At 37.2% G+C, this 162686-nt stretch carries 165 protein-coding genes, 6 tRNA genes, 1 rRNA gene, 5 pseudogenes, 1 riboswitch and 3 other annotated features; of the genes and pseudogenes, 57 read left to right on the top strand and 120 right to left on the bottom strand.

The window, feature by feature from the left end; all coding sequences use genetic code 11:
• Positions 1-111 precede the first annotated feature (111 nt).
• The 3 genes from BMZ04_RS14360 to BMZ04_RS14370 all read right to left on the bottom strand — a co-directional run bounded on the left by BMZ04_RS14360 (position 112) and on the right by BMZ04_RS14370 (position 2418).
• On the bottom strand, positions 112-1104 hold the full coding sequence (locus tag BMZ04_RS14360; protein WP_093272225.1) for an NAD(P)/FAD-dependent oxidoreductase: 993 nt from the start codon (positions 1102-1104) through the stop codon (positions 112-114).
• 76 nt (positions 1105-1180) lie between these two features.
• On the bottom strand, positions 1181-1570 hold the full coding sequence (locus BMZ04_RS14365; RefSeq protein ID WP_093272228.1) for a thiol-disulfide oxidoreductase DCC family protein: 390 nt from the start codon (positions 1568-1570) through the stop codon (positions 1181-1183).
• A gap of 362 nt (positions 1571-1932) precedes the next feature.
• Positions 1933-2418: a TraR/DksA C4-type zinc finger protein gene (locus BMZ04_RS14370; RefSeq protein WP_093272232.1), complete on the bottom strand. Its 486-nt coding sequence runs from the start codon at positions 2416-2418 to the stop codon at positions 1933-1935.
• A 261-nt stretch (positions 2419-2679) separates the two neighbouring features.
• Here BMZ04_RS14370 and BMZ04_RS14375 point away from each other — a divergent pair, with 261 nt between their 5' ends.
• Both BMZ04_RS14375 and BMZ04_RS14380 read left to right on the top strand, forming a co-directional pair.
• Positions 2680-3312 carry a YfbR-like 5'-deoxynucleotidase gene (locus tag BMZ04_RS14375; RefSeq protein WP_093272237.1) on the top strand — a complete coding sequence of 211 codons (633 nt, stop codon included), beginning with the start codon at positions 2680-2682 and terminating at the stop codon, positions 3310-3312.
• Between the two features lie 85 nt (positions 3313-3397).
• Complete coding sequence (locus tag BMZ04_RS14380) at positions 3398-4042, top strand: GntR family transcriptional regulator (protein WP_093272241.1); 645 nt, start codon at positions 3398-3400, stop codon at positions 4040-4042.
• Positions 4043-4081: 39 nt separating this feature from the next.
• Here the strand turns inward: BMZ04_RS14380 and brnQ are convergent, their stop codons facing one another.
• From brnQ to BMZ04_RS14420, 8 genes are all read right to left on the bottom strand, one after another.
• Positions 4082-5431, bottom strand: coding sequence for a branched-chain amino acid transport system II carrier protein (gene brnQ, locus BMZ04_RS14385; protein WP_093272244.1), 1350 nt, complete (start codon positions 5429-5431; stop codon positions 4082-4084).
• Positions 5432-6472: 1041 nt separating this feature from the next.
• Positions 6473-6832, bottom strand: a complete 360-nt coding sequence (locus tag BMZ04_RS14390) for a Na+/H+ antiporter subunit G (protein ID WP_255367930.1) — start codon at positions 6830-6832, stop codon at positions 6473-6475.
• Entirely contained in the window at positions 6810-7094 is a 285-nt protein-coding gene (locus BMZ04_RS14395) for a Na(+)/H(+) antiporter subunit F1 (RefSeq protein WP_093272252.1), read from the bottom strand. Before BMZ04_RS14395 ends, BMZ04_RS14390 begins: the two co-directional genes overlap by 23 nt.
• Positions 7094-7576, bottom strand: a complete 483-nt coding sequence (locus tag BMZ04_RS14400; RefSeq protein ID WP_093272257.1) for a Na+/H+ antiporter subunit E — start codon at positions 7574-7576, stop codon at positions 7094-7096. Before BMZ04_RS14400 ends, BMZ04_RS14395 begins: the two co-directional genes overlap by 1 nt.
• A gap of 18 nt (positions 7577-7594) precedes the next feature.
• Positions 7595-9079 (bottom strand): Na+/H+ antiporter subunit D, encoded by a 1485-nt coding sequence (locus BMZ04_RS14405; RefSeq protein ID WP_093272261.1) that lies wholly within the window; start codon positions 9077-9079, stop codon positions 7595-7597.
• Positions 9072-9410 carry a Na(+)/H(+) antiporter subunit C gene (locus tag BMZ04_RS14410; RefSeq protein ID WP_093272266.1) on the bottom strand — a complete coding sequence of 113 codons (339 nt, stop codon included), beginning with the start codon at positions 9408-9410 and terminating at the stop codon, positions 9072-9074. Before BMZ04_RS14410 ends, BMZ04_RS14405 begins: the two co-directional genes overlap by 8 nt.
• 3 nt (positions 9411-9413) lie before the next feature.
• Positions 9414-9836, bottom strand: coding sequence for a Na(+)/H(+) antiporter subunit B (locus BMZ04_RS14415; protein ID WP_093272270.1), 423 nt, complete (start codon positions 9834-9836; stop codon positions 9414-9416).
• Positions 9826-12234: a Na+/H+ antiporter subunit A gene (locus tag BMZ04_RS14420; protein ID WP_093272273.1), complete on the bottom strand. Its 2409-nt coding sequence runs from the start codon at positions 12232-12234 to the stop codon at positions 9826-9828. Before BMZ04_RS14420 ends, BMZ04_RS14415 begins: the two co-directional genes overlap by 11 nt.
• A 331-nt stretch (positions 12235-12565) precedes the next feature.
• Here BMZ04_RS14420 and BMZ04_RS14425 point away from each other — a divergent pair, with 331 nt between their 5' ends.
• Positions 12566-13246 carry a universal stress protein gene (locus BMZ04_RS14425; RefSeq protein ID WP_093272277.1) on the top strand — a complete coding sequence of 227 codons (681 nt, stop codon included), beginning with the start codon at positions 12566-12568 and terminating at the stop codon, positions 13244-13246.
• A gap of 96 nt (positions 13247-13342) precedes the next feature.
• Here the strand turns inward: BMZ04_RS14425 and BMZ04_RS14430 are convergent, their stop codons facing one another.
• The gene (locus BMZ04_RS14430; protein WP_093272282.1) at positions 13343-14560 is read right to left on the bottom strand and encodes an MFS transporter; all 1218 of its coding nucleotides are present in this window, start codon (positions 14558-14560) and stop codon (positions 13343-13345) included.
• A 157-nt stretch (positions 14561-14717) separates the two neighbouring features.
• On the opposite strand from BMZ04_RS14430, the gene BMZ04_RS14435 reads away from it, so the two are divergent.
• Positions 14718-15425, top strand: a complete 708-nt coding sequence (locus BMZ04_RS14435) for a YetF domain-containing protein (RefSeq protein WP_093272285.1) — start codon at positions 14718-14720, stop codon at positions 15423-15425.
• Positions 15426-15478: 53 nt separating this feature from the next.
• On the opposite strand, the gene BMZ04_RS14440 is transcribed toward BMZ04_RS14435, so the two are convergent.
• Together BMZ04_RS14440 and nagZ are read right to left on the bottom strand one after the other, a co-directional pair.
• A complete protein-coding gene (locus BMZ04_RS14440; RefSeq protein ID WP_255367931.1) occupies positions 15479-16252 on the bottom strand; it encodes an alpha/beta fold hydrolase in 774 nt (257 codons plus the stop codon).
• Between the two features lie 14 nt (positions 16253-16266).
• Complete coding sequence (gene nagZ, locus BMZ04_RS14445; protein WP_093272293.1) at positions 16267-17919, bottom strand: beta-N-acetylhexosaminidase; 1653 nt, start codon at positions 17917-17919, stop codon at positions 16267-16269.
• A 146-nt stretch (positions 17920-18065) separates the two neighbouring features.
• On the opposite strand from nagZ, the gene BMZ04_RS14450 reads away from it, so the two are divergent.
• Both BMZ04_RS14450 and BMZ04_RS14455 read left to right on the top strand, forming a co-directional pair.
• A complete protein-coding gene (locus BMZ04_RS14450) occupies positions 18066-18404 on the top strand; it encodes a winged helix-turn-helix transcriptional regulator (RefSeq protein ID WP_093272296.1) in 339 nt (112 codons plus the stop codon).
• Positions 18394-19320: a DsbA family protein gene (locus tag BMZ04_RS14455; RefSeq protein ID WP_255367932.1), complete on the top strand. Its 927-nt coding sequence runs from the start codon at positions 18394-18396 to the stop codon at positions 19318-19320. Before BMZ04_RS14450 ends, BMZ04_RS14455 begins: the two co-directional genes overlap by 11 nt.
• Positions 19321-19381: 61 nt before the next feature.
• On the opposite strand, the gene BMZ04_RS14460 is transcribed toward BMZ04_RS14455, so the two are convergent.
• Positions 19382-19882, bottom strand: a complete 501-nt coding sequence (locus BMZ04_RS14460) for a cupin domain-containing protein (protein WP_093272303.1) — start codon at positions 19880-19882, stop codon at positions 19382-19384.
• Positions 19883-20027: 145 nt separating this feature from the next.
• A complete protein-coding gene (locus tag BMZ04_RS14465) occupies positions 20028-20603 on the bottom strand; it encodes a histidine phosphatase family protein (RefSeq protein WP_093272309.1) in 576 nt (191 codons plus the stop codon).
• A gap of 239 nt (positions 20604-20842) precedes the next feature.
• On the opposite strand from BMZ04_RS14465, the gene BMZ04_RS14470 reads away from it, so the two are divergent.
• Entirely contained in the window at positions 20843-21601 is a 759-nt protein-coding gene (locus tag BMZ04_RS14470; protein WP_093272314.1) for a MerR family transcriptional regulator, read from the top strand.
• 12 nt (positions 21602-21613) lie between these two features.
• Here BMZ04_RS14470 and BMZ04_RS14475 read toward each other — a convergent pair whose 3' ends face one another.
• Complete coding sequence (locus BMZ04_RS14475) at positions 21614-22021, bottom strand: NUDIX hydrolase (RefSeq protein ID WP_093272795.1); 408 nt, start codon at positions 22019-22021, stop codon at positions 21614-21616.
• A gap of 149 nt (positions 22022-22170) precedes the next feature.
• Positions 22171-22500 (bottom strand): MGMT family protein, encoded by a 330-nt coding sequence (locus BMZ04_RS14480; RefSeq protein WP_093272320.1) that lies wholly within the window; start codon positions 22498-22500, stop codon positions 22171-22173.
• A gap of 138 nt (positions 22501-22638) precedes the next feature.
• Here BMZ04_RS14480 and BMZ04_RS14485 point away from each other — a divergent pair, with 138 nt between their 5' ends.
• A complete protein-coding gene (locus tag BMZ04_RS14485) occupies positions 22639-22962 on the top strand; it encodes a PadR family transcriptional regulator (RefSeq protein WP_093272325.1) in 324 nt (107 codons plus the stop codon).
• Entirely contained in the window at positions 22955-23986 is a 1032-nt protein-coding gene (locus BMZ04_RS14490) for a DUF4097 family beta strand repeat-containing protein (protein WP_093272328.1), read from the top strand. Before BMZ04_RS14485 ends, BMZ04_RS14490 begins: the two co-directional genes overlap by 8 nt.
• A 58-nt stretch (positions 23987-24044) precedes the next feature.
• Here BMZ04_RS14490 and BMZ04_RS14495 read toward each other — a convergent pair whose 3' ends face one another.
• Both BMZ04_RS14495 and BMZ04_RS14500 read right to left on the bottom strand, forming a co-directional pair.
• Positions 24045-24818, bottom strand: a complete 774-nt coding sequence (locus BMZ04_RS14495; RefSeq protein WP_093272333.1) for a DUF2935 domain-containing protein — start codon at positions 24816-24818, stop codon at positions 24045-24047.
• 232 nt (positions 24819-25050) lie between these two features.
• Entirely contained in the window at positions 25051-25902 is an 852-nt protein-coding gene (locus BMZ04_RS14500; protein WP_093272337.1) for a GNAT family N-acetyltransferase, read from the bottom strand.
• A 69-nt stretch (positions 25903-25971) separates the two neighbouring features.
• Between BMZ04_RS14500 and aroD the strand changes: the two genes are divergently transcribed.
• Positions 25972-26724: a type I 3-dehydroquinate dehydratase gene (aroD, locus tag BMZ04_RS14505; RefSeq protein WP_093272340.1), complete on the top strand. Its 753-nt coding sequence runs from the start codon at positions 25972-25974 to the stop codon at positions 26722-26724.
• A 130-nt stretch (positions 26725-26854) separates the two neighbouring features.
• Here aroD and BMZ04_RS14510 read toward each other — a convergent pair whose 3' ends face one another.
• The 3 genes from BMZ04_RS14510 to BMZ04_RS14520 are packed head-to-tail and all read right to left on the bottom strand — an operon-like array spanning position 26855 to position 28353.
• Entirely contained in the window at positions 26855-27316 is a 462-nt protein-coding gene (locus BMZ04_RS14510; protein WP_093272344.1) for a GNAT family N-acetyltransferase, read from the bottom strand.
• Positions 27303-27809: a methylated-DNA--[protein]-cysteine S-methyltransferase gene (locus BMZ04_RS14515; RefSeq protein ID WP_093272348.1), complete on the bottom strand. Its 507-nt coding sequence runs from the start codon at positions 27807-27809 to the stop codon at positions 27303-27305. The genes BMZ04_RS14510 and BMZ04_RS14515 overlap by 14 nt, the downstream gene beginning before the upstream one ends.
• Positions 27802-28353: a bifunctional transcriptional activator/DNA repair enzyme AdaA gene (locus BMZ04_RS14520; protein WP_093272351.1), complete on the bottom strand. Its 552-nt coding sequence runs from the start codon at positions 28351-28353 to the stop codon at positions 27802-27804. The genes BMZ04_RS14515 and BMZ04_RS14520 overlap by 8 nt, the downstream gene beginning before the upstream one ends.
• Positions 28354-28472: 119 nt before the next feature.
• On the opposite strand from BMZ04_RS14520, the gene BMZ04_RS14525 reads away from it, so the two are divergent.
• Positions 28473-29387: a DNA-3-methyladenine glycosylase 2 gene (locus BMZ04_RS14525; RefSeq protein ID WP_093272354.1), complete on the top strand. Its 915-nt coding sequence runs from the start codon at positions 28473-28475 to the stop codon at positions 29385-29387.
• 79 nt (positions 29388-29466) lie between these two features.
• On the opposite strand, the gene BMZ04_RS14530 is transcribed toward BMZ04_RS14525, so the two are convergent.
• Positions 29467-30375: a stalk domain-containing protein gene (locus BMZ04_RS14530; protein WP_093272357.1), complete on the bottom strand. Its 909-nt coding sequence runs from the start codon at positions 30373-30375 to the stop codon at positions 29467-29469.
• Between the two features lie 135 nt (positions 30376-30510).
• On the opposite strand from BMZ04_RS14530, the gene BMZ04_RS14535 reads away from it, so the two are divergent.
• From BMZ04_RS14535 to asnB, 3 genes are all read left to right on the top strand, one after another.
• Positions 30511-31410, top strand: coding sequence for an ABC transporter ATP-binding protein (locus BMZ04_RS14535; protein ID WP_093272360.1), 900 nt, complete (start codon positions 30511-30513; stop codon positions 31408-31410).
• Complete coding sequence (locus BMZ04_RS14540; protein ID WP_093272365.1) at positions 31403-32641, top strand: ABC transporter permease; 1239 nt, start codon at positions 31403-31405, stop codon at positions 32639-32641. The genes BMZ04_RS14535 and BMZ04_RS14540 overlap by 8 nt, the downstream gene beginning before the upstream one ends.
• Before the next feature lie 153 nt (positions 32642-32794).
• On the top strand, positions 32795-34639 hold the full coding sequence (gene asnB, locus BMZ04_RS14545; RefSeq protein ID WP_093272368.1) for an asparagine synthase (glutamine-hydrolyzing): 1845 nt from the start codon (positions 32795-32797) through the stop codon (positions 34637-34639).
• 201 nt (positions 34640-34840) lie between these two features.
• Here asnB and BMZ04_RS14555 read toward each other — a convergent pair whose 3' ends face one another.
• Both BMZ04_RS14555 and dapD read right to left on the bottom strand, forming a co-directional pair.
• A complete protein-coding gene (locus BMZ04_RS14555; RefSeq protein WP_093272376.1) occupies positions 34841-35965 on the bottom strand; it encodes an N-acetyldiaminopimelate deacetylase in 1125 nt (374 codons plus the stop codon).
• Between the two features lie 11 nt (positions 35966-35976).
• Entirely contained in the window at positions 35977-36690 is a 714-nt protein-coding gene (gene dapD / locus BMZ04_RS14560; protein ID WP_093272380.1) for a 2,3,4,5-tetrahydropyridine-2,6-dicarboxylate N-acetyltransferase, read from the bottom strand.
• Positions 36691-36896: 206 nt separating this feature from the next.
• Between dapD and BMZ04_RS14565 the strand changes: the two genes are divergently transcribed.
• The 4 genes from BMZ04_RS14565 (at position 36897) to BMZ04_RS14580 (ending at position 40943) form a co-directional block, all read left to right on the top strand.
• Entirely contained in the window at positions 36897-37709 is an 813-nt protein-coding gene (locus BMZ04_RS14565) for an ATP-binding cassette domain-containing protein (protein ID WP_177184451.1), read from the top strand.
• Between the two features lie 179 nt (positions 37710-37888).
• Positions 37889-38413 (top strand): hypothetical protein, encoded by a 525-nt coding sequence (locus tag BMZ04_RS14570; protein ID WP_177184452.1) that lies wholly within the window; start codon positions 37889-37891, stop codon positions 38411-38413.
• 288 nt (positions 38414-38701) lie between these two features.
• Positions 38702-40357, top strand: coding sequence for a ribosomal protection-like ABC-F family protein (abc-f, locus tag BMZ04_RS14575; RefSeq protein ID WP_093272396.1), 1656 nt, complete (start codon positions 38702-38704; stop codon positions 40355-40357).
• A 163-nt stretch (positions 40358-40520) separates the two neighbouring features.
• Positions 40521-40943, top strand: a complete 423-nt coding sequence (locus BMZ04_RS14580) for a DUF4395 domain-containing protein (RefSeq protein WP_093272399.1) — start codon at positions 40521-40523, stop codon at positions 40941-40943.
• 334 nt (positions 40944-41277) lie between these two features.
• Here BMZ04_RS14580 and BMZ04_RS14585 read toward each other — a convergent pair whose 3' ends face one another.
• The 8 genes from BMZ04_RS14585 to BMZ04_RS14620 form a co-directional block, all read right to left on the bottom strand.
• The gene (locus BMZ04_RS14585) at positions 41278-41997 is read right to left on the bottom strand and encodes a YebC/PmpR family DNA-binding transcriptional regulator (protein ID WP_093272402.1); all 720 of its coding nucleotides are present in this window, start codon (positions 41995-41997) and stop codon (positions 41278-41280) included.
• Positions 41998-42207: 210 nt separating this feature from the next.
• Positions 42208-42627 (bottom strand): DUF1801 domain-containing protein, encoded by a 420-nt coding sequence (locus tag BMZ04_RS14590; RefSeq protein ID WP_093272797.1) that lies wholly within the window; start codon positions 42625-42627, stop codon positions 42208-42210.
• A 239-nt stretch (positions 42628-42866) separates the two neighbouring features.
• Complete coding sequence (locus tag BMZ04_RS14595) at positions 42867-43376, bottom strand: DUF2179 domain-containing protein (protein ID WP_093272405.1); 510 nt, start codon at positions 43374-43376, stop codon at positions 42867-42869.
• Positions 43377-43529: 153 nt separating this feature from the next.
• Positions 43530-43964, bottom strand: a complete 435-nt coding sequence (locus BMZ04_RS14600; protein ID WP_093272410.1) for a GNAT family N-acetyltransferase — start codon at positions 43962-43964, stop codon at positions 43530-43532.
• Positions 43965-43980: 16 nt separating this feature from the next.
• Complete coding sequence (locus tag BMZ04_RS14605; protein ID WP_093272414.1) at positions 43981-44448, bottom strand: SRPBCC family protein; 468 nt, start codon at positions 44446-44448, stop codon at positions 43981-43983.
• 15 nt (positions 44449-44463) lie between these two features.
• A complete protein-coding gene (locus tag BMZ04_RS14610; RefSeq protein ID WP_093272417.1) occupies positions 44464-45120 on the bottom strand; it encodes a metallophosphoesterase family protein in 657 nt (218 codons plus the stop codon).
• Between the two features lie 97 nt (positions 45121-45217).
• Positions 45218-45691 (bottom strand): low molecular weight protein-tyrosine-phosphatase, encoded by a 474-nt coding sequence (locus tag BMZ04_RS14615; protein ID WP_093272421.1) that lies wholly within the window; start codon positions 45689-45691, stop codon positions 45218-45220.
• A gap of 15 nt (positions 45692-45706) precedes the next feature.
• The gene (locus BMZ04_RS14620) at positions 45707-46162 is read right to left on the bottom strand and encodes a GNAT family N-acetyltransferase (protein WP_093272426.1); all 456 of its coding nucleotides are present in this window, start codon (positions 46160-46162) and stop codon (positions 45707-45709) included.
• 92 nt (positions 46163-46254) lie between these two features.
• Between BMZ04_RS14620 and BMZ04_RS14625 the strand changes: the two genes are divergently transcribed.
• Both BMZ04_RS14625 and BMZ04_RS14630 read left to right on the top strand, forming a co-directional pair.
• A complete protein-coding gene (locus BMZ04_RS14625; protein ID WP_093272432.1) occupies positions 46255-46644 on the top strand; it encodes an NUDIX hydrolase in 390 nt (129 codons plus the stop codon).
• A gap of 78 nt (positions 46645-46722) precedes the next feature.
• A complete protein-coding gene (locus BMZ04_RS14630; RefSeq protein WP_093272437.1) occupies positions 46723-47586 on the top strand; it encodes an AraC family transcriptional regulator in 864 nt (287 codons plus the stop codon).
• 175 nt (positions 47587-47761) lie between these two features.
• On the opposite strand, the gene BMZ04_RS14635 is transcribed toward BMZ04_RS14630, so the two are convergent.
• A complete protein-coding gene (locus BMZ04_RS14635) occupies positions 47762-48157 on the bottom strand; it encodes a VOC family protein (protein WP_093272442.1) in 396 nt (131 codons plus the stop codon).
• A 98-nt stretch (positions 48158-48255) separates the two neighbouring features.
• Between BMZ04_RS14635 and BMZ04_RS14640 the strand changes: the two genes are divergently transcribed.
• The gene (locus BMZ04_RS14640) at positions 48256-48729 is read left to right on the top strand and encodes a VanZ family protein (protein ID WP_093272445.1); all 474 of its coding nucleotides are present in this window, start codon (positions 48256-48258) and stop codon (positions 48727-48729) included.
• Positions 48730-48752: 23 nt separating this feature from the next.
• Here BMZ04_RS14640 and BMZ04_RS14645 read toward each other — a convergent pair whose 3' ends face one another.
• The 8 genes from BMZ04_RS14645 to thrS all read right to left on the bottom strand — a co-directional run bounded on the left by BMZ04_RS14645 (position 48753) and on the right by thrS (position 53951).
• Positions 48753-49871 (bottom strand): DUF2812 domain-containing protein, encoded by a 1119-nt coding sequence (locus BMZ04_RS14645; RefSeq protein ID WP_177184453.1) that lies wholly within the window; start codon positions 49869-49871, stop codon positions 48753-48755.
• On the bottom strand, positions 49864-50196 hold the full coding sequence (locus BMZ04_RS14650; RefSeq protein WP_177184454.1) for a PadR family transcriptional regulator: 333 nt from the start codon (positions 50194-50196) through the stop codon (positions 49864-49866). Before BMZ04_RS14650 ends, BMZ04_RS14645 begins: the two co-directional genes overlap by 8 nt.
• A gap of 162 nt (positions 50197-50358) precedes the next feature.
• The gene (locus tag BMZ04_RS14655; protein WP_093272455.1) at positions 50359-50727 is read right to left on the bottom strand and encodes a GerW family sporulation protein; all 369 of its coding nucleotides are present in this window, start codon (positions 50725-50727) and stop codon (positions 50359-50361) included.
• Between the two features lie 87 nt (positions 50728-50814).
• Positions 50815-51318, bottom strand: a complete 504-nt coding sequence (locus BMZ04_RS14660) for a GNAT family N-acetyltransferase (RefSeq protein WP_093272458.1) — start codon at positions 51316-51318, stop codon at positions 50815-50817.
• Positions 51319-51321: 3 nt separating this feature from the next.
• Positions 51322-52119: a nucleotidyltransferase domain-containing protein gene (locus tag BMZ04_RS14665; RefSeq protein ID WP_093272461.1), complete on the bottom strand. Its 798-nt coding sequence runs from the start codon at positions 52117-52119 to the stop codon at positions 51322-51324.
• A 29-nt stretch (positions 52120-52148) separates the two neighbouring features.
• Complete coding sequence (locus tag BMZ04_RS22600) at positions 52149-52478, bottom strand: GNAT family N-acetyltransferase (protein ID WP_218145526.1); 330 nt, start codon at positions 52476-52478, stop codon at positions 52149-52151.
• 18 nt (positions 52479-52496) lie between these two features.
• A complete protein-coding gene (locus BMZ04_RS22605) occupies positions 52497-52682 on the bottom strand; it encodes a GNAT family N-acetyltransferase (RefSeq protein ID WP_218145525.1) in 186 nt (61 codons plus the stop codon).
• A gap of 72 nt (positions 52683-52754) precedes the next feature.
• Positions 52755-53951: a threonine--tRNA ligase gene (thrS, locus tag BMZ04_RS14675; RefSeq protein ID WP_093272464.1), complete on the bottom strand. Its 1197-nt coding sequence runs from the start codon at positions 53949-53951 to the stop codon at positions 52755-52757.
• A gap of 49 nt (positions 53952-54000) precedes the next feature.
• Positions 54001-54228: a binding site (T-box leader), on the bottom strand.
• A 38-nt stretch (positions 54229-54266) separates the two neighbouring features.
• Positions 54267-54486, bottom strand: a binding site (T-box leader).
• 112 nt (positions 54487-54598) lie between these two features.
• On the opposite strand from thrS, the gene BMZ04_RS14685 reads away from it, so the two are divergent.
• Positions 54599-55141, top strand: coding sequence for a hypothetical protein (locus tag BMZ04_RS14685; protein ID WP_093272471.1), 543 nt, complete (start codon positions 54599-54601; stop codon positions 55139-55141).
• 49 nt (positions 55142-55190) lie between these two features.
• Here BMZ04_RS14685 and BMZ04_RS14690 read toward each other — a convergent pair whose 3' ends face one another.
• Positions 55191-57260 (bottom strand): catalase, encoded by a 2070-nt coding sequence (locus BMZ04_RS14690; RefSeq protein WP_093272474.1) that lies wholly within the window; start codon positions 57258-57260, stop codon positions 55191-55193.
• 204 nt (positions 57261-57464) lie between these two features.
• Between BMZ04_RS14690 and BMZ04_RS14695 the strand changes: the two genes are divergently transcribed.
• The 6 genes from BMZ04_RS14695 (at position 57465) to BMZ04_RS14720 (ending at position 62825) form a co-directional block, all read left to right on the top strand.
• Positions 57465-58640: an acyl-CoA dehydrogenase family protein gene (locus BMZ04_RS14695; RefSeq protein ID WP_093272478.1), complete on the top strand. Its 1176-nt coding sequence runs from the start codon at positions 57465-57467 to the stop codon at positions 58638-58640.
• Positions 58641-58654: 14 nt separating this feature from the next.
• The gene (locus tag BMZ04_RS14700; RefSeq protein WP_093272481.1) at positions 58655-59512 is read left to right on the top strand and encodes a transporter substrate-binding domain-containing protein; all 858 of its coding nucleotides are present in this window, start codon (positions 58655-58657) and stop codon (positions 59510-59512) included.
• Positions 59513-59599: 87 nt separating this feature from the next.
• A complete protein-coding gene (locus BMZ04_RS14705; protein WP_093272486.1) occupies positions 59600-60307 on the top strand; it encodes an amino acid ABC transporter permease in 708 nt (235 codons plus the stop codon).
• A gap of 12 nt (positions 60308-60319) precedes the next feature.
• Complete coding sequence (locus BMZ04_RS14710) at positions 60320-61033, top strand: amino acid ABC transporter permease (protein ID WP_093272489.1); 714 nt, start codon at positions 60320-60322, stop codon at positions 61031-61033.
• 15 nt (positions 61034-61048) lie between these two features.
• Complete coding sequence (locus tag BMZ04_RS14715; protein ID WP_093272492.1) at positions 61049-61804, top strand: amino acid ABC transporter ATP-binding protein; 756 nt, start codon at positions 61049-61051, stop codon at positions 61802-61804.
• A 10-nt stretch (positions 61805-61814) separates the two neighbouring features.
• On the top strand, positions 61815-62825 hold the full coding sequence (locus BMZ04_RS14720; protein WP_093272494.1) for a uroporphyrinogen decarboxylase family protein: 1011 nt from the start codon (positions 61815-61817) through the stop codon (positions 62823-62825).
• 128 nt (positions 62826-62953) lie between these two features.
• On the opposite strand, the gene fabI is transcribed toward BMZ04_RS14720, so the two are convergent.
• Positions 62954-63733, bottom strand: coding sequence for an enoyl-ACP reductase FabI (gene fabI / locus BMZ04_RS14725; protein WP_093272496.1), 780 nt, complete (start codon positions 63731-63733; stop codon positions 62954-62956).
• Positions 63734-63937: 204 nt separating this feature from the next.
• Between fabI and BMZ04_RS14730 the strand changes: the two genes are divergently transcribed.
• Together BMZ04_RS14730 and rbsK are read left to right on the top strand one after the other, a co-directional pair.
• Positions 63938-64888, top strand: coding sequence for a nucleoside hydrolase (locus BMZ04_RS14730; protein ID WP_093272499.1), 951 nt, complete (start codon positions 63938-63940; stop codon positions 64886-64888).
• Between the two features lie 57 nt (positions 64889-64945).
• A complete protein-coding gene (gene rbsK, locus BMZ04_RS14735; RefSeq protein WP_093272501.1) occupies positions 64946-65839 on the top strand; it encodes a ribokinase in 894 nt (297 codons plus the stop codon).
• Positions 65840-65896: 57 nt separating this feature from the next.
• Here rbsK and tatA read toward each other — a convergent pair whose 3' ends face one another.
• Entirely contained in the window at positions 65897-66100 is a 204-nt protein-coding gene (gene tatA / locus BMZ04_RS14740) for a twin-arginine translocase TatA/TatE family subunit (protein WP_093272504.1), read from the bottom strand.
• A 384-nt stretch (positions 66101-66484) separates the two neighbouring features.
• Here tatA and BMZ04_RS14745 point away from each other — a divergent pair, with 384 nt between their 5' ends.
• The 4 genes from BMZ04_RS14745 to BMZ04_RS14760 all read left to right on the top strand — a co-directional run bounded on the left by BMZ04_RS14745 (position 66485) and on the right by BMZ04_RS14760 (position 70746).
• Complete coding sequence (locus tag BMZ04_RS14745; protein ID WP_143128309.1) at positions 66485-66718, top strand: hypothetical protein; 234 nt, start codon at positions 66485-66487, stop codon at positions 66716-66718.
• A 67-nt stretch (positions 66719-66785) separates the two neighbouring features.
• Positions 66786-67547 (top strand): gluconate 2-dehydrogenase subunit 3 family protein, encoded by a 762-nt coding sequence (locus tag BMZ04_RS14750; protein WP_093272511.1) that lies wholly within the window; start codon positions 66786-66788, stop codon positions 67545-67547.
• Between the two features lie 42 nt (positions 67548-67589).
• The gene (locus tag BMZ04_RS14755; protein WP_093272515.1) at positions 67590-69305 is read left to right on the top strand and encodes a GMC family oxidoreductase; all 1716 of its coding nucleotides are present in this window, start codon (positions 67590-67592) and stop codon (positions 69303-69305) included.
• Between the two features lie 259 nt (positions 69306-69564).
• Positions 69565-70746 (top strand): aminotransferase class I/II-fold pyridoxal phosphate-dependent enzyme, encoded by a 1182-nt coding sequence (locus BMZ04_RS14760; RefSeq protein WP_093272519.1) that lies wholly within the window; start codon positions 69565-69567, stop codon positions 70744-70746.
• Between the two features lie 28 nt (positions 70747-70774).
• Here the strand turns inward: BMZ04_RS14760 and BMZ04_RS14765 are convergent, their stop codons facing one another.
• The 12 genes from BMZ04_RS14765 to BMZ04_RS14820 all read right to left on the bottom strand — a co-directional run bounded on the left by BMZ04_RS14765 (position 70775) and on the right by BMZ04_RS14820 (position 82894).
• Positions 70775-72160, bottom strand: coding sequence for an MATE family efflux transporter (locus BMZ04_RS14765; protein WP_093272521.1), 1386 nt, complete (start codon positions 72158-72160; stop codon positions 70775-70777).
• A 150-nt stretch (positions 72161-72310) separates the two neighbouring features.
• Positions 72311-72961: an amino acid ABC transporter permease gene (locus BMZ04_RS14770; RefSeq protein ID WP_093272524.1), complete on the bottom strand. Its 651-nt coding sequence runs from the start codon at positions 72959-72961 to the stop codon at positions 72311-72313.
• Between the two features lie 12 nt (positions 72962-72973).
• On the bottom strand, positions 72974-73627 hold the full coding sequence (locus BMZ04_RS14775) for an amino acid ABC transporter permease (RefSeq protein ID WP_093272526.1): 654 nt from the start codon (positions 73625-73627) through the stop codon (positions 72974-72976).
• An 89-nt stretch (positions 73628-73716) separates the two neighbouring features.
• Positions 73717-74529 (bottom strand): transporter substrate-binding domain-containing protein, encoded by an 813-nt coding sequence (locus tag BMZ04_RS14780; RefSeq protein WP_093272529.1) that lies wholly within the window; start codon positions 74527-74529, stop codon positions 73717-73719.
• Positions 74530-74551: 22 nt separating this feature from the next.
• On the bottom strand, positions 74552-75280 hold the full coding sequence (locus BMZ04_RS14785) for an amino acid ABC transporter ATP-binding protein (protein WP_093272531.1): 729 nt from the start codon (positions 75278-75280) through the stop codon (positions 74552-74554).
• A gap of 844 nt (positions 75281-76124) precedes the next feature.
• A complete protein-coding gene (locus tag BMZ04_RS14790) occupies positions 76125-76499 on the bottom strand; it encodes a hypothetical protein (protein WP_093272533.1) in 375 nt (124 codons plus the stop codon).
• A 54-nt stretch (positions 76500-76553) separates the two neighbouring features.
• The gene (locus BMZ04_RS14795; RefSeq protein ID WP_093272536.1) at positions 76554-77432 is read right to left on the bottom strand and encodes a DMT family transporter; all 879 of its coding nucleotides are present in this window, start codon (positions 77430-77432) and stop codon (positions 76554-76556) included.
• A 38-nt stretch (positions 77433-77470) separates the two neighbouring features.
• A complete protein-coding gene (locus BMZ04_RS14800) occupies positions 77471-78121 on the bottom strand; it encodes a response regulator transcription factor (protein WP_093272539.1) in 651 nt (216 codons plus the stop codon).
• A 1-nt stretch (position 78122) separates the two neighbouring features.
• Entirely contained in the window at positions 78123-80381 is a 2259-nt protein-coding gene (locus BMZ04_RS14805; protein WP_177184455.1) for a sensor histidine kinase, read from the bottom strand.
• Between the two features lie 83 nt (positions 80382-80464).
• Positions 80465-80986, bottom strand: coding sequence for a tubby C-terminal domain-like protein (locus tag BMZ04_RS14810; protein ID WP_093272545.1), 522 nt, complete (start codon positions 80984-80986; stop codon positions 80465-80467).
• 376 nt (positions 80987-81362) lie between these two features.
• Positions 81363-81638 carry a M67 family metallopeptidase gene (locus BMZ04_RS14815; protein WP_177184456.1) on the bottom strand — a complete coding sequence of 92 codons (276 nt, stop codon included), beginning with the start codon at positions 81636-81638 and terminating at the stop codon, positions 81363-81365.
• Between the two features lie 125 nt (positions 81639-81763).
• Positions 81764-82894, bottom strand: coding sequence for a hypothetical protein (locus BMZ04_RS14820; protein ID WP_093272552.1), 1131 nt, complete (start codon positions 82892-82894; stop codon positions 81764-81766).
• Between the two features lie 311 nt (positions 82895-83205).
• On the opposite strand from BMZ04_RS14820, the gene BMZ04_RS14825 reads away from it, so the two are divergent.
• The 4 genes from BMZ04_RS14825 (at position 83206) to BMZ04_RS14840 (ending at position 85909) form a co-directional block, all read left to right on the top strand.
• Positions 83206-83970 carry a BMQ_0737 family morphogenetic spore coat protein gene (locus BMZ04_RS14825; protein ID WP_093272556.1) on the top strand — a complete coding sequence of 255 codons (765 nt, stop codon included), beginning with the start codon at positions 83206-83208 and terminating at the stop codon, positions 83968-83970.
• A gap of 91 nt (positions 83971-84061) precedes the next feature.
• Positions 84062-84637: a hypothetical protein gene (locus tag BMZ04_RS14830; RefSeq protein ID WP_255367939.1), complete on the top strand. Its 576-nt coding sequence runs from the start codon at positions 84062-84064 to the stop codon at positions 84635-84637.
• Positions 84630-84944, top strand: coding sequence for a hypothetical protein (locus BMZ04_RS14835; RefSeq protein WP_093272559.1), 315 nt, complete (start codon positions 84630-84632; stop codon positions 84942-84944). Before BMZ04_RS14830 ends, BMZ04_RS14835 begins: the two co-directional genes overlap by 8 nt.
• Before the next feature lie 41 nt (positions 84945-84985).
• Positions 84986-85909 (top strand): coiled-coil domain-containing protein, encoded by a 924-nt coding sequence (locus BMZ04_RS14840; RefSeq protein ID WP_093272562.1) that lies wholly within the window; start codon positions 84986-84988, stop codon positions 85907-85909.
• Positions 85910-85999: 90 nt separating this feature from the next.
• On the opposite strand, the gene BMZ04_RS14845 is transcribed toward BMZ04_RS14840, so the two are convergent.
• From BMZ04_RS14845 to BMZ04_RS14910, 15 genes and pseudogenes are all read right to left on the bottom strand, one after another.
• Entirely contained in the window at positions 86000-86890 is an 891-nt protein-coding gene (locus BMZ04_RS14845; protein WP_093272565.1) for a DMT family transporter, read from the bottom strand.
• 89 nt (positions 86891-86979) lie between these two features.
• Positions 86980-88431, bottom strand: coding sequence for a hypothetical protein (locus BMZ04_RS14850; RefSeq protein WP_177184457.1), 1452 nt, complete (start codon positions 88429-88431; stop codon positions 86980-86982).
• Between the two features lie 198 nt (positions 88432-88629).
• A complete protein-coding gene (locus BMZ04_RS14855; protein ID WP_093272568.1) occupies positions 88630-88824 on the bottom strand; it encodes a hypothetical protein in 195 nt (64 codons plus the stop codon).
• A gap of 65 nt (positions 88825-88889) precedes the next feature.
• Complete coding sequence (locus BMZ04_RS14860; protein WP_255367940.1) at positions 88890-89417, bottom strand: YndM family protein; 528 nt, start codon at positions 89415-89417, stop codon at positions 88890-88892.
• A gap of 6 nt (positions 89418-89423) precedes the next feature.
• Entirely contained in the window at positions 89424-89597 is a 174-nt protein-coding gene (locus BMZ04_RS22055; RefSeq protein ID WP_143128310.1) for a gamma-type small acid-soluble spore protein, read from the bottom strand.
• A 124-nt stretch (positions 89598-89721) separates the two neighbouring features.
• Positions 89722-90367: pseudogene (locus tag BMZ04_RS22860) on the bottom strand (cytochrome c oxidase assembly protein); the annotation flags it as partial.
• Positions 90368-90386: 19 nt separating this feature from the next.
• A pseudogene (locus tag BMZ04_RS14870) lies at positions 90387-90793 on the bottom strand (DUF2243 domain-containing protein).
• 261 nt (positions 90794-91054) lie between these two features.
• Complete coding sequence (locus BMZ04_RS14875) at positions 91055-92095, bottom strand: ATP synthase beta subunit C-terminal domain-containing protein (protein WP_093272571.1); 1041 nt, start codon at positions 92093-92095, stop codon at positions 91055-91057.
• A 164-nt stretch (positions 92096-92259) separates the two neighbouring features.
• A complete protein-coding gene (locus tag BMZ04_RS14880) occupies positions 92260-93231 on the bottom strand; it encodes a hypothetical protein (protein WP_093272576.1) in 972 nt (323 codons plus the stop codon).
• 72 nt (positions 93232-93303) lie between these two features.
• Positions 93304-94074 carry a hypothetical protein gene (locus tag BMZ04_RS14885; protein ID WP_093272580.1) on the bottom strand — a complete coding sequence of 257 codons (771 nt, stop codon included), beginning with the start codon at positions 94072-94074 and terminating at the stop codon, positions 93304-93306.
• A 42-nt stretch (positions 94075-94116) separates the two neighbouring features.
• Positions 94117-94539: a hypothetical protein gene (locus BMZ04_RS14890; RefSeq protein WP_093272585.1), complete on the bottom strand. Its 423-nt coding sequence runs from the start codon at positions 94537-94539 to the stop codon at positions 94117-94119.
• A 476-nt stretch (positions 94540-95015) separates the two neighbouring features.
• The gene (locus BMZ04_RS14895) at positions 95016-95639 is read right to left on the bottom strand and encodes a kinase (protein WP_093272590.1); all 624 of its coding nucleotides are present in this window, start codon (positions 95637-95639) and stop codon (positions 95016-95018) included.
• Between the two features lie 5 nt (positions 95640-95644).
• Entirely contained in the window at positions 95645-96553 is a 909-nt protein-coding gene (locus BMZ04_RS14900) for an alpha/beta fold hydrolase (RefSeq protein ID WP_177184458.1), read from the bottom strand.
• Between the two features lie 19 nt (positions 96554-96572).
• Positions 96573-97361 carry a GNAT family N-acetyltransferase gene (locus tag BMZ04_RS14905; protein ID WP_093272599.1) on the bottom strand — a complete coding sequence of 263 codons (789 nt, stop codon included), beginning with the start codon at positions 97359-97361 and terminating at the stop codon, positions 96573-96575.
• A gap of 174 nt (positions 97362-97535) precedes the next feature.
• Entirely contained in the window at positions 97536-98729 is a 1194-nt protein-coding gene (locus BMZ04_RS14910; protein WP_093272603.1) for a nucleoside transporter C-terminal domain-containing protein, read from the bottom strand.
• A gap of 129 nt (positions 98730-98858) precedes the next feature.
• Positions 98859-98960, bottom strand: a riboswitch (purine riboswitch).
• Between the two features lie 222 nt (positions 98961-99182).
• On the opposite strand from BMZ04_RS14910, the gene BMZ04_RS14915 reads away from it, so the two are divergent.
• From BMZ04_RS14915 to BMZ04_RS22430, 3 genes are all read left to right on the top strand, one after another.
• The gene (locus BMZ04_RS14915) at positions 99183-99665 is read left to right on the top strand and encodes a nucleoside 2-deoxyribosyltransferase (protein ID WP_093272608.1); all 483 of its coding nucleotides are present in this window, start codon (positions 99183-99185) and stop codon (positions 99663-99665) included.
• Between the two features lie 277 nt (positions 99666-99942).
• Entirely contained in the window at positions 99943-100971 is a 1029-nt protein-coding gene (locus BMZ04_RS14920) for a PTS sugar transporter subunit IIC (protein ID WP_093272613.1), read from the top strand.
• A 156-nt stretch (positions 100972-101127) separates the two neighbouring features.
• Positions 101128-101277, top strand: coding sequence for a hypothetical protein (locus BMZ04_RS22430; RefSeq protein WP_177184459.1), 150 nt, complete (start codon positions 101128-101130; stop codon positions 101275-101277).
• 183 nt (positions 101278-101460) lie between these two features.
• On the opposite strand, the gene BMZ04_RS14925 is transcribed toward BMZ04_RS22430, so the two are convergent.
• A complete protein-coding gene (locus BMZ04_RS14925) occupies positions 101461-102258 on the bottom strand; it encodes an alpha/beta hydrolase family protein (protein WP_093272617.1) in 798 nt (265 codons plus the stop codon).
• A 203-nt stretch (positions 102259-102461) separates the two neighbouring features.
• Here BMZ04_RS14925 and BMZ04_RS14930 point away from each other — a divergent pair, with 203 nt between their 5' ends.
• On the top strand, positions 102462-103244 hold the full coding sequence (locus tag BMZ04_RS14930) for an ABC transporter substrate-binding protein (RefSeq protein WP_093272622.1): 783 nt from the start codon (positions 102462-102464) through the stop codon (positions 103242-103244).
• Positions 103245-103265: 21 nt separating this feature from the next.
• On the opposite strand, the gene BMZ04_RS14935 is transcribed toward BMZ04_RS14930, so the two are convergent.
• Complete coding sequence (locus tag BMZ04_RS14935; RefSeq protein ID WP_093272627.1) at positions 103266-103538, bottom strand: YqhV family protein; 273 nt, start codon at positions 103536-103538, stop codon at positions 103266-103268.
• A 139-nt stretch (positions 103539-103677) separates the two neighbouring features.
• Between BMZ04_RS14935 and BMZ04_RS14940 the strand changes: the two genes are divergently transcribed.
• Complete coding sequence (locus tag BMZ04_RS14940; RefSeq protein ID WP_093272807.1) at positions 103678-103974, top strand: YiaA/YiaB family inner membrane protein; 297 nt, start codon at positions 103678-103680, stop codon at positions 103972-103974.
• A gap of 97 nt (positions 103975-104071) precedes the next feature.
• On the opposite strand, the gene BMZ04_RS14945 is transcribed toward BMZ04_RS14940, so the two are convergent.
• Positions 104072-105256: an MFS transporter gene (locus BMZ04_RS14945; protein WP_093272630.1), complete on the bottom strand. Its 1185-nt coding sequence runs from the start codon at positions 105254-105256 to the stop codon at positions 104072-104074.
• Positions 105257-105276: 20 nt separating this feature from the next.
• Positions 105277-105690, bottom strand: a complete 414-nt coding sequence (locus tag BMZ04_RS14950) for a MarR family winged helix-turn-helix transcriptional regulator (protein ID WP_093272635.1) — start codon at positions 105688-105690, stop codon at positions 105277-105279.
• 182 nt (positions 105691-105872) lie between these two features.
• On the opposite strand from BMZ04_RS14950, the gene BMZ04_RS14955 reads away from it, so the two are divergent.
• Complete coding sequence (locus tag BMZ04_RS14955; RefSeq protein ID WP_093272640.1) at positions 105873-107081, top strand: YhgE/Pip domain-containing protein; 1209 nt, start codon at positions 105873-105875, stop codon at positions 107079-107081.
• Positions 107082-107127: 46 nt separating this feature from the next.
• On the opposite strand, the gene BMZ04_RS14960 is transcribed toward BMZ04_RS14955, so the two are convergent.
• Positions 107128-108387 (bottom strand): MFS transporter, encoded by a 1260-nt coding sequence (locus BMZ04_RS14960; protein WP_093272646.1) that lies wholly within the window; start codon positions 108385-108387, stop codon positions 107128-107130.
• 150 nt (positions 108388-108537) lie between these two features.
• On the bottom strand, positions 108538-108885 hold the full coding sequence (locus BMZ04_RS14965; RefSeq protein ID WP_093272650.1) for a winged helix-turn-helix transcriptional regulator: 348 nt from the start codon (positions 108883-108885) through the stop codon (positions 108538-108540).
• Between the two features lie 122 nt (positions 108886-109007).
• Here BMZ04_RS14965 and BMZ04_RS14970 point away from each other — a divergent pair, with 122 nt between their 5' ends.
• Positions 109008-110066: an LLM class flavin-dependent oxidoreductase gene (locus BMZ04_RS14970; protein WP_093272655.1), complete on the top strand. Its 1059-nt coding sequence runs from the start codon at positions 109008-109010 to the stop codon at positions 110064-110066.
• A 625-nt stretch (positions 110067-110691) separates the two neighbouring features.
• Here the strand turns inward: BMZ04_RS14970 and BMZ04_RS14975 are convergent.
• Positions 110692-113778 carry an efflux RND transporter permease subunit gene (locus BMZ04_RS14975; protein ID WP_093272660.1) on the bottom strand — a complete coding sequence of 1029 codons (3087 nt, stop codon included), beginning with the start codon at positions 113776-113778 and terminating at the stop codon, positions 110692-110694.
• A gap of 100 nt (positions 113779-113878) precedes the next feature.
• Here BMZ04_RS14975 and BMZ04_RS14980 point away from each other — a divergent pair, with 100 nt between their 5' ends.
• Entirely contained in the window at positions 113879-114712 is an 834-nt protein-coding gene (locus tag BMZ04_RS14980) for a TetR/AcrR family transcriptional regulator (RefSeq protein ID WP_093272665.1), read from the top strand.
• Between the two features lie 53 nt (positions 114713-114765).
• Here BMZ04_RS14980 and BMZ04_RS14985 read toward each other — a convergent pair whose 3' ends face one another.
• From BMZ04_RS14985 to BMZ04_RS15005, 5 genes are all read right to left on the bottom strand, one after another.
• Entirely contained in the window at positions 114766-116373 is a 1608-nt protein-coding gene (locus BMZ04_RS14985) for a thiamine pyrophosphate-binding protein (RefSeq protein WP_093272671.1), read from the bottom strand.
• Positions 116374-116931: 558 nt separating this feature from the next.
• Positions 116932-117309: a PH domain-containing protein gene (locus BMZ04_RS14990; RefSeq protein WP_093272676.1), complete on the bottom strand. Its 378-nt coding sequence runs from the start codon at positions 117307-117309 to the stop codon at positions 116932-116934.
• Between the two features lie 129 nt (positions 117310-117438).
• Positions 117439-118050 carry an FMN-binding negative transcriptional regulator gene (locus tag BMZ04_RS14995; RefSeq protein ID WP_093272682.1) on the bottom strand — a complete coding sequence of 204 codons (612 nt, stop codon included), beginning with the start codon at positions 118048-118050 and terminating at the stop codon, positions 117439-117441.
• Positions 118051-118274: 224 nt separating this feature from the next.
• The gene (locus BMZ04_RS15000; protein WP_093272688.1) at positions 118275-119513 is read right to left on the bottom strand and encodes an MFS transporter; all 1239 of its coding nucleotides are present in this window, start codon (positions 119511-119513) and stop codon (positions 118275-118277) included.
• Positions 119514-119858: 345 nt separating this feature from the next.
• The gene (locus BMZ04_RS15005) at positions 119859-120329 is read right to left on the bottom strand and encodes a DinB family protein (RefSeq protein ID WP_093272692.1); all 471 of its coding nucleotides are present in this window, start codon (positions 120327-120329) and stop codon (positions 119859-119861) included.
• 165 nt (positions 120330-120494) lie between these two features.
• Between BMZ04_RS15005 and BMZ04_RS15010 the strand changes: the two genes are divergently transcribed.
• Complete coding sequence (locus tag BMZ04_RS15010; protein ID WP_093272696.1) at positions 120495-121739, top strand: aminopeptidase; 1245 nt, start codon at positions 120495-120497, stop codon at positions 121737-121739.
• A 180-nt stretch (positions 121740-121919) separates the two neighbouring features.
• Positions 121920-123053 carry a cation:proton antiporter gene (locus BMZ04_RS15015; protein ID WP_093272699.1) on the top strand — a complete coding sequence of 378 codons (1134 nt, stop codon included), beginning with the start codon at positions 121920-121922 and terminating at the stop codon, positions 123051-123053.
• Between the two features lie 62 nt (positions 123054-123115).
• Here the strand turns inward: BMZ04_RS15015 and BMZ04_RS15020 are convergent, their stop codons facing one another.
• The gene (locus tag BMZ04_RS15020; protein ID WP_093272701.1) at positions 123116-123691 is read right to left on the bottom strand and encodes a DNA-3-methyladenine glycosylase I; all 576 of its coding nucleotides are present in this window, start codon (positions 123689-123691) and stop codon (positions 123116-123118) included.
• Positions 123692-123903: 212 nt separating this feature from the next.
• On the opposite strand from BMZ04_RS15020, the gene BMZ04_RS15025 reads away from it, so the two are divergent.
• From BMZ04_RS15025 to BMZ04_RS15035, 3 genes are read left to right on the top strand one after another with little or no spacing between them, the layout of a single operon-like run.
• The gene (locus tag BMZ04_RS15025) at positions 123904-124245 is read left to right on the top strand and encodes a GntR family transcriptional regulator (RefSeq protein WP_093272810.1); all 342 of its coding nucleotides are present in this window, start codon (positions 123904-123906) and stop codon (positions 124243-124245) included.
• Positions 124242-125114 carry an ATP-binding cassette domain-containing protein gene (locus BMZ04_RS15030; RefSeq protein WP_093272704.1) on the top strand — a complete coding sequence of 291 codons (873 nt, stop codon included), beginning with the start codon at positions 124242-124244 and terminating at the stop codon, positions 125112-125114. The genes BMZ04_RS15025 and BMZ04_RS15030 overlap by 4 nt, the downstream gene beginning before the upstream one ends.
• A gap of 1 nt (position 125115) precedes the next feature.
• Positions 125116-125895 carry a hypothetical protein gene (locus BMZ04_RS15035; protein WP_093272706.1) on the top strand — a complete coding sequence of 260 codons (780 nt, stop codon included), beginning with the start codon at positions 125116-125118 and terminating at the stop codon, positions 125893-125895.
• A 216-nt stretch (positions 125896-126111) separates the two neighbouring features.
• On the opposite strand, the gene rraA is transcribed toward BMZ04_RS15035, so the two are convergent.
• Both rraA and BMZ04_RS15045 read right to left on the bottom strand, forming a co-directional pair.
• Positions 126112-126591 carry a ribonuclease E activity regulator RraA gene (rraA, locus tag BMZ04_RS15040; RefSeq protein WP_093272813.1) on the bottom strand — a complete coding sequence of 160 codons (480 nt, stop codon included), beginning with the start codon at positions 126589-126591 and terminating at the stop codon, positions 126112-126114.
• A 244-nt stretch (positions 126592-126835) separates the two neighbouring features.
• Complete coding sequence (locus BMZ04_RS15045; protein ID WP_093272709.1) at positions 126836-127264, bottom strand: MarR family winged helix-turn-helix transcriptional regulator; 429 nt, start codon at positions 127262-127264, stop codon at positions 126836-126838.
• Between the two features lie 142 nt (positions 127265-127406).
• On the opposite strand from BMZ04_RS15045, the gene BMZ04_RS15050 reads away from it, so the two are divergent.
• Both BMZ04_RS15050 and spx read left to right on the top strand, forming a co-directional pair.
• Positions 127407-127913 (top strand): CarD family transcriptional regulator, encoded by a 507-nt coding sequence (locus BMZ04_RS15050; protein ID WP_093272711.1) that lies wholly within the window; start codon positions 127407-127409, stop codon positions 127911-127913.
• A 54-nt stretch (positions 127914-127967) separates the two neighbouring features.
• Positions 127968-128357, top strand: coding sequence for a transcriptional regulator Spx (gene spx, locus BMZ04_RS15055; protein WP_093272713.1), 390 nt, complete (start codon positions 127968-127970; stop codon positions 128355-128357).
• 89 nt (positions 128358-128446) lie between these two features.
• Here the strand turns inward: spx and BMZ04_RS22435 are convergent, their stop codons facing one another.
• Entirely contained in the window at positions 128447-128599 is a 153-nt protein-coding gene (locus BMZ04_RS22435) for a hypothetical protein (protein ID WP_177184460.1), read from the bottom strand.
• Between the two features lie 117 nt (positions 128600-128716).
• Here BMZ04_RS22435 and BMZ04_RS15060 point away from each other — a divergent pair, with 117 nt between their 5' ends.
• Positions 128717-129661, top strand: coding sequence for a 3-hydroxyacyl-CoA dehydrogenase family protein (locus BMZ04_RS15060; protein WP_093272715.1), 945 nt, complete (start codon positions 128717-128719; stop codon positions 129659-129661).
• A gap of 318 nt (positions 129662-129979) precedes the next feature.
• Here BMZ04_RS15060 and metG read toward each other — a convergent pair.
• The 3 genes and pseudogenes from metG to BMZ04_RS15075 form a co-directional block, all read right to left on the bottom strand.
• Positions 129980-131619 (bottom strand): annotated as a pseudogene (gene metG / locus BMZ04_RS15065) (methionine--tRNA ligase).
• A 46-nt stretch (positions 131620-131665) separates the two neighbouring features.
• Positions 131666-131906: a binding site (T-box leader), on the bottom strand.
• Between the two features lie 119 nt (positions 131907-132025).
• Positions 132026-133054, bottom strand: coding sequence for an alpha/beta fold hydrolase (locus BMZ04_RS15070; protein ID WP_093272718.1), 1029 nt, complete (start codon positions 133052-133054; stop codon positions 132026-132028).
• 272 nt (positions 133055-133326) lie between these two features.
• Positions 133327-134173, bottom strand: a pseudogene (locus tag BMZ04_RS15075) (AraC family transcriptional regulator); the annotation flags it as partial.
• 127 nt (positions 134174-134300) lie between these two features.
• On the opposite strand from BMZ04_RS15075, the gene BMZ04_RS15080 reads away from it, so the two are divergent.
• From BMZ04_RS15080 to BMZ04_RS15090, 3 genes are read left to right on the top strand one after another with little or no spacing between them, the layout of a single operon-like run.
• Entirely contained in the window at positions 134301-134792 is a 492-nt protein-coding gene (locus BMZ04_RS15080) for a DUF2975 domain-containing protein (protein ID WP_093272723.1), read from the top strand.
• A gap of 15 nt (positions 134793-134807) precedes the next feature.
• Positions 134808-135053: a helix-turn-helix domain-containing protein gene (locus BMZ04_RS15085; RefSeq protein ID WP_093272725.1), complete on the top strand. Its 246-nt coding sequence runs from the start codon at positions 134808-134810 to the stop codon at positions 135051-135053.
• Complete coding sequence (locus tag BMZ04_RS15090; protein WP_093272727.1) at positions 135016-135585, top strand: hypothetical protein; 570 nt, start codon at positions 135016-135018, stop codon at positions 135583-135585. Before BMZ04_RS15085 ends, BMZ04_RS15090 begins: the two co-directional genes overlap by 38 nt.
• A gap of 214 nt (positions 135586-135799) precedes the next feature.
• Here the strand turns inward: BMZ04_RS15090 and BMZ04_RS15095 are convergent, their stop codons facing one another.
• The 28 genes and pseudogenes from BMZ04_RS15095 to rrf form a co-directional block, all read right to left on the bottom strand.
• On the bottom strand, positions 135800-137047 hold the full coding sequence (locus BMZ04_RS15095; protein WP_093272730.1) for a transglycosylase SLT domain-containing protein: 1248 nt from the start codon (positions 137045-137047) through the stop codon (positions 135800-135802).
• Between the two features lie 207 nt (positions 137048-137254).
• Positions 137255-138163 (bottom strand): DMT family transporter, encoded by a 909-nt coding sequence (locus tag BMZ04_RS15100; protein ID WP_093272732.1) that lies wholly within the window; start codon positions 138161-138163, stop codon positions 137255-137257.
• Positions 138164-138516: 353 nt separating this feature from the next.
• Positions 138517-138660: a hypothetical protein gene (locus tag BMZ04_RS23175; RefSeq protein WP_369802674.1), complete on the bottom strand. Its 144-nt coding sequence runs from the start codon at positions 138658-138660 to the stop codon at positions 138517-138519.
• Positions 138638-138721, bottom strand: a pseudogene (locus BMZ04_RS22865) (DUF2975 domain-containing protein); the annotation flags it as partial. The pseudogene BMZ04_RS22865 and the gene BMZ04_RS23175, both read right to left, overlap by 23 nt.
• 222 nt (positions 138722-138943) lie before the next feature.
• Positions 138944-139366 (bottom strand): FosM family fosfomycin resistance protein, encoded by a 423-nt coding sequence (gene fosM, locus BMZ04_RS15105; RefSeq protein WP_093272736.1) that lies wholly within the window; start codon positions 139364-139366, stop codon positions 138944-138946.
• A 354-nt stretch (positions 139367-139720) separates the two neighbouring features.
• On the bottom strand, positions 139721-140557 hold the full coding sequence (locus BMZ04_RS15110) for an NAD(P)-dependent oxidoreductase (RefSeq protein WP_093272738.1): 837 nt from the start codon (positions 140555-140557) through the stop codon (positions 139721-139723).
• Positions 140558-140695: 138 nt separating this feature from the next.
• Positions 140696-142015: a GntP family permease gene (locus BMZ04_RS15115; RefSeq protein WP_093272741.1), complete on the bottom strand. Its 1320-nt coding sequence runs from the start codon at positions 142013-142015 to the stop codon at positions 140696-140698.
• 532 nt (positions 142016-142547) lie between these two features.
• Positions 142548-143438 carry a LysR family transcriptional regulator gene (locus BMZ04_RS15120; RefSeq protein ID WP_093272743.1) on the bottom strand — a complete coding sequence of 297 codons (891 nt, stop codon included), beginning with the start codon at positions 143436-143438 and terminating at the stop codon, positions 142548-142550.
• 514 nt (positions 143439-143952) lie between these two features.
• A complete protein-coding gene (locus tag BMZ04_RS15125) occupies positions 143953-145482 on the bottom strand; it encodes a right-handed parallel beta-helix repeat-containing protein (protein ID WP_255367950.1) in 1530 nt (509 codons plus the stop codon).
• Positions 145483-145741: 259 nt separating this feature from the next.
• Entirely contained in the window at positions 145742-148267 is a 2526-nt protein-coding gene (locus BMZ04_RS15130; protein ID WP_093272747.1) for a beta-glucosidase family protein, read from the bottom strand.
• A gap of 626 nt (positions 148268-148893) precedes the next feature.
• Complete coding sequence (gene glmS / locus BMZ04_RS15135) at positions 148894-150696, bottom strand: glutamine--fructose-6-phosphate transaminase (isomerizing) (RefSeq protein ID WP_093272749.1); 1803 nt, start codon at positions 150694-150696, stop codon at positions 148894-148896.
• Between the two features lie 415 nt (positions 150697-151111).
• Positions 151112-152716 (bottom strand): gamma-glutamyltransferase family protein, encoded by a 1605-nt coding sequence (locus BMZ04_RS15140; protein WP_093272752.1) that lies wholly within the window; start codon positions 152714-152716, stop codon positions 151112-151114.
• A 128-nt stretch (positions 152717-152844) separates the two neighbouring features.
• Positions 152845-153360, bottom strand: a complete 516-nt coding sequence (locus tag BMZ04_RS15145) for a type 1 glutamine amidotransferase domain-containing protein (protein ID WP_093272755.1) — start codon at positions 153358-153360, stop codon at positions 152845-152847.
• A gap of 61 nt (positions 153361-153421) precedes the next feature.
• Entirely contained in the window at positions 153422-154387 is a 966-nt protein-coding gene (locus BMZ04_RS15150; RefSeq protein WP_093272758.1) for a quinone oxidoreductase family protein, read from the bottom strand.
• A gap of 119 nt (positions 154388-154506) precedes the next feature.
• The gene (gene glmM, locus BMZ04_RS15155) at positions 154507-155859 is read right to left on the bottom strand and encodes a phosphoglucosamine mutase (RefSeq protein ID WP_093272761.1); all 1353 of its coding nucleotides are present in this window, start codon (positions 155857-155859) and stop codon (positions 154507-154509) included.
• Positions 155860-155896: 37 nt separating this feature from the next.
• A complete protein-coding gene (locus tag BMZ04_RS15160; protein WP_093272764.1) occupies positions 155897-157162 on the bottom strand; it encodes a CdaR family protein in 1266 nt (421 codons plus the stop codon).
• A complete protein-coding gene (gene cdaA, locus BMZ04_RS15165) occupies positions 157155-157994 on the bottom strand; it encodes a diadenylate cyclase CdaA (protein ID WP_093272767.1) in 840 nt (279 codons plus the stop codon). The genes BMZ04_RS15160 and cdaA overlap by 8 nt, the downstream gene beginning before the upstream one ends.
• Positions 157995-158109: 115 nt before the next feature.
• On the bottom strand, positions 158110-158739 hold the full coding sequence (locus tag BMZ04_RS15170; RefSeq protein ID WP_093272770.1) for a zf-HC2 domain-containing protein: 630 nt from the start codon (positions 158737-158739) through the stop codon (positions 158110-158112).
• Positions 158740-158751: 12 nt separating this feature from the next.
• The gene (gene sigW, locus BMZ04_RS15175; RefSeq protein WP_093272774.1) at positions 158752-159327 is read right to left on the bottom strand and encodes an RNA polymerase sigma factor SigW; all 576 of its coding nucleotides are present in this window, start codon (positions 159325-159327) and stop codon (positions 158752-158754) included.
• A 167-nt stretch (positions 159328-159494) separates the two neighbouring features.
• Positions 159495-160400 (bottom strand): arginase, encoded by a 906-nt coding sequence (gene rocF / locus BMZ04_RS15180; protein WP_093272778.1) that lies wholly within the window; start codon positions 160398-160400, stop codon positions 159495-159497.
• A 70-nt stretch (positions 160401-160470) separates the two neighbouring features.
• Entirely contained in the window at positions 160471-161061 is a 591-nt protein-coding gene (locus BMZ04_RS15185; protein WP_255367945.1) for a GNAT family N-acetyltransferase, read from the bottom strand.
• A gap of 270 nt (positions 161062-161331) precedes the next feature.
• A tRNA-Ala gene (locus BMZ04_RS15190) sits at positions 161332-161404 on the bottom strand.
• A 22-nt stretch (positions 161405-161426) separates the two neighbouring features.
• Positions 161427-161501 (bottom strand) — tRNA-Gln (locus BMZ04_RS15195).
• 6 nt (positions 161502-161507) lie between these two features.
• A tRNA-Tyr gene (locus BMZ04_RS15200) sits at positions 161508-161591 on the bottom strand.
• Positions 161592-161612: 21 nt separating this feature from the next.
• Positions 161613-161688, bottom strand: a tRNA-Val gene (locus tag BMZ04_RS15205).
• Positions 161689-161813: 125 nt separating this feature from the next.
• A tRNA-Thr gene (locus BMZ04_RS15210) sits at positions 161814-161886 on the bottom strand.
• Positions 161887-161899: 13 nt separating this feature from the next.
• Positions 161900-161974: transfer RNA gene (locus tag BMZ04_RS15215), tRNA-Asn, on the bottom strand.
• A 620-nt stretch (positions 161975-162594) separates the two neighbouring features.
• Positions 162595-162686, bottom strand: a 5S ribosomal RNA gene (rrf, locus tag BMZ04_RS15220); the annotation flags it as partial.

A 162686-nucleotide genomic window follows, 5' to 3' on the forward strand; every position in this document is an offset into this window, starting at 1 on the left:
TATCTTAATAAAAAACACAAAGAGAAAGTAATCCATTTTCTCTTTGTGTTTTTTGATTGCTCTCTTAGCTTTTACTCCAAGGGTGGTGTCCTAGCCATTTATTTATAGTTTTTATTTCACAGTCTCAAAAATACTCGTACTATGAAGTGGTTGAACACGTGATTTCGGATCGATAAATGTTTTAATATGGCTAATTGCAATTGGTACTTCTCCAAAGCCAACCGCTATTAGTTTCACTTTTCCTTCATGCGTAGATACATCACCTGCGGCATATATTCCTTCTATATTCGTTTCCATTTTTTCGTTTACAACGACTGAATTTTTTTGCATATCCAATCCCCAATTTTTTAATGGACCTAGTGATGCAACATTTCCGTAATTTACAATGACATGGTCAACTGGAATTCGTTGTTCGGATTTATCTTTTCCAACAATCACTACTTCTTGAACTGCTTGCCCGTCTCCTACTAATTCTTTAATACCAAAAGGTGTTTTAACTTGAACTTTAGAATTTAGTAATTGCTGAACAGTCATTTCATGAGCAGTAAATTGTTCTTTCCGATGGCAAATTGTTACGTCTGAAGCAACATCCTCTAACATCAAGGACCAATCAAGCGCTGAGTCCCCTCCACCTAATACGAGCACATTCGAGTCCTTGAAATGATTAATATCTTTCACTTTGTAATGAAGGTTCTTCCCTTCATATTCGGCTGCTCCTGGAACATTTAACTTCCGAGGTTGGAAAGAACCAATACCAGAAGTGAGCAATATTGTTTTCGAATAGTGTACTGCTTTATCTGTTGTTAATGCAAAATAATCCGAAAATTTTTCAAGCGACATTGCCGTTTCTTCCAAACAAATCGTCGGATTGCTATAAGCTGCCTGTTCCTCCAAATTCGCCACTAAATCTTTGGCTAAAATCTTTGGAAGTCCACCAATATCGTATATATATTTATCGGGATAAAGCTCCATCAATTGACCACCTAATTGTGGTAAGCTATCAATTATCTTCACTTTTAAATCGCGTAGTCCTGCATAAAAAGAAGCAAATAACCCTGTTGGACCTCCGCCAATAATAATTACATCATATAATTCCTCATCCATACTTACACCTACCCTACTACTTTTTCAAGATTGATAATAACTCTCAAACCTTAGCCTATCATATATCGTGCCCATCTTACAGAAATCGGTTTCGCATATCTGGAGAAGGTATTGTGCAACTATCTTTTTTCCCAAACCATTTGTATCTATTTTTTGCAATCACCTTATACATACGATCTCTAAACGACTTAGGTATTACCTTGAAGAGATAAAATCCTTTCCACATTCCACTTAAGTGTTTACAAATCGCAAGTGCGGCATCAGAGGATTCGTATACTGTATTATTATCAATTACTATCACACTATCCATCATTTCAGGAATGGAATACTTTTTCTTTAGATTTTCACCCATATCGCTTTGCAGAGCCGCAAAGCGAAAATAACATTGAGGATCTCTTTTGATAATAAATTGAACGCTTGCATCGCAAAAATTACATTCTCCGTCAAACAAAACAATAGCAGTCATACGAAATCCCTCCCTTCTTACAGTATATCAGTTATAACGAGCGAAAGCGCAAGCGCCTGTCTCTGCCCCGACAGGCAAATGGGGATGGGGTAGGTCTGCAAAATGCGCCACATCCTGTGGCAATGCAGACATGACCCGCATCGTGCGGGCCCAGGAGGCAGATCCCCAGCCACCACAAGCGATTTTGTTTGCGACGAGCTATGCGCAGGAGCAACGTTCTTCTGCGACGAGCTATGCGCAGGAGCAAGGCGCTGGAGTCTGGACGGGGAATCACTTGCAGAAAGTTATCCACATGTAATAGGTTTTATAATATGCAAAAGCAAGAAAAAGCCCCAGTACATATGTATACTGAGGCATTGCATTTATTGTTTGTCGGAAGGGGTATCAGAAGAACCGACTTCTTCTAAAATTTCAAAGCTGTTTGAATAATCCCGGAGTCTAGGATCTTCATCTTCTACCGGTTGGTCGGTTGTAGAATTTAATACGGATTCTTCTAGTGAGCGTATTTCCTCATTCACTTCTTGCTGGGCATGCTCAACGCATGTAGTTGCAGTGGGCACAGCCTCCAGCCTTTCCATTGGAATTTCTATTCCACACTCTGTACATACACCATAAGTACCTTCATCTATGGCGGTTAAAGCTTCTTCTATATCGGCTATCTCTTCTTCAGAATGTTTTCGTAATGCTAGCCGGGTGTGCTTATCTGTTAAATCTGACGCATTATCTGCTGGATGATTATCGTAATTAGATAGCTCTGTTGTTTCAAACTCTTCGTCATTCTCTTTGCTTACTTCTAATTCTTCTTTGCGGCTTAATAATGTATGTTTTAATTTCTCGTATTTCGACATATTAATTCCTCCTTGGGGTTATATTAGGATTACCCATATTTCATCGAAATAAAACCATTTTTTTGATATGTTCTACTTCCCTGCTGCGGTTTGACCCTTTATAAACTTTAGAGCATTTTTTCGGATAATATAACCAAAATAGAGCATCCTAATGGACGTATCTCGCTCTGGGTGTGTACCTCTTTCGTTTTATTTCAAATTGTACATATACTGTATTTAATATTCAAATAAGGTATTATAAAAATAAAGGAGTGGTTTATAATGGGAATCCATAAGTTTTTTATGAGCATGAACGATTTAGAAAGAATTATTCGAGCTCCTGGACGCTTTAAATTTGAAGAGCATAACGTTGCCGCACATTCATGGAAGGTTTCCCAATATGCGATGTTCTTTGCTACAATAGAAGAAAATAATGGCGCTACAATCAACTGGAAATCACTATATGAAAAAACGATTAACCATGACTTTGCAGAAATTTTCATCGGCGATATCAAAACTCCAGTGAAGCATGCTTCGCCCGAATTGAAACAAATGCTTTCACATGTGGAAGAAAAAATGATGGAAAACTTCATAAAAAAGGAGATACCTCAGGAATTCCACGCCGTGTTTTTCGACAGAATGAAAGAAGGTAAAGATGAAACAATCGAAGGTAGATTATTAGAGCTTGCAGATAAACTAGACCAAGTATATGAAGCTTTTGCAGAGTTGCAACGTGGAAATACAGATGTAGAGTTTCTTAAAATGTATGAAAATGCTCTTCGAAAAATTTTCAAAATACCATTACCAAAAAGTATCGCCTATTTTAAAGAAGTGATGCTTCAAGATATAATAGCTGAGGAATCTGTTATTGACGTAAAAACGATGACATTAAAAATACTAATGGAAGAAAAATAAATATTTATTTGAAAAATACGATATATCGTATTTTTTAGTGTATACTATTATTGAACTATTACGACAATTGAAAGGAGGAATTTGAATGCCAATCCCTGTAAATCATGCAAAACCTGTACGCACCACTGCTAAGCTCCATGCTTTCAACCAATTACAACAATGGATTATTGATGGTACACTTCAACCGCAAGAAAAATTAAATGATATTGAACTTGCAAAAGCATTGGGTGTTAGTAGAACTCCGATCCGGGAATCATTGCAACTTTTAGAGTCACAAGGCTTCGTATCAATGCAACCGGGAAGAGCTACCCAAGTCACAGCGGTGGAAACGGAGGATATAAATAATCTTCTACCTCCGCTCGCTGTATTGCAAGCGCTTGCAGCAGAGCTCGCCATCCCTAATATAGACGAAGCTACACTTCAACTACTAGAGGAAAAAAATGAGCTATTTGCAGATGCACTCCACACGAAAGAATTCACTACTGCATTAAAAGTAGATGAAGAGTTTCATAAGATTATTGTAGATAGTGCAAATAATCCATACATACTTTCTATGGTAGAAATGCTTCAAGCCCATGTGCGAAGATTATTCTATTATGAAAAGATCATTTTAAGAGAATATTCCATCGAACAGCATGCAGAGATTATTAAACTTCTACGAGAAAAAGATGCACAAAAGCTAGCAGAAACAATGCGTTCAAATTGGAATTATACAATTGAGGAATTTTAAAAAAAATTCATTCCCAATAACGGGAATGAATTTTTTCATTTATACTGTTTTCACTTGTTGGAACCTACCGATTAACCCAGTAATAATCGTAACAATTATAAACGGAATGAGCCAACCAAGACCAACATCATAGAATGGTAAGCTATTCTCATAAAACGATACAATTGGCTTCAACCAGCTATAGTGTTCGATACCTAACGAATCACATAATGCTTTAAAGCCATCAATAACACTTATTAAAAACGTAATGAACATAACACTTACATATACAATTCTCGCATGATTAAACAGCGGAGATAAAAAAGTTAACAAAATAAGTACAATCGCTAAAGGATATAATAACATTAACACTGGAATAGAATACGTAATAATATTCGATAAACCAACGTTTGCAATAATACAAGTAAACACGCTGAAGAAAACTACAAAGGCCTTATAACTAATTTTTGGCATTAGCGTATGAAAATACTCCCCACATGCAGTCGTTAAACCAATACTAGTAGTTAAACATGCTAAGAAGATTACTATAGATAAAAGAACTGCACCAAAAGAACCGAAATAATGCTCTGAAGCACTACTTAACACTGGTCCCCCATTGTCAAATAAGCCAAAAAGTCCAGTACTAGTCGCCCCTAAATAAGCAATACCTGCATAAATGACACCTAAAAAGAAAATCGCAACACCACCAGCTTTCGCTGTTGCTCCAATAATCCCTTTCGTTGAAGTAACACCCATTGATCGAATTGCATTGATTACAATGATACCAAATACTAATGAAGCCAGTGCATCCATTGTATTGTAGCCTTCTGTAAATCCAGTCATAAATGCTTTGTCCACATAACTTCCCTGAGGTTCCTCAAATCCACCCATTGGTTTTAAGACAACAAATATTAATAAAATAAATAAACCAATGATTATTCCAGGAGACAAATATTTCCCTACGTTGTCCACAATTTTAGATGGATTTAGCGAGAATAACATCGTAACCCCAAAGAAGAATATCGTGAAGATAAGTAATCCAATTTGTACATATTCTGTCGCTATAAAAGGTTGAATCCCTATTTCATAAGAAACTGCCCCGGTTCTTGGAAGTGCAAATAACGGTCCGATTGTTAAGTACAATAAAGAAGTAAATATTACTGCAAAAATCGGATGTACTCTGCTTGATAACTCTTGTAAATTTTTACTTCCTGAAAAGCCCATTGCAAGTGTACCTAGGAAAGGTAATCCTATTCCAGTTGCTAAAAAACCAAGAACTGCTGGCCATAGGTTAGTACCAGCGTTTTGTCCTAAACTTGCTGGAAATATTAAGTTGCCTGCTCCAAAAAACAATGCAAATAACATTACCCCGATAAAAAGGTAATTGGAAAATGAAATTTTCGTGTCCATTCTTTCTTCCTCCTGTGATATAAGAAATAATCATTTTTTGTTGTTTGTAATATGTTCTCTTAGATGAATGCTATGCAAATGATTTTCCTACACCACTGCTGTATGCAATATATCAGACTTGATAATACTATGGATTAAGTCAGAATGCAATATATTAATCTAAATTAACCGAACATTAATTTTATTGGAATAATATTCATCTCTTCTTTAAAAACAGAAATGACCTTTAAGTGCATCTCGTCTTTCGAAGATTACAAAGAAAAATTGTTTGTACAATATAGAGATAGTGCGTCTTAGCAAGTTGAATAAAGTGTCCGCAATGATTTTCGCTACAGGGCGGACGATTTCCGTGGGGTGAGCGATGAACCTTCACCGACGCTACGCGTACGCTGTGAAGTTTCATCTGTCTCACTCATCCCACTGGAGTCGCCGCCCTTCCGCGAAAATCAATGGATCATGCTGACTAATTAGTTTCTCGCTTTATAAACCAAAAGTTTTATTAGAATCGAAGAGGGAAATCCAATATTAGTAAGTATCTCGTAAAAATGATCCAGTATAGCTAAGAGCAACCAACTTATGTACGGAAGTAATCATTTCCCAGATCAAAGAGTTTACTTAATAGGAAGTGACCATTAATTTGTAAAATGCACGTATTAATAAGTAATAAATTACATATCGGAGGTTATTTCCACTGTTTAATAAGCATTTTTTTCATATAGCGATAGCTGCCACTTTGGCTTCGTGCAGCTTTTCTAATTATTTCTTATTGATTTGTAATTAGCTAGCATATTTCGTTGATTGAAGCGGAAGGCGGCGACTCCAGCGGGAACAGCACGAGCTGAAAGCCCCGCAGGAACGCAGTGACGAGGAGATTGAAGCCGTGCCCGCGGAAAGCGTCCGCCTGAAGCGAAAATCCAGCGGTCACTTCTTGTTTCACATTATCCCTAAACAGCAACATATCTTCTACTTTATAGTTTCCTAAAGTAGAAAGAAGCTAACACTCTAAGATAAGTTCTTAAAGTGTTAGCTTCTATTTTAAAACTATTTTTCTTCTGGAAAAAGGACGTCCTTTAGTTCGTCATCTGAGGAGTTATCTGTAAGCTTCACTCTAGCTCGATAAGCTGCACGAGTAATTAGATGTCCTGAAACAGGTGCTGTTAAAAACACAAAAATAATTCCGAGAAGTAATCGCACACTTATAAAGCCTTCATGCACCCAAAAGTAGATAAATGCACCTGTAAGGGATAATAATACGGCTAAAGTTGAACTTTTCGTTGCTGCATGAGATCTCGTATATACGTCTGGTAACCGGATTATTCCCAAAGCACTAATCACACTCATGATACTACCAAGCAGTATAAGCAAAGCAGCTCCTAACTCAATTGTCTGATTTACGTTCAACGATGACCCCCCTTTCCACATACTTCGAAATGGCGATCGTACTGATGAAAGCAAGTATTCCTAAAATTAGAATCGCTTCTAAAAAAGCTTTTGTTTTTAACACTATCGAAATAACTGCAATCATTGATATTAGATTAACGCCAATCATATCTAATGCAACAGCACGGTCCGGCATGGAAGGGCCTTTAATAATTCTTATTAATGCAATTACGATAGTAATAGCAAATAAGGTAAGGGCTGTATAAAGTATCTTTTCTACCATTAGCGCGTCACCTCCATAATTGCTTTCTCAAACTTTGTAATAGATCGTAAGACATCTGCCTTGGATTGTTCTATATCCATTGCATGAATATAAAACATGTCCCCGTCAGGATTCACTTCCATTACAACTGATCCAGGCGTTAAAGTAAGTAACATTGCAAGCGTTGTTATTTCCCAATCTCCTCGTAGTTCTGTTTTATACGTGAAAATACCTGGTTTGATCTTTAACTTCGGACTTAAAATTTGCTTAATTATCAACAAACTTGAAGCTGCTAACTCCGAAATGAATATAAAGATAAGCTTAATAAGCGAGTATAATCTTCTTAAGTAAAATTGCGTATGGAAAAAACGATGCATTAAGAAGATAATAACAATTCCAACGATGAATCCACCGAAAAAGGTTGTGATTTTTAGTTCATCTTCATCCTGCAGCAACATCCATAGAAAAGCGATAAATAAATTAAATAAAAACTGTGCCGGCACTTTTTAACACCTCTCCCATTACTTATTTCCACCTAATACTGCTTCAATATAAACAGAAGGGTTGAATAGCGTATGTGCTGCATCACTTACATATCCCGATATAAATTCTGCTCCAAGTCCAAGGGAAACCGTACCAATGGCAAGCAACACAATAGAGATAATCATTCCTTTTTTTAATGGCACTTCATCTTCTACACTAATAATTGTCTCTCCAAAGATGGAACTTAAGAAAATACGAAGAAGTGAATATAACACTACAATGCTTGATAGAAACGCAAGTGCTAGCAAGATGTAAGAACCCGACTCTATTGCACCTTGTCCTACTAAAACTTTCCCAACAAACCCGCTAAGTGGTGGTATACCTGCAAGCGAACAAGTCACAACAAACACCATCCAACCGAATAACGGATAATTTCGTATTAGTCCACTTATTTCATTTATTTTCGTCTTTCCAGTTAAAGCAATCATCGTACCAGCTATTAAGAATAGCATCGCTTTCGCAACCATGTCGTGAATTACATAATAGATAGAACCTTCTAATGATGCTTGCGTGGCAACCGCTAACCCTACTAATATAAATCCAACCGCTATGACTACATTATAAGACGCGATTAAACGAACATCTTTATAAGCAATTGCACCTATACATCCTAAAACTAACGTCACTCCCGCCATAATTCCGATTAATGTATGTGTAATCGAAGGTTCATGATAGAAAATGAGTGTGAATGTGCGAAATAGGGCATAAATACCAACCTTTGTTAATAACGCACCAAACAATGCAGCAATCGCCGTTGGAGGTACGCTATAAGATCCAGGCAGCCAAAAGAACAACAACAAACCAGCTTTTAAACTAAAAACGATTAAAAATATTATACTAATTGTTGTGAGCAATGGCCCCTGTCCTACTTCTGCTACTCTCTCTGACAAATGAGCCATATTTAACGTACCTAACGCGCCGTACAAATAAGCGAGTGCAACTAAGAAAAACCACGAAGAAAGAATATTAATAACAACATACTTAATCGATTCTCTAAGCTGCGCTTTCTTTCCTCCTAATGTTACTAACACGTAAGAAGCAAGAAGCATCACTTCGAAACAGACGAATAGGTTAAACATATCACCCGTTAGAAAAGAGCCATTTACACCAGCAATTAAAAATAAAACAAATGGATAAAAGTACATTTTCTCATGACTTTCTCCAATGGAAGAAAAAGCATAAATAAGACAAATTGCAGTTACAATATTAGCCGTTAAAACAAATAACATTGCAAACGAATCTGCCACAAAGAGAATACCAAACGGGGGTTCCCAGCCGCCAAAGTCTAATCGGAGGATTCCCTCAGTTTGTATTTTGTTTAAAATATATAAACTAATCCCGGCCATACCGAGCATCGTCACTAAACTAATCACACGCTGTGTTTTGACATATGGTCGAAGGAATACGAGTATAACCCCAACCATGATTGGGATTATTAAAGGTAATACAATAATATTATTCATCATTTGTACCTCTCAATGCATCTAGATCATCCGTTCCGATATCTTGATATGCGCGGTACGCTAATACAAGTATGAAAGCCGTTACTGCAAAACTAATAACGATTGCCGTTAATATTAATGCTTGTGGCAACGCATCGGTATAGGGGGCATCTGCTTCCGTTAACAATGGGACGTTTCCTGTTTTCAAACCGCCCAACGTTAAGATGAGCAAATGAACCGCATGAGAAAGTACCGCAGTCCCTAAAATTACCCGAATAATATTTCGTGAGAGGATTAGATACGTAGCAACGGCAACTAATATTCCGATTAGTAGTATAATTAACGTTTCCATAGTCTATTCATCCTCACTTATACTTAAAATTATTGTTACAACTACACCGACTACAGCAAGTGCCACTCCAGCTTCAAAAATCGTTACTGTCGTAAGCTCCGTTTTACCAAAGACGGGCAGGTCAAAATAAGCAAATGTTTGCGACATGAACGGTGCACCAAATAGCAGAGAACCTATACCAGTTCCCGTCGCCAATAGAACACCTGAAGCTGCAACGAGCTTAAAGTCGAGCGGCAGACTTTTTTGAACCGTTTCAATATCATGTGATAAATACAAAAGTACAATCGCAGATGCCAATACCAATCCACCGATAAATCCGCCACCAGGTGTATTATGACCCGAAAGGAACAAATACACACCGAATGTTAAGATGATAAATACGACTATTTTTGTAACTGTACGAAGGATGACATCATTAATTTTCACTATTTTCATCCCCCTTTTTTGCTCTTAGCTTAATCATGGTATAAACACCTAAGCCGGCTATAAAGAGAACTACTACCTCAAGCATCGTATCAAACCCACGGAAATCCCCTAATATAGCATTAACGATATTTGCACCGCCCGCCAATTCATAGGCATCCTCAAAGAATGTGGAAATCGATTCAAATCGATCATAATTTAATACTGCCAATGCTACCAATACAACAACCGCTCCGGTTCCTACTGAAATTACTGCATTTGTAATTTTCGTTTTAGAAGGAATATTCTCCCTTTTCCAATCAGGTAAATGAGAAAAAGCTAACAGGAATAATACAGTTGTAATAGATTCCACTACCAACTGAGTTAACGCTAAATCTGGCGCTCGGAAAATAACGAAAAAGATGGCGATAGAATACCCTAAAACCCCATTCAACAAAGTTGCGGTCATACGCGACTTCGCAAATAACATCGCCACTGCAGCAACCGCCATCACACCGACCAGAATAACTTCATAAACCCTTATCCTTGCATCTGTCGAAAAATTAGGTGAAAATGCACCAGAATAAAAGAAGAACCCACCGACCGTTAATATAAAGAATAGGTAAATATAGACTAAATAATCTCTTAAGAGACCTGTCATATATTTGTTTGTCACAATGGTGGATTTACTTGCTGCAAACGATAAAAAATTATTATAGAATGCATTAAACGTATATCTAGAAGATAATAATCCATAAACCGGCTTCCACTTTTTAAGCAGTCGATATAATAATGTACCGACTATAACAACGCCAATTGTCATGAGTAATTCCGGCTTAACCCCATGCCAGGCATGTATAGAAGGCGTAAGATTTGCCGGATCTCCAAACATCGGATAAATACTTGCCATAGCTGGTTTGAGAATATAAGCCCCTAAAAGATTAGGGAAAAAGAAGATTCCAACAACAAGTATACTTAGAATTATCGGAGAAATAAGCATTCCCATTGGAGCTTCATGAAGAGGCTTATCCAATTTCTCTGGTTGAACTGGCCCAAGAAATGTTTTAAAAATGATAATCATACAGTAAACGAATGTAAATACACTCGCTATCCATGCAATAACAGGAAAAATGATTCCTAGTGATTGCAGAGAGAATACATCCGCATTCATGATTTGAACAGTTGCAGCAAAAAACATTTCCTTACTTAAAAATCCATTAAACAACGGTAATCCTGCCATCGACAAACTGCCGATAACTCCTACTGTAAATGTAATTGGCATAAAGGTCATCAATCCACCTAAGCGACGGATATCCCGTGTTCCAAGCTCATGATCGACAATCCCAACGACCATAAACAGAGCTCCTTTAAATGTAGAGTGATTGATCAGATGAAACAAAGCTGCAAACGTAGCTTGCGTATATAAGACTGAATCGGCTGAGTATCCATACTGCAAAGCAATGGAACCTAAACCAAGAAGGCTCATAATTAGTCCAAGCTGACTAACAGTAGAATATGCTAATAATGCCTTTAAATCTGTTTGACGAACGGCATTAAACGAGCCCCAAAACAACGTTATCATACCGACTCCACTCACAGTCCAAAACCAAATCTGATCTCCACCAAATACAGGCGTAAAACGAGCAACTAAATAAATACCCGCTTTCACCATCGTCGCAGAGTGTAAATAAGCACTAACCGGCGTAGGTGCTTCCATTGCATCCGGTAACCAAATATGAAAAGGAAACTGAGCGGATTTAGTAAATGCCCCAAGTAAGACTAAAATCATTGCAGGAACGAATAATGCGTGATCCGTGTAATCCCCTATACTTGTTATAATTTCACGAATACTAAAAGAACCAGTCATTGTATGAAGCATAATGAAACCAACGAGCATCGCAATCCCACCACTTACCGTGATAAGCATTGCCTTTTGCGCACCAAGCCTTGATGCCTTACGGTGATTCCAAAATGCTATTAATAGGAAAGAAGAAACACTTGTTAATTCCCAAAACACATATAATACCATTAGGTTATCGGAAAACACGACACCCAGCATGGCACCCATGAATAGTAAAAGATAGCAGTAAAAATGTTGAAGTGATTCTTTAGTAGAAAGATAATAAATAGAATAGAGAATAACTAAACTACCTACACCGGTAATTAGCAATCCTAATATCATACTTAAACCATCTAAATAAGTAGTGAAATTAATATTTAATGTGGGAATCCAACTATATGTTTGGATGTACGTTTTACCACTTGCTACCGAGGGAATTAGCCTAGCAAGCATCACAAATAATGTTATAGGCACTAACATGACTAGCCATCCTATATGGATAAATTTGAATCGCCTATGAATGAATGGCACGAGTGCGGCTATTATAAATGGAAGGATAATAGCGAAAGTAACTGAAAACAAATTGTAGCCTCCTATTTCCAAAACACTTTATATGAATTTTGGGTTTTGTAAAAATTATTTCATTTGAAAAGGATACTTGACTATCCCTATAACTAGTAGCATAATAGGTATCCATATGAGGACCTTGAGTCATCAGAAGAATTTGAGGTGTTAACCATTGCCTGTTTGAGCGAAAGCAATTCGTTTGCTTTCTAAATATGGGATGCATTTACCCTATAATTATACACAAAAGACCTAATCACTGCACTTAATGTGATTGTTTGCTTATTTTTCGAATAGAACATGCATGTAGATAGATATTAAAATTAATAAAATTGAGGTGTAGACAACCGTGAAACACAGAAAAGGTCGAATGGATGAAAGTATACTTGTCTGCGTATACTACGGCCCAAATGGAGAACGACTAATAAGAAGAGGACATAAGATGGCAAGCATGTTAGATTGCCCACTTTATATTCTAACCGTTGACCCACTTCCATATGATGCTTTCGATGCTGAAAGATCTGGATATATAGAGGAATGGAAAAGCCTAGCAGATGAATTGGAAGTAGAAGAATTTATCGTCCGTGATAATGAAAAACGTCCTTCTCCGAAAGTTATTAAGGAAGTTGCTCATCAACTTAATATTACACAGATTATTATTGGACAAACTGCTCAAAGTAGATGGGAAGAAATCACAAAAGGTTCTTTTATGAATGTCCTGTTAAGAGAAATACCATTCGTAGACTTCCATGTAGTTTCTGTTGAACGTTCTATAAAAGATGAAGAAGAAGGCACATTTGAAAAAGGAGTCCGTGCCTACTTAGTTACTGATGGAGACTCCTATAAAGTTTCTTTCACTTGTGCTAAAAATATGTGCCAAGAAGGTATATTCTTTAAAGAAATAGGGACTGACTTCGACAATGGCATTTTCAAGTTTATGCATAATAGCAAAATGCATCAAGTTCATATTCAAGATAATTTAGTTACAGATTCATCTCAAGTGCCAGACGGCTGTAGCGTAAAATTATAGAAAAAAAAGACAGCTTGGTGTAGTTGTCCTAGTTGTTCAACCACTCACCATATAGCTGCTACCCATTTGAGTAACTTTCCATGAAAGTTACTCTTTTTATTTACTTTCAACTGTGAGTTGTCGATCCCTTGGTAATGCGAATGCTACGAGACCTATGATTGGCAAGATAGAAACAATAATCATAGTTGTATAAACGCCGAGATGATCCATTAAAATACCGATAACTACCGCTCCTATTGCTCCCATTCCAAACGCAAGCCCAACTGTTAACCCCGCCATTGTCCCAATCTTACTCGGTACAAGTTCTTGCGCATACACGACAGTTACCGAAAAACTTAACATAATGAAAAAACCGATCAAAACTAGTAAAATTACAACCGCCCAAACCGGAACATACGGCAATATCAACGAAAGTGGGATTGGGACAAGTACTGAAAGCAAAATTACATTTTTTCTACCTAATCTATCTGCCCAAGGCCCTCCGAAAAATGTACCTACCGCTCCAAGCACAAGGAAGATAAATATAAACAATTGCCCTTTTTGAATCGTAAAATCATAATTTTCCATCAAATGGAATATGTAGAAGCTTGTCATATTTGTCACATAAAAAGATCTTGCAAAAATAATAACCATTAAAAGTGTTAATGCAATTCCCACTTGTTTTTTGGAAAGTGATGGTAGCGATGAAAGTAAAGTCCTTTTCTTTTTCGATAAACTCTCTTCCTCTAGTTGCTTCTTATACCATGCTGAAATTTTGGTTAAGATGAAAATCCCAACTGCTGCAACAGCTAAAAACAGAGCTGCTCCTTTTTGACCAAGTGGCACAAGGATAAATGCACTTATTAATGGCGCAAGCGCTTGTCCAGAATTGCCTCCTACTTGATAAATCGATTGAGATAGTCCTCTTTTAGTTCCTGCCGCCATAAAAGAAACACGTGAACCTTCCGGATGAAAAACTGCAGACCCTAACCCTAAAAAAATTACAGATACTAAGATCAACCAATATTCAGGGGCAAACGCAAGCCCTGCCATTCCTATAAAGGAACTAGTCATTCCGAGAGGAAGTGCATAAGGCATCGGCTTTTTATCGCTTATAAAGCCTACGACAGGTTGTAAGACCGATGCTACTATGTTTAACACAAAGGAAATTAATCCTAGCTGGGTAAAGGTTAAGCCAATTTCCTTAGCTAGTACAGGGAACATTGCAGGAATAACAGCTTGAAGCGAATCATTAAATAAATGGCAAAGTCCAATCGCAAACATAATTGGATAAACTGGATTACTTAATCTACTCGAAACAGTCCCGGTCGTCATTTTACAAATCACACTCTTTCTACGCTCGAAATAATATCAGTAAATTCATTATAGCGCAAATTTTGATATAATGTTCGCGTTTTTTACATAATACGGATAGTTACAAGCTTCAAGGTTATACTAAAAAAAAGTTATTTATAGAGGAGTTTTTAGAAATATGGATACATTTTTCGAATTGAACTTTTGGGAAATGATTCTTAGGACGACCATTTCCTTTTTCGCATTATTGGTATTAGCGAGAGTTCTTGGTAAAAAACAACTTAGTCAGCTTACATTTTTCCACTACATTACTGGAATTTCATTTGGATCCATCGCTGCAGAAATTGCTTCGCAAAAAGAAACACCTTTTCTTGATGGGCTCATTTCACTAGTATGGTGGACTTTCCTCACATTGTTCATGAGTTTCATTGCATTAAAATCTACAAAGTTACGTGTTCTAGTGGACGATGAACCTACGATTATTATTAAGGATGGGGAGGTTTCCGTTAAATCTTTGAAGTCTGCTCGCCTTCATATGGACGATGTGTTAATGATGTTGAGGGAACAATCTATTTTCTCTATTCAAGATGTACATTATGCCGTTCTCGAGACAAATGGAGAATTAAGTGTTTTTAAGAAAGTGGCACAACAAGAAGCAACAAAATTAGATGTCAAAGCAGATGTATCCCTTCCTGCATTTATGCCTTCTGAAATTATATCGGATGGGAAAATTGTTCAAAAAAACTTAAAGGAGCTCGATTTAACAGAGGATTGGGTAATGAAAAAACTTCGAAAACATGGGGTCGATTCAGTCAGTGACGTTTTTTACGCGCAACTTCAAACGAATGGCTCACTGTATATTAGCTTAAGAGAAAATGGTATTTAAAAGTTGCTAAAGTGTTACTTTTTAGCGGGCGAGCCAAAAGCCCGCCCTTTATTTTACTTAAAGTCGATTATTGCACGTATTAACTCTTTTGGCGCTTCGTACATACTCATATGACCTACATCATTTATTAGTACTTGTTTTAGATGTTTCCCGTTTGCTGTAAAGACTTTATCTGGAGGTATCAATTGATCCTCTTCTCCAGCTATTAATAACACTGGTAAATCAGTGATTTCTATAATTTCTCGGCGATCTGTTCGATTCTTCATTGCAATCAGTGCATTTTTTGCTCCAGCAAGGGAAGTAGAAAAGCCGATTTTTTTCACTTCTGTTATTTCTTTTGAATGACTCTCCAAATGGTTAGATGAAAATAATTTCGGTACTAATCCTTCTATAAATGCTTCCATTCCTTCTGTATCTATATTGTTTGCAGAAATCTCTCTTCCCTTTTTTGCTTCTTCTGAATCGGGGAAGCCCGTAGAATGGATTAACGAGAAACCTTTTAATCGATTACTATACTTTTCTGCAAATGCAAGTGTTATATAACCTCCTAACGAATGTCCAAACATCGTTACTTGATCGATTTTTAGTTCGTCTAAAAAATCTTTTATAAAAGTAGCATAATGTTCTATTTCATTTACATCCTCTTGCACTGCCGAATCCCCGTGACCCGGTAAATCTAATGCAATAACTCTGTAAGTTTGAGCAAGTTCTTGGATAACACCACTCCAATAATCGGAGCTACCACAAAATCCATGAATAAGTAAAATCGGTTCCCCATTTCCTTCCTCTTTATATGCGACATCTGCTTGATTGACTTGAATGTTCATTACACTCATCTCCCTTATTTGATCGATAGTTGTTTCACAGCTTCATTAAGCTGCAGTATGTTGACAGTTGTTACTTCCTTATTAGATAACTTATATTTCTCCTTTAGTGCAAGTATTCGGTATACACTTTCGTTTATTCTTTCCACTGAAATTTCTCCATCGTTTACCGATTTTTCAATTGCATTCATAGCTTTAATCACGTTGGCGTATTCATGCGCTATTAACACAATATCATTACCGGCTTTTACTGCATCTACAGCCGCTTGACCTATTTCATAGTTGTCCATAATTGCGTTCATCGTCATATCATCTGTCATTACAACACCGTCAAACTGAAACTGGTCTCTTAGTATTGTAGTAATAATTTCATGCGACATAGAAGACGGAAACTCTGGATCGATTTTAGGCAATAAAATATGCGCAACCATCACAACATCTGCACCTTCTCCAATTGCTCGTTTAAACGGAATCAATTCAAGCTTCTGCAAATCCTCTAAGCTTTTCTCCATAATAGGCAATTCTAAATGGGAATCTACAGCCGTGTCACCATGCCCCGGAAAATGCTTCACAACCGAAATAACGTTTTGACTTTGAATACCTTTCATCGTTTGAATACCAAGATCACTCACGATTTCTACATCATTCCCAAATGACCGATCCCCTATCACCGGGTTTTTTGGGTTACTATTCACGTCCAACACGGGAGCAAAATCGAGATTAAAACCAAATGCGTTCATTTCTTCACCTAAGTGGATACCTATTTTATAAGAATAAGAAGGATCATTTAATTTCCCGATTTCCTTATTTGTCGGCAACTTGCTCAGTCCTGGTAATCGTGAAATTCTTCCACCTTCTTGATCGACGCCTAAAAATAGCGGAAACTTTTCATTTTCACTTTCTTTTTTTATCGCATTTAGTAAGGTAGTCGTTTCGTTTACATCTTTTAGATTTTTTTTATAAAAAATGAGACCACCTACTTTATCCGATGAAACTAATCGCTTTGTCTCATCAGAATAGATAGTTCCTTTCACTCCTGTAAAAATCATTTGACCGATTTTTTCTTTTAAAGTCATCTTACTTATTATCGGGATTTCTTGTACAACCGCTTCAGCTGCATCTGTAACAACAGAAATATGATCGACTATTGGGTTCGGTTCACTTTCAGTTGGTTTCGGAATAACCCATTTTAGTTGGTAACTCGACCCCACTTCATAAACGAGTATTAGATTGCCTACTTCATCATATCGAACTACATCGGCTTCTCCTTTTACCGTTTCAATATCCTTCAAGCGTATTTGCTGGATAACTTCTGAGATGGATCTAATATCAAATACTATTTCCGCACGATGACCAATAGTCGCATTTTGGGATGGGTAATCTTCATATATGGCTGCGGATAAGTCACTTTTTTCCGCTGATTCTCCCCATAATTCATACACTTCCTGTATACCCGTTTTTCCTACTATAAACGGCACATTTAATACTTGACCTTTTGCTGCAAATTCAAAAACTAATGCAACGAGTGATTCCGCCTCTGGTAAAGCTACTTCCTCCTTCGGTTGTATTTCTTTATCTATCGTTTCATTTTTATTTTTATCTTCTATTAACATCACAATAATCGCGATAATACTAAATAACAAGAAAATGATTGCAACTTTATTTACCATTCAAGAAGCCTCCTTCTTATTGGTTTTCCCTTCTTTCCCATTCTATAATCTTCTACATTATACCTTTTAAATTTTAAATATATTTTTTATACTTGATATATTTTTTATACCAATATATAATGAAATAGAAGAGAGGGATAAATCCAATGAAAATTTGTCCATATTTAGAATCATCCTTTGAAATACTTGGTAGACGCTGGAATGGTTTAATCGTTCATTACTTATTTAACTGTCCAAATTATTGCGCCCATTTCTCGGATATGAAAAAAGATTTAACTGACATCACTCCTCGTGCATTGTCACTTAAGTTGACAGAACTTGCCGAACACGGTCTAGTAGAGAAAAAAACAACCGTAGAGCCTTCTGTCCAAATTTCTTACCATTTATCAGTAGCCGGCCAAGAACTTGCGGAAGCACTAAAACCGGTACACGCTTGGGCAAAACAACATATTACATTAGAAAAGGGGAAAAAACATGACGACTAATAATTCTATGATGTGTGATTTAGAAACTGGTATTTGTGGACCTGCTGGAGAAGGTAATGCTGAAATGGAGCTAATCGATTTAACAGCACCGAGTAAAAAAGTCGATCTTTACTATGTAACCGATCCAATTTGCTCACATTGCTGGGCATTAGAACCGACATTACGTAAGTTTTTAGAAGAATACGGTCAATATGTTAATCTGCATACGTTAATGGGTGGTATGCTCGAAAAATGGGACGGATTCGCCGATGTATCAAACGGAATTTCCGGACCTGGGGATGTAGCAGGGCACTGGAGAGAAGTTGGAGAGCATACTCGTATGCCAATCGACGGTAGCTTCTGGTTCGAGGACCCAGTTACTTCATCTTATATCCCATCTCGTGTATATAAAGTAGTACAACAAAAAGATGCAAGCTTAGCTCCTGTATTTTTACGCAAAGCTAGAGAAGCCGTTTTCCCTTTCAATAAAAACATTAGTAATGACCAATTACTAATCGACATCGTTAACAGCATAGGTTTAAACGGTGAAGAAATCGTAAAAGAATCTCATCTTCCAGCAGCACAAGAAAGTCTGCAAGAAGATTTCATCATGGCAGGTCGACTAGGAGTGCGTGGCTTCCCAACAATCATTTTCTTAAACGAAGAACAAAAAGGTGTTAAAGTTGTAGGGGCACGCCCATACGACTTTTACGTACAAGCATTGAAACAAATACTGCCAGAAGAAAATATTCAACCAAAAGCAGCGGAACCATTACAACATGTATTACAAAAAGAAGGACTATTATTCTCTCGTGAAATCGAAGAGCTTTATAGTTTAGCACAACAAGATGTTGCAGTCTTCGTTGAAAAAGAATTAGCTGCAGATAGTTATGTGGTAGAAGAAGTGCTTGGTGAAAAATATATTATACTAAAATAGCTATGTAAAATGCCCCCGAACATTATATGTTCCAGGGCATTTTTGGTAGCTTGGGTTTTAATTATTCCGGTAGTACCTCATATGCCATCTTACGAATAATTTGTTCATGTTTCGGATATTTCTCCATTAATTCAATTTGCGTGAAAAGCTCGAAGTCTTCAAAATCAAAGCCAGGTGATACCATACATCCTACAAGTGAAAATGCTCCATTATCCGCAACCGATGAGCCAAAAATAGAATTTCGAGGAACAAGCACTTGAGGGGATTCCCCATTTTCTATGTCTAGACCGAGTTTATGCTCCATGTAATTCCCCGCTTCGTCGATCACATGCACAACGAGTGAACTTCCTCCGTGGAAGTACCATAATTCATCAGATTTCAATCGGTGAAAGTGCGATACGTCTCCTTCCCCTAACAAAAAGTAAATACTAGTGTACTGCTTTCGAGTCTTTCCAAAAGCATCGAGTGTTTCCTCAGAAGCGTATGTGCTTTTAAAATATCCACCTTCAGGATGAGGCTCTAAATTTAAGTGCTGTATGTAATAGTTCGCGTCTTTATGCATTAGACTTCTCTCCTAATATCAAATTCGCCATGGCGTATTTGCGCCAAGATTTTTATCGAGCTTGCTCGATAAATTCCTCTAAAAAATCTGTGGCATCCGCCGGAGGCTTTAACTTAATTCATCCGGGGTTCAAACCCCGGATGAATTAAGTTAAATGTTTTGTACAGTTAAAAAGATGACATAGATTTTCATCATCTTGAAGCTCTACTACGGTAACTGAAGTGTTACCTATATCTTTTGCAAATTCCCCATTTGGAATAAGTGCATGTAAAAGTCGTCCGATAAATCCACCATGACTAACTACTAAAACTCTTTTACCAGGATGTGCTTCTTTCACGTCTTCGATAAAGGACATCCCTCTAGAGATAATTGCCTCCTCCGGCTCAAAACCAATGTCCAGTTTTCTCCACTCAGCTCCCCACTTCGCTACTCGTTCTGCTTCCGTAGTACCTTCAATGATTCCACCGCCAATTTCACCTAAACGCTTATCTACATGAAACTGAATTGTTGGCTGCTTTTCTGCAATAATTTCTGCCGTTCTTTTTGCACGAATTAACGGGCTTGTATAAATGACATCCCACTCTTCATGCTCCATTCTATTAGCAACACGATCTGCCATGTGAATGCCCTCTTCATCAAGTGGTACATCCGTACTTCCTTGAGCCCGCCCTTCTTTATTCCAAGCTGTTACACCGTGTCTTATAAAACCGATTATTGTCATGTAAAATCCCCCTTTTTTTTAATGCCATACCGCTTCCATCTGCCGAGGTACTTATGCAAAATCCATAACAGCAATTTCCACGTCTATCCCTTAATTGAAATTTACTATGAAAATGTTTTTTAGGCAACAAACTATAGATCTCAATAATTTCTCTTTGCTTTTCGTGCTAAAAAGTTTTTCTTCCACTTGACCTTGACGCAACGTAAAGGTTTAGACTGTAGTTATTAGGAGGTGATGGCGTGGAATATACAGTACAAAAGCTTGGTCAATTGGCGGGAATAAGCACACGGACACTTCGATACTATGATGAAATTGGTTTACTTAAGCCTGCGCGTATTAATTCATCGGGTTATCGTATTTATGGTTCCGCTGAAGTAGACAGATTGCAGCAAATTCTGTTTTACCGCGAACTTGGTGTGAATTTAGATAGCATTAAAGAAATTATGACCTCGGAAACATTTGACGGTGCAACTGCACTAAAGGAACATCGGGAAAAACTGCTTGAAAAGAGAGTGCAACTAGATTTATTAATCGAAAATGTGGATAAATCCATACAATTAACAGAAAGGAAGATTACAATGACAGACAAAGAAAAATTTGAGGGCTTTAAACAAAAGCTTGTGGATGATAACGAGAATAAGTACGGGAAAGAAATTCGCGAAAAGTATGGCGAGGATGCTGTAAATAAATCCAATGCTAAAATAAAAGGAATGACGCAAGCACAGTACGAAGAAGTGACGAACTTAGCAGAGAAAATTGCCGAGAATTTGAAAGCAGCAATGGTTACTGGCGATCCATCTGGAGAACTTGCACAAAAAACAGCAGACCTTCATCGCCAATGGTTGAGCTTTTACTGGGATCAGTATACGAAAGAAGCTCACGCCGGACTAGCACAAATGTATGTAGACGATGAACGTTTTACCGCTTACTACGATAAGATCCAACCTGGCGCTGCAGAGTTTTTAAGAGATGCCGTGCACATTTATACAAAAAACTAGAAGGCACACCTTCTAGTTTTTTAATACTTGCTCAAGTATGTGGATATCTTCTGGATAAGCTAAAGGAAGTTTTGCAATTTCCTCTATCGACTTCCAAGCGATTTCATGAATGAATTCATCTGGATCTTGAATCGTTATTTCTCCGCCAACTATTTCTACTAAAAAGTATTCTACATGATAAAAAATTCCATGTTCACTAATATTGCCACTTTTGATATTTACTTTTTCAAGGGGACGAACTGTAAAACCAGTTTCTTCCGAGAACTCCCTTACACAACATTGTTCAAATGTTTCTCCGTCTTCTAATGTCCCCGCTGGAACAGTCCATTTCTTTTCTTCTTCTGGTGCCGCTTGAAGGACCATTAAAATTTCCTTATTTTCATTTATACAAATACCTGCTGCACCTTGCCATTTGAACATTTTTATTCCCCACTTCATTTAATTAAATCCACCTTGGCGTACTTGAGTTCAAATTTTGAATCGCAAGATTAACTCCTTTTCAAAATCTGTGACACCCGCCGAAGGCTCTAACTTTATTCATCCTGCGTTAGGACGCAGGATGAATAAAGTTAGATTATATCTACATCATTTATTTCGGGTACATGTCGTGATTTTTTCAAATCTACTAGCCCATTTGGACGAAAACAAACATCTTCTGCTTCTAGCATTGCTCGTTGAGAATAGGCAGATTCTTCATCCGGAATTGCGATTTCTCCCTTAATATTTATTACTCGATGCCATGGTAGGTTGTGTTTTGCACTCATCGTGTGGAGTATTCTAACAACCTGCCTTGCCCCTCTTGGACCTCCAGCTTCTTTTGCAATTTGCCCATATGTCATCACTTTTCCTTGCGGTATTGCTTTTATTATCTGAATAACTCTTTCTGTAAAAGGGTTCATTTAACTTCATCCTTCCATTAATTCGATTATAACTGAAAAAGAATATTTTATTCAGTACCTTGCATAGAATAATACTGAATGATATATTGTTCTCAAAGGTACTATTCATTGAACAGTAGTGAAAGGGGTGAACTAGGAGTGAATATTCAATTTAAAAAAGGTGTGTTGAATCTTTGTGTGCTTGTTTTATTGGATAAGCAAGATCGATATGGCTACGAGCTTGTCCAAAAAATATCCGATCAAATCTCGATTTCGGAAGGCTCCGTTTATCCGTTATTACGACGCTTAACAAAGGAAGGATACTTCACCACTTATTTGCAGGAATCAACAGAAGGTCCGCCGCGTAAATATTACAAGCTGACGGAACTCGGTAGAACGTACTTACATGAGCAGTTAAATGAATGGAAAAGCTTCACAAACGGTGTAAATAATCTAATCGAGGAGGGTGTAAAAAATGACTGAACAACAATTTTTGAACGAATTAGAGCTTGCTTTAACTACGCTCCCAGCGGATGAACGAAACGATATCCTTTCTGATATAAAAGAGTATTTTATAAACGGCCGCGAAGATGGAAAATCAGATAGTGATATTGCTGCATCACTCGGTTCCCCGAAAGAAATAGCACAAGAATTAGTGGAATTCCCGATCCCAGAAAATATAACGACTGAAAATAAAGTGATTAGAATTCCACAAACTAATTATTCCAATGTAAGGATGAATATTAACTATGGCTCTCTAAATGTTTTTCCTTCTGAAACAGATGAAACGATTATTGAGTTAATAGGGGAAAACGATAAGTTAAAACTCACCGCAGAGGTTTTGAACGATACTTTATCTATTCAATTAAAATCAAAGAAGTTCCAGTTTTTCAGCTTTATATTCCTTATTAAAGAGATGAAAGTGAACGTAGCACTACCTAAAAAACTGTACTCGACAATCATCATGAAAACAGACAATGGTCGGATTCGTGCAGAAAAAATGCTCGGTAAAGCAATCAAAGCCACTTCCGATAATGGTAGCATCGGCTTAAAAGAAGTTGCCGCAACCGTTCTAGAAGTTAAGACAGATAACGGACGCATTGAAATGGATAAAGTGCAAACAGATAAGCTTTCCACTCAAACAGACAATGGTAGAATTGAGTTGCGTAACGTCGATGCTGAAAAAGTTATTACAGAAACAGATAACGGACGAATCGTGATGGAATACGTGAACGGGGATATTATCGGAAAAACCGATAACGGACGAATTACGCTTCTAACATCGAGTCTTGACCGCATGATCCAATTAGAAACGGATAATGGAAGTATCATAGTTGAAACAGAGAACAAACCAACAGACGTGTCCATACATGCCAAAACGGACCACGGCAGAGTTAGTGTGTTTGGCGACAAGAATTCTCGTACAGTATTTGGGAATGGAACAAATTCTATTCGACTTTCTTCTGATAATGGAAAAATTACTGTTGCGAAGAAAAGTATGGCTTAAAAAAACAGACAGAAAAAGGCTGCGTTACTATTAATTCATACGCAGCAATTTTTTTTAACTAAAATACCACTTTCTCTTCCAGGTTTCTCCATAGATGATGTGCTTCTCGAGCAATATGCTCTAACAGGTTAGGTGGAGCAGTTGTAACAGCAGCACATGCTTTGATAAGTTCACTTAGTTCCAATTTAAATGCTTCTAATGCCTTTGCCTCTTTTATGACCATTTGATTAAATGTATTTAACACGGGTGAGATCTCGTTACGAGGCTTTCTTATGATTGTTCTAAGTGCATTAGCTTGCAGAAATAGATTCTCGAATTTCTTTGTCTTCGCTCTTACTTCATCATGAAGCTCGTAGTTAGATGCATCTACATAATGACTTATAAAAATTAGATGATCGAGCATTTGTCGTAGCCAAAAATAATTTTCATGGATTGTAGCTTCTGCAGGGGTTACATAAGCACCAGTTTCGATTAATTTAAATACTTGTTGTGCCTCTTCCGCCTCTCGTATCATATGATCAAGCAGTGATACCGGCGTTGAGATGATCACTTCACAGCGCAGCGCTTTATCCATCGTATGGAGTAGTAAATCCTTAAATTCATGTGTGGAACTTTTCGCTTCTGTTAGTAGATTAACTATATCCCCTTGTTTCGATTCGGCTTGCCTAAATATGCCCCCCATACGTTGAACCATCTGGTGATTTGCACGAGCAAGCTCTAGTTCATGATGGCTTATTTCCCTATCAAAAAACTCTCCATGCTCAAAATTATTCCGCACCCAAAAATCGATTATCCCAAATGTGTCTCGCTCATAATTATCTGTATAAGGCAAAACTACACCTCTCTCCTGTTAGTAACATCATCGTATCCTATGCAGGTCATTTGCCTAATGTTCCGGTAGTGAGATAGCGGTAGATAAATATGATACTAGACAACACATGAAATTTGTTAAGTGTAGAAAGTGATTTTTAATAAGTGCGAACTACATTAATTGAAGAACCTTATCGCCATGAGAGGAGTTTAAAATGAACGGTCGCATGACTCCTGAGAATTGAACAATCACATCATGCTTGTTCAAACGCTAAATGTACGGAATCTATCAGTTTTTGATAACCAATCTCTTGATAAATTTTGTTAGACGTTGGATTTCGCATATCTGTGTAAAGGACGCAAAATTGAAATTCCTTTAATAGTTCTTTACTTCCGGCTGCTACCATTGTGCGAGCGTATCCTTTTTTTCGCTCCTCTTTCGGAGTGAAAACGAGTGAAACAGTCACACCATGTTCTGTTGGTCTTGCCTTCTTCATCATCGATACAATATGTCCTTCGTTTTCCCAAAGGAATACTTCATTTGCGTCAAGCATCGCTTTTACTCGTTTTTTTATTTCCACTGGTGTAGTTTTAGGAAGTCTAGTATCCTCTTCGAATAGGCTATACCATTTTTCGATGAGCAGTGCATCCTCATTCGTTGCGTAACGCCATTTGCCCGGGCTCATTTCAAGTGATTCGTCAATTCGGTCTAATCGATATATTCCTTGATCCATCAAAACGGAAAAGCTTTCTCCTGTTTTTTCTTGCCATTTTCGTGCAAATGCATATGCCCAGTCTTTTACACTAATAATGGAGTTGATGAAAATAGATTGCTGGATTAGATTATTGATACTAAGCTCTATGCATTCTTCTATTCGATTTTCACACACAAAAATGATATTGAATGGATGCGGTGGTGTCATTTGGAAAAGGGCTAGTAATTCTCCATTTCCTTCAATTGTTGCCATGTATGGATCTTCGTATTTTCCATCTTTAATTGCTTGTAATACTCCGAGAAACAAACTAAACTTATCTTCATTTTTCTCTAGAAAAGGGATGGCTACTTTCGCAAAGTCTTTTGCATTTTCATATCTCTGAAATTTCATATTACTCTCCTCCTATTCACCTTTGTATGTTAATATAACGTAAAATACAATTGAAGTGGAGTCCTTTTTATGAAAATTGTTTCTATTCGAGATATTCATGTCGGAGAAGGTGTTCCGAAAATTATTGTGCCACTTATGGGAAAAAACGTAGAGCAGCTTCTATTGGAAGTAAACACAATCAAACAAGCAGCCCCTGATATTGTGGAATGGCGCGCCGATGCGCTAGAGGAAATCGATAATTTGGAAGTAGTAAAAGAGACTCTTTCCACCATTCGAGAAGCATTGTTCCCTACCCCACTCCTGTTCACATTCAGAAGTCATCGGGAAGGCGGAAATAAACGAATAGAAGATACCTACTATAAGGAGCTTCTTGAAAATGTTATTCAAACAAAAGCTATTGATTTAATCGATGTAGAGTTATTTTCTTCGAACGTGATCGAAATCGTGGAAACAGCCAATGCTAATGGCATTTATGTAGTGATGTCCAATCATGATTTTGAAAAAACACCCGCAAAAGAAGAAATTGTCTGGCGACTACGAAGAATGCAAGAACTTGGTGCACATATTCCAAAAATTGCAGTGATGCCAAAGGTTCCAACGGATGTACTGACTTTACTAGATGCAACCTACACAATGAAATCTCTTTATGCGGATCGACCAATTATTACGATGTCTATGGCTTCAACTGGAGTTATTAGTCGAATAGCAGGACAAGTTTTTGGCTCTGACGCAACATTTGGTTCAGGAATGGAAGCATCCGCTCCTGGTCAAATACCAGCTGAAGAGTTAAGAAAAATGATTGAAATTTTACATACAAATTAATTGATAATATAAGAGATTGTCCAAACTTAGTGAAAGATTGTCCAGTCCGATTGATAGATTGTCCAACTTTCATAAAGGATTGTCCAGTTCAACAAAAATACCAAGGAAAGCTCGATTTCCTTGGTATTTTTTATAGCTGTTGGGCTAGTCGAATCATATCTACACAAACTATTTGGTTTTCTACAATCTCTTCATCATAATGTATCTTAAAAAAGTCCTTTTCCACACCAGTGATTCTAAATCCACATTTTTGATACAAAGCGAGCTGACCTATGCTTGAATTGCCTGTCCCTACTTCGATTATTTTATATCCATATTGTTTTGCTTTTTGAATTGCATCCAACACAAGTGCCTTACCGATTCCTTTCCCGTGAAAATGTTCTGCAACTGCAATATTCACAAGCTCTACTGTATCGGGTCTTGTCGGAAGTAGGATATACACGCCGACTGTTTCTTCATTAATCACAGCTATATAGCATTCACCGCGTGCTACATATTGCTTTACAAGTGATTCTGAAGGGTCTGCTAGGAGCAATAGATTCATTGGATACTCTTCTTTGATTAGCTTTGTTATCAATCTATTCCTCTCCATTTTCTAATGTTAGTAGTTTTACTTTCATTTCCAATCCTCCACGATAACCTGTTAACGCACCATTTTTTGCTACTACTCGGTGACATGGAATCGCAATAAGCACTGGATTCGCACCAATTGCAGCTCCAACTGCACGGACAGCTGTCGGATTATTAATGAGTTCTGCAATTTGTGAATAGGATTTCTTTTCACCGTAAGGAATTTCCGTAAGTGCATCCCATATAGCTAATTGGAAATCAGTTCCTTTTAAGTCGACCTGCATCGCGAATTCACGGCGAGTACCTTCTATATACTCTTTCAATTCATTCATGTAGGGAGTTAAGGATTTTTCACTCTCTATTAATTCATGTTTCGGAAAACGCTTCGTCAACCATGCTTCCATTTCTTCGTAAGGTTTACCTTGCGAACCTACGTAACTTAATCCGTTTTCTGTTGCAGCCATGTAAAGTCTCCATTCGTTATGAATGAAAAGTGTCCAATATATTTTATTCATTTGAAATATTCTCCTTTTTTCTATATTGAATTGGTGTAATCCCAGTTACCTTTTTAAACAATGTGATGAAGTAAGGTATATTCGACATCCCAATAGCAGCACCTATTTCCACAAGTGACTTATTTGTAGTGATCAAGTACTCTTTCGCTTTACTAATCCGAATTTTTTGCATATATTCTACAGGCGATATGCCTAATACTTTCTTAAACGTCCTCTGTAAATGATAGGGGCTTCCATGACATAAATCTGCAAGCGTATGTAGAGTTATTGACTCGTTATAATGATCATCGATATACTCTTTAATTTGAGTGACCCATTCCTCGTCCGGCAATCGTAATCCACCTGGTTTACATCGTTTACATGGTCGAAACCCTTCTTGCATCGCTTCTTTGGCTGCCGCATAGATTTGGACATTTTCTTTCTTCGGTGGGCGTGATTTACAAGAAGGCCTGCAAAATATTCCTGTCGATTTGACAGCATAAAAAAACAAATCATCATAATTTTTATCATTTTGAATAATTGCCTCCCATTGTTCATTGTTCACAGTACCACCTCCCCTTTAAGTATACTTTTATTTACTAAATAATTGCAGTAATAGAGACGTAATAGCAAGATAACGAAATTTTTTCAGTTTAATATAAAGGAACGAAGGAGTGTCGCAATATGGTATGGGAAGAAAAAGAGGAACAAATTTTATTAAAAACTACACCAGATTTTAGTTTTACACAGAATCTAAGCTATTTGTCTCGATCCACAAATGAATGCCTGTTTTATATTAACGACAATAAAGTAAGAAAAGCCATTACTGTAGATACATATTCTATCCTTGTTGAAGTTAAGGAGCATGATCAACACACATTACTCATTGAGTTTTTAGGAAACACAAGACCTGAGAGGAAAGAAGTTCGCGAACAAGTTGTCGCATACATCTTCGACTGGTTCGACCTCAAAACAGAAATAAACCTGTTTTATAGGATAGCTGAAAAGGATCCACTGCTTAACCAAGCAATAGTACAATTTAAAGGATTACGTATTATGGGAATACCGGATTTGTTTGAAGCGATGGCTTGGGGCATATTAGGTCAACAAATTAATTTGACATACGCATACACTTTGAAGAGACGTCTCGTCGAAAAGTTTGGACGTTCGATTACGTTTGAAGGTGAGCAGTACTGGAGGTTTCCAACAGCGAGGGATATTGCAAAACTTACCGTGGAAGATTTAGCAGAATTAAAGATGACTGTGAAAAAATGTGAGTACTTAATAGACGTAGCTAATCAAATAGATCAAGGATTACTAACGAAAGAAATGCTAATAGAAACAAATGATGTTAAAGAAGCAGAAAAAATACTGACGAAAATTCGTGGAATCGGACCATGGACAGCTAACTATGTGTTAATGCGCTGTTTAAGATTTTCATCTGCATTTCCAATAGATGATGTAGGGCTGCATAATGCGATCAAGCATGTGACAAGTTCTGGGCAAAAACCTACGAAGGATGCGATACAACAACTAGCTTTACCTTGGATAGGCTGGGAAGCATACGCAACGTTTTATTTGTGGCGATTTTTATATTGAAGTAGAACGCCCCTTTTGACGAAAAAAGTGGCGTTTATTTAATTTTGTTACTCATATTAATTTGAAGATAAATTAATATTTAAGGAATTAATACTTCTAAAATGTCGTCGGATACATAGGTTTTATTGTTTTTTAATACTGGGTTCTCTGTAAATTGTCGTAAACTTTGGTTATAGCTATACGCTTTAACACCGTTTGTAATAATTAGAGAACTATTGTCTAGTTTTAAGTATGTGCCATTGCCCTTTGAATAGGTTAGCACTACGTAGCCAAGATGCTCTCCTACTTTTTTCAGTGGAACCATTTTTGTTCCATTTTGCATGAAGTGGTCCTGCTCAATAATAGTTTGTATTTCTTTCATTTCTGGTGAAGGGTAGTTAATCGCTACAATTTTACTTGGTGGTGTTTGTGCTGGAATACTCATAGTTGTTATTGTATAAAATACAACTAGCTCTTTACCATTTAATTTTTCTATTTTAATTTTCTCGCCTTTTTCATTTACTAAAATAGTTTCTTCCCCAATATTAAGCTTTAGTTCTTTATCTAAACTAAGAAGGTCATCATCAAACTTAGATACTTTAACAGAACCTATTTTTTCTTTTTCATGCAAGATTACCAATTCTGGATAAATCTGTGCCGGGTAGATCATAATCATTGGCTTGTTTTTATCATAGTATGCTTCTATGCGTTGCCCTTTTTGAAATGCTTCATTTTCTACAGCTTTTGTCGTTCCGCTATCGAAAAGAAGCGTTTCATCGTTCAGTTTGAACATAGTAATTTGCGGTTCTTTTTCTTCTGATTCCACTGTTAATGTCACGATGCCATCCTTCGTGTCAATTTCTTTAATTACTCCGGAAGACTTCATAAAATTAGTTGTGTCTTTTTGTTCCGTCGTCGTTTCGTTCTCACTTTGTGCATTTGCAACAGGCTGATAGAAACCAAGACCAGCCACGAGCAATGCTACTGCAACTATGCTTCTCTTTTTCATCGTATCGCTCCTTTTTCTTTCCATTCATTGGATTTGACGACCAACTAAGGAAAACGTTACATAAAAAAGTGAAACATTCTTTCAACTCATTACGTATATAGATATGGAGAAAGAATACTAGATAGGAGTATGTATATGACATTATCTATTAATCAAGTAACAAAGAGGTACCAGGACTTTGTAGCTGTAGACAATCTAACCTTTACGATTGAAAAAGGAGAAATTTTTGGGTTAATCGGGCAAAATGGTGCTGGTAAAACGACGACGTTTCGTATGATTTTAGACCTTCAAGAAACAACAGAAGGTACTATTATGTGGAACGGAACACCTATCAATTCGATTAATAGGGACCTTTTAGGATATTTACCAGAAGAACGAGGTATTTTTCCTTCCATGACCGTGGAAGATCAGCTTTATTTCTTTGGTGAACTAAGAGGGAAGCATCGAAAAGAATTAAAAAAAGAAGTGGATTATTGGATTAATCGCTTTGAACTTGAAGAAAAACGAAAAGCAAAAGCGGAAACTTTATCTAAAGGGAATCAACAAAAAGTGCAGCTAATAGCAAGCTTCATTCACCAACCGGAGTTCCTTATTTTAGATGAACCATTTAGTGGATTAGATCCAGTAAATATGGATCTATTGAAAAATGCTATTTTAGAATTAAAGAATAAAGGAACGACAATCTTGTTCTCCAGTCACCAAATGGATAACGTAGAGGAACTTTGTGATCATTTATGCCTGTTAAAGCGGGGAGTTTCTTTATTTTCCGGTAGCTTATTAGACTTGAAGAAACAATACGGGAAAACAAAATTGACAATTCGAACGGATGTCCAAAAAGATGTACTTGGAAAGTTGAGCGGTGTAAAAGATATACAAGTTGGAAAAGACCAGTATATTTTAACATTAGAAGATGAATCGTTTGCACAATCTATTTTTGATTTTGTATCGAACGGCAAATATATTGAGAAATTCAGTTTAGATTATTTAACGTTAGATGAAATCTTCAAAGATAAGGTTGGTGGAACGAATGTCTAAATTTTGGTTGCTTGTGAAGCAGTTGTATACACAAAAAGTAAAAGCTAAATCTTTTATCTTTGGAATCTTCCTTTATGTTGCTGTTATTAGCGGTGTAATGTTTTGGTCGGATATTAAAGAAGCTTTTTTCCAGGATGATGCTTTGCAAATCGCTGTTTTGAATGAAACGGATGCAGAAATTGAAAGTTTTTTTGAATCAACAAGTGATTTAGAGTTTTCGTTTCCAAAAGAAGAGGTAACAGAAGTAGAACAGCAAGTGATTGATGGTGATTATGCGGCAGCTGTATTCATTCGAGATCAAGACAATTCATTAGCGGCAGAAATTGCAACATTTGAACCACTCACTTTTAATGACCAATTAAGCATCTCTTCTACCTTGCAGTACGCAGGTAAAATATATGAAGTCCAACAATTGAATTTAACAGCGGAGCAAGCAGAAAAAATTCTTCAATCAGAAACGATTATTTCTGCAAAAAATTTAAATGTCGACTCAGTTTCAGGTAAAAGTGAGGACGAAAAAGCTGCTGGAATCGGAGCTTCTTTCTTAGTAGGATTCCTTATCTATTCGTTCGTGATGACATTTTTATCGATGATTACTACCGATGTTGCATCTGAAAAAGGTTCTCGTGTTTTAGAAGTGTTGCTTGCAAGTGTTAAGCCATCTACTCACTTCATGGCAAAGCTTACAGGAACATTTTTACTTGCTTTGACCCAAATTGGTGTACTTTTAGTTGTGCAAGGTTTGTTATTTATGTTCATCGATGGTGGTTCGAAATGGGATATAGTTGTGGACATTGCAAACGAGCTATCCCTTAGTTACATCGGGTACGCCGTTTCATTTCTATTGTTAACGATTATTTTATACTTAATCTTGGGGGCACTTCTTGGTTCGCTTGTTTCCAAAGTGGAAGAGTCCAGTCAAGCAATGATGCCTGCGATGATGGTTGGGATTATCGGTTTTTACGTACTCATCTCAGGTATGGCTAGTCCAGATACAATGCTCATCAAAGTATTCTCGTACATTCCATTCACATCTGGAATGGTAATGCCTCTTCGAATTGGGGCTACCGATATTGCCTCGTTCCAACCAATCGTATCAATGCTCGTGTTAATTGGAACCATTATACTAATGTTCCTACTGAGCCTATCTTTCTATAAACGAAGCGTATTAACATATAGCTCCGGAGGTATTATCCAAAAAATCAAAACCGTACTCAAAGTAACCACTTAATACATGACACAATTATATTTCTTGAAACCATCGTGAAAGTTATACTCTTACGATGGTTTTTTTACGTTTATTGCAAATAGCTCTAATAATTCGCAGGCACAAATTTGGTAGTTTCTTGCATAAAATAGGTCATGAAAGAAAGGATGCGGATATATGTGCGGAATTACAGGTTGGATTCATTTTAGTAAGGACTTACGAAACGAGCAACCAATCATTGAAAAAATGACAGGGACGCTTAGTAAACGAGGTCCTGATGATCACAATATTTGGAGTACGGCTCATGCGTTGCTAGGACACCGACGATTAACAGTGGTCGATCCTATCGGCGGAAAGCAACCAATGGTAAAGACTTTTCAATCAAACCATTATACACTTTCTTATAATGGTGAATTGTATAATACAGAAGACCTCCGGAAGGAATTATTAAAACGAGGCCACTCTTTTTCGGGGCATTCCGATACGGAAGTGCTATTAACCGCTTATATCGAATGGCAGGAAAAATGTTTAGATTATTTCAATGGTATTTTTGCTTTTGCCATTTGGGATGAGCAGGAACAAAAGGTCTTTATCGCAAGGGATCGCCTAGGGGTTAAACCACTTTTTTATACCGAAACATCTGGTGGTTTTCTTTTCGGTTCCGAACTTAAAGCACTACTTGCACACCCAGAAGTATCTCCAACTATTAATCGAGAAGGGTTAGCAGAAATAATAGGGTTAGGTCCCTCTCGCACCCCTGGTTCTGGTGTTTATAAAGGAATTCATGAATTACGCCCTGCCCATGCACTAACCTTTAATCGAAATGGCATTCGCATTTGGCGATATTGGAATGTACAAAGCGCGGAACATACCGATTCGTTGGATGACACTGCGGAGAAAGTTCGATATTTAGTGACAGATGCTGTGGAGCGACAGCTCGTATCAGATGTCCCACTTTGCACATTCCTCTCTGGCGGTTTAGATTCTAGTATCATAACAGCGATTGCCTCAAGCACTTTTGCTCGTGAAGCTAAAGGAAAACTCCACACATACTCCATTGATTATGAAAACAATCAGAAGCACTTTAAAGGAAACACCTTTCAACCCTCGGACGATCAGCCATGGATTCGAAAAGTATCCAGTAATTTGAATACAAATCACCATCATTCCGTTATTAGTCAAAAGGAATTAGCAGAATACTTAACGGAAGCTGTTCATGTTCGTGATCTTCCTGGAATGGCTGATATCGACTCCTCCTTACTTTGGTTTTGTCGGGAAATTAAACAAGACTTTACGGTAGGTTTATCTGGGGAATGTGCAGATGAAATTTTTGGCGGTTATCCTTGGTTTCATCAAGTTGGAAATGCTGAAAAAGGATTCCCTTGGATTCGCTCTACAAATGAACGAAATATTTTGCTAAACGACAGCTGGCAGAAAAAACTTGCGATTAATGATTATGTTCAACATGCTTACAATACAACAATTTCTGAAACACCGCGTTTAGATGGAGAACCTCTTATCGATGCCAAAAGACGCGAGTTATTCTATTTGAATATGACTTGGTTTATGACGACTTTATTGGAGCGAAAAGACCGTATGAGTATGGGTGCAAGTTTAGAAGTAAGGGTGCCTTTTGCAGATCATCGATTAGTTGAGTACGCATGGAATATTCCGTGGGATTTCAAAATGGTTGGCAACCAAGAAAAAGGAATTTTAAGAAAAGCATTTCAAGGCAATCTTCCCTATGACGTGCTCTACAGAAAAAAAAGCCCCTATCCGAAGACACATAATCCTGTTTACAGTGAGCAAGTTCAACACATGTTAAAAGAGCAACTACAGGATAAAAATTCAATCCTTCATGAGCTTTTCCATGCTAAGAGTCTTTCCGATTTAATTGAATCTAATGGGGATGCCTTTAAGGTTCCTTGGTTTGGTCAATTAATGTCTGGACCTCAACTATTAGCCTATTTAGCACAAATGCATATTTGGTTTAAAGATTACAACGTTCAACTTATGGATTAAAAAGAAAGAACGTCGAACTTAGTTGTAAAATCTTCTCCTATTCTCGGTTTGTCGTGTTCGCGTGTGGGCATGTCGCTTTCGAGGTCTCGTTTGTCGCGTCCGCAGTGTGGTTTGTCGCTTTCACAGTGAATTATGTCTCGTTTAGGATTATTCTTCCAAAAATGAAGGAGCGCCATTGTATAAGGCCGCTCCATTTTTCATTTATTTAGAAAGTACTCGAAAATATGATTCTATAAATGGAACAAGATAATCAATAACCGTCTCATTTGGATTCAGTTTTGCATGATGCAATCCAAACGGAGAGTCTACTCCTACCCAAAATATAACACCGGGGATTTCCTGTAGAAAGTAACCAAAATCTTCTCCAGTCATTGCGGCATCACAAACGATTGCCGTAGTCGATGCATCCTGTTTTGCAAATGTTAAAAATTCATTTGCTAACATATCGTTATTTTTTACTTGATAATAAGATGAACCGTAATCTATTATTATATCGCAATCAAAAGCAATTTCCGTCGCCCGGCAGAATGACTCAATTTTTTCTTTTACAATCAACATTGTTTCTGCATCCATCGTTCGGATTGTTCCTTCTAGGCGCGCCTCACCGGAAATTATGTTTTGAACCGTACCTGAGTACATTTTTCCAATCGTTAAAACCGCTGGATCCATCGGATTAACAGATCTACTCACAATCGTTTGAAGTTGTAATAAAAGCGTTGCTGCAGCAATAGACATGTCTTTTGCTTGATGTGGAAAAGCTGCGTGCCCTTCCTTCCCTACTAAATCAATAAATAGTTCGGAAGTGTTCGCAAATAATAAACCTGGACGGGTAGCCACTGTCCCCACTGGATATTCTGGCGCTATATGAAATGCATAAATTTGATTGGGAACAAGCTCTGGATGTTCAGTCTTCAACCACTCTCTTATTGGCAAAGCGCCACCTGGGCCTTCTTCAGCCGGTTGAAAAATAATTACGACGTTATCCTTTATTGGATTATCCACTAGTTTTCTAAGCAAACCTAAAGCAACTGTCATATGTAGGTCATGCCCACATGCATGCATTTTTCCTTCGTGTTGAGATTTAAATGGTAAATCTGTTGCCTCCGTTATCGGTAATCCATCAATATCCGTACGCCAACCAATGGTCTTTCTAGGAAGAGTTCCCTCAACTTTTACAACAATTCCTGTTTTCCACTCTATTATAGTTAATCTTTCTTGTGGAAGTGCTTTAATCTGCTCCAGTAAATACGCCTGTGTTTTTATTTCTTTAAAACCTAGCTCTGGTATTTGATGCAGATCTCTCCGTATCTCTAGTAAGGATTTCATCATGCACCTTCCTACAGTTGACGTAGTTCTTGCATAATTTCTGTTTTAGATCGTGTTTGATCATCAATTTCTTTTATTGCTCTCGCGGGTGTTCCAGCAACTACAGTGTATGGAGGAACATCCTTCGTTACGACTGCTCCGGCGGCAACGACAGCACCTTTACCTACTCTGCATCCTTCTAATACGACCGCATTGGCGCCAATCAATACATCATCCTCCACAATAACCGGCATTGCTGAAGGAGGTTCAATTACACCCGCAAGCACAGCTCCTGCACCAATATGACAGTTCTTTCCGACAGTCGCACGACCTCCAAGAATGGCTCCCATATCAATCATCGAACCTTCCCCAATAACAGCACCTATGTTAATAACCGACCCTAGCATAATAATCGCGTTATCCCCAATACTAACTTGATCGCGAATGATGGCACCGGGCTCGATACGCGCATTGATACCTTTTATATCTAAAAGTGGAATAGCAGAATTTCTACTATCAATTTCTACAACAAAATCATCTATTTGGTTCGCATGTTCATTGAGAGCTTCTTCTATCTCAGCCCATTCACCAAATACAACAAGTGAATTTCCTTCTCCAAACACCTTAGTATTTCCCCCAAAAGAAAGCAGATTAATATCTTTCCCTTTCACATACACTTTTACTTGTGTCGATTTTTTTGCATGTTGAATATACGAAATAATTTCATACGCATCTAATTGCTTCATTCCCCATACCTCCCTTAAAACATGTGATAATTGTACAGGAATTTTTATGAAAAATCACGAAATTAAATACATTTTTTGATAAAAAATTGAAGAAAAATACATTAATAATATGATTGGAAACGATAATATTTCCACGATAAATAGATTTTTGAATTATCAAAGTATAATAATTATGATAAACTTATGGCGAAGTGGAGGGAATTGCAGTGGGTAAAATTATTTTAGAAGCATCAAATTTAAAGAAAGAAATTGATGGTAATGCTATTTTACAACATGCCTCCTTTAAAATTGAAGAAAATATATCTATTGCTATTCGCGGATCAAACGGCTCCGGCAAAAGCACTTTATTGAAGCTACTTGCAGGGATCTATGAACCCACTAGTGGAAAGATAATAAGAAATGCAAATAGGACCGGGTATGTCCCCGAGCATTTTCCTGAAAACCTCCGATTCAAACTAAAGGAATATTTAACATTAGTGGCATCCTTTCAGGGTATACCGGAGATGGATATGGAAACAGAGCTATCCGAATATATCAGTTTGTTTGGAATAGAGCCCTATATAAACACCCCTCTAAAAAAATGTTCAAAAGGTACAAAACAAAAAGTAGGGATACTTCAAGCACTTTTAATTAAACCAGACCTCCTTTTATTAGATGAACCTTTAACCGGTTTAGATACGAACTCACAACAAAATTTAATGGCTATTTTAGAAAAGCTTAAAACAAAAATGTCGATTATTTTTACTACGCATGAGGACCTGTTAGTGGACAACATTGCAAACCAGGTATTATACGTAAAAGATGGATGTGTATTAGTTCATACAAAACCTAAAAGCTCATATCGAGTAATAAAAGTGAGATTTCCAAACAAAGACTTTTTAACTGAACTTAAATTAGACGAAATTCATATTGAAGAAGATAAAGCTTTAATAACCGTACCCATAGATAAAAGTGATTACCTGTTGAAGGAGCTTTTAAATAGAAATTGTTCTGTACTCGATGTCAGGGAAAGGATATAAATGTGCAAGGATTTATAAAATACCAATTCAAAAGCTATATCCGCTCATTCAAAATTATCCCACCAGCAGCAACCTTCTTAATATGGATTGTTGTTTTATATCATTATAGTGGTGTTGAAATACTGAGTAGTTACGCCGTTACAAGTATTGCCTTGTATTTATTAACAACATGGATATCAATGAACATATTTTCAATTGAAGAGGAATCTGAAAAAAATATATTATTTGTGCAAGTGGGGAAAGTTAGATATTTACTTGGCAAATGGATTATTAGTATTCTTATAGCGATTGTATTTATGTTATTTGCGATCCTCTACCCTTTACTATTGGATAGTTTTAAGGAAGTAGTTCAACCAATACATTTGGGACTCTCTATTTTTGTACACCTTTTGTTTTCTATTTTCGGTATTTTAGTTGGTTCTTTTTCAACCATCACTTCATTTATCCCGAAGAGGTACACATGGCTTTCAGCAGTCCTTGTTATTGCAATTACCCTTTCCTATGATGGCATAGTGGAAAAGCTGTCATTATTAAAGTGGCTATTTATAGTACTTCCTCCAGTAGTAAATGTTATTAACTTTTTTGAAATGGACGATTTAAACTACATTGGGAAAGAATTTTGGATTATTTCATCGTTTGCAATCTTATATTCAACTATTGCCTTCTACGTGTTAATGAAGTTATTCTTAAAAAAAGAAAGTTAGAATATGTTACAATGAGTACAACTATTTTTGAGAGGATGATGGGTGGACAATGGATATTTAATCTTATTTCTTAAGTAGAGGTTTTTCTGCGATACATTTGCGCAGTAACAAAAATAAACACTACAAAATCGGAAATAGGATTAGTCTGCCCATTTTTCTATCAAATACGAATGATTCTCTACAATACACTATTTTGTAGTGGCTTTTTGCGTATTTTTTTTAGGCAAGCAATCCTTCCGATTCATATTCGGAGGGATTTTTTTATTCCTCCTATAAGGAGCGGATTGTATGACATTACATGGAAAATTAATCGATATAGTTATCACATATGGAGATAAGGTTGTATTGGAAAAGGCAAAAGCGGATATTATAGCTGGTACTGTTATTGGTATCGTAGGAAGAAATGGCGAAGGGAAGTCCTCCCTACTTTCTGTACTTGCGAACGAGTCTCACCCTTCGAGTGGACGTATTGAATGGTTTGGAAGCACGCCAGCTATCCGTTTATTAAAGCAAGAAGACGATCAATTCAAGAAGGAAGAAATTGCAGATGAGGAATGGACATATTTCAGTAAATGGTCAGTTCCGCAACACAGAAAGTATGATGACTTAAGCGGCGGAGAAAAAATGAAAAGACGTCTTTCCCATGTTTTTGCAGAAAAGTCGCAGCTTCTTTTATTGGATGAGCCGACCAATCATTTAGACCAAGAAAGCTTATCTTTCTTAAAAAAACAAATGAAAGCCTACCCCGGAACAATTTTGTTAGTTTCCCATGATCGTTATTTCTTAGATGAGGTAGCCAGTTGGATTTGGGAAATAGAAAATAAAAAACTAACTGTATATCCTGGTAACTATTCTGTGTATCGACAAAAAAAGGAAGAGTCCCGCCTAACCCAACAAAGGCTTTATGAGGAACAACAGTCTAAAATCAAACAAGTCGAAAAACAAATATCAGCGCTTCGTAACTGGTCGTCCAAAGCACATGCGGACTCTACCAAACATGAATTCAATAAAGAATATTACCGGGTTAAAGCAAAGAAAATGGATGTTCAAATCCGTTCTAAAAAGAAACGATTGGAACTGGAACTTTCTAAAAATACAATAGAAGAACTAGAAGAAGAAAGAGAAGTATCTTTTTCCATTGAAGGAAGCAAGAAAAAAGGTAACCGAGTAATTGAAGCAAGAAACATGAGCAAAAGTTTTAAAGACCAACTATTGTTCCAAAATGCATCCTTTACTATCCAATCTCAAGAACGTGTTGGAATTCTAGGCTCAAACGGTAGCGGCAAATCTACATTTTTCCGCATGTTATTAGGCGAAGAAACCACTCAAGGAGAACTTTGGAAATCTGAAGCAATGAATATTGGCTATTTACGACAAACCGTATTCGATTTACCAGAAGAAAAAACGCCTTTTGAATTTTTTGGACCAACTGACTTCGAGACACGAGGTCAAATTCAGACACTTATGATGAATTTAGGCTTTTCAAAAGATCATTGGTCTCGTCCTATTCACACAATGAGCATGGGAGAACGAGTCAAACTGAAATTAATGGAGTTTATGCTAGACCAAAAAGATGTCTTACTATTAGACGAACCAACAAACCATTTGGATCTTCCATCACGGGAACAATTGGAGAAAACCCTTTCTACCTATCCTGGTACTATTCTATTAGTTACACACGACCGTTACTTTTTAGAAAAACTAACGAATAAACTGCTTGTCTTTGAAAATAAAACGATTCGAAAAGTAGAAATGAACTACAATGAATGGACGCATAAAAATGAAGAGACTTCTCGTGAAATACAATTAATGAAATTAGAAACCGAGCGACAAGCAGTGTTAGGAGAGCTAAGCTATTTACAGAAAAAAGATGCCAAATATAGCAAGCTGGATCAACAATTTATAGCATTAACTAAACAAATCAATGAACTTAGGAATAATTAATTACTAAGATGTCATGGGTGCTTTCATACGTGACATCTTTGTATCAAAATATCGATTTTTGTCAATTTCCCGGGAAATATAGAATGAAGTGTATTCGTTTATATACTTTATTAGCAATTGACCATATAATGATATAAATCCAATTAGAAAAGTAGGTTTTAAAATGAAAACTATTCCAAAACCTCTAGTCATGGCAAATCAATGGACAATTGTATTATCAGTAATTGTTTCGCTTATTACACAATCAGCTTGGATTCTACTCATTCCACTAATTGCAAATCTTGCGAGCTTATTAACGGGATTTCACCCTATTTTAGTTATTGTAAAACGATTCTTATCTAAACCGACAAACGAGTATATTCAAGAAGACTACGCTCAGTTAAGATTTAACCAATGGCTTGCAGTGGGCTTTTTATTTGTTGCAAGTGTCAGTTCTTTATTAAACTGGACCGTGCTATTTAATCTTGCTACCTTTATGGTTGGCCTAGCTGCCCTTATTGCAATACTTGGTTTTTGTATTGGTTGCTTTGTACGGTTCCAATATCAGCAATGGAATTATCGACGTAAAAATTCTGCGATGCGGTAATGAAAACAGACAGCCTTTCTGAACTGCACCCCAATTGTTAGACACCATCTAACAATTGGAGAGGCTGTTTTTCTACTGCTGTTCCTACCTCATTTATCCTTTCATCCATAATGGCATCCACACTTCAATCCATCCTCACTGGTCTAAACATTTTGGATGTTTGACATGGATTATTTCTACTATTTTGGAGTTCTATATTTTAACCATGTTTTTATTCCAACTAAAGCATGTCGTTTTCCAACTTAGCAGATAATACATCATTTCCATACCCTCGAAAAGTAAAAAGGTTGCCTCTAAGTAAAAAAACTACTCCTGAGACAACCTTTTTTCTCTATTATTCTCCTAAGTCTACGTTATGGTAAACTTGTTGAACGTCTTCTAGATCTTCTAATGCATCAATCATTTTTTCAAACTGCGCTTGTGCATCTGCTTCTAATGAAATATCATTTTGTGCAAGCATCGTTAGCTCTGCAACGGTAAACTCTTCAATTCCCGCAGCTCTTAATGCCTCTTGCACTGCATGGAATTGATCTGGTTCAGCATAAACGATGACAGCATCCTCTTCTTCTAAAATATCACGAGCGTCTACGTCTGCTTCCATCAAAAGCTCTAATACTTCGTCGGCTGTTTTTCCTTCGATACCAATAACAGCAGTTGCGTCAAACATATAAGCAACAGAACCACTCACACCCATGTTGCCGCCATTTTTGCCGAATGCTGCACGTACATCAGATGCTGTACGGTTTACATTGTTCGTTAATGCATCTACGATTACCATAGAACCGCTTGGACCGAAACCTTCGTAACGAAGCTCATCATAGCTTTCTTCCGATCCACCTTTTGCCTTTTCAATTGCTTTATCAATAATATGCTTAGGGACGCTGTACGTTTTAGCACGTTCTAATACTACTTTCAATGCTTGGTTAGAAACAGGATCTGGTTCGCCTTGTCTAGCAGCTACATATATTTCACGTCCAAATTTTGCATAAATACGGCTAGTATTTGCATCTTTGGAAGCTTTCTTTTCTTTAATATTATTCCATTTACGACCCATAAAGTCCCACTCTCTTTCGATTCATTTTCTACTTTTAGTATTATACATTAAATTCTTATTGAGTAGCAAAAATCAAATATGCCACCGCGTATTTGCGTCCGGATTTTGAATTGAGCTTGCTCAATTCACTCCTTTCAAAATCTGTGACATCCGCCGGAGGCTTTGACCTTATTCTACAGGGTGAAACCCTGTAGAATAAGGTCAAAAACATTAAATTCCATATGTTTCATGTAAAAATGTAATTGATCTGTTGATTAGCTCTTTTAACACTTCTACATCAATATCCGCTACTTTATTAATATACACACACGCTTTTCCAGAAGTATGCTTGCCGAATCTCTCTAAAATTACTTCACGTTCCGTATCGCCAGTTGCAAAATACAAACTAATCTTTGCTTTGCGTGGAGAGAATCCAACAAGCGGGGCATCTCCCTCATGGCCTGTCGCGTATTTATAGTGATAGGATCCAAAACCAATAATACTTGGTCCCCACATTTTCGCTTTAAAACCAGACGTTTCTTCAAAAATCTCTAGAAGCTTATAAGCATCTTCCTTTTTTTTCGGGCTATCCACGTTTTCTATAAATTCAATGACACTATTATCCGTTTCTTTCATCTTTGGTTCGTATATGGCCAAGTTAACATCCCCTTTAGAATATTACCCTCATTTTACATGTAATTCGCATTTTTGACGAATTACTTTATCACTAAGAAAAGCGAGGAGGCAGCTCCACAGCTTTTTCCCATTTGACCTCGAGGCATCTTCTACGACGAGCTTTTCGCTGGAAGGATACCGTGTAAAAAATTATATACATTCTATCTATTAAAAAAGAGCCATTCTCGATTCCTCGAAAATAGCTCGTCCTTTTTCTATTTAGATGGTTTGATTAAGAACCCACCGTTAAATCTAGTTGGTTCGTATGAAATGATAAATGCTTTTGGTGATAAAGATATAATGTAGTCTCTCAATTTTAATTCATTTTTTCGTTTTGCTAGTACTTTCATACAAAGACGTTTTCCATCTTTTCCATCCGCAACCCACGATGTAACACCGTAGCCTTTTGCACGAATTTGAATAGGAATTTCTATTTCTAGTGAGTCGACGATCACATCAAATACAACATAGCCTAGTGCTAATCGATTTTCAATGATACTTCCACAATATACTCCAAGACCCCATCCAATACAATAAGCAATAATATTTAATGGCTCGTCCAGATTATCGAGGACCATCGTTAACCCCATTAAATAGACAAACACTTCTGCCATAGACAAGAACGATGCTACTACTCTGTAACCTTTAATAACTAAAATCAAACGCAGAGTAGTTAGTGTCATGTATATAACATTAATAACAATAATAAGCAATATGATATCCATATTTACTTCCACCTTTCTTTCGTAATACCGTGGCTTTCGTCGAGTATTCAAATCATTATACAGGATTTCTTTAAAAATGATATTAAAACTCTTTTCTTCTTTTGTAAATAAAAAACAGGGCATTCCGTTTTTATCGGAATACCCTCATTTTAGTTAAAATTCTTTCTCCAATACAATCTTATGCGTCCCTTTTTTACTCGTAAACGTTTCTATCACATTGAAACCAAACTTAATATTTAGTAATAACATTTCTCGTCTTTTGTTCCGAGAAATGGTTCGGACTTTAGGATAGCCAAGAGATTCTACTTTCTCGTGTTGTCGGCGCATAAGTTCAGATGCAATTCCTTTTCCACGAAAATCAGCATGTACACCACCAAGCCAGCTATAGAATGTATTATTTGCATATTCATAGCCTATTTTAAAACCTACAACACGATTTCCTTTTAATGCTACAAAGATTAATAGATTCTTCTTCTCAGTTAGCTTTTCTAACCCTAGCTCTGCTCCTTCAAATACATGCTTATGTAGCTCCATAATGCCAATAAGCACATTATTCTCTGGTATCTCCTGATAATATCTATATTCCATCTATTCGTTCTCCTTATTAAAGATGCATCCGCATATCCGTTTCCGCTATTTTCTTTAATTCGCTAGCTCTAGAAATAATAAAATTCTTCATGTATCTTTTTAAGAACAATTTATCCGCTATCTTTCCTAACACTCCAAAGGGGGCAGTATACTCAAATGTATCTTTCATAATTGTCCCTCCATTACTTTCAGTAAATTCATGGATATGTGTAAAAGAATGAAAAGCTCCTCGAACCATTACATCGGTAAACGTATGCGGGGCAGCCATTTCTATAATTTTTGCTGTTAGTTTTTGTTTTACACCAAAATGGATTGCTTCCCACGTAACACTATCCCCCAGTTGCAATAGTCCAGTTGTTACACCTGCAACTGCTCTTTCGTTTGTTTTGGCAGTTGTTGCTGTATGTATTTCTACGTTTCGGGCAAGGTCAAAACATTTTACTATTGGAGCGTCAATATATGTTAGGTGACTTATTATAGGTATTTCTTTTATCCCCTATTACGTTCTGTCTTTCATATCACGTTTATCCGTTTTAATGTTTATCCACTCCATTATTTCGCCAGTTTGCTTTAGCTTCACTCCAGTTAACTGATTGCCAAACACAGCAGCCGTATCAATATTCCAAGAGTTACTTTGCGCATTATATATGGGAGAATCACCTGGTGTATGGCCGATAATTTGCAGTTTTTGTATATTTTTCAATGGGCTCCTATTCCATAATATACCGTGTTCGCTTGTTTCATTGAATGGATTATTTGCTAGTTCAGAGATACCCGCATGGCTTACAAAGACGTGATCATTGCTCCAAAACAAGGGCATAGTTCGCAACCATTTTACGTCATCTTGTATGTCTTGGCCTGCCGTTAAATATTGATACAATGTTTCTGAGCCACCTTGCTTTAACCAATTATTATTGGGCGGGTTTGTTATATGTTCTATCATCTCATATTCATGGTTTCCTTTTATAAAAACCGCTTGATCCATATATTCTTTCTTTAATTGTCTTACTAGTTTTACAACCTCTGGGGAACTGTTTCCTCTGTCTATTAAATCGCCTAGCTGAATCAGTATTTCTGTTTCTTTATCCCACTGTTCTATCATCTTCAAAAATGTTTCATAACAGCCATGTACATCCCCAATGACAAATAAGTTCAATTAGATTTCTCCTCATCCCGCATTTTTAACTTCATCTAACATGTATGAGACCCTAACATTTATTATTCTCGTTCGTTTCGTTAATGAAAAAGAGCCATCATCTTGACAGCTCTTCGTGTTCCGCTTCCATTTTATCTAAGAGTGCTTGGCAACCTTCTAATACAAGATCGTACGTCTCTTGGAAATCTCCCGTATAATATGGATCCGGCACATCTTTTCGATGTTCAGTTAAATCTAAGAAACGCATAACTTTTAGATGATCTGGCTGTCCAAGCATTTCTCGAATGTTGTTTACATTGCTTTCATCCATACCGATAATGTAATCAAATTTTTCGAAGTCCTCTTTTTGCAGTTGACGTCCAATTATTCCTTTTGTAGACATATTATATTCCTTTAGCTTCGTAATTGTTCCCTGATGAGGTGGATCACCGATATGCCAAGCACTCGTTGCAGCAGAGTCCACTCGAATATGATTACTTAAATTTTCTTTCTCTACTAAATGTCTAAAAACTGCCTCCGCCATAGGGGAACGACAAATGTTCCCAAGACAAACAAATAATACGTTGATCATTCTAATCCTCCTATCTTAGTTTACCGCTTTTTCATACACTTTTATGGAAGCTCCCGAAGGTCCATAAGTTATAGTAGAATTTGTCCACCCATATTTCTCATAGTACCCCTCTAAATCGCTTGATAAATAAAGTTTTTCATGCCCCAACTGCGCTGTCATTTTTAGTCCATGCTCTAAAAGTTGTTCACCTATAGAATTACCTCTATAGTCTGGATCGACATATAGACAAGCTAACCATGGAAACAAATCTTGTCGGCTATTAATATCATTTCGAAGTAATGCATAAGTACCGATAATTTTCTTGTTTTCTATTCCAATATAAAAACTTGGAATAGAATCAGGTTTTTTTCCAGAATGAACCATACAATCTTCATAAAATTTATAGTTACTTTCACTGCCCCAATGCTCCCAAAATACTTTCACAGCTTCCTTAAAGAATTCAGGTCTTTGTTGAATTTCAATTATCTCCATACTAACTCTCATCCTTTAGTTTGATATATAATAATACTAGTATGAGTTAGAATGTTCTGTCTACAATTAATTAGATTGGAAGGTGTATTTATATAAGAAACAGAGGAGCAACTATCATCATTGAAAACGGTCGAGTTGCCTTAATCAAAAGAACGAAACCACATGTGACCTACTATGTGTTCCCAGGTGGAGGTATTGAGGAAGGAGAAACACCAGAGGAAGCTGCAATTCGAGAAACGCATGAAGAGCTAGGGGTGCTCGTGCGTATTCAACGTACTTTTAAAGTATTAGAATATAACGGAAGGCAGCACTTTTTCTTCGCTGATATTATTGGGGGCAAATTTGGAACAGGTACAGGTGAAGAATACTCCCATACTTCCGTTCAGCGCGGGAAATATGAACCAATTTGGATTGACATCAAGGAGCTTTCTTCTTTAGATGTGCGTCCCAAAGTGATCGTAGATAATCTTTTAGCTGAATGAAAACCAGTCCAGAGTGAGCACAAAATGACAGGATTAACGAATGGGTATCATTTATGATAGATACAAGGGGTGAGTGGCATGGCTTGGGTCGAGTCGATACAAAAAGCTATTAACTTTATAGAGAAGCATCTGCTTGATGACTTGACGATGGAACAAATTGCAAAAGTGACAAATTCGTCGGTATTTCATTTCCAACGAACGTTTGCCATTTTAACCGATATGTCCATAGCAGATTATATTCGCCGCAGAAGATTAACTTTAGCAGCGCAGGAATTAGTGAATACCGATAACAAAATAATCGACCTTTCCTACAAATACGGCTATGACACCCCCGAAGCTTTTACGAAGGCCTTTCGAAAGCAACACGGCGTAACCCCGAGTGATGCACGAAAGAAACTAGGTAATTTACAATCATACAATCGCCTGGTCATCCAGGTGAGCTTGAGAGGAGCAGAACCAATGAAGTATAAGATTGTGGAAAAAGAAAGTTTCCAAGTGGTTGGAGTCAAAAGAACGTACAATTGTAAAACAGGTGAAAATTTGAACGGTATCCCACTATTTTGGGATGAAGTGAACACAAATGGCACAGATGATCTGCTTTCCCAATTAAACAATGGGAAGATTGAAGGTGTGCTAGGAGTTTGTGTAGTAGAGGAAGAACAGAAAGATAGTGGTTTAATGGACTATTGGATTGCTTCAGCACATGAAGGAGATGTTCCGGAAAATTTATTGGCATTGGAGATTCCTCCTTCTAAATGGGTTATTTTTGAAGTTCACGGCCCGATGCCACATGCAATGCAAGATACATGGAAACAAATTTATTCCGAATGGTTTCCCTCTAATCCGTATGTACCAGCAGGAACTCCTGAGTTAGAAGTATATTCAAATGGTAACCCAAATAATGAAGATTATTACTCTGAGATTTGGATACCTATTAAATAATATAAAATCCGAGGAGCGATTGAATTGCTCCTCGGATTTTTGTTTAGTTCGGAGGCATTATCCGATTTACTTGCTTGGTTATCCGATTGTGAGTGTCGGTTATCCTATTATGTGTATTCATTATCCGATTTTATTGCTTGATTATCTGATTATGTGTATGCATTATCCGATTTACTCAATTCTCTAAATTTAGCTGCCATGAAACCCCAAACTTATCTTGTACCCAGCCGAACTTTTTGCTAAAGCCATAATTATTAATCGGCATTAAAGGTTGTCCGCCTTCCAAAAGCTTTGCATAAGCCTGATCGATTTCCGCTTCGGAATCACATTCAACGAATAATGAAATCGATGGTGTGAACGAAAATCCATGTTGAACACTGCTGTCATTACATAGAAATTGTTGGCCGTTAATGGAAAATACCGCTTTCGCTACTTCTCCTTCTTTTCCGGGTCCTTCTGCTCCGTAACGAGCTAAACGAATGATTTCGGATTCCTTGAAAATCGATGTATAGTAATTAATTGCTTCTTCTGCCTGTCCTTGGAACATTAAAAATGGTGTGAGTTTAGACATATAATCCATACCTCCAGAATTTTTTATTTACCAATATTCACTATAGCTTAATTGTGCAGAAATATGAAAACTTCTTGTATATATGTTACTGTTTTGTTATGAAAAAAATTATTCCTTTACTCTTTTTACTTATTGTTGTATTCATTTCGTCTGGTCAAACAGCTGAACAGCAATCACTTGTACCAGTGCTTGAAAAGTGGTTGCCGAATAAACCACTAGAATCTTTGCTATCTTATTTACAAATTCCGTATTGGGGCATTCTAGTTTCCATTGAAGAACGGGGATATTATCCATTCGTCGAGTTTTTGATACGCAAAGGCACGCATTTCTTTTATTTTGGAATAATAGCACTCGCTATTTACGCTGCTTTACCTAAATTTAACTATCGTAAGCTCACCGCTATAAGCCTAACAATGTTCTTTGCAGTAGCGGATGAACTACATCAATCATTCACAAGTGGACGAACAGCTTCTGCTCAAGACGTAATGCTTGATACAGCCGGCGCGATTACAGCACTTCTCCTATTGAAATGTATTCAAGCAATAAAACAAAGAAGATCTGCAAAGGCATAGTCCTTTAGCAGATCTACTACATATCAAACCTTTCGCATACGCATAGCATATTGAAAAGTTCGAATCACAATGGAAATCGGTATAAGTGAACTGAAAAATAATGTTCCCATAAGAATTTGATCAAAGGTATTTCGTTCATATACATGATAATTCGAAAGATTAATCCACAAAGCAAATGATAAAATTACTATAAAATAAGCAACTAAACTAACATTCACTAACATTACTTTTCGAACTTGCCCCTTCTTCTCAATAGAATCATACGTAAACCGTGGCTTTTCTTCACCGATTTCATACTCTTTCTGCCATATAGAATACTTCGCATACCAGGATGATGAGGTGAATTTTAACTGCCATCCTGCACTTTTATGTACCTCATAATAATTTGGAGAAGCTTTTAATTGATAATCATACACGTACGAGATAAGCTTCGGGGTGCTTTTTACAAAAACGAATTTTGTACCCATTTTACTCACACGAACAAGCTGATTTCCTTGCATCGCCATGTCTGAAAGCCAGTTTTCCAATAAGTCTGGTGCATACATCCAACCAAATTTCCATTTTGAAAATGTTCCAATAGATGAAACTGCGTCAACAGATGCGCCAAAAAACTTAACATCGAACGCTCGCAACTTCCGTGTCATATATATCGTTAGAACAATGACAGCAATTACTTGCAGGAAGTAAAGGATTGTAATAGACCATAACGGACTTGGCACGAAGGTTGAGTCTTCTGGATATATTAAAAGAGACAGCATTGCTATAACAAATGGTATTAACTGAAATCCATACAATAAAGAAACACATGACAACACAAAGGAATGGGTTCTATTCCTTTTCAAAACACCATCACGAGATGGATACGCTTCAATCGGATTATTACTATTTTTGACGAATTTCCACTTCCCCTGTGACACTGAATTTTCCCAACCGGAGTCTTTAAGCCTCCGCGGCAATTCATTTTTCGAGTTATCATATATTATTTGATATTCCACTTCTTTACGTTCTGCTTCTTCAAATATAAACTTCCTTGAAAGTAAATTGATATCGACTAGTTCTTTTCCTTCTAATGCAAACGATGACAACCAACGTTCTGTCTTTTCTAAATCATAACTCCAAAAAGGTCTCCATTTTTTAATCATCGAATTCCTCCTCATAACTTAAGGCATTAGCATGCAACTCTTTCAATCTGCTTATCTCATGTCTCATTAATACTTTCCCTATATGCGAAACTTCGTAGATTGTTTTTCTTTTTTCATCTGAGAAAACCGTAACAATCTCGTCACGTTGCATTTTCTTTAACGTTCCATAAATTGTTCCAGACCCGAGAATAATTCGACCTTCCGTTAACTCTTCCACATGTTTAATAATTCCATAGCCGTGGCGTGGCACAGTAAGCGACAACAATATATAAAATGCTGTTTCTGTCATTGGGATATAGTATTTAATAACCTTTTCAATTTTCAATTGGATCACATCCACTCTAACTATTCACTATGTCGCACCTCGACTATATCACGATGTGACACATAGAGTCAATTACGTTTTTAACATTTACAATTTCACCTGAATGATAAAACAAAAAAATCCGCTAAGGTACCTCCCTTAAGCGGATCTTCTACATATTAATTATTTAAATTTACGAGAACTTTTGAAAAGAAAGCCAAGTCCAAGTGTAACCACACTAAGAATCGTTAAAACGAAATACATATTAATAATAGGTTTAAACTTAACTTTTTCAGGCGTGATTTCAAAAACTCCTACAGGTTTAATAGAAAAATAACCACCTCCTCCTTCACCTTGGGCAGTGGATTCCTCTTCACCCATATCTGAATATCCTCCGCCTCCACCAACATAATAATTTACTTTAGCAACTGGTAGCACTTGTTTTCTATCAAGTTCAATCGGCTCTCCATAAACTAATGAAGCATCTTTCGCACGAGAGAATTTATCAAATACGGACCGAATAGGAGAATGATAAATGCTGTGTTTGTCCACTGATCTATCAACTAACTTTTTTGATTCTATGATTTTCTACCTCCTCTGATTCAAGACTACTTCGACACGATTAAAGCAAACCCTTTATTACAAAATGAGCGTCATATGATCTTCATCGTAATATGTATCAGCCACTTTTAATGCTTTTTCTTCTACACCAAAAACTTCAAATCCTAATTGTGTATAGAGATTTTTTGCTTTTTCATTCGTTGATACGACGGATAAATTCACTTTTTCAATTTCCTCTATCGTTCTTGCTTTATTAATTGCTTCCATAAGCAATGCTTTTCCTGCTCCTAATCCACGTGCTTCCGGACTTACATACATGGCAAAAATATTTGCCCGATGCTTCATTTTTAGGTAGCTTTCTTGCGATAATGTAACCATTCCAACGAGCTTGTCCTGCTGGAATGCTCCGAAAGTGTAGTTGCCTTCCGTTCGTAGATTATTTTCTACTCGTTCAATTGGATTTGTTCTTTGTATCGCTTCTTCGTAACTTGTTCCAAATGCTTCTGGGCTTTGTTGTAATGCCTCTAACCTTAGTTCCCAGTATGCACTTGCATAGTTTGGTGTTAATAATTTTATTTCCATCACTTACTCCTTTGTGAAAAATTTTGTATTACATAATTGATGAGTATATAGTATAAAATCCCTGCAATCTCTAGCCCTTTTTAGTTTGCTTTTATACAATGATTTTGTATTAGCTTTTGTTCGAATTCGAGAAGCTTCTTTTAGAAGGAGATGCCATCTTTCTGGTAGCATGTCTACACATAAAATAACTGCCTTATCTTTCGAAAAAATATCTCTTTGATCAAGCGAGCAAATAATTCTACTAATCGTACAAGTTGCAGATTCTACCATACTATCGAATAAAAATGGATATGTCTTTTTCGACTTACTAAAACAATATTCGTTCATATTATATTCCAATGTTTTCAATACATCTTCCCATTTTGTAGGGATATTTAGTTCTCCAATTAGTGTCCCTCGCAATGTAATGCCGTGCTCCTTTAAAACCCACCAAGTAATATGATTAACATCCCAATGACCTATTTTTACTACTCCGTCTGAACAATATGGATACGTAGGTAACTCTTCGTTTGTTTTCCCTATTGCATTAACCTGGATATATACCACGTCCATTCTTTTTCCAAATGGATGTTTGTTCATTTGTACATGTATCTCTTGAATGGTCACCACTTCTTGTTCACTTACTACTCGTCTCAATAAAACAATAAAATCTATGTCACTCTTCGATTCATTAAATGCTCCTAAAGCAATCGATCCATATATGTATACACCTTCTATTAAATCAGAAGGTAAGTGTTTATTTAGCAATTCTACATACTCTTGCATAAAACTTTGAACAGGCACCGGTAGTTGATTACTCACAATTGTAGCTCCTTATCCATACTCTTCTCTTAAATAGAACATATAGCTGCGTCACAAAATCGTCCTTTTTCAAAGGATGATTTCCGCAACATACCTTCGTATACAAATCCTGCTTTTTGAAGCGTCCTTTTAGAAGCTGTAATTGCAGGGTCATAAAGGGCTTCAATTCGGAAGAGCCTCATTTTCTCAAAGCCGTATTGCAATACATGCTTTAATACTTCTGTCATGGCTCCTTGCTGCCAATACTCCGGTGTCACTTCAAATCCTACTTTTGCTTTGAAATGATCTTTTTCCCAATTATGATAACCACAGCTACCAATTATTTTATTGTCATCCTTCGTTGCAATTCCCCAGCAAATTCCCTCATTACTCGTAAATCATTTTTGCCAGTTTTCAATTAAATGAATCGCCCTATTTATATCCGTAAACGTATCCAAATCGTAATACTTTGTCACTTCATTTAGTGAAAAGTATTGGAATATTTCATTGGCATCTCCAACTTCTATTGGTCGTAATAGAAAACGTTCTGTTTCTAAAAGCGGAAAATTATTTAATATATTCATAAAATCCCTCCTACCAGTTAATTTCGTGAAGAATAATTAAAAATCCTTTGCAGGAGGAGATCCCCTTTAAATTTATCGTTCTCTTTTTAATTGACCAATCAATTCATCCAGGTTCATGTCACCCGCATTTCCTAGTTTATGCTTTCTAACAGACACAACATTCTTCTCAATTTCTTGATCACCCACAATGAGCATATACGGATGCTTTTGCAAAGCAGCTTCTCGAATTTTTAAGCCGATTTTTTCCACACGGTCATCGATTTCCACACGATAACCTTCTTTTTCAAGCTCCCGTTTTACATCTTCGGCATACGAAACATGTGCGTCCGCTATTGGTAAAATCTTCACTTGTACAGGTGCTAACCAAAGTGGAAAGCTTCCTTGAAAATGCTCTAGAAGAATAGCCATAAAGCGCTCGATAGAACCATAAATCGCACGGTGAATCATTATTGGTTGACGTAATTGATTGTCCTCATCGATATACCTGCTATCAAACTTTTCTGGCATTTGAAAATCGAGTTGAACGGTTCCGCATTGCCAACTCCGGCCAAGAGAATCTAAAATATGAAAATCGATTTTCGGACCGTAGAATGCTCCATCTCCTTCATTTACTTGATATTCTACTTGTTTTTTCTTTAGCACTGATTCAAGTGCCTGCTCTGCTTGATCCCAAGCTTCCACAGATCCCATGAAATCTTCCGGCCGAGTAGAAAGCTCTATTTTATAACTAAAACCAAACTTAGAATAAAATTCATCCACTAAATCGAGTACTTTATCAATTTCGCTTTCAATTTGATCTTCTCGGACGAAAAGATGCGCATCATCTTGAGTAAATGCTCGAACTCGCAAAAGTCCATTTAGCGAACCAGATAACTCATGACGGTGTACTAAACCAAGCTCTGCATATCGAATCGGGAGCTCCCTATAACTTCTTTTTTTACTGTTAAAAATGAGTACTGCCCCCGGACAATTCATCGGTTTAATAGCATACTTTTGTTCATCTACATTAGCAAAATACATATTTTCATGATAATGATCCCAGTGACCTGACCGCTCCCAAAGCTCTTGCTTCATCATAATTGGGGTTTTTATCTCCTGATACCCTGCTCTTTGGTGCTTTATTCTCCAGAAGTTTTCAAGTTCATTTCGTAAAACCATACCCTTTGGTAAATAAAACGGCATTCCCGGTGCTTCTTCACTTGACATAAATAGCTCTAATTGTTGACCTAACTTCTGATGGCTAATTCGTTGTTCCGCTTTAACTGACATGTAAATTCCTCCTATAAGTTGAAATAAAAAAGACCACACCCATCCCCGGTAAAGGGACGAGTGTGGTCGTGGTTCCACCCTAATTTTGCAACACAAATAAATGTATTGCGCTCATACTAGATAACGGTTCTCCCGATTATGGATAATTGCGAAGTTTGCTTTCCCCATAATAGCTCCAAGGTGGTGAATCATTCTTTTTTCTTCAGGGCTCCCAGCCAATGACCCTGTTCTCTAATAAGAAAATGAAGATGATTCATGTCCTTTTCTTTGCTTTATTATTTAATTTTGAATACAAAAAACCACACCCATCCCTGGTAAAGGGACGAGTGTGGTCGTGGTTCCACCCTAATTTTGCAACACAAAAATGTATTGCGCTCATAGTAGATAACGGTTTCCCGATTATGGATACTTACATTACTTTCCCCACAATAGCTCCAAGGTGGTAAATCATTCGTTTTTCTTCAGGGCTCCCAGCCAATGACCCTGTTCTCTAATAAGAAATGAAGATGATTTATGTCCTTTTCTTCGCTTGTTTACGATTTATAAATTATTTTGTTTAGTATATGCAAAATTTTTAAAATAGTCAATGCAAATCATTTATTTTACTTTATAATTACAATAGAATCTTTCACAAAAGAGGTGTTGTATTGAATTTCATTGCATGGACGATCATTGCTTGTGAAGTTGGATTTTGGGTTGTTATTTTACTAGGTCTCGTGACTAGATATATATTAAAAAAAGAACGTCTCGGTTTGTTCTTTCTTGCGCTAACTCCAGTTATTGATCTAATCTTACTTGCAATTACAGCTATTGATCTATATAACGGGGCAACCGCAACTCTCGCGCACGCTATAGCAGCTGTTTATCTTGGTTCTTCGATAGCCTTTGGAAAGAGTATGATTCGCTGGGCGGATGTAAGGTTTAGATATTATGTCCAAAAAGAAGGCACTAAACCTGTACGTAAAACAGGAATGGAGTTTGCACGAGAGTCGATAAAAGGGTCCTTTCAACATTTACTTGCTTACATCATTGGCGGGAGCATATTGCTTATATTAATTTACATCATGGATGACACCTCAAAATCTGAGGTTTTATGGGATACATTGAAACTTTGGGGACTAATTCTTGGGATTGATTTTGTCATCTCCATTTCATACTTCATATGGCCACGACTCTCTAAAACTAAATAAATCACAGTAAAAGGCATGCCCCTGCTTAAGGGCATGCCTTTTAACTATTCTATACAGCTCGATCCCAAAAACGATGATTAGTAATTGCATTGGTGAAACTTTCCACAAAGCTATTTCCCGTCTCTTTTGTTATTACACCGGCCTGTCCTGTAAAGCCTAGCTCATCGAGCAATTGATCTCCATGAAATGTGGCCGCAATAGGCTTGAAATGAGCATATGCTTCTTTCACAAAGTATGCGGCTTCTTTTTGGTACGTCGGTGTTGTACCTTGTGGACTTACAACATACACTGCATCAAATAATACGGAATCTGCAGTGGAGAAAGTATGGTCGACTTCCAATAAAGTTCCATCTGCTCCTTTAATAGTACCTTGATGATCACTTACTATCTCTATCAGCGTCCCTTTAGCTTTTAACGCCTCAAAAATAGCCATCAATTCTCCATCAAAACCTTCCGAAACTAGTACAGCAATTTTGCGTGTATCTGGTTTCTTAACTGAATTCAATTGACTTAACGCTGGAGAGCTCTTGTTATAGTTAGGAAGAGTAGTCGCTTGTACAGTCAATCCTAAATTTTTTGCAACTTGGCTTGCCAAGTCTACATCCACATTTACAAGCATTTCTACGACTCGCTCTCGAATGGTCTTTTCTTTACACTTACCAAGCTCGAAACTAAATGCATTTATAATGTGAAGCTTTTCCGGTTCACTCATACTGTTCCAGAACATCGATGCTTGGGAGAAATGATCCTTAAAGCTTTCGCTTCGAGCACGAATTTTGTGCCCATCTACTTTTTCCTGATAATGTGCGTAACCACCTTCTTCCTCGCTAACCGGAGTTGGTGTATTACCTGCAAGTGAGTTTTTATGGTAGCTGACTTGTCCAACATTTATCGTTTGTCTGCCGTATCCATCTCGTTGATTATTATGGAAAGGGCAAACTGGTCGGTTGATCGGGAGCTCGTGGAAGTTCGGACCTCCGAGTCGTATCAATTGCGTATCTGTATAAGAGAATAATCTTCCTTGTAGTAGTGGATCATTTGTAAAATCAATACCTGGCACTACATTTCCAGGATGGAATGCCACTTGTTCCGTTTCAGCAAAAACATTATCCACATTGCGATTCAAAGTCATTTTTCCAATAATTTTTACTGGTACTTCTTCCTCCGGCCATAGTTTCGTAGGATCTAAAATATCAAAGTCAAATTTAAATTCATCTTTTTCCTCTATTATTTGAACGCCTAATTCAAACTCCGGATAATTCCCACCTTCTATTGCATCGTACAAATCCTGTCTATGAAAATCTGGGTTTTTACCATTTAGCTTTTGTGCTTCATCCCACACGACGGAATGTACTCCCAAAACTGGTTTCCAATGAAATTTTACAAAATGAGCGATACCTTGGGCATTGATGAATCGGAAAGTATGGACACCAAATCCTTCCATCATTCGAAAGCTTCTTGGGATTGCTCGGTCAGACATCGTCCACATGACCATATGAGCAGTTTCTTGATTGTTAGCTACGAAGTCCCAAAATGTATCGTGTGCGGTTGCTGCTTGTGGAATTTCATTATGTGGCTCCGGCTTAACTACATGAATTAAGTCTGGAAACTTGATTGCATCTTGAATGAAAAACACGGGTATATTATTTCCTACTAAGTCGTAGTTACCCTCTTCTGTGTAAAACTTCGTAGCGAATCCTCGTGCATCACGCGCTAGTTCACCAGATCCACGAGAACCTGCAACTGTTGAAAACCTTACAAAAACGGGTGTTTTCATACCAGGGGTTTGTAAGAATTTCGCTTTTGTATAGGCTTGCATGGATTCATACAATTTAAATTCACCATGTGCCCCATATCCTCTTGCATGTACAACTCGCTCAGGAATTCGTTCATGATCAAAATGCGTCATTTTCTCACGGAAATGAAAATCTTCTAAGAGAGTAGGACCTCGTTCACCGATTTTTAAAGAGAATTCATCCTCTGAAACTTTTAGTCCCTGATTCGTAGTCATTGCTTTGTCTTTATCATCCACACGAAACTGTTCTAATTGTTCATCTTTGCTGTTGTTATTCACTTTATTATCCAAACTTGTTCCTCCTCCATCTATTATGCTTTCCATTACTTCTAGTACCCTATTTATCTATAAAAAAACTTTTTAGGGGCAATAAATTAATCATATTAATTTAGTAGGTTTTGTCATTGACTTCATTACATTAAAGTAGTAAGATAATTTCAATAATAGACCTTGGCAATTTTTTATTTATCATTATATCCTACTATTCCAATATATTTTATTTGATCGATTTGAAGGAGACGAATACTTGTGCGTAATTTATTTATCAAAAACGAAAAACAACAAGAATGGCTCAGTAATTTGGCAAGATTAGAAGAAAATTTTAAAGGTAAATCTGCTGAAATTGATGAGCTTTCCATATTCCCGAAAGAAAATGTAGAAGATTTAGTGAAGCTTGGTTATACGAGCACTACATTATCTAAAGAATATGGCGGCGAAGGACTTTCTGTTTATGATATGGTGCTTCTACAAGAGACATTAGCAAGCTATGATGCAAACACTGCATTATCGGTTGGTTGGAGCTTAGGTGTAGTCGGTGACCTTTTTGAAAAAAAGCTTTGGACAAAAGAAAAATTAGATTTCTTTTCAAAGGAAATTTTGAATGGCGCACTTGTAAACCGTTCCGTAAGTGAAGCACAAACTGGAAGCCCAACACGTGGAGGACGCCCAGGGACAACTGCCGTTAAAAATGGAGATACTTGGGTACTAAATGGACGAAAAATTTTCACAACAGCCTCTCCCGTACTTACATATTTTTTAACCTCTGCATGGATCGAAGAACAAGAAAAAGTTGGATTTTTTCTTATTCACCGTGACACAGAAGGAGTTTCCATAGAAGAAACGTGGGATGTTGTTTCTATGCGTGGCACAAGTAGTAATGATTTAGTACTGACAAATGCTGTCGTGCACGAAACTGATTTAGTGGAGCTTCCTGAGTTAGTAAGCGGCGGAAAAGTTAACGGATGGTTACTCCATATTCCTGCTACTTATTTAGGTGTAGCACAAGCAGCTCGAGATTATGCCGTTCGCTTTGCTAACACACATTCTCCTAATAGTTTGAATGGACCAATCGCACAATTACCAAATGTGCAACAGTTAATTGGGGAAATTGATTTGGAGCTTACAAAAGCACGATTCGTTATTTATGGTGCTGCAGCTGCTTATGACAATGAAACAATCAGAGATTCACTGTCAAATGAAATTAGTGTCGCTAAACATGTCATAACAAATTCAGCTATTACAATCGTCGATAAAGCAATGCGCTTAGTCGGAGCTAAAAGTTTACAACGAACAAATCCATTACAACGTTACTACCGAGACGTTCGAGCTGGGCTACACAACCCACCAATGGATGATATGACTATAAAAAAATTAGCACAATCTGCACTGGAAGAAGATAAAAAAAGAAATCTAGTGAAACAATAGGAGGAACAAACACGATGAAAATGAAAAGGTATTTGCAATTGGCAGCAGTAGGTTTAGCTTCTGTAACGATTTTAGCAGCATGTGGTTCAAATGACACTTCTACTCCTAGTGAGAATGGAGATGCACGTAAAGTAAAAGTAGCATACGATCAAGCTTCTAAACCAATTTCTTGGTTGGACGATAAAGGAAATCCAACAGGTTATGATGTAGAAGTGATGAAATTAGTTGATGAGTTATTACCTGAATATGAGTTTGAATACGTAGGAACGACAAGCGACGATTTATTAATAGGAGTCGAACAAGGTAAATATCAAGCTGGGGTAAAAAATGCGTTTTGGACAGAAGAGCGTACAGCAAAATTCATCTTTCCACAAGAATTCCTTGGATTAAGTAGCACAGGTCTTCTGTTGAAAAAAGAAAATGAAAACATCAAGACATTAGAAGATTTTGCTTCTGCCGGATTATCTCTTGCGCCTATTGCAGCAAACAATGCACAATACACAATTATTGATGAGTACAATAAAGCAAATCCAGATAACCCAGTAAAACTACAAGCTGGAGATACATTCTCTGTAGACGTTGTACAATGGGTAAACGAGGGCCGCGTAGATGGCGGTATTACACTTGAAGGCGTATTCAAAAAACAAGTACTCGCAGAGGATGGACCATATTACAACTTAAAAGATGAAGTGGTCTACAATGAATTTGCAGTAATTAAAACATGGCCATTATTTAACAAAAAAGAGCAAGAATTTGCAGATGCATATGATAAAGCTATTAAACAATTAAAAGAAGAAAAGAAAACAAACGAGCTTAGCACAGAATTTTATGGCCGTGACTTATTTGAAGTTTTAGATAACGTTAATCGATAATCAGTGAATTCCTATTAGAAGGGCTGCCTATGCGTGGGATACGCCGGTAGCCTTTCATCATTTTTAGAAAGGGGAATAATCTTCAATATGGAAAAGTATTTTGATGCATCCTACATATGGAGTTCACTTCCAGCACTGCTTCCATTTTTAAAAGTTACCTTCTTAGTTGCAGGTCTTTCCATCGTTTTTGGTACATTTTTCGGTTTAATACTAGCAGTGATGAAGCTCGGAAAAAATCAACTAGCAAGGAAGCTTGCAAACTTCTATACAACGATTTTAAGATGTACGCCTTCCATCGTCCTATTATTTTTAGTTTACTATGGCGTTCCAGCGCTTGCCGATAACTTTGGTCTCTATTTACATGATATTAATACAGCGGTATTCGTTATTATCACGTTTACTCTACAATTTGCTGCCATCATGTCGGAAGTTATTCGCTCGGCTTATGAGTCCATCGAAAAAGGACAATTTGAAGCAGCGGTTAGCGTTGGCTTAAGTCCCTTCCAAGCATACAGACGCATTATTTTCCCGCAAGCACTTGTTGTTGCACTTCCTAACTTTGGAAATGGCATGATTGCCCTACTACAAGAAGGCTCACTTGCATACACAATTGGTTTAATCGATGTCGTTGGGAAAGCAAATTTAATTATTGCAGCAAATTATAATTCACACGCTCTTGAAATATTTATCTCACTGGCAATCATTTATTGGATTTTGTCTCTCTTAATTGAAAAAGCTTTTAGAATTCTAGAAAAGATGTTTAGCAAAGGCAAGCAAACGATTAAAACAATGTAAGGAGTGTGAAAAATGTCGGAAGGTTTAAATTATAAATTTCTAGTAGATACATTTTTTATTGCATTATCCGGTGTGCCAATCACTCTATTCGTCACTGCTGTAGCTTTGCTTGTCGCATTGCCGTTAGGGTTTTTATTGGCGCTAACCCGAATTAACCAAATTCCTATTTTAAACAGATTTTCACAAGTATACGTTTCTTTTGTCAGAGGTACGCCGATCATTATTCAAATTTTCATCGTTTATGCGAGTGTTCCGTTAATCTTAACTGCCTTTGTGGAAAAATATAATTGGAATATCCAAATATATGAAATCAATCCAATTTGGTATGCGTTTATCGTCTTTTCCTTTAGTACGACCGCTATTTTAATCGAAGTATTTCGCTCTGCGCTAAGCACAGTGAATAAAGGTCAGCTGGAGGCAGCACAGGCTGTTGGGTTGACTAATTTTCAAGCATATCGTCGTATTGTGATTCCACAAGCAATGGTCGTAGCATTACCAAATATTTGTACAGCAACAGTGAACTTGATAAAAGCAACATCATTAGGCTACGCCATGTCTCTACAGGAAATCACATTAAAAGCGAAAGTTGCTGCAAATGTTGGATATAACTATGTGGAAGCATATCTTGATATTTTCCTTGTCTATATTATCTTGTGCAGCTTAGTAGAGTTTGGATTTAAATTATATGAAAAACGACTACGAAAATATAAATACGTTAGTGCTTAATAAGGAGGTTCCAATATGTTAGAAATTAAAGACATCCATAAGTCATTCGGAAAAAATGAAATACTAAAAGGCGTTGACTTAACGATTGATAAAGGTGATGTAGTAGTCATTCTCGGTCCAAGTGGCTCCGGAAAAACGACTTTACTGCGCTGCATTAACTTCTTAGAAAAAGCAGATAGCGGAAAAGCATCTTTTGGCGAACTAAAAGTAGATTTACATAGCGCCTCCAAAAAAGATATTCAAGCCATCCGTCAAAAGACAGCCTTTGTATTTCAAAGTTATAATTTATTTAACAATAAAACAGCTCTAGAAAATGTAACAGAAGGCTTAATCATCGGACGTAAAATACCTAAAGCAGAAGCAAATGAAATCGGTAAAAAGGCACTAGATAAAGTAGGTCTATCTGATAAATATGATTCCTATCCTAGTCAGCTATCGGGTGGACAGCAACAACGCGTTGGCATTGCACGTGCGGTTGCACTTAACCCAGATATTATTTTGTTTGATGAACCAACTTCAGCGCTTGACCCCGAGTTAGTAGGAGAAGTATTAACGGTTATGAAAAATATTGCTAACGAAGGTACTACGATGCTTGTCGTCACGCACGAAATGTCCTTTGCAAAAGATGTCGCAAAACGTGTGATCTTCATGGATGGTGGGGTTGTTGTAGAAGAAGGAACACCTCATGAAATATTCGTTAGTCCGAAAGAAGAGCGCACAAAGAAATTTTTGAAGCGTGTATTACCGGAGGATTATACTTTCTATATTTAGGAGGATTTATATGAGACAATGGACTAAAAAGGATCGGTTTAATGCAATTCTTTCAGGAGAGCAAGCGGATCGACCAATCGTTATTGGCTGGCGGCATTTTATCGAAGTGGAAAACCGGCCTTTAATGTCCGCTAAAGCACAGGTCGCTTTTACGAATAAATTCGATTGGGACATTGTCAAATTTACTCCTCGGGCAACATATTATAGTGAAGTCTGGGGAAACGAATACGACTATAACGATTATGAAGCAATTGTTCCAAGGATGATAAAACCAGCTGTACAGTCTGTAGAAGATTTGTGGAAAATCGATGAGCGGAATGGTTCTGCTGTTCCATTAGCCGAACAAATAGAGGCAATACGAAGTATTAAAGAGCTTGAGCCGGAGCGCCCTATTGTGCAAACCGTTTTTTCTCCCCTTTCCGTGCTCCTTTTTTTGTCTGGACATCTTCCTTTTGCAAATGGTTCTTTATATGGTAGTTCAAATCCGATCCCGATAAAAGAGTTATTAAGCGGGGAAGGTATACATCATGCATTACGTGCTATTTCATTGACCCTTGCAGACTATGTTAAGGAACTTGGACGAGCTGGTGCTGATGGGATTTTCTATTCTACAATGGGGACTGCCCATCCAGCTATATTAGATGATGATGCCTTTATCGAATTTTCTCAGCAATATGACACAATCGTTTTGGAAGCGAATGAAACAAAGAAAACGATTCTCCATACTTGTGGAGCAAATTCACAACCAAATAGATTTCTCCATTACCCAATTCATGGGATAAGCTGGGATACAGAAGCCACGGGTAACCCTGACTTATCAGCTTCATTCAATAAAGTAAAAGTTTGTGGAGTGAATCAACAACTATTTGCAGAGAATAATATACAAGAAATAGAAAAGCAAGCCAAAAACGCTTTAGCCCTCATGAAAAACAAACCGTTTATCTTAGCACCAAATTGCTCTATTCCAAATAACGCAACAGATGAAGCACTAAAAGCATTTCGAAGTAGTTTACAAGATTAAACTAAAAACCGGATGAAGATTCACTCTCTTCAACCGGTTTAATTTAAGTTTATGCGCAAATGACAACCCTTTTTCAGCATAGGCTCATTGGAGTCAGGTCAAGCCGTCCTCCCCCTCTTCTTTCAAGGTTACCCCATAATATTATAGCCAGAGTCCACGTAAACGATTTCTCCAGTTACACCTCTAGATAAATTGCCTAGAAGCCCAACTGTCATATCGCCAACTTCATCTGCTGTTACATTTCGTTTTAATGGCGCAGTTTCTTCAATTTTATGCAAAATAGTATTGAATGAAGAAATTCCTTTCGCAGCCAATGTACGCACTGCTCCCGCCGATACTGCATTCACACGAATATTATGTTTCCCTAGATCAAGTGCCAAATATTTAACAGAAGCCTCTAATGATGCTTTCGCAATTCCCATTACGTTATAGCCTTCTAATACGCGTTCTGCTCCTAAATATGTCATCGTCACAATAGAGCCGCCTTCTGTCATAAATGGTGTTGCTTCACGAGCTGCTGCAATTAGTGAATAAGCACTTGTATCTTGTGCAAATGCATAACCATCTCTAGTCGTTTGAAGGAAATCGTTTTTCAAGTCTTCCGCATGTGCAAATGCCACGGAATGGACTACCCCGTGAATTACCCCTACTTCGTTTCCGATTTTTTCAAAAGCTGCTTTAATGCTATCATCGCTATTAACATCACATTCTACGACTAACTTTGCTTCTAAGTTATTGTCTGTTAATGCTTTTTCAAGTTTTCCTAACGAACGTTCTTTACGATACGTGAAAATAACATTTGCCCCAACATCAAATAGAGACTTCGCTACTCCCCATGCAAGACTTCGTTCATTTGCTACTCCCATAACGACAATATTCTTATCTTTTAATTGAATTAAATCTTTCATATGAACCTCCATAGAATAAGTTTTATTTCACCTGTTATTAGTACTAGTTACTAAGTTTATCATACCATAATTATTTTTCTTGTACTATCTACTGCTTTATTTTGCTTAGAAATTCATTTGACAAATAATATTGTTTACCATAACGTGTAGTAGAAAATAATACATTTAACGTATTGAATAAAAACTAGCATGAGGTGTATATAAATGAGGAGAATACCAGTAATTATCGATTGTGATCCAGGAATAGATGACGTAATGGCGTTAACACTTGCTTTTGCACATCCAGAATTAGATATTAAACTAATCACAACTGAGCCAGGCAACCAAACACAAGAAAAAACAATCCACAATGCACTCACATTTACGAGTTACATGAAAAAAAATATAGAAATTGCTAGAGGCCTAGATAAACCGTTTTTCCGCAAACTTGAAATTGCGGATAAAGTGCATGGCGAAAATGGACTTGGGAATGTCCAGTTTCCAGAACCAACTCTTCAAGTAAGTAATCGCCCAGCAATTGAAGCCATGAAAGAAACACTGTTATCTAGTGATGAACAAATAATACTTATCGCAACTGGTCCCCTTACAAACGTCGGGGCCCTACTACTCGCGCATCCAGAGGTAAAGTCGAAAATTAAATATATCTCTTATATGGGCGGGGCTGCGGTTGGAGGAAATATGTCTCCTACTGCAGAATTTAACGTATATGTCGATCCACACGCAGCAGATATCGTGTTTCGTTCAGGCATACCTATTGTCATGAGCGGGCTGGATGTTACGCATAAAGCATATGTTACATTGGAAGAGATAAATGAAATTGAAGCAATAGGCTCTGACTTTGCTTCCAAAGTTAGTCAAATGCTTCGCTTTTACATACATTCAGCTAAGCAAACTGCATTTCACGCTCCTAATTTTGAAAACCAAATACATTTACATGATTTATGTGCAGTGTCTTATGTATTAACCCCTGAGCTGTTTGAAGGGGATGACTGCTACGTTGCAGTTGAATTAGAAGGTAAACTAACAGCTGGAACTACGGTTGTAGACTATGCACAACAAACTGGTCTTCCGCATAACGCGCAAGTATTACACACGATTAACAGAGAAAAGTTCGTGGAACAATTTTTTGATGCCGTAAAAAAAATGAGCGTTTAAATTGGTTGGTAACTAGCGAATTTTAGCTCAATGTAATCGAAAGGAATAGAACAAAACATGAACATCACAGTCGTAGGAAGTACCAATATAGACCTTGTTTATCTAGTTCCACATATCGTAACAGTTGGTGAAACATTGCATAGCACAAAACATGAGTTGTTTTTCGGCGGTAAAGGAGCAAATCAAGCAGTAACCGCTAGTCAAGTAGGAGCAAACGTCCACTTTATTGGTAATGTTGGGGCAGATGATTTTGGGGAACAAGTAAAACAAAATTTACAAGACAAAGGGGTAAATACTGCCGCAGTACAAAAAGTTGGTATAACAGGACAAGCAATTATTCAATTGGCAGATTCAGGTGAAAACTCGATTATTCTTTTTCCAGGAGCAAACTTTCTTGTCACAACCGATCAAATAGAAGCAAATAAAAATACAATTGCATCCAGCGATGCCCTTCTCTTACAATTAGAGATCCCAATGCCAGCAGTCGAAACAGCAGCAAATATTGCTACACAGAACGGTGTACAAATTATATTAAATCCAGCACCTGCTCAACCAATAAGTGATTCTTTACTAAGAAAAGTTTCCATATTAACACCTAACGAAACCGAATTAGCGATACTAACTGGTATGAAAACAGAAACTGAAGAAGATCTTTACCATGCTTGCAACTTCCTTCTCCAAAAAGGTGTAGGGGCTGTAGTAGTTACTTTAGGTGAAAAGGGATCCTATTATATGAATAATCAAGAACATGGTCTAGTCCAGGCAAATCCTGTGAACGTAAAAGATACTACTGGAGCTGGCGATGCATTTAATGGCGCTTTAGCAGTAGCTTTAGGTCATGGAAACTCTTTACGAGAAAGCATTTTATATGCATCGAAAGTAGCTGGATACGCTGTTACTCAATTGGGGGCACAACCAACTATTCCCTCATCTTTTCAAATAAATAAATAAATAAATAAATAAATATATAAAAGCCAACTATTTTCTCGAAATAGTTGGCTTTTCGTATTAGATTTTCTTTTTAGTATCTGCTTCGTTATCTTCTAATTTGAATTCTTCTGCTACATCATCCACTATATCTTTCGTAGAATTTTTGAATTCTTTTAAAGTTTGTCCAACTGCTCTACCTAATTGAGGTAATTTTTTTGGTCCAAAAACAATTAAAGCAATAATTAAAATAATAATTAAACCTGGTACGCCGATATTTGGCATAGTGTTTCCTCCTCATAATTATCTATAAATAAATCATGTGACATAAAAGTAATAGTTGTTATTGTTATTTTGATTGTTTTGTTTCCATTACATATTATACCCCTTTGTCGAAATTTGTAAATACATAGATGGGGTAAGTTATAAAATGATTATACACCTCCACTTATATCCTTTTTACAGTGTAAACTCTAGTGTTTTATTTTCAGAATTATAACATTTTTAAAATTCGACAAAAACATGACCAAAGTCTGAAAAATTGTAGTAGAATAGATAGAGTTGTTTTGTATTCCTACTTTATAATAATAAATAGCAATTAATAATATTTATTATTAAGATTAAGAGAGGTGAGTTCATTTGTCTCAATACAATTTAGAAGAACTTAAGATGTTAAATCAAGTTCTTTTCGCTTTATTTATCGTTGCAGATTTTGCCCTGTTTCTTTTTTTCCAACATAATGCATACGTATTCCCATGGTTTGCATTATTAGGAGCAGGTATTGGTCTAGGTATTATTGTTCTTTGCTGGACAGGTAAAAAATATACATATTTTATTGCTACTTTATTAGTTTTTACTGCGGTATTTTCAGTAATCTATAACTGGCAAGCTATTTTCCATTAAAAGCAAATGTTTACCTAGTTAAATTATTAACGGAACATTCTATTTATTTCACATTGGAGGTTTTATTATGTCAGATAAGAACAAAAATGAACCTATTCTAGAAAAACGCTCTTCTAGACGGACATTTATTAAAAATTCAGGATTAACAGTTGGTGGAGTTGTTATAGGGGGTGCATTAGGTAGTCTTTTGTCGAAAGAAGAAAAAACGACAACTACCGAAACGCATGTTCACTCAGAAGCAACTGCTTCGAATGCTAACGTTGCATTAATGTACTTTACACCTGAGCAACTAGCTGTTACTGTAGCGGCGGCGGAAAGAATTTTCCCAGCAGATGCGAACGGACCAGGTGCAAAAGATTTGTTGGTTGCTTATTATATCGACCATCAACTTGCTGGTACATGGGGACTTCGTTCAAACGAATATACGAAAGGTCCATTCTTCCCAGGTGAGCCAACACAAGGATACCAAGGTCGCTTAAACAGACAAGAAATCTTTAATATCGGTTTAAAAGGATTACAAGATCATAGTGTAAGCACGTATAATAAGAAATTTACTGAGTTAACGGAAGAAGAACAAGACGCTGTGTTAACTGATTTTGCGGATGATAAAGTTCCACTCAAAGGAACTACATCCAAAATATTCTTTGGTATTTTACGTGCAGGAACAATAGAAGGAGCCTATGCTGATCCATTGTACGGAGGAAACAATGGTATGGAAGGCTGGAAAATGAAAAACTTCCCAGGTCACCAAATGACTTTTTTAGATATCATCGACAAAGAATTTACTGTAATTGAACCACTTGCATTAAATTCACAGCATAAGCACTAATTCGTAATTTAAATGGAAAGAGTAATGAGGGGGAATTTTAAAATGGCAACAGTACTACCAAAAACAGACGTTGTAATTATCGGGGTTGGTTGGGGCGGAGGTATTATCGCTTCTGAACTAACGAAACAAGGCAAAAAAGTAGTTGGACTAGAAAGAGGTAAGGGAAGAAAACTGGAAGATTATTTCATGATGCATGATGAACTTCGATTTGGCATTCGCCATGGTATGATGCAAAACCTTTCAAAAGAAACGATTACATTCCGTAACAATGAAGGTATGCGCGCACTTCCAATGCGTGAATATGGATCGTTTTTACTAGGTGTTGGTCTTGGTGGTTCAGGAACACACTGGAATGGTCAAAACTTCCGTTTTCTTCCGTACGATTTTGAAATGCGCTCTAAAACAATTGAAAAATACGGTGAAGATAAAATCCCAGCAGATATGACAATTCAAGACTGGGGAATTACGTATGATGAAATCGAACCTTATTATGATATGTGGGAAAAAATGGCTGGGATTTCAGGTGAAGACAATCCATTAGGTGGGCCCCGTTCAAATCCATATCCAACGGGTCCACAGAAAAAAACAGTAGCAATGGAGTTATTTACAGAAGCAACAAAAAACTTAGGTTATCACCCATATGTACAACCATCTGCGAATCTTTCTGAAAACTATACAAATCCAGATGGCATCTCTCGTGTAGCTTGTCAATATTGTGGATTCTGTGAACGTTTCGGATGTGAATATGGTGCAAAAGCCGATCCGCTCGTAACAGTACTTCCAGTAGCAAATGAAACAGGGAATTTCGAAGTGCGAACAAATGCTGAAGTGCGCCGTATTCTTTACGATGGAACAAAAGCTACGGGTGTATTATATATTGACCTAGAAACAGGAGAAGAGTTCGAACAGCCAGCAGACGTTGTTGTATCAACAGGTTATGTATTTACAAATGTTCGTCTACTATTATTATCTGGAATCGGTAGACCATACGATCCAACTACAGGTAAAGGTGTAATCGGTAAAAACTATGCATACCAAATCCGTAAAGGAGCAGCTACAGGTTACTTTGATAATAAAAAATTCAATAACTTCGCAGGTTCTGGTGGGTTAGGTATGATTATCGATGATTTCAACGGGGATAACTTCGATCACTCTGATTTAGACTTTATCCACGGCGGGATGATCATCCTTGGACAAACAGGTTTACGTCCGATTGCGAATAACTCAGTTCCATCTGGTACGCCTTCTTGGGGAGCAGAATTTAAAGATGCATCTATCAAATATTCAAATGCTTATCTATCTGTTAAGGGTGAAGGTGCATCAATGGCATATAGACAACACTTTATCGACCTTGACCCTACGTATACGGATGATTTCGGTGACCCATTAGCACGAATCACATTTGACTTCGAAGAACAAGACCGTCAATTGACGAAGTTTATGGCTGAGAAGTGTGGAGCAATCCTTAAAGAAATGGGTGCGGATCATGTTGATATAAGTGGAGATCTTGGGCCTTACAATGTGGCTGAATATCAATCCACTCATAATACTGGTGGTGTAATAATGGGCGCTGATCCTGAGACATCTGCAGTCAACAACTACTCACAAATGTGGGATGTAGAAAACCTATTTGTTGTAGGGGCATCTTCTTTCCCACAAAATGCTGGATACAACCCAACAGGTACAGTAGGTGCATTATCTTACCGTGCAGCTGAAGGCATTCTTAAGTATTTGGAAAAAGGCGGATCACTTATTTAATTTAACTCAGCAAGAGGCGTAATTGATTAAAACAATAAACATCTTTTCATAGAATTAGCCAACAACTAAAAACTACTAGTTCTCTCACTTGAGAGTGCTAGTAGTTTTTTAAATTTATCCAAAATATGAATTCTTTATAAACTTTAATAACGAAATAGTCTAAATAGGTAGTATTTACATTCAACTTTTTCACAATCTATTTGTAACTTGTGATAAAATGAATGATAAAATTATTTTCTTACGCGAGGAGTGCTTTTAATTGAATATCGAACCATCTAGAAAAATGTCCATATTTGAACCTGCTATTTTCGGTGATTTAAAAGCGGCCGCCGCGGCAAAACAAGCAGCTGGTTATGAAATATATGATTTAAGTCTAGGTAGTCCGGATTTACCTCCGGATGAAAAAATAAGAAAGGTTCTATCTGAACAAAGTTTCTCAGCAACTTCATATGGCTACATGCTTAGTGGAACACAACGTTTTAACGAAGCGGTGGCGGATTATTATAAAAGACGGGTAAACGTTACACTAAATCCACAAACCGAAGTTTTGCAAACGATGGGGTCCCAAGAAGGACTTGTTCATCTTCCAATCGCATTTTGCAACGAGGATGATATTGTGTTAACAACTAATCCTGGATATGTTGCTTATGATGCTGGCATAAAACTAGCGGGAGCAGTTCCTTACTATATGAACTTAATAGAAGAGAACAACTTTTTACCCGATTTAGACGCAATTCCAGAAGAAATCGCCTATAAAGCGAAACTAATGATATTGAACCTTCCGGGAAATCCTGTTCCAGCAATGCCAGATGAGGCATTCTTTGAAAAAGCAGTGGCTTTTGCAAACAAATACAATGTCATTATTCTTCACGACGCTGCCTATTCCGAGTATTATTTTACTGGCGATGCGCCAAGTAGTTTCTTAACAACGCCTGGAGCAATGGAAGTCGGAATGGAGATTAATTCATTATCGAAAAGCTTTAGCTTAGCTGGAACTCGCATCGCTTATCTCGTTGGGAATGCGGAAATGATTAGTATTATGAAGCAATTGAAATCTAACTTAGACTTTGGTATTTTCGGCCCCATCCAAGAGGCAGGAATTACTGCATTAAATCATGCAGAGGAAATTACCGATCGATTACGCAAAACCTTTGCAGAACGTCACAAGGTATTGATGCAAGGTTTAGTAGATCTTGGTTGGACTGTAGCTCCTTCTAGTGGTGGTATGTTCGTATGGGCTAAATATCCGTATGACATGGATGATAAAGAATTTGCTTTTGAAGTTATTAAACAAACCGGAGTTGTAATGGTGCCTGGTACAGTTTTCGGATCAGCAGGTGCCGGTTACGTTCGAGTCGCACTTGTACAAGACGTTGCAACGTTAAAAAATGCTGTTTCGCAGTTGAAAAGTTTAAACCTGGAGACTTGCGCCACTGTATAATCTAAAAAAAGACCAAGGAAAGCAATACTTAGCTTTCACTTGGTCTTTCTTTTTCTTCAACAGGTCGTATAAGGGCAAACTTCTCCCACCTTCTACTTTTCCATCTAAAATACATAATAATCGCTCTTGTCCATTCGTCTGCAGTTATTGCTAACCAAATACCTGGAAGACCTAAATCCAAGACAAAAACTAAAAAGTAACCTAATGGCAAACTCATCATAACCATAGATAACGCACCCATAGCTACTGGAAATTTTGCATCTCCAGCTGCTCGCAATGAATTGATAATAACTATATTCATCGTACGACCAGTCTCCAGTAAAATGCTTAAGATTAATACAGATGCACCGATTTGAATAACTTGTTCGTTATTAGTAAATAGGCTCATCAGCGGAACTCGGAATATCATAACAATCGATACCATAACTAGCGTAAACAATAATGCCCATTTCACACTTGTCCAGACTGACTTATACGCCTCATCTTTTTCATTTGCACCTACTAATCTCCCGACAATGATCGCTGTCCCCATTCCAATTGCAATTGCAAACAAATATGTGAACATCGATATATTCACCGCATATTGCCTTGCTGCTAAGGACTCCGCTCCTAAATACGTTACATAATAAAGGAATACAATTTGGCATCCTTGATACAAAATCTGTTCAAAGGCAGATGGCAAACCGATTTGTAAAATCTTACTAATATACTCTTTGGAAATTGTGAAGTAATACCGTACTTTCACACGGTATTCCATTACTTGATACAACAACCAGAAGAAAACAAGTAATGCAACCAACCTACTTAGAACAGAAGAAATAGCTGCCCCCTGCACACCTAACTCTGGAAATCCAAATTTCCCAAAGATCAATAAATAGTTTCCTACTACATGTATGATATTCATCCCTAGTGATACTAGCATCGTCTGTTTCGTATAACCATGTACACGAATAACTGCAGCCAATGCATTGATCACCGCCTGAAGGAAAATGGCTCCACCGACAATGGACAAATATTGATGTGCATGAACAAGTACCTCTCCTTGCAAGTTCATCGCCGTCATCATACTTTTCGAAAATAGTAAAAACCCGATACTTAAAACAATTCCAACTCCTAAATTCAACGTTACCGCCAAACCAGAAATTTTGGAGGCTTCCAGAAATCGCTTTGAACCTAAATACTGAGAAACAACGATTGCTGCGCCATTACCTACTACTTCCAATATTAATATCGCAATATGAATGTACTGATTCGCCGCCCCGACGCCTGACACCGCATCATCTGATAGGCTACTTAACATAAATGTATCGGCAATCCCCATTAACATAAACAAAAACACTTCTAAAAAAATTGGCCAAGTTAAGTGAAATAGACTTAACTTTTCCCCTAGTTCTTTCTTTTTTCGAACTGCCATTTAAATTCCTTCTTTACCTGTTCATTTTTTCATAAGATGAATCTTACCATATACTACGAGTCTAGCGCCAGTTAAGATTTTGTAAGCGTTTCACTATAAACAATAAAGAGATACACTTCATTTTTAGAAGTGTATCTCTTTGGTCGCCATTTATGCATGTTTTAGCTCTAGTCTTTTCGCTACTAAAGATAATGCGTAATTCACAACAAAGTACATAAGTGAAATTATAAGGAAAATCGGAATTACATAACTTGGATGTTGAGCCTGAATAATTTTTGCATTATGCAGTAATTCCGGAAGCGCTATAACAACTGCAAGTGATGTATCTTTAAGTAGTGATATAAATTGACTAACAAGATTTGGTACCATTCTGCGGAGCGCTTGTGGCAAAATAATGAGTCTTAACGCTTGCACATAAGATAAACCTGATGATCGTGCAGCTTCCATTTGACCTTTGGGAATTGAATTTAATCCACCACGAACAATTTCCGCTAACATTGCGGACTCAAAAATAGTTAGCGCCACAATGGCTGAAACAGTAATACTTAAATTAATACCTAGTTCGGGAAGTGCAAAATATGTAAACAATATGATTAACAAAAGTGGCAAGTTCCTTACTAATTCTACGATTACTGCTAGTACTTTTGATAACAAAGGAATTTTAGCAAAACGCAAAGTTCCCACTAACCCACCAATAATAAAACTAAATACAATAGAAATAAACGCTACTTTCAAAGTTACATAAAAACCTTCCAATAAAAACAGTAAATTATCAGAAGTAAATGCGCCCGAAAAATCCATCATGACACCTCCTTAATAGCTTTTAGCAAGACGTTTTTCAAGGTATCCTACGCCCGTACTTAATGGAATTGTAAGTACTAGATAAAATAATGCAACAAATATGTATACATCAAATACTACATACGTTTTAGCAGAGATAAGATCAGCTTGATACATCAAATCTGTTCCTGCTATAAGCGCCAATATAGATGAATTTTTTACTAAGTTGATAAATTGATTGCCAATTGGAGGAATTACAATTTTAATGGCTTGCGGCAATATGATCATTCTCATTGTTTGAATATAGCTTAAGCCCGACGACCTGCCAGCCTCCATTTGTCCTTTTGGAACCGATAAAATACCAGATCGAATCGCTTCTGCAATGAATGCAGAGGTATAGATAGCTAATGCTATTGTTCCCGCTGTCAATCCGGAAAATTCTAAACCGAGAGCAGGAGTTCCAACGTAGAAGAAAAAGGCAATAACAACTAATGGAATATTACGGAAGAACTCTACATATGCGGTTCCAAACCATCGAAGTGGTAAAATCGAGGTAATTCTCATAACAGCAATAATGGCACCAATAAAAAAACTCGCTACTAGTGCAATTAAACTTGCAATAATAGTAACTTTAAACCCATCCAAAAACATATCAAAATAATTGACTAGAATAGAGAAATCTAACATCTCGCTCACCTCACTTAACATAATCAGGATGAACAATATTGCTCACCCTGAATGACGAAACATTTAGCTACTTACATATAATCTGTTATTTATTCAAACCAATTGTCATAAACTTTGTCAAATTCTCCATTTGAACGTAATGTCTCAAGCGATTGGTTAAGTGCATCTAGAAACTCAGTATTTCCTTTTTTAACAGCAATTCCATAAGGCTCATCTGTAAATGTTCCTCCAACTAATTCGAAAGAATCATCCTCAGAAGCCATCCCTAAAAGAATGGAGTTATCTGTTGTTAAAGCCTCACCTTTACCAGCTTTTAGTGCCGTAAATGCTTCCGCATAGTTTTCGAATTCTAAAACTGGTGCATCTGGAGCAGCTGCGCGGATATTATCCGTAGATGTAGATCCTTTTACAGCAAGTACCGTTGTATCTTTTGTTAAATCCTCAATACTTTGGACTGGACTTCCTTTTTTAACAAGTAGAGATTGACCTGCTTCAAAATAAACATCTGTAAAGTCCACTTCTTTTTTACGATCTTCTGTTATCGTCATCGTTGCAATGATTGCATCGATGTCGCCTTTGTTCAATAGTGGAATTCTTGTTTTGGAAGTTACTTCTACAAATTCTACTTTGGTTTCATCTCCAAGAATTTCTTTTGCTAACCGCTTTGCAACATCGATATCGAACCCTTCTACTTCACCTGAAGTTGGGTTTTTTAGACCAAATAATTTCGTATCATATTTTACCCCGAAGACAATTTTGTCTCGATCTTTGATTGTTGCTAGACCGTTATCTCCACTGGACTCTCCACTTGTTCCTTCATCACTTGAACCACAGGCAGCTAAAAACAATACCGCCATTAGTGCTATTACTACTAATCTAAACATTTTCTTTGTCTTAAACATTCCTACATCCCCTTTTAATTAATTAGTGATTTAAAATACGGCTGAGAAATACTTTCGCCCGCTCTTCCTTCGGGTTTTCGAAAAACTCTACCGGCATTTCCTCTTCTAAAATTCTCCCTTGATCCATAAAAACAATTCGATCCCCTACTTCTTTCGCAAATCCCATTTCATGTGTCACGACGACCATTGTCATTCCTTCTTTTGCGAGCGCTTTCATCACGTCTAATACTTCGCCAACCATTTCTGGATCAAGCGCGGATGTCGGCTCATCAAAAAGCATGATTTCAGGTTTCATCGCAAGTCCCCTAGCTATAGCTACACGCTGCTGTTGCCCTCCTGATAATTGGGAAGGAAAAGAAGAAGCTTTATCGGGAATCCCTACCTTTTCTAAGTAATACATCGCAGTTTTTTTTGCTTCTTCTGCTGATTGTTTTAGTACATTTATAGGGGCAAGTGTAATATTCTCCAGAACTGTTTTGTGAGGATATAAATTGAAGTGTTGGAAAACCATTCCGATGTTACGTCGAAGTTTATTAATATCCGTTTTCTTTTCGTTCACTTGAATATTCTTCACTTTTAGGACTCCATCTGAAGTTGTTTCAAGTCCGTTGATACATCTTAACAACGTACTTTTGCCAGATCCGGATGGTCCAATTACTACTACAACCTCTCCATCTTGAATTGTAAGATTAATATCTTTTAAAACATGAAAATCCCCATAAAACTTGTTAACTTGCTCAAAAGCAATCATGTTATTCTCCTTTCTAACCCATCAAACCTTTAAATAAATATTTACCCTTTTCTGAATAATAATATTATTATATATGTATCATATTGGAAAGTCTACCTATTTTAATATTAGCCTATTAATAATGTGCACTAGCCATTGTCGTCAATGTGTTTTTGCTCAAAAAAACTATCCTCATAAAGGATAGTTGGAGCAATTTAGGATTATTGTGCACTCAAGGTACCCTATAAAGTAACCGCTAAGATTTCCGCTCCAGGCGGACGCTTTCCTCTGTTGAGACAGAGGAAAGAAAGCTAAGTACGTCACATCGTGTGGCAACGCCTTCGTGACCAACATCCTCTTGGCCTCCGCTGGAGTTGCCACCTTGCGCTTCAATCAATGGAACTTGCTGACTAATCATTGCTGCGCGAAATCCAGTAAATGGTTGAGCGAGACAAAATACACTGTGAACGCGACAAACTAACCTTCGAACACGACAAAGCCCATCTCGAAAGTGACAAACTGACCGCTGAACACGACAAACTTTCTCCTAGCAAAAGCTACACTTGCCATGAGAGGGCATTTTCTAATTCGATTTTATAATCATTGTGCAATTGGCTCATTCATTGGACAATCTTCTCCATAAAAATAAAGCCGATACTTTGGCGTAGCGCGTCGGGTCTCATGACTGCGACTAGCGCTTGCGGTCACTATATAAGTAGTTGTTACGCATTATTCCTATATAAAAAGTAACATACCCTATGTTGTTGTTTGGAGAAAGATATCTATACACAATAGATCTTATATTCTCTCGAAAAATAAAAAAACGTTTGAATAGACCTTCTAATCAAACGTTAATAGGTACTATTTAGTTATTCTCATTAGTTATTCCTACATTCTTATAGATATATTCTTTCAAGTTTTCCACTGTAAATGCTATTTCGTAGATTAGAAGATTATCTTTCACATGAGCTAATTTGTTTCCATCAGTTGATTCCGACTGAATGTGTAGGATATTATCTATATACAGTACCCCTTCATTCGTTATGCGTTCTTTTTCGTCCTCTTTTGCACTATCAACTAAACCTTCCTCTTGAAGCTCTTCTACAGCTTTTACGTAATTTTCCTGTAAGCTATCCCTCAACACATGTTCCAATTCCATCATCGCTTGTTCAGATTCCTCTAAAAAATTATTAATATAATAGGCAAGTAATACTTGTTCTTTTATTGTTAATTTTCCCATTTGTTTTCCTCCTATTTATCGTTGTATAACTATTATTCCTTTTTACGCCCGTTTTCAAACTTCCACCACTTTATTTGCATCTGGTTTGATCAAGGTATAAATAATGCCACCAAAAATTAATAGAATACCGATAGATTGTAAAATGGAGGGACGAAAATCTAAAAGAATCGTATCTAGTAATATTGCAACCACTGGATCAACAAAAACTAAAGCCGATATGACAACAGTTGTTAGCTTTCGAAGGCTATCAAAAAATAAATAATAGACAAAACCCGTATGTATCAAGCCTGTACCTAATATGTAGAGCCAATTTGACCCACTTAAGCCGTTAAATAGATCAAGGTTTATGAATGGAAATAATATTAAAATCCCAATTGTCGTTTGTACAAACGTCATCGCATACGCGCTTAAACCATTTATTCCTTTCCCAAGTAACATCGTCAACGCATAGCACAGTGCTGACAACAAAGCCCATACAAAGCCCGAGCCCATGAAGTTTGTTAATGAAGTGAAATTTTGAATACCAATAATAAATATACTTCCAAGAAAACAAACGACAATGGCAAGTAAGGATGTAAGTGTCATCTTCTCTTTTAAGAACAAACTTCCTAATATTAAAACAAATATAGGAGCCAAATTATAAATAGAGATAGCTACCGTAATGGACATTTCTTCAAATGCTTTAAATAAAAACACCCAGTTTAACACTAGAAAGATACCACAAAAGAGGGTTTGAATCACTTCATGTTTCTTCCAAACCTCCACTTTGTGTTGTCCGGTAATGAACCAACAGAAGCCTAGAAAAAGCGTAGCACAAATACATCGTACAAAAACTAATTCTACTGCTGGTATACCAGTTTTTCCTGTAAAAAATCCAATTGAACCGAATATTGCCATTGATAGCGTCATCTTGAACATTGCCGCTCCGCTCATTAAGTGCACCCCTCCCCATCTAGTTATGATTTATCGATTTAATCCATCGGTAATAGCTGATGCTCCTGTGCTTTAAGTACTGCTTCCATTCTTGATTCTACGCCTAGTTTGGAGAAAATTTTCGTTAACTGATGCTCAACTGTTCGCTGACTCATTATTAAGTTTCTAGCTATGATTTTATTCGTATAGCCTTTTTCTATTTCTCTTAAAATTGCTTGCTCTTTTTCTGTTAAACGAATATTCACTAAAGGTGTTTCTTCCTCAGGTGCACAGGTAGGAACCTCGATTCTTTTAAGCTGACGGAGTAAGCATAATGGAAGAACGACCTCTTCTCTTAGTGCACATCGAATAGCTGTAATGATTTGATCCCCTGTCGCTGTTTTACTTAAAAAACCAGAAACTTTCGCTTCCATTAACAAATTGTAATGAATATCTATGTCAAAGCCAGTATAAATGAGAATGATGGACTCTGGATCTTTTTCTCTGATCATTTTCATCAGTTCTAAACCATTCAGTTCCGGCATATACAAATCGATTAAATATACATGGTAAGTCGTTTGCTCCAAGTGTTCCATAACCTCTAGACTGTTAGTCAGTACAGTAACATTCATATCTTTTTGTTGGTTTATAATAACCTTTGTTCCTTCACTAACAGACGGATGATCGTCCACAATTAGCACTTCGATCATTTCACATCATCTCCGTTTCCACTTCAATTCTGACTTTCGTCCCTTTTCCTTTAGATGAAGTTATTTCTATTTGACCATCGATACTTCTAATTCGTTCTTTTATCCCTACTAGTCCCATGGAGCTAAATGGATATTCTTCATTGGTTAGGTCAAACCCGACCCCATCGTCTTCATATTGTAAGACAATGGACTGATCCATTTGATAAAAATCGATGCTTACTTTTTTTGCGTTGGAATGTTTCATTGCATTATTAAGCAACTCTTGGAAAATCCGATAGAAAACAAGCTCTTCCTCCTTGCTTTGGTTAATATTCTCACCTATTGATACATAAAGAAGAAAGTTACAACGCAATTTAGTTTGGCGGATCAATCTATGTAAAGATTCCTTTAACCCTTGTTCACTTAGTAATGGAGGTCGGAGTTCCATACACGTTTCTCTAATGAGGTGCACATTATCTAGCATCTGTTCTTTCATCACGTTCAATTTATCTTTTATCGCTTGATCGTCAACCATTTTATACATACTATCCATTTCTCTTAACAGCTGCAATTGTTCTTGTAATATAGAATCATGCAAATCAGTGGATAAATTTGCTCGCTCTTTTTCTGAAAGTGCAAAAAATAATCTCGACAACCATTTCGGATACTCATTTGTTTCTTGCAATTTTAGTTCGTCGATTTGTTCCACTAATCCTTCTATAAGTCTCATATTTTCCACGACTACATTTGCAAAGTAAGCCATCATTTCAATCCATATTTTCTCATCATTTTTCAACTTCGTTCCTGTTTTTTTCTCATCACATAGAATAATTTTTTTAACATTAATGTCACTACCAACAACTACAGCAAAACCTCTTGAAAAAGTGAAAATATCTCCGATTGATTCATACTCCCAATCAACTGTTTCTAATTTTGATAGATCCATAAAAGTTTCTGATGATCTACAATAAACTTTCCAAGCCTTTGTAGATTCCTGCCGATGCATTTCTATAAAAGTTGCACTTTTTACATTCAACGTGTTTTCCATCTCTGTTAAAATCCGATCGATAACAATTTGTACTTTGTTTTCATCTTTCGTTTTTTGAAAAAAAGTGTACATATTCGTTTGTAAATTACCCTTAATTGAAAACATATACTTTCTATTTTTATAATCCATCCTTTCTTTCATATACAAAAAGAGGATGTTACCGACAAAAAGCATCGTAAATATCAAGAGGGCTTCTTTGTAGGATATACTTTCTCTCAAACACAAACCAATGATTCCAGAGATAATAATAGAGAATGGAAAAGCAAGAACAGTGTAGTACTTAAACCGAGTCAAGATATAGTCGATGTCGAATAGCTTCTCCGCTAATTGTAAATAGATAAAGCCAATTGGAATGAAAATTATAAACATAACGGCTATTTCGGCATTCATAATAGATTTAGAAAAAAGTACTGCCGGAATTGCATACAAAAATGTAAATGGACAAGAAGCTAAAACAAAGATGAATACAAGTAGCTTAACAGCTTGGCTACCAGGTTTGTCTTTATATTTAGAGTAATTTTTGATAAATAAAATGAGAATAAGAATTAGCAAGAAGCTATATATCCCTAATTCCAACATAAGATGAATACCTTTCCACTTTGGAACTAAATAAGTAACGATGTTTGCTATAAAAACAAATATTGGAAGACTGTATAAATTACGTATGTTAGATTGACTGATAAACGTAATTTGAAACCTTTCTAAGAAAATTCTTAAAAATTGAATATAAAGAACAAGACATCCTACAAGCGTTACTCCATTTACTATTCGAGCTACTATATCTCCACGACTTGAAGCACCTGCGCTCCCATAAGCTAAGGCAACACATAATAAAAACTGGATTAAAATGAACGCAGAAAGTTCTTCCTTTTGTTTCCTGTATATATAGATTGCAACGTATATAGTTAATAATAAATAGACGAGCGGAAAGAGTAAATGCGAGAAAAGCTGCTCATTTTCAGATACGTAAGAAACAGAGAAGGTTTTCTCTTCACCGTTTTTACCTATAAAAGTAAAATCTTCTGCTGTTCTAACTAGCTGTTTTTTTATAATTTGATCGTTCTGTTCCGGGCAATCACCATCTATCTTCAATAAAATATCGCCCGTCTCTATATCTTGGTTATATGCCCATCCGTTATCATATAGTTCATCGACTATCCAATTGCCGTTGTCATTTTTAACACTAAAAGCAACAAGTGGCGATTGCAATGTAATATAAGATGCATAAATCATGAATATAAGGATTGTCACTATAGGAATTATTATTTTTTTATCTAAATGTCTCATGACTCAACCATCTTCCCCCTATTGTATTGTCACCCTCCAATAAACAATACGCACTGGCTAATACCGATAAAGAATGCAGCATGTTGAATTGGTGAATCTTCTGCAATTTCCAACTGGATTAAAAATTCTCCCTCTAAATCAGCTCTCCATCTTGCAATTTCTTTGTCATTATAAATAAATCTTGACCAGCCTTCCATTTCCTTCTGGATGTTGATTTGCAAATTACCATTTGAAATGAATAAATCTGGAATTAGTTCTTTCCATTTATCGTAAGCCACCATATATTTTTCTTTCTGTAAATTGTCGTAAGCTTCATAATAAACCCTGCCTTTTCTCGATACCTTCTTGCATGTAAACACGAGTTGGTCTTCATGATCATATACATCATATTGTAAAAAATAACGATAATCCATCAGCTTGTCTACCAATCTCGTGAACCCGTTCGCATAACGCCTTTGAAATCTATACGCAGTGATGCTTTCCTCATGATAAACAACAGTCATTGGGGTTGCTTCGAGGGAAGTTGGTTGTGTATATGTATATTTGTACATGTTTAGTTCTCCTTTTTCTTTAACAATAACACAAATAGAACCTCCTTTAGATAGTGAATACTAAAGGAGGTTTTCTCTATTTAATATGTCTTCCATAAAATACAGTACCAGCTTTTCCGATGTCAATGCCTTTTTCAACTTACCTACAGTGGATGCGGAGTCTATCTTCCGCAACACCCTCCACGCTTAGCATTATTAACTACTTTTTTTCCATCTGATTTAGTGGTTACTACGGTAGGGCTTTGGGTTGTGTTCGTAGAGGGTTTCTTTATATATTGAATACTCGCCTTATTTTTTTTCAATGTAATCACCTCCATCGCTATGGTGTAGTATATTAAAATTAGTAAGTAAAGGGAGGGCTAACATTATGTTTCTATTAAAAAAAGCATTCATAATACGCTGGGTGTAAAATGTGGTAGCACTTTGCTTCTGGAGGTTCTGACTTAAAAGAGACAATTAGCATTTTAATATCAGAATCTGGATGATTTATAATATCATAACTAGAAGGTATCGGTGCAGTAGTTAGGTGTGAGTGATAAATAGCTATTACATTTTCTTTCCGCTCTGCAATTTGCGCAAGCGTTTTTGCCACTACTGTCTTAGAGACAAAGAAACACCTATCCGATTTTAGTTCATTTTCAAATACCCACAAAATGAATTTACTTTTCCATCAGTACCAGCAAGTAGCTCACACGATTATATGGAAGATGATTACGTGCATGGTCCAGCACTTCTTTTAAAAGAAATTCCGTAATAATCACTTGGTTCATTTCCACTTTAACTTTTCTTCGAGAAAAAGTTAAAGAATGAAAAAATGTCTCTATTTTTCGTTTTATTTTCTGATTGTTCCTTTACAATTGATTCTTCCGATATTTCATTTACGATTTCCACTATATCCTCTAATATTACTTCATCTGCATCTTCTACTTTTATCTCATCTATATCTTCTACTATTACCTCATCTGCATCTTTTACTTTTATCTCATCTATATCTTCTACTATTACCTCATCTGCATCTTTTACTCTTATCTCACCTATATCTTCTACTATCATCTCACCTGCATCTCCTACTATTATCTCAGCTGTATCTCCTACTATTATCTCACCTATATCTTCTACTATTACCTCTCCTGCATCTTTTATCTCCTCAATCACTGCTTCGTCCTGCACTATATCAAAAGATTCTATAACAGTTGTACTTTCCTCCGGTTGGAAATCATTTGGTGTAAATGAAATAGAAGGATTTATATTTACTTTTAATGGTATTGCTTGTTTCATTACAACTCTATTTAAAGTGTTCGCGGGCTTCGTATGAAAACTTCTATATTGACCATTACTTATCTGAGTAGAATTAACACCTATTGACGGGAAACTTCTTCTACCAATAGATCGTTGTTTTTCTTGATTGTTCCCCATCCCTATGCTTACTACAGGTTCTGGACTAGCCGTAATTTCTTGGATATCGTTTGCATTATTGAAAAAATTCTTTAGCTGCTTGTAAGATAGTGGAAGAGTCGGTGTTGGTATCGGAGAAGCTACTGTCTCGGTATGATTAATTTCTGTTTCGATTTCGCTCTCCTCGTTTTCATTGGTGATATTTATCGAATCGTGTAAATCGACTAGAGTATTTATACTTTCAATAAGATCGTTGACTTCATCAGATTTTAATAAATCCATAATTACTGAAATATCTTGACTCAACACCTCTACAGTTTGATTAATAGATTCAATCTGAACAGTAATATTTTTCACACGTTCCCCATACTCCTCTTTTTGAATGTTTTCTGTTTCATCTTTTACTTCCACTGAATTTCCAGCTCTCAATGAATTTAAAGTGTCTCTATAAATCGCGATTTTCTGTTTAAGCTTTTCGATGTCCTGAGTGGAGTATAGCTTAGAATCTTCCATCATTTTCACCCCTTTGCGGTATATGACTATACTATTAATGATGTTTACATTGCGTGACAAATTTTAACCTCTAGGTGTAAAGCCGTTTTGGGCGAAAATCTGATCAAACCATTTCCCTAGGAATATTTGCTTCAGTGATGAGATGTCTGCATAATTACATGCACTAGGGTTTAGATGTAAATACATTTGCCAAAAAATCATTAAAACAGCCAATTTAAATAATGCCCTAATAAGCACTTTACCTATACGCTTGAGCACTAACTCCATATGATACTTGTGTAAGCAAAAAAATATTGGAGGTTTTCGCAGATATGCAAGAGAATAATTTAATTGGTAGTCGAGAACGAATTTGTATAAATGTCGATAAGGTTTATGACTGGATTGTGAAAGAAAAATCATTTGATGTATCACTAAAGGGTAAAATTGAGTTTAATCATGTTCCTGGAATACACCATGGCCACCATCTGGATTTGCATGGTGCAATCGTTAAATGTGAAGTGAGTCCTCACCCAAGAAGACCGGTTGAAATATTAGATCGTGAGGATCGACCATTTGTCATTGATGGAACTCCTGTTACACTTCAACAGCTCCATATTCGTAAGAATTTTATTGTAACAATTTGCGTGATTTTAAGAAACGGAACGGTATTGACTAGTAAACCTTCAGATGGGAATACTAATTCACGTCTAAGGATTTCTCGTTGTGAAACTGTCACTATGTGTGCCCCTGAAGGAACGGATATTGAAGTTACTTTCACGGATTTAGACTGTTTCGTGTGTACGTTTGATATTGATGACCATCATCATCATCATCATTCTTCAACTTCTTCAAGTTCTTCAAGTTCTTCAAGTTCTTCAAGTTCTTCAAGTTCTTCAAGTTCTTCAACAGATGGAGGACATGGAATCAAAATCGATTTCGATGAGCTAACCATCTCCATCGTAAGTTGCCAAAGCATCCAATCAACATTCCCTGTAACGGTTGAATTCTTAGCGGAGTTCTGTGAACCAAGAGAAGAATTAGCAACTGAATGCCCTGCACCAACTCGTCCTCAACAATGCCCAACTGTTTTCCCTTAATTCTGGCAATGGTGATAATAGGTAGGCACCAGACATATTATGAAGAGAGGATATTTCTCTCTTCATTTTTTTATAAAAGGGGTGCGAAGTCGTGAATTACGAAACGAATGATATAGAAGTAATGATTGCAAAGCTACAACATCAAACGAAATCATACTTAGAAGAAATTAAAAAGTTAGTAGCCGAACTCAATAAGTCGGACAAATTGAATATAATAAGTTATTTTACTTATTCATTGGACATCTCCCATGATCCTACACAGGAAAGCTTGTGTCTAGGATCTTACCACATAATGAATATAGGGAATAAGTCGATCACCAATCCTTATCTATGCATCAAAATCTCGAAAGAATCGCCTTTTTCTCTTTCTGGGAAGTACGTTTATGAAGATTTTAAACAATCATTGAAGGGACCAGGAGGGTGGCAACGCATAAATGAAAAAACAAATAAAGAGGAATTTTGGCTTAAACCTTTAGGTAAATCATCCATCGAACCTAATGAAACCATGTCGTTTTCCAATTTCCAGATTACATGGTCTTCTGAAAAATCTTATGCAGGCAGTATTACGGGGTTTACATATAGTGACCAAATAGAAGAAGGAATAGCTGTGGTTAATCCTATCAGTTTGAACGGAACTATCCTTAAACAGGGGGATGAAAATGAGTGATCAATATGGAAATGAACAAGAATTATTATTAAAAAATCTAATAGCTCAATTGATAGAGGAACAACTGGACGAGCTAAAAGTAGAAAAGAAGGAAAACGACAATAGTTTTATCTTTTTAGAACACAATACATTGAATAGGCTCATTACTTATTTGTTGAGGAACCAAACTAATCGAAAGAATGTAGAAGTAGTGGAAGATAACAGTAGGCTTTCTCAAGTGAAAATATTGGAGGAACTTGACCGGATCATTGTAGATAACCAACAGGAATTTGAAGAAGTCATCACTCTACTAAAAGAAAAGTTATAATTTTTCTTCTCTATGGAACATTTGTGATGGGAGGTACTGACATGAATAGTGAAGACATCCAAAGTTACGATACGAAGCAACTTCAACAAACGATTATTTACTTAAAAGCAGAACTAGAAAAATCTACCGATCGACTTAAAAAATATGATGATACGCCTGATTATGTATTAATAGAAAAACTGGAGCAAGAAATTTTCCAATTATCAAACGAAAAAGCCGTTCTATCTGATGAGTTAAGTCAATTACAGGAAGATATGGTAAAGCAGGCTCAGGATTATAAAGCTCGTATAAATTTATATGATATGCAAAGAAAAACTTCGATGACTACTATTAATCACCTAGAGAAAGCAGCCACTGATTTACGGCAAATGAACAAACAATTGACCGAGGTTATTAAAGTATTAAAAGACGGTTTCAATATCGATAAATATAGGACGCAAAAGTATGACAAGCAAGTCTCTTCTCTCCATCAAAAGATCGCGGAATATAAACCGACCGTTGAGCAACTAGAGTATAACCTTGTTCATCTCGTTGAAGATGCAAATAAACAAGTGTATGCCAAAATAGAACAATTAGATACAACCTTCAAAGACTATACCCAATCCCAAAATGAAAAACAGCAATTAATGAATGAAATAGAACGGAAAGATATAACTATAGAAAAGCTCCAACAGGAACTATTGAATTTAAAAGAACATATTGAAAAAGAACAAAATGAAAAAGAGTTTAACCAAAAACGCGTTATTCAAGCAGTTACAGATGAAGACTTTCTTTCTTCAACAAGTATTTCTACTACATCCCCTGAAACATTTGTGCAATTAGAACATCAAATAAAAGAAGTAGTAGGCAAATCGTTAGATTTCGAAGAAAAATTGGATGCCAAGTTGATCATTATTAATGATTTGGAACATAAATTAAATCAGCTTTCTATAGAAATTGATAACAGAACAAATCCTCGTCTATGATATTCAAAAAAATAGCAATAAAAGACTGCCCTTAAAAGACATTTTTCAATGTCCATTGAGAGCAGTCCTTTTTTCGTTACCTAAAATAAATTATTTTACTTTCTTGTATCGACTCATTTGCTGCGTCAAAAACAGGAAAACTCCAAGTAAAACCAGCAATCCACCTACGATTTGCCACCCAACAAGACGTTCACCTAAGAAAATAGCTGCAAGTATTGTTGCGCCCACTGGCTCCCCTAAAATACTCATCGAAATAGTAGTGGCATTTACAAAGTTTAACAACCAATTATTAATTACATGAGAAATCGTTGGTACGATTGCAAGTAAAACAAAAATTCCCCATTCTTTTGCGTCATATCCACCCATCTCTATATTTGTCACGAAGTTATAAACAATTAATGCAATCGCTGCAAACCCAAAAACAGAAAAACTATAAATCCAATGAGACACTTTTTTTACAGCATTTTGTCCAATCAACAAATATCCGACAACGGCAATAACACTTAAAAAGGAAAGAATATCGCCAATAATCGCATTCTTACTTAAACCGAAATCACCCCAACCGACCATTACTGCTCCTACAACAGCAATACCCATGGTCGTTAAAGCTGCAGTTGTCGTTCTTTCTTTATATAAGAATACTCCACCTATTAATGCTACGATTGGTTGCAATGCTAGGATAATTGTCGAACTGGCAACCGTTGTTAACTTCAATGAACCGAACCAAAGCGCAAAATGAAGCGCTAAAAATAAACCAGCAAAAAATAATAAAAACCATTCTTTTCTTGCTATCTTTTGAAACTCTTCTCTTTTAAACCAAACAACTGGAACTAATAATAAGCATGCCAAGATCATCCGATACATACTTAAAATAGTTGCCGGTGCATTAGACCATTTCACAAAAATTGCGGCGAACGATATCGCAACAATAGAAATGATTAATGGTAACACAATGGATCTGGATGTATTTCCTTCTTTCAATTCTTTACCCCGTTCTTTTAAGTCGTTATTTATGTTGGTTTTACCCACATATAAATATACTGTAAACGGGCTGGAATAGGAAACAGAAGTTACTTGATATTATCCCGCTTCCATTTTCTATATCTGTTCCAAATTCCTTTTCCTGCTGTTGATACAAGCAGAGTTGCGGATAATGCTATTCCTGTCAATGCAGTAACGAGTGTAACCCACTCAAAGAAGGAATAGTCGAGTACTTTAGACCAATCAACGTCTCCTTTCCATTCTTCTATTACTAAGTTCATCCCGTAAATCCCGGAGACGACCGTATATACAGTTAAAATAAACAACAGTATATTATGACGCTTAGCTGTTTGTTTTTCTTGCGCACGATATAAATCATCCACTGTTCGTTTTACCTCTTCGAAAAGAGGTTTCAAATAAAACACTTCACGCAACATGTGTGTAAACTCTTTTCCTTCCGAACGGACTGATACTTCTTCAAAATAATAACGCGAATCAAATTTAGAAATAAGCTCGATTAACTCTTCCACATATTCTTTGTCTCTTGCCCAACTCACCTCACTATGTTCAAAAGACAACCTTAATAACATAATTTTATAATAAAAATGAAGCAATAAATTATAATAATGAATGCTCATAAACTTTGCTATTTCTTTTTTTAATAATTCTTTACCTTTTATGGAAATAGTCGTTTGTGTATGAACAGAAGTAATCGTATATGTATTCGGTGCCCATCTATCATGTACCCGCTTCTCTACATAGCGTTTAATATATGCCGGATTAGTACTAGATATAAATTCATTTCCATCAGGATCTCTTCCATCCAATTGTCCCATTCGGAATAATTGATCATTCGTGATAGTTTGACCCCCTGCAGCTATTAAAAATGCAGATGAAAGCATACGCTCATCCTCAAAGAACGGTAAGCTTCCATAATATCCTTCCATTTTTCTATTTTCTACTATAAACGGTTTTAAAAAAGGACATAAGTAATCTAAAATAAGTTCACTCGTTGTATTAAACGTTTTATTATGCCGATGAATCTTTGTTCCCTTTTCTTCTTCCAGTTTAGGCTCTAATACACGGAAATGACTCATAAAGTCTAACACATTCGATAAGCTTTCTTGCTCCTTAGTCATTTCTGTTCGAATCGTTATAAGTCCAATACCAAAAGGACATAATATGATATCCAAACTATTTACGATAAAATCGAATTCATTTTTATTTCCTTTTGAAGTAAATGACTCCTTTATTTCCTTCGAATACCGCAGAAAACCTCTTTCGTTCACAGACTGTGGAAATAGTTTATCTTCAATAAAAGGTAAAAAGAATTGATCTAATTCTTCATGGTTTATTCGAATACCTTCCCCGTAATAAAGGTCTTGCAGCTCATCGTTGTCTAAAGCGAAGTAACGAAAATAATGTTGTTTCAAATGTTCCATTATTTTCGCTCGTTCCTTCTCACGAAACGAAAATGGAAATATATAATTCATGAAAGCATCTGTTATGTCCAAATGTTGAATACTTTCCATTTTCACCATTTAGATGACCTCCATTAATTGCGTCCTGATTTTTAATTGCGCTTGTTTCCGAGGTGCGGTTATGCAATTGTTGCTACAGGACGCAGTGAATTATTATTTACTGAATCACGTTATTGTTAGTTCTTATACCACTTAGACCCGGACTTTAAACAAAAATACAGTCCTCCCTAAATACTAGGAAAGACTGTTTTTTTAAAATTATTTGATATCGTTTTTGTTTTGGTTATTACGATTATTGCGGTTGTTTTGGTTGTTGTTGTTTTTCTCATTACGATTTTGGTTGTCTAAATTGTCAAAGTTGAAATCCTCTCCGAACTCAACCCCATTGTTTTCATTGTTGTTGTTGTTGTTTTGTTTATTGTTGTTATTATTGCGGTTATTGTTGTTTCCCACGGCTGCTTCACCTCCTTGACCATATTAGAGTGGTCTGTTTAGAGAGAAATATACTATTTAATTAATTATTTTCTTTTACCATTTTTATCTCTTTTATCGGGGGGTGTTAATTCTTTTTCTTTTGTTTCCCTGGATACTTTATCTACATCCACTTCTTGGGCAAACTCGGTTTGTAGGTTTGTTCGCTGGTAATAACCGGTCTTATTTTCCGGATTCTTTATTTTTGGTTCAAAAATGTGACTCGCCATATATCGATGGAAAAATAATTCTTCCATCATAAGAGCTAGGGCAGATACAAACGAAGCTGTCCCTAATGGTATAGGCACCTCAAATATATTTGAACCAAGGACCCAGACTACGACCATTGCGAGAACGAAATCAGTTATCGCTGCAAGTACATTACCAATTCGGGGCAAAACAAACAAATCACCAATAAATCCTACTACAGTTATTACTACACTCGTAATTAGTACATCCGTAAAGTTAACATCAAAGAACAGGCCTAAAATAACCCATAAAACTGCAGTAGTTAATACAAATTTCATCAAAAATGCTTTAACATGCAATTTGCACCAAACCTTTCTTTTTGGCACTATTCCTCACTTATTATTACTAATCGAAGTACCATTCACGCTTTTCATACTGTCTCCATTCTTTTTTCTGGCAAACCATTCATTAAGTTCGTTATAGGTCATCCCTGAATTTGCATTCAGTCTTTTTACTTCCTCGATATCCGTACCAACGACTGTAAACTTTGTATGCTTTTTTTCCATTAATAACATTTCCTTTCGAATTTTTTGTAGTTTGTAAATTAGTGTATTCCACTTTAGATCGTGTGCTTCTATACCACTGATAGAAGAGGATACAAACTATTCCTACCTCTATAGCATCCCCACCATAATACATAATCATCCCACCCAATTCAGCTTGTATCGAGGAACTGCCTCTGGGTGGATGAGTATAAAGATATTTGGATAATATGGAATGCGCCGCTAAAGCAATTAATAATACAACAGAACGAAAAATAAAGGATTTTTGTTGAGGAGTGGGATCAATATAAATAATCGATATAGTGAAAAGATAACCTGCTAGGAAAATGTGAAAATGAATGAATACATGTAGTACAACACTTTCATGCATCATAGCGAATAGTTCCGTTGTGTAGAGCAACCATAACTCCGACATTTAAAATGGAAGTAAAGATGGAATTGTGAAGGATGTTCACTGCTCGACTACGCAAAACAAGAGTCATAGGAGCGGCTAATGCCATGAGAAGTGGAGCAAGCATGCCAAGCAACAAATGACCAACCATATGTGCAGAAAAATCTTCATGAGAACGATCCGCTATTGGACCAATAACCGCTAAAGATGCGCATACCACACCAATTATCCATAAAATTACGCGATAAAACGGCCATTGTTTTTTCTTACGATTAGATACTGTTACTGCAATCAAATAAAAAATCAGAGCTAGAACAAAAGGTGTTGCTAATATAATTTGGGCAAGATAACTGATTTCATTAGAATGATTATGGGTGTGCATATGAAACAGCTTCCTCCGTTCAACGTTGTGTTCGATATAGTAGTACGATACCAATAACAATCATAATAATAGCTGAAATGTTCCATACTAAATCATATGGAATAATATTGACATTATAGCGAATCTGATGCAGTCCCATTAGCTTATGTTGAATAATACCGTCATATAGTTGAAACACTCCGGCTCCTAAAAATATACCCCCAATCCATCTCTTTAGCCAAAATGCATGCCGTCGGTGAAGATCAGCTACAAAAACGAGGATCCAATCGTTGCAAAAAAGCTAAATGCATGGAATAGACCATCCGAAACTAGTCCAATATCAGTTGTAGATTTATCATAAAAATGATGCCAATGTAGTAACTGATGAAATACAGCTTCATCGATAAAAGCTATTAATCCAAAACCAAACAAGATACCTGTCCACATATTACTTTTTGCATGTGTCAATTGATTATTAACCTTATGAGTATCTTCGGGATTGCTCAATGTAGTATTCATTTAGTTCTCCTTATAAACGTTTTTGAGTATTAACTAGTTAAATTTTTGTCTAGTTTCCCCTGAAAAGTCACGGTTAAACTCTAAATTCTGTATTCTAACTAAAACCCATTTTCCACTTTACAATTAAGAAAAACCAATTCATACAATAAAAAAAGTGAACGGAAGATTACTCCGCTCACTTTGTACTTATTACTCTATACTTCCTATATATTTTAATTGATCAACAGTCAGATGATCCATTTTTCCGTCTAAAATAGATTCTACATCCTTAAGCGTTAGGGACATTGACACTGCTATTCCTTTTTGACCAGTGAATTCTTCTGCTACAAAGAATGGTTGTGTGAAAAAGGCTTCTAAACGCTCTCCTCTTTCGTATGTCTCCAATTCTGTCTCTGGGATTTTATTAATCCCATGGACCATAACAATTGAACGTAATTCACGATAGCGGCGTAGAAGCTTCTGCGCCCGTTGTCTTAAGTTGAAATGACGCTCATCTAAGTCCACACCTTCAATAATAGAGGATGTTGAATAGATTGGGTGGATAGCTGGGTAAAGATGCCTTGTTGCAAGATCTGCATCCAATTGCCAAACAGTTTCCAAAGGACCATAAGGCATATCTTCATCAACCACTTCGCCAGAAAGGTCTAATAAAATAGTAGTGATATTATGAATACTTTCCGTTACTAATCTTTCTTGTAAATCTAAAAGCTCACCAGATACTATATAACTCTTATCCGTAATAAAAATAATATTCCCCGTTAGCTCAGCTAATTTCGCAAATGTTTCATTAATGGAGACCGTAATAAAATCCGCTAACTCTTTTGTACCATCTAACTCACTATGCTCAGTAGTAGGCAATAAAAATACAGTTGTATAATCACTTTCCTTAAAGCGATGCATCAGCTCAGCAAGAATGACAAGTTGCCCCATTCCTGGTCGAGCCACTAATCCTGTTGTACCCCCTTTTACTAGTGGTGCAAAGAAATCCAATGTTTTAATTTGCGTTTCAATCATATTCAATTTCTCCCCTCGTATGATTAATTCATCCACTGTACAATTTGCGAGCGTTGCCAAGCCAACCAGCGTCTTTACCTCTGCTTTACCTAAATCAATTTTTCCTGTACACAGATTGGATACTGTAGCAGGTCGAATCCCAATCGATTTTGCAGCAGTCGTTAAATTAGGTACTTTCCTTCTTAATAAAGCTACGTTCAACCGAATTTCATCCATTTACTCCCCTCCTCGTTACTCTCTATAGTAATTTATTTTACTTTTAAATGCAATTCATTTTTACTGTGTAGAGTAAAAATATTTACGCTTTTAAAAAAGAGCGCCAGGTTCCTGTACAAGCCTTGATTGTACAGGAACCTGGCGCCCCATAATCTATTCGATTATCAGATTGTTATCTGACTCAATGATTTATTTAGTAAGTATAAAACTTTTTCATTAAATAATGATGGTGCTATTCGAGACATTTCATCAATTGATTTATTTTGAATCTGATGAAACTCGGGGTGATTTTCAATACCACTTAAAATACTATTCATTGCTTCGCGTGCTTTGGAATTCATCATTATGTCAGAAAATGTACTCTCTGTAGAAAAAACACCACCAGCTATAGCTATCTCTTCCACTGTTACATTTTGTAAGTTGGGCATTGTAAACCAATTGTTTACAGAGTATATATCTACTACAACCGGCTCTGGTGTGCTAGCAGCTGGTTCTTCTGTAGTAGGTTCTGTCGATTGGTTTGGTTCCGGAGCTGTTTCCGGATTCGGTTCTGTTACTGGGGGAGCTTGCTCAACATTTCCTTCACTTCCAGGTGAAGGAGTAAGTACCGGATTAGGTGTTGGTGTCGGTACAACTGGTGCTTGAGTTGGTGGCATTTCCGGAGTAGGTATCGGAATTAGTTTCAATTCAGCTGCCTGTCCTTCCATTTGGACTTTTGCTTGTGTGATGATTGCATCTAAGTTAGCCATTATTGCAGCTTGTTGCTCCCTATTGTCGACTTTCATGCCTGCTTTTAGGTTATTAGCATATTCTTGTAATGCTGCAATACGAGTTTGTTTTTGAGCAGCAGTAAACTCAGCCAGTTGTTTCTCTGCTAATTGCATCTCCGCGTTTAATTGGTCTTTTAATTGTCCCATTAACACGTCTCTTTCCTCACCAATTGCTTCATCTATATTTTTTAATGATTCATCTTGTTTCTTAGAGAACCAGTTAGCCATTAGATGTTGAACATCTACATCCGCTAATGCAGTTTTAACGCCACTTCCAACGCTAACACTTAAGAATAGAGCTCCAATTATAATTAATACTTTTTTAAAAGGGTGCTTTGTTTTATATTTTTCTATTCTACTTAGCATGTCTTTTCCTCCAATCAGAAGAATAAGGACCTCTTAAAAATGGAGGCCCTTATTTAGTATTAAAAGAGATTATTAAATACCGTCAACGATTTCTTGTAAATCATCTTTAGCTGCAGTTTCAAGTTCTTGTGCTTTAGTTGTAATCAGACCTTGTTGAATAACAACTAACTCTTCTTTTTTAGCATTGATTAAAGGTCTTAATTCATTAATTTTCGCATCAATCATATCAATAATTTCTGCTGTAGTTGCACTAGTTTCTTTTCGTAACTCTAGATTTAATGAATCTTTTGCAGCTTTAATAGCAGCTAGTAAGTCGAGTTTAGCTTGGTCAGTTACACCATTTAAATCTGCAGTTAAACTCGTAAGTGCTTCAGTACCCTTTGTTCCTGTGTGAGTCGTTAAGTCTGTAGTAGCTGAACTTAAAGCTAATTTCCCAGCTTGCTCAATTTGAGCTTGGAAAGTTATTGAAATGTCATTAAATTTCTTTTCCATTTCTTTAGAGATCACATCTTTTTGAGAATTGACGGCATTAATGTATTTTTGCTTTTCCGTATTAATAGCACCCGATGTTTCACTGAATTCAGAAGTTTTCGTACCATTAATGCTGTTAGTAGCAGCAGTTTTTATCCCTTCGTATTCAGTTGCCCAACCTTGAGCTTTACTAGCAGCGTCTCTTGCAACGTTTGTAGTGATTGCTTGGCCAGCCTTCCCAAATTGCCCCTCATACCAAGTTATCAAATTCCTTCCTACATCTGTAGCAGCTCCAAATGCTACTCCCGAACCTGCTAATAATGTTACTGCTACTGTTCCTGCGATCACTTTACCTTTAACTGTTTTAATCATTTTGAATATCCCCTTATAATTTAAATTTGATTGGATGAGTCCTTAATTACCAAATACCTCTATTAATACTTCTTCAATGTCTTGATCGATTTTGTTTTCAATTTTTTCATTGTCCACATAATCTTCAAGGTTTACTTTTTTCAGCTCGGCAACTGATTGATCTAACTGGCTTTTAGTGTCCTGTTGATATCCTTCAATTCCAGCCTTGGATTCTTTTATCTGATTATCAATAATACCTGCAATTGAAGACTGAAAACTCTCTAATGTTTCCAATAGAAAGGTATTTACCTCTTCGAAGGTGTTCTCAATATCAGATGACACAAACTCTCTTTTACTTCCACTCTCCTTTTCAAATGACTGACCATACCATTTAGAAAGGGTGTTTTGTGGGAGACCACTTGCATAAATGGTGCTGGCGCTTAGTAACACTGCGAATAGTACAATAGTTCCAATAATCTTCTTCATTTCTAGCACCCCTTTCTAGTTGCCCCTAAACATTCTATCCATCGACCTACGAATTTATAACTAACTTTATCTAAAATATTTTAGGGTTTCCTAAATACACTTTTTTATGTGTGAAAAGACATAAAAAATAGCATACCAATTTATGGTATGCACTTCTTTTCTCCTATAACAAAATGAGTTATTTTTAGAATATTCTGTTTCCGTTTAATTATATGTCTTTATTCCCAAATCTTCTATTTATCTCAATACCTACTTCAAGTACTGGCGTTTACCTTGACATGAGGTATGATGTTTCATAATTTTTATTGGAAGGACTGTGGTCGATACGTTACATGGGTTGGTGAAACAAGTCCTCATTTCGCATCTCTAACAATTGAAAAGTGATCAACATTCTAATGACCATGCCAATATATTAATATGATTATTGATAATCTGTTCGTCAGATAAAACGAAGCTATCGGTTGTTGAGTGGCTATTCAACAACTTTCGCTATTTAAAACAATATCCGCACTTTGAATAGGATTTATTTCTTTAAGATAATAATCTTCCCCTGTCCAATACCTTCGTTCATATTTTTTCAATCGTTCATTTATATTCCCTATATAAGTATCCCTTTGTAAAACTCTTTCGCTTCGAACATTTTTTGGACAATCCAAGTAAATCAAATAATCAAAGAAGCCTTTCCACTCTCTTCGTTGAAGAAAAATCCCTTCTATCAATATGACGTTACATTGCTCTATATTTATATTTTCCATGTAGCATCGATCGTTATCTTTATCGTAAAACTTTAAATGGAGATGATTTAACTTTTCATGTACTGCTTCAAAAAGTTTTTCTTTTATCCCTTGCACATCCCATTGCAGCCAAAAGTATTCATACCATTCAGAATGACCCGTGTTATACCTCTTCTCTCGCTCTTCAATTAAATCATCGATATGGATGACCAGTACCTTTTGGCCCGCAAAAGTGAGCTCTTTTGTAATGGTTTCCGTTATCGTCGTTTTACCCGCTCCACCTAATCCGTCAATGCCAATAATGTATGGTCGATTAAGTTCCTTTAAGTGATTCATTCTTTCCATTATCTTGTTTGTAATTTGCATAGCTACTATCCATCTCTTTCTACTACCAACTTTTTAATGCAGTCTATCAAGATTTTCGGATCTTCTAAGTGGATTGAATGCCCTGCTTTGGTTTGTATATGTTCTGTCTTGTTCGTTAATGTTGATAAAAGTAATTGTTGCTCTTTCCATTGTTCAGAGGGGGGTTCTGCGCTTACGACAATTACCGGTAAATCCCCACGCAATGGTTTCGCATCTAGTAATTGGTTTGCTGAAATAGTACTATCTATGTATTCACGGTATATGGATTTATAAGCACCTAATGTAAATCCGATATACTTTAAGTGTTTATCATATTCCTTCGCTAAAATTTTTCTTCCTACTTTCTGTTTGACTATTCTCGGGAGCCCCATCAAGGAAGTTACATAACCAAATGTGACAAGCCTTTTGAATTTTTTATTTTGATTACCGACGAGGTATTGGTTTTCATGTACTGAATCGACTAGTACTAATCCTGCTACTTCATCCGGATACATACTGGCAAATAACCTCATGGAAAGTCCTCCGAATGAATGTCCTACTAATATATATGGAGGCTGTAAATTTAACTTCACCAATACTTCTTTTATTTCCTCCACACTATCAATTGATGTAAGGGTTTTTCTTCTCGTTCGGCTCCAGCCGTAATTCCCTCTATCATAAGAAAGGACTCTTACAAACTTTGAAACTTCTGGTTGCACGTAACACCAGTCAATGGATACTGAACCTAAGCCTGCTTCTAAAATGACCGTAACTTCTCCCACACCTGACAAAATTGTATGTACTTCAGAATACTTTGTTTGTACGATTTCGCCTGGGGGAGCTGCTTTATTTAGTTGATTCATCGTTATGTTCCAAGTCGTTAATGGAAATGCAATTACTCCTAAAATATTTCTTAAAACAGTTGTAATTTCCATCATAATTTCCTTTCCAAAATTAAAGTCTTTCCCAAAGTGCTTTTGTATAAGCTAGTTTTAGTCCCGCCCGCTCCATATTCCGATGGCTAGCACTTCCAAAAGCTGCCTCGCTCGTTATATGTTTTGCTCCTCTTTTAATAGCTACTTGAATTCGTTTTTGGATTAATGTCGATTGCACACCCATCCCGCGATATTCTGGCAATGTTGCTGCCGCGGCTAATGTAGCCATCTCATTTTGTACAAATAACACAGCAATTCCAGCTGGCATATCCTTCACATACGCTACATAAAAATCCCATCCGGGCACGTCAAATAGAACTTCATTATTTTGCTTTATACCATTTCGAATGAAGGAAGGAAGACCAAAACCCTCCACGTAAATAGAAGCAAATAAATCAAAATCATCTCTTTTTAAAGAACAGACCTCTATATAAGGTTGATTGATTTGACTTCTTTTCTCCACACCTCTTCCAATAAAGGATGCATGAAAACCAGTCTGATAAAATCCTTTGTTAGTTAGCGCTCTGAATAATGAATCTGAACTATTTGTAGGAGTGATTTCAACACGAAAATCAATAGAAAACTTCTCATAAAAGTCAACTAAAGCATCTAGGTATGGGATATCATTTTCGTTTAAACCCCTAACTGTATTAAATGCTGGCCCTGGAATATTTTTCACAGCAAAAGCATTCGTTTTTCCTTTTACTAATTGATGAACCCCCATCGGATTGCCTTCTATTGCTTGTATTGCAGTAAGTCTTGATTGTAAAGTTTGAATTTCTGCTTGCTCTATTACGGATAAATCCATTCAAATCCCCCCATGTGAATGATGCACTGATGTTATTTTTCCAGTCACAATATTTATACGGTTACAACATCCCTTCTTCTACTCTATGTATACAAATTCGCCACTATTTGCTTATTTCCTTCAACGACAAAAAAGGCAACTCGAATGTTCTCGAGTCGCCTTTACTTCGTATTATTACCAAACAAATAAACCAACAATCATTGCACTTAATAAGGAGACAGCCATACCGCTTACGATAAGCTTCCAGACATTTTTACCAATAATCGCTGACTTCTCTTCTGATAAAACGGAATTATACGTTCCGTAAATCATACCAATTGTACTAAAATTCGCAAATGATGTTAAGAAAGTCGTTGCAACAGCAATAGTATGTGGTGGCAACGTATCTAAGTGATTCTTTAGATCCATCATCGCTACAAATTCGTTTGTAGCCAATTTAATGCCCATCAATTGCGCTACATACATGGCATCTTGTGGCGGCAAGCCAAGTAAAAAGGCAAAAGGACTAAAGAGTATTGAAAAGATTTTTTGAATCGTAAGACCATTTACAAAAACACCTAGGATTCCATTAAGGCCAGCTGTAAGTGCTACATAACCAATAACCATTGCCAAAATAACAATAACCATATTCATCCCGACTAACATACTGTTGGAAATAGTTGAGAAAAAGTCCTTTTTTTCCGATTTAGGTGGTACATAAATAATGTCCTCTGACTTCTTCACATGCACTGGATTTAAAATACTAACTAAAATAAGTGCATTTAAACAGTTTAACGGAATGGCACTGAATACATATTCTGCTGGAACCATGGATAAATAAGCACCAAGTATAGATCCACTAATACTACTCATACTCATTATTCCAAAGGTAAGCAATCGGTTGTCCCTTAAGACAGATAACTGATCACGGATGACAGCTAATGCTTCCGTATTGCCCAGGAACATCATTTGAATGGAGAAGAAGCTCTCCAATTTAGGCAGGCGGGATACTTTAGAAATAAGCCATCCACCTTTATCAATAATCCATGTTAAAATACCAAAATAAGATAAAATATCGAAAAAAGTAACGATAAAAATAATCGGAAGCAAAGCACTGAAGAAAAAGTCAACCGTTTCATTTGCCATTACAGATGGAAATACAAAGGCGATTCCTTCACTTGCACATGCGATTAACCATGTAAAGAAAGCCGCAATTTTATTAATCACCCAACTACCTATTGTGGTTCCTAACATAAACCATGTAATGAGCAATTCAAGAATGATAAGCGAAACGATTGGTCTCCATTTTACTGCTTTCTTAATCGGTGAACATAAAAAAACGACGCCAAGTACTACAAAAACGCCTAAAATATTTAGCAAAAAGTACATAGAAGCAACTCCTAGATGTGATTTAAACCAACAAAAATCCCTTACTTTTCATCGTTTCTAAAAAAGAGAAAGAATGAAAAATAAGGGATTCAGAGAGAGGGCAGTGTACAGTACCCCTTTCCTCATACTAAATTTAATCACACTTCCTGTAGTCTAGTTTTTTACGGTTACTAGGTAGAAACGATCAGCCCATATATCTGATCCTATACAAGAGTTTTATCTAAATTGGTATGAAGAAATACTACGCTTCACCGCTTTAAGAATCAATACGTTAGCCCTTATTCGGAATAGCAAAATTACCATAAATATTCACAAACGTTTACTAAGGATATACGGCATAGTATGAACAGAATCTCGCTTTTCATACGAATTAGAATTTTATTATCGAGGGTGAACATTGTTTTCATCTCTATTTTTCTCTAAAATGATAGAGATGAAATGGGAGGTATTGTGATGAATAAAGGTTATTTAGCAAATGGGTTATTTGGTTTAGGGGATAGATTGATCAATGAATTAGTTGCAAAAGAGGTGCGGGCGACAATTCCAGGAGTGAATTTATATGTACCACAAGAAAATATGTCTATTAATGATAAAGCTGCTTATGCAGACAGCTTAGCAATTGCAGGAGCGGATATAAAAGCTTTAAAAGAGAGCGACTTTTTAGTGGCTATTATTGATGGTGTTGAAATTGATGCTGGTGTGGCTGCAGAAATCGGTGCGTTTTCTATGTTAAATCGTCCTATTTTCGCGCTTTATACAGATACACGCCAACAAGGTCGGGACAATGCGAAAAAAATAGAAGCATTAGTGGCAGATGGAACCGAAAACCAATTTATGTACCGAAATTTATTTGTTGTCGGTTTGATTAAGCAAAATGGGATGATTGTGAGCACCGTTGAGCAATTATGTGAAGCATTAAAAGAAAAATTAATGTAGTGGATCTAGCAAACTCATTGAAAAGCCGAAGATTTCATTAAATCTTCGGCTTTTGACTAGTTCCTTGAAAAATTAGTTATTGACTAGTCTGAAAAATTATATTAATATTACAATTTACAGGTAGAAAGGGACATAAATCGAGAATATTAATCATCATGTATTATTCAGACAAACAGGACTCAAGCAGTATTCGTAACGCGCTCATCCTAACGGAGGGTTTTTTATTTTCCAAAAATTAGCGATATATTTAATATAGTATACTTGGAGGTATTTAGAAATGAATCAGAAAACAAAACAATATATAATAGATCGAATGTATAAGGGCTCACAAGGGCTTGCAAATGCAGTACTTGTAACTTTAGGTATTGGTCTTCTCATAGAAACGTTCGGTACTTTTACTGGATGGGAAGGTTTTACAACAATCGGTAAGGCTGCCCAACTAATGCTAGCACCTGCAATTGGTGCTGGTATTGCTTATCAGCTTGGTGGAAATACATTAGTTATTTTCAGTGCCATGGCATCTAGTACGATAGGTGCAAATGCGCTTCACATGAATGCAGAAGGCGCATGGATTCTTACTACAGGACAACCGATAAGTGCGGTTTTAGCTACTATCATTGCAGTTTGGGTTGGAAAACGTATTGCCGGCAAGACAAAGTTAGATATGCTCGCTATTCCATTTGCCGCTATATTTGTCGGTGGGGTCGCAGGCGTTGGATTAGCAGCAGTAACTACTCCGCTTTTGGAACAGTTAAGTAGTTTTATTGCAAACTCTGTTTCTGGTTCTCCTCTTATGGGATCTATTGTTATCGCACTTGTTTGGAGTATTTTCCTTATGTCTCCCGCGTCGTCCGTAGCGATTGCAATTGCTTTACAGCTTGATCCAGTCTCGAGTGCAGCTGCCCTTATCGGGTGTACAGCACAATTTGCTGGATTTACGGCGATGTCTATAAAACAAAATGACTTAGGTGCAAATATTGCACAGTCATTTTTAACACCAAAAGTACAAGTGCCAAATATCGTAAAAAACCCACTTCTAGTTATAGGGCCATTTTTATCTTCCGTCATTTGTGCGCCAATCGCGATATTAATGTTCCACTTTGAAGTACCCTACACACTAGCGGGACTTGGTCTTAATTCTTTTATCGCACCTTTAAATATTCTTGCGAACCAAGGTGTAATTGTTCTATTGATGTATATTGTATTAGGTGTAATTTTACCAGCGCTCATATCTCTTACTGTTTATCATTTGCTAAAAGCTAGAGGATTAGCTAAAACAGGTGATTTACGTATGGAAATCCAATAATCACGTATGTATACATAGAAAAGCCAGAGATTTTGTAACGAATCTCTGGCTTTTTATCGCTCACTCTCATTCAATTATATAAACAGCCCTCTTAGTTTACTTTCAAAGTTCCAGGGTAAATAGATTATAAGTGTAAATGACTAGGAGTGATTAATAATGGACGAAGAGAAACGCGTTGAAGTGCGTCGGGAAGAAAAAGCAGATTCGGGTTTGGTAGGCGCAACCTTTATTAAATATGCCGCCTATCTAATTATCTTTTTCGGCATACTCTGGTTTTTAATCTCGTATGTTTTTCCAAAGTTTTAACGAATATAAAAATCCCACATTCAACCTTTCGGTTAGAATGTGGGATTTTTTTCCATATTTATTCTCGATGCTTTTTATGCGTTAACAGTTTCTACATTTACTTTTTCAAGACCTTCTACAATAATTTGTTCTACTTTATCCGGCATTGCATTATGCATGCACATGCTTCAACTAGAAAACTATTTACAATGCTATTTTACTAGAATACAATTCGCTATTTTTAAGCCATAAAAGTGTTTCCTCAAACAATTCCTCTTCAAAAGAATAGCTAGCAAATGTATGATTAGCCTCTTTAATATAATGGATATCTACTGGAACTCCTGGCTTGAAAGATGCCGAATAGTAACCTGCGTTCTCTTTTGGTACATCTTCATCCTCTGCTGCATGAATGACTAGTAGCTGCCCTTCGTATGAACGAATTGCTTTTAGTGGATGATGATTTTTTAAGTCCTCCAAAAACTGCTGACTTACATAAAAACCATGATAATCAAAAGTGCCTAACTCTTTCGCAGTTTGTAAAGCTACATCTCCCACAATCATCGCAATATCTTCATATGGTTTTGCAACCGGCGACCACAAGATTAGTTTACGTATTCGCTTATCGACAGCAGCCGTTAAAGAAGCAACTGCACCTCCTAAGCTATGACCAATCAAAATTATGTTACTTGCATCCACTTCTTTTAATTTTGAAACATAATCAAGTATGGCTTGTACCTCTTTTAACTGTTTAGTCACCGTGACATCCGCATAATCACCGTCACTTTCTCCACAACCACTAAAATCAAAACGAACAACTGCATATCCTTTTGCTGAAAAATTTCGTGCAGCTTTTACAAATAAACGATGTTCCCCTACCTTGCTCCCCACAAAACCATGTAATAGCACAATAATTGGAACTTTTTTGTATTGAATTTCTTCAGGAAGATGAAGTACTCCTGAAAGATATAACTTGTTACAAAGAATAGAAATTGATTCAGTCATATTATCCTGCTCCCTCCCCTCAAATTACACTATACAAACCTATTTACTAGGTATTATAAATTAGTATTCTCTTTAGGTCAATTTAAAGCATAAGTTATTTCCCTTTTAGCCTCTAAATGTATAGAGTTTAATGATGTTTCACTATACAATTGAAATTAGTAAACTGAATTTTCCCTCATATAGGGTAAATAAGGAGGAATTCTATGTCACAGATTATTATCGATCACACCGGAAGACAAGTGAATATTCCATCAACACCAAAACGTATTATCTCTATTTGTCCCGCAATAACCGAAACACTCTTCGCACTCGGTCTTCAAGATGAAATCGTAGGACGGACAAAATATTGCATTTTCCCCGAGGATATTGTCGAAAGCGTGGAAACCGTTGGTGGTACTAAAGAAGTGAAAGAGGATAAGATTCGAGCATTACAGCCAGATCTCATCCTAGCTGAAAAAGAGGAAAATACCGCAGAAATAGTAAAAGCTCTTGAAAAAATTGCACCTGTATTTGTCTTAGAAGTTCAGACAATCCAAGATTCATATCGATTTATTAATACGCTAGGGACTTTAACAAATAAGGATTCCGAGGCAGATCTTCTCGTTGACTCTTGTAAAGCTGTATTCCCTTCTTCACGTGAACATGTGAGAAACGCTGCATATGTAATTTGGCGAAAACCATATATGGTCGTTGGAGGATCTACTTATATTAATGATGTTCTACACACACTTGGTTTGCATAATCCATTTGCAAAAGAAGATTCAAGATACCCCGCCGTGACGCCGGAAGATCTCGCGGCTGCAAACCTTGATGTCCTTCTACTCGCTTCTGAACCATTTCCTTACCAAGAAAAACATATAGCAGAATTTCAAGCTTTTTTACCAAACACCAAAATCATATTAGTAGAAGGTGAAATGTTTTGGTACGGAGCTAGAATGGAAGTTGCCGGTGCATATTTAGAAAAGTTAACAACAAGGATTGTGTAGCAATTTCAGCTGCACCAATCCTTATTCCGACCTTAAACTAATAAGTATCAGGATGATTCCACTAAACAAGCAAATCATTCTCGTCAATGAAATCTTTTCAGCTAGCCCAAATAAAGCAATTCCTGTCGTAATGATCAATATGCTTGGACCTACTAAAGCTAGTAAAGTATTAATATAAAAAGCTTTTTCCAAATCATTGAATTTTAGCATTAACATCGCTGCTGCAATTTCAATACTTCCCGAAAAAATTCTTAATATAATGATTAAAAGAAGTGCTTTTTCAATCAGTATCAACGACCCTCTTCCTTATAACTTACCCTATCTTTTCCTCTAAATTGTATGCATGCTTATCGACTATTATCAGTTGCTTACTACAATTAGTGAATTGTCGTTTCATTGTATTCATACAATAGGAATAAACGATAGAGGAGAGATTAAAACGAATCAGAAGAAATACAGAAGACGTAATACAGTGGCATTTACTGTATTAGCTTACTTCACATTATTTGCAGGTGTTTTCATGTTTAGCATTGGTCTTTATAATGCAGATAATCTAGAACTTAATGAAAAGGGATATTATATAGCCGTAATGATTTTAGTTGCGGTTGGGGCAATACTTACACAAAAAGTCACACGTGATAATGCGGAGGATAACGACATCATCGCAGAACAAGAGCAGGAACGGCAGATGAACAACGTGAGGGTACCTACGAATTCGAAGGAACTTTAAGAACTATTCATCGACCACAATGAACGAATTGAATAACTCCCCATTTTTCCCACACAAAAAGTCCTATGTATTTTTTACACAGGACTTTTTGTAAACCTTAAGATGAATATGAATGGATTTCCTTGTCTTTTCTACCATGCAACATATAATAAATAAAAATTCCAATCACAATTAATACTACCAACGATAAATACAATCCTCTAAAGCCAAATACAGGAACTAAATATCCTAATATGAAAGGTCCTAATCCTAACCCAAGATCTAGGAAAATAAAATACGTTGAATTCGCCAAGCCCATCCGGTGAGGTGGTGTAACTTTTATAGCTAGTGTCTGTGTAGTAGATTGAAAATTACCATAGCCCAGTCCAATAAGCCCAGCAGCCAATAAGAAAATGAAAGTAGTTTGTGTTTGGCTCAGTAGTAACATCCCAATTGCGAATAATACTAACCCAGGATAAGCAACACTATTTCCACCTCTACGATCTAACAATTTACCGGTAAATGGTCGAGAAATTAGAATGATGATTGCATAAACGAAGAAGTAAAAGCTACCTGCCTTAACTAAATTAATTTCTGCAGCATATGAAGTGATAAAAGACAGAATACCTGAGTAAGCAAAAGCCATTACGAACATAGCAATTGACACTGGCACCGCTGTCGATTCGAAATAGTTGGAGAGCTTAAATCCTTTACTTTCAGAAGTTGCTACATGCTTAATTTGTGGAGCTTTAACAGGAATTGCAATGATTAAACTAAGAATCCCCATTATTAAAGAAAACACAAAAATGCTCGAAAAACCAGCATAGCCAATCAAAGCAATACCAATCAATGGCCCAATAGCAGTTGATAACACCACACTTAAACTGAAGTAGCTAATTCCTTCCCCTTTTCTACTAGACGGAATTACTTGTGAAACAATCGTTCCTGATGCAGTAGTAGCCAAGCCTACACCAATACCATGTAATAATCGAATGCCGATTAATGCATAAATATTAGTCGGGATAAAATACAATAACGTCACAACAGTAAATATAATGATTCCGGTCACAAGCATTTTTTTGCTTCCGATTTTTTCAATCTGTTTTCCACCAAATAAACGTCCTATTAACGAACCGATAATAAAAATACTGGCAACTAATCCTGCAGTACTTGTCGAAGCGTTATATGTTTCAATCGAATACGTTGCCATTGTCACTAACAGCAAATACATCGACAACATTATGACTAAGTTAACTAATGATATGGAAATAAAATCTTTTGACCATAATTTTTCTTTTTGCATCTATCTCATCCTTTATTTAACTATAGTTTTCCGGAGATTTCTTTTAATACTCGAGCTACGATTAGTCGTTCCTCTTCGGATATATCTTCTAATAAGCCATTTTGGAAATGGTCAATTTTTTCCCGCACTTGACCATATACGATTAGCCCCTGTTCCGATAATTGAACAATTTTCACCCTTTTATCATTTCCAGCATGAATTTCAACATAACCAAGTTCAATTAATCTTTGAACCAATTTCGTCGTAGTTGGTTTTTCTACATTTTGATAAAGGGAAATCTCACCAATCGTCTTTGCTCCTTCTCTAAAAATGAAATAAATAATGGACCATTGGGCAGTAGTCAGATTGAATGCTGTCAGCAGTACATTCAATTGATTTACATATGGTCGATACATATTTATATATTCATTAAATAGTTGCTTATACGATTCCATAAAATCACCTTCTTTTTAATTAGTTAGTGAAACTAATTAATAGTATATAATATTTATAATAAAATTGTCTATCCCATTTACAAATAAATAAAATTCACTTTTCAATGCATACTAACATTTAACAACTATGCATAAGGGAATACTTGGTATGAGTTTACTTCATCGTAAGGAGGAATGTAGCAATGAAGAGGCTATTAAAAACAAAAGCTACTTGGACGCCGATCTGGATGATTGCATTCCTTATGTTATGCATGATCAGTATTTATTTACCCGTATTTGGCGGTCCCTCGCAAAGACTAACTAATTTCCCACTAATTATTGTGGATGAAGACACAGGTACATCCTCTTTAGTTACAGCTAAAGAAATTGGAAATCATCTCATTCAAGCACAAAATGGACATACGTTTAACTGGAGAATTGTACCGAATAAGGAGGCCGCAGTCAAAGAATTAAAAGACAATCAAGCATATGGTGCCTTGATAATTCCAGCTAATTATTCCGATGGTATTACGGAATTACATAATGCCCTAATGACGGGAAAAACAGAAGGAAAGCCAATTATGCTAGAAATATTAATAAATGAGGGAGGCGGTCTGTCGACAACAGCGATAGCGACTAATGTGTTGGAATCTGTTGCTACTGTTGCTTCAACCGATATTAGTAAGCATCTTAAAGAAGATTTACTAAAAAACAATATACTGCTATCGCCGAATATCGCCTTCCTAATGGACGCGCCTATTCAATATACAACGACAAATGTGCTAGATCTTCCAGAGAACTCCAATAAGGGAATGACGCCTTTTATGCTTGTCCTGATCACATCCATTTCAGGACTTATGGGAGTGAATATGATTAATGGTTATATTAAAAATATTACCGGAAAGCTTAGAGACAAAGATTATCTACTAACTGACACGAAAATACTTGTAACTGAACTGCTATTAGGAGTTATTTTAGCTGCAATTGTTGCTTTCATTTTGCAATTAGCTATTTTCGGATTTTTTAGAAGCTCGCACTCGACAAGCATTTGGTGGATTTTCTTGTTTACATTTCTCTGCTGTATGACGTTACATTTCCAATTTAAAATTGTTGGACTGTTATTTGGAAAATGGGGCATGCTAGTAATGTTCCCTCTTAATATTATGGGGGTCTTTTCTAGCGGAGGAGCCGTCCCGATTACATCTTTACCGTTTATCCACCGTTTCTTCAGTACAGTTTTACCTACTCGATATATGGTGGATGGTATGAGGGCACTGCTTTATTATAATGGCAAATTACAAGCAGGACTTGGGACCGCCTTATTGGTCATCACCATTTTCTTTATCATTTTTCTCGGATCCTGTATAGCAGTTGGTTATCGCATACATCGAAAAGAACAGGCAAATACTTAATCATTCCAACACCTCTATAATCTACGGTAGAGGTGTTGAATGCATTTTACGCAAGCTCCTCTCTCGGGTTATGCTTCTTCATAAAAATAATGAATAAACTTGCTAATGCGCAGAATCCACCCGCTAAAAGGAATGCCCAATTATAAGTGCCAAACACATTGTATAATACCCCGCCACCAAATGCTGCAACACCTGCACCGACCTGATGCGCCGCCACTATCCAGCCATACATCATCGCACTCTTTTCAATACCGAATCTTCTGCGTGTTAAACCAATTGTTGGTGGCACCGTTGCAATCCAATCAAGACCGTAGAATACAGAAAAAATAACAAGCCATGTGATTGACCCTTGTGCAAGTGCAAATGGTAAAAACAACAACGATACCCCTCGCAGCAAATAATACCAAAATAGTAACCAACGATTATCAAAACGATCCGATAGCCAACCTGATAATGTCGTTCCTATCAAATCAAAAATTCCCATAAAGGCAAGTAATGAAGATGCAGTTATTAAAGGAATTCCAAAACTTATACAATAAGAGATGAAATGTGTCCCTATTAAACCAGTTGTAGATAATCCACAAATAAAAAAACTACCTGCGAGTAACCAAAATTCCTTCACTCTCAATCCTTCACCTAAACTTTGTAAAGCTATTTTAAATGGATTACGACTAGCCTTCTCGACTACCGGTACTTCTGATTCATCTACTTGTCCAAATGCTAAAATTCCCTTTTCCTTCGGTGTATTCTTCATAAATAACCAAATGACAATAAGCATAATAACACTTAAAACGAATATTAAACCTGTAGCGTAGCGCCAAGAATACTTCTCAATCAATGCTGCTAAAACCGGTAATAATATTAATTGCCCCGTTGCAGTGCTCGCAGTCAAAATCCCAACCGCTAGACCTCGTTGTTTTACAAACCATCGATTCGCCACTTGTGTACTTAGAACAGTTAGAAATAAGCCAGAACCTACACCAATCATAACTCCCCAAATAATAATTAGCTGCCACTCAGTCTGCATAACAAAAGTTAACGCCAACCCAATAGCTAGTGTCATCATGGAATAGATCATCATCCGCTTCAATCCAAAAACTTCTACAAATGCTGCCATAAAGGGACCTGAAAACCCGTACAAAAATAAACAAACCGCAAATGCAAACGATATAACAGGGCGACCCCATCCAAACTCTGCCTCAAACGGCTCAATAAATACACCAGATGATGATCGTACGATGCCGGCTACAATAATAGCAAAGAACGTTACAACTAAAATAACCCAACTATAATGGACACGTTTCATAATTCCGCACACTCTCTTTCTCTATTATTACATTAACTTTATTATACATACAGAAATCTTAATTTTCTTACATTTTTCGATAAATTTATTTCCCGAGGAATAATTTTAGACAAAAAAAGAATCCAAACTGACAGTGGATTCTTCGTTATTTTACACGCTGCTCTGTTTTCTTTTTTGTATTTTATGCAGAGTATGTGCTGTTCCCCATTCATGCATTGCCACTAAAATGGGCTCTAAACTCTTTCCATATTCAGTAATCGAATACTCTACTTTAGGTGGCACTTGAGGGTATACTTTCCGAGCGATAATATCTTCTTCCTCTAATTCTCGTAGCTGATTAGTTAACATTTTCTGCGTGATTCCGGGCACTCTTCGTTTCAGCTCACTGAATCTTAGCGTACCTCCTTGCAGTAAAGTTAGTAATATAACTGGTTTCCATTTTCCAACTAATATACCTAAAGCATCTTCCACGCGACATAATTCTGGCTGCATATCCATAATCCTTACCTCCTTAGTATCTTTTTGTATACTATACCACTTTTGAGTGCGTACTTATATTAAGTAAGTTTGAAGTTTATACTAAGTGTACATATACAAGTATTTTTGGGGGGCAATAATATATGGAAAAATATCGTATCGATCAAAAGCAAGGCTTAGAATTTGGACTTTATACACTAGGTGATCATATACCAAATCCTCACACAGGAGAACGTGTTTCTGCTGGTCAGCGTATTCACGAAATCATTGAATTAGCAAAACTAGCAGAGCAAGCAGGCATTGATTTTTTTAGCGTCGGGGAAAGTCATCAAGAGTATTTCACTACACAAGCACATTCTGTTGTGTTATCAGCCATTGCACAAGCAACTAGCAAACTGAAAATCGCCAGTTCATCTACAATTATCAGCACATCCGATCCTGTACGTGTATATGAAGACTTTGCGACGATTGACTTGATTTCTAAAGGAAGAGCAGAAATCATTGCCGGTCGCGCTTCACGCGTCGGGCTTTTTGAATTATTAGGCTACAATGTTCGAGATTATGAAGAATTGTTTGAAGAGAAGTTCGAACTTTTATTGAAGATTAATGAAGAAGAAGTGATTAATTGGAGCGGTCAATTCCGCGCTCCATTAAAAAATGCCAAGGTTATTCCACGTCCTCTAAATGGCTCACTGCCAATTTGGCGTGCAGTAGGGGGACCACCTGCAAGTGCGATTAAGGCTGGACATGCGGGTGTGCCGATGATGCTCGCTACTTTAGGAGGACCTGCTACTAGCTTTAAAGTATCTATTGATGCATACCGAGAAGCTGCCGAGCGTAATGGTTTCGATCCAGCAACTCTTCCAGTAGCAACAGCAGGTTTCTTTTACGCGGCAGAAACAACACAACAGGCGCTGAGTGAGGCATATCCCCATGTGAACACTGGGATGGAACTAATTAATGGACGAGGATATCCGAAGCAGCACTTCGCTCAAGGAACGGATACGCGTGACGTTATGAATATCGGTAGTCCGCAACAAATAATCGAAAAAATCCTCTATCAGCATGAGTTATTTGGTCATCAACGTTACATCGCACAAATGGATTTTGGTGGTGTCCCATTTGAAAAATTAATGAAAAACATTGAATTGATTGGGACAGAAATTTTACCTGCAATTAAAAAATACACAGCAAAGAATTAGTACATACCCTGTGTATAAGACAATAATAAAAACTAATGATTACTACACCTCTTAGGGATAATGCGTTGTAAGAAGTGTCCGCTAGGATTTCCGCTGCAGGGCGGACGCTTTCCGCGGGGTGAGCGATAAGCCATCACCGCCGCTTCGCGTACGTTGTGATGTCTCATCTGTCTCACTCATCCCGCTGGAGTCGCCGCCCTTCCGCGAAAATCAAAGGAGCTTGCTGACTGATTAGTTTCTCGCTTGATAAACCAAAAGTTTAATTAGAATCGAAGAGGAAAATTTAATATTAGTAAAAATCTCGTAAAATGATCCGGTAAATGGCTAAGAGAGACCAATCGGTCATTGAAAGCAATTGATCTTATAAGGAAAGCAACCAATGTACGGAAGCAATCCATTAATATTATGAAAATAAACATTATTATTTGGTAATTAATAACATAGAAAAGCTCATATTCACTGTTTAATAAGTAATTTTTTTCATAAGATAGCTGCCACTTTTGGCTTCGCCCTTATAAATAACTTACCTTTTTTAGCAATGGTAAGTCACCGATATGTCTTATTTTATTAATTCTTAAGCAAAAAATCCCTCCAAGATGAAGAATCACCTTGGAGGGATTTTCTATTAATTCTCTTCTACTTCTTTACGATTTTTCTTAAATAGTTTTGATAATATCTCATACACAATTGGTACGATGATTAGCGTTAATAAAGTGGAACTTACCAACCCACCTATTACAGTAATACCTAATCCTTTCGAGATTAGACCGCCTCCGCCACCAGATCCAATTGCTAACGGGATTAATGCACCAATTGTCGCAATCGCCGTCATTAAGATTGGACGTAGACGAGTGACACCCGCTTCCAAAATTGCTTCACGCATTGTCATACCATCACGTTCCATATGAACAATACGGTCTACAAGTACGATTGCATTTGTTACTACGATACCAATTAACATTAATAGACCCATCATAACAGATACAGAGATTGTTTCACCTGCGATTAATAAACCAACAAATGAACCAATTACTGCAAATGGTAATGAGAATAATATCGCAAATGGTGCGACACCTTCACGGAATGTGACAACAAGGATAAAGTACACGATTGCAATTGCTGCAAGCATTGCAACAATAAGCTGTGTAAATGTCTCTTCCATATCAGCAGCTGCACCGGCAACCCCAACTGTAACCCCTTTAGTTAAATCTAATTTATCAATTGCCTTATCTACTTCTGATGTAGCTTTTGAAATATCCGCACCAAGAATTGTTCCCGAAACAGTTGCGTAATATTCTCCTTTACTACGAGCAAGTGTATTTAGTGTCGTACCTTCTTCTACTGTTACAAGTTCAGAAAGTTTCATCGTCGTACCAAGCGCAGTCGGTACTTCCGTTGCTAAAATATCGTCGACCGATTTAGGTTGAGCAGCTTTTTCTTGCTGAACGATAACTTGTAATGTGTCTCCGTCTTTTTCAACCGTCGTTAAAACATCTTGTGTTTTATTCGGATTTAACATCATGACAATTTGACCCGTTGTTAAGCCATATTGCAGAAGTTCATCTTGTGCCACTTTGAACGTATACTCTACGTATGCATCTTCTGCACTAGAAGAAACGTCTTCTAAGCCGTCATTTTCATTCATAACGCCTTCTACCATTTTGACTGCTTCATTCAACCTATCTAAATCTTCACTGTAGAATGTATAGCTAACTTCGTTTGTAGACATCGACATAGAAGTGAAGCTTTGGCTCTTCCATTCACCTGTTTGACCAATGTTAAACACATACTCCTCAACTTCCGAACGTGCTCCTGGGAAATCTTCCATCTCTGGGTCAAAGATTAGGTACATTAAAGCACCACCTGCTCCTCCACCCATCATAGCTGACATCTGATCAGCGCCTTCTGTTACAGATAATTGGACGATATCTATATCGTCGCGTTTCAATAATTCTTCTTCCACTACTCCAACATTTGCTAATGTATCTTCTTTCAGCTCGCCCGCTTCTGGCGTATATGTTAAGTACATCACTTTTTCTTCTTCACTACCCATGAAGCTAAAACCGATTAGCGGCGTTAATGCCACACTACCTACCAATAAAACAATAGAAATGATCGAAGTAGTGATCTTATGATTTAAAGTCCATTTAAGAATACCTTTGTAAACATTTGCTAATTTGCCCGCTTCTTTATGGCTACTTTCTGTTTTTTCACTATAAAGCTTTTTCTTAAATAAGAAGTGAGATAATGCCGGAACGATTGTAATCGCAACAATTAATGATGCAGCAAGCGCAAACGACATCGTTAATGCGAACGGCATGAACAATTCACCAACCATACCACCTACGAAAATAAGTGGTGCAAACACGGCAACCGTTACTAATGTAGAAGACATAATTGGTTTGAACATTTCAATAGTTGCTTCACGTACAAGCGCTCGACCTGTTAACTTCTCTGACTTCAAATGTAGACGTCGATAAATATTTTCCACTACGACAATGGAATCATCAATTACACGCCCAATGGCAACCGTAATCGCACCTAACGTCATCATATTTAACGTAATATCCAACCAGTTTAATAGCAGTAAAGCCATGAAAATCGAAACTGGGATTGAAATAATAGAAATGATAGTAGATTTAAAATCACGTAGGAATAAAAGGATGATCAATACCGCGATTAAACCACCAAATAACGCTTTTTCAATCATCGTGCTAATCGAGGCTTCAATTGGCGCACCTTGGTCAAGGGATACCTCGACGATCAGTCCATCGATTGCTTTCTCTTCTTCGGCGATTAAATCCTTCACATCATTTACAACATCTACTGTGTTTGCTTGTTGTCCTTTGACAATTTGAATAGCAATTGCATTTTCTCCATTTGTACGGGAAACAGACTGTACTTTACCCACTACTTCAACGGTAGCAATATCACTAAGCTTTACGAATGGCGATGGGTTAGCTTCTGAAGGAGTAACAGGAATCAGCATTTCTTTTAGTTCATCCGCTGTCATGAACTTACCATCCACTGCGACCGCTTGTTCACCTTCTTCAAACTCATACAAACCTAATGAAACAGCTAAATCGCTCGCTTGAATCATTTGTTTTACATCATCTTCTGTTAAACCAAGTTCAGCCATTTTTTCTTCGTCATACGTAAGCTGGACTTCTTCAATATGTTGACCTGTAATAGTAGCAGATGCAACCCCATCGATTTTTTCGATTTTTGGAAGTAATAGATCCTCAACAGTCGACGTTAAGTCAACGATATCCTCCGTAGAACTACTTATACTTAGAGCAACAACCGGCATCATATTCATGCTAATTGCAGTAATTGTTGGTGCTTGTGCCCCTTCTGGTAAATCCACTGCATCTAACGCAGATTGCAAAGCACGCTTCGCTTCATCCATATCTATCCCATATTCGTACTCTACTTGAATATTTGCCATATTCGAGTATGAATTAGAATAAACAGATTTCACATTTTCTAAGTTCTCCACCGCTTTTTCTAGCGGCATCGATATATCTTCCATGACTTGTTCAGGAGTTGCCCCAGGATAAACATCCATTACCATTAAGAATGGAATTGAAATATCTGGAATCGTCTCCGTCTTCATTTGTGTACCCGAATAAATACCGGATACTGTAATAATAATTGTAAGTAACCATACTGCTAACTTATTTTTTAATACAAAGTTAACTAAACCTTTCACTTTTACACCTACCCTAAATTGACTTATCTAGCTCCGTTAATTATACTAATGACTAATCGGTCAATTGTCAACGATATTACCTAGGAGCGATACATATAAAATGATAAAAAAACAATTAATAATGGAAAAGGCATTGGAGCTTTTTGCGAAACAAGGATTTGAAGCCACGTCTGTTCAACAAATAACAGACCACTGCGGCATCTCTAAAGGGGCATTTTACTTATCTTTCAAGTCAAAGGATGAATTGATTTTATCGTTAATAGACTACTTTATGACACAATTTATTTCTGATATTGACTACCAAGTCAGAAACGTGAACAATGAAGGACTTTTATTCAAGTATTATCACACGACATTTCAATCTTTTGTTCAACATTCAGATTTTGCCAAAATTCTTATGAATGAACAAGCTCAGACATTTAATAATAAAGAACTGATTGAAAAATTGCATATATACGATAGATTATTGGACAAAGTTACTCTAACCATGGTTGAACGATTATATGGAGATGAGATCATCCACACAAAATATGATTTGGTTTATTGTATTAAAGGATTAATGAATAATTATTCCAAGCTAATACTATTTTATAATAATTCACTCGATTTGAAGCTACTGTCTGAATCACTAGTCGAAAAAACAAACTTACTTGCGAAGCATGCAACTATTGCATTTATTTCAGAAGATATTATTCATGCTATAGAACAGCCAAATTTAGAGGTGATAACAAAAGAACAGCTTCTAGAAATGATTACACAAAAAAAGAACGAGATGGAAGAGTCGATTGAAAAAGAATCATTAATCCTACTAGAGCAACAACTTCTCGAACCGACTCTAAGTCCCGCAATTGTGAAAGGGTTAATCGAAAATATCCGCAATCATCCACATTGCAAATGGATCTCTTATTTACTCCGCAATTACTTTGATTTATGAAATAGTAAAAGGCAGAATGCATTTAGCATTCTGCCTTTTTTATAAGTATATTATCACTCTGTTTCTGGAAAAAATGCCTGAGCTGTATAAATATCTACCAATACCGGACCAGTTGTTCGGATAGCATCTTCGAGAATTGACTCCAATTCACTATCCGTATCAGCACGAAATCCTGTCCATCCGCACGCTTCAGCTACCTTAACAAAATCTGGGTTAGTCAATTGTGTTCCCAGTTCTCTATCTCCAGCTACCTGGATTTTGTCACTTTCCATCTGCAACGACCCGTTATTAAAGACTAGAACGGTAATGTCTAGATTATAGCGGGTTGCAGTTAAAAGGTCTGCAAGCGTCATCTGAAGACCTCCATCTCCAACTATGGAGATGACTTGTTTTTCTGGCTGCACAAGCTTAGCCGCGATAGCCGCTGGAAGACCGAACCCCATCGAACGCCAATAACCTGAGAATAGGACAGACTGCCGACTTTGACGAAAATTGCGGTTCATCCATACTGTTATATCCCCTGTGTCCAATGCGAGTATCGCATCTTCTGCAACTGTTCGTTCAATTGCTCGAACAATACGGGAAGGATGAATTGGAGAGCCGGTTATCTGACCCTCCTCCTCATTTTGAGTAGCCCATTTTACTTTTGCGTCCTCTATTCGTGTCTTCCATGCAGAATTCTTTTGATAACCTTCTAAGCCTTGCAACAGAAGCGGGACCACTTGCTCTGCTTTTCCATTGACCCCAAGCTCCGTCGGAATTCCTTTATGGGCAGTTGCGAAGTGAGTGTCAATCTGAACAATACGAGCATTGTTAGGCACGTACCCCTCAGGCCACCAAGTCACACCTACAAGTAGGACAACATCAGCTTCTTTAAAAACTTCTGCTGCATGAGGATTTCCCCCTTCTCCAATTCCTTGAAGAAGGCATGGCGTAGATTCTTCAAACAGTCCTTTACCACCCAAACTAGTAAGGATACCCGCTCCCCAAGTTTCAGCAAGTTCTTCAACAGCAGAAGCAGCCTTTTTCGCCCCCGCTCCGGCAAGAATAATTGGCTTTTTTGCTGTTTTCATTACTTCCACGACTTCTTTTAGATCTTCCGTTTGAAAAGAGGCTGTTCCTTCTATTACTGTCGGCAGTGCACGAGCTTTTACTGCTGTCTTTACCTGAAACAAATCTTTTGGTATTGAAAGATGAGTGACAGCCTGTTGCTGAAGGGATGTATGAGCAGCTTTCTGAAGTAGTTCCACTATAGCATCCTCACTGGCAAGATTTGCTGAGTAGGTCGCGAATGGTTTAAAAAGTTCCTGTTGATCCACATATTGTTGATAGTCTGTACCAATTTTGTTACGTGGTGCTTGGCCGGTTATCGCTAGGAAGGGGGCTTTATCTGAGTAGGCATCCCCAAGTCCGTTCAGCAAATTGGCTGCTCCCGGTCCCATCGTAGCCGTGCATACTGCAAGCCTTCCCGTAAGCTTAGCCTCTGCAGAAGCCATGAATGCAGCGACAGATTCATGTTTGACAGGAATAAACTCAATTTTGTCCTGTTTGGCAAGTGCATCCAAAAACCCAATGATTGTATCTCCAACGACACCATAAATACGCTTGACCCCTAAAAGGGACAATTGATCCAGCATTACTTCAGCAACTGTTTTACCCATAAAAAATCCCCTCTCCTTTTAGCATTTGTTTATCAAGTAATTTCCCTTAAAGCGACAGAGATAAACATTCTGCTAAAGTTATACCTAGATTGGGGATAAGTTGTGTATAAGTTATTTGATTTTTTCGACAACTGAGTGGATTACTAGTCAAAAATTATTATTTGTGAATAAGTTGGGGAAAACTTTTAGGAAAGATCATCAAGTGTTCTTGCCTTTCTAATATTGAGAAGTTTAATATCGATACTTTTTTCATGAGTGTAAGTGGGATTTCTTTAGATAAAGTATTAAACGATTACGGGGATGGCGAATACGAATAAAATGGCCATTTATCGGAATGCGAGAATTCGACTCTGTGGCCATGCTTAAAATCGGAGACTTGAAAAGTGTAGACGGCATTATTACTGACTCGAATATTAGTCAGCAGATGCTTGATAAGTATGAGAAGCAGGATGTAAATGTGTTTATTGAAAATTTATCGAACCGCAACTATCTAGTACATTGGCGTTCGCTTTTTACGGACGAACGCCAATCCTTATTCGCCTTGTTTCATCTCAGTGCTTATTTCAAAACATATGCAGCCAATACACTTTGCACTTTATAAATATTCAATGATTTATTGAATTTCTTTTGAATCGGTGCCGCACTCCCCGATAACCAAATTTTCAATTCAGCATCCAAGTCTAAAGTTCCCGCTGTCTCAATTGAAAAATGTACGACACTTTTATATGGAATGGAGTGATATTCCACTTTCTTTCCAGTCATTCCTTGCTTATCGATGAGCAATAGTCGTTTATCCGTGAACACAAAAAGATCTCGTATAAGCTTATACGCATATTCTACTTTTTCAGATGGAACTAGTAAATCCTTTAGCTCTTTTTCGACTTTATCCAGTTCTACCTCTGACGCATTCCCCATTAAGCCATCTAAAAATCCCATTTTCATCTCTCCTTTTTCACTAACTTTCCAGTTTCATTTAGCTATTTCTTTTTCTTCAATCATTTTACCATATAAACATGGCGTATATTCGAATATTCAGACTCTTGTTAGTGAGCTATACCAGGGAAGTTACTCCTTCTTTTCCATCACTTTAGCCATTTGTTGAGAATTTATATCTTCTTCCTCCTGGAGTTTATTAACGATATTAAGATAGTCCTTCTCATTACGATTCTGACTTAATTTATAGGCAGCTTGAACTTCGTGTATTTTAATCTTAAATCCAACAATACCTTTTAGTTCTCTTTCTATAACTTGCGGAGAAAGTTTCTCCCACAATACTGGATTATCACGATGTTGCTCATATTTTAGTAGCATCGAAGATAGTTCTTGTTTTAACTCTTCTTCATTCATAATGCTAGCTGTCCCATATACATGCACAGCTTGATAATTCCATGTTGGAACATTTTCATGCTCGTACCAAGAGGACGAAATGTAAGCATGCGGACCCTGGAACATCACGAGCACATCCTCACTCGTTTCGAATGTTCTCCATTGTGGATTTCCATAAGCCATATGCCCGGTTATATAGAGGTCCCCATCTTTTTCACTCAATCCCAGAGGTAGATGAGTAGCAATTGGTTTGCTCTTTTTGGTTGTAACAATCGTTCCAAATGAGTTCTTTTGAACAAATTCTTTTATTTCATCAAAATCTGTAACTTTATAAAACTTTGGTATATACATGAATAACTCCCCCTTGTTTTGTAATTATTTGTACAATCTGAGTTAATAGTAGTACACTAACTGACAATTAAAAAGGTACATTTTTAAATAATTACATATGTCAAAGGAGATATTTCTGAAAAGTCTCCTTTTTTCATTGTTTTCAATGTGTGTAACAATGGGAAAGTACATACAAAAAGACCGCTTGACGCTACTGCATCAAGCGGTTAAATACAAGGAAAAACCTACTCAGAAAGTTCCTTCACTGTCGGCTTTCCTGCCTCTAGTAACACTTTACTGCGTCCTAAGAAGACACCTACTATTAAAATTAATATCCCAGTTCCTACGAGTAGCCATTCAATTTTTACTGCATCCGAAATAGGACCAAAAATGAGCATTCCAATGGGCATCATAGAAGTCGAAATCATCCCAAACACACCAAATACCCTACCAAGATAATTGCTTTCCACTTTCTCTTGGACTAAAACCATCGTTGGTGTATTGAAAATTGGCATTGTCACTCCGAATATACCCATAAAGGTTAAATAAATCCAAAACACAGGAGTAATTCCAAGTGCAAATGTACAAACACCCATTATAATACTTGCAAATGTCATTGTATGGATTCTGTTATTAAAGCCTCCCCAAGTAGCAATAATAGCTCCCCCTAACATCATTCCAACCGAAAAAGCTAATTCGATTGCTGTTAAGCGCCATACATCATCACCGAAGCTACGTACCACTTGAAGCGGAGTTAAAAAGGCAGCAGGTGCCATCAACACAAAGAAAAAGGCAAAAAACAGAAAAAACTGCTTTAGAAAAGCATGTTGCTTAATATATACTAATCCTTCTTTGAAATCAGTGAAATAGCTCGTTGTTTGCTTTTCAGAAGCTTTTTCATGCACTGCAATTTTCAATAATGTCAGTAACGTGATAATCGCCAAAGCCGCAGTAACCACATCGATAAAGAAAATAACTTCAAGTGAAGTCATCGTTAATAACGCCGCACTGACCATTGGAGATACGAACATAATAATTGCTTGAATACTTCCATTCGTTCCATTCACTTTCGTCAGTTTGTCTTCCGGAACAATTTGAGGCAAAATAGCTCCAACTGCTGGAGTTTGAATACCTGTACCTACTGCTCGAATTGCAGCCATAACAAACAGTAACCAAATTGCGTCATACCCCATTAAAAATACAATAGCAAGTATAAGTGTTGCTGTCGCAATCAAACCATCCGATAAAATGATAAGCAGCTTACGATTATAACGATCAGCCCATACTCCAGCTACTGGAGATAATATAAAAGTGGGGATAAACCCACAAAGGATAAACAACGTCATCATCATTCCTGATTGCGTAGTTAGCGTAATATGCCACATAATCGCATATTGAACTAAAGAGGATCCAAAAAGTGATAATGTTTGGCTACCTAAAAAGATAATAATATTCCTTTTCCAGTTTTCAAATGTAGAATTCATTTTATTCACGACCTTTTTATATAATTAGTTTTAGTAGGAAAATGGCAAGGTCATATTTTCTGGTAATAATTATTATTCTTTTATGTTTTAAAGACAGCAAAAAAAGAGGGCAGACTCGTCCCCCTCTTTTTAAATCATAAAATCAAGGTTTCCTAAAATAGACAGACCAATCCCATAGACACTGCACTTAAGCAGAGCTTTTGAACGTATTCAATTAACGGTTCAAAACTTGGATTCTAAGTCTCATTGATGCTGTCAAAAGGAAAACCTCCATTCCAATATAGTGAATTCAATTTTACCATACGTATTTCAGCTATAGCAATTGTCAGAGTAAATGACTAAATATTATTGCATCTCTTTTGTTGGCCCCATAATACCAGGAACAGTTAAACCAGCTTGACGTAGTAATACAGTCATTTGGCCGCGGTGATGTGTTTGATGGTCGATTAAGCCACGTAAAAGTTTACCACGCACTGTCGGTCCAACAAATCCAGTCACCTCTTCTAGTAACATATCATCTGTCAGCTTAGCTGCCTCCGCTTTAAATGCATCAGCCACTTTTTCATAAGCTTGCACAATTTCAGCTACATCTGTTGGTGCTGGATCATTGCGTCCAGGTGCCGGAATCTGTACACCTGCAAAATGACCATATGCTCCTGCTGCCCCTACTAAATGCCAAGCGAGCCAACCAAGCGTACTATGTCCTTCTTCTATCGCTTGGTCTAACTTATCATTTGTGATTGCCTTAATTACTTTTAATGTTCCTGCTGCTGAAACTGTCCAATCTTCTACAAAATCCTCTACTTTACGATACATATATACCACTCCAGTTTTTATAATATATTTCTTCTTCCATCATAACTATTGGTGAATTTGTTTGCAACAAACAAGAAAATTGTCCAAGATTTTCAGTGTTCTAGTAGAGTAGTTTCCGTTTAAGCATGCTAGAATAGTTAATATATACAAGTTATTGGAGGAAAAATGATGTTAACTAATTTCGAAGAGAATTTACAAAAGTATGCAAAACTATTAGTTGCAAAAGGTATTAATGTTCAATCTGGTGATTGGGTAAAAATGACTATCACTGTTGATCAGGCACCATTAGCACGATTAATTACGAAAGAAGCATATGATTTAGGTGCTGAAAAAGTCATTATCAAATGGTCTGATGACGAAATTAGCAAGCTGCATTATTTAAACCAGTCTACAGAAGTGTTAACAGACATCCCAGATTATGAAATCCAAGAATCCGAAGACCATGTGTTAAACCATCGTGTAAGTCGTCTCTCTATTGTATCTAGTGATCCAGGTCTACTAAACGAAGTGGATCCTGCTAAAATTGCCGCTTACCAAAACATTGCGGGAAAAGCATTCAAAGCACAACGTATAGCAACTCAAAACGATGACTTGAAATGGACTGTTGCCGCTGCAGCTGGGGCAGGTTGGGCTGCACAAGTATTCCCTGATTTAGCAACTTCTGAAGAGCAAGTTGATGCTTTATGGGACCAAATTTTCAAAACATGCCGTGTTTATGCAGATGATCCAATTGCTGCGTGGGATGAACATAAGAAAACGTTAAATGAAAAAGCGGCTAAATTGAATGAAATTCAGTTCGACGCATTACATTATACTGCACCGGGCACGGACTTAACTTTAGGTTTACCAAAAAACCATATTTGGGCATGTGCAGAAAGCTATAATCCTAAAGGGGAAGAGTTTATTGCCAATATGCCTACAGAGGAAGTCTTTACTGCTCCAGATACACACCGGATGGAAGGTGTCGTACGCAGTACCAAACCACTAAGCTATGCTGGTACGCTAATTGAAGGTATTGAAGTGCATTTCAAAGATGGCAAAATTGTAGATATCTCTGCTGAAAAAGGAAATGAAACAATTAAAAAATTAGTTTTTGACAATGAAGGCGGTACAGGACTAGGTGAAGTAGCGCTTGTTCCAGATCCTTCTCCAATTTCTCAATCGGATGTTACTTTCTTCAATACATTATTTGATGAAAATGCATCTAATCACTTAGCAATCGGTTCAGCTTACCCGACTACGATTCAAGGTGGTACAAAGATGAGCCAAGAAGAATTATTAAAACATGGTATGAACACTTCCATTGTTCACGTTGACTTCATGATTGGTTCTGACAAGATGGACATCGATGGCATCAAACAAGATGGCACAGTCCTTCCAATCTTCCGTAATGGAGACTGGGCATTTTAGATATTGTCCCGAACACGAACGTATAGAAGGTATCAACCAAAAATTGGGTTGGTGCTTAAGTTCAAGTACTGTTATACTAGCGTCATAACTGAATGATAAATGCAATACATGGAGGAGCCTGTCACAACGGCTCCTTCATGTATTTTTTTTGTTCAGAAAACTATTTATAGGAGGTAACTTGTGTTTATTTTACAAATAGTTATCATTTTACTCGCAACAAAATTAGCTGGTCAGTTAAGTATTCGGCTAGGACAACCATCTGTTTTAGGTAAAATCATAGTAGGTATTATTTTAGGTCCGGCATTACTAGGGTGGGTACAGGATACGGAGATAGTTTCTATCTTCAGTCAAATAGGAGTTCTTCTTTTAATGTTTTTAGCAGGATTAGAAACAAATTTAAAGGACTTAAACCGGAATCTAAAAGCATCAGTATTCGTTGCTATTGGTGGGATTATAGCTCCAATTATTGGTGGATACTTAGCGTCTCAATATTACGGACTATCAATGGAAGAATCAATTTTTATCGGATTACTATTATCAGCAACTTCTGTCAGTATTTCTGTTCAAACGCTAAGAGAATTGGGTTGGCTTAATAGTAAAGAGGGTTCTACTCTACTCGGTGCAGCAGTTTTAGATGATATTATTGTTGTTATTTTAATCGCGATTGCTATGAGTTTCTTTGTAGGTTCTGATGTTAGTATTGCATTATTAATCGGGAAAAAAATCTTGTTCTTTATCATCATTATTTTAGCTTCCAAATGGTTAATTCCTAGATTTATCCAAGCATTCTCTAAACTTAAAGTCACGGAAGCAACGTTAAGTGCAGGAATAATCATTTGTTTTAGCTTTGCTTACTTTGCAGAGCATCTTGGAATTGCAGGGATTATTGGAACGTTTTTCGCAGGAATTGCCATTGCTCAGACGAGATTTAAAGAAGAAATTGAGCATAAAGTCGAACCGATTGCGTATGGATTTTTCGTTCCATTCTTCTTTGTCAGCATTGGTTTAGCAGTATCGTTTGATGGTATTGGTAACCAAGTTGGATTTATAGTTGTTTTCTCTGTTATTGCAATTATTTCAAAGTTTATAGGTTCAGGGATTGGTGCTCGTTTATCCGGTTTCAATTCAAGATCATCTATGGGTATTGGTGCTGGAATGATTTCAAGAGGAGAAGTGGCATTAATATTAGCTGCCATAGGGCTAGAGAGTGGTCTACTACCTACTGAATACTACACAGCAATGATTATTGTAGTAATTGTCACAACACTAGTTACCCCTCCATTATTAAAATTATTTTTTGGGAAAAAAGACTAGAATACATCCAAAAAAGAGCAAGGTATTACTAATATACTTAGTTACCTTGCTCCCATTAGCTATTATTTTACTTTGCCATGAGAAGGATGACAAAAACAGTCCAATGTATGATCATTTACCATTCCCACAGCCTGCATATAGGAATAACAAATAGTACCCCCTACAAATTTAAATCCATCTTTTTTCAACCTCTTACTCATGTAATCACTTATTTCACTTGAAACGGGAACTTCTTTTACTGTCTTCCAGTGGTTAACGATTGGTTCACTTTCTACAAAACTCCAAATATAATTCGAAAATGTACCATGCTCTTTTTGGATGTTCAAAAAGGCCTTTGCATTTGTTACGACACTTTGAATTTTTAACTTATTTCGCACAATCCCAGCTTCTTCTCTTAATGATTGCATCTTTTCATCCGTATAAAGAACAATTTTTTCCGCTTCAAAATTATCGAACGCCTTTCGATAGTTTTCTCTTTTTTGTAAAATTGTCCACCAACTTAGACCCGCTTGTGCACCTTCTAGGCACAACATTTCAAAAAGTAGCCTATCATCAAATACAGGTACTCCCCATTCTTTATCATGATACTCCACATATAAAGGCTCTTTTGCTGCTATCCACGCGCACCGTTCTGCCATTTGTAATTCCCCCTTGTGCCACTTATTAATTATAGTTAGATTGTACCATACGTATGTTCTATAAAATACTTACATATTGTTCATCTCTTGACACATAAATATTATTGATATATGGTTATATACATAAGTGTATAACCGTATAAGCGTGAAGGTTAAACAGAAAAGTGGTGAATCCATTGGGCAAACTTCTCGATCAAGACAAACCAATTTATATGCAAGTTCGAGAGAAAATTGAAGACCAAATTGTAAACGACCAGTTGAAAGAAGGAGAACAGGCACCATCTACGAATCAACTAGTGGCCTTTTATAAAATCAATCATGCCACTGTATCGAAAGGGGTCAATCAGTTGGTCGATGAAGGAATTCTTTTTAAAAAGCGAGGAATTGGGATGTTTGTTGCAGAAGGGGCTAAAAAGAAGCTCATTCAAAAACGAAAAGATGCATTTGTAGATGATTATATTGTTGGGTTAGTACAAGAAGCAGAAAAATTAGGAATCTCCGAGCACGAAATTGTTGAATTCATCCAAAAAATAAAAGGAAGTGAAAGAGCATGACATTAACTATAGAAGGAACGGACTTAAGTTTAGCTTATGGATATCATCATGCGTTAAAAAATTTATCGTTCCGATTAAGTGAGAACAAAATTTATGGATTCTTGGGGAGAAATGGAGCCGGAAAAACCTCCCTTCTTTCTATACTAGCTTCATTTCGCGAGCAAACATCCGGTTCCCTTACTATTGATGGAAAAGCACCATTTGAAAATCCACATGTAATGCAGCAAGTAGCATTTATATACAGTAAAGATTATAAAGACGAATCTGATAACGTAAAAGAAATGCTCGAGAGTGTAGAAAGATACCGTCCACATTTTGATGGGGAATACGCACAGTATCTTATTCAAAAGTTTAATCTACCATTGGATAAAAAAATAAAGGAATTTTCCAAAGGGATGCAATCCGCGCTCAATGTCACCATCGGATTAGCTTGTCGAGCACCAATTACGATATTCGACGAAGCATATTTAGGAATGGATGCACCAACAAGGGAAATCTTTTATCAAGCATTATTAGAAGATCAAGCAAAGCATCCACGAATAATGATTATTTCCACACATCTTGTCTCTGAAATGGATTATCTGTTCGATGAAGTTCTTATTTTGCATAAAGGAAGCGTTGTTTTGCAGGAAGAATACGAATCCCTTATAACAAAAGGAGTATCTATTACCGGAGCGGCAAACGAAGTAGATGAGTTTGTTCAATCCATGAAACTATTAAATGTTCAGCAGCTAGGTAATACAAAATCTGTCATGGTTTATGGAGAGCTAACAGACAGAGAACGAAAACATGCACAACAAAGAGGACTTGAAGTTGGTCCCATTTCTTTACAGGATTTGTTTATCCATTTAACAGAGGAGGGAAACTAAGATGAAGCAAAAAGCAATTTATCCCAAAGTCGCCACGGATTTGTTTTGGGTTCAATTTTTTTGGGCTTTTGGTTTTTTAGGTGTCCTTCTTGTAGTTCAAATCATTAAAACTATACTCTCTACTACTAAGGGAATTGAAATGAACGATTATTTTGATGCAGTTTTTATTGCCGCTAATATTTTTATGCTTGTTATTGGCATTATTTCTACTTACGGATTCCTTCCTTACTATGTTAGCAATGGAGTCACAAGAAAAGATTATTTTAAAGGATCTGCAATAGCTTCTGTTGGTCTTTCGATTACTATTCCGATAATAGCTAGCATAGTATCTGTAATCCAAATTTTTCTAGTAAATTTAATAAATCTTTCTATTCTAAAGGATAGCTCATTCGACAATAATGCTGGAGCGGAAGGTAGTATTATTGGAGAGATTATTCTCTCGATTATATTCACCCCTTTTGTGGACCTGCAAAGTAATTGGCTTTTAGCTATTTTCGTCTTTGCTTTAAATATTTTTATATACTATCTAGTCGGTTGGTTGATTGGCTCTGGATTTTATCGATTTGGTGTTCTATTTGGCTTAATCAGTATTATCATCGCTTTTTTAATTATCTATGCACAGGATTTACTCTTAAGCATTGCATTAGACTTACCTGTCCAAGATATGTTTGCAACCTTGGATTTTCCCATATATGTGTCCGTAATAGGCATTTTCGTTCTTATCGCAATTACTTTATGGATGATACGCCAACTGACGAAACGTGTAGCCGTTAAAATGTAAAAACGTTCCCTGAGTCACGCAAACACAGAAGCTATTCTGAATGGCATGACGCGGGGAACATTCAAAAGTTACGCGCATCGTCCAGTTCTTTGTGATCCTCCCTATTCTCTTTAAATTACGGAATTCGTATTGGCATTAAATCCAAATGAGTACAATAAAAAGACCGCTTGATGATAGTGCATCAAACGGTCAAATATTATTGTATCTAAAAATAAACTATAAAAGAGCCTGTTTAGAAATAATAACTCCATCCTCATCCGCGTAAACATACTCTCCAGGCTTCCAGTCGACTCCACCGAAATGAAGTGTGCTATTACGTTCGCCAGTGCCAGCTTTTTTACTTTTTAGCGGATATGTTCCTAACGCAAGAATGCCGACATTCATTTTAGCAAGCTCTGCTGAATCTCTAACATAACCATTAATAATAATGCCTGCTAACTTTCTAGATTGAGCGATGCCCGCTAGACGATCGCCAAGAAGTGCACATCGCTTAGAACCACGACCATCCACGACAAGGACAGAGCCTTCCTCTACATTTTCGAGTGCTTCCACAACGAGCACATTATCCTCAAATACATCTACTGTTTCTATTTTTCCTGAAAAACATGACTTGTTTCCGAAAGAACGGAAATCAATATCGCAAATTTGTAATGATTCTGAATGATCGTCGCATAAATCAGTAGTCTTAAAATCTATCAAAGCTGATTCCTCCTAATCTTTTCTTTCTTATATAATTTAACATTCTCTCCTAGTATACATCATAAACTATTCTGGATTACTCTTGACTCAAGGGACATTAAATTCCAACAATGCTCAACATCAAAATTTCTCGTCATTGTTCAAATCGTTGTCGAGTAGTTTGTCATACTTGTTTCTCTTTGCTTTCAAAGCTATTATCCAAGGAATAGAAACCAATTTTCAATGTAAAGAACTCTCTTAACTATAATCCCCAATCCAATTTCAGAAAGTCTTTAAGAATTTTTAACTGCTCCGGACCTATCTTATCAGCAATTTCTTTCTCTAAATTCGCCTTCAGCGATTCATTTTTTTCATAACATTCTTCACCCAGCTCAGTTAACCGTATGCATTTATCTTTTTTGTTATACTCCACATTATTTATTTCAACTATCCCTTTTGCTTCCAAAATTTTTATGAATTTATGGGTGGCTTGCCTCGAAATATCCAAGTTTTTGGAAACAAACGCAATAGTAGGCTGCTTTTTATAAATTCTAGCCATGATGAACCACTCGGAATTTGATAAATATATATCACTGCTATCATTCCATAGTTTCTCCGTTATTTTTCTAAGTTGAAGATGTCTCTCACTTAAAATATCAATCAAATCCAAGTTATTTAATTCTAAATCCAACCAATTCACTCCTATAGATATCTTTGACACCTACTATATAAAATCCCCCTTACATTGTCAACAAAATTGACAACTTATAAAAATTGTCGTAAACTAATATTGTAAACTAAATTGACAATTTTACAGTTGGAGGCTAACACGTATGTTTAATGTTGGAGATATTATTATTTATTCGGCACATGGGTTATGTAAAATTGACGATATTTGCGAAAAAACCTATGGTGACAACACGAGAAATTATTATGTATTACATCCACTTGAAAATTCCAAGTTAATCATCAATATCCCTGTTGATAGTGAACAAGTAGTAATGCAGAAAGTTGTGGAAAGAGACGAAGCGGAAGATATTTTGCAGTCCTTCCAACAACCAGGCATCGAGTGGATAGAGAATGCAAAACAGAGAACAAAACAATATAATAGTCTCGTAAACACCGGAGATCGTAAAGAAATTGCTAAAGTAGCAAATACGTTAATGAGGAAAAAACGTGAGGCTAATAAGAACAAAGAGAAAATGTATGATCATGATCGAGTTCTTTTAACAAGTATACAAAATACAATGTTCAAGGAACTAGCACTGTCACTGAATACTACTTATGGAGAAATTTCTACCTATGTTAAGCGCATGATTAGTCAATACGAAGTAACTTGACTACATCTTCCCCTTATTACTGACAATAAAAATAAAAGAATAAGGAGGAACGGAATGATTACACTATATGTGATACCAGGTAACACATCCTGTAGAAAAGCTAGAAAGTGGTTGCAAGGAAATAATATACCTTTTGTTGAACGGAATATATTTTCCGAGTCATTAACTATGCCAGAGATTAAAGGAATATTTCGTTTAACTGATAATGGTACAGAAGACATCATTTCCAAGCATTCAGAAGTAATTAAGCGAGAAATTGGTGATATGGATCAATTGTCTTTAAAAGATCTATATAACTTGATCCAAAAAAATCCCCGTATTTTAAAAAGTCCCATCATTCTTGATGAAAAGCGCCTAATGGTTGGTTTTAATGAACATCAGATTCGTAGATTTATACCTAGATCAGAACGTTTATACTATGGTGCCAGTCACCCACATTATTAGTAGTGTCCGCTGTGTAAGTAACATTCAAGTTAATTCAAACAAACGAGAATGTTATGATTTGATGTTTGTTTCTTACACAGGCAAGCTTTTTAAGCCATCCCAATAAGTAATAACCCTAAAACGAACGTTCTGGAATAGACACCTGAAATAACGTCAAGCCCATATTCAGAACCTACATTCATAACTGCAAGCAACGAACCACTGATACTTTTGTTTAGACCTTCTTTGAATCCACTTGTCACTTTTCCCCATCATAAGGACCGCGATTATTCCTCTTTATACTACTCAATTTTTTTTATACCGATCTTAATAGATAAGCTATAATATTAAATAAGCATGTAAATAAGGGGGAGTTTATAATGGCAGAGAAAGTTACAGTATTAGGTGCAGGTACTATGGGACATGGAATTGTGCAGCTATATGCACAAGCTGGCTATGATGTATATATGTATGATATTAAAGACGAGTTCTTGGAAAAAGCAGTGGCCCGAATTTCAGACAACTTGGACATGTTAATCCAAGAAAATTCAATTACAACATCTGAGAAAGAAAATATATTAAAACGAATTTCTACATCCACTGATTTAAAAGAAGCGGTTAGCGGATCACAATTTGTCACAGAAGCAGTATCTGAAAATCTGACTATTAAATTTGTTTTATTCAAGCAGTTAGAGGAAGTCATAGAAGACGATACGATTATTGCATCTAATACATCTACATTTTCCATTCAGCAACTTTCAGAAGGTGTCCAAAAGACAGACCGTCTAATCATTACTCACTTCTTCAATCCGGCACATTTAGTTCCACTTGTAGAAGTAGTTAAAGGTCCAGAAACTTCACAAGATATCATTGATCGTACAGTAGAAGTCTTGAAAAATATCGGTAAGAAGCCGGTTGTCTTGAAAAAAGATATTCCTGGTTTGATAGCCAACCGTCTACAAGCGGCATTAGTCCGCGAAGCTTTCTATCTATTAGATAATGGTATTGCGGATGCAGAGGATATAGATTTAGCTGTTACTGCAGGTCCTGGATTCAGATGGGCATTCATTGGACCATTAGAAACTGCAGATTTTGGTGGCCTTGATATTTGGAAGAGCGTAGTAGAAAACCTTGCACCAGTTCTATCCAAAGAAGAGAAAATCCCACAATTTGTTGAAGAAAAAGTTCAAAGTGGGAATCTTGGGACAAAAACTGGCAATGGCTTATTCACTTATGCAGGGAATGAAGAAGTACAGAGAAGAATTACAGAACGTGATGAAAACTTCATCAGATTGTCTAACATAAAGAATGATAATAATAGATAACTAAATACATGATAAATTGGTGTCCCTGGTGTAGAAATATTCATGTTAATCCAAGTAACGTAACGTGAATGTTTCTTATACGGGGACACTTTTAATCAGATGATTGAGTTGATTTTATAATTGCTTATTGTAACTAAAAATCCGAATCTTTATTTGGAATGTATATTAAATCATTCGTTCAGATTGTGTTCTAATTACATTGATTGGAGCGAAGCGACGAGGAGGCTGAAGCCAAGCCCCCGGAAAGCGTCCGCCTGAAGCGGAAATCAACTTTGTTCGGATTTCAATTGTTTGTTCCCTATTATGAAATTGATTAAATTATATACTATTTTCGTTTGCTTTTAGTTTTTCTAGTTCTAGTTCAATTTGTTTTACATCAATTCGTTCATATAATGGCTTAATTTGAGTAATTTGCAACGGCAACTTTTCAATAACATCCCATGTGTTTAAAGATGTATTTAACATCTGTCCAATTTCTTTACAAGCAAAAGGTATAAACGGTTGTAGTAGCTGACCTAAATTTTGAATGATGTACACACAAGTGGCTAGTGTTTCTTCACAATGTACTTTGTTGTCATTAATCATAATCCAAGGCTTTCTTTCATCAAAATAACGATTTGCAGCACGTATAGCCTCAAAAATCGTTTCCATCGCTTTTTTGAAATGCCCTGCTTCTATTAACTGCCCCACTGATTGATATAAAGAAGATATTTCAGTTTGTATATTCACATCTACCTGCACTTGAGGTACTTTTGATTCATAGGTTTTTTCGATAAACTTTAAGTTTCGGTTCACAAAATTGGCGAAAGCACCGAGTAATTCACCATTGTGACTGTAAATAAACTCACGCCAAGAAAAATCTGTATCACGATTTTCTGGAGCGTTGACCGTTAAAAAATAGCGAATTGAATCGGGATGATAATTTTTCAAAATGTCTGGCACCCATACAGCCCAATTTTGACTTGTTGATAGTTTTCGTTTTTCGAGCGTCAAATACTCATTCGATATAATATTCGTTGGAGTACCTGAGTTTTCAATCCCCATTAAAATCGCTGGCCAAATCACTGTATGAAATGGGATATTATCTTTTCCATGAACATAATAGGATGTTGTATCCGCATTCCACCATTTTGATACGTCTACATTATGCTGCTTTCCCCATTTAAGACTTGCTGTATAATATCCTGCTACCGCTTCAATCCATACGAAAATTTTTTCCCTTCAAAGCCTGGTACTGGTACATCAATCCCATTAGGCAGGTCTCTTGTCACTGCACGATCTGGTACCCCTTCTGCTAAATAACGATTCGTTAAACCGATAGCGTTATCTCTCCAACGTTTTTCTAACGCTGCTTTTGCAACGTAGCTCTCTAATTTTGTTTGGAATTTACTAAATGAAAAGTAGAAATGCTCTGTCTCTCGAATTTCTGGTTCATCCCCACAAATTTTACACCGTTTTTCAAGCAAATCGAGTGGATCTAAAATTGTTGAACAGTTATCACATTGATCGCCCCTAGCTTTAGTACCGCAATTTGGACAGACTCCTTCGACAAAGCGATCCGGTAAAAATTGTGTATCCACTGCACAGTATGCTTGCTCAATTTTCTTTTTGTATAAAAACCCATTTTCAAGTAATGTTAAAAAGATTTTTTGTACGGACTTGTGGTGATGTTCATCATCGGTTCGTGTGTATAAATCGTAGCTAAAGCCAAGCTTTCTGAATGAATCTACAAATTCATTATGATAATAATCAGCAATCGCTTTTACTGTTGTATTTTCTTGATTTGCACGAATCGAAATTGGTGTTCCGTTACAATCACTTCCCGAAACATATAACACGTCTTCTCCTTTTTGCCGAAAGTATCTTGCCAAAATATCTCCTGGTAAAAGTGCTGCAATATGTCCCAAATGCAGCGATCCATTTGCGTATGGCCATGCCCCACCAATTAAAATTTCCATATGTTAATCCTCCTTTAAAATAAAAAAACGTCCTAATCGTAAAAACGATTAGGACGAGTAGACTCGTGTTACCACCTAAATTCGCGAATAGCTCACACTATTCACCTTATCCAGTACGTGTTCATACTGCTGCTGTTATAACGAGTGCCATTCTCGTCGTAGCCTACTATTAGTTCGGTACGAAAGCTCAAAGGTCATATTCTGTAAGTTTCATCTGCCTCATTTCCACCACCAGAGGCTCTCTTTATAATATCCACTTACTTACTCTTCCTTTTCAACGCATTGTTATTTAGTTGAATTATATTCTATCAATTCAGAATACAATTTGCAAGTTTGAAATTTTTGATTGTTACAATTTTCCTAAGAGCTAACCAAATTGCATGATAACCTGGTGATCTTGGTATATTTATTTGATAAATGTATCCGACATCCATTCGTAAAACTTTTCCTTTTCTTCAAACTGCGGATAATGAGCGGATTGGTCAAAAGAAATAAATTCTTTTTGATCAGCTTCAATCTTGTCAAAATAACTTTTTGCCGCATTAGATGAAGTCATATAATCATATTTGCCCATAACAAAATAGAACGGGATTTCAAGTTTCGTTACCAAGTTAGGTAATGGATTTTTTAAAATATCGTTTAACAACATCTGTTGAGAAAATCCCATCCCATAGTTATAACGGATTATATCTAATAAGTTATACTCACTGCTTAATAACACACTTATGTTATCACCTGGGTTTTCAATTAGTCTTGCTGCTCCACCATATTTCGCAACGTAATTTCTTGGGGTAACCATATCTCCATTTTTGATTTGTTCAGTTAATCCTTGTAAATATAAAACATCTTCCTGATTGCCAGCCTTTTGAGCCTGATCAATAACGTAGGACAAACCGTCCAACTCACTTTCAACTGTATCACTCATCTGCCCAATACCAATATACGCTTCATATTTTTCAGGGGCTTTATAGGCAGCTTGCATTCCAATATATGTACCAGCAGAATGACTCATCAATATGACCTTTTCTTTTCCAAGACGCTCTGATATGTAATCGGTCATAGCTAATAAATCCTCTACCAATAAATCTGTTGATAGATTAGTATAGTCCTCAAAAAAATGATGTGATTTACCGCTCGCTCTTTGGTCGTAATGAACGACTGTAAAATCGGCTTCTAATAAGTCTTGATATTTATCGACATAGGGGATTTCTGGAGTTCCTGGCCCTCCATGTACAACAATAATTACAGGATTATCCTTATCATTACCGCGTATCATAATTTCATGATTACTTCCATTTATCTCTACTTGTTCTAACTCACTAATACTGTTTTTAGCTTGGATAGACTGAGTCCAAGTAGGAGAAAAAAGGGCTATTATAAGTAATAATATTATAATTGCACCGCTTATTTTTATTATCTTTTTAATATTTTTCATGTGAATCCTTTCTGCTTATGTTTTTATTTGTCTTCCTTAAAATAAAGATTCTCATCCCTCTTTAATAATACAATATAAGCATAAAAAGATTTCTTAGTTTACAAAACATTAACAATGCTAACCTGAATTATCCGAGCTCCTCGTACTCGAATTCAGTTTTTAGCAAAGAAAAGACACCCTTTATACAAGAGTGCCTTAGTGTTTGTACCCCGTGTTAGAAACAAACATGAAAATCACAACATACACGTTTTTACACTGTACTGGTGTACTGTTCATCTTGCTTTATTAATAAGCTCTATATATTGTGAATCTCCATATCCTATTGTCGGAAAAAGTTCAAATAACTTATTAATTAATTCTGACGTTGGTAAATCATTATTTTTAGAAATATACCTTACTACTGCATTATTTTCTTTTAGCATATCTAAATATATATTTATTGCCTGATACATTACTGGAAGTAGTTCGTTTGATGGTTTTTCATGGTTTACTAATACTTCTCCGTATACGGAATCATAGTTACCTAATTTAAGTTCAACTTGACTTACTTTAAACTCATCTTCTCTGAAGGTATTTAAGAACACTTTGCCATCATATCTAGACTGTTCAAGATAGGAAAGTATCGTAAGTAGGTTCATTTGACAAAACATGTCTTCACCAAACCATAAAACCATATACTTATATTCTTTATTAAAAAGATTTTCTAATGGATCAATAACCTTTTTGATATAATTTTCTACTGATTCATGATGACCCAATGCACGTGTTTTTATAAACTCTTTATCAAAAATTTGTTTAGTAGTCGCATTTACACACATCGCTTCATTAAATGGAGCACAATCAGAATCTCCCATTAGTTTTTGATCTTTGAACTCTTCATACATAGCCTGACCATTCAATATGTTCAGTACATCTTTGTCAAATAACTCACGCTTCTCATTTTGTAACTTTTCAACCTCAATCTTCCTAGATATATTCATCCTACACCATTCCTCGTCTCTATTTATAGTGAGTTTAACAAATGATTGAACAGACATCTAGTTAAGTTGAAATTCTCTTGGATTCATCAATAACAGTTTCAAAAGATCTACTATAAGCTTCTTGCGAGGAATAATCGTAAGCAATTAATTTCAGCCTTCCACAACTATATCAATAATAAAATAATGAAACTTGATAATTTTATATTGCAAAACGATAAATTTATTGTTAAAATCAAATCAACAATAAATGTGTGAGGTGCTTTTTAATGAAACGAGGATCAACACTCTTTTTAAAGTTGGCTGTTATTTTGATGGGAATCCCTGTCCTTGCTTTGTGTCTATTTTTGTTGCCACAGATAGCGAATGAAGCAGATGAAGCTGTTGAGAGAGGTTCCGATTTGGCTTTTGTGGTATATGGCATCTTAATGGTTATGTATGTTTCAGCAGTGCCATTTTACTTCGCTCTGTATCAATCTTTTAACCTTTTAAGCTATATTGACAAGAACCAAGCCTTCTCGGAATTATCTGTCAGAGCTTTAAAGAAAATCAAAAACTGTGCTATCATTATTAGTTGTTTATATGTGGTAGCCCTACCATTCGTCTATATTATGGCGCAGGTAGACGACGCCCCTGGTCTCATAATAGTCGGTATGATTCCTATTTTTGCTTCCATGGTGATTGCTGTATTTGCTGCTGTTCTCCAAAGGCTTTTAAAAGAAGCCATAGATATAAAAGAGGAAAACGATTTAATAGTCTGAGCTGAGGTGAATAATATGCCAATTATAATCAATATCGACGTGATGCTGGCTAAACGAAAAATGAGTGTAACGGAACTGTCAGAGAGGGTTGGAATTACGATGGCAAACATTTCTAACTTAAAAAATGGAAAGGCAAAAGCGATTCGCTTATCCACTTTAGATGCGATTTGCAAAGCTTTAGAATGTCAACCTGGAGATCTTTTAGAATACAAAGGTGAGGATCATGACCAGAGAGAAAACGATTTATATCCTTTTAACTGATACCGGAACGATTTTAACAAGAATGATTAAGTCATATACTAAGAAACCCTATAATCATGCTTCCATCGCCTTTGATGCTGAACTAATGGAGATATATAGTTTTGGGAGAAAAGTAGAAAACAACCCTTTTATGGGAGGATTCGTTAGAGAAGATATTCATTCGATTTTGTTTAATCAAGCCGATTGTGCCATCTATTCTTTAATCATAACTAACGATGAATTTCAAAGTATGTATCAATATATCCAAGAAATAGCCGCCCAAAAGGACTATTATCGCTATAATTTTATAGGATTATTTGGTGTACCGTTTAAAAAGCCGATAAAGAGAAAGAATGCTTTCTTCTGTTCTCAGTTTGTTGCATCTGTCTTAAAGGAAAGTAAAATCATTGGTTTTGAGAAAGATCTATCTCTTGTGGAACCAAGTGACTTACCGCATTCAGCAAATTTCCAATTGATTTTTGAAGGTAGATTAAAGGATTATCACAATAGAGACAGAAACAATAGGGAACGTGTTTTAGTCATTCCATTATAGGGTGCGATTACTTAATCAAAAAATAAAAGGGTGATACATAACTAAATATGTATCACCCTTTATTTTTTTTGACAAGTGTTGATTAACTAAAAGTACTCAGTAGATTGCTTGCTAATATTGTGATAACACACTGGGTACTTTATGTCTATGTGCTTACAGAGTGCTTTGAACTGAACGAGTTCTACACCTTTAGCGATACTTCTTGATGCTTTGGTTATTGTGAAAGTAACGCTAATTTTCTTTTAGATGGCGTTTCGTATTTTACTTTTGCGGACTTTTGAACGTAACTTCCATTACCAACCCCATATAAACCACCATGATTACTCTTATAGCTATAAACTCGGTATTCATCGCCTTTTTTCAAAGGACGGACCGTGGTCAATGAACCGTTACTCTCCATTTTGACTAAGTTTGTATTAGATAGAATCGTAACTTTACCTATTTGCCCTAATTTTAGTTCTGTTTTTCCCCACATAACTTTTACAGCGGGTACAGTTGGTACAGTAGATACATCTAACTTTTTCGTAATGTACGCAGAGGAAATATAACCTGATAATTTTTGATCCTCCGTTTTAACTGGGTACCATACAAATTGGTTTACACTTGCCAAAGATCGGTCATAGAAAAAATTCCCTTCTATAATCAAGGTAGTATTTTTGGATAAGGATTTTTTAACTGAAGAAGCACCAGGTTGTGACCTTAAACTTACAGCGTCTCCTGTTACCAATACCTTGTCTCCTTTTTTAAATTGGTATGCAGAGGTATGGAGCTGATCTGTTAATGTATATTCCATATTTTTGAATACTATATTTTCACTGCTGTTAGGGTTATATTCAAAGTCTGCTGTATTGAAAGGAAACTGCCCTAATGTTGTACCGTTTAAGTAACTATCTTTTTCAATAAGCGAAAAAACTTTTTCTTGATAAGCCTCTATATTCTTGAATCCATTGGACTGATAAAGAGGACTATTAACAGGCTTTATACCATTATAAGCCATGACAGGAAAGTACCAATTTTCGATTACCTCTGGTCCTGCCCCTTTTATTTTAGGCAGATCTTTACGATCGTACATTTTGCTAAGTATTTCGACGCCTGCTTGAATATTATAATTGACATCGTATTTTAATCTCTCTTGATCATAGCTTGGTTGATTAGTAATTTGCATAAGACCTATCCCATTATCTTTTGAGATTATAGGTTGGCCATTCTCATCAAATTGTTTCCAAGCACCATTTTCTCTTGAAGCCACAGCTTTTACTACTTCGGGAGGGACTTTTGCTTCTAAAGCAGCAGTCGTAAGTAAGCAGTTCATATGCTGAAAAGTAGGGTTTAGGTTTGGATTAATATCACCAAATGATGAACATTTAGATGCCCATGTTGACTCAGCGGAAGCTTCTTCATAAGACCAACCTAGGAGCAATAAACAGGTTAAGAATCCTGCTATCATTTTGATTGATTTCATTCCTTCATTCTCCATTCATTAAATTTCATATATTTATATAGTTTATTTTAACATAGTATATGAATGTTTCTATAGTCTGAGAGACTTCAATTCGGTTGGTTCAAGAATTGGGGCTTACTCGAGCACAGTTTATGTGGAGGATACCAACCGAACAGTTTAGGAACTGATGAAAGCCCTTCTCTAAGGAGGACATGCCAATTCACCACTTTATGCTTTCGATACTTGTGCAAGTACTTCATTGGGAGTTTTCACACGAAAATTTCCTGACAAATATAGACCGAATAAAACAAAGATTGTTCCGATTACTGCGTATCCGGTAATACGTTCTCCTAAGAGTATTACTGCTAGTATATAGCCAGCAATAGGATTCAAAAGCAACCAATTGTTTGCTATAATAGCGTCTTTTTTAAGCAAGTAAAACCAAAGACTTATATTGAAAATGGATAGAGCAAAGATTGACCAAAGTAAATAACCAATAAGTTTAATATCAATTGTAATTGGTTGGCCAGCTTCTAAAAGAAAGGACGGGATAACTAAAATAAGACCTCCAAAAACTACCTGCCATGTGTTAACTACGATTGTCGGTAATTGTAAATTCGTTTTCTTGTAAACAAGACTACCGACAGCCATCGATATAATTGCACAAGCTAACAATAAAATACCACCTATAGTAGCATGACTACCTACTAACGAAGGATAAGAGGCGATGAATAATCCTATGAATGATATCACCATCCCACCCCATTCCTTTCGCTGAATGGATTGTCCTAAAAACAGGAAGGCAAGTAGAGCATAAAGCAAAGAATTTGCTGGCACGAAAAGATTAAAAATACCAGAGGAAACGGTTTGAAGAGCGATCAAACCCAATCCTAAAAACAAGGATGTATTTAATAAACCTAACCAAAATAATATAATAAATTCCTTTTTATTCGGCACTGCATATTTTCCCTTTTGTAGTACATAAATATAGATTAGCAGCAACAATCCAGCAATAATAAAACGCAGCGTAGCAAGCGTTAATGGAGGAGCAGACTGAAGTCCAAATTTCATTGCTATAGCTCCAGAAGCATATAAAACAGTAAATAATAGACCTAACATCAGACTCTTAAACCCCATACATTTATACTCCCCTTTGACTTTAGATACTCTTATTATTGCAATACTTGTTCTATTAATCTATCATTTACCAGAACTTTTAGAATAATTATACTTTTAACTTATTTTTTATAAATCTCAATCGAACTGCTCGAACATTCATTAACTATATAGTTCGTTAGTCTAAGTGCACTTCATTACAAACTACAAAATGATATTTACTTAAATATTTATAAAAAAAATCGTATTAAAGTTATATCTTAAATACGATTTTTTACAGCTTTTGAAAAAGAGTGATTATGATATTGCGATTTTTTATTACCGCCATAAAGTTGAACAGTCTGTCTTATCCAGAATTAAATTCGATCATATTCTCAAGTAACGAATAATCCACTGGACATTAACCATCGTAATTCAAACCTCTCTGACAGTTCCGTTACACTCATTTTTCGTTTAGCCAGCTTCACGTCAATATCGGTAACAATTGACATGTATTTATCCACAAACCGTAAAATCATTCTCTGACTTTATATCAATAGCATTTTGTATAAGCCTTTGAAGAACAGCTGCAAATGTTGCATGTTAATTGCAGCGGGAATAGTAATATCCATTGCTATATTTTATGGCATGGAAGACATAACAGGTGCAATAAATAATTATTTATTTGCATTGTATTATTATTGATATAACTATTAATTTGAACATACAAAAAAAGCATTCTCCTTACAAAGAAATGCTTTTTACTTTAAATTACTCAATTTATAACTTGTTCAACTCAAGCACTCGTTACTTGGAAAAGTTTTAATCGTAAAACTCCATATGCTTTTTCTCCTGTTTATAATAATTTAGTCTATCTTGTAAGGTTCCGGTATGGAATTCAAACTTATGACCATCTGGATCAGTAAAGTAAATAGACTTTTTATCTCTTCCGTCTCTTGGACGACCTGACAAGATGTTCACTTTACATTCTTTCAGTTTCTCGTACATATTATCAAATTCAGCTTCTTCAATTGAAAAAGCTATATGCGTGTATGATTGGCCTATTTCATTACGGGGTATAGCTTTCTCTTCATTAAGGGCAAGCCACATACCATTTAAATCAAAATATGCAGAGCTTCTACCTTTTACTAACAATTTAGCTTCAAATACATTTTTGTAGAAATCAATAGAATTTTCTAAGTCAGAAACTGAAAATAAAAAATGATTAAGACCTTTTATCGACACCTTTATCACCTCAAAAAATTAGTATTCCTCATTAAACAAACCCGCCTCTTTATAACCCTTTGTTTCAACTAAAGTCCCAAATACAATCAAACAAAAAGAAATCGTTGACGGTTCGCTTCTTCTCAAGCAATTGCGTTAACTGACTTACGATTCATTTGTAATTATATAATATCAAAAAAGAAGGGATACCGTTATTTCAAAATGGGAATTTAGGCTTTAGGGTAACTACAAGCTATTTTGTTTCTTTTAATTATTTTCTCGCTAAATAAATAAGGAAAGCATTCTGTTCAACACAGAACACTTTCCTATTAGAAAGGATTGTATATTCAACTGATTAAGTAGTAACTTTTTCAATTATTTGGCTTCTGGTTTCTCTTTTTCCATAGAGTTAAATAATTGTGTAGATGATAAGGCATTAAATGGCATAGAAACATTATGGTTAAGCCCTTCGTTGTAAGCCGCTTTTAAGTCTTTAAGTAAAACAGCTAAGGCAGTGTCTGCTGTCCATTCTGAAACATCGCTCCAATTTCTAACTACCCAGCTATCACCTGTACTAACTTTTAATAGGTTTAATAACTCTTCTTGAGGTAAGTTATAGTGATTCCCTAATTTAAGTCCTTCAGCTACAGCATTCATGTTAATACCTAAAATCATATTATTAACTAATTTTGCTACTTGGCTATTTCCTGGCTCCTCGCCATAGAAGAATGTGTTCAATCCAATCGCATCAAAGTATGGTTGGAATGATTTAACGATTTCTTCTGAACCGGATGTCATAATCGATAATGTTCCAGCTTGAGCACCTGAAGCACCACCACTTACCGCAGCGCTAATTAATGTCAAATCACTTTCTGCTTCGACTTTTTTGCCTAATTCATTCATTGTCTCAGGGTCAAGTGTACTCATAACAATAATTGTTTTATTTTTAGGTTCGGCAGATAATAGACCACCCTCACCAAAAATTAGGTCTACATTTTGAGCATAGTCACGAACCATAGAGATAATCGCTTCGTCCGCTTGTAAAGCCACTTCTTTTAAAGAATCTACCATTGTGATCCCTGCAGCTTCTGCTTTCTCATAAACGCCTTTATAAGCATCATAACCGATTACTTCAAAACCAGCTTTTTTTAAGTTAACTGCCATCGGGAAGCCCATTGTTCCTAATCCTGCAAATCCAATTTTTTTACTCATGATATATTCCTCCTAATCTTATACTTATAAATTGTAGTAATTAAATCTATTACATAAAAACTTTAGTATAAAGTTCTTGATGCCGCGTTATAGTTGAATAATTCATAACAAGTATGAAAACTTGCTACAGTTAGATAATTAAGCTAAACCTAAGAGTGCCATGACAACTATAACCGCCATTGCCACCCAGCTGGTAACGCTTATGCTGATAAATCCATTTTTGAAAGTATCTTTCATCGTTAATCCCGTTAAATTGTTAAATATAATCAAGAATCCAGAGTAAGGAACAATGGATAGAGCTCCAGATGATATTGCGATTGCGCGGTGAATCGTTTCCGGATCTAATCCCATTTCCAAATAAACAGGGGCAAAATTCGTAACAGCTATGCCAATTGCTCCAACAGCAGAAGCAGTGATACCGCCTATAAGACCTGTCCCAATCATTAATGAGAGTACCGGAGGTCCAGGGATTGATTGAATCAATTGAAATACACCCTTAAACGCAGGCACACTAGTTGCAATGCTACCAAATGCAATGGTACTACCAGTTGTGATCGTTGAAGCTACCGATTCGTTAGCTCCTTGATTTAATACCTCTTTTTGCTGAGCAATTTGTTTACGGAATAATATAGCACTCAATACGATCGCAACAATTAAAGCGACAATAATGATGTTACTCACAGAAGTAAATAGTAATATTATGGCTAATAACACGACGATTGGCAGTAAACTGATAATGAATGATGGGAGCTTGCGTTCAGATGTCACATCACTACTTTCATCCTTCTCATCCACTTTAAATGTCTCGTTATTACGCAAGCTTTTGGCCAACGAGAATTTCATAAATACTAGTATGAAGACAATTGCTACGATGGAAGTGACGATTCCGATAAGCGGCGCAGCAGTTAATGTAGTTCCCAAAGCCGTTGAAGGTACAATATTGTGTAAGGAAGGTGCCCCAGGCAACATCGTCATCGTGAACGTTGAAGTTCCACCAAACACAGGGATAGCAACTAATTTCCACGAAATATTAAGTTCTCTGAAGATAGGTTTAGCCATGGGAATTAATGCGAATATGATGACGAATACATTAATACCACCGTAAGTAAGAATGGCAGAAATAATAAATAATGCCACTAATGCGTTGTACGGGTTCTTGGTTCCTACCACCGACAATACTTTATTTGCAATGGAAACAGTTGCTCCACTTTTATCCATGTATTTCGCTAATATAGAACCTAATAAGAATATCGCGAAATTGGATGCTACAAACCCAGCAAGTGAAGCCATATAAGAGTTTTCTTTGCCAAATACGGTTTCTAGTATAGGCACTTCGTTAAAAAGCAACACGACAATCGTCGCTATGGGTGCAGCAATTATGATACTAAACTTTTTAATAATTAAGAGAACTATTGTTAAAATACCTAACAATATCCCAAATACACCTAATATCTCCATTCTATTTCCACTTCTTTTCCTTAAGTTTAGACATACCTTGTATGCGTCCCTTATAATAAATATTTAATATTTATGTTATCTATTTATTATCACCCCTCCTCTCGAATTAATTAAATCCATTATCCGATATCACGTATATTTAATTCATACATCTCGGTCATGAGATAAGTATATAAAGTGTGGCATACTTGTGACGATTGGATTAAATCAATAAATCTCGAAATCGAGATAATAGTAGTGCAAATTTCCATACACTTTCAACAATTTCTTGATGAATTGCAATTTCTCTCAAATCTGATTTTTTCGGAAATCTCAAATATAAGGTATTAACCTTCTTTTGAAATTTCCTTATAAAGTTTTTCCCCCTAATATGCAGGTAGTTAGATATAGGGGGTCCCCTAATGTATTAGGTTAATCCTTTTATTTTATATTGATACCATCAAATATCTCAAACGTATTTGACAGAAATAACTATAACGTAGTTTTCATTATTCGTAAAATACATATAAATCATTCAATGCATTCCTTTTTTTCATGATTCAAAAGGTAATTCAACTGAAATATACCGGATAAATTCACGAACTGCAGGTGAAGCGTGTTTTCCCTTTTTTGAGATAAGTCCCAAATTCCAAGGAAAGATTGGATTATCGATGGGAATCGCCTTGATTAAATCTTGATCGACTTTTTTAGCAATGGGTTTTGGGAAAATGGAAATCCCTAAGTTTTCGCCAATCATCCCACTAATAAAATCCCACTGAGAACTTTCATAAGCAATTTCCGGACGAAAACCAGCTCGTAGGCACTCTTGAATAATGAGGTCATGAATTGCAAACTCTTTCTTAAATAGAATAAAGGCTTCATTTTGTAATTCTTTCATTTCAACTTTTTCCCTCTGTGCTAATGGATGGGACTTATGGACAAAGAGCGACAGTTCATCATAAACAAGAGGAACAACATCAAACTCCTTTTCATCCACAGGTAGCATAACTACTCCAAGATCTAATGTTCCATCTCTGACTTCCTGTTTAACCTTCTTTGAATCCTCTTCAAAGAGCTTTATTTTGATATCGGGGTATAGATTATTGAATCCTTTAATGATTTTTGGGAAAAATAAAAAACCAATTATTGGCGGTATACCGATTTTTATTTTTCCTTTTTTTAGGTTCATTAAATCATATAGGTGGATAGATAAATCATTTAGCGATTCCATAATCTTTTCGCCTTCCGCCAATACTATTTCGCCTGCTTCCGTTAATTCAATTTTCTTTGCGGAACGGTCAATCAGTTCTACATTCAATTCTTCTTCCAAACTTTTGACTACTTTACTTAGTGTAGACTGTGACAAGTGAAGAGATTTGGAAGCTTTGGTAAAACTTTTGTATTTGGCTACTTCTGTAAAGTAAGTGAGATGACGTATGTCCATGAATGTAATCTCCAATCTATGAATTATATATATATTTCTTAGTTCTTTCATTCATTTTACTCATACTAATTGGTGATGTATACTCATTGGAGCAATAACATAAATTAGAGTAGCACTAGCCATATTGGCCACAATTTATAATTCTGTAATAATACGTAACAAAATGAAAAAGCCTAAGAGGTAACTGTTAAATAGTTACTCCCAGGCTTTTATTCTTTCGTGACACAGCAAAGCTGTGATTTTTCTCTCGGACCAGACCTACATAAACTGTTGCGGAACCCTAGAAAATATTTAATGTATAAGATTACTGTACATTATACAATTTTTATATCTTAGTCTATATTAGAATAGCGAAAAGCATAATCTATCCTTTTCAACTAACGGTTGCTTTAGTTTATGATGGAAAAAAAAACGCTCAGAGAAATATTCTCTAAGCGTTTTTATGTTATTTACAATTAGAATGTTAATTCGTTGTATTCTAATCATAAAATACTAGGATTAGTTTACATACTAGCTACTTCTTTACCTCGATCCCGTCAGCCACCTTCAGCTCCGATCCGTTGATGCCGTCGACGACGTTTTCGACCATGCTGAGGTCCTTCCCGGCATCGATTCTGATGCCGTTGGCGACCTGTCGAATGACGTTGCTCTCGATCCTGATGCCTGAGGGGATTCCTGTTCCCCGTCCGTCAGTACCGCGATCCTCATTGAGCCGGATGGCCCAGAACCCGTCAGTCCCTCCAGTGATGTGGTTACCGTGCAACTCCGTGCCCGGCCCATTGCGGACCTCGATGCCAACCTTCGAATCCTCCCCTGCGGTGATCCTATTGTCCTCGATGAGGGTGTCAGGAGTTCCCAGGATGACGAGGATTCCCTGACGGTTTCCAATCAGGTCGTTGGAGTGCACCCAGTTTCCAGGTCCTGAGGCGTCGTGTTTGTTCTTGGCCCCTCCGGAATTGCCCAGCGCGATGCCCGCCCGCTGCCCGCCAACGACCGTGTTATCCCGGACCTCGTTCAGGTATTCACCTTCGCCGTGCAGGTCAATGGCGTCGAGGTGGCTGCCGACGATGGTGTTGTCCGCCACGAGATTGTTGTGCGTGGAGAACTGCAGCAGAATAGCGTGTCGCAGATGCCTGCCATCGAGGGTATTGCCGATGACAACGTTGTGCCGGGAATCGTTGGCAGCATCCGGGTCGTGTTGGTCCCTTGAACCCTCGATAGCGATGCCGTAGCCCTGTCCGCCGGGACCGACGGCAGTTGCCTCACTAATGTAGTTTCCAGAGAGGGTTACTTCACGGCTGGCCTTGACGGAGATGCCGTGGCGCTCGAACCTGCGGATGCCCAGGTTCTCCACTATGATTTGGGAGCTGGCCTGCCCTTCTTGCGCTCCGAGGTGGATCCCGTACATCGGGCCGCCACCTGCGTCGCCGTCCTCGGGATTGTCGCCAAGTGCCCCCTCGTATCGGGAGGTGATGGTGAAATCAGCGACGATAACATCGTGGACGCCGGAGCCACGGATCACCCGGCTGTCATCCTCTCCGTCGAGGGAGGTCAGCAGCACGGTGCTCTCCTGGCCCTCGCCGCGCAGGTCTACGCCGCTGCGCAACACGATGTTCGCCGACTCGTCGTCCGGGTCGGTGGAACGCAGGTCATACGTGCCGGCCGGCAGCAGGACTTCGTCACCTGGTTCAGCCGCGTCCAGGGCCGCCCGAATGGCTGCTGCGTCGTCGTGTGAGTCCGGATCCGGATCTGCTCCAAAGTCCATAACATCAAGTCGCTTGCCCGTGGCCGGACCCGGTGTCGACACCTCAATCGGCTTGCCGGATCGGTCCACCAAACCAGGGAGCTGCCAGTCGCCTTGCTCGGACGGAGCAGGTTCCACGGCTTTATCACTCTCGGACGGTGCGGGTTCTACGGCTTCATCGCTCTCGATCGGCCCGTCGGTTTCCTCGACGGTGCATGCGGTCAAGAGGACCACCAGACCAAGGACCACCCACCATAAATTCGCCAAACCTCGCCGGCTGTTCCGAACAGATTCCTTCATCAAACTTCTCACGTCCTTCCTTGTTTCTTACGTCCCTCTCGTCGTCCATGGAAGCGTCGAGAAAAGGGGTGAGCCCGCGGGCCTCGGCTTGATTTGCCGAACCCCGCGGGCTCACTAACTTCAGGATGCCTGACGACCCCTACCGGGTCGCCAACGTCATCCCATGGCCAGAGGCCTATTTTTGGGAGTTGTCGTTTCCATTATTCCCGTTATTTCCGTTGTTTCCTTTACCCTTGTTGTTATCTTTGCTGAGGGCCGTTTACTTTTCAGCTTTTGCTGCTTCGCGGTCTGCTTTCGCTTTAGCTTTTGCCGCTTCTCTTGCAGCTTTTTCTTCAGCTTTTGCTGCCTTACGTTCAGCTTTTGCTGCAGCTTGTTGCGCTTTTCTCTCTTCTTTTGCAAAGTTTAACGGGATGTCTTTTTCCAACGGAGTGTCTGCCGAAGAACCACCGACATGCACGCGGTATTTTCCATCAACAGTAGCCCACTCGCCATCAGCCCAGTTCGCTAGGTTATCCGGTTCTTCCGGAATGAAATAAGAGAACGGGTGGTTGGAATCAGCCTGGTTAATACGTACAGTCACGTGTTGGCTTTCACCTGGCTCAAGATCAACCTTCTCGAAGTTGACAAGTCGCTTAGTTGGCTGTCCTGCCTCGTCCGGAAGTGTCAGATAGACCTGTGCCGCTTCTTTGCCGGCAACGTCACCAGTGTTAGTGATGTTGAAGGACACGTCAATACCGGAAAACGAGCCGTTATTGCCTTTGCCTTCACCGCGAACCTTCTTCACCTTCAAGTCATCATACTCGAAAGTCGTGTAAGACAAGCCATACCCGAATGGGAAGACCGGCTTCACATCGTTTGCTTCATACCAGCGGTAGCCCATCTCTAGACCCTCAGTGTACTTGGCGATTAATTGGTCGGAACCGTCACCGTATGGGCCTGGTCCGCCTGGCTTGCCAGTATCTTGACGCGTTCCTGGGAATTGCTCTTCTGTCGCGAAGGCAGCTTCACGCTCGGTCGCACCGAATGTCATAGGCAGCTTACCGGAAGGATTGACTTTACCGTAAAGCAAGTTAGCCACGGCATTTCCATCCTCCATGCCTGGGAACCAAGCTTCAAGTACTGCTGGTACCTCATTCAACCACGGCATTAGCACCGTACCAGAAGTCTTTAGGACCACAGCAGTGTTCTCCGAGTTTGCCTTCAAGACCGCATCAATCAGCGGCTCCTGCTCCACCCAGTCCTCTTGTTTATCTCGCGTGTCGAGGTCGATGGCCGGGAAGCCAAGGGTATCGCGGTCAACGGTCTCATGCGGGTTGTCGCCGATCATAAGCAGCACGACGTCAGACTCAGCAGCCAGCTTAGCGGCAGCCTCCGGGTCACGGCCATCGTTGTACGTTACTTCAGTATCGTAGCCCAGCTCCTCGATGACGTTCTCCAGACCCTCTTGCGGGGTCACCGCGTAAGGGGTCACGACGTTCTCGTTTGTGTCCTTAGTGGAGCGCGGGGACATCTTGGCCTCGCCAGCGAACCACTCAACGCCGATCAGTGCGATTGAATCTGGTTCGCCATCCAATGGTAGGAAGCTGTTATCGTTCTTTAACAGTACGGCTCCATCCTCAGCCATCTTCAGTGCGCTAGCTCCGTTAGCAATCGGATCGACAATTTCAGGCATGAACTTATCGTAAGGCTCATCCATGTGGCCGTACTCGATCATCTTGATGTAGCGTGGACGAAGAAGATTGTCGATGTCTTCATCGGTTACTTCACCAGAATCAAGTGCATCCTGGATTTTTTCCTCAGTGTAGTACTGTGGTGCCCAGTCTAGCTCAACATTCATGCCCGCCTTGATGGCAGCAACCGTGTCGTGAATTGCGCGGCGGTCACTCATCACGTAACCATCAAAGCCCCAGTTGTCACGCAAAGCATCTTGTAGCAATTCAGAGCTATCACAAGCATAAGTGCCGTTAACATCCGGGAATGAACACATCACTGAAGCTGGGTCAGCATCCTTGACAGTCATCTCGAAAGGCAGCATGTACAGCTCGTTCATCGCCTGTGAGGGAACTTGGACACCCATCGTCCATCGCTCAGTCTCTTGCTCGTTGCCTGCCAAGTGCTTAAGCTGTGCCTGAACTCCTTGGTCCTGGATACCTTTGACTTGCTCTGTTGCCATGGTGCCCGTCAAGTACGGATCCTCACTGAAGTATTCATAATTACGTCCATTGTACGGGTGACGCACGAGGTTCATGCCCGGCCCGAGCAGCACGTGATGCGCGAAAGCACGAGTTTCTTCGCCAAGAATTCGGCCTGCTTCATAGTTCAGCTCGCGATCAAAGGTTGCGGCCATCGCCAGGGAGGACGGTAGTCCCGTCGCTTCTGGGTCATTCCCACACGAGCCGCCCTTCACTCCTGTACCACCGTTAGTCATGCGGATTGTGGGGATGCCTAGATCCTCAATTCCACGGATTTGTCGGCCAGTGTCCTGCCACTCACACCCAGGCAAGGTACCCTGGGGCGCGAATTCGCCGTTCTGGTACTTGCTACTACCTTTCTTGTCGATGACTACCGTCTCACCGGTGTCGTTCTCATTGAATCGCGAGATGGCGATTTGCTGGATTTTCTGTTCCATCGTCATCTCATCGAGAAGCAGCTTGGTGCGCTCCTCAGCAGAGAGCTGGGTGTTCATCCAGGGGTTGATCCCTTCCGTTATCGCATTAGCAGGATTTACTAATGCAGACATGGAGATCGTTGCTGTCAAAAAAATTGAAGTAATTCGTTTTATCATCTTAATCTCTCCATTACTATCTAATATTTGTCTATTATGTATTTATAAAATTCGTTTTATATCTTAATCTCTCCCTTAATAACTATTCGTCAATTAGTATTGAAATATCTCTCCCTTACTAACAACAGTCTCTTAGTATATAGAAAAACTATTACGCTAGCATGTCCGGTTAATTACAAAACAGCAACAAATACCACGAGATTAGTAACGCTCCTAAAGTCCTGAAGTGGTCTCAAACACTGTAGTAGCAATGATTTGCCAAATAAAGAATCAAAATAAATTTAAACGAGGAATATACTTCATCATTCTAAATATACTGAAATAGGATGGATGAATTTCTATTTATTAAATAAGCAATGTTACTATGATATTTGGAAATCCAATCGAAGGTGACATGTAATGAAATTCAATATCAGGCATATTTTAAATATTACTTTTTAAAAAACGAAAAAATCAGACAAAAAAATCGTATTCAAGAAATTTCTTGAATACGATTGTATTAACTTTATTTAGTCTGATCTATATTGTCTGTATATTTTTCCACTTTTCATCAGTAACCCGACATTAAAGTTACCAACTTTAATGTAACTGGACAGCAACAAAATTCAGATAATGTAAAATTGACCTTATTCCACAGTCACCGATTTAGCTAAATTCCTCGGTTTATCCACATCACAGTCTCTATGCAACGCGGCATAATAACTAATCAACTGTAAAGGTACTACTGCTACTAGCGGTGAGAATAGCTCATGTACTTTTGGAAGTACGAAGCGATCTTCTTCCTCTTCTAAGCCTTCCATTGCAATAATGCATGGGTTTGCACCTCGTGCTACTACTTCTTTTACATTACCTCGAATGTTCAGGCTTACGGCTTGTTGAGTTGCAAGCGCGAATATTGGGGTACCATCTTCAATAAGTGCGATTGTACCGTGTTTTAATTCTCCACCTGCAAATCCCTCTGCTTGAATATAAGAGATTTCTTTTAGTTTTAAAGCACCTTCCAAACTTACATAGAAGTCAATATTGCGTCCGATGAAAAATGCATTTCTAGTTGTTGCTAAAAACTCTGCCGCAATTTCTTCCATTTCTTCTTTGGAATCAACAATTGTTTGCACTGCATTTGCTGCAATACCTAGTTCTTTCACAACATCAAAATCTACTGTTTTGTTTTGATATTGTGCATACACAGAAGCTGTTACCATTAATACTGCTACTTGTGCAACGTAGGCTTTCGTAGATGCAACTGCAATTTCAGGACCAGCGTGAAGTAAAAGCGTATGATCAGCTTCGCGAGAAAGTGTTGATCCAGGTACGTTTGTCATTGTAATCGTTGGGTAGCCTTTTTCTTTTATTTTCACTAGCACTTGTCTGCTATCCGCAGTTTCACCTGATTGTGTAATGAATAAAAACAACGGTTTTGCAGAAAGAAGTGGCATGTTGTAGCCGAACTCACTAGAAATATGAACTTCTACTGGAATACCTGCGATTTTTTCGAAGTATTGTTTTCCAATAAGACCAGCGTGATAGCTTGTGCCTGCAGCAATAATGTACAGACGATCTGCATCATGAAATGCTTGTAAAATAGCCGGGTCAATCACAAGCTCGTCTTGTTCATTTTGATAGGCTTGAATAATTTTACGAATAACAGCTGGTTGTTCGTCCATTTCTTTTAGCATGTAGTGAGGATATGTTCCTTTTTCGATATCGCTCAAATCTAGCTCTGCTTTGTATGCTGGTCGATCTACGATGGAACCATCTAGTTTTTGAATTTCAATGGAATCCTTATGCACGATAACTATTTCTTGATCGTGAAGTTCTACATACTGCTCTGTCACTTGTAGCATTGCCATAGCGTCGGATGCCACTACGTTAAATCCTTCTCCAAGTCCTACAAGTAGTGGTGATTTGTTTTTGGCTACATAAATAGTGTTTGCATCTTCTTTGTCTAGAAGTGCAAGTGCATAAGATCCGTGGATTAGATGCAATGTTTTTCTAAGTGCATCTATTGTCGATAGTCCGTCTTGAGAAAACTTTTCTATTAACTGTACGATTACTTCTGTGTCTGTATCAGAAGCCATTTCTACATTAGATAAATATGCCTTTTTCATGAGGTGATAGTTTTCAATGACACCATTATGCACAAGTGTAAAACGTTTTGTTGTACTTTGGTGAGGGTGCGCATTTAGTTGATTTGGTACACCATGTGTTGCCCAACGAGTATGCCCAATGCCAAGTCTTGCATCTACATCTTCATCCACTACATCACGTAGATCTGCAATTCGACCTTTTTCCTTAAAAACGACTACGCCATCTTCATTGAGCACCGCAATTCCTGCTGAATCATATCCACGGTACTCTAATTTTTCTAATCCTTTTAATAATATTTCCTTTACGTCCGCTTCTCCAATATATCCTACAATTCCACACATATTGTTATTTCCTCCGTTTACATTCATGTCAAAATAAACGTCCTGTTTTTTCACAGTCGCTCATTATGCTAAGAATGCCTTCTTTTCCCCTCTGTCATACAATCACTCGTATGGTTTCTGAAAAAGAATAACAACCGGGCAAATACGGTCGGGAGGCATCCGCCGAATTTTCGATAACCTCCACCTCGTCTGCTGAAGATACATTTCGTCCGATTTCTTCAGCTCTGGCGCTATAATTGTTTTCCTTACTTTAACGCGTTTAACGTTCCTCCCTGTCTACGCGGTCACTTTATAATTTACATTTAAAGTAACTTTTTCATTATATACGTTCATTATATGCACGTCAATTTAGTCGAATATAGATTAATAGATTAACTTAAAAGAGCCCCAAGTAGAGGCTCTTTCTCCAACCTATTTACCAAACCGCTATTGCTCCATCTGTCCGGGACTCTGTACCGCCTTGGAGAACCCCTGTCTCCTGGTTTCTCCAAATTATTTGACCACGTCCAAAGCTACCACCATCCGTTGCCATTTGAATATCATGACCTTTTCTTACTAAGCTCTGCACGAGATAATTTGGAAACTCGGGTTCGACATGAATTATTTTTCCTTTCACCCATTGCCAACGTGGCATATCCAATGTTGCTTGTGGACTCAATAGATAATCTATCGTATTCGTCACAACTTGGAAATGTCCTTGCGGCTGCATATATGCACCCATTACTCCAAACGGTCCAACCGCTTTTCCATCCTTCGTTAAGAAACCTGGAATTATCGTATGGAATGTTCTTTTGCCAGGTTGCAACACATTTGGATGTGTTTCATCTAATGAAAAATCATGCCCTCTATTTTGTAATGCGATTCCTGTATTCGGAATGACAATTCCAGAACCAAACCCCATGTAATTACTTTGAATGTACGAAACCATATTGCCTTCTTCATCCGCTGTCGCTAAATAAACTGTTCCCGCTTTTGGCAAATCATAAGGTTCCGGATTACTTGCTCCTTCTTCAATAGTTGCAGCACGAGATTTAGCATATTCATCTGATAATAAGTGTTCTACGCTGATCGGCATAGCACCTGGTTCTGTAATGAATGCTTTGCCATCTGTAAATGCTAATTTCAGCGATTCGATTTGATGATGGAATGTATCTGCATTTTGCCACATCGGTGTTTGAAGGTTTTTGAATATATTAAGCGCCATTAGTGCTACCATCCCTTGACCGTTTGGTGGAACTTCCCAAACATCATAACCTCGATAATTTACTGAAATAGGCTCTACCCACTCTGCTTTGTATGAAGATAAATCTTTTTTTGATAAGTATCCATCATGTTTTCTCATATAAGCATCAATTTTATCTGCTATTTTTCCTTCATAAAAATCGCGAGCGTTCGTTTCTCCAACCGCTAGGAGTGTTTTAGCATGACCCGGTGAAGACCACATCTCCCCGATTTCTGGTGCTCTTCCATTTGGTGCAAAGGTTTCAAACCATGCAGTAAATTCTTCCGTAGTAAAAGTATCTTTAAATTTAGCATACGCTAGTTTCCAATACTTACCAAGAATAGGTGTTAACGGGTAGCCTTCTTCTGCGTAACGAATTGCTGGTAGTAGTACCTCTTTAAGCGAGAGTTTACCAAAACGTTCCGATAGTGCCGCCCACGCAGCGGGAACACCAGGCACTGTAACAGGTATTACACCATGGACAGGTATATGATCATATCCTTGGTCTCTTAGTTTTTGTGCAGAAATAGATTGTGGTGCAGGACCTGAGGCATTTAACCCATGCAGTTTATCTTTTGTCCAAACTAAAGCAAATGCATCTCCGCCTATACCATTAGAAGTGGGTTCTACTACGGTAAGTGCTGCAGCTGTTGCAATTGCAGCGTCAATAGCATTTCCCCCTTGCTTTAAGATGTCTAATCCTGCTTGTGCTGCCAGCGGTTGAGACGTTGCAACCATTCCCTTTTTTGCAAAAACAGTATGTCGTTTAGCTGAAAACGGATGGTATAAATAATCCATACAAATCCCCCCTCTTATTTATGTATCTCTTTATCTTTAAGAATAACAGATTATTGAGTGAATATTCTACCTATTCATATGTACAAAAAAAGAGTACCCTCCATTGAAGGCACCCTGAGATTGTTTATTTATTTTTCCAGCAATTTTACAATTTCTCTATTAAACGCTGGTAAATCGTCTGGTGTTCTACTTGTGACGAGTTGATTGGCACAAACAAATACTTCTTCGTCATGGTAAGTTGCTCCGGCGTTTTCTAAATCGACTTTAATCGACTTATATCCAGTAGCATCTCGCCCTTCTAATGTTTTTGCAGTGATTAAAAGTTGCGGTCCGTGACATATTGCAAATACTGGTTTCTTTGCATCCATAAACGCTTTTGCAAAAGCTACAAATCGATCGTCCGCTCGTAGAATGTCTGGTGAAAATCCTCCTGGAATAAATAAAGCATCAAAATCTTCTGGTTTTACATCATCTATTCCATAATCTACTTTAATGTTTGCTTCGCCTTGTTTACCAGTTACTTCATTCCCTGCTTCTTTCTCAATTGTAAATACCTCATGTCCTGCATCGTTTAAAGCTTGAGCTGGACTCGTATACTCTACGTCTTCAAACATATTTGTGATTAATGTTGCTACTTTAGCCATTTCCTCACTCCTTATCTGTTTGTTCTCTATTATTATTCCACTAAATAAACTTAGTAAACATTTATGTTGTTAAAAGGATTTTCCCAACACTTTTTCGACTTTCTAATAAGCGGTGTGCTTCGGCTCCGTCCTGCAATGCAAAAATAGTTGGCTCTTTGATAGTTATTTTTCCTTCTAAAATCCAGTCAAATAATTGCTTCGATCGTACCTTTCGTTCTTCTAAAGAGGTTAGTACATTCCAAAGGTCTCCACCAATTAACGTTTTAGAAGTATCCATCAACATGCGTGGATCAACAAACGCCGGATCTCCACCTGACATTCCATAAAACACAACAGTACCACCTATTTTAGCCACTTCAAAACTGTTTCCTAATGTAGAACCTACAGAATCATACGCGACGTCTACCCCGAAACCATTTGTTACTTCCTTCACTTCATCTATCCAATTGTCCTTATATAAGAAAACAGCATCCGCTCCGACCAAAGAAGCAACTTCGGACTTTTCCTTGGTGGAGGTGAGGCCAATGATATTTGCTCCAAGTAGTTTCCCGATTTGAATTAGGTTTTGTCCCACACCACCAGCTGCTGCATGAACTAGTATCGTATCCCCAGTCTTCACTTGATAACTATCACTAGTCAAATACTGTGCCGTTAATCCTTGCAATAAAACAGACGCAGCTATCTCAAAAGAAATATCATTTGGCAAAGGAATCGCTTTTTCGATAGGAACAGCTACTAATTCAGCATTCGCATATGGGACATCTGCAAATGCAATACGATCTCCTACGCTCCATTCAGATACTCCTACACCTACTTGCTCTACCACACCAGCACCCTCATATCCCAAAATATATGGTGGATTTCCGGCTAGATGATAATTCCCTTTTCTCCTATAAATATCAGCAAAATTTAACCCAATTGCTTTCATTCGAACCAATACCTCATTTTCTTTCATGGCTGGGTTATCAATTTCTTTATACTGTAATACTTCAGGTCCACCAAACGTTTCAAAAATAAGTGCTTTCATTTTATTGCTCCCGTCTATTGAAATATATGACTTATCGTATATAAACTTTGTATGAAGTACAATGAATCTGACTTTTGGGGTAACGAAAAAAATCCAGCACAAGGCTGGATTATAATTTATTATTCAGCTAATCCCATCTCTGCTTTTACTACATCCACAATACGGCTTACGTAGTTTTCGCAGTCTGCTTCCGTAGCTGCTTCTACCATGACACGTACAAGCGGTTCTGTACCTGATGGTCGAACTAAAACGCGACCATTGCCCGACATTTCTGCTTCTACTGTTTGAATCATAGCTGCTACTTTCACATTTTCTGTCACTGCATGCTTGTCTGTTACGCGCACATTTACAAGCTTTTGAGGAAAGATGGTCATTTCAGATGCAAGTTCTGAAAGTTTTTTCCCGGTTACTTTCATAATATTGACTAGTTGTAGACCAGTTAATAAACCGTCACCTGTTGTATTGTAATCTAGGAAGACAATATGTCCTGACTGCTCCCCGCCAAGGTTATAGCCATTCTTTTTCATTTCCTCTACTACATAGCGATCTCCAACTGCTGTTTTCACACTTGTCATGTCATGTGCTTCTAATGCTTTATAGAAGCCCATATTACTCATCACAGTGGAAACGACCGTGCTTTTATTTAAACGCCCATGTGCATTTAAATATTTGGCACATATATACATGATTTGGTCGCCATCTACAATTTGTCCTTTTTCATCAACAGCGATTAAACGGTCCCCGTCTCCATCAAATGCAAGACCTACGTCCGCTCCTTTTTCTAAGACAAACTTAGCTAGTTCTTCTGGATGTGTTGAACCTACACCTTCATTAATATTCAACCCATTTGGAGATACTCCCATCGTCGATAGATCTGCATCTAAATCCGCAAATACATGGGTTCCAAGGGAAGAAGTTGCCCCGTTTGCACAGTCTAATGCGACATGGACACCTACAAACTCTTCATCTATTGTTTGTTTCAAGTATTGAATATATTTTTGTCCGCCTTCAAAATAATCCGATACGGAACCAACTCCTGCTCCAGTAGGACGAGGAATTTCATCTACTTCTGCATCGAGTAGTTGCTCAATCTCCTCTTCCTGTTCATCCGAAAGCTTGAAACCATCCGGCCCAAAGAATTTAATTCCATTATCTGCCACTGGATTATGCGAAGCAGAAATCATCACTCCTGCATCTGCACTCATAACTCGCGTTAAAAAAGCTACACCAGGTGTACTAATGACTCCTAAACGCATCACTTCCACACCAACTGAGAGAAGCCCAGCAACGAGTGCACCTTCTAGCATATGACCGGATACCCTAGTATCGCGACCGATTAACACCTTCGCTCGTTCCTTTGCTTCCTTCGTTAGAATATATCCTCCAACACGACCTAGTTTAAAAGCTAGTTCTGGTGTTAATTCTGAATTTGCTACTCCTCGAACACCATCTGTACCAAAATATTTTCCCATTTCTTCTTCTCTCCTTAAAAACCTGTTGTCCTACGCATTAAGCTTCTTTTATTGTTATTTTTGCCTCAGATTCAGACGTTCCCCATTCTATATTAGATGGGCCTTCTATTTGAATAGGAAGGGTTGTTTCCCCAACCTCAGCATTCTCGGCATTTACGTATACGGAAACATTGTTTAGTTGAATACTTTCCAAAGCCTCGGGTGTTCCTTTTGCTACGACAGAAACGATTCCATCTGTAGGTGTTTCAAAATTACTAACTAGATGTTCCGGTAGCCCCTTCACTGTAATCGCAACTTTTTCAAATGATTTCTCTTCCACTATTGAAACAGTTTCCTCTTGCTCATCTTCAGTCTCAACTGATGATGCTGGTGTGACATCTGCTGTTATTTTTATCTTGTCGAGCGACAATTTAGACACACCATCTGGAATTGCGAACTTCAACTCAAAGCTACTCGTATCTTCTAGTTTACTCACGTCTACATCAACTTGTAACTGCCCTATTTTATCTAATACTGTTCGTGGGCCATAAAGTCTAATATTTTTTACATCAGTTGACAATCCATTAACCGTTACCCCTTCTTTAGGCACACCTTTGGGAACTAAAACTACCGGGACTTCTTTACTGTATTCTTCTACATTCACTTTTACTTGTGTCGTTTTCGGTTCAACGGTTACATCTAATTTATTTAAATCCGCGTCGAGTACTCGTATGCTTGCTTCTTGTTCAAACGATTTATTAATCCCTTCATCTCTAACAATGGTAGCTTTTACATAGCCTATGCTATCTATAATACTTTTTGCTCCTGTGACGATTACTTTTTTCGGTTCCATATCATAGGACTTGACGATATAGTTTTCAGCTAACAAGCTTTCATTCATATCTAAATCCACAGTAAATTCTTGGGAAACACGTTCTTCAATCACTACATTTACATTTACAGGGTCAATACGCACTTTCAATTTATCTGAAAAGTTTTCAGTTGAAAACGCTACTCTATGTTCACCAAACGTTACCTCTCGTAAATCAATAAATACTTTATAATCTTTCATCACTTTCGTGGAAAAAACTTGTTGCGATGGACCTTCTATATTCACCGTAACAGTTTCTGGCACTCCTGTTACAACGGAGTTTTCATCATCATAATATACCTCTACAGGCACATCCCGAAGAACTTCCACTGACGTGCTAGTTGTATTCATATTATTTTTTTCCATATCCGATTTCACAGAAACGAACAGTAGAATTGCAAGTACTAATGCAATTATCCGTAAAAACCATGGATTGCCCATCATTTTATCCATTCTGTTTCCCCCTCCACAACCATTTAGAAGAAGTTACTTGTTCCTCTGTTGGTCCAAACCAAAGGCGTTTCAAGTGATTTTCAAACTCTTCCATGGATAAGTTTCGATGGAGATCTCCATTAGATGTTAAACTTACCGCTCCTGTTTCTTCTGATACAACAATGGTAATAGCATCCGTTACTTCACTTAAACCAATTGCTGCACGGTGCCGTGTTCCAAGCTCTTTGGAAATGAAAGGACTTTCAGATAACGGCAAATAACAAGCGGCGGAGACAATATTATTTTTTTGAACAATAACCGCACCGTCATGTAAAGGTGTATTTGGTATAAAGATATTAATCATAAGCTCCGAAGTAAGATGCGCATTTAACTGAATTCCCGTTTCAATGTATTCATTTAAACCCGTTTCTCTTTCAATGGAGATTAACGCTCCAATACGACGTTTCGCCATATAACTTACAGATTTTTTCATAGCCTCTATTAAACGGTTTTTTTCTTCCTCTTCTTGCATCGTGGAACTTCTTGCGAAGAGCTTACCTCTACCTATTTGCTCGAGTGCTCTTCTTATTTCAGGTTGAAATATAACGATGATTGCAAAAAATCCAATACTTATTACATTTTCAAGCAGCCAGCCAAGTGTATCCATACCTAAAAAATCGGTTACTACTCGAGCTGCGATTATAACGAATATTCCTTTTAATAATTGAACTGCTTTCGTTCCTTTTATCAAGGTAATTAATTTATATATTACAAACCAAACAAATAAAACATCTAAAATGTTTACAATTACGTTTACTGGCATAAAACTAGTAAATTGCTCCATAAACGACATGTGGCATCCCCCACTTTTCATCACAAATCCATACAATGATAGTATATCATAGTTGCCCGCTTCCCTACATTTTAGGGCGAAAAAAGTCTATCCACTTCCCTGGATAGACTTTCCATTATTTTGTTTCCTCTTTATCAAAAAATGAAACGACTTCTTTCGCACCTTCTTTTATGTGAAACCAAAGCCAATCAAATACCTCATTAATCTCTTCCGTTTTGCCCGTTATGACTGCAGTAGAAGCCATATACTTCGAACCATTTATGACGGTTAGATTCCCGTCTAATTCACCATCGATTCGAACATCGCCATTTTGGACCACTAGATTACCTTTTACAACTTGTCCTTCGGGGATAATAACCGTTTCTCCTTCCACCACTACATTTTCTTGCTTGGTAAAAGAGAATTGCTGCTCTTCATTGAAATTACTAAATAATGCACTACTCATAAATAAAAAGAATAATGCTGCTGCAGTGAGAATTGGATGACGCCGCAACCATCTACTAACACCAGCATGTGATTTTTCTTTTGGAAGTCTTGCCATTACAGTTTGACTAAAATTAGTTGGTGCTTCTACATGAGCTGCTCCTTTTACAAAAGCAACTACATCGCTTAATTCATGCATATGAGCCTGACAATCCACGCATGACTGCAAATGAGATTTTAGTTCAAGCTCATGTTCACGGCTTATTTCACCATCTAGATATTCATGCATATAGTGAACAATTCGCTCTGGACATGCATTCATCGTGATTCCCTCCTATAAAAAATTGGGCTGCCTGCTTAACTGTTTTCTCAGTGCTTCTCGGCCTCTATGAATTCTCGTTTTTACTGTTCCAAGTGGTAATTCTAATATTTCGCTAATCTCTTGTAAAGATAATTCTTCCATATACTTTAAAACAATGGCCGATCGATATTTATCCGGAAGACGACTAATCTCATACTGTATTCGATCTTGAAGCTCCAACTTCATGATTTCTTCTTCCGGCAGTTCATCAGCTGCTGCGATTTGAGAGTACATATCCAGTCCTTCTGTACCCTTTACTTCTGCATCTAAATAATAATCCGGCTTTTTTTTCCTTATACGATCGATACATAGATTGGTCGCAATACGGTATAGCCAAGTAGAAAATTTTCTTTTTTGATCAAAGGTGTGTATGTTGATAAAGGCTCGCACAAATGCTTCTTGTGCAATATCTTCCGCTTCATGGCGATTTCCTAGCATTCGGAAACATACTTGAAATAGTCTATGCTGATACAGGTCGACAATCTCCGCGAATGCGTCTTTATCGCCTTTTAACACTTGTTTTATTCTTTTATTTATTAACGCATCCATCGTGATTTTTCCCCTCCGCCTCGTGCGGCTGTCTTACCTATACGGATAAAGGTAACAACAGGTTTCATTTTTTTCTATATTATTTATTTTACCAAATATTCCATGCATTGTGTTGATAATAACAAAAAGAAAAGCAGACTATTTGCCTGCTTTCTAATCAATTCGTATTATATGAGACTTTCACCAAACAGCGATCCCATCAATCCAACTGCAACATCGGCTGTCTTATTTTTTTCATCCAGTATTGGATTTACTTCTACAAATTCAGCTGATGTAATCAAATTAGAAGAATAAAGCATTTCCATTGCTAAATGGCTTTCACGATAACTAATGCCACCAGGAACCGGTGTACCAACCCCTGGTGTGTAGAGTGGGTCTAAACCGTCTAAATCGAGCGATAGATGGACTCCATCTACGTTACGTTCATGGAAATAGGCTATTGTTTGATTCATTACTTCAGTCATCCCATGCTTATCAATCTCATGCATAGAAAAGACTTTAATGCCCTTTTCTTTTATTAATTCACGTTCGCCCGGGTCTACTGAACGAGCCCCTATAATGACAACGTTTTCGGATTTAATCTTTGGAGCGTAAGCTCGAATATTCACTAAGTCTTCATGGCCCAAGCCAAGACTAGCTGCTAGAGGCATTCCATGTATATTCCCAGAAGGTGAAGTTTCTGCTGTATTTAGGTCGGCATGCGCATCGTACCAAATAACTCCTAAATTTTCATAGCGATCCGCAAGACCTGCAAGTGTCCCGATTGCTATACTATGATCGCCACCGAGTACTAGGGGATATCTTCCTTCAGATAGTACTTCATGGACTTTGTTCGCTAGATTTGTATTACCTTCTATTACATCTTCCAAATTACGTAAAGTTGTATTTGGAGATTGTTCTTTACGAGTATGACTAATTGCAATATCTCCCTCGTCTTTAACAGTGTGACCTAGGGCCTTTAGACGTTCTACGACTCCTGCATAACGGATAGCACTTGGACCCATATCGACTCCACGTCTATTTTGTCCAAGATCCATTGGTACACCTATTATTGAGATATTTAACTTATTCATGATGTAATACCCCTTTCCATTCCTACATCTATTGTAAATCTTAAAGGGGAATTGGCTCAACTCAGCATTTTCATGAATATTTATTCATTAACTGAACAAGATGGGTTTTCACTTCTGGCCATTCACTCTCAATGATTGAGTAAACAACGGCATTTCTCACCGTGCCATTTGAACGAATTCGTTCATTACGAAGAACACCCTCTTTTATACCACCTATTCGTTCAATGGCACGCTGGGAAGTCATATTCAACTCATCCGTTTTAAATTGGACACGAATCATCCCTAAGTGTTCAAAACAATGTTTTAAAAGCAAGTATTTGGTTGTTGTATTCACATGTGTTCGCTGAAACTGTTTCCCATAGAAAGTCGAACCTATTTCACAAGCATGATTCGTATGATCCATTCCATAAATACGGGTTGTTCCCATTATTTTATTTGTATCGGTATTTTCTACTACAAATGAAAGTGCAGTTTGTTCTGTATTCATTTGAAAAATTCCTACTTGCAACCAATTATTAAGTTGTTCCCTATTTTCTATTTTATTCAACATAAATTGAAAGATTTGGGGATCATACAACTCCCACAAAAACGGTATGTCACTTTCTTTCATTGGTCGTAATGTCACATCTCCATATACCATTGTTTCAGCCAAACTCAACACCTCATTTTTTTATATCATCATAATAGAAATATGGTCCGATTGAAAAGTAATTTACCTCGGAAACTATGAAATTACTAAGTAAAAAGATTGTCTAAAGAACAATGACTTTTTATTAATCGGTGTGAGTGGTTTTTGTTGTGTTGGTTATGTGTTTTGTCGCCTCCACTGTACTTATATCTCGCTTAGGATTATTCGTCCAACTTCAACATTTTGTAGATTAAAAAAACCTTTCCGAAAGACGGAAAGGTTTACTTTGTAATATATAAGTTATGGAGCCTAGCGGGATCGAACCGCTGACCTCCTGCGTGCAAGGCAGGCGCTCTCCCAGCTGAGCTAAGGCCCCGTAAAACGGAATGTAATATTTGTGGCTGGGGTACCTGGATTCGAACCAGGGCATGACGGAATCAAAATCCGTTGCCTTACCGCTTGGCTATACCCCAATAAACTGGTGGAGGGGGACGGATTCGAACCGCCGAACCCTAAGGAGCGGATTTACAGTCCGCCGCGTTTAGCCACTTCGCTACCCCTCCAAAGCTAAGTATGAAAATAAATGGTGGAGGATGACGGGCTCGAACCGCCGACCCTCTGCTTGTAAGGCAGATGCTCTCCCAGCTGAGCTAATCCTCCTGGGTTATAAAAATCACGATCAGTTATGTACCTCTATAAGAATCGGACAAGAATTATAATAACATATTTGTTTCTCTTAAGCAAGTAGTTGTCTAGGCTTATTTACATTTAATTTTCAAAATGTAAGCTTCCAAGCGGGTTCGAACCGCTGACCTCTTCCTTACCATGGAAGCACTCTACCTGCTGAGCTATGGAAGCACAGACAAAAAAATGGCTCCGAAGGTAGGACTCGAACCTACGACCGATCGGTTAACAGCCGATTGCTCTACCACTGAGCTACTTCGGAACAATGCATCTATTTAAAGTACAAATATAATTATAACAATTATTATTTATATTGCAAGTCTATTTCTACATTTTTTTTAAAATATAACCTAATTGTTTATTAGCATTTAATATCGTTAACATTTATCCCCAAAAGAGATTAACATTCCTCTCATTTATTTAAGTATCTACAATTAATTACTAGAATTTAAGCTCAACTTTTTAGTGAAAATGCATGACCAAAGTTATCCAGTTGTCATTATAATTCATTGTTACCTAAAGCATGAAAAGAAGTCCTACTCTTACAGGTCGGATATCTACTGCCAATGATATAAAGGATTTTTCCTTAGAAATAAATAGGTTATGACGGTCAAATCGAGCTCATAAGTAACCAGTTTCCCTCTGGAAGCAACTACCTGCGATTCCATTGTTCAGGGAAGTTGAAGTTGGATATAAGTGAGTCAAGGCAATCAAATTAAGCTCGTAAGCACTGTTTTACGTGAGAGCGGTCATCTTTGTAGATGAGAGCAACCTAACATAGAGAATCTCATATCTTCATACCGCTACCTTCCTTATAAAAGGTTAAGTTTCTACATACAAAAAAGCCGTTACCGATTATTCGATAACGACTTCTTTATTAGTGCCCAGCGACGTCCTACTCTCACAGGGGGAATCCCCCAACTACCATCGGCGCAAAAGAGCTTAACTTCCGTGTTCGGTATGGGAACGGGTGT

Source organism: Psychrobacillus sp. OK032 (assembly GCF_900111345.1).
In the GTDB taxonomy this organism is placed as follows: Bacteria; Bacillota; Bacilli; order Bacillales_A; family Planococcaceae; genus Psychrobacillus.

What these genes read in the sequence shown, in the direction of transcription:
- BMZ04_RS14360 (WP_093272225.1), bottom strand. Translation starts at nt 1,104, where the DNA reads ATGGATGAGGAATTATATGATGTAATTATTATTGGCGGAGGTCCAACA.
- BMZ04_RS14365 (WP_093272228.1), bottom strand. Translation starts at nt 1,570, where the DNA reads ATGACTGCTATTGTTTTGTTTGACGGAGAATGTAATTTTTGCGATGCA.
- BMZ04_RS14370 (WP_093272232.1), bottom strand. Translation starts at nt 2,418, where the DNA reads ATGTCGAAATACGAGAAATTAAAACATACATTATTAAGCCGCAAAGAA.
- BMZ04_RS14375 (WP_093272237.1), top strand. Translation starts at nt 2,680, where the DNA reads ATGGGAATCCATAAGTTTTTTATGAGCATGAACGATTTAGAAAGAATT.
- BMZ04_RS14380 (WP_093272241.1), top strand. Translation starts at nt 3,398, where the DNA reads ATGCCAATCCCTGTAAATCATGCAAAACCTGTACGCACCACTGCTAAG.
- brnQ (WP_093272244.1), bottom strand. Translation starts at nt 5,431, where the DNA reads ATGGACACGAAAATTTCATTTTCCAATTACCTTTTTATCGGGGTAATG.
- BMZ04_RS14395 (WP_093272252.1), bottom strand. Translation starts at nt 7,094, where the DNA reads ATGGTAGAAAAGATACTTTATACAGCCCTTACCTTATTTGCTATTACT.
- BMZ04_RS14405 (WP_093272261.1), bottom strand. Translation starts at nt 9,079, where the DNA reads ATGAATAATATTATTGTATTACCTTTAATAATCCCAATCATGGTTGGG.
- BMZ04_RS14410 (WP_093272266.1), bottom strand. Translation starts at nt 9,410, where the DNA reads ATGGAAACGTTAATTATACTACTAATCGGAATATTAGTTGCCGTTGCT.
- BMZ04_RS14430 (WP_093272282.1), bottom strand. Translation starts at nt 14,560, where the DNA reads ATGACGACCGGGACTGTTTCGAGTAGATTAAGTAATCCAGTTTATCCA.
- BMZ04_RS14435 (WP_093272285.1), top strand. Translation starts at nt 14,718, where the DNA reads ATGGATACATTTTTCGAATTGAACTTTTGGGAAATGATTCTTAGGACG.
- BMZ04_RS14440 (WP_255367931.1), bottom strand. Translation starts at nt 16,252, where the DNA reads ATGAACATTCAAGTCAATCAAGCAGATGTCGCATATAAAGAGGAAGGA.
- nagZ (WP_093272293.1), bottom strand. Translation starts at nt 17,919, where the DNA reads ATGGTAAATAAAGTTGCAATCATTTTCTTGTTATTTAGTATTATCGCG.
- BMZ04_RS14450 (WP_093272296.1), top strand. Translation starts at nt 18,066, where the DNA reads ATGAAAATTTGTCCATATTTAGAATCATCCTTTGAAATACTTGGTAGA.
- BMZ04_RS14455 (WP_255367932.1), top strand. Translation starts at nt 18,394, where the DNA reads ATGACGACTAATAATTCTATGATGTGTGATTTAGAAACTGGTATTTGT.
- BMZ04_RS14460 (WP_093272303.1), bottom strand. Translation starts at nt 19,882, where the DNA reads ATGCATAAAGACGCGAACTATTACATACAGCACTTAAATTTAGAGCCT.
- BMZ04_RS14465 (WP_093272309.1), bottom strand. Translation starts at nt 20,603, where the DNA reads ATGACAATAATCGGTTTTATAAGACACGGTGTAACAGCTTGGAATAAA.
- BMZ04_RS14475 (WP_093272795.1), bottom strand. Translation starts at nt 22,021, where the DNA reads ATGTTCAAATGGCAAGGTGCAGCAGGTATTTGTATAAATGAAAATAAG.
- BMZ04_RS14480 (WP_093272320.1), bottom strand. Translation starts at nt 22,500, where the DNA reads ATGAACCCTTTTACAGAAAGAGTTATTCAGATAATAAAAGCAATACCG.
- BMZ04_RS14490 (WP_093272328.1), top strand. Translation starts at nt 22,955, where the DNA reads ATGACTGAACAACAATTTTTGAACGAATTAGAGCTTGCTTTAACTACG.
- BMZ04_RS14500 (WP_093272337.1), bottom strand. Translation starts at nt 25,902, where the DNA reads ATGAAATTTCAGAGATATGAAAATGCAAAAGACTTTGCGAAAGTAGCC.
- aroD (WP_093272340.1), top strand. Translation starts at nt 25,972, where the DNA reads ATGAAAATTGTTTCTATTCGAGATATTCATGTCGGAGAAGGTGTTCCG.
- BMZ04_RS14510 (WP_093272344.1), bottom strand. Translation starts at nt 27,316, where the DNA reads ATGGAGAGGAATAGATTGATAACAAAGCTAATCAAAGAAGAGTATCCA.
- BMZ04_RS14515 (WP_093272348.1), bottom strand. Translation starts at nt 27,809, where the DNA reads ATGAATAAAATATATTGGACACTTTTCATTCATAACGAATGGAGACTT.
- BMZ04_RS14525 (WP_093272354.1), top strand. Translation starts at nt 28,473, where the DNA reads ATGGTATGGGAAGAAAAAGAGGAACAAATTTTATTAAAAACTACACCA.
- BMZ04_RS14530 (WP_093272357.1), bottom strand. Translation starts at nt 30,375, where the DNA reads ATGAAAAAGAGAAGCATAGTTGCAGTAGCATTGCTCGTGGCTGGTCTT.
- BMZ04_RS14535 (WP_093272360.1), top strand. Translation starts at nt 30,511, where the DNA reads ATGACATTATCTATTAATCAAGTAACAAAGAGGTACCAGGACTTTGTA.
- BMZ04_RS14540 (WP_093272365.1), top strand. Translation starts at nt 31,403, where the DNA reads ATGTCTAAATTTTGGTTGCTTGTGAAGCAGTTGTATACACAAAAAGTA.
- asnB (WP_093272368.1), top strand. Translation starts at nt 32,795, where the DNA reads ATGTGCGGAATTACAGGTTGGATTCATTTTAGTAAGGACTTACGAAAC.
- BMZ04_RS14555 (WP_093272376.1), bottom strand. Translation starts at nt 35,965, where the DNA reads ATGAAATCCTTACTAGAGATACGGAGAGATCTGCATCAAATACCAGAG.
- dapD (WP_093272380.1), bottom strand. Translation starts at nt 36,690, where the DNA reads ATGAAGCAATTAGATGCGTATGAAATTATTTCGTATATTCAACATGCA.
- BMZ04_RS14570 (WP_177184452.1), top strand. Translation starts at nt 37,889, where the DNA reads ATGAACATATTTTCAATTGAAGAGGAATCTGAAAAAAATATATTATTT.
- abc-f (WP_093272396.1), top strand. Translation starts at nt 38,702, where the DNA reads ATGACATTACATGGAAAATTAATCGATATAGTTATCACATATGGAGAT.
- BMZ04_RS14580 (WP_093272399.1), top strand. Translation starts at nt 40,521, where the DNA reads ATGAAAACTATTCCAAAACCTCTAGTCATGGCAAATCAATGGACAATT.
- BMZ04_RS14585 (WP_093272402.1), bottom strand. Translation starts at nt 41,997, where the DNA reads ATGGGTCGTAAATGGAATAATATTAAAGAAAAGAAAGCTTCCAAAGAT.
- BMZ04_RS14595 (WP_093272405.1), bottom strand. Translation starts at nt 43,376, where the DNA reads ATGGATATCATATTGCTTATTATTGTTATTAATGTTATATACATGACA.
- BMZ04_RS14600 (WP_093272410.1), bottom strand. Translation starts at nt 43,964, where the DNA reads ATGGAATATAGATATTATCAGGAGATACCAGAGAATAATGTGCTTATT.
- BMZ04_RS14615 (WP_093272421.1), bottom strand. Translation starts at nt 45,691, where the DNA reads ATGATCAACGTATTATTTGTTTGTCTTGGGAACATTTGTCGTTCCCCT.
- BMZ04_RS14620 (WP_093272426.1), bottom strand. Translation starts at nt 46,162, where the DNA reads ATGGAGATAATTGAAATTCAACAAAGACCTGAATTCTTTAAGGAAGCT.
- BMZ04_RS14630 (WP_093272437.1), top strand. Translation starts at nt 46,723, where the DNA reads ATGGCTTGGGTCGAGTCGATACAAAAAGCTATTAACTTTATAGAGAAG.
- BMZ04_RS14635 (WP_093272442.1), bottom strand. Translation starts at nt 48,157, where the DNA reads ATGTCTAAACTCACACCATTTTTAATGTTCCAAGGACAGGCAGAAGAA.
- BMZ04_RS14640 (WP_093272445.1), top strand. Translation starts at nt 48,256, where the DNA reads ATGAAAAAAATTATTCCTTTACTCTTTTTACTTATTGTTGTATTCATT.
- BMZ04_RS14645 (WP_177184453.1), bottom strand. Translation starts at nt 49,871, where the DNA reads ATGATTAAAAAATGGAGACCTTTTTGGAGTTATGATTTAGAAAAGACA.
- BMZ04_RS14660 (WP_093272458.1), bottom strand. Translation starts at nt 51,318, where the DNA reads ATGGAAATAAAATTATTAACACCAAACTATGCAAGTGCATACTGGGAA.
- BMZ04_RS22605 (WP_218145525.1), bottom strand. Translation starts at nt 52,682, where the DNA reads ATGAATATATTAAATAATTTTCCGCTTTTAGAAACAGAACGTTTTCTA.
- thrS (WP_093272464.1), bottom strand. Translation starts at nt 53,951, where the DNA reads ATGTCAGTTAAAGCGGAACAACGAATTAGCCATCAGAAGTTAGGTCAA.
- BMZ04_RS14690 (WP_093272474.1), bottom strand. Translation starts at nt 57,260, where the DNA reads ATGGAAAGCATAATAGATGGAGGAGGAACAAGTTTGGATAATAAAGTG.
- BMZ04_RS14700 (WP_093272481.1), top strand. Translation starts at nt 58,655, where the DNA reads ATGAAAATGAAAAGGTATTTGCAATTGGCAGCAGTAGGTTTAGCTTCT.
- BMZ04_RS14705 (WP_093272486.1), top strand. Translation starts at nt 59,600, where the DNA reads ATGGAAAAGTATTTTGATGCATCCTACATATGGAGTTCACTTCCAGCA.
- BMZ04_RS14710 (WP_093272489.1), top strand. Translation starts at nt 60,320, where the DNA reads ATGTCGGAAGGTTTAAATTATAAATTTCTAGTAGATACATTTTTTATT.
- BMZ04_RS14715 (WP_093272492.1), top strand. Translation starts at nt 61,049, where the DNA reads ATGTTAGAAATTAAAGACATCCATAAGTCATTCGGAAAAAATGAAATA.
- BMZ04_RS14720 (WP_093272494.1), top strand. Translation starts at nt 61,815, where the DNA reads ATGAGACAATGGACTAAAAAGGATCGGTTTAATGCAATTCTTTCAGGA.
- fabI (WP_093272496.1), bottom strand. Translation starts at nt 63,733, where the DNA reads ATGAAAGATTTAATTCAATTAAAAGATAAGAATATTGTCGTTATGGGA.
- BMZ04_RS14730 (WP_093272499.1), top strand. Translation starts at nt 63,938, where the DNA reads ATGAGGAGAATACCAGTAATTATCGATTGTGATCCAGGAATAGATGAC.
- rbsK (WP_093272501.1), top strand. Translation starts at nt 64,946, where the DNA reads ATGAACATCACAGTCGTAGGAAGTACCAATATAGACCTTGTTTATCTA.
- tatA (WP_093272504.1), bottom strand. Translation starts at nt 66,100, where the DNA reads ATGCCAAATATCGGCGTACCAGGTTTAATTATTATTTTAATTATTGCT.
- BMZ04_RS14745 (WP_143128309.1), top strand. Translation starts at nt 66,485, where the DNA reads ATGTTAAATCAAGTTCTTTTCGCTTTATTTATCGTTGCAGATTTTGCC.
- BMZ04_RS14750 (WP_093272511.1), top strand. Translation starts at nt 66,786, where the DNA reads ATGTCAGATAAGAACAAAAATGAACCTATTCTAGAAAAACGCTCTTCT.
- BMZ04_RS14755 (WP_093272515.1), top strand. Translation starts at nt 67,590, where the DNA reads ATGGCAACAGTACTACCAAAAACAGACGTTGTAATTATCGGGGTTGGT.
- BMZ04_RS14765 (WP_093272521.1), bottom strand. Translation starts at nt 72,160, where the DNA reads ATGGCAGTTCGAAAAAAGAAAGAACTAGGGGAAAAGTTAAGTCTATTT.
- BMZ04_RS14770 (WP_093272524.1), bottom strand. Translation starts at nt 72,961, where the DNA reads ATGGATTTTTCGGGCGCATTTACTTCTGATAATTTACTGTTTTTATTG.
- BMZ04_RS14775 (WP_093272526.1), bottom strand. Translation starts at nt 73,627, where the DNA reads ATGTTAGATTTCTCTATTCTAGTCAATTATTTTGATATGTTTTTGGAT.
- BMZ04_RS14780 (WP_093272529.1), bottom strand. Translation starts at nt 74,529, where the DNA reads ATGTTTAAGACAAAGAAAATGTTTAGATTAGTAGTAATAGCACTAATG.
- BMZ04_RS14785 (WP_093272531.1), bottom strand. Translation starts at nt 75,280, where the DNA reads ATGATTGCTTTTGAGCAAGTTAACAAGTTTTATGGGGATTTTCATGTT.
- BMZ04_RS14790 (WP_093272533.1), bottom strand. Translation starts at nt 76,499, where the DNA reads ATGGGAAAATTAACAATAAAAGAACAAGTATTACTTGCCTATTATATT.
- BMZ04_RS14795 (WP_093272536.1), bottom strand. Translation starts at nt 77,432, where the DNA reads ATGAGCGGAGCGGCAATGTTCAAGATGACGCTATCAATGGCAATATTC.
- BMZ04_RS14800 (WP_093272539.1), bottom strand. Translation starts at nt 78,121, where the DNA reads ATGATCGAAGTGCTAATTGTGGACGATCATCCGTCTGTTAGTGAAGGA.
- BMZ04_RS14805 (WP_177184455.1), bottom strand. Translation starts at nt 80,381, where the DNA reads ATGATTTATGCATCTTATATTACATTGCAATCGCCACTTGTTGCTTTT.
- BMZ04_RS14810 (WP_093272545.1), bottom strand. Translation starts at nt 80,986, where the DNA reads ATGTACAAATATACATATACACAACCAACTTCCCTCGAAGCAACCCCA.
- BMZ04_RS14820 (WP_093272552.1), bottom strand. Translation starts at nt 82,894, where the DNA reads ATGGAAGATTCTAAGCTATACTCCACTCAGGACATCGAAAAGCTTAAA.
- BMZ04_RS14825 (WP_093272556.1), top strand. Translation starts at nt 83,206, where the DNA reads ATGCAAGAGAATAATTTAATTGGTAGTCGAGAACGAATTTGTATAAAT.
- BMZ04_RS14835 (WP_093272559.1), top strand. Translation starts at nt 84,630, where the DNA reads ATGAGTGATCAATATGGAAATGAACAAGAATTATTATTAAAAAATCTA.
- BMZ04_RS14840 (WP_093272562.1), top strand. Translation starts at nt 84,986, where the DNA reads ATGAATAGTGAAGACATCCAAAGTTACGATACGAAGCAACTTCAACAA.
- BMZ04_RS14850 (WP_177184457.1), bottom strand. Translation starts at nt 88,431, where the DNA reads ATGGTGAAAATGGAAAGTATTCAACATTTGGACATAACAGATGCTTTC.
- BMZ04_RS22055 (WP_143128310.1), bottom strand. Translation starts at nt 89,597, where the DNA reads ATGGAAAAAAAGCATACAAAGTTTACAGTCGTTGGTACGGATATCGAG.
- BMZ04_RS14875 (WP_093272571.1), bottom strand. Translation starts at nt 92,095, where the DNA reads ATGGATGAAATTCGGTTGAACGTAGCTTTATTAAGAAGGAAAGTACCT.
- BMZ04_RS14880 (WP_093272576.1), bottom strand. Translation starts at nt 93,231, where the DNA reads ATGCTAAGTAGAATAGAAAAATATAAAACAAAGCACCCTTTTAAAAAA.
- BMZ04_RS14885 (WP_093272580.1), bottom strand. Translation starts at nt 94,074, where the DNA reads ATGATTAAAACAGTTAAAGGTAAAGTGATCGCAGGAACAGTAGCAGTA.
- BMZ04_RS14890 (WP_093272585.1), bottom strand. Translation starts at nt 94,539, where the DNA reads ATGAAGAAGATTATTGGAACTATTGTACTATTCGCAGTGTTACTAAGC.
- BMZ04_RS14895 (WP_093272590.1), bottom strand. Translation starts at nt 95,639, where the DNA reads ATGCAAATTACAAACAAGATAATGGAAAGAATGAATCACTTAAAGGAA.
- BMZ04_RS14900 (WP_177184458.1), bottom strand. Translation starts at nt 96,553, where the DNA reads ATGGAAATTACAACTGTTTTAAGAAATATTTTAGGAGTAATTGCATTT.
- BMZ04_RS14905 (WP_093272599.1), bottom strand. Translation starts at nt 97,361, where the DNA reads ATGGATTTATCCGTAATAGAGCAAGCAGAAATTCAAACTTTACAATCA.
- BMZ04_RS14910 (WP_093272603.1), bottom strand. Translation starts at nt 98,729, where the DNA reads ATGTACTTTTTGCTAAATATTTTAGGCGTTTTTGTAGTACTTGGCGTC.
- BMZ04_RS14915 (WP_093272608.1), top strand. Translation starts at nt 99,183, where the DNA reads ATGAATAAAGGTTATTTAGCAAATGGGTTATTTGGTTTAGGGGATAGA.
- BMZ04_RS14920 (WP_093272613.1), top strand. Translation starts at nt 99,943, where the DNA reads ATGAATCAGAAAACAAAACAATATATAATAGATCGAATGTATAAGGGC.
- BMZ04_RS22430 (WP_177184459.1), top strand. Translation starts at nt 101,128, where the DNA reads ATGGACGAAGAGAAACGCGTTGAAGTGCGTCGGGAAGAAAAAGCAGAT.
- BMZ04_RS14925 (WP_093272617.1), bottom strand. Translation starts at nt 102,258, where the DNA reads ATGACTGAATCAATTTCTATTCTTTGTAACAAGTTATATCTTTCAGGA.
- BMZ04_RS14930 (WP_093272622.1), top strand. Translation starts at nt 102,462, where the DNA reads ATGTCACAGATTATTATCGATCACACCGGAAGACAAGTGAATATTCCA.
- BMZ04_RS14945 (WP_093272630.1), bottom strand. Translation starts at nt 105,256, where the DNA reads ATGCAAAAAGAAAAATTATGGTCAAAAGATTTTATTTCCATATCATTA.
- BMZ04_RS14950 (WP_093272635.1), bottom strand. Translation starts at nt 105,690, where the DNA reads ATGGAATCGTATAAGCAACTATTTAATGAATATATAAATATGTATCGA.
- BMZ04_RS14955 (WP_093272640.1), top strand. Translation starts at nt 105,873, where the DNA reads ATGAAGAGGCTATTAAAAACAAAAGCTACTTGGACGCCGATCTGGATG.
- BMZ04_RS14960 (WP_093272646.1), bottom strand. Translation starts at nt 108,387, where the DNA reads ATGAAACGTGTCCATTATAGTTGGGTTATTTTAGTTGTAACGTTCTTT.
- BMZ04_RS14965 (WP_093272650.1), bottom strand. Translation starts at nt 108,885, where the DNA reads ATGGATATGCAGCCAGAATTATGTCGCGTGGAAGATGCTTTAGGTATA.
- BMZ04_RS14970 (WP_093272655.1), top strand. Translation starts at nt 109,008, where the DNA reads ATGGAAAAATATCGTATCGATCAAAAGCAAGGCTTAGAATTTGGACTT.
- BMZ04_RS14980 (WP_093272665.1), top strand. Translation starts at nt 113,879, where the DNA reads ATGATAAAAAAACAATTAATAATGGAAAAGGCATTGGAGCTTTTTGCG.
- BMZ04_RS14985 (WP_093272671.1), bottom strand. Translation starts at nt 116,373, where the DNA reads ATGGGTAAAACAGTTGCTGAAGTAATGCTGGATCAATTGTCCCTTTTA.
- BMZ04_RS14990 (WP_093272676.1), bottom strand. Translation starts at nt 117,309, where the DNA reads ATGGGATTTTTAGATGGCTTAATGGGGAATGCGTCAGAGGTAGAACTG.
- BMZ04_RS14995 (WP_093272682.1), bottom strand. Translation starts at nt 118,050, where the DNA reads ATGTATATACCAAAGTTTTATAAAGTTACAGATTTTGATGAAATAAAA.
- BMZ04_RS15000 (WP_093272688.1), bottom strand. Translation starts at nt 119,513, where the DNA reads ATGAATTCTACATTTGAAAACTGGAAAAGGAATATTATTATCTTTTTA.
- BMZ04_RS15005 (WP_093272692.1), bottom strand. Translation starts at nt 120,329, where the DNA reads ATGTATCGTAAAGTAGAGGATTTTGTAGAAGATTGGACAGTTTCAGCA.
- BMZ04_RS15010 (WP_093272696.1), top strand. Translation starts at nt 120,495, where the DNA reads ATGATGTTAACTAATTTCGAAGAGAATTTACAAAAGTATGCAAAACTA.
- BMZ04_RS15020 (WP_093272701.1), bottom strand. Translation starts at nt 123,691, where the DNA reads ATGGCAGAACGGTGCGCGTGGATAGCAGCAAAAGAGCCTTTATATGTG.
- BMZ04_RS15025 (WP_093272810.1), top strand. Translation starts at nt 123,904, where the DNA reads ATGCAAGTTCGAGAGAAAATTGAAGACCAAATTGTAAACGACCAGTTG.
- BMZ04_RS15030 (WP_093272704.1), top strand. Translation starts at nt 124,242, where the DNA reads ATGACATTAACTATAGAAGGAACGGACTTAAGTTTAGCTTATGGATAT.
- BMZ04_RS15035 (WP_093272706.1), top strand. Translation starts at nt 125,116, where the DNA reads ATGAAGCAAAAAGCAATTTATCCCAAAGTCGCCACGGATTTGTTTTGG.
- BMZ04_RS15050 (WP_093272711.1), top strand. Translation starts at nt 127,407, where the DNA reads ATGTTTAATGTTGGAGATATTATTATTTATTCGGCACATGGGTTATGT.
- spx (WP_093272713.1), top strand. Translation starts at nt 127,968, where the DNA reads ATGATTACACTATATGTGATACCAGGTAACACATCCTGTAGAAAAGCT.
- BMZ04_RS15060 (WP_093272715.1), top strand. Translation starts at nt 128,717, where the DNA reads ATGGCAGAGAAAGTTACAGTATTAGGTGCAGGTACTATGGGACATGGA.
- BMZ04_RS15070 (WP_093272718.1), bottom strand. Translation starts at nt 133,054, where the DNA reads ATGAAAAATATTAAAAAGATAATAAAAATAAGCGGTGCAATTATAATA.
- BMZ04_RS15080 (WP_093272723.1), top strand. Translation starts at nt 134,301, where the DNA reads ATGAAACGAGGATCAACACTCTTTTTAAAGTTGGCTGTTATTTTGATG.
- BMZ04_RS15085 (WP_093272725.1), top strand. Translation starts at nt 134,808, where the DNA reads ATGCCAATTATAATCAATATCGACGTGATGCTGGCTAAACGAAAAATG.
- BMZ04_RS15090 (WP_093272727.1), top strand. Translation starts at nt 135,016, where the DNA reads ATGACCAGAGAGAAAACGATTTATATCCTTTTAACTGATACCGGAACG.
- BMZ04_RS15095 (WP_093272730.1), bottom strand. Translation starts at nt 137,047, where the DNA reads ATGAAATCAATCAAAATGATAGCAGGATTCTTAACCTGTTTATTGCTC.
- BMZ04_RS15100 (WP_093272732.1), bottom strand. Translation starts at nt 138,163, where the DNA reads ATGGGGTTTAAGAGTCTGATGTTAGGTCTATTATTTACTGTTTTATAT.
- BMZ04_RS23175 (WP_369802674.1), bottom strand. Translation starts at nt 138,660, where the DNA reads ATGATTTTACGGTTTGTGGATAAATACATGTCAATTGTTACCGATATT.
- BMZ04_RS15110 (WP_093272738.1), bottom strand. Translation starts at nt 140,557, where the DNA reads ATGAGTAAAAAAATTGGATTTGCAGGATTAGGAACAATGGGCTTCCCG.
- BMZ04_RS15115 (WP_093272741.1), bottom strand. Translation starts at nt 142,015, where the DNA reads ATGGAGATATTAGGTGTATTTGGGATATTGTTAGGTATTTTAACAATA.
- BMZ04_RS15120 (WP_093272743.1), bottom strand. Translation starts at nt 143,438, where the DNA reads ATGGACATACGTCATCTCACTTACTTTACAGAAGTAGCCAAATACAAA.
- BMZ04_RS15125 (WP_255367950.1), bottom strand. Translation starts at nt 145,482, where the DNA reads ATGAAGGAATCTGTTCGGAACAGCCGGCGAGGTTTGGCGAATTTATGG.
- BMZ04_RS15130 (WP_093272747.1), bottom strand. Translation starts at nt 148,267, where the DNA reads ATGATAAAACGAATTACTTCAATTTTTTTGACAGCAACGATCTCCATG.
- glmS (WP_093272749.1), bottom strand. Translation starts at nt 150,696, where the DNA reads ATGTGTGGAATTGTAGGATATATTGGAGAAGCGGACGTAAAGGAAATA.
- BMZ04_RS15140 (WP_093272752.1), bottom strand. Translation starts at nt 152,716, where the DNA reads ATGGATTATTTATACCATCCGTTTTCAGCTAAACGACATACTGTTTTT.
- BMZ04_RS15145 (WP_093272755.1), bottom strand. Translation starts at nt 153,360, where the DNA reads ATGGCTAAAGTAGCAACATTAATCACAAATATGTTTGAAGACGTAGAG.
- BMZ04_RS15150 (WP_093272758.1), bottom strand. Translation starts at nt 154,387, where the DNA reads ATGAAAGCACTTATTTTTGAAACGTTTGGTGGACCTGAAGTATTACAG.
- glmM (WP_093272761.1), bottom strand. Translation starts at nt 155,859, where the DNA reads ATGGGAAAATATTTTGGTACAGATGGTGTTCGAGGAGTAGCAAATTCA.
- BMZ04_RS15160 (WP_093272764.1), bottom strand. Translation starts at nt 157,162, where the DNA reads ATGGATAAAATGATGGGCAATCCATGGTTTTTACGGATAATTGCATTA.
- cdaA (WP_093272767.1), bottom strand. Translation starts at nt 157,994, where the DNA reads ATGTCGTTTATGGAGCAATTTACTAGTTTTATGCCAGTAAACGTAATT.
- BMZ04_RS15170 (WP_093272770.1), bottom strand. Translation starts at nt 158,739, where the DNA reads ATGAATGCATGTCCAGAGCGAATTGTTCACTATATGCATGAATATCTA.
- sigW (WP_093272774.1), bottom strand. Translation starts at nt 159,327, where the DNA reads ATGGATGCGTTAATAAATAAAAGAATAAAACAAGTGTTAAAAGGCGAT.
- rocF (WP_093272778.1), bottom strand. Translation starts at nt 160,400, where the DNA reads ATGAATAAGTTAAATATCTCAATAATAGGTGTACCAATGGATCTTGGA.